The following is a 224,541-nucleotide window of genomic DNA, read 5'->3' as shown; positions in this document are numbered from 1 at the left end:
ACGCCCTGATCGAAATTCGCCAGGATCTCATCGGCGGTCCGGAAGGCCAGGAGGAATGGGCGCAACGCTTCGCCCGCATCCTCGGACCGATGCTGCGCCCGCCCGCTTGACGCCACCGCTCTGCGGGACGACCTCTGCGGCACCCCATCGACTTGGAGAGCCGCCCCATGACCAACCCCATGAACGGAATCGACCCCGCGACGCGGACCGAGCTGGAGGCGGCCGTGTTCCGCCGCCTCGTCTCGCATCTGCGCAACCGCACCGACGTGCAGAACATCGACCTGATGAATCTGGCCGGCTTCTGCCGCAACTGCCTGTCGAACTGGCTCAAGGATGCCGCGGACGAGCGCGGCCTCGATCTCTCGAAGGATCAGAGCCGCGAGCACGTCTACGGCATGCCCTACGAGGACTGGAAGCGGAAGCACCAGACCGAGGCCAGCCCCGATCAGCAGGCCCGGTTCGCCGCCGTCCCGCCCGCCGGTCACTGAACGGCCGGCGCGGCATCAACGAGCGGGTAAGGTTGATGCCGTAATCCCGGGGCATCCGGCGTGCGCCCTCGGACGCACGCTATCCCTCGCATGAAGGAGCGCTGCCATGGCCGCATCGCCTGCCCCCGCCGTCGATCCGTCCTCGGTCGCCGCCGACCAGCTCAAGAGCATCATCGAGCGCATCGAGCGCCTCGAAGAAGAAAAGGCCGGCATCGCGGGCGACATCAAGGACGTCTACGCCGAAGCCAAAGCCAACGGGTTCGACGTGAAGGTGTTGCGCAAGATCATCTCCCTGCGCAAGCGTGATCACGACGAGCGCCAGGAGGAAGAGGCGATCCTCGAACTGTACCTGCAGGCTCTCGGGATGGCGTAGCGCTCCGCCGTCATCGCGGAGTGGAGCGAAGCGATCCAGCGCGACGATCTATCGGGACAATGCGACGCCCTGGATCGCTCGCCCACACTTGTCGCCACCCCGCCCGAGGCGGGTTGGGCTCGGGTCTCAAGGCAGTCAGGCACCGCGCGATCGGGTGCTTCTCAAGACCAATGAGCGCGGCGGCTCGTCGAGCGGCCCTGAGAGTTCCAGGCGTCAGCGGGTGAGAGCCGGTCCGCCGGTGACGGAGCCGGTGAAGCGGGCAGCCGAGAGCGACCAAGGTTCGGTGGAGAAGCGGCTCTCGAGAGGCTCGGACGGAATGTGCAGCGCCTCCGCGGGCAACGCCTCATCGGGGCGCGGACGAGCCAGCGCCACGCGGACGGGAGCCGTCGCGGCCGCGGGCTCCGAAACGCCCTGAACCGCGGCGAAGAGCAGGCCGCGCATTTGCTCGCGCGGATCGGCATCGGCCGGCACCAGACGCGCCTCGGACACGCTGGACTCCGTCGGATCGGAGGCGGTATCGACCTCCGCCTGCGCCACATGCACCATGCCGCTCAAGCCTTCGCCGTCGAGGGAGGCGAGCCGCACCGGACGCTGCGGCGGAAGCGGAATAGTCAGAGCCGTAGCGACGACGGCGAACTCTGCGGGCCGCCGCGGTGGCAGCGGTGCGACGACCGACTGGTCCTTCTCTCCCGTCAGCAGCTCCTTCGCCGAGGCACCGTCCCGGCGCAAGCCGGCCGCAGGCAGGACATCGGAAGCGTTCGATGCGGCGTAGGCCATGGCCGCAGCCCCATCGGCCGGGTCGGCGCTCGCGACGACGATGTTCGACTTGGCCCGCGCCTTGGCCGGCGTCTGCGCATTGGCGAGCGCGGCCGGCGGCGCGTCCGTCCCGCTGCCGCCACCGAAGAGCGAGGCGAAGAAGCCCTTGAGGCCGGGCCCGTCGTCGATCTCGTCGGCGCTGGCGACCGCCGTGTAGCCGAGCACCGTGCCGCCGCGCGCCAGAATCTCGGCGCGCGCCTCCTCGTAGCGGGCCAGCGGCTTGCCATCGGCGGGCAGATGGACGGTCTTGCCGTCCGGAAACAGCCGCGCGAGCTGGTCGTGGCTCATGCGCGGCCATGACCGCACTGAGCCGACATCGAGGTGGACGAAAGGCGAGCCGGAACGGGGATACCAGCCGACGCCGCCGCGCTGCATGCGCATGCCGACCGCGCGGATCTGGTCGATCGAGGCATCGGTCATGAAGAAATCCATGGCCTTGCCGAGCATGTGCTGGCTGGTCTCGGCGACGCCGGAGGAGCGTCGGCGCAGCATGCCGTTGGTCTTCGAGCTGCGATAGCCGCAGACGATGCGCAGAGGAGCAGTCGAGCCGACGGAGCGCTGCGCCTCCCACACCACGTCGAACAGGCGCGGGTCCATCCTGATCGATTCGTTCTCGCGCCAGTCGCGCATCAGCCAGTTGATCTGATCGAGGGCGGCCCGGTCGTAGCGTCCGTCGCGTTTGAAGGTGACGTTCAGCGTCTCACCGGTGTGCTGGTGGACCATCGAGAGGGTGCGGGTGTCGCCGTTGGCGATCGCGTCCTGGGTTTCAGCCGTCCCGGCCACCAGCAGCGCAGCCATGGCGCCGGCGGCGGAAGCGAGACGCTTCAGGCGCGGGGAGGATGTCGTCCGGTTCGAAGGCAGGCGGTCGCGGATCGTGCGCAGCATGGTCCTTACCTCGCGGGACGGCCGCGACATCGGCGATGTCGCGGGGCGCAAGGATGGCCGAGGACCGGAAAGGCGGGTCGTCGGGGCCCGTGCTGCTTGCCGTCTTCTGTGACGGCTACGGACGAACCGTGGCAAAAAAGAGCCTCGCAAGGGCTTCGCCGCCCGCTGTCCCGCCGAGGATGACGCCGCTGCCGACCAGAACGGGAAACGGTGCGGGGTTGGCCCTACCAGAAGCTGCGCTGCGGATAGGCGTAGACCTGGCCGCCGTCCGGCTCACCGAACATGTCCGGCGCCCGACGCGGCGCGGCACGGCGCTCGCTGCGTGCCGCCTCGCGCGCCGCGGCCCGACGTGAGGCCGGGCGGGCATCGGCGGCCTTCGGCTTCGTGGCCGCGGGCCCCTTCGCCACAGCGTCCGAGCGGGCGGCGAGGCCGAGAGCCACCTTCATCGGACCGTCGTAGCCGTAGAGGTCGGACAGGGTGCGGTAGGAGCCGAGAGAGTCCACCTCCGCGGTGAAGTAGGCGAGATGCACCGGCAGCTTCTCGGGCAGGCGCAGCGTCCGCTCCCCCTTGCCGATCAGCTTCTTCAGGCGCTCCTGCGTCCAGCTCGGGAGCACCGCGTCGGCGAAGCGGAACGGATCGTCCACGCGCACGCAGCCATGGCTGAAGGCGCGGGTCGAGGCCGAGAACAGCGAGCGGTTCGGCGTGTCGTGCAGATAGACCGCGTGCTGATTGGGGAACATGAACTTGATGAAGCCCAATGCATTCCGCTCGCCCGGCGGCTGACGCAGCGAGATCGTGCCGCCCCTGCGCACGACCTCGAAACCGGCGGTGCGGCCGGAGGCGAGCATCTGCTTGAGGATCGAGGGCGGCACGTACCAGGACGGATTGACGACGGCATACTCCATCATGCCCGAGAAGATCGGGGTCGGGCTCGTCGGCTTTCCGACGATGACACGCGTCTCGTCCCGCAGGCTGCCGCCGCGGAAGACCTTCAGCTTGAACTCCGGCACGTTGACGAAGACGTAGTCCGGTCCGAGTTCGGACGGCAGCCAGCGCCAGCGCTCCATGTTGACGAGGATGTCGGCTTCGCTCGCGCTCGCCTTCGGGACGCTCGGATTGGCGAGCGCCGCGACGGTGGCGCGGGTGAGCGTGCCGTTCGCGGGCAAGCCGCGGCTGCGCTGGAAGTCCTTCACCGCATCGGCGACCGCGCGGTCGTAGGCGTCGGCCTCCGCGGGCGCGGCGTCGAGGGAGCCCGCGCGCGCTTCGAGGCCGAAGCGGCTGCGCAGGAGCGGCACGCGCGGATCGCTCATCCCGAGCTTGAGGACGGGTCCATCGGGAAGCTTGACGCTCGGCGCGCCTTGCGTCCGTCCGACCCTCAGGGCGGCGAGCCGCTCCTTCAGGGCGAGGTAGCCCGGTTGCCGCGGATTGTAGGATTGCAGAACCTCGCCGGCCTGCGTGCCCGCCGCGGCGAGGCGAGTCAGCACCGCATCGGCCGATGGCAGGTCGAGGCTCGGGGTGATCAGCTTCGAGATCGCGGCCGGGTTCACCCGCCCGCCGCGTGCGTCGCGGGCATAGAGGGCGAACGAGGCCGAGAGTTTGAGGTCGGCGTCGGCGATCTCCGCATCCGTGTCCGGACGGCTGAGCTTGCCCACCGCCGGCACAGGATAGGCATTCGGGTCGAGGCCGTCCTCGCCCGCCGCACGCAGGCGCGCGATCGCCGCGTTGGCGGCGGCATTGAAGGCGCCCTTCTCGACCCAGATCGGCTTGAAGTTGCCGAGCGCGTAGACAGACTGGATCGCCTCACGATCCTTGCCGGTCAGCCGCTGCAGCAGCGGTGCCGAATCGTTGAGGCGCGCATAGACCGCCGCCGGAAGCGGCTCGCTCGGTGCGACCGGAATCGGCGGCCCCTCGGCAGTCGGGGCAGGGGCGGGTGACTCGGACGAAGCGGGGGCCTCGGAGGGGGCGGGCGCCTCGGCGGCCGGGGGCGTCGCCTCGTTCGGGTTCGGGGATACGGCCGCTCCGTCCGCGGGATCGACCGCCGCCTTGCGGATGACGATCCCGCTTTCGGCGGCGGGCTCTTCCGCACGAGCGGCGGCGTGGCCGAATGCGAGGAGAGCGGCCAAGGCGACGGACAGGGTCCGCGCCACGCCCGTTCCGGCTCCCGATGCAGCGCGCATGTCGGCAACTCCCTGGATACGGCCGAGAATGCCGCAGCTCCGCTTAAAGATCATCGACCCAGGCTCGACCGTGCGCAACCACACGGCCATGCCTTAAAGCCAAGCCTGACCTTGAGATCGAACAGCCGAGCCTTGGCGGCTGTTCCCTTCGGTCCCCAGATTCAGGCGGCGTCCTCGGACCGCTCTTCCTCGTCGAGGCCGAGTTCCTTGAGCTTGCGGTAGAGCGTGGATCGGCCAATTCCGAGGCGGCGGGAGACCTCGGACATTCGGCCGCGGTAGAATTGGAGAGCGAAGCGGATCACCTCCGCCTCGACCGCCTCCATCGTCTTCATGTCGCCGGTGTCCTCGACCACGAGCGACATTGCGTGCGGATCACGCACTTCGACGCGCACGATCTCCCGCACCGGCTCGAGGCCGCCCGCAGGCAGGGCCGCCTGCGACGGCAGCGGCGGGATGCGCACGTCGAAGCCCTCGACCTGCGCGGCGATCTGCGGGAATTCCGCCACCGTCAGTTCGTCGCCGTCGGCGAGCACCACAGCGCGGAAGAGCGCGTTCTCCAACTGGCGCACGTTGCCGGGCCAGGGGTAGCGGGAGAGCAGAGCCATCGCCTCCGCCGTGATGCCGCGCAGGCGCTTGCCTTCCTCCGCCGCGAATCGCGCGCAGAACGAGCGCACCAGATCCGGAATGTCCTCGCGCCGGGCCCGCAGCGGCGGCAGCGTCATCGGGAAGACGTTGAGCCGATAATAGAGATCCTCGCGGAAATTGCCCTGTTTAACCAGGTCGAGGAGCGAGCGGTTTGTCGCCGAGATGAGGCGGATGTCGACGCGCACGGCGCGCTTGCCGCCCACCGGATCGACCTCGCCTTCCTGCAACGCCCGCAGGAGCTTCACCTGCGCATCGAGCGGCAGCTCGCCGATCTCGTCCAGGAACAGCGTGCCGCCCGACGCCTCGACGAATTTGCCGACATGCTTCTCGGTGGCGCCGGTGAAGGCACCCTTCTCGTGGCCGAACAGAGTGGATTCGACGAGGTTCTCGGGAATCGCGCCGCAGTTCACGGTGACGAAGGGCTTGCCGCGCCGGTCACCCGACCCCTGGATCGCCCGGGCCAGCACCTCCTTGCCGACGCCCGACTCGCCCTCGATCAGAACGGGGATGTTCGACTTCGCCGCTCGCTCCGCCAACCGGATCACCCGCTCCATGTCCGGGCTCTTGGAGGCGAGATCCTTGAATCCCAAGGCCCCGGAGGCGCGGCGGCGCATGCGGCGCACCTCCTCCTCGAGCTGGTCGACCCGTAGAGCGTTCTTGATCGAGACTTGGAGCCGCTCGGCACCGGCCGGCTTGACCACGAAATCGACGGCGCCCGCGCGCATGGCGTTCACCACCGTGTCGATCGACCCGTTCGAGGTCTGCACGATGACCGGCGTGTCGATCCCGCTTTTGCGCATCTCCGCCAGCACGCTCAATCCGTCCATGCCGCCGGGCATGACGAGATCGAGCAGCACGACATCGACGCTTTCCCCGCCCCGCAGGACAGCGAGTCCGTCGTGACCGTTCTCCGCGACCCGGGCCTCGAAACCGAGGCGGCGTACCATGGCCTCGGCGAGGCGGCGCTGAACGGGATCGTCGTCGATGATGAGAACGGTGGTCGACATGCGGGGCGCCTCGCTTTCCGTTCGAACCGGCCGCGAGCCGACGCAGCCTCCGTGGAGAGAGCGGCGGGCACATGGCGGCGGCTGTTTCGTTTCGAGGCACAGGGTCGCCCAAGAGCGTAAAGCCCCGCTTAACGACGCTCGAATTTTGCCCCGTCCGGCCGTTCGGCCGCCGTTGCGCCCGATCCCCGGGCGCCGCAGCGCCTGGGATTGCAGGGCGCGGTTGATCGAAGGCGCCTCGCGCTCGATATCTGACCCCGGCCGCGCCGGCGCATAGCATGCCAACCCGCGGTCCAACGCGTCGAGGAAACATCACATCATGTCGAGCCGAGCCGTCTTCGCTGCCCTATCCCCGGATCTGTTGAGGGGGACTGAGGAACTTGCGGCCGTGCGCGGCGCGCTGCAGGCGGCCGATCTCGGCACGCTGCCCGAATGGGACCTCACCGATCTCTATTCCGGCATGGACGACCCCGTTTTCCGTAACGACCTCGAACGGGCCGAAGCCGAGAGCAGAGACTTTGCCGAGCGTTATGCCGGCCGGATCGCCGAGATTGCCGCCGGACCGGACGCGTCTTCGGCTCTCGGCGAGGCGGTGCGGGCCTACGAGCGGATCGAGGATCTGATGGGACGGCTGATGTCCTATGCCGGCCTCGTCTATTCCGGCGACACCACCGACGAGACCCGTGCCAAGTTCTACGGCGACACCCGAGAGCGGCTGACCACCGCCTCGGGCGACCTGCTGTTCTTCGGCCTGGAGCTGAACCGCGTCGAGGACGGCGTGCTCGACGCGGCGATGGCCGACGGTCCGCTCGCGCATTACCGCCCCTGGATCGAGGATCTGCGCCGGGAGAAGCCGTACCAACTCGACGACCGCACGGAGAAGCTGTTCCTCGACAAGTCGGTCACTTCGAGCGCCGCCTGGGACCGGCTCTTCAACGAGACCATCGCCTCACTGCGTTTCCCGGTGCAGGGCGAGCGCCTGACGTTGGAGCCGACCCTGAACAAGCTTCAGGATCCGGACGGCGCCGTGCGCAAGGAGGCTGCGCTCGCGCTCGGCGACACGCTACGGGCAAACCTGCGCATCTTCACGCTGATCACCAACACCCTGGCCAAGGACAAGGAGATCTCCGACCGCTGGCGCGGCTTCAAGGACGTGGCCGATGCCCGCCATCTCTCGAATCGTGTCGAGCCCGAGGTCGTCGCGGCGATGGTCGAGGCCGTGCGCGCGGCCTATCCGCGCCTGTCGCACCGCTATTACCGGCTGAAGGCCAAGTGGTTCGGTGTCGAGGCGCTGCCCTATTGGGACCGCAATGCGCCGCTGCCGAAGGTCGAGCAGCGCACGATCCCCTGGGCGCAGGCCCGCGACACGGTGCTGGAGGCCTACAACGCCTTCTCGCCGGACATGGCCGGCATCGCCAGAAAGTTCTTCGACGGCGGCTGGATCGACGCGCCGACCCGGCCCGGCAAGGCGCCCGGCGCCTTCGCGCACCCGACCGTGCCTTCGGCCCACCCGTACGTTCTGGTGAATTACCAGGGCAAACCGCGGGACGTGATGACGCTGGCGCACGAACTCGGCCACGGCGTCCATCAGGTGCTCGCAGCGCCCAATGGCGCGCTGATGGCACCGACGCCGCTCACGCTCGCCGAGACCGCAAGCGTGTTCGGCGAGATGCTGACCTTCCGCCGGCTGCTGAGCCAGACCACCGACCCGATCCAGCGCCGCGCCATGCTGGCGGCCAAAGTCGAGGACATGATCAATACGGTGGTGCGCCAGATCGCGTTCTACTCGTTCGAGCGGAAGGTCCACCTTGCCCGCGCCGGAGGCGAGCTGACGGCGGAGCAGATCAACGAGCTCTGGATGTCGGTGCAGTCGGAGAGCCTCGGCCCGGCGATCACCCTCGACAAGGGCTACGAGCCGTTCTGGGCCTACATCCCGCACTTCATCCACTCGCCGTTCTACGTCTACGCCTACGCCTTCGGCGACTGCCTCGTGAACTCGCTCTACGGCGTCTACGCCCGCGCCGAGTCCGGCTTCGTCGAGCGCTACTTCGCCCTGCTCTCCGCCGGCGGCTCGAAGCCCTACGGCGAACTGCTCAAGCCGTTCGGGCTCGATGCCAGCGATCCGGGCTTCTGGCAGATCGGTCTCGGGATGATCGAAGGGATGATCGCCGAGCTGGAGGCGATGGAAGACAAGGCATAGCGCTTCTGCCTCCCGACGAAAGTCTCGCTCCGTCCCTGATCTCGTGACAGGGGCGAAGCGAGACGATCACCCCGAAACCGAAATCGGGCCATAAGGATCGAACTCGCATCGCAAGGCGTGGCTCACGTGGGGTGTCCCCGCGGCGCGCCGTCCCAGCGCACTGGGCGTGGGGCACCGGCCTGCCTATCTCGGCACGAGTCCCGATAGGAATCGATCCGCGTCCATGGCCGAGACCGACCGCGAAGCCAACCGCTTCACCGCCCGCGCGAGCCGTTACGCCAGCGTCGGCGCCAATGTCGGGGGCGTAGCCGCGCGGATGGCGGCGGCGCGCCTATTCGGCGGCAAGGATGGCGCCAGCCTGAACAACGCCGCGGCTCTCGCGCAGGCGCTGGGCGGCCTCAAGGGCCCAATCATGAAGGTGGCGCAGCTCCTCGCCACCGTGCCCGACCTGCTGCCGCCGGAATACGCGGCGGAACTTCAGAAGCTCCAGGCCGACGCGCCGCCGATGGGCGCGGCCTTCGTCAAGCGCCGGATGATGGCCGAACTCGGTGCCGACTGGCAGAACAGATTCGGCCACTTCGACCTCAAACCGGCGGCCGCCGCCTCGCTGGGGCAGGTCCACCGCGCCGAATCGCTCGACGGCGCGCCTCTCGCCTGCAAGCTCCAGTATCCCGATATGCAATCCGCCGTGGAGGCCGACCTCAAGCAGCTTCAGGTCGTCTTCGCCCTGCACCGGCGGATGAATTCCTGGCTCGACACCTCGGAGATCGCCAAGGAGATCGGCGCGCGGGTGCGGGAGGAGCTGGATTACGGCCGTGAGGCGAAGCACGCCGCGCTCTACGGCAGCGTGCTCAAGGACATCGACTCGGTGCGGGTGCCGACGGTGCATCCCGACCTCTCGACGAAGCGGTTGCTCACCCTCGGCTGGCTCGACGGCGAGCGAATTCTAAATTTCGCCGACGCACCGCTCGAGATTCGCAACCGCATCGCCCAGGCGATGTTCAGGGCGTGGTGGCACCCGTTCAGCCGCGCCGCTGTCATCCACGGCGACCCGCATCTGGGCAACTACACCGTCTTCTCGGACGGCGGTGAGGCGCAGGGGATCAACCTGCTCGATTACGGCTGCGTCCGGATCTTCCACCCCCGCTTCGTCGGCGGCGTCGTCGACCTCTATCGCGGATTGCTGGAGAACGATCGAGATCGCGTCGTCCACGCCTACGAGGTCTGGGGATTCAAGCAGCTCGACCGGGAGACCGTCGAAATCCTCAACATCTGGGCCCGCTTCATCTACGGCCCGCTGCTGGAAGACCGCACCCGCACCGTTGCGGACGGTGTCGAGCCGGGGGCCTATGGACGGCGGGAAGCCTTCTCGGTCCACCAGGCGCTGAAGGAGCGGGGACCGGTCACGGTTCCACAGGAGTTCGTCTTCATGGACCGGGCGGCGGTGGGACTCGGCGCCGTATTCCTCCACCTGCGCTCCGAGCTGAACTACCATCGGCTGTTCGAGGCCGAAATCGAGCGCTTCTCCCTGGAGTCGCTTGCCGAACGTCAGGGAACTGCCCTGGCAGAGGCCGGTCTGCCGCTCCCGGCGTGAAAAAGCCGGCTCACGACATGCCAGCCTGACCGTCAAGCTGATTGCGAGCGGGTAAGCCTTGCGCTAAATCCGCGCGTGACAAGCAAAACGACATCAGGGAACGGGCGCGCAAAATGGCGGACACCAAGACCCTCACCGGCCTGAGCTACAGCCCGGCGATGGACGAGAAGACCCACGAGCAGACCTACCGGGGCTTTGTCCGCTTCGTCGAGATTGGCACCGTTACGGTTCTGTGCTGGGTCGTAGCCCTCGCCATCGGCGGCGTGCACGAGGCGTGGGTGACCGCGATCATCGGCGTGCTGGTCTCCTGGGCCGCTGCGGCCGCCGGCGCTTTCGTTCCGGCCATCGGCTGGAAGGCTCAAGCCTTCGTCCTCGCCGCACTCCTCGCGATCCTTTTCTTGAGCTGAGGATCGATTCTTTCGGGCCGGCCCATCGGGTCGGCCCTTTCCAAATCTGAACTTCCAAGAAGGCTCGGATACCGGCACGCCGAAGGGCGGCTGTAAGAACGGGAGCAACTGATGCGTATTGCCGTCTTGACGGAGACGGACCCGATAGAACCACGGGTCGCGGCCGTCCCAGAAACGGTCAAGAAGTACATTGGTCTGGGCAGCGAGGTCGTCGTGCAATCGGGGGCCGGCGCCAAGGCCGGCGTTCCCGATGCCGAGTACGAGGCCGCGGGCGCCAAGATCGCCGGAAGCGCCGAGGAGGCCCTCTCCGGTGCCGATCTCGTTCTCAAGGTCCGCCGTCCCAACGCGGACGAACTGGGCAAGATCCAGAAGGGTGCCACGGTCGTCGCGATCATGGACCCCTACGGCCATGAGGATGAGCTGAAGGCCGCGGCCGAGGCCGGCGTGAACACCTTCGCCATGGAGCTGATGCCCCGCATCACCCGCGCGCAGGTGATGGACGTCCTCTCCTCCCAGGCCAACCTCGCGGGCTATCGCGCCGTCGTCGATGGTGCTGCCGAGTACGGCCGCTCCCTGCCGATGATGATGACCGCCGCCGGCACCGTTCCGGCCGCTCGCATCTTCATCATGGGTGTCGGCGTCGCCGGCCTCCAGGCCATCGCCACCGCCCGCCGCATGGGCGCCGTGGTGACCGCCACCGACGTCCGCCCGGCGACGAAGGAGCAAGTCGAATCGCTCGGCGCCAAGTTCGTCGCCGTCGAGGACGACGAGTTCAAGCAGGCCGAGACCTCCGGCGGCTACGCCAAGGAGATGTCGGCCGAGTACCAGAAGAAGCAGGCGGAGCTGGTCAAGGGCCACATCGCCAAGCAGGACATCGTCATCACCACGGCCCTGATCCCGGGTCGGCCGGCGCCGAAGCTGGTCTCCGAGGAGATGGTCGCCTCGATGAAGCCGGGCTCGGTGCTCGTCGACCTCGCGGTCGAGCGCGGCGGCAACGTCGCGGGTGCGAAGGCGGGTGAGATCGTCACCGTCGGCAACGGCGTGAAGATCGTCGGCCACGTCAACGTGCCGGGCCGCCTCGCGGCGACCGCTTCGAGCCTCTACGCCCGCAACCTCTACGCCTTCGTCGAGACGATGGTCGACAAGGAAGCGAAGGCGCTGGCGGTGAACTGGGACGACGAGCTCGTCAAGGCCACCAACCTCACCCGCGACGGTCAGGTGGTCCATCCCAACTTTCAGCCCAAAGCCTGATCGGTCGCGGAGGATCTCATCATGGCAACCCCCCTTCCGCCCGTCTCGCCTGCTGATCAGGCCAACGCTGCCGCCGCCGCCGCACGCGCCGCGGCCGACATCGCCCAGCAGAACGCCGCCCACGCCCAGTCGATCGCCGACGCGCTCGGCCACGGCGTCGCGGCCGCCACCCACGGCGCGGTCGATCCGACCGTGTTCCGCCTCGCGATCTTCGTGCTCGCGATCTTCGTCGGCTATTACGTCGTGTGGTCGGTGACGCCGGCGCTACACACGCCGCTCATGTCCGTCACCAACGCGATCTCCTCCGTCATCATCGTCGGCGCGCTGCTCGCCGTCGGCGTCCCGCTGATCGAGAAGGGCACCGGCTGGGCCCGCTTCTTCGGCTTCATCGGTATCGTCCTCGCCTCCGTGAACATCTTCGGCGGCTTCCTCGTCACGCAGCGCATGCTCGGCATGTACAAGAAGAAGGCCTGAGGCGATGTCGGAAAACGTCTCTTCCCTTCTCTACATCGTCTCCGGCGTCCTGTTCATCATGGCGCTGCGGGGGCTCTCGCACCCGACGACCGCTCGTCAGGGCAACCTCTACGGCATGGTGGGCATGGGGCTCGCCATCCTCACCACGCTGGTCGGCCATCCGCCGTCCGGGTTCGGCGCCTGGATCCTCGTTCTCCTCGGCCTCGCCATCGGCGGCGGCGCAGGTGCGGTGATCGCCAAGCGCGTGCCGATGACGGCGATGCCGCAGCTCGTCGCCGCCTTCCACTCGCTGGTCGGCCTCGCGGCGGTCGCGGTGGCGGCCGGTGCGCTCTACGCGCCCCAGGCCTTCGGCATCCTCGAGAACGGCCACTTCCACAAGCAGTCGCTGTTCGAGATGGGTCTCGGCGTGGCGATCGGCGCGATCACCTTCACCGGCTCGGTCATCGCCTTCGCCAAGCTCGACGGTCGCATGTCGGGCAAGCCGATCATGCTGCCGCAGCGTCACCTCATCAACGCGCTACTCGCCGCCGGCCTCGTGCTGCTGATCGCCTTCTTCATCGGCACCGAATCGAAGCTGCTGTTCTGGCTGATCGTGATCGTGTCGCTGGTCCTGGGTGGCCTGATCATCATCCCGATCGGCGGCGCCGACATGCCCGTCGTCGTGTCGATGCTCAACTCCTACTCGGGTTGGGCGGCGGCCGGCATCGGCTTCACCCTGGGCAACCTCGCGCTCATCATCACCGGCTCCCTGGTCGGCTCGTCGGGTGCGATCCTGTCCTACATCATGTGCCACGCGATGAACCGGTCGTTCATCTCGGTGATCCTCGGCGGCTTCGGCGGTGATTCCGCCGCGGCGGCCGGTGGCGGCCAGGTCGAGACGCGCCCCGTGAAGCAGGGCTCGCCGGACGACGCGGCCTACATCATGAAGAACGCCGAGAAGGTCATCATCGTCCCCGGCTACGGCATGGCGGTCGCCCAGGCTCAGCACAGCTTGCGCGAGATGGCCGATCTGCTGAAGAAGGAAGGCGTCGACGTGAAGTACGCCATCCACCCGGTGGCGGGCCGCATGCCGGGGCACATGAACGTGCTGCTGGCGGAAGCCAACGTGCCCTACGACGAGGTGTTCGAGCTGGAGGACATCAACGGCGAGTTCCCGCAGGCCGACGTGGCCTTCGTGATCGGCGCCAACGACGTCACCAACCCGGCCGCCAAGACCGACAAGGCCTCGCCGATCTACGGCATGCCGATCCTCGACGTGGAGAAGGCCAAGACGGTCCTCTTCATCAAGCGCGGCATGGGCTCGGGCTATGCCGGCGTCGAGAACGAGGTGTTCTTCCGCGACAACACGATGATGCTGTTCGGAGACGCCAAGAAGGTCGTCGACAACATCCTCAAGAACCTCTGATCGGCCGCAAGGCTGCGAAGGGCGGGGCGGGCGAGCAATCGTCCGCCCCGCTGTCGTTTGCGGGGCGCAGTTTTTGCCGGCCGAAGCGGCTATGATCGCCGCGTGTCTGCCGCCATGCCCCTCGCTTCATCCCTCGCTTCCCGTCTCGACGCGTCACGCCCGTTCCTCGACGTGGCTGCCTCGGTCCTCGGGCGGCCATGGCGCGAGCGCTGCGGCGACCCGGGCCAGCAGGCCCTCGCGACGACGATGACCCAGGCCTACGGCCTTCCGGACCTGCTCGCCCGCGTGCTCGTCGGGCGCGGCGTGCAGCCGGCGGAGGCCGATGCCTACCTGTCACCGCGCCTGCGCGACCTGATGCCCGACCCTTGCGTCCTGGTGGACATGGAGGCGGCCGTCGATCGGCTCGCCCGCGCCGTGCGGGCTCGCGAGCCGGTGGCGATCTTCGGCGATTACGACGTGGACGGCGCATCGAGCGCGGCCCTGCTCGCCGAGTACCTGCGGGCGCTCGATGTGCCGGTGCGCATCCATATTCCCGACCGCATCACGGAGGGCTACGGCCCGAATGTCGCCGCGGTCACGACGCTGCGGGAGGAGGGGGCGGGCCTGCTGGTCTGCGTCGATTGCGGGACCGCCGGCCACGAGCCCCTCGCCGCCGCCGCAGCTTTGGGTCTCGACGTGATCGTGCTTGACCACCACGGCGCACCGGAGGCGTTGCCGACGACCCGCGCCCTGGTCAATCCGAACCGGCTCGACGACCTTTCCGGCCTTGGGCATCTCTGCGCCGCGGGCGTCGTGTTCATGACCTTGGTCGCGCTCGCTCGCCGATTGCGGGAAGAGGGCGTCTTCGCCTCCTCCGCGGAGCCGCGTCTCACCGATTTTCTCGATCTCGTCGCGCTCGCCACCGTCGCGGACGTCGTTCCGCTCACCGGGCTCAACCGCGCCTTCGTCGTCCAGGGACTCGCCGTCATGCGCGGGCGCGGACGGCCGGGTCTGGCCGCGCTGCTCGACGCGGCCGGACTGAACGAACCACCGGAGGCGTGGCATCTCGGCTTCCTCGTCGGGCCGCGCATCAATGCGGGCGGCCGCATCGGCGATGCCGGCCTCGGTGCGCGCCTGCTCACCACCGCCGATCCGCTGGAGGCGCGCCGCATCGCCGATGAACTCGACCGGCTCAATCGCGAGCGGCAGGCGATCGAGGCACAAGCCGTCGCGGAGGCCGAGGCGGAGATGGATGCGCGTCTCGCCCGTGATCCGGAGCGACCGGTGCTCATCGCCGCCTCGCGCGAATGGCATCCCGGAATCGTCGGCCTCGTCGCCGCACGACTCAAGGAGCGGTTCGGCCGGCCGGCCTTCGCCTTCGCGGTCAAGCCGGATGGAAGCGCCGTCGGTTCCGGCCGCTCCGTCGTCGGAGCGGATCTGGGAAGCGCCGTGCGCGGTGCGGTCGAGGCGGGCCTTGCGGTCAAAGGGGGCGGACACGCCATGGCGGCGGGGGTGACGCTCCCGCCCGGCGGTCTCGAGACCTTCGGCGAATGCCTGGCCCGCGACCTGACCGAGGCGGTCGGTCGGGCGCGGGCCGCCGAGGCGCTGCTGATCGATGGCACGGTGAGCGCGGGCGGCACGACCGCTGAACTGGTTCGCCTGATTCAGCGGGCGGGCCCCTTCGGACAAGGGGCGCCCGAGCCGGTGATGGCACTTCCCCGCCATCGCCTCGTCGATGCGGCAATCGTCGGTAACGGGCATGTTCGCGCGCGCCTCGTCAGCGGTGACGGGCAGGCTGTCGGCGCCATTGCCTTCCGCGTGGCCCAGGGCCCCCTGGGCCTCGCTCTGCTCGGCGGTATCGGTCGCACCTTCCATGTCGCCGGAACGCTCTCCTGCGACCGCTGGCGCGGTGCGGAGCGCGCTCAGGTCCGAATCTGCGACTTGGCACCCTGTGGATAGAAATCGGGCGAAACGGATCGGTTGACACCCGATCAGACCCTCACCATAAGGGCCTCGCCCGCCGCGATCGAAACGCGGTGACCCGGTTTGGGGGAATGTCCCGAGCGGCAAAGGGGGCGGACTGTAAATCCGCTGCGTAAGCTTCGTAGGTTCGAGTCCTACTTCCCCCACCAAACGCATCTCACGTCCGGCGACCGGCCGATCTTGCCGATCGATCCGGAACATGATCGACATGCGTTGACAGGAAATCATTGATCCTTTGACGGACTGAACCGACCTCGTCACAGCTGGCGGTTCCTTGCATTTCGCGCATGATGCCAAGGGTCTGGAACAGAAAAAGCCGCGTGATTCTGCCTGACAGGAATCTGTTCACAGGCCTCGGCATTCGGCCGCAAAACTAACCTGCGTTAGTTCAGCCCGCTTTTCCGGGCGCTAGGTTGGCTCGACTTGGCCAAGGAAACGCAGTGTCCAACCCGCTCGTCCGTAAGCTGGAAAACTTCGTGCGCCTGTCTCTCGAAGAGAAGCAGGCCTTGGAGAAGATCGCTCAGCCGACACGAAGACTGGGCGCGCGTGAAGATGTGATCCGTGATGGCGAGCGTCCTCGCCACGTCAACGTCGTCCTTGAAGGCTGGGCCTGCCGTTACAAGCAGCTCGAAGACGGTCGCCGACAGGTCATTTCGATCTTCCTTCCTGGCGATCTATGCGATCCGCACGTCTTCGTGCTGCGCAAGATGGATCATTCGCTCGGCACGCTGACCCCGGTGGTTCTCGCCGAAATTTCCGAGGCGGCCATCCGGGACGTCACGCTGCAATACCCGCGCATTGCAGAGGCGCTGTGGTGGGAAATGCTGGTGACGGCGGCCATCCAGCGCGAGTGGACTGTGAGCCTCGGCCAACGACTGGCGACGGAGCGGCTCGGGCATCTCTTCTGTGAGCTGTTTCTGCGGCTGCGCGCCGTCGGCATGACGAGCGAGACGAGTTGCGAGTTCCCCATCACGCAGGCCGATCTCGGCGATGCGATGGGCCTATCGACCGTTCACATCAACCGCACCCTCAAGGAGTTGCGGGCGGCCGGCCTGATCCGTCTGCGCGGGCGTCAGCTGACCATCCCCGACTTTCCGGCGCTTCAGGCCGCGTCGCTCTTCGATCCGTCTTACCTGCATTACGAACGGGATCCATCGGCAATCGACGACGATTGATGAACGGCTCTTAGCCGATACATCCTGTTGAGGTCAGCGAACGGCTAAGCCATGAACCAGGATCCGCAGGTCGCACGTATCGAAGAGTTGGAGGCCGAGAATCGGCGCCTGCGCCGCTTCCTCGACGAGACAGGCCTACCCGCCGAGCTGCGTCACAAGGTGCGCAACACCCTCTCGATGCTGCGGGCCATCATCCGCCGCTCGGCCGAGACGAGCGTGTCCCTCGAAACCTATGTTGCCCACCTCGACGGCCGGCTCGACGCGCTCGCCCGCGTCCTCAATGCCTTGATGCGCAGCGTGCCCGAGGGGATCGGTCTGCATTCCCTCGTCGCGGACGAGCTTCTCGTGCATCTCGCGCGCGAGGGCGAGCAGATCGCGATCTCGGGGCCGAGCCTTCGTTTCCGTCCCGGATCGGCCGAAGTCTTCGCCATGGCGGTTCACGAGCTGGCCGTGAACTCCGTCGAGCATGGTGCCCTGACCGTGCCGCAGGGACGCATCCACGTCACTTGGAGCCTTTCGCCGCCGACGGGGCAGTCGGGCTCTCAACCGCTACTGACCTTCATCTGGGAGGAAAGCGGCCTCGAAGATATCCCGCCGACACCGCCGCATCGCGGCTTCGGCTTCGAGGTCCTCGAACGCAGCCTGCGCTACGAGTTGAAGGCAGAGACCGACCTCGACTTCCGGCCGCAGGGGCTGCGCTGCACGATCAGCCTGCCGCTTCAGGCTCAGATCACCGTCGTGGACGACGAGGAGTAGCGCCGCCGGCTCGGCCCGGCCTGGGTCCGAGCCGAGCCCCTACAACCAGTGGCTGATCGGACGCACCGGCCGGTCTTCTGCCACCCTTTCACGATCGAGCGGGGAACCAAGCGTGGCCGGGGTAGCCGCACGCGCGATCGACGGGTAATTAACATCTGGATGCTTTTCTAGAGGCATCACCCGTCTCGAGCCAGGGGCCCCAACGCACGAATGCATGTCCGGATGAACTGCCTGCTGCGTTCGCCGGCCATCGGTGGCGTTCTCCTCGGCTTCGCGACCTTGATCGTCCTGCCAGAGCCGGCGCGAGCCTTCGATCTGTTCGGCTTGTTCAGCGCCGAGGAAGAGCCGCCAACGCCGAGCGCGGAGGCATTGCCCTACAACCTGCGGATCACCGGCACCGACGACACGGACATTCTCCGGGCGCTTCAGGACACCTCGACACTCTACCGCCTGCGCCAGGAGCCGCCCCCGGACGGCGAGGGGCTCGTGCGGCGCGCCGAGGCGGATCTGCGCCGCCTGACCGACGTGCTTTCCGGCTACGGCTACTATCAGGGCACGGCCTCGATCCGTATCGACGGCGTGCCCGTGACGGGCGAGACCTCGCTGGCCGCCGCCTCCCGGGCGGCGGAAGCCTCGCGCGCACGGGCACTGGTGCCAGTGAAAATCGCGGTCGATCTCGGGCCGCTCTACACGCTGCGCAGCGTGCGCGTCCTCAATCCGCGCGGCCGGCCTTTCTCCGACGAGGTGCTGCCCGAGCGGTTCACCCGCACCGGTGACGACGTTCCGGCCCGCTCGGCCACGGTGCTGGCCCGCGAGGCGAAGATCGTCGACCGCTTCCGCGCCCTCGGCCATCCCTTCGCCAAGGCCGTCAGCCGCGATCCCGTCGTGGATGACGCCGCCCACGTCATGGACGTGACCTTCACGATCGATCCCGGGCCGATGGCCGGGATCGGCGAGGTATCGGTCAAGGCGACCGACGGCATCGATCCGGCGGTAATCCGCTCCTTCATCTATTCCGAGCCCGGCGATCCCTACTCGCCGAAGGCGGTCGCCGATATCCGCCGCTCGGTCGCCCGCATCGAGGGCCTCGGCGCGGTGCGCGTGCGCGAGGGCGAGAGCCTCGACGCACAGGGCAACCTGCCGATCTTTGTTGAGGTGAGCGAGCGCGAACGGAACCTCATCGGCGTGTCGGCGCGCTACTCCACGGTCGATGGCCCGGGCGTGCGCGCCTACTACGCCAACCGCAACCTGTGGGGCGGCGGTGAGACGCTGCGGCTCGATGCGGACATCTACTATCTCGGCCTCGGCTACGATCCGTTCGCGACCCAGCGCAAGCTCGCCGGCATCGACACGACGGGGCTGGGTGGGCGCCTCGCCGCCACCTTCGTGAAGCCGGCGCTCGGCGGCACCCGCAGCGATCTCCTCGCGAACGTCTTCGTCACCCGCGAGGTGCAGCAGAGCTACTTCGTCGACGCCGCCGGGGCCTCGGTCGCCCTACGCCACCGCTTCTCCGACACCTTCTCGGCCCAGATCGGCCTCGACGGGCAGGTCGGCCGCTCGAAGGATGCCATCGGTACCGTCGATTACCGGCTGATCGGCGTGCCGCTCTCCGTCACCTACGATTCCACCGACAGCCTTCTCGATCCGACCGAGGGTTTCCGGGTGATCGCGTCCGCCGCGCCCTATCCCGGCTTCCTCGGCTCGGATCCGGGCATCTTCGTCGCCAAGGCGCAGGGCTCGACCTACTACGCCCTGGACGACGAGCGGAGATACGTGCTCGCCGGCCGCCTCGGCTTCGGCTCGGTCTCGGGAGCACGGCTCGACGAGATCCCCGACAACTTCCGCTTCTTCGCAGGCGGCGGCGGCTCGGTGCGCGGCTTCGCCTTCCGCACCCTCGGCCCGCGCGGGCCGTTCAACCTGCCGATCGGCGGACGCAGCCTCTTGGAGGCCTCGATCGAGGCCCGCATCAAGATCACCGAGACCATCGGCATCGTGCCCTTCTTCGACGCGGGCACGGCCTTCGCCTCGACGCTGCCGGATTTCGATGAGCGTATCCGTAAGGCGGCCGGGATCGGCGTCCGCTACTACACCGGCATCGGTCCGATCCGCGCCGACCTCGCCTTCCCGCTGGACCGGATCAAGGGAAACCGCGAGCTGCCGGCCGCCCTGTACATCAGTCTCGGACAGGCGTTCTGAATGGTTTTTGCGCGTCGCCTGCATCGCCTGACTCCCCTCCCTGTCGCGGGGAAGAGGAGCCGCCGAGCGGGCGGGCGCTGGATCCTGGCAGCGGCGTTTCTGTCGGTCGCTGCGCTCTTCGCCGCCCTCTTCGGCACCGACGACACCCGCGCCGCCGATGGCGAGAAGACCGTGCTCGGCGGCCTGCTCTCGAAGGCGCTCTCGACGCCCTCGTCGCAGGTGTCGATCGGCGCCGTCGACGGCGCGCTCTCATCGGACGCCACCATCCGCGATGTCGTCATCAGCGATTCCGACGGTCCGTGGTTGAAGCTCGACCGCGCCCGCCTCGTCTGGCGGCGTCTGGCGCTTTTGTCCGGCCGGCTCGAAGTCGACAGCCTGGAGATCGGTCGGCTTGAAGTGCTGCGCAGGCCGGTTCCCGGCCCGACGCCGGCGGAAGCCGAACCCGATGGCACCCTGATCCCTGAATTGCCGGTGAAGGTCGAAATCAAGGCCTTCACCCTGTCCGAACTGGTCTTGGGTGAGGGCATCGCCGGACAGCCGGCACGGCTCGCCGGTGATGGAAAAGCCAAGCTCGGCAATCCCTCCGAGGGCCTCGATGTCAGCGCGGATTTCCGCCGACTCGACGCGGCTGGACACTTCGTCGCCCAGCTCCTGTTCGTGCCCAAGGGCGAGCGCCTGGAGGTGAAGGCGAATCTCGTCGAGCCACAGGGTGGCCTGCTGTCGAAGGCGGCGAACCTCCCCGGTACCCCGCCGATCAACTTCGACCTCGACGGACGCGGAACTCTCGATGCCTTCAACGCCCGGCTCGATTTCGACGCCGGACCGGAGATCGGTGCAAAGGGCGGTGCACGCCTCTCGCGCATCGGCACGGATCGCCGCCTCAGCCTCGACCTGACCTCGCGCATCGAGGGCCTCGTGCCGGGTCCGGCGGCGGCGATCTTCTCCGGCGAGACAAAGCTCGACGGCGGCATGGCCTTCTCCGACACGGGCGCCTTCCGCATCGATCGGCTCGATCTCGCCTCCCGCACCGCGCGGCTCGGGATCGGCGGCACGCTGACCGCCGACCGGGTCGCGGATTTCACGATATCCGCGCGCGCGGTTCCGACCGAGGGCGGCGTGACCAAGGCCGCCGAGGCAGAGCTCGAAACACTGGTCTTCGACGGCAGCCTGAAGGGCCCGCTCGCGTCGCCGCGGGTGAGGGGCAACCTCAAGGCCGCCGGCCTGCGCACAAAGGAATCCTCCCTCGCGCGCGTCGAGGCGCTGCTGAGCGTCGAGCCGAACGGCACCGACCCGAAGGCGCAGCGCTTCGCCGTCACCGCCGATGCGGCGATGGAAGGCCTGCGCCTCGCCGATCCCGCTCTGCGCCGGGCCGTGGGCAGCCGCGCCAAGCTGGCCCTGCGCGCCGGCGCCGGCACGGACGGCATCCTGGATGTCACGACGCTCACCATCGAGTCGGAATCCGCCCGTGCGGCCTATGCCGGACGCATTGGACAGAACACGCTCACCGGCACGGTCGAGGCGGCTCTGGCGGATCTCGGCGCCTTCTCGGGGCTTGCGGGTCGGACCCTCGCGGGGCGCCTCAATGCCAAGGCAAGCTTGAGCGGCGATCCGGCCCGCAAGGCGCTCTCCGCCGATCTCGATCTGCGCGGCGGCGGCCTCGTGCTCGGAGAGCCGGCCGCCGACCGTCTCGTCGGCCGCGCGCCGACCCTGACGGGTCGCGTCTCGCAGACGTATGACGGCTACGGTTTCGAGCGCCTGCGCTTCGAGGGCGAAGGGCTCGCTGCCACTCTCCAGGGTAAGGCCAATGCCAAGACGGCGGATGTCGCCGCCCGCATCGACCTCAGGAACCTGTCCGCCCTCGATGAACGTCTGTCCGGTCCGGCGAGCGCGGATGCGCGGCTGACGGGTTCCCTCCTGAAGCCGGCCCTCACCGCGGCGCTGCGCGCACCCGATGTGAGCGCGAATGGGCGGCCGATCCGCGATCTGCGCCTCGATGCCGTGCTGAGCGACCTGCGCGACGCCCTCGACGGCACGCTGCGTATGACCGGGGATATCGCCGGCAAACCGCTCCGGGCCGACGCCCATGTGACCCGGCCGAGCCGGACCGACTATTCCCTCGACAGGCTCACCTTCGCCCTCGGCTCCGTCGCGGCGGACGGGCGGGCCGTCATCGACGCCGCAAGCCTCCTTGCGGAGGGCGCGCTGACGATCCGCGCCGGTGATCTCGGCGATCTCTCACCGCTCGCTCTCGCGCCCATGGGCGGCAGCCTCGACGCGGCGGTGACGCTGTCCCGCGCCGACGGACGTCAGGATGCCATGATCCGCGCCACGGGCACGAGCCTGCGCTACGACACCTTCGGCCTCGCGAAGCTCGACGCGAATCTCGACGGCCGCGACCTGCTTGCGCATCCGGTCCTCGACGGCCATGCCGCCCTCGATCGACTCGTGGCGGCCAACCAGAGCGTGGACACGGTGCGGCTCAACGCCAAGGGCACCGCGGCGGCAAGCGACATCACGCTGACCGCCCAGGCCCGGGGCTTCGCCCTCGACGGCGCCGCGCGTCTGATTCCGGCGTCGCGGACACGGATCGAGATCGCCCGGTTCTCGGCTCAACGGGGCGGTGACCGCCTGGCGCTCGCGGGTCCCGCCGCGATCACGCTCGACGAGGGCTCCGCGCTGATCGAGGGCCTCGTCGTCGCCGCCGGCTCAGGTCGGATCAGCGTCCAGGGACGGGCCGGGTCCGATCTCGACCTCCGGCTCGGTATCCGCGCCCTACCGCTCTCGCTCGCGCGGATCGCGAGCCCGAGTCTCGCGCTCTCCGGCACGCTGGAGGGAGAGGCCGATCTTCGCGGGAGCGCGGCGCGGCCGGAGGGACGCTATGCCCTTTCCGTCGCCGGCCTCGTCACCCCCGAGACCCGCAGGGCGGGCCTGCCGCCGATCACCGCGCGCGCGAGCGGCCGGCTCTCCGATGGCGAGGCCAGCATCGACGGCCGGGTCTCGGCCGGGCGGGGCGCCGACGTGACCGTGACCGGCACGGTGCCGGTCGAGGCGGGCGGCGGACTGAGCCTGCGCGCCCGCGGCAGCCTCGACGCAGCGCTCGCCAACTCGATGCTCAGCGTGAGCGGACAACGGGTCGCCGGCCGGATCGCGCTCGATGCGGGAGTGACCGGCACCGTCGCCGCGCCGAAAGTCGAGGGCTCCGCGACACTTTCCGGCGGCAGCCTCACCGATCCGCTCAACGGCATCCGCATCACCGACATTCAGGGCCGCGTCACCGGCCGCGGCGACACCATCGTCATCGAGCGTCTCACCGCGGCAACGCGCAACGGTGGTCGCCTTTCGGTCGACGGTCGCGTCGCCGTCGAGCCCGCCTCGGGCTTTCCCGGGACGCTCCGCATCACCGCCGATCGGGCCGAGCTCGTCTCCAGCCCGCTGATGACGGCGGTGTCGAGCCTCAACCTCGCCTTGTCGGGGCCGCTCGCCCGCAAGCCCGTCATCAAGGGCCGGGTCGATGTCGTGTCCATCGACGTCTCGGTGCCCGACCGCCTGCCCGCCACGGTGCAGCCGTTGCCGGGCATCCGCCGGGTCAACGTGACACCCGATGTGCGCGAGCGCCTCGCCAAGCGGGCTGAGCGCAAGGCGCAGATCGAGGCGGCGAGCCGCCGCAAGAAGGCTCCCCCGCCCTTCGACGCCAACCTCGACGTGATAGTGAGCGCGCCGAGCCGCATCTTCGTGCGCGGGCGCGGCATCGATGCGGAGCTCGGCGGCGAGCTGCAAGTGACCGGCTCGTCGCGTGATCCGCGTGCCAATGGCGACTTCTCCCTACGTCGCGGCGTGTTCAGCCTCGGCGGTCAGCGCCTCGACTTCACCCGCGGCCGGGTGCTCTTCGCCGGTGATCTCGCCCAGCCCGATCTCGACTTCGCCGCCGAGACCAAGGCCGCCGACGTCACGGCCCGCGTCGCGGTCACGGGACCGGCGTCCCAGCCGGTCTTCGCCCTCTCGTCCGATCCGAGCCTGCCGCAGGACGAGATCCTCTCCCGCATCCTGTTCAAGAAGGCAGCGGCCGGGCTCTCGCCCTTCCAGGCGCTTCAGCTCGCCCAAGCCGTGGCCCAGCTCTCCGGCGGGGCAGGCGGGCCGGACGTGTTCGAGTCGGCCCGCAAGGGTCTCGGCCTCGACAGCCTCGACGTCTCGACGGGGGCGAGCGGGGGGCCGGCGGTCGGCGCATCGCGCTACATCAACGACCGCATCAGCGTCGGCGTGAAGGCCGGCGCCAAGCCGGCCGACACCGCGGCGACGATCAACTACGACGTGACCCGTCGGATCAAGCTCAACGGCGAGGCCGGCAGCGACGGACGCACCTCGGTCGGCGTCGGCGCCGAATGGGAGTGGTAGCCGCAGCGTTCTACGGGGGCGGTGGCGACACGCCTTGAGCGAGCTTCGATCAGCCCGCGCGTACGACTGAGCGTCACGGGTCGGAAGCGTGAACGCAGGCAGCGTCGGCCTCGATCACCAATGACGAAATCGATCGCTCAATGCTCCGGTGTTGGTGCATCCTGAACGTAGGAGGCCAAGCCGTTTCCGAACGACCACTCGTCGCGCTCGTTCGAGGAGAGGATGACCTGCACGTCCTCCCGTCGTAGGCCGGGCTTCTCTACGAGCCGATCAGCGATCGCTTCGTACAGCCGCTTCTTGGTGGCCGTATCGCGCCAGTTCCCGGCCACGATATGGATCAGAACTATGTCTTTGCTACGATGAATTCCGAGATAGTCGGCATCGAAGATCAGATCGTCTGATTCATGTTGGCTGATGATTTGGAAGCGATCCCCCGGTGGCACGCCATAGGCTTCCATCAGCGCTTGGTGAATCCCATCTGCGATGGCACGCACATACGGTTTGGGCTTGCCTGCCAGCAGCGAAATGCGAATGAGCGGCATCGTTACGACGATCCTTGTCACTCGAGGAGAAGGGCGTGCGAGTGTACGCGCGCAAGGCAGGCTGGAACGACACGTTGTTACGGGTCGTGTCGCCGCGGCTGAAAGTGGCTCCTCGCAAGCCCCAGGGTCGTCGAATGATTCTCCAAAGGTTCTGTATCAGTGACGTCCGCCGGTCACGCAAAAAATGCCCGGCGCCGCCACGGCACCGGGCTCTGCTGATCGTCGGCGATCCTACGGCTCCTTGAAGCCGTAATCCGGCACGCCCTCTTCGTTGCCGTAGTATTTGTAGGGCAGGAACTTGCCGGACATGGCGAGTTTCACCCGGTCGCCCTTGTTGTTGGGCTCGCGCTCCATCGTCATGTTGAAGTCGATCGCCGACATGATGCCGTCGCCGAACTCCTCCTGGATCAGCTCCTTCCAAGTGGTGCCGTAGACCATCACCAGTTCGTAGAAGCGGTAGATCAGCGGGTCGGTCGGCGGCATCTGCGGGATCGAGCCGCGGTAGGGCGCCTCGTTCAGCATCCGCTCCTCCGCTTGGCTGAGGCCGAACAACTCGGCGGCCTTCTTAGCCTGGGCCTTGGGGAGCTTCATCTGGCCCATGCAGGCGGCGGTGATCAGGATCGGCGAGATCCCGCCGATCTCGTCCTGGATGTACTTCCAGGTCCACCCCTTCTCACGCTTGATGTCGAGGAGCTTCTCGGTGAGGTCTTCGCGCTTCATGCTCGTCTCCCTGCCGGCGATCGGCTGGCCGTGAACGGGGTGGCCGTTCGAAGGTCAGGGGGCGTGACCTCCGAACGGCCCGACCGTCCTATCCGCCAGAGCGGACGGAACGGCACTCGAACGACGGGCTGCGAAATGCGCCGCGTCATCGGCGAGGCAATCCGCAAACGGCGTGCCAGAGGTCTCCCAAAGGCGAATCCTCTATTTTCCAACGACTTGATTTGCACTCGTTCCACTACGAAATTTCGTATATAGCGAGATCTCGTCGTTCTGGTGCGAGATCTCGTGGTGCTGTCACCTGCAAGCGGAGCGGCCTCGGTCTACGGCCCTGCCTTCGAAGAGAACCGAGAGGCGATGCTGGTGTTCGAGCCTTTGGCCGACCGCATCACCGACGCCAACGTCGCCGCCGCCCGGCTACTCGGCCGCAGCCGTACCGCGCTGCGGGCGATGCCGGTCAGCGCTCTGCACCCCGATCAGCGGCCGGCGCTCGTGGTGTTCACGCAGGCGGTCCTCGCCGAAGGGCAATGGTGGACGCACGGCCTCACGCCGCACCGCCCGGACGGGAAGGTGCTGCGGCTGGAATATGCCGCCAATCGGCTGGCGGGTGAGCCCGTGCACCTCCTCGTCACCCTCTACGATCTCGACGAGCGCGAGCGCCGCCGCATCGATCAGGAGGCGGAGGAGCATATGCGCGCTGGTCTGCCCGAGTGGCAGCGCATGGAGCGCATCTTCCGCGATATCGAGCGCGGCAACCGCCTGATCCTGAGGGCGGCGGGGGAGGGGATCTACGGCGTCAACGCCGAGGGAGTCACCACCTTCGTCAATCCCGCCGCCGAACGGATGCTGGGCTGGCGCTCGGCCGATCTGGTCGGCAAGGACATGCACGCCACCGTCCATCACACCCATGCGGGCGGAGCCCACTATCCCCATCGCGATTGCCCGATCTACGCGGCCTTCCGCGACGGAGCCGTGCATCAGGTCGATGACGAGGTGTTCTGGCGCAAGGACGGCACCTGCTTCCCCGTGGAGTACACCTCGACGCCGATCCGCGAGGGCGGGCAGTTGCTCGGCGCGGTGATCGTCTTCCGCGATGTCAGCCAGCGCCGCGAGGCCGAGGATCGGTTGCGAGCGGCGCTCGCAGAGGTGGATCGGCTGCGAGAGCGCCTCGAGCAGGAGAATGCCTATCTGAAGGAGGAGATCCGCGCCGAGAGCCATCACCGGGGCATCATCGGCCGCAGTCCGGCGATCGAGGCGTTGCGGCACCAGATCGACGTGGTGGCGGGCACCGATGCCACGGTGCTCGTCACGGGCGAATCCGGGACGGGCAAGGAGCTGATCGCCCGGGCGATCCACGAGGCGAGTAACCGGCGCGACCGGCCGCTGATCCGCGTGAACTGCGCGGCGATCCCGCGCGACCTGTTCGAAAGCGAGTTCTTCGGGCACGCGAGGGGCGCGTTCACCGGTGCCCTGCGCGACCGGATCGGGCGCTTCGAGCTCGCCGACGGCGGCACGCTGTTCCTCGACGAGGTCGGCGAGATCCCGCTCGATCTTCAAGGCAAGCTCCTGCGCGTGCTTCAGGAGCGCCAGTTCGAGCGGGTCGGCGAGGAGCGCACCCGCGCGGTCGATGTCCGGCTGATCGCCGCAACCAACCGGGACCTGAAGGAAGAGGCCCGCCGAGGACGGTTCCGCGAGGACCTCTACTTCCGCCTCAACGTCTTTCCCATCGCCTCCGCGCCCCTGCGCGAACGCCGCGAGGACGTCCCCTTGATCGCACAACATGTTCTGCGGGCGGCCGCGCGACGCCTCAACCGCGCCGATCTTCGTCTGACCGAGGCCGATGCCCGCCGCCTGACCCGCTACGATTGGCCGGGCAATGTGCGCGAATTGGAGAACGTGATCGAGCGCGCGGCGATCCTCGCCGAGCGCGGGCGCCTGCGGTTCGACCTGCCGGAGGCCCGTGGTGCCGGGACCGAGACGCGGGTGAGCGCTCCGCCCGCGGAGATGAATCGGCCCCTCACCGAGGAAGAGCGCCGGGCGCGCGCCCGCAGCGAGATCGAGTCGGCCCTCCACATGAGCGGTGGGAGGATCTTCGGGGCAGGAGGTGCGGCCGAACTGCTCGGCCTCAAACCCACCACCCTCCGCTCGCGGATGAAAGTACTGGGGATCGGACGTTCCTGACGGGCGCCAATCCCGCTCGAACGGACCCGCTTCGCAGGGCTGTCATTTGCGCCTGCTTCAGTCTCCGTCGATAGGTTGCCACCGCGCCGCTCGCCTCGACCGAGGATCGCGGCCCGCGGAACAACTCCATTTCTCGAGCCGAACGATGTCGTGAGAGAGAAATCGACACCTCGCCCCGCGACCGCGCTACGCCCTCTTGAGTGGGGTAGCCGGATCCTTGCCCTGTCCGCTCTGCTCTGCGCTGCCTCCGGCACGGCAGCCGCTCAATCCCCGCCGGCCTTAGCCTTTCCCCTGGCGCTTCCGCTGACGGGTGCGGGCGGCGACCCGCAGACCGCAATCGCGCAATCCCGGACGTCGGACCAGGTTTCAGTGACGAACCAGGGGTCGATCCAGGAGGCGCTCGGGCCCTACGGCGACCCGTTCGGCCTGCGCGCTTTCCTCGCCGAGCGGGGCATCACCTACGTTCTCACCTATATCGGCGAGGGATTTTCCAACGGCTCCGGCGGCCTGCGGCGCGGGACGACCTTCGGCGGGCGCCTCGACACCTCGCTCGATATCGACCTCGACCAGCTCGCCGGGTGGAGCGGCGCACGGTTCCACACGGACTTCTTCCAGATCCACGGTCACGGCATGTCGCGGCGCTATGCCAACAATCTCACCACGATCAGCGGCATCGAGGCACTGCCGTCTACGCGCCTGTTCGAATTGTGGATCGAGCAGCGCTTCCTCGATGATCGGTTCTCGGTAAAGATCGGACAGATCTCGGCGGACACCGAATTCGCCATCGCACAGTCGGCCGTCGTGTTCGTCAATGCCGGCTTCGGCTGGCCGAACATCGGTGCGGTGGTGATGCCGAGCGGCGGACCGATTTACCCGCTGGCTACTCCGGCCATCCGTCTGAAGTACGAGCCGACGCACGAACTCTCGTTTCAGGGCGGCCTATTCAACGGCGATCCGGCTGGGACGCCGCCCCAAGGCGACGACACCGATCCGGAGCGGCGCAACCGCACCGGCACCAATTTCCGCGTCAACGATCCGGCGCTTTTGATCGGCGAGGTGGCCTATGCCTATCGCAGCCTGCCGGGCACCGAGCGCCTGCCCGGCACGGCGACCCTGGGCGGCTGGTACCATTTCGGCCGCTTCGACAGCCCGCGCCTCGATGAGGTGCGAGGGCGGCTGCTGGCCGACCCCGAGGCCAGCGGCATCGCCCGACGCTTCCGCGGTGATGCGGGCCTCTACGCGATGCTCGACCAGACGATCTATCGCGAGCCGGCTCGAGAGAATGCCGGCGCTTCGGCGTTCCTGCGTGTCTCGATGGTGCCGAGCGACCGAAATCTGATCGACCTCTACGTCGATGCCGGCGTGGCCTATAGAGGGCTCGTCACGGGCCGGCCCAACGATACGCTGGGCCTCGCTGTCATCCACTCCCGAATCAGCCCGGCCGCTCGCGCCTTCGACCGGGACGCGCGCGTCTTCGGCGTCGGATCGGGACCGCTGCGCAGCAGCGAGACGGTGGTTGAAGCCACCTATCAGGCGGAGGTCGTTCCCGGCTTCACCCTTCAGCCGGACCTGCAATACGTCATGCGGCCCGGCGGCGGTCTCGCCGACGGTCGCGGCCGACGTTTGCGCAACGCCACGATCGTCGGCCTGCGCGCGACCGTCAATTACTGATGGATAAGCGAGAAACCGTCACCAGCCGCACTCACGGCCGCGGCGCCTCGACTCCGATCGGTTGGTAGGCCGGCCCTTCGGCACCGGCGTCGCTGAGGCTTTCCATGAAGGCGATCAGGTCGGCCTTCTCCCGCGCCGAGAGATGGAGCGGGCGGATGTCGCGCGAACGGCTTGGCCGCTCGATGCCGCCGCGGTCGTAGAGATCGATGACCTCGGACAGCGTCGTCAACGAGCCGTCGTGCATGTAGGGAGGCCGGCGTGCGACGTTGCGCAGGGTCGGCGTCTTGAAGGCGTGGCGCAGCCTCGTCGAGTTGGGAAAGAAGCGGCCCCGCCCGATCGCACCATCCTTGGCGACGCCGACGTCGTGGAACGAGCCGTCGGTGAAGTTCCATCCTGAATGGCATGCCGCGCAATTGGCTTTGCCATTGAACAGGTCGAAGCCACGCTTGGCCGCGGCACCAACCGCGTGCGCGTCGCCTTCGACCCAGCGGTCGAACGGAGCCTGACCGGAAATGATCAGGCGTTGAAACGTGGCAAGCGCCCGTTCGATGCGCTCCTGCGTGACCTGTCCCCCCTCCGGCACCGGCCCAGGGAACGCTTTCGCGAAGGCCGCGACATAGTTCGGATCCGAGGACAGGCGTCGGACCATCTCCTCGGGCGGCATGTTCATGTTGCCGGGCGCCGTCAGGGGCGTGCGGGCCACCGTCTCGAGTCCGTTGAATTTGCCGTCCCAGCCGTAGATCGTCTCGGTCCACGCGACGTTCAGCAGTGTCGGCGTGCGGAACTCCATGACGCCGCCATCGCTGCGGGGCGCCCGCGGATGAGTATCGGTCCAATCCCGACCAGGGACGTGGCAGGTGGCGCAGGTCCGCTCGCCGTCGCGGGAGAGGACCGGCTCGAAGAACAGGGCGCGACCGAGTTCCGCTTTGGCGGTTCGGAAGGGATTGTCGTCCGGGAACGGGATCGCCGACGGGCGCCTGTACTCGGCCAGCGTGGCCGATCGGTCGGGCTCGCCGTTCGTCGCGACCGCCAAGCCTCCCAGCAGGATCGACAGGAGGGCCGCCGCGCCCCCCACGATTTTCCAAGCCATTCCAACCTCGATGCGAGCGAGCTTCGGGGCGGGGGCTTAACTTTTCCTTAATGCGAAGCGTGATTTCGCTGCCAAGGGCGATGAACCAGCCAAATTCTACGATGAGGCCGAAGCGCTATCACTTTGGCTTATGGTGATTTCATTGTAGAGATGAATAATTTTCTCGAGCTACTTCACGGAGACTGAGAGCTTCATCTTGGGATGAATGCCACACAAGATCGTGAATTGGCCCGCAGTCGGGAAGCGAACCACCGTCTTGCTTCCCGGCAGCTGCTCGCCGGTGTCGAAGCTGAAGCCCGGACTCTCCAGATAGGCGTGGTGCACAAGCTCACCATCATCGTTGACGATCGCGATGGCGTCGCCGGCCTGCAGCGAGATTGCGCCCGGTGCGAAGGCACGGCCTTTCTGGGTCACCTTCAGGGAGACCGTGTCGCCCGCAAGCGCCAGCGCGGCACCGGAGGCCGTGAGGGATGTGAGAAGCAGGACCGAACCCACGCGCCGCCGGTTGACCGGAGCCTTGCCTTGGCGCGCGTCACTCATGCCCAGCTCCCCAATCTTTCGAGCTCGCCTCTGCGGTCTCGACTTTGGCCAACAAGCATTCCTGGGGTTGCATTCGCATTAACGCATTTGCCGAAATCCCGGGCTACCTTCGCGAAATTATCGGCGCTGTAGATTACCTTAACGATTATCGGGGATGCTGCCCGCGAGAAGCGAGCGTTTGCCCGATGACCCTTTCACGCCAACCTGTAGGCATTCCGCGGTGGCGTGCGGCCCTCGATGCGGCGTTGCGCGGCGTCCGCACCATCCGCGGCCGAATCTTCCTCGCCTTCCTGATGCTGAGCGGGATCACAGCGATGCTGGGCGGCTATGCCGCTCAGGGCATCATGACGACGGGCGCGCTGGTCGACAAAACCTACGACCAGTCGCTGATGTCGATCAACTATGCCCGCGCCGCCGCGACCGACCTCGCGGCCCTGCAGGCCACGGTTTCTCGGGCACGACTTGCGGGCGACGCCGAGGAGCGGCGCAAATTGGAGGCGCGGATCGAGGCGCTGACGCAATCGTTCGAGGAGGATATCGAGATTGCGGCGGACCGGGCCCAATCCGAGCGCGCGACCCGGGAGGCGGCCGCCGCGAAGGATGCCGTCACGCACTGGCTCGCCGCACGGCGGGAATTCGGTCCGGATCAGCAGACGGTCGATGTCTGGCAGGCACTCGACGCCCATGCAGCGGTGGCCGAGCAGCACATCGACCTGCTGATCAACTTCACCGCCGGCGACGGCTTCTCTTACCGTCAGACCGCGCGGGCGATCGTCGATCGCGACGTGAGACTGAGCGTCTTCGTGACGTCGTTCGCCATCGTGCTCGCCGGCATCGTCGCCCTGCTCCTGCTGCGGCAGATCGTGAGGCCGGTTGCGGATGCCTCGACGGTCGCCAGCCGCATCGCGGCGGGCGAGTTGACCGTGAAGGTGCCCGAAGGCGGCGCCGACGAGTTCGGCGCGCTGCTGCGCGCCATGGCGGTGATGCGCGACAACATCGCGGCGATGATGCAGGAGGAGGTGGCGCAGCGGCGGTCGGCGCAGCGCTTGCTCGCCGATGCGGTGCAGGGATCGATCGAAGGGATCGTCGTCGTCGACGCGGCCGGCCGCATCGTCCTCGCCAACGACCGGGCCGCCGCATTGCTCGGACTCGATCCGGCCGAGACGGAGCATCGCTACTTGGCCGACGCCCGCGGATCGGCGGTCGCGGATACTCTTCTGGCGATGCCCGGAACCGGCAGCCTCACCGCCGAGACGCGCAGCGCCGACGGGCGTTGGCTGCGCATCAGCCGCAGCCCGACGCGGGGGGGCGGCTTCGTCGCCGTCTGCAGCGACATGTCCCTGCTCAAGGAGCAGGAGGAGCAGCTCAAGCGCAGCAATTCCCAGCTCGACGCGGCCCTCAGCAACATGCTCCAGGGGCTCTGCCTCTACGACGCCGAGGGAGGTTTGCTCGTCTACAACCGCCGGTTCTGCGACATGCTGGGCATCGATGCCGCCTCCCTGCATTCGGGTATGAGCATCCGCGACATCGCCCATTCGGTCGAAGGCGCGTCGGAGGACGGTCGAGCCGCCGATCTCTTGATGCAGCAGCAAGCCCTGCTCCAGCGCGGCGTCAGCGGATCGCTCTGCTGTCCGATCCGAAACGACTGCATCGTGTCTCTCAAGCAGCAGCCGACCGCCGAAGGCGGCTGGATCGCCACCTACGAGGATGTGACCCAGCGCTACGAGGCGGAGGAACGGATCATCACCATGGCGCGCCGGGACGCTCTGACGGGGCTCGCCAACCGTATGGTGTTCGGCGAGCGCCTCGAAGAAGCCGCCTCGCGTCTCGCCGAGGGGAGCGGTCCGGGTTTCGCAACCCTGTGCCTCGACCTCGACCGCTTCAAGGAGGTCAACGACACGCTCGGTCATCCGATCGGCGACGGCCTCCTGCGCAGCGTCGCGGAGCGGCTGCAGGGATGCCTGCGCGAAACCGAACTCGTCGCACGCCTGGGGGGCGACGAGTTCGCCATCGTTCAGTCGGGCACCCATGTGCGCAGCGATGCCAGCGCGCTCGCCAGGCGCCTGATCGCCGCCTTCCAGCAGCCGTTCCTGCTCGACGGCCACACCGTGTTGGTGGGAGTCAGTATCGGGATTTCACTTGCACCGGAACACGGAACGAGCCCCGAGAAGCTCCTCAAGAGCGCCGACCTAGCCCTCTACCGTGCGAAGGCCAACGGGCGCGGCTGCTGGTCTTTCTTCGAGGAGGAGATGGATCTGGAACTGCGCAAGCGTCGCGCCCTGGAGAATGATCTCCGCAGGGCCGTCGATAACGGCGAGTTCGAGCTCGTATTTCAGCCGATCGTCAAACTCGACCGGCAGCGAATCTCGAGCTGCGAAGCCCTGCTGCGCTGGCGCCATCCCGAGCGCGGCTACGTGTCTCCTGCCGACTTCATTCCGTTGGCGGAGGAGACCGGAGCCATCAGTCAGATCGGCGAGTGGGTTCTGCGCAAGGCGTGCAGCGAGGCGGCGGCCTGGCCCGGCGGCATCAGCGTTGCCGTCAACGTCTCCGCCGTGCAGTTCAAGAACGCCGCGGTGGTCCGGGCGGTGATGGAGGCGCTCTCCGCCAGCGGTCTGCCGGCGCACCGTCTGGAATTGGAGATCACGGAATCGGTCCTGCTGAACGACAGCGTGACGACCCTGGCAACGCTTCACACGCTCAAGCGACTCGGCGTTCGGGTGGCGATGGACGATTTCGGCACCGGTTTCTCATCCCTGAGCTACCTGCAGAGCTTCCCCTTCGACAAGATCAAGATCGACCAGTCCTTCGTGCGCAATCTCGATGCGGTCGGCAACGCGCGGCTGATCGTGCGCTCGGTGATCGGCCTCGGCCGCAGTCTCGGCATCACGACCACGGCCGAGGGCATCGAGACCGAAGCCCAGCTCGACCAGCTTCGTCTCGAGGGATGCGAGGAGGGGCAGGGCTACCTGTTCAGCCGCCCGGTCCCCTCGGCCGCCATCCGCGAACTGGTGGCGGAACTCGGCCGGACCGCGGCCTGAGAGCCCGGTTCAGGCAGGCCGGCCGCTCGTCCAGTCGAGGCTATAGATCCATACATATGAATTTATGCACTTTGCTATAATAAATTAGCATATGTTTGCGTCACGATTGCGTTCAGTTTCTGCTGAACAAAGCGCGAGTCAGGCGATTTCCCGATCAGAGAAGCCGATGCGGAGCCAGGTTGAAAGACCTGGACGTGCCCTGCTGTGCGGGCTGTGCTTCACGCATCCATCGAGCATTCGAGGAATCGTACCGATGTATTATTTCGACAAGCGACTGCAATATCCTGTGCGCGTCGAGAGCCCGGACCCAATCTATGCCCGGATGTTGCAACAAGCGATCGGGGGTGTCGAGGGCGAGATCCGCGTCTGTATGCAGTACTTCTTCCAGGCCTGGGGCAATCGCGCGCCCAATACGAAGTATCGCGATATGCTTCTCCACACCGCAACGGAGGAGATCGGCCATATCGAGATGCTGGCGACGGCCGTGGCGATGAATCTCGAGAATGCCCCCACCAAGGTCCAGGAGGCCGGCGCGGCCGATGCCATCGTCGGGGCGGTGATGGGCGGTGAGAACCCGCGCCACATCGCCGAGGGGATGCTGCACAAGCACCTGCTGTCTTCGGGAATGGCCGCCTTCCCCGGTAATTCCGACGGCGTGCCTTTCGACATGAACCACATCTACGCCAGCGGAAATCTCGCCGCCGACATGTACTGCAACGTCGCCGCCGAAGCGACGGGCCGGACCCTCGCCGTGCGGCTGTCCAACGCCACCAACGACCCCGGCATGAAGGACATGTGGAGCTTCCTCATCGCCCGCGACACGATGCACCAGCAGCAATGGCTCTCCGTGATCGAGGAGATCGGCGGCCACGAGGGTACGCTTCCGATCCCGAACTCGTTCCCGCAATCGGAAGAGAACCAGAAGTACAACTACAGCTTCTTCGCGACCAATCGCGACGGTGCTCCGCCGCCGGAAGGCCGTTGGACGAGCGGCCGCTCGCTCGACGGTAAGGGCGACTTCAGCGTGGTCCAGAACGCGCCCATGGGTCAGGAACCGGTGCTCGGTCCGGCCCGCCCCGACAGTGGTGCTCAGAGCGAGCAGATCGGCTGAGCGATGACGGGCCCGGCCGCCGACGGCCGGCCCTCCCTTCCGGTTCATTCATATCCATTCGAACAGGAGAAGCCGACGATGGCGCTCGATACGCGTGAGATCTACGTCACCGCATTGAAGAACACCCACGCCCTGGAGATGCAGGCCCTGCAGATCATGGAGCGTCAGGTGGAACGGCTCACCCGGTATCCCGAGATGGAGGAGGCGTTGCGCCGTCACATCGAGGAGACGCACGGCCAGAGAACCCGTCTGGAGGAAGCGCTTCAGGCGCTCGGGGACAGCCCCTCGACGATCAAGGAAGGCATTCTGGGCTTCGTCGGAAACATGATGGCGTTGGGCCACACGCCGGCGCAGGATGAGATCCTGAAGAATACCTACGCCAATCACGCCTTCGAGAACTTCGAGATCGCCGCCTACGAATCCCTCCTCACCATCGGCGAAGCGGCGGGGCAGGGGGGCAGCCTGACGGGCTTTCGGCAATCGCTCCAGGAGGAGGAGGCGATGGCGCGCCGCGTGCGCGAGTTGATCGGCCCGACGACCAAACGCTACGTCGACCTCACGGTGGCGGGCGAGAAGGCCGATCGCTGAGAAGCGATCGCTTCCTGCATCCGGTGATGCTCCGATGCGTCGCCGGATGCGCTGATTGCGCTCGCTGCGTTCTCGATGGTCCGATCCCGGGCCGACGAGCAACCGGTGCCTCGAGGGAAGGGGATCAGGGCGGCGTCGCCAGCCAGATGACGTGACGCGGGCCGCTCGAACCGCTCGCCGGCAGGCGCACTTCGTCCACGGTGAATCCGAGCCGCTGAAGCCGTGCCTTGAACTTCCGGTCCGGCGTGCCGGACCATACGCCGAGCGTGCCGCCGGGCTTGAGCGCCCACTGCGCCCGCTTCAGCCCCCACTCGTCGTACAGGCGATCGTTCGCGCGCCGCATCAGACCCTCCGGTCCGTTATCCACATCCAGGAGGACGGCGTCCCAGCCGGCGGGTTCGGACTGGATCAATCGGTTTACATCGAGCTCGCGAAGCTCGACCCGCGGATCATCGAGACAGCCCTCGAAGACCGAAGCCAGGGGCCCCCGGGCCCAGGCGGCCACCGCGGGGACGAGCTCGGCGACGACGACGCGCGCATCCGGCCCGAGACCTCGAAGGGCCGCGCGCAGGGTGAAGCCCATGCCGAGACCGCCGATCAGCACGCGCGGCGCCGGCCGATCCGAGAGCCGGGCGCAGGTGAGCGAGGCGAGCGCTTCCTCCGAGTGGCCGCGCGTGCTGTTCATCAATTCGATGGTGCCGACGACGATCGAGAACTCTCTCCCCCGCTGCATCAGGGCGAGGCTCTTGCCGCCACCGGGCACGTCACCGGTGTCGAGGTGGACCCACTCGTTCATCACTGCCCTTCCCGGCCGAGCACGGGTATGACCCCACCTGCATCGGCTGCCATTGCGCACGTCGCCTGAGGGCGCCTATCAGCGCACATGTCCAAGCGCACCAAATCTCTGCCGCAGCAACGCGGCTTCGTCCTCTTCGACGTCGTCTACGCAGACGGTACGCGGGCTTCGAACCGGCGCGTGCCCATGGAAATCCTCGGTGGCCTCGACGGCGACGAGCCGGCCCGCGAACTCATCGCGGAGCAGGAAGCGGAAATCGCGCAGAAGGCTGGGCGGGCGCCGCGTGAGATTCAGAGCCTCAGCCGGTCGCCGATCCCGAAGCCGGCCGCGATCAGCTGACACCGGCGCGACCACGCCTGCGACCTCGCCGAACGTGGTGAAGCCCCCGACACGCGGTGTCACGGGTCGAGCCCAAGGGTTCGGGCGACGCTCTCGCCCTCGCCCTCGCCCGACAGCGCTGCATCGCGCGACGAACCACCTGCCTCATTCAGGTGCAACCGCGAAGACGCGGGCTGGAAGCTCATCCCTGACATTGCAAGCGCCCGACGGAGCACGGTGCGGCCGGATCGACCGCAGGGGGCCGGAAGCAGGGAGGATCGCAACGCGCCTTCACCATCGCCCTCAGGGCTCGGCTGACACGACGAGCCGAGTTCATGTGCGGCGGGAGCGGCAACCGCAGGGCCCGTGTGGAGACCGTCGCGGATCCGATGCCACGACCTGCGTGAGCCAAATGGTGGCGTGCCGAGAACAATCGCAGCGACCGAACTTCATCGATCGCAAACCGTTCGAGCGCGCGCTGCGAAGGGAATGGCGCTCACCACGCCCGACAGCCTAGGCCGGCACAAGTGCAGCAGGCCCGACAGCAAACCGGAGCCTGAGCGGCTGCCCAGACTCCGGCCATATCGCTGAAAGGATTGGTACCACCGCCCCGGCTCGAACGGGGGACCCCTAGATCCACAATCTAGTGCTCTAACCAACTGAGCTACGGCGGCACGTGAGGGGGGACTTATCCCGAGCCTCGCGGCATTTCAAGCGCCTTGAAGGCATCTGAGGGCGGATCGCGCCGTCGATCCCCCGGTGCTAGACGGCGAATGCATAGGCGCCATGGCCTTCGCTCGGCTTCAATCCCCACGAACCTGATGAATCCGTCCACAATTCCCTCCGCCAAGGCCCCGCTGGTCCAGGCGCCGGCGCGGCTTCGGGCCTGGGTGCGCGGAAGCGAAGTGGCCCTCGTGCTGCTCGCGGCCGTCACGGGTTGCGTGGGGGGCCTCGCCGTTGCCGGCATGAGCGGCGCCAGCCAGCTGCTGCGCGAATGGCTTTATCGGCTTCCCGCCGGCCAGCGCCTCAGCAGCCTCTCGGATCTACCAGCCGCGGGCCTGATGGGTCTGCCCTTCCTGGCTCCGGCACTGGGTGGTGCCGTTCTCGGCCTGCTGCTCCTGATCTCGACCCGGGGACGCGGCAAGAACAAGCGCGCCGTGGTCGACCCCATCGAGGCGAACGCGCTGCATGGCGGACGAATGTCGCTGCGCGGCTCACTCGACGTGGCGGCGCAGAACGTGGTCTCGAACGGCTGCGGCGCCTCGGTCGGGCTTGAGGCCGGTTACACGCAGATCGCCGCTGGGATCGCCTCGCGGCTCGGCATCGCCTTCGAGATGCGGCGCTCGGACCTGCGCACCCTTGTCGGCTGCGGCTCGGCGGCCGCCATCGCCGCGGCCTTCGGCTCGCCCCTCACCGGCGCCTTCTACGCGTTCGAGCTGATCATCGGCACCTACACGATCGCGACGCTCGCCCCCGTGGTCGTCGCGGCGCTGTGCGGCAGTCTGGTGATGCGTGCGCTCGCGCCGCAGCCCGCCTTCGTCGATGTCGGCGCGCTGGCGCTCGCCAAGACCGCGGCCGTGGATGCGGGCGATACGCTGCCCTGCCTGGCTCTCGGGCTCGTCTGCGCCGGACTGGCGGTGCTGCTGATGCGGGGCGTCACGCTTGTGGAGAGGGGCTTTCGCGCCTCGCGATTGCCCGCGCCCCTGCGGCCGATCCTCGGCGGCCTGTGCGTCGGCGCCCTCGCGCTGGCGACGACGCCCCAGGTGCTCTCCGCCGGACACGGCGCGCTCCACATCTACCTCGCCCCTGAAGCCACGGCCGGGCTCGGTGCACTCGCCGGGCTCGTCGTCGCCAAGGCCGCCGCCTCGGCGATGTCGATCGGCTCAGGCTTTCGCGGCGGCCTGTTCTTCGCCTCGCTGTTCCTCGGCGCCCTGGTCGGACGCCTGTTCGCCGGTCTCGGACCGATGGTCTGGCCCGGTTTTGAAGCGTTCGGTCTCGCTCCGGTCGGCTACGCGGTCGTCGGCATGAGCGCCTTCGCCGTCGCCATCGTCGGCGGCCCGCTCACCATGACCTTTCTCGCCCTCGAGATGACCGGAAGCTTCCCCGTCACCGGGCTCGTGCTCGCCTCGGTGATCGCCTCCTCGCTCACGGTACGGAAGACCTTCGGCTACTCCTTCGCAACGTGGCGCTTCCATCTGCGCGGCGAGACCATCCGCAGTGCCCACGATGTCGGCTGGATGCGGAATCTCACCGTGGGGCGCATGATGCGCAAGGATCTCCGGCCGGTTCCCCTCGACACGCCGATGGCGACGTTTCTGCGCGCCCATCCCTTGGGCTCACCGTCGCGGGTGGTCGTGGTGGACGAGCACGATCGCTATGCCGGGATCGTCCTCGTGCCCGAGGCCCATGCCCGTGCCGCGGAGAACGGCGGGGAGGTGCCGCATCTGGCCGACGTCGTCCGCTACCCGACATCGTTTCTCCTCGCCGACATGACCGTCAAGCAGGCGGCGGCCGCCTTCGATCAGGCCGAGAGCGAGACGCTCGCCGTTCTCGACGACACGCACAGCCGCAAGGTCATCGGCTTATTGACGGAGAGCCACACGCTAAAGCGCTACAGCGAGGAACTGGACCGGCAGCGTCGCGCCATGCTCGGCGAAGCGGCCTGAGAAGAGAGGCCGTGCTATGGAAGGCCGGATGACCCTGCCCGCCCTTCTCGCCAGCCTTGTCCTGCTCCTCTCCCTGGGATCGACCGCTCGGGCCGATTCCTGCGACGGCCTGACCATACGGCTGATCCGCGGCACCGGCGTCGCCCTGGCCGGGCGCAGCGGCTCCCTCGTCGTCTTCCGCGCCGCCGACGCCGACCGGATGAGCCTGGATTGCGCGGCGCCGCGACGGCTGCTGTTCCGCTCGGATCTTCGCGAGCCGCCGCGGGCCTTCTTCGTCCTAATCGGACTCGCGGCGCGGACGCTGACCGGAGCGCCGGCCGAACCGGTGGAGACCCTCGCCCTGCGGCTGCATCAGGACAGCCTGCTCACCGGCGCACCGCAACTGGGCCGGGTCGGCGGCGCCGTCCTGCGCTGCGATCCCGGCGATCGGCCCGATGGATTTGGTGTGGGCAGCCTGTGCCGCGTGGCGGCAGACCGCCCGCAGCGCGGACTTTCCCGCGCGGCGGGGCCGGGCTAGAGCGGGCACCATGCCCGAGACCGCACAGATTCCCGGCCCCGTCGTCCAGACCGGCGGCGTCGCCTTCGCCAACCACCTGCCGCTGGCGCTGATCGCCGGCCCCTGCCAGCTCGAAGGGCGCAGCCACGCCCTCGAAGTCGCCGCTGCCCTCAAAGAGATGGCAGGCAAGCTCGGCATCGGCCTCGTCTTCAAGTCGTCCTTCGACAAGGCCAACCGCACCTCCGGACGCTCGGCCCGCGGCGTCGGCCTCGACGAGGCGCTGCCGGTCTTCGCCGAAATCCGCGAGAGTCTCGGGCTGCCCGTTCTCACCGACGTGCACGAGGCCGAGCAGTGCGAACGCGCGGCTCAGGCGGTCGACATCCTGCAGATCCCGGCCTTCCTCTGCCGCCAGACCGATCTCTTGCTCGCCGCCGCCGCGACGGGGCGGGCGGTCAACGTCAAGAAGGGGCAGTTCCTCGCGCCCTGGGATATGGCGCACGTCGCCGCCAAGGTGACGGAGGCCGGCAACCCCAACGTCATCGTCACCGAGCGCGGCGCCTCGTTCGGCTACAATACGCTCGTCTCCGACATGCGCGCCCTGCCGATCATGGCCCGCGTCACTGGCGGCGCGCCGGTGGTGTTCGACGCGACGCACTCGGTGCAGCAGCCAGGCGGGCAGGGCGCCACCTCCGGCGGGCAGCGGGAATTCGTGGCGGTGCTCGCCCGCGCGGCGGTGGCGGTGGGAGTGGCGGGCGTCTTCATCGAGACCCATCCCGATCCCGATCGCGCCCCCTCCGACGGACCGAACATGGTCGCGCTCGCCGATCTGCCGGCCCTGGTCGAGAGGCTGATGGCCTTCGACCGCCTCGCCAAGAGCTGAGATCGAGACCGTCGCGTTCGTTTCAGGTCTCGTTCAGGCGAAGCCCGCTAGGTTTGCCCTCAATCGAGAGCATTGCGGCGATCCGCAGAGCGTCGGGGAAGCATTCGCTCGGCGCCGGGGCCGACGGGAACTTCCGGCAAAGCTCGGATGTTTGAACGCCAGAATGCTCTCGGAACGAAGTTTCTGGATCGGAAAGGACGCTATGCGTAAGCTTGCTCTCGTGACCGCCGCCCTGATCTCGGTCGGCACGCTGACCGCCACCTCCGCCGACGCGCGCCCCTATGGCCGCGGCTACGGTCATCACCACGGCCATTATCACGGTGGATACGGCCCGCGCGCCTATTACGGCGGTCGCCGTCGCGGCATCGGCACCGGAGCCGCCGTCGGTCTCGGCATTGCCGGTCTCGCGGCCGGTGCGATCGCCGCCGGCGCCGCGCGCGATGCCTATGCCCGCGACAGCTATTACGGCCGTCCGGCCTACGGCTACGATTACGGCTACTGAGTTCGCAACTTTTGACGCGTGGAAAGGGCGGCCGGGCAACTGGCCGCCCTTTTCGTGCGCGCTGGCGCCGAGGATTCGAGCAGGCTCCGCATCAGCTGTGGCGGTCTTGTCATTGCAACCTGAGCGGCGATGAGACAGGTTTCGCCGCATTGCAGCAGTCGCGGGGGAATCATGCTGGTCATTGCAGCCTTCGTCGGAGCGGTCATGACGGGGCTGATGTGCTACTTCATCTACGGGAACGGGATGGAGCAGCTCGACCACTTTCTCGGTAGCGGCGCAACGCGAAGCTGAGGGCGCGGAGCGAGGCTTCCTTTCGCGCGGTGCCGCTACGCGCGATTCGCGACCCGGCCGATGCCGCCGGCGTTCTGATGACCCTGGTCGCGCGCGCCCGCGGCACCCCGACGCCGGAGCTGGAAGCGGTCATCCAAACCGGAAATGCAGAAGGTCACCGCCCACGACGACGATCACGGCACGCGCATGGCCTATATCCGGCACGCCGCCGCCCAGGCCTCCGACGCCGACACCGCGGTCGACCATCTCGCCCCGCTCCTGCGCGAAAAGCTCGATGCGTCCGAGCGCGACGATCTGGAGCGGATGCTGGAGGCGGTGGCTGTCGTCCATGGCGGCCCGATCGATGCGCACGAAAGGCTGATCGCCCGCACCGTGCGCGTTCTGGCCGAGCCGCTGTGACGACTGGCGATGCGATCAGCCCCGGCCGCGATAGGGCGCGACGCCCTGGTCGGGCAGCCAGACCGATTTGAGCGGCTCGCCCGTCTGCCAGAACACGTCGATCGGAATGCCGCCGCGGGGATACCAGTACCCGCCGATGCGCAGCCAGCGCGGTTCGAGCAGGGCGACGAGCCGGCGCCCGATGCCGACGGTGCAATCTTCGTGGAACGCGCCGTGATTGCGGAACGCTCCGAGGTAGAGCTTCAGCGACTTCGACTCTACGAGCCAGCGGTCCGGCACATAGTCGATGACGAGAGTCGCGAAATCCGGCTGACCCGTCACCGGGCAGAGCGAGGTGAATTCCGGTGCGGTGAAGCGGGCAAGATAATCAGTATCGGCATGTGGGTTCGGCACGCGGTCGAGTTGCGCCTCCTCCGGCGAGGTCGGAAGCGGCGTCTGACGTCCGAGTTGCTTGGCGTGTGTCTCGATTGGATCCATGACCGCCCTATACGCGGCCTTCGCACGCCCGCCTATGGCCCGCCGCGAATGCCGGGGGCTGCTGGATCGGCGGAACGAAGCCATTGAAAAAGGCGGCATCCCGCCGATTTTGTCGAAACGGCCCGGCCCCGAGCACCCGCCGGGAGCTTGCCGACGTCCCGAGGTTGGCGGATAAGCCCGCGACGCAGAACGTCGCAGGACGCGCGGGCCTCGAAGGAATCCGCGAGACGGCCCCGCCGCGACGCGCCGCCAAGGAGCGCCCATGACCGCGATCACCAATATCGCCGCCCGCGAGATTCTCGACAGCCGCGGCAACCCGACCGTCGAAGTCGATGTCCTGTTGGAGGATGGCTCCTTCGGTCGCGCCGCGGTCCCCTCCGGCGCCTCCACCGGCGCGCACGAGGCGGTCGAGCTGCGTGACGGCGACAAGGGCCGCTACAACGGCAAGGGCGTGCTCAAGGCCGTCGATGCCGTGCAGACCGAGATCCTCGACGCGATCGGCGGCATGGATGCCGAGGATCAGGTCGCGGTCGACGAGGCGATGATCGCCCTCGACGGCACGCCGAACAAGGCCCGCCTCGGCGCCAACGCCATTCTCGGCGTCTCGCTCGCCGTGGCGAAGGCGGCGGCCGAGACCGCCGGCCTGCCGCTCTACCGCTACGTCGGCGGCGTGCAGGGCCGGGTGCTGCCGGTGCCGATGATGAACATCGTCAACGGCGGGGCGCACGCCGACAACCCGATCGACTTCCAGGAATTCATGGTGATGCCGGTCGGCGCCACCTCGCTGTCCGACGCGGTGCGGATGGGCGCGGAGATCTTCCACACCCTCAAGAGCGCCCTGAAGAAGGCCGGCCACAACACCAATGTCGGCGACGAGGGCGGCTTCGCCCCGAACCTGCCGTCGGCCGAGGCCGCGCTCGACTTCGTCATGGAGTCGATCAACGCCGCAGGCTTCAAGCCCGGAAGCGACGTGGTGCTGGCGCTCGACTGCGCCTCCACCGAGTTCTTCAAGGATGGCGCCTACCATTACGAGGGTGAGGGCCAGACCCGCTCGATCGAGGCTCAGGTCGATTACCTCGCCAAGCTGACGCAGGACTACCCGATCCTGTCGATCGAGGACGGCATGGCCGAGGACGATTGGGAGGGCTGGAAACTCCTGACCGACCGGATCGGCAACCGGGTGCAGCTCGTGGGCGATGACCTGTTCGTCACCAATGTCGAGCGTCTCGCCCGCGGCATCGAGACCGGCACCGGCAACTCGATCCTCGTGAAGGTCAATCAGATCGGCTCGCTGACCGAAACCCTGGCCGCCGTCGATATGGCTCAACGCGCCGGATACACCGCGGTGATGTCGCACCGCTCCGGTGAGACCGAGGATTCGACCATCGCCGACCTCGCCGTCGCGACGAATTGCGGGCAGATCAAGACCGGCTCGCTCGCCCGCTCGGACAGACTGGCGAAGTACAACCAGCTCATCCGCATCGAGGAAGGCCTCGGCGCGCAGGCGCTCTACGCCGGACGCAGCGCGATCCGCCAGCTCGCCGGTCGCTGACGCGTCTCGCAATCGGATCAGATCGGGACGCGCTCGACCGGACAGGTCGGGCGCGTCCTTTTTTGCGAGTTCGGGCACGGCCGCAGTCGCGGCGGATGGAAACCCTTTCTTCACCCTGTTCGGGCGAAGCTTCCACCCGCCATGGTCATCCGTCGCCGCGTCCGCGCCATCGTCGTTCCCGCCGTCCTGTGGACGGTTTCCGCCCTCGTGGTCGGCTACTTCGTGCATCAGGCCGAGAGCGGCAGCCGGGGCCTGGAGGCCAAGCGGGTCCTCAAGGTCGAGGCTTACGGGCTGACGCAGGAGCTGAATGCCGCGAAGGCTGAGCGCTCGACATGGGAACACCGCGTCTCCCTGCTGCGAAGCGAGCAGATCGATCGCGACCTCCTGGAAGAACGAGCCCGTGTCGTCCTCGGACGGGTGCACGCGAACGACCTTGTGATTATCGGACAGTGAATTTTATTTCTGTGGTATTAAGCTCCTAAAAGTTTCATTTGCACTGTCTTCGTGGTGCGACCCAGGCTGCAACCGTGGCGGTAACAGCATTTGATGGCTGTCAGCGCGCCCCTCGATTTCCGTAAATCGCTGCCCTAGAACCCCTTCCAACAGCGTGATGGTGGGAGGACGCGATGGCTGCGGGCAGCGAGGCGGGGAAACCTGCGGCGGGAACAGACGCGCCGCAACATCGGCCGGCTCCGAATATTCCCCAGTTCACGAAGGACGAAGATCTTCACGCCTATCGCGAGATGCTGTTGATCCGCCGCTTCGAGGAGAAGGCGGGCCAGCTCTACGGCATGGGCCTGATCGGCGGTTTCTGTCATCTCTATATCGGCCAGGAAGCGGTCGTCGTCGGCATGCAGATGGCCGGCGAGGACGGTGACCAGAACATCACCGGCTATCGCGATCACGGCCACATGCTCGCCTGCGGCATGGACCCCAAGGGCGTCATGGCCGAGCTGACCGGGCGCCGCGGAGGCTATTCCCGCGGCAAGGGCGGCTCGATGCACATGTTCAGCCGCGAAAAGCAGTTCTTCGGCGGCCACGGCATCGTCGGGGCCCAGGTCGCGCTCGGCACCGGCCTCGCCTTCGCCGACGCCTATCTCAAGAACGGCAAGGTCAGCTTCACCTATATGGGCGACGGCGCGGCCAACCAGGGCCAGGTCTACGAGAGCTTCAACATGGCGGCTCTGTGGAAGCTGCCGGTGGTCTACGTCATCGAGAACAACCGCTACGCCATGGGCACCTCGGTGGCTCGTGCCTCGGCGCAGACGGACTTCTCCAAGCGCGGCCTCTCCTTCGGCATTCCCGGCGAGCAGGTCGACGGCATGGACGTGCGCACGGTCCGAGAGGCGGCGGCGCGTGCGATCAACCACGCCCGCTCGGGCGAGGGCCCCTACATCCTCGAGATGCAGACCTATCGCTACCGCGGCCACTCGATGTCCGATCCGGCCAAGTACCGGTCGAAGGACGAGGTCTCGAAGATGCGCGACGAGCACGATCCGATCGAGATGGTGCGCAAGCGCCTGCTCGAGGCGCACGGCGTACCCGAGGCCGATCTGAAGGGTATCGACGCCAAGGTCCGCGAAATTGTCAACGAATCCGCCGACTTCGCGACCCACGATCCCGAGCCCGATCCGTCGGAGCTCTGGACCGACATCCTTCTCGAAGCCCGCGCCTGAACGTGTCCCCGACACGTCTCCGGCCCCCTGGGCCGGGGGCCCGCGACGCCTTCGCAAGAAAACACGCCCGCAAGAAAACACGCCCGACCGTCGACGCACCCGGATCGATAGAGCAGCGCAAATGGCGACCGACATCCTGATGCCCGCCCTCTCTCCGACCATGGAGGAGGGAAAGCTCGCCAAATGGCTGAAGAAGGAGGGCGATCCGGTCAAGGCGGGCGACGTCCTGGCCGAGATCGAGACCGACAAGGCGACGATGGAGGTCGAGGCGATCGACGAGGGCATCCTCGCCAAGATCCTCGTCGCGGATGGGACCGAGAACGTCGCCGTCAACACGCCGATCGCGATCATCGCCGAAGAGGGCGAGGATGTCTCGGCCGCGACCGCGGGCGGCGGCAAGGGCAAACCCAACGGCGCCTCCGGCGGCGCGCCGGCCCCAACCCCCGATATGCAGGCCGAGGGCATGGCCGACGCCTCAGCCGCTTCCGCCAAGAGCAGTGACGATGCGCCGAAGGCGCAGGCCGCGGCCGCCGTCATCACCAACAAGGCGCCCGATCCGGTGATGGAAGAGTTTCCCGCCGACTCCCCGATGAAGACCATGACCGTGCGCGAGGCCCTGCGGGACGCCATGGCCGAGGAGATGCGCAAGGACGAGGCTGTCTTCGTGATGGGCGAGGAGGTCGCCGAGTACCAGGGCGCCTACAAGATCACGCAGGGCCTGCTGCAGGAGTTCGGCGCGCGCCGCGTGGTCGATACCCCGATCACCGAGCACGGATTCGCCGGCATCGGCGTCGGTGCCGCCTTCATGGGCCTCAAGCCCATCGTCGAGTTCATGACCTTCAACTTCGCCATGCAGGCGATCGACCACATCATCAACTCGGCGGCGAAGACCCTGTACATGTCCGGCGGCCAGCTCGGCTGTCCGATCGTCTTCCGCGGCCCCAACGGGGCCGCCGCCCGCGTCGCCGCCCAACACAGCCACGACTATTCCGCGTGGTACTCCAACGTGCCGGGCCTCAAGGTGATCGCGCCCTACACGGCCTCCGACGCCAAGGGCCTGCTCAAGGCGGCGATCCGCGATCCCAACCCGGTGATCTTCCTCGAGAACGAAATCCTCTACGGCCAATCCTTCCCTGTGCCGGAGATCGACGACCTCGTTCTGCCGATCGGCAAGGCGCGCATTCACCGCCCCGGCAAGGACGTCACGATCGTCTCCTTCTCCATCGGCATGACCTACGCCCTCAAGGCGGCCCAGGCCCTTGCCGAGGAGGGCATCGAGGCGGAGGTGATCGACCTGCGCACGATCCGTCCGATGGACAGCGCGACGGTGGTGGAATCGGTCAAGAAGACCGGCCGCTGCGTCTGCGTCGAAGAGGGCTTCCCGCAATCCGGCGTCGGCGCCGAGATCGTCGCCCGCCTGATGGTCGATGCCTTCGACTATCTCGATGCGCCCGTGCTGCGGGTGACCGGCAAGGACGTGCCGATGCCCTATGCGGCCAATCTCGAAAAGCTGGCTCTGCCGAGCGTCGCGGAAGTCGTCGAAGCGGTCAAAAGCGTCTGCTACAAGTAATAGTCGGTAAATGTCGAAGAAATTTGAAGAACTCGAAATCCCGCCCGACGCTCTGGAACAGGGCGGGATCGAAATCGTGCGCGCCTCGATCGTCGATGGTGCCGTGAGTGTGGCGCTCCGGCGCGCCTTCGACGATCCGGCAACCTGGGGCCGTCTGCTCATCGACCTCGCGCGACAGGCCGCCCGCGCCTACGCGCTGGAGGCGGACACCTCGGAGGAGGAAGCCTTCGAGCGCATCCGTGCCGGGTGGGAGGCGGAGAGCCTCGACCCGAACAACCCTCTCAACTGACCCTTCCTCTCAAGGCCGCTCGGGAACGATACGATGCCGATCAACGTCCTGATGCCCGCGCTCTCCCCGACGATGGAGAAGGGCAACCTCGCCAAGTGGCTCAAGAAGGAGGGCGACGCCGTCAAGTCCGGCGACGTGATCGCCGAGATCGAGACCGACAAGGCGACCATGGAGGTCGAGGCGGTTGATGAGGGTGTGCTCGCCAAGATCCTCGTGGCGGAAGGCACCGCCGACGTGCCGGTCAACGAGCTGATCGCGCTGATCGCGGAGGAGGGTGAGGATCCCGGCAGCGTTCAGGCGCCCAAGGGCGGGGCCGAGGCGAAGACCGCCCCGGTCGAGCCGAAGAGCACGCCCGACCAGAACGCCGCGCCCGATGGCGCCCACGCCTCTTACGCCCGGGTCGACCAGGCTCCGGAGGGCGCCATGCCGAACGGCGCCGCGTCGTCCGCAAACCAGCCCGCCGCCCAGGCTTCCGACGGCCGCATCTTCGCCTCGCCGCTCGCCCGTCGTATCGCCAAGCAGGAAGGTGTCGATCTCTCCGCGGTGAAGGGCTCGGGTCCCCATGGCCGCGTGATCCAGCGCGACGTGCAGGCCGCGATCGAGGGCGGTACGGCCAAGGCCGGTGCTTCGGCCAAGTCCCAGGCCAAGTCCGAGGACAAGGCGGCCGCGCCTGCCGCGGCACCGGAGAAGGCCGCACCGAAGGCCGCTCCTGCGGGCGGCGCGCCGGCCGGCCTCAGCCTCGAGCAGGTGAAGGGCTTCTACGAGCAGGGCAGCTTCGAGGAAGTCCCCCTCGACGGCATGCGCAAGACCATCGCCAAGCGCCTGACCGAGGCGATGCAGGTCGCGCCGCACTTCTACCTCACCGTCGATTGCGAACTCGACGCGCTGATGAAGCTGCGCGAGACGCTCAATGCCTCGGCCGGCAAGGACAAGGACGGCAAGCCGCTGTTCAAGCTCTCGGTCAACGACTTCGTCATCAAGGCGATGGGCCTCGCGCTCACCCGCGTTCCCACCGCCAACGCCGTCTGGGCGGAGGACCGGATCCTGCGCTTCAAGCACGCCGAGGTCGGCGTCGCGGTGGCGATCGACGGCGGCCTGTTCACCCCGGTGATCCGCAGGGCCGACCAGAAGACGCTCTCCGCGATTTCCAACGAGATGAAGGATTTCGCGGCCCGCGCGCGCGCGAAGAAGCTGAAGCCGGAAGAGTATCAGGGCGGCGTCACCTCGGTGTCGAACCTCGGCATGTTCGGCATCAAGCACTTCACGGCGGTGATCAACCCGCCGCAATCGACGATCCTCGCGGTCGGCGCCGGCGAGCAGCGGGTCGTCGTCAAGGACGGCGCCCCGGCGGTGATCCAGGCCATGACTGCGACGCTCTCCTGCGATCACCGCGTCCTCGATGGGGCGCTGGGCGCCGAGCTGATCGCCGCCTTCAAGGGGCTGATCGAGAACCCGATGGGAATGCTGGTGTGACGGTGCCCGGCCCCTGATGCCTTCTCTTCGGAGGGCTCGGGGACCGGCAACGTGCAGGACACGCGGCGCGGCGCTTTCCGTGCCGCCCCACACCGCCCTCCCGCCAGGGGGAGGGGAACGCGCGGAGAGCTGAATGTCCGAAACCTACGACGTCCTCATCATCGGCGCGGGCCCCGGCGGCTACGTCACCGCGATCCGCGCGGCGCAGCTCGGCTTCAAAACCGCGGTGGTCGATCGGGAACATCTCGGCGGAATCTGCCTGAACTGGGGCTGCATCCCGACCAAGGCACTGCTGCGCTCGGCCGAGATCTACCACTACATGCAACACGCTGCCGATTACGGGCTGTCGGCCAAGGAGGTCAGCTTCGACGCGGCCGCCATCGTCAAGCGCTCGCGCGGCGTGTCGGGCCGGCTCAACGGCGGCGTCGGCATGCTGCTGAAGAAGAACAAGGTCGACGTGATCTGGGGCGAGGCCTCGATCGAGGCGGCGGCCAAGGGCAACGAGCCCGGCAAGGTCACCGTCAAGGAGACCAAGCGCGCGGAAGCCCCGAAGGGCGCCAAGGGCGCGGGCACCTATTCGGCCAAGCACATCATCGTCGCGACCGGCGCTCGGCCGCGCGTGCTGCCCGGCATCGAGCCCGACAAGAAGCAGATCTGGACCTATTACGAGGCCATGGTCCCGGAAAAGATGCCCAAGAGCCTGCTGGTCATGGGATCGGGTGCCATCGGCATCGAGTTCGCCTCCTTCTACCGCACCATGGGCGCCGAGGTGACGGTGATCGAGTTGCTGCCGCAGATCCTGCCGGTCGAGGATGCGGAGATCGCCGGCCTCGCCCGCAAGCGTTTCGAGAAGCAGGGCATCAAGATCCTCACCGGCGCCAAGGTCACGAAGGTCGAGAAGGGCGCCGATTCGGTGACGGCCACGGTCGAGGACGATAAGGGCAAGACGCAGCAGCTCACCGCCGAGAAGCTGATCTCCGCCGTCGGCGTCGTCGGCAACATCGAGAATCTCGGGCTTGAGAAGCTCGGGGTGAAGATCGAGCGCGGTGTCGTCGTGACCGACGGGCTCGGCCGCACCAACGTTCCGGGCGTCTACGCCATCGGCGACGTCGCTGGTCCGCCGATGCTCGCCCACAAGGCCGAGCACGAGGGCGTGATCTGCATCGAGACGATCAAGGGCCTGCACACGCACCCGATGGACAAGGGCAAAATCCCCGGCTGCACCTATTGCCACCCGCAGATCGCCAGCGTCGGCATCACCGAGGGGAAAGCCAAGGATCTCGGCCTCTCGATCAAGGTCGGCCGCTTTCCCTTCTCCGGCAACGGCAAGGCGATCGCGCTCGGCGAGCCGGACGGACTCATCAAGACGATCTTCGACGCCAAGACCGGCCAATTGCTCGGTGCCCACATGATCGGCGCCGAGGTGACCGAGCTGATTCAGGGCTACGTCATCGCGATGACCCTCGAGACGACCGAGGAAGAGCTGATGCACACGGTCTTCCCGCATCCGACGCTCTCGGAGATGATGCACGAGAGCGTACTCGATGCTTATGGCCGGGTGATCCACACCTGACGGGTTCGGCGCGGGCCGGTTGGCTTCGAAGGGGGCGCGGGAGCGGGCTTGGCGGCCGGCTCCCGCGCCCCCTTCTGTTTGATGTCATCCCGCGCTCTCGCCTCACGCGAGCGGGACGGTGAAATTTAGCGGTGGACGGTGGTATCGGTCGCCGCCGTATACGCTTTGGTTGAATCTCACCCGATAAGGCTCCTCGTATACCGGGGGCCAAGCGCCCTCGGTGCGAAGATCGGCCAATCCATGATCCTACGTCTTCTCCTGCTCATCGTCGGACTTGCGTGCATCTACGCATCTTTGACGGTGATGCAGGTTCATCTCTACGTAACGCTTCTCCTGCTGTTCCTCTGTGCCGGCCCGCTGAGCTATTTCGTGTTCCGCGAGGAGCACGAGTAAGGCGCCGTCGGTCACTCGGCGCGGCGCGTCTCGAAGGCATCGGCGCCCGATACACGGGCGCCTGCCGCCGTCATCGACGCAGTCGTCGTGTCGGCGCGGCCTGCCCTGAAACGGTCTCAGGACGCGTTCGCGCGACGGGCCGAGGCGATGCCGGGGAGCGCCATCAGGGTCAGCAATCCCGCGGCGACGAACAGGAGGGCGCTGCCGAGAGCACGCCATGCCATCACACCGGTGACGCCGCCGGCGAGGAAGGCCGCCACCGTCACGCCGTAGAGTCGGATCTTTTCCCGATCCGGACCCGACGTGTCGCGGCCCAGCGACAGCCGGTGAGCGAGAGCGATGCCGAGATCCGTCACCATGCCGGTCACATGGGTCGTCCGCACCCGCGCATCGGTGATCTGCGTGATCGTCGCATTCTGCAGTCCGAGCAGGAAGCTGAGCCCCGTCACGAGAACGGCACCCTGCCATCCTGCGGGCAGGCCGAGGCCGAGGAGGCCGAGGCTGACGAGCAACAGGGCCTCCGTCAGCACGCTGTAGGCGTAGACGCCGCTCAGTCGGTGCTGGCGGCCCGCGTTGATGAGCAGCGTCGCGCCCATGGCCCCCGCCATGAAGGCGACGATGAGAGCCAGGATCGGCAGTGCGAGCGCCATCTCGCCGAGACCGAGGTGATCGGCGAGCGCCGAGACGTTGCCGGTCATGTTCGAGGAGAACGTCCCGAAGGCGCAGAAGCCGGCGGCATTGAGCGCACCCGCGATGCCTGCGAACGAGGCGGCGAGGCGGCGGTCGATGCCCGGCGTGCGGTTCTGACCTTCGTGGACGAGCATGACGGAAACCAGCGGTGAGAACGTCGGTGTCACCGTCAACTTAGCCGAAAGAGTCCTTACACGGTCTGGCCGTTCGTCCGCCGCCGGCGCAATCGGTCGAGGCCTCCTGCCGGATACTCCGGATGAAGTCATGGCGCGGGGCGCAGCCGATGGATCGATTCTGTGCTGGCGAAAGACATCCCTCGTTGGGGCGATCGAACCCGTACGGCAGCGTCCAGTGCCTCGGCGGCATCCGAAACCGCCTCTCCGATGCGGCGTTGGCCCTGCATGCGCAGGAACGCCGGCGCGGAAGGAGATTGCGATGGCGACGATTGGGACGCTTCGGTTCGGCCTGGTCATTGTCAGCCTGGGGCTGGGCGGGCTCCCCGCCCTGGCACAAACCTCTGCCGGCAACGGTCTGCCGTCCGGCTTCACTGCGCCCGGTCTTCCCTTCGGTCCGACCTCGACGGTCGCCACGGTCGCGGCACCGACCCCGGCGATGGCCATCGCCAATCCTGGCGGCTTGAGCTTCGGCGGCGCGTCGGGAGTGTCCGGCCTCGGTACGTCGAGGCCGGGGATCGCCACCAACGCGGGCGGGTTGAGTTTCGGCGGCGGCGTCTCCGCCGCTTCCGGCAGCGGCGGCCAAACGTCCGGGGGCAGTGGGATCGGGCGCTCGCCGCAGCGGCCGCTGGACGACGTGACAGGCAGCATCGGAACCGGCGGAGGGGGCGCACCGTCGGGCGCCGGCATTTCCGGGAGCGGCTTCTCCCGCCGGCCGACGGACGCCTATTTCGACCCGCTCAGCGGGTCCGGCCTGCGCTGAGGACATGAAGGCCGTCCGCCGGCCAGGATGTCCACAGCCTCGATCGATCCCGGTAAGGTCTCGTTAACCGTTTCGGTATGTTCTATCTTCGTTCTCATGCCGAGTCGGAGAGAGACCATGCCCAAGCCCCAGACGGCCGAGCGCGGCCGCGGTTCGTCCGCCCGCTTCGCGGATCCGGGACCGGAGAGGGCTACGACATGCCCAGTCGAGGAGATCGCCCAGGCCTACCTCAGCAGCACGCAGGGCGATGCGGGAATTGCTCTCCGCTGCGCCATCACCGACGCATTGTCGGACCTGATGGAGGCCGAACGCCGGGCGCGGGAGAACAGCCGCCTTATTTCCCGCGGTTTCGTCCGCAGCACGTCGCCGAACTGGTGAAGGCCGGCGGCGACGTCGCGTTCGTGGCGTTGAGACGCACCGCTTGAAGCGCGGCGTGAGGAGCGCATTTTGCAGGCATCGAATTCGGAACGATCGCCATGCGCTTGCCTCTCCTCACGTTTCTCGCGAGCCTGACCCTGATGGCCGCAGCCCCGGCGGCCCGGGCCGATCTCGTCATCGCCGTCGACAAGGATGCTCAGCGCATGAGCGTCGTGGTCGACGGCGCGCCCCGCTACAACTGGCCCGTGTCGACGGGGGTCGCGGATCACGACACGCCGAACGGCAGCTACCGGCCGTTCCGCATGGAGAAGAGCCACTTCTCCCGCGAGTGGGACAATGCGCCGATGCCACACGCGATCTTCTTCACCCAGGTCGGCCACGCGATCCACGGAACCACCCATACCCGCCGGCTCGGCCGCGCCGCCTCGCATGGCTGTGTTCGCCTCTCGCAGCGCAACGCCGCCACGCTGTTCGCCCTGGTGAAGCAGCAGAAGATGGCCAACACCCGCGTCGTCATCGAGGGCAGCGTTGGGGAGGCTCCGGTGGCGGAGGTCGAGAGGTCCCCGCGGATCCGCTCGGTTCGGCGCGGCTACGGCAACGACGAGGGTGTTGTGGCGGTGCGTTCGCGCGGTCGAGCCTGGGAGGACGAGGCGTACGGCCCGCCCGCCCGCCGTCATCGGGACGTGTTCGACGACGGTTACGGCGTCGGCCCGGGTTACGGCGATCTGTACTGACGTCTGACGGCGCGCAGCCGGATCAATTGGACGCTGCTGCGGCGGCGACCCGCCACACCGTGTTCCCGACATCGTCCGTCACCAGCAGCGCGCCGGCCCTGTCGATCGCCACGCCGACCGGACGTCCCTGCGCCTTCTCGTCGGCGTTGAGAAAGCCCGTCAGCGCATCGACCGGCGCGCCAGCGGGTTTTCCGTCGTGGAACGGGATGTAGATCACCTTGTAGCCGCTCTTCGGACGGCGATTCCACGAGCCGTGCTGGGCGACGAACAAGCCGCTCTTCCAGGCATCCGGCAGGTTCGAGCCCATCGAGAAGGCGATGCCGAGGGATGCCGTGTGCGTGCCGACGGCGTAGTCGGGCGCGACGGCCAGCTTCACCTTATCCGGCTGCGGCGGCTGCACCCGCTCGTCGACATGCGCGCCCCAATAGCTCCAGGGCCAGCCGTAGAAGGCGCCCTCTTGCACGTGGGTGACGTAGTCCGGCACGAGATCGCTGCCGATCTCGTCGCGCTCGTTCACCGCCGTCCACAATGCGCCCGTCATGGGCTCGAAGGCGAGGCCGTTCGGGTTGCGCAGGCCGGTGGCGTATTCCCGCATCGCTCCGGTGGCGAGGGTGTATTCCCAGATCGCGGCCCGGCCCTTCTCGATATCGAGGCCGTTCTCGCCGACATTGCTGTTCGAGCCGACGGTGATGAAGAGCCTCTGGCCGTCCGGGCTCGCCGCGACGTTCTTCGTCCAGTGGTGATTGATCCCAGCGGGCAGGTCGACGACCTTTTCCGGGGTTGCCGTGATCTCGGTCTGTCCCTCGGAATAGGGGATGCGGACGAGCGCGTCGGCATTCGCCACGTAGAGGTCGGATCCGACGAGGGCCATCCCGAAGGGGGATGTCAGCCCCTTGAGGAAGACGTGGCGTTCCTCGGCCGCGCCGTCGCCGTCCCGGTCGCGCAGGAGCACGATGCGGTCGGCGCTGGCGCCGCCGGCCCCTGCCATGCTCTTCACCTTGTCGGCGACCCAATCGGTGATGCTGGTGGAATGATCGCCGGACTTCGGCGCTTGGCTCTCGGCAACGAGCACGTCGCCGTTGGGTAGGACATAGGGCCAGCGCGGATGATCCAGTCCACTGGCGAACCGGGCGACGCTCAGGCCCTTCGCCGCCTTCGGCTTGGCGCCCTCCGACCAGCCTGCCACCCGGGCGATGTTGACGGTCGGCATCAGCGTCGGGTTCGGCGCCGGCAGGGTCGGGCTCGCGCCGCTGCTCGCAGCCACGTCGAGCGAGGCGGATTCGGGATAGACGACGAAGCGGAAGAACGCCGCTCCCCCGAGCAGCACCACGGCGAGGGCGGCCAGGCCGATCTTGGCGGAGGTGCGCATGAAAATCCTCGAAGCGGAGAGATCAGGAAGGCGTCACCGCGGCTTGCACCGCGGCCTCGTCCGCGCCGGGATGGCGGCGGGTGGAGTAATAGAGGCCGATCGCATTCCAGAACGCGTCGCGCTGCTCGAGCGTGAAGCGCTGTAGAGAAGCCTCCAGCGCCGCGCGGCCGGCCGCGGCCGCCTCCTCGCGCATCCGCTCATCGAAGGCGACCGGCGATTCCGCACTCGCTTCCACCATGGGCCGGCCCTTCCCTGACGATGCTCCAGCGCGAACAACGCTCAAGCTCGTCACTCCGTTCAATCGGTGGCGAGGGCAGCACGCGGGTGGGCGTGTGCCAAAGGACACACCTCCCTGGATTCGAGGTCCAGGCTTAACAGTTTCTTTGCTCCTGTGGGTGGAATGGTCCAGCTTGGCTATCCAGCGTCGTCAGCCTTCAGGAGCCTGCATGCAAGCCGACCGGACCTACCGTCTTCTCTGCCTCTTCGGGCTGGCGCTGACCGGATCGGGTCTCGGGGGATGTGGCCTGCTTCCGCATCAGGCTGAGCTGACAACGGGTTCGATCGCAACGAACGCCAAGGTCGTGCAGGCGCCGACCGCCGCCGACAAGGAATGCCTCGCCCGGGCGATGTACTTCGAGTCGATCCGCAGTGACGAGGAGGGCCTGCTCGCCGTCGGCACCGTGGTGATGAACCGCCTGGATGCACCGGCCTATCCCGGCCGGATCTGCGAGGTCGTCGGCCAGAAGCGGCAATTCGCCAACGGCGTGCTCACCAAGCCCGTGCGCGATCAGGACCGGCCGCGCCTGGAGAAGGTCGCGGATGCGCTGCTGTCGGGCAAGCGCCACGAAGGGGTGGGCCCGGCCCTCCACTTCCATACCGCCGGCTACAAGTTCCCGTACAACAACATGCACTACGTCGCCGCCGCTGGCGGCAACGTCTTCTACGAGAAGAGCGACCGCGAGGGTTACCTCCCGGCGGTCCAGCCCCGCGCCGTGGTCCAGACCGCCTCCGGTCGCCTCATGCCGCTCCAAGTCGCCGCCGCCAGTTCGGGCATGATCGGCCTGCCGCTCACGGGCCGTGTCCAGCCGACGCTGACCGCCGAGTACACCGCTCCGAACAGCCCCGAACTGCGCATCCCCGGCCCGGCCCGCTACGCCTCGTCCCCCGGGCGCGACAAGCACTAGAAACTGTCACTTCGCAGGGTTACGGCCGAGGCGGGTTGTCGCCCCCGGCCTATGCGCAGGGGGCCCGAGGCCTTAAGTCAGGGGCGCGGCCGGCCGGACCGGCCCGGCTCCCGAAAGGCTCACCCCGCATCGCCATGGCCGTCGTCCTCGATCTTCTGAACAACGACACCCGGCCCAAGCTGGATGTGCCCGCGCGCCCGCGCCATCCCGAGAAGGCGCACCGGCCCGACACCGCCATCCAGCGCAAGCCGGACTGGATCCGGGTGAAGGCGCCGGGCTCCAAGCTGTGGGCCGAGACCAAGGACATCGTCCGCGCCAACAATCTCGTCACCGTCTGCGAGGAGGCGGGCTGCCCCAATATCGGCGAGTGCTGGGAGAAGCGGCACGCCACCTTCATGATCATGGGCGACACCTGCACCCGCGCCTGCTCGTTCTGCAATGTGCGCACCGGCCTCCCGGAAGCGCTCGACGCGGCCGAGCCGGAGAAGGTTGCGGATGCGGTGGCCAAGCTCGGACTGCACCACGTCGTTGTCACCTCGGTGGATCGCGACGATCTCAAGGACGGCGGCGCCGAGCATTTCTCGCGCACGATCGCCGCGATCCGCCGGGCGAGCCCCGGCACGACCGTGGAGATCCTGACGCCCGACTTCCTGCGGAAGCCCGGCGCCCTCGAAATCGTGGTCGCGGCCAAGCCCGACGTGTTCAACCACAACCTCGAGACCGTACCCGGCAAGTATGTGACCGTGCGGCCCGGTGCCCGTTACTTCCATTCCGTGCGGCTGCTGCAGCGGGTCAAGGAACTCGATCCGACGATCTTCACGAAATCCGGGATCATGGTCGGTCTCGGTGAAGAGCGGAACGAAGTCCTGCAGCTCATGGACGATCTGCGCTCGGCAGAGGTCGACTTCCTCACCATCGGCCAATATCTGCAGCCTACCCGCAAACACCATGAGGTCGTGCGCTTCGTGCCGCCGGATGAGTTCAAAGCCTACGAGACCACGGCCTATGCCAAGGGCTTCCTGCTGGTCTCGGCGACGCCGCTCACGCGCTCGTCGCATCATGCCGGGGAGGATTTCGCCCGGCTGAAGGCTGCCCGCCTGGCCAAGCTCGGACCCGCCCCCGTCGCCGTCAGCGCCTGAGCCCGAATGCCCTCCTTCCGCATCACGAGGAAAGTGCGTCACTCCGCGACGCAGATGTACGATCTCGTCGCCGACATCGAGCGCTATCCCGAGTTCCTGCCGCTCTGCGAGTCGCTGCGCGTGCTGCGCGACGCCGAGGGGCCGAACGGCACCCAGGTGCGTGTCGCGGAGATGGGCGTCGGCTACAAGGCGATCCGCGAGCGCTTCACCACCCGCGTGAGCCTCGACCGCGACAACCGCAAGATCACCGCCGAGTACATCGACGGGCCGTTCAAGCACCTTGAGAACCGCTGGTCGTTCCGCGATGCGGAGGGCGGCGGCTGTGAGGTCGACTTCTTCATTACCTACGAGTTCAAAAGCCGCACCCTCGGCCTCCTGATGGGCACGATGTTCGACCGCGCCTTCCGCAAGTTCACGGACGCGTTCGAGGGCCGCGCCGCTGCGATCTACGGCGCGCCCGCCTGACCTTATCCGCCCTTTCGGACGCCGAGCAGGATGCTGGTCTCGGAATTGGCGATGCCCTCGAACTGGCGAATCGTGCGCAGCAGCGCGTCGAAATCGCCGAGTGTCGGCACCTCGATTTCGGCGACGATGTCCCAGCGGCCGTTCGTGGTGTGAAGCGTGCGGATCTCCGGCAGGCCGGACAGCCGGCGGATGACGCTCCCGGCGTGACGTCCATCCACCTCGATCAGCGTCACTGCCCGTACGCCGCCCGGCTCCGGATCCCGCACGGTGACGGTGAAGCCGGTGATGACGCCGGTCGTCACGAGGCGGTCGAGCCGTGCCCGCGCCGTCGCACGCGTGACACCGAGGGCCGCGGCGAGCTTGGCCACCGGCATCCGCGCGTCGGTCCGTAGCAGGGCGAGGAGTTGACGGTCGGTCGCGTCGAGCATGGCCTGCTCACACTGGGTGGCCGAGCTTATCAGATCGGGCAATGAGCTGCCCCGATCGCGCAATTATGGCTCTGTCGATCGTTCGCATCTCCCAGACATGCTTGCCAAGGGTGAATTCGGGAGGCGGACGTGACACGCTACATCGGCGCGGCTGAGATGGCGGATCTGCTGCGGCGGGAGGGGCCGGAGCCGATCCTGCGCCGTGTCATCGCCTGCCTGCGCGCGGACTTCCTGCGCTGGCCGGACTTCGACCTCGCCCCGCGTCTCGCCAGCCACTCCGCCGGCGGCGTCATCGAGCTGATGCCGATCGCGGATGCCCGGCTCTATGCCTTCAAGTTCGTCAACGGCCATCCCGGCAATACCCGGCTCGGAAAACAGACGGTCGTCGCTTTCGGTGTCCTGGCCGATGTGGCGACGGGCTACCCGCTCCTGATGTGCGAGATGAGCGTGCTCACGGCCCTGCGCACCGCGGCGACCTCGGCGCTCGCAGCGTCCGTCCTCGCACGCTCCGGGAGCCGCTCGATGGCGCTGATCGGTACCGGCGCACAGGCGGAGTTCCAGGCCCTCGCGTTCCAGCAGACGCTCGGCATCGACGAGATCCGGCTGTTCGACGTCGATCCGGCAGCCGTCGCCAAGGCGCGGGCCAACCTCGACCACCGTGGCCTGCGGCTCGTCTGCGCCACTTCCGTCGCCGAGGCGGTGGCGGGAGCCGACATCGTCACCACGGCAACCGCCGACAAAACCCGCGCCACGATCCTGACGCCGGACCTCGTGGAGCCCGGACAGCACCTCAACGCCATCGGCGGCGACTGCCCCGGCAAGACCGAGTTGCACCCGGGTATCGTGGCCGGCGCCCGCACCTTCGTGGAGTACGAGCCGCAAACACGTGCCGAGGGCGAAATCCAGCAGATGCCCGCCGGCTATCCCGTCACCGAATTGTGGCGCGTTCTGCGCGGCGACGCGCCGGGCCGCGTCAGCCCGGAGGACATCACCCTGTTCGATTCGGTCGGATTCGCACTCGAGGACTTCTCGGCGCTTCGCTTCTTGTGGGAGATCGCCGGCGCCGGGCCAAGCCTCGACCTCATTCCCCAGCCGGACGATCCGAAGGATCTGTTCGGATCGGTGTTTTCCCGAGGTCAGGCCTTCGAGCGGGCGGCCTGATCGGGCCTGCATCCGGAAGGCAGAAAGCGGCTTGCCCGCGCCTCCAGCAGGCTCACCAGTTCCGGCTCCATGAAGGCGTAGTCGTCGCGCACGTCGAGACAGACGATCCGGGCGTGCCGCAAGGCCGGCCCGAACCGGCGCATCAGCTTGCGCCGATGCGCGCGGTCCATCACGACGATGATCTCGGCCCAGGCGAGATGATCGGCCTCGACCGGTTCGTCCGCGTCGTCCGAAACGCCCGCCGACGCCGTCTCAAGGCCAGGCCAGCGCGAGAAGACCTGTTCCGCAGTCGGGCTGCGGGCGCGGGCCCGGCCGCAGACGAACAGGATTCTCACGCGCTCTCCGCCAGCACCGACTGCCGCTCGAACAGGGCGCGGTAGGCCCCGTCCGGACGCCGCATCAGGGCGTTGTGCGGCCCGTCCTCGACGATGCGGCCGCGCTCGAACACGAGGATGCGGTCGAGCGCCCGCACGGTCGAGAGGCGGTGGGCGATGACGATGGCCGTGCGCCCGCGCATCAGCCGCTCCATCGCCTCCTGCACGAGCGCCTCCGATTCCGAATCGAGACTGGAGGTCGCCTCGTCGAGAATCAGGATCGGCGCGTCCGCGAGGAAAGCGCGGGCAAGCGCCACCCGCTGCCGCTCGCCGCCGGAGAGCTTCACGCCGCGCTCGCCCACCAGCGTCGCATAACCCTTCGGCAGCCGCGCGATGAAGTCGTGCGCGTTGGCGAGCCGGGCCGCCCCCTCGATCTCCTGCGCCGAGGCGCCGGGACGGGCGTAGGCGATGTTCTCGGCGAGCGAGCGGTGGAACAGCACCGGCTCCTGCGGGACAATGGCGACCTGAGCCCGCAGGCTGGCCTGCGTCGCGCCCGCTACGTCCTGCCTGTCGATGAGCACGTGGCCGCCGCTGACGTCGTAGAGCCGCTGGATCAGCTTGACGAAGGTCGTCTTGCCCGAGCCCGAGCGCCCGACGAGGCCGACGCGCTGGCCCGCGGGGATCGTTACCGACAACCCGTCGTAGAGCGGCGTGCCGTGCGTTCCGTAGTGGAAGCGCACCGCCTCGAAGCGGATCGCGCCGCCATCGACCTCGAGCGGCACCGCCCCTGGCCGGTCGGCGACGCCGACAGGCTCGGATTCGAGCGCGACCAGTTCCTCCATCTCGTTGACCGAGCGTTGCAGGTGATTGATGTGGCCGCCGATGTCGCGGAGATAGCCGTGCACCACGAAGTAGGTGGTGAGCACGTAGGCGACCTCGCCGGGGCTCGCCTGCCCCTGCCACCACAGCCACAGGGCCATGGCAACGATCGCCGAGCGGAAGGCGAGGAGAAGCCCCAGCTGCGCCGTGCCGCTCCAGGTCACGATCATCCACGTGCGCCGGGTGCGCCGCCGCCATTTCGCGAGGACGCGGGCGAGCCGTTCGTCCTCCCGCGCCTCGGCGCCGAACGCCTTCACCACCGCGTTGTTGCCGATCGTGTCGCTGAGCGCGCCGCCGAGCCGCGTGTCGAGCGCGTTCGAGAGCGTCGCAGCCGGCGCGATGACCCGCGTCGCAAGGACGATCGCGGTGCCGACATAGGCGAGGGCGCCGAGCCCGATCACTGCTCCCATCGCCGGCCAGTGCAGGCCGAGCACCACCGTCGTGCCCGCGAGAACAACGACGGAAGGCAGGAGCGACAGCAGCAGCACGTCGTTGAGCCCGTCGAGTGCCCACATCCCCCGCGAGATCTTTCGCACGGTGGAGCCCGAAAAGGTGTTGGCGTGCCACTCGGTCGAGAAGCGTTGGACCCGCGCGAAGCTGCGGCGGGCAATGTCGGACATCGTCCCGAGCGTCAGCGGCACCACGAGGCTCCAGGCGACGTGGCGCAGCAGCACGGTCGCGAGGCTCAGAGCCGTCATGGCGGCGAAAGCCGGGAGCGCGGCCTGAAGAGCGGCGTGCCGCTCGGCGCTGGCGAGCGCATCGACGAGGCGGCCGGCGTAGAGCGGCAGCATCACGTCGGCCAGGGTCGCGAGCGTGATCGCGCCCACGAGAGCCGAGACGAGGCCGAGACGTTCGCGCCAACCGCGGACGACGAAGCGGAGGACGCGGCGGACGGCATCCGCGCGCCGGGGAGAAGACAGGGACATGGTAGCTCCGACGGGGAGGCGTCGGCTCCGAGGAGCGCGGCGGCCTGGAGGCCCAGCGCGGCGAAATCAGAATGGGGAAGGTGCGTGAGCCGCGAGAGCCGGAGGGCTGGGCGGCGGCAGTGGAATGCGCCTAGGCGATTGCGGCAGAAGCCGAAGCCATTCCTGCGCGAGGAGAGACGATGCTGACCATCATGCTGCGCCTCCCTGTTCGAATGCGATCAGCTCGTCAGCTAATCGACGCCGCCCCGATTCGCAATCTCCCACGCGCCGGAGCCTTTCGCCGCCGCGAGATCTTATAACGCGGCCGTCTCACAGCGCTCACCCTCGTCAATGACAGTGCCTGCATCGCGAATGCGCAAGAAGAAGCGCAATCGTGCGAGAAATTGCGGCACTTGGTTTCGCTTTGCCGCACTGGTCGGGAGAAACGGCCGGGCTAATTGAAAAGCTTCCAGACAGGACGCGGGCCCGGGAGCCGTTTCCGCATGACTTTTCGTCTGACGCTGACCGTCAACGGTGAGCCTCGCGCGATCGAACTCGACGATCCGCGCGTCACCCTCCTCGATCTCCTGCGCGAACGGCTCGGTCTCACCGGGTCGAAGAAGGGCTGCGACCGGGGCCAGTGCGGCGCCTGCACGGTCCTCGTGGCGGGGCGCCGGGTCAATTCCTGCCTCGCCCTCGCCGTCAGCCTCGACGGCGCCGACATTCTGACCATCGAAGGACTCGCCCGGGGCGATGCGCTCCACCCGGTTCAATCCGCCTTCATCGAGCATGACGGCTTCCAGTGCGGCTTCTGCACGCCGGGCCAAATCATGAGTGCCGTCGGATTGATCCGCGAGGGACAGGCCGGCGACGATCCCGAACGGATTCGGGAGGGGATGAGCGGTAATCTCTGCCGGTGCGGGGCCTATATCGGCATCACGCAAGCCGTCCTCGACGCGCAGGCGCGCATGGCAGGCGCGACGCAGGGAGACGCCGCGTGAATCGCTTCGACTATGTCCGCGCCGGCAGCGTCGCCGAAGCCGTCGCGGCGGCCGCCGAGCCGGGCGCGGTCTATCTTGCCGCCGGCACCAACCTGCTCGACCTGATGAAGGGCAGCATCGCGCGTCCCGGACGATTGGTGGACGTCACGCATCTGCCGGGCCTCGACCGGATCGACCACCTTCCGGGCGGCGGAGTCCGCATCGGCGCGTTGGTCCGCAACAGCGATCTCGCCTACGACCCGGATTTTGCCAAGTCGCACCCGGCCGTCGCCGAAGCGCTGCTGTCCGGAGCATCGGCGCAGTTGCGCAATGCTGCGACCGTCGCCGGCAACCTGCTGCAGCGAACCCGCTGCCCCTACTTCTACGACCCCGCCAGCGCCTGCAACAAGCGCGATCCGGGCGCCGGCTGCGACGCACGCGGCGGCGAGACCCGGCTCCACGCCGTGCTCGGCTGGAGCGAGCACTGTATCGCGACGCACCCTTCCGACTTTTGCGTGCCTCTCGTCTCACTCGACGCCGTTGTCGAGGTCGAGGGCACGTCAGGCGCCCGAGAGGTGCCACTCGACGCCCTTCACCGCCTGCCGGAGGACAGGCCTGATCGCGAAACGGTGCTGGAGCCGGGCGATCTCATCGTCGCCCTGCGCCTGCCTGCGGAGGCTGCGGGCTTCGCCGGTCATTCGCGCTACCTCAAGGTCCGCGACCGGACCTCCTACGCCTTCGCCGTGGTCTCGGCCTCGGCTTCGCTGCGGCTCGAGGGCGGGCGGATCGGCGAGGCGCGACTGGCACTGGGCGGCGTCGCCCTCAAACCCTGGCGCGCCCGCGCGGCCGAGGCAGCGCTGACCGGCGCGGAGCCGACCGAACGGAGTTTCGCGCGAGCGGCCGAGGCAGCCCTGGCCGAGGCCCGGCCCTCGGGCGACAATGCCTTTAAGATCGAACTGGCCCGGCGCCTGATCGTGCGGACCTTGACGCTTGCCGCCGACGGTACCCCGGAGCGCATGCCGGCGCTTCCGGCTTCCGCCTTCTCGGGAGACGCGCTCCATGCCTGACATCGCCTACGAGCAGGCCCGGCACGGGTCGAGCATCGGTCAGCCGCTCACCCGCCGCGACGGCCTCCTGAAGGTCACCGGAGCCGCGACCTACGCCGCCGACAACCGTCCGGAGGGACTGCTCCACGCGGTGCTGGCGGTGAGCCGCATCGCCCGCGGACGGGTGGTTGGGCTCGATGTGGCGGCGGCCAAGGCCCATCCGGGCGTGGTCGAGGTGATGACGGGCGCCAACGCCCCGAAACTCGCCCAAGATCCGGATGCGAAGGAGAACCCCTTCATGTTCCGGCTCGATCTCCTGCAGAACGACCGGGTCCGCTACGCGCACCAGCCGATCGCCGTGGTCATCGCCGAGACGCTGGAGGCCGCAACCGAGGGCGCCGAGCTGTTGGCCCCGCGCTACGAGGTGGATCCGCCGGGCATCGGTCTCGACACGGACGAGCCGCACGTGCCCGAGGGCGTCGGCGCGGGTGACAAGACGAGCGCATCGCGGGGCGATGTCGAGGCCGGGCTGGCACAGGCCGAGCGCCGGGTCGAGACGACCTACGAGACAGCGGCGCAATATCACAATGCACTCGAACCCCACGCCGTGGTGGCCCGGTGGGAGGGCGATCGGCTGATCGTCGATACCCCGAGTCAGGCGCTTGCCATGGCCAAGATGCGGCTCGCCGGCCTGTTCGGCCTCGATCCGAAGAACATCCTGGTCCGCTCGCCGTTCCTCGGCGGCGGTTTCGGCTCGAAAGGCTTCATGTCCGGACCGCAGGTTCTCGGCGTCATGGCGGCGAAGCTCGTCGGCCGGCCGGTGAAGCTGGTTCTGCGCCGAGAGCAGATGTTCGGCCCGGTCGGCCACCGCGGCGAGACCCGCCAGACGCTGCGGCTCGGGTCCGACGCCTCCGGAGCGCTGACCGCGCTCGACCATCACACGCTGACGACAACGAGCCGCTTCGACGATTTCTACGAGCCGTCCAGCGCCATCTCCCGCTACCTCTACGCCGCGCCCGCGGTCTCGACCCGCCATTCCGGTGTCAGGGTCGATACCGGCACACCGCTCTTCATGCGCGCGCCCGGCGAGGCCTCGGGCAGCGTGGCGCTGGAAGGCGCCATCGACGAGATGGCGGAGGCCTGCGGCCTCGACCCGCTCGAGTTCCGCCTCAGGAACTATGCCGAGGCGGAGCCGATCTCCGGCCGGCCCTTCTCTTCCAAGGCCCTGCGCGAGTGCTACGCGCAAGGCGCCGCGCGCTTCGGCTGGGACAAGCGCATCGCCGGAACCCGTTCGATGCGCGATCCGGCCGGGCGTCTCGTCGGTTTTGGTATGGGCACGGCCCTGTTCCCGGCTCTGATGATGCAGGCCGAAGCGTGGGCCGAGATCCGCGCCGACGGCACCGGCACCGTTGCCCTCGGCGCCCACGACATGGGGCAGGGCGCCTGGACCGCACTGGCGCAGATCGCCGCCGACGGGCTCGGGATCGACCTCGACCGGCTCGATTTCCAGAGCGGCACCTCGGACCTGCCGAATGCCGGCATTGCCGGCGGTTCGGCCCATACGGCCACCGCCGGTTCGGCGATCCATTCCGCCGCCGCCGCGGTGCTGGCGCAGCTGGCGGATCTCGCCACGCGCGACGAGCGCTCGCCCCTGTTCGGTGCCGGCAATGCCGGTGTCTACGCCCGCGGCGGCCGTCTGGTGCGCCGGGACGACGAGGGACGCAGCGAATCGTTCTCCGAGATCCTGAGCCGGGCCGGCAAGACCTCGGTCTCGGCGCAGGGGCAGGGCGCCGCCGATCCGGCCTCCCGCGAAGCCTACGCCATGCACGCTCACGGCGCGGTCTTCGCCGAGGTCAGCGTCGACCCCGATCTCGGCCAGATCCGCGTGACCCGCCTGGTCGGTGCCTTCGCGGCCGGCCGAGTGGTCAACCCGCGCCTCGTCACGAGCCAGTATTACGGCGGCATGATCTGGGGCGTGTCCTTCGCGCTCCACGAGAATGCCGTGGTCGACCCGCGTTCGGGCCGCGTGATGAACGCCAATCTCGGCGAGTACCACGTGCCCGTGAACGCCGACGTGCCGTCGATCGAGGCGATCCTCGTCGAGGAGCACGATCCGCACGTGAACCCGCTCGGGATCAAGGGCGTCGGCGAGATCGGGATCACCGGCACAGCCGGCGCCATCGCCAACGCGGTCTATCACGCGACGGGGGTGCGGGTCCGCAAGACACCGATCACGCTGGACCGGTTGTTGGGATAGGAGAAGGGCTCGACGCCACCGCCGTCATCGCGAGGCGGCACCGGAGCATTCCAGCACTCGCCTTATACGGCGGTGTCGCGCGGCTGGATTGCCTCGCCCTTCGGCTCGCAACGCAGCTGGAGACCGACTGCCTCCTCCAGCAGCGTCAGCGCCTGCGCCACCGAGAGCCGCCGGATCTCCGACCGCCCCAGATCGCCGAAGCGCCGCTCGAGATGCCGAGTCGCCGCGCCCTTCGCGGCAAGCCCGAAATGGACGAGGCCGACCGGCTTCGCGGCGCTGCCGCCCCCGGGCCCGGCGATCCCGGTAACCGAGACCGCGACGTCGGCTCGTGACGCCTCGAGCGCACCCTCCGCCATGGCGCGGGCCACCGGCTCGCTCACCGCACCGTGCGTCGCGATGAGGTCCATCGGCACGCCGATCGATTCGGCCTTCGCCTCATTGGAATAGGTGACGAAGCCGCGCTCCACCACAGCAGAGGAGCCGGGCACCGCCGTCAGCAGTGCGGCGACGAGACCGCCGGTGCAGGACTCGGCGGTCGCGAGTTTTCGTTCCGCCGCCGCGTAGGCCCGAATCAGCGCCTCGGCGCGGGCGAGCAGAGCGGCATCGGCGATCAAGAGCGCCGCTCGTTCGTTTCCGCCTCGGTCTCGATCTCGGCGCAGATCTCCGGCAGGCGCACCGTGGCGGCAGCCTGGGCAGCGAGGCCCTCGGCGCGGCCGACGAAGCCGAGCTTCTCCGTGGTCGTCGCCTTGATCGAGACGGAGGAGAGCGGCACGCCGGCCAGCTCGGCGATGCGCGCGCGGATCGCCTCGCGGTGCTGGCCGATCCGCGGCGCCTCCGCCAGAACGGTCACGTCGAGATGATCGATTTTGCCGCCGCGCGCCCGCACCAGATGGCAGGCATGGGCGAGGAACTGGTCGGAGGCCGCGCCGCGCCACGTCTCGTCGGAGGGCGGAAAGTGCGTGCCGATATCGCCGTCGGCGATGGCGCCGAGCAGCGCGTCGGTCAGCGCGTGCAGGGCCACGTCACCGTCGGAATGGGCGAGCACGCCGCGATCGGCGGGGATCTTCACGCCGCCGAGCCAGACATGGTCGCCCTCCGTGAAGGCGTGGACGTCGAAGCCGGTGCCGAGGCGAGTCACGTAGGTGGTCATGGCAGCATCAGATATCGCGGCCGCCGGTTCAGAGAAAGTCCGTCCGGAGAATGCCCGGTCCGCCTCGATCAGGTCTGCGGCCTGGGTGATCTTGCGATTTCGCGCGTCGCCCTCGAACACGACGACCGGCAGCCCGGCCCACTCGGCGAGTGCACCGTCATCCGTGAAGCCGTCGCGTCCCTCGGCCACCGCCCGGCGATGAGCGTCGAGGAGCAGGCCGAATCGGAAACTCTGCGGCGTCTGCACCGCCCTCAGCTTCTCGCGAGCCGGGGTCTCGTGGACCCTCCCGATCCCCGGCGCGATCTCCTCGACGAGCTTGATCGTGTCGGATACGGCGACGCCCGGCACCGACGCGCCGTGCTGGCTCCCCGCTGCAATCGCTCGGATGATCAACTCCTCGTCCACGAAGGGCCGCGCCGCGTCATGGACGAGCACCAAGTCCGGTGCGCCGCCGCGCGCGAGCCCTTCGAGACCCGCGGCCACCGATTGCTGGCGCGTGGCCCCACCGGGCACCGGCTCGGCCAGCTTCCGACGATCGGCCGGGTCGAGTTCGGCGATACATTCGCGATAGAAATCCGCCGCATCCGGCGCGATCACCGGCTGGATTCGGGCGATGCGGGCGGATCGCGCCAGCGCCGCCAGGGTCCGCGTCAGGACGGCCCGGCCACCGACGCGGCGGTACTGCTTCGGCAGATCACCGCCGACGCGCAGTCCCTTGCCGGCTGCCACGACGACGGCCGCCACCGTGTCGTCCCCGGGGCCACGCGGCGCGGCTTCGTCGGACATGCTGGGGCCTCGAATGGAAATCTTCTGGGGACGGATGCGGATCGCCGCGTCTCTATGCGTCAAGAAGCGCGAAGGCAAACGCAGCAAGCGCTTGCGTCCGGCCGCCATTTGGCTATTTCTTGTGCACAATGACACGTGACCATTATTTGAGCGCACTGCGCGGGGCGAACGATCCGGGGGCGGAAAGCCCGCCGGTCCTGCTGGCGCCTCTGTCAGGTGTGACCGACCTCCACATGCGCCGTCTCGCCCAGCGCCTCGGGGCCAGTGCGGTGGTGTCCGAGATGGTCGCGGCGGCGGAGCTTGCGAAGGGTGATGCCGAATCGCAGGTCCGGGCCGAGGGCGCGGGCGTGGACCCCCACGTGGTGCAGCTCGCCGGCTGCGCGCCCGAACCGATGGCCGAGGCGGCCCGCATCGCCGTGGCGAACGGGGCGGATGCCATCGACATCAACATGGGCTGTCCCGCCAAGACCGTGACCGGAGGCGAATCCGGCTCGGCGCTGATGCGCGACCTCGACCACGCGGCGCGCCTCCTCGCCGCGGTGCGGGACGCCGTCGATACCCCGGTCACCGTGAAGATGCGGCTAGGCTGGGATCATGCGAGCCTCAACGCCGCCGAGCTGGCGCGGCGCGCCGACGCGATCGGGCTCAACGGCGTGACGGTCCACGGCCGCACCCGCCAGCAATTCTACAAGGGCAGGGCCGATTGGTCGGCGATCCGGCCCGTGGTCGAGGCGGTCCGCATCCCCGTCATCGCCAACGGCGACGTCGCGAGCCTGGACGAGGCGCGTGCCTGCCTCGCGCAATCCGGTGCGGCGGGCGTCATGGTCGGGCGGGCGGCGGTCGGGCGTCCCTGGCTCGTCGGAGAGATCGCCGCCGGGCTTGCCGGCCGCGCCGCCGTACCACTCACGGCCGAGCAGCGCGCGATGGTCGCGGCGGAGCATTACGAGGGTCTGATCGCCCTCTACGGCCCGGCGATGGGCGTGCGCCACGCCCGCAAGCATCTCGCGGCCTACGCCGACGCGGCCGACGGGTTGAGCCCGGACGACCGCCGCCGCCTCGTCACCACCCACGATCCCGCGGAGGCCCTCAGCCTCCTGCGGCGCGCATTTCTCGAACCGGCCGGGCGGGCGACGACGCCCCTCGGCGAGGCGGCCTGATGCCCTTTTCCGACGAGCCCGCGCCCGGAATTTCTCCACCGGCCGAGGCGGTGCTGAACTCGTTGCCGCTGCCGGTGCTCACGATCGGGCCGGACGAGCGGATCCTGCGGGTCAATCACGCCGCGGAGCTGTTCTTCGACGCCTCTGCCCGGCTCATGCTGCGCGGGCGGCTGCGCGACATCATCCCCTTCTCCTCGCCCATCATCGCGCTCGTCGCCGAAGTGCGCCGCCGCCGCTCCAGCGTCTCGGAATACCGGGTCGAGTTGGTGCAGCCCCGCTCGGGGCAGGAGCGCAGCGTCGACGTCTTCGCGACACCGCTGCGCGACGAGGACGACTCGGTGGTGCTGATGCTCCAGGAGCGCACCATCGCCGACAAGATGAACCGGCAACTGACCCATCGCGGTGCCGCGCGCTCGATGATCGCGCTGGGGGCCATGCTCGCCCACGAGATCAAGAACCCGCTCGCCGGCATCCGTGGCGCGGCGCAACTGCTCGAACAGGAGCGCGATGACGAAGATCGCCTTCTCACCCGCCTGATCTGCGACGAGTCGGACCGGATCGTGCGCATCGTCGAGCGGATGGAGCTGTTCGGCGACGAGCGGCCGGTGGAGCGCGGACCCGTCAACGTGCACGGCGTGCTCGATCAGGTGAAGCGCTCGGCGCAGTCGGGCTTTGCCCGTCACATCCGCTTCATCGAGAACTACGACCCGTCGCTGCCGCCCGTTCTCGGCAACCGGGACCAGCTGATTCAGGTGATTCTCAACCTCGTGAAGAACGCCGCCGAGGCGATCGGCACGGACACCGTCGAGGGCGAGATCACCCTCTCCACCGCCTTCCGCACGGGCCTGCGCCTGCAGATCCCGGGCTCCCGCGAACGGGTCAGCCTGCCCATCGAGGTCGCGGTGCGCGACAACGGGCCGGGCATTCCGCCCGACATGCTGTCCGACCTGTTTGATCCCTTCGTCACCACCAAGGCGCAGGGTTCCGGCCTCGGACTTGCATTGGTGGCCAAGATCGTCGGCGACCATGGGGGCATCGTCGAATGCGATCCCGTTCCCCGCCGCACTGCCTTCCGGATCCTGCTGCCCATGTCGAGCGCCCGCGACGGGCGTGAATCGGCTGCGGAGCGCTGAGTCGAGAGCCATGCCCAACGGCCACATCATCGTCGCGGACGACGACGCCGCTATCCGCACCGTGCTGAACCAGGCCCTGTCGAGGGCCGGCTACGAGGTGCGCACCACCTCGAATTGCTCGACGCTCTGGCGCTGGGTCGCCCAGGGCGAGGGCGATCTCGTCATCACCGACGTGGTGATGCCCGACGAGAACGTGTTCGACCTGCTGCCGCGCATCAAGCGGGTGCGGCCGGAGTTGCCGATCATCGTCATGAGCGCGCAGAACACTTTCATGACCGCGATCCGCGCCTCGGAGCGCGGCGCCTACGAGTACCTGCCCAAACCCTTCGACCTGAAGGAGCTGACGGCGATCGTCGGCCGCGCGCTCTCCCGTCCCCGCGGCGCGCCCGCACCCGGCGCCGGGCCGGAGAACGAGGACATTCCCCTCGTCGGCCGCTCGCCGGCGATGCAGGAGATCTACCGTGCCCTCGCCCGGCTGATGCCGACGGACCTCACCGTGATGATCACGGGCGAATCCGGGACCGGCAAGGAGCTTGTCGCCCGCGCGCTGCACGATTACGGCCGCCGCCGCACCGGGCCGTTCGTGCCCGTCAACATGGCGGCGATTCCGCGCGACCTGATCGAATCGGAGCTGTTCGGCCACGAGAAGGGCGCCTTCACCGGCGCGCTCTCCCGCTCCGCCGGCCGTTTCGAGCAAGCGGAGGGCGGGACGCTCTTCCTCGACGAGATCGGCGACATGCCGATGGAGGCGCAGACCCGGCTGCTGCGCGTGCTTCAGCAGGGCGAGTACACCACGGTCGGCGGCCGCGTGCCGATCAAGACCAATGTCCGCATCATCGCCGCGACCAACAAGGATCTGCGCGTCTCGATTCAGCAGGGCATCTTCCGGGAGGACCTGTTCTTCCGCCTGAACGTGGTCCCGCTGCGCCTGCCGGCCCTGCGCGAGCGCTCGGAGGACGTGCCGGATCTGATCCGCCACTTCTTCGTGCTGGTCGAGCGCGAGGGCCTGACGCGAAAAACCCTCGATGCCGACGCGATGGAGCGACTCAAGCGCTACCGCTGGCCCGGCAACGTGCGCGAGCTGGAAAATCTCGTCCGGCGGCTGGCCGCACTCTATCCGCAGGAGACGATCACGGGTCCGGTCATCGAGGCGGAGCTCGACACCCTGCCGCTCGCCCAGCCCGCCGCCGGCAGCAATGGGAGCGGCGGCGCCCGCAAGAACGGCGCGTCCGACAGCGAGACGTTGTCCGGGGCGGTCGAACGCCACCTCGCCGACTACTTCTCCGGCTACCGCGACACGCTTCCCCCACCCGGCCTCTACCACCGCATCCTGCGTGAGATCGAAGGGCCGCTGATCGGCGCCGCGCTCGCCGCCACCCGCGGCAACCAGATCCGCGCGGCGGAGCTGCTGGGGGTCAACCGCAACACCCTGCGCAAGAAGGTGCGGGATCTCGACCTGCAGGTGTTTCGCACTTCGCGGTGACGCGTGCGCTTCGGTGGATCGGTGAACCACCATCGTCCTTCCGGGGCCGCGCAGCGGAACCCGGAATCCACCCGTGATGCGCGGTTGCCGCTCACCGTCGCGGCCTGTCATGGCTTCCGGGTTCGCTGATCAGCGCCCCGGAATGACGAGCGCTGAGATGGTTCGCTCCGCTGCGGCATCTCGGGCGCACAGCGCATCAGGCTGAATTCGAAAACAACACCCCCGCATTCCCCCTCTGTTCTCCACGGCCGCGCTTCGCTAAAGGCGCGCCATGCTGCGCCTTCGCGAGTACCAGCGCGCCGCCCTCGACGCGCTCGACCGGCATTGGGACCAGGGCGGTGGCCCCGGCCTCGTCGTGCTGCCGACCGGCGCGGGCAAGGCGCTCGTCATCGCCGCCCTGATCCGTGAATGGCTCGAGCGGGTGCCGGGGGCGCGGATCTGCGTCCTCACCCATGTCCGCGAACTCGTGGTGCAGAACCACGGCGAGTTGCTGGCCTACTGGCCGGAGGCGCCTGCCGGCATCTTCTCCGCCGGCGTCGGACGGCGCGAGGCGGATGCGCAGGTCGTCTTCTGCTCGATTCAGTCGGTGCGCGACCGCGCCGATCTGTTCGGCGCCATCGACTTCATCGTCATCGATGAGGCCCATCTCGTACCGCGCGCGAGCGAGACCGGCTACGGCCGTTTCCTCGCCGCGGCACGGGCCGGCAACCCGGATCTCAAAGTCGCGGGCTTCACAGCGACGCCCTACCGCCTCGATTCCGGACGCCTCGACGAGGGCGACGGCCGGGTGTTCGAGCGGATCGTCCACGAATCGCTCGTCGGCGACCTGATCCATCAAGGATATCTCGCGCCCCTCGTCTGCAAGGCGACGGCGCTCAGCCTCGACGTGTCGGGCGTGCCGAAGCGCGGCGGCGATTACATCCCTTCGGCGCTGGAGGCGGCGGTGAACCGCGAGTGGATCACCCGCGCGGCGGTCGAGGAAATGGTCGGCTATGGCCGCGAGCGGCGGGCTTGGCTCGCCTTCTGTGCCGGCCTGTCCCACGCCGTCTCCGTGCGCGACGCGATCCGCGCAGAGGGACTCACGTGCGAAGCTGTGACCGGCGAGATGGGCAAGCGCGAGCGCGACCGCATCGTGCGGGATTTTCGTGCCGGCCGGATCCGCTGCCTCGTCTCGGTCGGCGTGCTCTCGACCGGTTTCAACGTGCCGGAGGTCGATCTCATCGCGCTGCTGCGCCCGACCCAATCGGCCGGGCTCTACGTGCAGCAGGTCGGCCGGGCTCTTCGCCGGGCGCCCGGCAAGGCGGACGCGATCGTGCTCGACTATGCCGGGCTGGTGCGGATGCATGGCCCTGTCGACGCGGTGACCGCCCGCAGCGTCGCCCTCGGCCCTGCCGCACACGGCGTCGTGCGGGCCAAGCCCTGTCCCGGCTGCGGCGCGCTGATCGCGCTGAATGCCAGCACCTGCGAATCCTGCTGGGTCGAGCCGGAGGCGGAGGACGAGGAGGCGCCGCACGCCGCGAGCGCCGAGGATGCCCTGCCAATCCTGTCGGACACGATCGCGCCCTGGCGCGAGGTGACCGGCTGGCGTCTCGATCGCGGTCCCGGCGGCTACGGCCCGGACCGGCTCCAAGTCGCCTTGCGCTGGCGTGGTGGCGGCTGCCGGGTCGAGGTCTGCCTGGAACACTCGGGACATGCCCGCGAGAAGGCGGTGCTGTGGTGGCGTGCCTTCGGCGGCGCCGAGCCGGTGCCGATGTCGGTCAACGCCGCCCTGGAACGGGCAGACGAACTGGAGCGGCCGGACAGCCTGAAGATCGATGCCGCCGGCCGGCTTTCGGAAAGCGTCACGGTGCGCTTCGCCGATGGGCGGCGGTTCCGCGACCTTCGCCGGTGGGGCAGTCTCGCTGCGTGATCGGACGCAAGCGCGGCTGATTCGTATTAATTTCGCCACACTGTTGTGGCCCCGCATCAGCGATGCCGCTGCTGTCGCGACGTTCTCAAGAAGCGCCGTCCGATGCACCGTCCGTGGAGGACGGCGCGGAGGCGGCCGCGCGCCGCTTCGACTCTCCGCCGCGGGGGCCCGGCTGGATCGGGGCGGCGGTGGTGCTCACGGCGCTGATCTCGGCGTCCGTCACCTTCCTCATTCTGGCGGGCATCATCCAGATCACGCGGACGCCGACCACGGGCGTCGCGCTTCTCTCGGTCAACGCGATTCTGGTTCTCGCCCTCGTGGTGGTGATCGCCTGGGAGGCGCGGGTCTTCCTGCATGCCCGGCGCACTCACGCCTCGGTCGCGCGGCTCCACACCCGCATCGTCGGTCTGTTCAGCCTGATCGCGATCCTGCCGACGATCCTGCTCGCCATCGTCGCCTCGGTCACGATCGATGTCGGCCTGTCGCTGGGCTTCACGGACCGCGTCCGCGACGTGGTGCTGAAATCCGTGCAGGTGGCGGATGCGTACCAGGAGAACCACTGCCAGTCGCTTGCCCGTGAAATTCGCATCTTCGCCGACGACCTGACCCGCGCGCGGCCGAATTTCGACGTCAACCGCGAGTGGTTTGAGAACTTCATGACGACACGGGCCCAGGCGCTCGGGCTGCCGATCGTCAAGATCATGCGCGGGCCCAACGAGGTGGTGGCGCGCGCCAATATCGACGTGCTCAAGCAGACGCGGCTGCCCTCGGCGGCCGCCTTCGAGGATGCGGCGAAGTCGAGCGATCCGATCTGTCTGCTGCCGAACGAGGGCCGGGTCTTCGCGGCGCTGATGCGGATGCCGGCCTACGACAACGCCGTGCTGCTGGTGCAGCGCGAGGTCAGCCAGCTCGCCATCGACTTTCCCGGTGTCGCCCGCGCGGCGGCGGCCGAGTACCTCACCTACGACGAGCTGCGCCGCTACGTGCAGATCGCCTTCGCCTCGGTCTTCATCCTGATCGCGCTGATCACCCTGCTCTCGGCGGTGTGGTTCGGGCTGAACTTCGCCAACCGCTTCGTCGCCCCGATCCGCCGGCTCATCAACGCCGCCGACGAGGTCGCCGCCGGCAATTTCTACGCCCGGGTTCCGGCCCGGAAATCCGACGGCGACCTCGCCCATCTCGGCGAGAGCTTCAACACGATGACGCAGGAACTGCGCCGTCAGCACGACGGGCTGCGGGCCGCCAACGACCTGATCGACCGCCGCCGCCGCTTCACCGAGGCGGTGCTTTCGGGCGTGTCGCCGGGCGTGCTCGGTGTCGATGCCGACGGCGTCATCACCATCGCCAATCCGGGCGCGGAACGGACGCTCGGCCTGTCGGCGAGGGAACTGGTCGGCAAGCCCCTGACGGACGTCGTGCCGGAGATCGCCGCGCTGTTCCCCGAGGCGGAGGGACGGCAACGCGCGCTGCAGCAGCAGATCCAGCTCGTGCGCGGCGGGCGGGAGCGCACGATCGCTGTCCGCGTCACCAGCGAGCAGGCGCAGGGTGAGGCGCGGGGTTACGTGGTGACGCTCGACGACATCACCGATCTCGTCGCCGCGCAACGGACCTCCGCCTGGGCGGATGTCGCCCGCCGAATCGCCCACGAGATCAAGAATCCGCTCACGCCGATCCAGCTCTCGGCCGAGCGCATCCGGCGCAAGTACGGAAAAGTGATTACCGCCGACAAGGAGGTGTTCGAGCAGTGCACCGCGACGATCGTGCGGCAGGTCGATGAGATCAAGCGGATGGTGGACGAGTTCTCGTCCTTCGCTCGGATGCCAAAACCCGCCATCACGCAGCAGGATCTGGCCGAGATCGCCCGCCAGAACCTGTTCATGCTGCGCATGGCGCATCCCGATCTGGACTTCCCGTTCGACACCGTCGGCGCCGACGCGCAGGGCCGCGTGGTGGCCGCCTTCGACGTGAGGCTGTTCTCCCAGGCGCTCACCAACATCCTCAAGAACGCCGTCGAGGCGGTCCAGGCGGTGCCCGAGGACGTGCTGACCGCCGAGGGCGGCAAGGGCCGGGTGGCGCTGAAGCTGATCGTCGAGGACGCCTTCGTGGTGATCGAAGTCACCGACAACGGAAAAGGCTTTCCGGCAGAGGGGCGCCAGCGCCTGCTCGAACCCTATATGACGACCCGCGAGGGCGGGACCGGCCTCGGACTCGCGATCGTCTCCAAGGTGCTCGAGGAGCACGGAGGAGGGATCGAGCTGAACGACAACCCGGAGGGGCGCGGCGGACAGGTCCGCATGCGGCTGCCGCGGGAGGTCGGTCGGCAGGACGGACAGAATATCGAGCCCGGCGCGGGAGGGGAGCGGACTCGCTCCGCGGCGCCGGACGCGCGTGACGGGACAACGATGGACAAGAACACGGAGGGCGCCATGGAAGCGCGACGCGTCGCGGAGATGCAGCCATGAGCGCCGACATCCTGATCGTCGACGACGAGGCCGACATCCGCGATCTCGTCGCGGGCATCCTGGACGACGAGGGGCACCGAACCCGCACGGCCGCCGGCTCCGACGAGGCGCTGGCGGCGATCGAATCGCGCCGGCCCCACCTCGTCTTCCTCGATATCTGGCTCCAGGGCTCGCGTCTCGACGGGCTGCAAGTGCTCGACCTGATCAAGGCGGGCCATCCGGACCTGCCGGTGGTCATGATCTCGGGCCACGGCAACATCGAGACCGCGGTGGCGGCGATCAAATCCGGCGCCTACGACTTCATCGAGAAGCCGTTCAAGGCCGACCGCCTGATCCTCGTGGCCGAGCGGGCGCTCGAAGCCTCGCGCCTCAAGCGCGAGGTGCGCGACCTCAAGGTGCGCTCCGGGCAAGCGAGCCGCATCGTCGGCGCGTCCGTGGCGGTCAACCAGCTGCGCCAGACCATCGAGCGCGTGGCGCCGACCAATGCCCGCGTGATGATCTCGGGTGCGCCCGGCGCCGGCAAGGAACTCTCGGCGCGAACCCTGCACGCCGCCTCCTCGCGGGCGAGCGGGCCCTTCGTTGTCATCAACGCGGCGACGATCACGCCGGAGACGATGGAAGCCGAGCTGTTCGGCGTCGAGGGCGGCGAGGGCCGGGTGCGGCGCGTCGGCGCCCTGGAGGAGGCCCATGGCGGCTCCCTCTACATCGACGAAGTCGCCGACATGCCCAAGGAGACGCAGAGCCGGATCCTGCGCGTCCTCGTCGATCAGAACTTCCAGCGCGTCGGCGGCACGGCGCGGGTGCACGTGGATGTGCGCATCATCTCATCGTCCTCCCGTGACCTGACGGAGGAGATCGCCGCCGGGCGCTTCCGCGAGGATCTGTTCCACCGCCTCTCGGTGGTGCCGATCCGGATCCCGTCGCTCGCCGAGCGGCGCGAGGACGTGCCGGAACTGATCTCCTTCTTCATGGAGCAGATCTCGGCGGCCACCGGTCTCCCGCGGCGGCGCATCGCCGAGGACGCCATGGCGGTGCTGCAATCGCACGATTGGCCCGGCAACGTGCGACAGCTGCGCAACAACGTCGAGCGGCTGATGATCCTGACCCAGAGCGATCCGGAGCAGGAGGTGACTTCCGAGATGCTGCCGACGGAGATCGGAGCGCTCGTGCCGACGACGCCGACGGGTGCGGGCGGCGAGAAGCTGATGAGCCTCGCCCTGCGCGAAGCGCGTGAGATTTTCGAGCGTGAATATCTCATCGCGCAGATCGCGCGCTTTTCCGGCAACATCTCCCGCACCGCGGAATTCATCGGGATGGAGCGCTCGGCTCTGCACCGGAAGCTGAAGTCCCTCGGCATCGGACCTTGATGTACGCCGCCGCCGGTTCGAATGCGAGGATCGGCGGCGGGCACGGTTGCAAGGGGTGGATATTGACGCTTTGCCCCGCCGGGTACCTCTTGCATCGCGGCAAGCTTCGCCCTGTAATGGAAATGCCCGGCAGAGCGATCCCGGCACGTGAGAGTCGCCGGACCGCGACTCGAGGCACGGGGTCCTGCTGATCCGCGGTTGCGGTCTCGAAACAAGGATAACAAGAAATGGCGGGCGAGCGCGCTCAGAACCTCCAGGATACGTTCCTGAACCATGTCCGCAAGAACAAGATCCCGCTGACGATCTTCCTCGTCAATGGCGTCAAGCTTCAAGGTGTCGTGACCTGGTTCGACAACTTCTGCGTCCTGCTCCGGCGGGATGGGCACTCGCAGCTGGTCTACAAGCACGCGATCTCGACGATCATGCCCGGACACCCGGTGCAGCTGTTCGAGCCGGACGAGACAGCCCCCGAGAAGGCCTGACCACGCACATCACCGCACCCGGCGCGCCCGCGCCGGGCCTGCCCCCTTTGCGGACTCCGTGATCTTCCCGACGATTTCCGTCATTTGCGGAAGTCGGCGGATGTAAAATGGCGTCATCGTTCCGACATGAGGAAACGATGACACGGAGACGCCATGACTGAACTCCTTCCGCCCGGCGAAGCCCGCCTGCAGGCGAAGGCCGCCCCCGAGGGCGAGATCGCCGCCGCGACCCGCACGCTGGTGCTCGGCCCCTATCTCACCCGTGCCGCTCAGCGCTCCGCGCCCGGACAGATCGAAACCGCGCGCTCGGACGAGGCTCGCCTCGACGAGGCGGTGGGATTGGCGGCCGCCATCGACCTCGACGTCGCCCGGGCGATCTCCGTGCATATCCAGCGCCCGCGGCCCTCGACCTATCTCGGCAAGGGCCGGGTGGAGGAGGTGGCCGGGCTCATCAAGGCGGAGGAGATCGGGCTCGTGGTGATGGATTGCGCCCTGTCGCCGGTGCAGCAGCGCAATCTCGAGAAGGCCTGGGGCGCCAAGGTCATCGACCGGACCGGCCTGATCCTCGAGATCTTCGGCCGCCGCGCCTCGACCCGTGAGGGCACACTCCAGGTTGAGCACGCCCATCTCGCCTACCAGAAGTCCCGTCTCGTGCGCTCCTGGACCCACCTCGAGCGGCAGCGCGGCGGCTTCGGCTTCCTCGGCGGCCCCGGCGAGACGCAGATCGAAGCCGACCGGCGGATGATCCAGGAGCGGATGACCCGGATCGAGCGCGACCTCGACGCGGTGACCCGCACCCGCGGCCTGCACCGCAAGAGCCGCGCGCGGGTGCCGTATCCGATCGTGGCGCTCGTCGGTTACACCAATGCGGGCAAGTCGACCCTGTTCAACGCCCTGACGAAGGCCGAGGTGCGGGCGCAGGACATGCTGTTCGCGACCCTCGATCCCACGGCCCGGGCGACCAAGCTGCCTCACGGAGAGACCGTGATCCTGTCGGATACGGTCGGATTCATCTCCGACCTTCCGACCTCGCTGATCGCCGCCTTCCGCGCGACGCTCGAGGACGTGATCGAGGCCGACATCCTGCTCCACGTGCGCGACGTCTCGCACGGCGACACCCAGGCCCAGGCCGAGGATGTCGAAGGGGTGCTGCGCGAACTCGGGATCGAGCCGGACGCCGAGCGGATCATCGAGGTCTGGAACAAGTCCGACCTTCTGGACGAGGGCGAGCGCACGCGGCTGGTCAATCTCAGCGCCGCCCATCGCGGCGCCGGAGCCGCACCGATCCTGGTCTCGGCCCTGACCGGGGAGGGGCTGACGGCCCTGACCGAGCGGATCGAGGCGCAGGTGGCGCGGGCGCGCTCGACCTTTGCCGTCACGCTTCCGCCCGAGGATGGGGCCGCCCTCCACTGGCTCTACGAGAATGCCGAAGTGCTCGACCGGCAGGCCGAGACCGGCGGCGCGATCGCGCTGACGATCCGCATCGCCCCGGAGAAGGAGCCGCGCTTCCTCAACCGGTTCGAGGCGGCCCAGCGCATTGGCGGCCCGCAGAACGTGACGGCGGCGTAGGGCTTCACCTCCGCCGCCCTGTTCCGAAACTCCGCCGATCGGCGCCGAGACGCGACGTGGGTGGGATCGAACGACGAAGAAGGGCCGGCGCCGCAGATTGCGGCACCGGCCCTTCTCACATCCGCCCGCTTCGGACTCAGTCTTTCGGGGCGGCGTGCGCGACCATGGCGAGACTGTGGTTCAGGCCGCTCGCACCGCCGCCGACGACCTCGACGCGGGCCCCCGTCTTCGCCCGCCGGGCCGCCCATTCCCGGATCATCTCCAGGCAGGTGTGGTCGACGTGGCGCAGACCATCCGCGGCGAGGCGGACCGGGGTGCCTTCCGGCGTACGCTCCAGCGCCTCGTTGAGATGCGGCAGCTGAAGGAAGGTCGCCGAGCCCGAGAGGCGGAGTTCCGGCACCGCCTGGACCGCGCCGCCCCTCACCGTCTGCGCCGCGCCGCCCTCGATCTTGAGCGGGCCGCGCAGGTAGTGCGGGATCACCTGGAGCAGGCTGAGCCCGAGGCCCGTGAGCACGCCGGTCAGGAGGTCGGTGGCGACGACCATCACCAGGGTCGCGAGCCAGATCGCGGCGGTGGGCAGGCCGTAGCGCTCATGCAGGTGGAAGGCGTGGGCGGGGCTCACGAGACGCCAGCCCGTTACCACGAGGATGCCGGCGAGGGAGGCGGTCGGCACGATCTTCAGCACCATCGGCAGGATCAGCAGGAAGGCGAGGATCCAGCTGCCGTGCAGGATGGTCGAGGCTCGGGAGGCCGCACCCGCCTGAACGTTGGCGGAGGAACGGACGATCACACCGGTCATCGGCAGGCCACCGGCGAGGCCGCAGAGGATGTTGCCGATGCCCTGCGCTCCGAGCTCGCGGTTGTACTGCGTCCGCGGTCCGTCATGCATCCGGTCCACCGCCGCCGCCGAGAGCAGGCTTTCCGCGCTGGCGATCACCGCGAGGGTCACGGCCATCAGGATCATCGCCGGCTCGGCCAGCCGGCTCCAATCGCCCGCACCCGGCAGGGTGACGGCCGAGAGGATGTTCTCCGGCACCTCGACACGCTTGACGTCCATGCTGCCGACGACGGCGACGAGGGTCCCCGCCAGAACGCCCATCAGGGCGCCCGGAAGCAGCTTCAGCTTGGCCGGCCGGATCTTCTCCCAGCCCAGCATCGCCACGATCGTCGCGAGACCGACGATGACGGCGCCGGGTCGGTTGCCCTCGGGGCTGGAGACGAAGTTGAAGAACGCGGCCGGGATCGCGATGAGATTGTCGAGTCCGTTGGCTTTGGGCAGCGCGTCCGTGAGCACGTGAAGCTGCGCCAGCACGATCAGGATACCGATGCCGGCGAGCATGCCGTGCACGACAGCCGGCGAGATCGCCCGGAACCAGCCGCCGATCCGCAGCGCCCCGGCCAGAAGCTGGATGGCGCCGGCGGCGACGAGGACGGGTCCGAGGGCATCGATGCCGTGCTCGCGGACGAACTCGAAGACGATGACCGCGAGGCCGGCGGCAGGACCGCTGACCTGAAGCGGCGAGCCGGCGAGAAAGCCGACCACGATACCGCCGATGACGCCGGTGATGAGGCCGCGCTCGGCCGGCACACCGGAGGCCATGGCGATGCCCATGCACAGGGGCATCGCCACGAGGAACACGACGAAGGAGGCCGGAAGGTCGCGGCCGAGGGTCGACGGCATCAGCCGGGCGAGGGACGCACGCATGGCGGGTGTCCTACTCGGCCGCGACAGCGTGGAGGCCGGCGAATTCCGGCGTGGCGATCCGGGCGGCCGGGGCCTGAGCCACCGGCACATCCGTGGCTTCGTCGATCGGAACGAAGCAGCCGCGGTCGCCGCAATAGGCCAGGACCTGCCCGCTCTCGATCTCGAAGAACCAGCCGTGCAGGCGAAGCCCGCCGCGGGCGAGCGCCGCCGCCACGCTCGGATGCGTGCGCAGATTGTTGATCTGGACCACGACGTTCTCGAGTGCGAGAGCGCGATGACGCTCCTTCGGGTCCATGCCCTCGGGATAGGCCTCGCACACGATCCGGTTGGCCGCGTGGCTGTGGCGCAGCCAAGCCGCGACGTTGGGCATGTTGCCCAGGGCCTCGGGGTTCATGAGGCCCTTCATCGCCCCGCAATCGGAATGGCCGCAGATCACGATATCGCGCACGCCGAGCGCCACGACCGCATATTCGATGGCCGACGACACGCCGCCATTCTGCTGCGAGAAGGGCGGCACGATGTTGCCGGCGTTCCGGCACACGAAGAGATCGCCCGGGCCGGATTGCGTGATGTGCTCGGGCGAGACACGGGAATCGGCGCAGGCGATGATGAGGGCCTGCGGCTGCTGACCGTCGCGCACCAGCTGCTGATACATCTGCTGCTGGCCGGGGAAGATCGTACCCCGGAAGTTGGAGAGACCTTGAATGATGCCGTCCACGGCAAACCTCGCTGTCCGTCACCACGCGTGAGCAGCCGCGTTGGGACGCTTGAGTGCTGGCTGGATGACAGGCGGGGCTCCGCCTGCCGGGTCGCGAAGGTCGAGCAGACGGGATGCCGCTCAAGCGGCGCCGCCGTCAGGCACAAGGCCGCCCTCGCCGTGGCAGGAACTGCGACGACGGGAGAGCCGGTACGATGCTGTTCGGAGTGTCCGGTCGGCCCGGGCGGGCGACCGGACCGGGTGTTGCGGAAGAGCGTGGCCTTCCGCGCGGCGCGAGGGACGCCGCGGGCTGAGACCCTAGCGGGCGCGCCGCTGCGCGGTGCCGGCGGCCCAGTGCGGTTCGACCGCACCCCGGCGCACCGCCGAGCGGGCGACGCCGCCCTTGGCACCTGCATTCTCGCTGAGCATCGGCGCGCCGAGGATCTGACCGGTACCCATCCGCTGCGAGTGCAACGAGCGGGGGTCGTGATAGGGGTCGTCCACGTAGCTGCTCATGAAGCCGCCGCCGGCCTGCTGGCGGCTGCCGCTTCCTCCGTCCTGTGCCTGAGCTGTGATCGGCAACGCAATGGCCATCGCCGTCAGCATACCGACAGTCATCATGCGCTTCATTTCATATTCCTCTCTTAATCCCTGAAAACCGAAGTTTTTTTCTTCTTATCTGACCGCATTAGGAGAGTAATTCCGGGAATTATATTTTGGAAGTGCGTTTTATCACCGAGTTATTCTGAAAAATTAATCCCGAGCATCTGCCATCTTGGTGCGTACCGACACGCCGCGTCACTCAGAAAGCTTTCAGCCGAGGATGAAATTCGAAGTTGATCGCTCAGGATTAAATCCGCTCACGGATCGGTCCTGCCGCTACGGCGAACTCCGATCGAAGCGGAAGCCGCAGCGGCTCGCCCACGCAGCGCCTGAGCTGAGCTCCACCCCGTCATCCGACGGGATCGGCCGGACTCAATCGGCGACGCGATCACCTCGGCGGCCGCCCTGCGGCCGCAGAATAAGGACGACGCACGGCTCGGCGCGCGCCCGGATGAAAGCGGAATGATCAGGAAGTGTGGGAGCAGACGACGGACCCGCTCTCACCGACATCGTCGGAGGGCCGGTCGGGCGATTCCCGCATCGATCGTCGATGACGTGCGACGGACGATGCGTCTTCCGTCGGGTCCGCCGCAGGTTGAGCGAACCGAAAGGTCCATCACGAAATTTCAGCCGCGCCGCAACCGGGAAAGCCGAAACGGTGGCGGAGCGGGCGCTTCGCGAGGCCGTCGGCGGCCGCATTCGGCCCGGTGGCACCCGGCCTCTCGTGGCCGAAGCTTCGCCGCACTTCCCTTCGCCGGATCAGCATTCAGCTCGTTGGATAAGATGACGAAGCCGCGACGCGGCGAGCGACGGCCGTGCCTGCGAGGTCGGCCACCGTCGTCGCGTCGCGCCGGCCTCAGCGGCCCTTCGCGTCCTGTCTGCGCTTCAGGAACGCTTCCATCTGCGCGATCTCGGTGTCCTGTGCCTTGACGATGTCCTCGGCCAGCTTGCGGATCTCGGGGTCCTTCGAATGTTCGAGGGCGATCCTGGCCATCTCGATCGCACCGCGGTGGTGCGGGATCATTCCGCGCACGAAGTCGACATCGACGTCGTTGGTGTAGCGGATGTCCATCTCGCGATGCATGCGGGCGTCGGCATCGCGAAACGCCCGCGTCGCCGGGCTGTCGCTCGTGTCGGCTTTCGCTGCCGGCTGGCCATGCTCGTGGTGGTGATGCCCGTCGCCGGCCAGGACCGGACCGGCCAGGGGACCGACGAGGAGGCCGACGAGGAGGGCGGCGCGAGTGGCTTTCATCATCGGGAGGTTCCTTGAATCGAACAGGACATCAGTCGAAGCGGGCACTGGCGGCGGCCCCACCGGGCGCTGAGATGCGGACCGCGCCGCTCGGCCGCTCGCCGAGCGCCGTCTCGGCCTTGCCGGTCAGCCGACCGCCTTCGGGGTTGAGGAGGATGCGCGTGGCCTTGCCGCCGGATTTGAGAATTGCGACCGCCGAGAAGCCATCGACCGGGAGGGGTTTGCCGTTGCCGTCGCTCAGATAGACCGAGACGGTTTCAGCCTGTGTGACGAGCTCGGCGTGCCACGCTCCAGCGCCCTCGACGCGGCCGCCATTGGGACCGGGTGGATGGTCGTGATCGTGAGGGTTGCTGCCGGAATGCTGGGCGCTCGCCGGCGTGGCGAGCAGGGCGAAAGCTAGGACAGCGCAATGCAAGACACGGTTCAACGGTAATCTCCCCTATAAGCAGTAGAGAGTGGCGGAATTGCTCTTACGGGCGGTCTCGGCCCTCAAGGCCGTGATCGAGACATCGATCCAGCCGGTCTCATCCGGCAGGCAGACTGCTCCAGACCGATGGGCGGCACAGGCGAGAGGCGACGCCTTCGCTTCGACACGGAGCGAACGGAATGGCCGATCGAGCGCCTGAGGGCAGGCGACGACGTCGCCGGGCCGTAGGGCTGCCGAAGGCCGCGAGGTCAGGCGCGGCGTCGGGGAGGTCTGGCCTGCCTGTCGGGGACGATGCCCGACAGCGGCGGTCCGTCACCGGCGCGCGCAGGCTCTCGCGACGCCATCGGCGCCAACCCCGCAATCGGCGAAGGCGCGAGTGCAGATGCACAGCACGACGATGCATGTCCGCAGACGCCGCCCGCCGAACAATCCGGGCAGGCACAAGCGTTCGACACAGCCTCGCTCACCGCACTCGCGCCAATGAGGACGATCGAAACCGAGCTCGAGGAGCGTGTGTTCGCACCGAGGCCTGTGAAGAGATCGATGTCGACCGTCGTCCCGGCGGGTGCAGCCTGCGCCTGGGCTGCGGCCCGGTGGCCGCCATGCGCCTGAGCGCCGCACGGCATCAGCGACGCGGCGATCATCACGATCACCGCCGCCAGCCAGAGCGTTATGGGACGGACGTCCTTCATCGGCGCCGACAGGTAGCACGGCATTAGGGGCGCAGACAGGGATAAACGGTGCCGCAGCCGGAACCACTTTCGCGGCCCTGTAGCCGGGCTTCCGAACCGCGAGCGGTGGCGGCTGAGAAATCCAAGGTCTGTTCGTAGCTTAGATCTCACTCGGGCGGAGACCCCGTTTCCCGGCCCACGCGATCCGGCCGGAAAAAGGTTTAGCTCAGATACACCTCTGGCCCGCTCGAGCTTGTCCTCGACTTAACCTTCTACGCTTCGCCGGCAATGATGGACTTGAGTGCTCTCCGCTCAATACCCACAAGCCTGACGTAGTTTTTTTAATTCTTCTCTTGCATCGTTGCGCATCACGTATGATCTTGGCGCTCGGGGGCCCTCGGAACGGACAGGTAGAATGACAGAAGAAAACCAAAAATCGTTCAATGACTTCGTAGAGCTAGCGAGCGATATCGTCTCGTCGTACGTGTCGAACAACTCAGTGCCCGCCTCCGAGCTTCCGGGCCTGATTATCAACGTTCACGCCGCGCTGACCGGCCTGAGCAGTCCCGAGGCCGCCGCCGCTCCCGCCGAGGAAGTGATCGAGAAGCCGTCCTCCGCGCAGATTCGCAAGTCCGTCACCCCGGACGCGATCATCAGCTTCATCGACGGAAAGCCCTACAAGACGCTCAAGCGCCATCTCGGCACTCACGGCCTCGACCCGTATTCGTATCGCCAGCGCTACGGCCTGCCGAACGACTATCCGATGGTCGCCCCGAACTACGCCGCGCAGCGCTCCGCCCTGGCGAAATCGATCGGCCTCGGCCGGCCCGGCGGCCGGATCGAGGAAGAGGCCCCCGCGCCCGAGCCGAAATCCCGTTCGCGCCAAAAGGTCGCCTGATCCGACGCTCGCCGCCGCACCGGCCGGCCGAATCGGTCGGTCGTGAAACCTTTGCCTTCGGCGAGCGTCAATCGCATGATCGAGACGACGGGCGGATCCTCCATCCGCTCAAGGCGGCGAGCCGCCCCGAGGACATGCGATGGCGGGTTTGCCCACCCTTCTTCTGGATATTGCCGGAACGATCTGCGCGCTGCCGCGCGGCGAGATTCGTGAGATCCTCCCGTTGCCGCGCCTGCACGCGCCGCCGGCCGCGGGCGGACCGCTCGCCGGTTTCCTGAACCTGGCCGGTGAGCCGCTGCCCGTCGTCGATCTCGCGGCGCTGTTCGAACTCCGCGCCGCGGCCGGCGACGATCCGTACCGGCATGTCCTGCTGGCACGGCAGGGCGCTGTCGCCTTCCTCGTCGATCGGGCGCTCGATCTCGTCCAGGTCGACATGGACGCGCTGCGGCCGGTCGAGGCCGCCCGCAGCCTGAACGGCTGCGTCGTCGGCGAGTTCGCCTGGGCGGACCGGCTCGTGCATCTCCTCTCGCTCGACCGGATCCTCACCCTCGAAGAGCGTACCCGGCTCGATGCGCTGACCCGGCAGGCGACGACGCGGCTCGCCCGGTTCGAGCCCGATGAGGCGCGTCCCGTCTGAGGCCCCCCGTCGTGACGGTCCCCATGGAACGGGCGCGGCGCGCTGCGGGCGCGCCCGACGACCCGGTCTTTCCCACTCTCAAAGCACGGGTCATCGCCCGTACTGGGCACAATTACTACGAAGACAAGGATGATCTGCTCTACGACCGGCTGCGCAAATGCATGCGTGTGCGCGGCCTGTCCGACTGCGCCGCCTATCTCAACCTGCTCGAAGGCGCCGCCGGCCGGGAGGAATGGGCCGCGCTCGAGGCCGAGATCACCATCGGCGAGACCTTCTTCTTCCGCTACGCGGAACAGTTCACGGCGCTGCGCGGGACGATCCTGCCGGAGCTGATCGAGGCGCGCCGCGAGACGCGGCGGCTGCGGATCTGGAGCGCCGGATGCTCGACGGGGGCGGAGCCCTACTCCATCGCCATCCTCATCCACGAACTGCTCGGCGAGGCGCTCGCCGACTGGACCGTGACGATCCTCGGTACCGATCTCAGCGCGGCGGCGCTCGCCACCGCTCGCGAAGCGGAATTCGGACCTTGGGCCCTGCGCACCCTGGATACGGAGGAGCGCGCCCGCTGGTTCCGCCGCACGCCCGCCCGGCCGGGGCTGCCGCATGGCGGCTACGCCCTCCGGCCGGCCTTCCGCCGCATGGTGCGCTTCGAGCGGCAGAACCTGCTGAGCCTGATCGACGGGAGTGATCGGGCGCCCGCGAGCTTCGATCTCATCCTCTGCCGCAACGTCCTGATCTATTTCAGTGCCGATCACGTCAACCGCATCGTGCGGGCCCTGGGTGAGCGACTCAACCCGCAGGGCTGGCTTCTGATCGGCCATGCCGAGCCCAACCCCACCTTCTCACAATGGCTGCAGCCCGTCGCCTTGCCGGGAACGGTCGCCTATCGCCCGAGCGATACGCCGACGATCGAGCCGCCGCCGGTTCTCATACCCGCGATCCCCGATGCCGCACCGATCCCGCTCGCTCCGCCGGCGGAACCGATCTCGGATGAGCCTCTGGAACAATGGCTCGCGGCGATGCCGGATCCTCGGCCGGCCGCCCCGCCGGAGCCGGTCCCGTTCCCGGCCGCACCCGCGACGGATCATCCGCTCTCGCCGGGCGATCTCCTGGCCGAGATCCGCGTGCTGGCCGATGCCGGCGAGACGGCGCGGGCATGGCGCCGGCTGCACGAGGAGATCGACGGCTACGCCACCGATCCGGCCCTGCGCTACTACGAGGGTCTGCTCGCGCTCGATCTCGGGCGGGAGCGGGAGGCCGAACGGGCTCTTCGGGGGGCGCTGTTCCTCGACCGCGGCTTCATCATGGCGCATTTTCAGCTCGGGCTGCTGCTCTCCCGCGGCGGACGACGCGGCGAGGCCGCCCGCGCCCTCGACAACGCGCTCCGCCTCGCGCAAGGACTGCCACCCGAGACGATCCTGCCGGAGGGAGACGGAGTGAGCGCCGCACGCTTGGCCGAGAGCGCACGCCGCGTCCTGGCCGGTATCACGGTCAGCGACGCATGAAGATCGGTTTGACCGCCGGAGCCGACCCGAAGGCGCGTCACGCCGCGCTGCTCGACGCGCGCGCCGCCGCGCTGGCCGCGCGCGGGGCGGAGCGCGAGGAAGCGGTCGAGACCGTGGCCTACCTCGTGTGTGCCTGCGGGGCGGAGCGTTACGGTCTGCCGCTCGCGGCGGTCGCGGGCGTCACGCCCGAGCCGACCTGCACCGGCCTGCCCGGTGCGCCGCCCGCGCTCAAGGGTATCACGGCCGTCGCGGGCGCGATCGTCAGCGTGCTCGACCTTGCAGCCTGTCTCGGACTCGACCGTGCCGGAAAAGACGACGTGGGGCAGGACGGGGGCCATGTCGTGCGCCTCCGCGCGCAGGAGCCGCCGATCGCCCTCGCGGTCGACCGCGTGCTCGGCATTGCCCGGATCGACGTGGCGCTGACGCGACCGGCCAACCAACCTGCCAACCAACCGGAAGGTCTGGGACGCGGCCCGCTTTCGGGCTATGCACCGCCCGGCTCGGACAGGACGGGCGACATCCACGAGGGATTCTCCCTCGTCGATCTGCCGGCCCTGCTCGCCCACTTCTCGACCTGACCTTCCGGGTCTCGAATTCTCCCCGCACCGCCTGCCGGAGCCATGTCGCCCGTGTCGCTCTCGATCGGAAAACGCATTCTCCTCGGCTTCGTGGCGGCCAGCCTGATCGTGGCGGCCCTCGGTGCCTACGCCCTGCGTCAGATCGGCAGCGTGCGCGACATGACCGACCTGATCGTGACCCGCGACGTCGGCGTGCTGCGCCAACTCGACGATCTCGGCAACGTCGCGCGCAACATGGGGCTCGTCCGGCGCAACGCGGTGATCGCCCTGCTGACGCAGGGCAACACGACGTCGCCATCGGCCCGGTCGGACGACTTTCTGGGAAGCTGGCGCCAGAACGTGTCGGAGTTGGACCGGCTTCTCAGCACCATCGCCGGAGAGGTGAAGGATTATCAGTCGGGGGCGCTCTCGGCGGAGCGCGTCGCGGCCTGGGGCCGCCTCGGCGCCGTCATGTCCGAGACCGCCGAAGCCTTCCGGCAGGTCCGCAATGCGAGCGACCAGCAACTGCGCGCGGTCGATTCCCGCGACATCGCGGCCGTCGAGGGCAAGAACGACGAGGTCAATCGACTGCACGACGGGCTGCTGCGCAGCATCGCCAACGCGCGCACGGCCCTCGACGGAGTCATCGGCGCCGGTCAGCGCAGCGTCGGCGAGATCTACCGCAACAGCATCCTCTCCGTCGCGATCACGGTCGCCGCCTCGATCCTGCTCTCCATCCTGGTCACGGTGCTGATCAGCCGCGCGGTGGTACGCCCGCTGGAGGACGTGATGCGCTTCGTCGCGCAGATCGGCGAGGGCGACCTGACCGGGCGGCTTGGCCGCACCGGCAACGACGAGATCGGGCGGCTCGGCGACACGCTGAACCGCATGGTGGCCGGCCTGTCCGACCTCGCCCGCACCAACCGCGCCGCGACCGCCGATCTCAACGCCGCCGCCGCCGAGATCCGCGCCTCGGCCCAGGAGCAGGCCGCGAGCGTCGAGGAACAGTTCGCCGCTGTGCAGGAGACCGCAGCGACCGTCGACGAGATCACCCATTCGGGTGCTCAGATCTCGAAGCGGGCGACGGAGGTCATCGCCACCGCGCAGGCCGCGGCGCAGACCGCGCGCTCTGGACTGCGCGCCGCCACCGACACCGCCAAAGCGATGGAATCGATTCGCGAGCAGGGCGAGGCGGTCGCCGGCAACATCGTCGCGCTCAGCGAGAAGACACAGGCGATCGGCGAGATCATCGTCACCGTCAACGACATCTCCGAGCGCACCCACCTGCTGGCTCTCAACGCCGCCATCGAAGCGGCGGCGGCGGGCGAGAGCGGGCGCAGCTTCGCCATCGTCGCCTCCGAGATGAAGCTGCTCGCCGATCAGGCCAAGGGAGCGACGGCGCAGGTGCGGGGCATCCTCGGTGAGATCCAGCGCGGCATCAACGCCTCGGTGATGCTGACCGAGGAGGCGGTGAAGCGCGCCGCAGCCGGCAAGAACCGCACGGACTCCACCGTCCGCACCATCGAGGAGATGGCTGCGCGGGTAGAGGAAGGCGTGCAGACCTTCCAGCAGATCGTGGCCTCGACCAACCAGCAGCAGCTCGGCATCGAGCAGGTGATGGGCGCGCTGCAGAACATCCGGCAGGCGAGCCAGCAGACCGCCGCCGGCACCCGAGAGGTCGAGACCGCCTCGGCCAATCTCACGGAGCTGGCGCAGGGACTGATGGCGCTGGCCGAGCGCTACCGGCTGTAGCGGTCCGGCCGAGCCTCCTGCCGCATGGACATCCGCCAGCAACTCCTCGCCGCCTTCGAGATCGAGCATCGCGAGCATCTCGACGCGATCCGTGCCGCGCTTGCCGCCGAGGGCCCGGTCGATTGGCACGACGTGTTCCGCCGAGCCCATAGTCTGAAGGGCGCCGCCCGCGCCGTGGACCTGCCCCCGGTGGAGGCGGTGTCGCACCAGCTCGAAACCCTGTTCGAGCGCATCAGCGCCGGCCAGCGCCCGCTCGACCGCGCGGCGCGGGCCGCCACCCATCTCGCCCTCGACCGGATCGAGGCCTACGTGGCCGCGAGCGCGAGCGGGCAGGCCCGCATGCCCGAGGACGCGCTGGCGGCGCTGAATGCCTGCCTCGATCCCGACGCGCCGCGCGATTCGACGCCGGCCGCGGTCTCAATGGCATCCGCCCCGGCCGCGACCGCTTCGGTCCCACCGCCCTCCGTGCCGACGACGGCCGAGCCATCCAATGAGCCTGCACAGGCCGTTCTGCGCATCCCCGCCGCGGCGGTGGAGTCGCTGTCGCGGGCGAGCCACGGCCTCTGGGCCGTCCTTCCGGGGCAGGGGACGATCTCCGAGCGCATCGCGCGTCTTTCGGCGAACGCGATCGCGCTCCGACGGCGCACCGAGACCGCGCGCCGCGTGACGGACACGTCTTCCGTCGGAGCGGAGACATCGGAGACGGCCGCGCTGCGCCAGGCGCTCGCCGAGATCGAAACCGGTTTGGCGGCCCTGTCCCGTGAAGCCGCCGACCTCGCGCAGGGACACAAGGCGGTCGTCCTGTCCGTCGAAACGGCCGCGCGCCGCCTGCGCGAAGAGTCGGAGCGTCTGGCGCTGGTTCCTGCCGAGACCGTGTTCGGCGGCCTCGCCCGGGCCGTGCGCGACATGGCGCGCGCCGATGGGCAGGAGGTGGACGTCACCACGCGCGGGCTCGACGTGCCGGTGGACCGGGCGATGCTGCAGGCGCTCAAGGACCCGGTGCTGCACGCCCTGCGCAACGCGCTGAGTCACGGCGCCGAGAGCCCGGAGATCCGCCAGCGACACGGCAAGCCCGCCTCCCTCTCGATCACCCTCACAGTGGAGGCCCAGGGCAGCCGGCTCGTGCTCGGCATCCACGACGACGGGCGAGGACCGGACCTGACGGCGATCGAGGCGACAGGCCGGGAACGCGGACTGATTGCGCCGGGTGAGAGCTTGGAAGAAGAGGCGCTGCTGGCCCTTCCGTTCGAGCCGGGCTTCTCCACCGCCGAGGCTGTCGATGCCCTATCCGGCCGCGGCATGGGCCTGTCGGTGGTGGCCGAGGTCGCGCGCTCCCTGCACGGGCAGGTGCAGCTCGCCCGCCGTCAGCCGTACGGCACCTCGCTCATCTTCACGCTTCCGCTCTCCGCGGCGCGGCGGCCGGTGCTGATCGTCGCGGCCGGCGGCAACCGCTTCGCCCTGCCGAGCGGAGCCGCCGAAGCGCTCATGCGCTTGGAGCCCGCGTCGCTGTCCACCGTCGCGGGCCGCCCGGTCGCCCAGGTGGCGGAAGGCGGCGAGACGGTGACGCTGCCCGTCGCCGAGCTCGGCGACCTGCTCGGCCTCGGATCCGGCCGCGCCGAGGGGGCGACGATCCCGGCGGTGCGTCTGCGCGGAACCCGCGGACGCTGTCTGCTCGCCGTCGACCGCCTGGAGGACGTGCGCACGCTGCTCGTCCTGCCGGCGCCGCCGATCGGCAGCGATCCCGCCCTGGTGACCGGAACGGTGATCCTCGGCACGGATACGCCCGCCCTCGTCCTCGATCCCGACGGATTGATCGACCGGCTGGGACGTGCCGGCCCGCGCGCCGTGCGGCCTCGGCCGAAAGGCGGGGAAGACGGCAACGGAACGATCCCGGAAAAGCGACGTTCGACGATTCTTGTCGTGGACGACTCGATCACGACCCGCACCCTGGAGAAGAGCATCTTGGAAGCGGCGGGCTACCGCGTGATCGTCTGCGTCGACGGCCAGGAGGCGCTGGACCGTCTCCGAGCACGCATCGAACCGGTCGACCTCGTGGTCGCCGATGTGGAGATGCCGCGCCTCACCGGTTTCGGACTCGTCGAGGCGCTGCGGGCCGAGGAGGATTTCGCCCGTCTCCCCATCGTGCTGATGACGTCGCGCGGCGACGAGGAGGATGTGGCGAGAGGGTTGGAACTCGGCGCCGACGCCTATCTCACCAAACAGAAATTCGATCAGCGCGAACTCCTGGACACCATCGGTCAGTTGCTGTGAACGGAGGGGCAGAGAATCCGCGCGTGCGCGTTCTGGTTGTCGAGGATTCGCTCGTGGTGCGGATCCTCCTCACCCACATCATTGCCCGCGATCCGCGGTTGGAACTGGCCGGCGCGGTCGAGTCCGGTGAGGCGGCACTGGCGGCGATCGAGACCGTGCGGCCGGACGTGATCTCCATGGACATCCGGCTGCCCGGCATCGACGGGCTCGAGACGACGCGGCGGATCATGGCGAGCCGGCCGACGCCGATCGTGGTGATCGCCGATTCGGTCGAAGATTCCTCACTCAAGATTTCGATGAACGCGCTGAGAGCCGGCGCGCTCTCGGTGGTCGAGAAGCCGGTGGCCACCACCAACGACGGCTACGAGGCCGTCGCCGGTCAGATCTGCACGCAGCTGCGCATCATGGCCGCCGTCCCCGTGATCCGCCGCCGGCCGATCGGCGCGGAATGGAGCGCGCGCAAGACCGCCCCCGCACCCGAGTTGCCGCTCCTCTCGGACACGGATGCCGCGCCGACCGTGCTCGCGGTCGCCGCCTCGACCGGCGGTCCGCCGGCGCTCGCCAAGGTGATCGGCGGCCTCGCGGCGGACTTCCCGCTTCCCGTGCTGCTCGTTCAGCACATGGGCGCGGCCTTCATGGACGGCTTCGCGAAATGGCTCGACGGTGTGGTGCCGCTCTCGGTCGACCTCGCCCGCGACGGGCAGGTAATGCAGGCGGGTCACGTCTACGTCGCGCCGGGCGACCGCCATCTCGAATTTGGACCGAACGGCACGCTGCGGGTCAGCGACGCGGCCCCGGTCGGCGGCCAGCGCCCGGCGGCGACGGTGCTGTTCCGCTCCGTCGCCCGGCAGGCCGGCGCGCAGGGCATCGGCGTACTCCTCACCGGCATGGGCGAGGACGGCGCGCAGGGGCTGCTCGACATGCGCAAGGCCGGTGCGGCCACGGTGGCGGAGCACGAGAGCAGCGCCGTCGTCTACGGGATGCCCGCCGCGGCGGTGCGCCTCAACGCGGCCGCTCGTGTTCTGCCCGTCGATCAAGTGGCGCCCCATCTGGTGCGGCTCGCGCAGAGGAAGCCGTCATGACCGCGAGCGCAGCGCCCTCTCCGGCAGCACCCGCCACCCCGCCGGGCCACCGGCTGCTGCTGGTTGAGGATTCGGAGACGCAGGCGCTCGAACTGCGCCTGCAGCTCGAGGCACAGGGCTTCGCCGTGCAGCGCTGCGCCACCGCTGAAGCCGCTCTCGACCTGCTCAACACCGATCTTCCCGATCTCGTCGTCGCCGACCACCACCTGCCCGGCATGAACGGTGACGAGTTCACCCGGCAGATGCGCCTGTCGCTGCGCACGCGCGCGCTGCCGGTGGTGATGCTCACCAGCGCCCGCAACGGCGAGCGCCACGGCTTCGAGAGCGGAGCCGACGCCTATGTCGAGAAATCGGCCGACCGCGACCTGCTCGTGCTGCGCATCCGCGCCCTGCTGCGCGAGCGCAAGAGCAGCGCGACGGAAGGGCCGTCGGGCGCCGCCTTCCGCAGGGGCCGGGTGCTCGTCGTCGATGGCAGCGCCACCTACCGCGCCTTTTTCACCGGCCTGCTGACCCAGGAGGGCCATACCGTCGTCGCCGCAGCCGACCGCTCCGCGGCGCTGGCCGCCCTGGACGAGCCCGGAGCCGGGTTCGACTGCGTCACCCTCGACCTCGTCGGCAGCGCCTATGACGGCATCGCCCTGTGCACCGAGATCGCCGAGCGCCGCATGATGGCGCCGGAGGGAGGCGGCAACGCCTTTCCCCTCGTCGGCATGGCCGGCGACAAGCCGGACAAGAGTCTGCTCGTCGCCGCCTTCGCCGCGGGCGCCGACGACGTGGTGTCGAAGGCCGACGGCGAGGTGCTGGCGATGCGGGTGCGCGGCCTCGTCCGCCGCCGCCTGCTGGAGGAGGATAACCGCCGCATCTCCGGCGAGTTCGGCGACCGCGAGCGGGCGGTCGAGCGCGCCCGCGCCGAGGCCGAGGCGGCCGCCGCCCGCGCCGCCCTCGCCGACGCGCTTGAGCAGGCCAACCGCGATCTCGAGGATGCCAACCGCAAGCTGACGGAGGCTCAGGCCAAGCTCGTCCAGGCCGCCAAGATGGCTTCGCTCGGCGAGCTCGTCGCCGGCATTGCCCACGAAATCAACAATCCGCTCGCCTTCATCCTGGCGCATCAGGGTACGGTGGAACGCCTTCTCGGCGAACTCCAGCCGCCGGAGGCGCCGGAGGGACGGCGCGCCCTGACGAAGGCGCGCGACCGGGTCGGCTCGATGCGGCTCGGCCTCACCCGCATTCAGGAGCTCGTTCTCAACCTGCGCAAGTTCTCGCGGCTCGACGAGGGCGAGCGCGGCCTCGTCAACGTGCCCGAGGCGATCGAGACGGTGCTGGCGCTGATCCAGCACAAGCTCGGCACGCGTATCCACGTGGAGCGCGATTTCTCCGGTCGTCCCGAGATCTCCTGCACCCCGGCGCTCCTCAATCAGGTCGTCATGAACATCCTCGGCAACGCGGCGGACGCGATCCCGGGCGAGGGCACGATCACGGTGGCGACCTACTCGGACGCGGAGAACGACGTGATCCGCATCAGCGACTCCGGACCGGGTATCCCCGAAGATCTGCGGGAAAAGATCTTCGAGCCGTTCTTCACGACGAAGCCGGTCGGATCGGGGACAGGTCTCGGCTTGGCGATTGCTTACAGCGTCGTTCAGGCGCATAGCGGCTCGCTGACCGTGGAGACGGCGCCGGGCGGCGGCGCGAGCTTCGTCATCGGCATCCCGAGGCAACCGGCACCGGTATGAGCAAAGGCACGATTCTGGCCGTCGATGACGAGCCGGACATCCTGATCGCTCTGGAGGATTTGTTCGAGGACGAGTACCGGGTGCTCACCTCGGCCAAGCCCGAGGAGGCGCTCGACATCCTCCGCGCCGAGCCCGACATCGCCGTCGTGGTTTCCGATCAGCGCATGCCTGGGATGACCGGAGACGCGCTGCTCGCCGAGGCGCGTCGCTTCCACGAGGCACAGGCCATCCTGCTCACCGGCTATGCCGATATCTCGGCGGTGATCGCCGCGCTCAATCGCGGCGGCATCATCGGCTATGTCGCCAAGCCCTGGGACCCGACCCTGCTGCGCGCCACGGTGCGCAATGCCTACGAGCGCCATCGCCTCGGCCGCGACCTCGCGACCGAGCGCGCCCTGCTGCGCGGCCTGCTCGATCATGCCGAGGAGGCGATCTCCTTCAAGGACGCCGCGGGCCGGTTCGTCCGCCTCAACGCGCGCAAGGCCGACCTCGTCGGCGGCACGGTCGAGGCCTGCCTCGGCCGCACCGAGATCGAGGTCACCGACACTGCGGAGACCCGCGAGGCGGAGGCCGTGGACCGTCGCGCGATCGCGTCCGGGGAGGCCGGCTCGACGGTGATCGCCCGCGGCGCCCTCGGCGCCGAGCGCTGGTCGCACATCATCCGCGTGCCGATCCGCGGGGGCGCCGGCGAGGTCACGCATCTCGCGACGATCGAGCGGGACGTCACCGAACAGAAGAGCCTGGAGGCGCGCCTGCGCCAGTCCGACAAGATGCAGGCGCTCGGAACGCTGGCCGGCGGCATCGCCCACGATTTCAACAACCTGCTCACGGCGATCCTGGGAAGCCTGGAGCTGGTCGGCCCCAAGATCGCTGACCAGCCGCGGGTCAAGCGCCTCGTGGACAATGCCACCGGTGCCGCGCAGCGCGGCTCGGCCCTGACCAAGCGGCTGCTGAGCTTCAGCCGCTCCAACGACGCCCATGCGCGGCCGGTGGATCCGAACGCGCTGATCGAGGGCATGAGCGCGCTGTTCGGCTCCAGCCTCGGCAGCCTCGTGCGCGTCGTGCGGGACCTCGAACCCGACATGCCCTTCGCTCTGGTCGATCCCGATCAGCTCGAATTGGCGGTGCTCAACCTCTGCATCAACGCCCGCGATGCCATGCCCGAGGGCGGCACCGTCACCATCTCGACGCGCCGCGCTGAGATCCACGACGATCCCGATCTGAAGCCCGGCACTTATGCCGTCGTGACGGTCGCCGACGAAGGCACCGGCATCCCGCCCGAGATCCTGGAGCGGGTCTGCGAGCCGTTCTTCACCACCAAGGCCGTGGGGCAGGGGACGGGCCTCGGCCTCGCCATGGTGTTCGGCCTCGCCCAGCAGGCGGGCGGGCGTCTGCGCATCACCAGCGAGGTCGGGCGGGGCACCCGAATCGAACTCGCCCTGCCGCGTGCCGACGGCGCTGCCGAGGGCACGGAGTCCGAGGTCATTCCCCTGGTGCCGACGGCGACGAGCCCGGCCCGCATCCTCGTGGTCGACGACGACCCCGAGGTCCGGCACGTCACCGCCTCGTTCCTCAATGATTTCGGCTACTCCGAGACGGAGGCGCCCGACGGTCGCAGCGCGCTCGCGCTGATGGAGCAAGGCCACAGCTTCGACCTCGTCGTGGCGGATCTCGCCATGCCCGGCATGACCGGCGTCGAACTCGCCACGGCGATCCGGCAACGCTTCTCCGGCGTGCCGGTCCTGCTGCTCACCGGTCACGCGGAAGCCGTGCAGATCCCGGATGATCTGCCGGTGATGACGAAGCCCTTCGCCTCGGCCGAGCTCGCCGCCCGGGTGTCGCAGCTTCTGGAAGCGACGGCCTGATCAGGCCGACACCTCTCACTGGGTGACACGCCCCAAGCCGTGGTTCCGGCTCTCGCCGCGCGGCGCCGGAACGATCGCGTCTGCCGGGCCGCACGTGAGCGTCGATCACAGTCCGGAAAGGACGTGCGCGCGAGGATTGCGCTGCGAGCGCGGCCGACCGAAGATGATCGCGCGCGGCAACGACGGCCCGCGTGACAGAATCTTCCGGACAGAAGGATGCCTGCGATGGCCAGCGTCGATGTCGAGATGGTGAAGTGCGCCTGCCCGGACTGCGTCTGTGCCGTCTCGCTGTCCAAGGCGGTGACGCGTGACGACAAGGCGTTCTGCTGCGACGAGTGCGCCGAGGGTCATCCGGACCATGCCGGCTGCGACCACGCGGGCTGCACCTGCCACGGCTGATCTTTTCGAGCCTCGAGTGCGGCGGATCAATTGGGAGCGGCGGTTCCCGGATGGGCCGCCGTCTCGCCGGTCGCCTTGGCGAGGAACCGCATCAGCGCGTCCCGATCCTCGGCGCTGTTGATGGTCTGCTCAGGCATCCGCGTGCCCGGCGTGTAGCGCGCGGGGCCGACCTCGAACAGACGGGCGACCGTCTCGGGCGTCCAGACGATGTCCATGGCCTTGAGCGCGTCGGAGTAGCGATAGCCCGGAACGGCGGCGATGCGCCGGCCGAAGATTCCGGCGAGCGTGGGACCGGCGCGGGGCGCTTCGTCCGGCGTCAGGCTGTGACAGGCCACGCAGGCGCGAAACACCTCCGCTCCGCGCTCGCCGTGGAAGGATGCCAGCGCATCCGCCGGACGGGGCATGGCGAGCGGGCCGATCGGTTCGCCGTTGCCCGCATTCCAGCGCCGCACGAGGCGGTCGCCGCCGCCGGTGACGAGTTCGCTCCCGTCCGGCCGCCACGCCACCGACCAGACCGGCAGGCCCGGCCCGACGAGGTTGAACAGGACCTTCCTGCCGGCTCGCTCGATCATTGCGACGGTACCGCCGGCGCTGGCTGCGGCGATCCGGGTGCCGTCGGGGGAGGGCGCCAATGCGATCACAGGCGCGGGGCCGAGTTCGACCTGTCCCCGCATGCTCCCGTCGCGCCCGAGAAACCGCACCGTCGCATCCGCACCCGCCGCGGCGATCTCGCCGTCGGCGGTGACGGCAAGGGCACTGAGCGCGCTCGGCAGAAGCGCGGTGGCCGTCGTTTGGCCGTCGGTCGTCCAGATCCGGACGCTCGCATCGGCTCCGGCCGTGACCAGTCCGCCATCGGGCAGGAAGGCGACCGCGTTGACGTTGCCCTTGTGGCCTTCGAGGACCCGCGCCGGTCCACCGGCGAGCGGCCAGATCCGCGCGGTGCCGTCCCAGGCTGCGGAGGCGAGCCTCCTCCCGTCCGGCGACACGGCGAGCCCGGCTATGGGGCCGGCATGCCCTTCGAGGACGCGTTCCGGCTCGGCTTGGCCGAGCCGCCACAGGGCGATGCGTCCGTCCTCCGAAGCGCTGGCGAACCGGCCGTCGGGCAGGACGGCCACCGCGTTCACCGCGCCGTCGTGGAAACGCAGGATGCTCAGCGCGGCGCCGGTGTCGAGACCCCAGATGATCGCCGCCTGATCGAAGCCGCCGGACACCGCCAGACGGCCGTCGCCCGTGATTGCGAGCGCCCGCACCGGTCCGCCATGACCGCGCATCTGCGCCGTCGCCGGCAGCACGAACAGCAGGGCGGCGATCACCCCGAGAAACCCCTTCGCCCGCATCGTCAGCCCACTCCACTCCGACACGGCGGACCATAGGCGAGAGGCCGGGGCCGTGTCCGCCCGCAAGGGTGAGAGTTTCTGTCTCATCCGGCTGCCCGGTGCGAGGCCGAACCTTGATCCGCGGCGGGCGATGGCGCATCGCTCACGACGATGAGACAGGATGGCTCCGCACACGTCATCGCCGTTTTGCCCTCCGCGCCGTCCGTGCACGCGGCCGACTGAGTGATGCGCGCGCCTTCCGCTGCCCTGATGCCGCTGGCCGAAGCGCTCGCCCAGCTCCGCGGCCTGGCCGCGCCGGTCGCGCCGCGGACCGTGCCGTTGGCCCAGGCCAGGAACCGCATCGCCGCGGCTGCGGTCTCCTGCACCCGACCGATCCCGCCCGATCGCACCGCCCTGCGCGACGGTTTCGCCGTGCAGGCGGCGGGAATCGCCGGCGCTTCACCCTACGCGCCGGTGCTGCTGCTGCGGGCGCCCGTGCAGGTCGAGGCCGGCGACCCCATGCCCGCCGGCACCGACGCCGTGCTGCCCGCCGAAGGGTTGGAGGGCCGCAATGCCGTTGCCGAGGTCGGCGCGGGCGAGGGTGTCCGCGCGGCGTGCGAAGATCTGGCCGAAGGCGACGTCCTCCTGGCGGCGGGCGAGCGGATCGGGCCGCGTCACCTCCTCGCGCTGGCTGCCGTGGGCTGTCGCGAGGTCGCGATCCGCGCCGTGCAGATCCGCCTCGTCGCAACGGGCGTGTCCGGCCCGGAGGCGCGCTCACCGATGCTCGCTGCCCTGATCGAGCGCTCGGGTGGCCTCGTCGAGACGGTCGCGGTTCCCGACGACCCCGGTGCGATCGGCCGAGCCGTCGCCGCCGATGGGGCTGACGCGACCTTCATCCTCGGAGGCTCCGGCTTCGGTCGCACCGACCGCAGCGCGGAGGGGCTGGCCGGGGCTGGCCGCGTCCTCGCGCACGGTCTCGCCCTTCGGCCCGGTGAGACGGCCGGGATCGGCGAGGCGGGAGGGCGACCGGTTCTGCTCCTGCCCGGACACCCCGACGCGGCCCTCGCGGCCTTCCTGGCGCTCGGCCGGCCCCTGATCGCCGCCTTGGCCGGCGCCGACGAGCCGCCCCGTCGAACCGGCGTGCTCCGGCGCAAGATCGCATCCGTCGTCGGCCTTGCCGAGATCGTGTTCATCCGTTGCCATGGATCGGAGATCGAGCCGCTCGGTGGGGCCGAACTGCCGTTGCGGCGATTGATCGAGGCGGACGGAGCCGTACTGGTGCCGCCGGAGCGGGAAGGTTATCCCGCGGGCAGCGAGGTCGAGATGGTGCCGCTGTGATCGCGGAGCGCGAGATGGAATTCGCCCGGCGTCTGGCCGCGGCGGCCCGGCAGGAACAATTCTTGACGGTGATGAGCCGGGAGGAGGCGCTGGCCGCCTTTCGCGCGGCGGTTCCGCACGCTTCGCTTCCTGCGGAAACCCTGCCTCTGGCCGAATCCCTCGGCCGTGTGCTCGCGCGGGACGTGGCCTCGCCCATCGACGTGCCGCCCTTCGACCGCGCCCTGGTCGACGGCTTCGCCCTGCGCGCCGCCGACACCGAGGGCGCCAACGCCGCGCGGCCCCGCCGTCTCACGCTCAATCGCGAGATCCTGGCCTGCGGCGCCGCCCCGTCGCTGACCGTCGCCGCCGGCACCGCGACGCCGATCGCCACCGGCGGCGTCATCCCGCGCGGTGCCGACGCGGTGGTGATGGTCGAGCAGACCGAGTTTCTTGAGGACGCCCTCGCCATCGAGGTGACGGGTCCGGTCCGGCCGGGACAGTTCGTCGGCTATGCCGGCGCCGACATGGCGTCCGGCGAGACGGTCCTGCGCAAGGGCGCGGTGGTCACCGCCCGCGAGATCGGGATGCTGGCCGCCTGCGGACTACCCGAGGTCGCGGTGGTGCGCCGGCCGCGCGTGGCCGTGCTGTCGACGGGTGACGAGCTGGTGGCGCCGGGCGATGGATTGCGGCCCGGCGCGATCTACGATTCGAACGGCCCCATCGTCGCGGCCTCGGTCGCGGAGAACGGCGGCGAAGCGGTGCCGCTCGGAATCGTCCGCGACGACGAGGCGGCGCTCGAAGCGGCGCTGCGCGACGCCCTGGCGCGGGGCGATCTCGTGGTGCTCTCCGGCGGCACCTCGAAGGGGGCGGGCGACGTCTCCCACCGCATCCTGTCCCGGCTGGGAGGACCCGGCATCCTCGTCCACGGCGTGGCGCTGAAGCCCGGCAAGCCGCTCTGCCTCGCGGTCGCCGAGGGCAAGGCGGTGGTGGTGCTGCCGGGCTTTCCGACCTCGGCCATGTTCACCTTCCACGAATTCGTGGTGCCGCTGGTGCGCGCGCTCGCGGGCCTGCCCCCGCGGGAAGAGGAGGCTGTCCAGGCGCGCCTGCCGCAGCGCCTGACCTCGGAACTCGGCCGCACCGAATTCGTGATGGCTTCGCTCGCGCAGGGCGCGGACGGCGCCGTGGCCCTTCCGCTGCCGAAAGGATCGGGCTCCGTCACCGCCTTTTCCCAGGCCGACGGCTTCTTCGCCGTGCCCGCCGCCCGGTCCGGGATGGAGGCGGGCGAGACGGTCTCTGTGGTGCGCCTCGGCGCCGGGGTGCGGCCGCCGGACCTCACCATCATCGGCAGCCATTGCGTCGGTCTCGACCGGGTCGTCGGGCTGCTGGCCGAGAAGGGCTTCCGCGCCCGCACCGTCTGGGTCGGCTCGGCCGGAGGACTCGCGGCGCTGCGCCGGGGCGAGTGCGACCTCGCCGCCATGCATCTGCTCGACCCCGAAACCGGCCGCTACAATGCCCCCTTCCTCGAACCCGGCATGGCGCTGGCCACCGGTTGGCGCCGCTTGCAGGGTGTGGTTTTCCGGGTGGATGACGCCCGCTTCGAGGGCCGCAGCGCCGCCGAGGCGGTGAGTGCGGCCCTCGCGGATCCGGACTCCGTCATGGTCAACCGCAATGCCGGCTCGGGCACGCGCCTCCTCGTGGACGGTCTGATCGGCGCTGCCCGGCCCGCCGGCTTCTGGAACCAGCCACGCTCGCACAACGCCGTCGCGGCGGCCGTGGCGCAGGGCCGGGCCGATTGGGGCGTGGCGATCGCCAGTGTCGCGGGGGCCTACGGCCTCGGTTTCCTGCCGCTGGCGCAGGAGCATTACGATTTCGCCTATCGCGAGGCCGAGCGCGAGAAGCCCGCGCTCGCCGCCTTCCTGGGCCTGCTTGGCACCGGTGAGGCCGACGCGGCCCTGACCGAGCTCGGCTTCGAACCCGGTGGAGGCGACACGTGAGCGACCTGCGCGTCATCGGCCTGGCCGGATGGAGCGGGGCGGGAAAGACGACGCTGCTCGCCCGCCTCATTCCCGTGCTCGTCGCGCGGGGCGTACGGGTCGCGACGCTGAAACACGCCCACCACGCCTTCGACATCGATCATCCGGGCAAGGATTCCTTCGTCCACCGCCAGGCCGGCGCGAGCGAGGTCATCGTGTCCTCAGCCCGGCGCTGGGCGCAGATCCGCGAGGTCGAGGAGGGCGCCGAAGCCACGTTGCCCGAATTGCTGCGGCGGCTGACGCCGGGCGGCCTCGCCCTGGTCGAAGGCTTCAAGCGCGAGGCGCATCCGAAACTCGAGGTGTTTCGCGCCGCCAACGGCCGTGCGCCGCTGCACGATCACGACCCGCATATCGTCGGCGTCGCCAGCGACGTGCCCTTCCCGCAAGCCGGCGTACCGGTGGTCGGGCTCGATGACGTGGAGGCCATCGCCAGCCTCGTCCTCGAACGCGCTAAGGCCGTGGAAACGGTGCTCGCCCGGCTGGAAAGATCCTGAGCGGAAGATCCTGAGCGATGGCACAGCTCACCGACGACTGCTTTGCCTTCGGGGGCAAGCTGATGCGGATCGAGGAGGCGGTGGCCTCGATCGCCGAGCGTTTCCCCGTGATCGCCGGCACCGAGACGGTGCCGCTCGGCCTCGCCGACGGACGGATCGCGGCGGAAGACGTCTTCGCGGCGCACGATCTGCCGCCGTTCGCCAACGCTGCGGTCGACGGCTACGCCGTGCGCTACGCCGACCTTGCCCCGGAGGGCGAGACGGTCCTGCCGGTGAGCGGACGGCTGGCGGCCGGTGCCGCCGCCGGGACGTTGGCGGAGGGGACGGCGATCCGCATCTTCACCGGGGCACCGATGCCGCCGGGGGGCGACACCGTGTTCATGCAGGAGGACGTGCGCCGCGAGGGCGATCGCGTGACTCTTCCGGCGGGACTGAAGCACGGCGCCAATGCGCGGCCGGCCGGAGAGGATCTGGGCCGGGGCGCCCTCGCGATTCCCGCCGGGCGACGCCTGCGCCCGCAGGATCTGGCGCTCGCCGCCGCCACCGGCCACGCGAGGATCGCCGTGCGCCGGCGGCTCCGCGTCGCCTTGTTCTCCACCGGCAACGAACTGACCGAGCCCGGCGCGCCCCTTCGCCCCGGCGCGATTCATGATTCGAACCGCGTGCTGCTCGCGACACTGCTGACACGGCTCGGGGTCGCGGTCGACGATCTCGGGATTCTGGCCGATGATCCGGCGACCCTGCCGAGCCATCTCGCCGAGGCGGCGCGGGACCACGACCTGATCCTCACCTCCGGCGGCGTCTCGACCGGGGAGGAGGATCACGTGAAGGCCGCGGTCGAGGCCCAGGGACGGCTGATGCTCTGGCGCCTCGCGATCAAGCCCGGCCGACCGGTGGCGGCGGGACTGGTGGCGGGCACACCGTTCGTCGGCCTGCCCGGCAATCCGGTCGCGGTCTACATCACGCTGCTCTTCGTGGTGCGCCCGCTCCTGGCCCGTCTGGGTGGGGCGCTCTACGAGCCCCCGCTGCCCTGGCCGGTGCGGGCCGGCTTCCCCTACCGCAAGAAGGCGGGACGGCGCGAATTCGTCCGCGTCAGCCTCGCCCGTACGGCCGATGGCGGTTTGGAGGCGCGGAAGTTCCCCCGCGACGGAGCGGGAGTCCTGACCTCGCTCACCGAGAGCGACGGCCTCGTCGAACTGCCCGACGACGCGACCGGCATCGCGCCCGGCGACATGCTGGCCTATTACCCGCACGCGCTCCTCGTCTAGGCAGCGATCGGCCAAACCCTCGCGCAGGGCGCCGGAGCCCGCTTTCGCGCAGCGGCAGAGGGCCATGTGCCGGCGGCCGAGGCGATCCGGGTTCGAGGATCGCCGCGATGCCACCGAAGTCTCCAGAGAGCTCTTGGGACCGATTGGGCCGAGAACGGAAGGTCCGCCTCGGCCCGGTCGCGAAAGGTCTCGCAGCGACGGGATCGTCGGCCCCGATCGGAATGCGGGGTGAACCGGACCGGGGGAGGGGTTGTGCCCTAACGGCTCTCTTCGGTCGGCGGTCGTGCAATCCGACCGCTAGGGATCACCGCGCGGCGGCGCATAGCCCGAGGCGCCACGCGCCCGGCCCCGCAGATCTTCGTAGAACGACGCAAGGCGCGCGGCACTGAGGCTCGTGCGGGCGGCGAGGAAGTAATTTTCCCAACCGAGAGGGCGATAGGCGATGGAGAAGCGCTCGGCGACGGCGCGGGTCCCCATGCCGACATCGGCCGCGCCCGTGGCGATCAGCGCCGCCACCGCCTGATGGGTGAACTCCTCCGTGTGGTGACCAATGATGGCCTCCGGTGCGAGGCCGGCCTCCGCGCAGAGGCGCTCGAACCAGATCCGGGTGCCGGCGCCGCGCTGCCGGTTGACGAAGCGGGCCTGCCGGGCCGCGACATCGGCGATGGTCTCCAGCTTGAGCGGATTGCCCGCTGCGAGCATCAAGCCCTGCTCCCGGCGAAAAAGGGGCACGACGGTCAGGTCGTGGTTGGCGAAAACCGCGTCGAATGGCGGCGGAGGCGGCCCGTCCGAACCGTAGTGGAACCCGGCCGCATCGACGGTGCCGTCCCGAAGCCGCGCCAGGGCGTCGAGACTGCCGGCGACCATGAGATCGATGTCCCGCCGCGCCTCGATGGCTTCGAGCAGCAGCGGATCGTGGCTTGCGGCAAGACGGATGCGGGCATCCGCCGGCTCCAGCAGCCGTCGCAGGCCGTCCGTGAGCGCCAGTTCCTCAGCCGCCAGCGCCGGTGCGAGCCGGGTTTGCGAGGCCGCGAGCAGTGCGAGTAGCGCGGTGCCGAAGGCGGTGAGATCGGTGCCGTGGCCCTTCGTCTTCACGACGACCGGCCGGCCGAGCGCCTGTTCGAGCGCGTCGAGTTGTCCCCAGGCCGAGCGGTAGGAGATGGAGAGGCGCTCGGCCGCTCCCTGCAGCGATCCCGAGCGGCCGAGCGCATCGAGGAGCGCATGGGCGGCCCGAAACGCAAAGGCGGACGTGCCCTCGCACCGCCCCTCGACGAAGAGGCGCACGCCGAGCCGGGCCGGCTCAGACGGAGCGGACGACCGCGCAGCTGCTTCCTCGAGGGGCATATGCAAGGCCTTTCCTATTGATCTTGCGCTCCTCGACGTATCATCCCCGCTTGATCCGCGCAGCCCCGCGAGCCGCCGCTTGAGCCAAACCCTTCAGGAGACGTTCGCCCGCCTGTGGACGCTCGACCGGGATGTCCTGGCGATCGCGTGGCTGTCGCTGCGCGTCAGTCTCACGGCTGTCGGCATCGGCCTGCTGCTCGGCGTTCCGCTCGGGGCGCTGATCGCCGTCGCGCGCTTTCCGGGGCGCGACGCCCTGGTCGGATTGCTCAACACCTTCATGGGCCTGCCGCCGGTGATCGTCGGGCTGATCCTCTATCTCGCCCTGTCCCGCTCCGGCCCGCTCGGAGCGCTGGGGCTGCTCTTCACCCCGACCGCCATGGTGGCGGCGCAGGCCGTGCTGGCGACGCCCCTGGTCGCGGCCCTCACGCGCCAGGTCATCGCCGACGCCGAGGCACATCTCGGCGAGCAGTTGCGTTCCTTGCGCCTCAGCGCGCCGCGGCGGGCGGGGGTGCTGATCTACGATGCCCGCTTCTCGCTGTTCACCGCGGCGCTTGCGGCCTTCGGCCGGGCGATCTCTGAGATCGGCGCGGTGCTCGTCGTCGGCGGCAACATCGACGGACATACCCGCACCATGACGACGGCGATCTCGCTCGAAACGCAGAAGGGCGACCTCAGCCTCGCCCTGGCGCTCGGCGCCGTGCTGATGAGCCTCGTGCTCGCCGTGAATGCCGCAGCCGCCTTCCTGCGCGGCCACGCCGTGAAAGCCTACGGATGAGCGCGGAACCCGTCATCCATCTCGACGGCGTCAGCCTGACGCTCGGCGGACGGCCGATCCTCGATCGCCTGAGCCTCGAGGTCGCCGCGCGCGGCATCACCGCCCTGATCGGTCCCAACGGGGCGGGCAAAAGCGTGACGCTTCGGGTGATCGACGGCCTGTTGCGCCCCGATACCGGCAGCGTTCGCCTCGCGCCCGGTCGGCGCGCCTTCGTCTTCCAGCGCCCGGCCCTGGTCCGTGCCAGTGCCGCCGCCAACGTCGCCCTCGGGCTGATCCCGCTCGATCTCGCCCGCCGCGAGCGCGCCGAGCGGACCGAGGCGGCGCTCGCCCGCGTCGGCCTGTCGGAACGGGCGAGCGATGCGGCGACGCGCTTCTCAGGCGGCGAGCAGCAGCGTCTCGTGCTCGCCCGCGCCTGGGCGATGCAGCCCGACCTCCTTCTCCTCGACGAGCCGACCGCGAGCCTCGACCCGGCCGCGACCGAGACGATCGAGAGCCTGATCGTCGAGATGGCGGGGGCCGGCACCGCCGTGCTCCTCGTCTCGCACAATCTCGGACAGGTCGCCCGGCTCGCCGATGAGACCGTCGTGCTGTCCGCCGGCCGCGCCGTGGAGCGGGGCCCGACCCGATCCGTCCTTTTCTCACCCCGCACCGCGGAGGCGCGGGCCTACCTCACCGGAGAACTGCCTTGGACTTCCTTCGCCGCGGCTTCCTGACCCTCTCGCTCCTCGCCGCCCTCGGCGCGGTTTCGCCGCTCTCGGCCGAGCCCGACTCGATCGTCGTCGCGTCCACGACCTCGACCGAGCAGTCGGGCTTGTTCAAGCACATCCTGCCGTTGTTCAAGCAGAAGACCGGCATCGAGGTGAAGGTCGTGGCGCTCGGCACCGGCCAAGCCCTCGACGCCGCCCGCCGCGGCGACGCCGACGTCGTGCTCGTCCACGACCGGCTGGCCGAGGACAAGTTCGTCGCCGAGGGCTCCGGCAAGAATCGGCAGGACGTGATGTACAACGACTTCGTGCTGATCGGCCCGAAGGACGACCCGGCGGGCATCCGCGGCACGGGGGTGGAGGACGCCTTCCGGAAGATCGCGGCGGCCAAGGCGCCCTTCGTCTCGCGGGGCGACCGCTCGGGCACGCACAGCGCCGAGCTGCGGAGCTGGAAGGAGTCCGGCGTCGATCTCGCGGCGGTGCGCGGCGACTGGTATCGCGACGTCGGCCAGGGCATGGGCCCGGCGCTCAACACCGCCTCGTCGCTCGGAGCCTACATCCTGGCCGATCGCGGCACATGGCTCTCGTTCAAGAACAGGGGCGACCTGACCATCCTGGTCGAAGGCGATCCGCGCCTGTTCAATCCCTACGGCGTGATGCTGGTGAACCCGGACAAGCACCCGAACGTGAAGGTCAAGGAGGGCCAGGCCTTCATCGATTGGCTCGTCTCGCCCGAGGGTCAGAAGGCCATCGCCGATTACAAGATCAATGGCGAGCAGCTGTTCTTCCCGAGCGCGAAGAAGGGCTGACGGTCGGCACGATCATCAACCGCTCGTCCACCGTCTCGTCCCGAGGCGACGCCCCGCGCCGCCTCTTCAGAAAGCGATCGGAGAGATCGGTCGCGCCACGGCGCTAGCGTGGCGGCCCGGACTGGCGCTTGCGGGCGAACATCCACAGCGCCAGCACCGCCAGCGCGATCAGCACGCTGACCCAGACCCAATTGAAATCCGTCGCCGCCGCCGTCGCCGGCCCCGAACTGGAACCGGACGGGCCGGTTTCGGAGATCGGGGGAGCGGGTTTCGTCGCCTGTGCGAGCGAGGCTTGCAGGCTTGCAAACCACACGATCAGGGTCAGGGCGGCGTGTCTCATGCGACGCGAACTCCAGGATTAGGCCGCTCCGATACGCGGCCGGTCAACGCTTCGTCTTCTCGAACTGAAAGGCCGGCGCATCGTTGAGCTGTGCCTTGGTCAGGCGAACCTCGGCGTGGATGAGGTCGTGGCCGGCGAGCGCCGTTGCAGGTCGAGAGGCCTGTTCTCGCGGCTCGACCGAACCGGTCGCCTCGGTCACCCGACCGCTATGCTGATTTTGAACGGCGCCCAGCACGTCGGGGGACACCTGCGAGCCCGGCATCTTCTCCGGGCTCGCCTTGTCGGCGGCCTTCTGGCTCGGCGCGTCGGCGGGCGTCACAACCGAACTCGCCCCGGAGGTGAGCGAAACGTCCTCGAAATTCCAGGCCAATTGATCGAAGGGCACCGCGACGTATTTCTCGCCGACGCCGAGGAAGCCGCCGACGCCGATCACCACGGCCTCGATCCGGCCGTCGCCGTTCACGAGCACGTCCTCGATCTTGCCGACGCGGACATGATCCGCCCCGATCACGCTGACACCGATCACCTTCGAGCCGCGCATCGTGCCGGTCTGGGGCTGCTCGATGAAGCGCGGCGCGGACGAAGGGGCCGGCGTCGCCTCGGCGAGTGCCGGGGCCGGGACGAGCGCGAATTGAAGGACGAGGGCGGCCAGCGCGGATCGCGGGACGCTGGACAGATTGGGACGCATCCCAGGCTCCGGGTTCGGACGTGACGTTGCCCCGATAACGGCCGGCAGCCCGCCCCAGTTCACCGCCCTCAGGCCACGGCGTCCCACGTCTCGGTGACGACCCGCCCGCCATGGGAGAGGCGCGCACGCAGCACCACCTCGCCTGCAGGCCACGGCTCGGGCGGCCGGAACTCGGCGTAGAGCCGCCAGCCGCCGGTCTGCGGCACCCGCTCGGCATAAGGCTCGACCAGCGCGCCCGCGCTCGCCGAGAGCGCGACCTCGATGTCCGCCATCGGATCCTCGGGAAGGCCCGGCCCCTCGAAATCGATGACGTAGAGGCGCCGCTGCGGCGAGGGCGGATTGGTCGGACGCAGACGCTCGGCCGAGCCGACGCGGGTCGACACGATGCGCCCGAGGGGCGGCGCGAGGGCCGCTGACGGTTCGGCGCCGACCGTGGAGAGGCCGTAGGCGAGCCGCATCGGCCTTCCGGCCGCGATGGGCGCCTCCGGTACGAAGGCCGCGACGATGTTGTCGGTCGCCTCGGTGCGCGACGGGATCTCGAACAACCGAACCGCGCCGGCACCGAAGCCGTCGCCCTTCGGTGTCACCCACAGGCCCGGCCGGTCCTCGTGACGCGCCTGAACGTCGAGATAGGCGGCAAACCTGCGTTCCCTCTGCAGCAATCCGAAGCCCTCGAGCGGCCGGACCCGGAACGACGAGATCTGCGGCGCGGCCCGGCCGTTGACCAGGGGCCGCCACAGCCGGTCGCCGGGCGCCTGCACCACCAGTCCGTCCGAATCGTGCACCTGCGGCCGGAAATCGTCGAAGGGCTTGGCCCCGCGCAGGCCCGGCCCGTTCTCGCCGAACAGGAACATGCTGGTGAGCGGGGCGAGCCCGAGCGCCTCGATGGCGCGGCGGGGGAACAGGGCTGTCTCGACCGCGACGGTGGAGGGCTCACCCGGCGCGACGACGAAGCGGTAGGCTCCCGCGAGGCTCGGGCCGTCGAGGAGCGCGAAGATCGTGATCGATGCCGCGTCGCCGCCCGGCTCCTCGATCCAGAAGTGGGTGAAGTCCGGAAATTCCTCCCCTTGCGGCAGCCCGGTATTCACCGCGATGCCCCGGGCCGAGAGGCCGTAGACCTGATCGCGGCCGCGGATGCGGAAGTACGAGGCGCCGAGGAAGACGAGGAACTCTTCGTGAGCCTGCGGGCGGCTCGCGTCGAAGCCGTAGGCGATGCGGAAGCCGGCATAGCCGAGCGAGGCCGGGTAGCGGCGCCCCTTCAGCGTCGGCCCGAGGTCGAACAGATCCGGATCGTAGGCGAAGAGACGCACGCCCTCGGGCGATTGCAGTCGGATCTCCACGCGCTTGGCATGCAGGCTGCCGCGGTGGAACGGTTGCATCGAGAATCGCGGCCCGAGCGGAACCGTCGCCTCGGGACGAAAGCGGATCGCCTGGAATGCGTCGTAGTCGAGGGCGGCCAATTCCTGCGGCAGATCGTTGCCGGGAGGACGATACGGCTCGGCCGCGAGGCGCTCGGCACGCTGGGCCAGAGCCTCAAAGGTGATCGGACGCGACTCTGTCGCGCCCCGGGAAGCGGCGCTCTCTGAGGTTTGAGCCATCGTTCTGGCTGTATTCAGGTCGAAAAGGCCAGAAACGCTCAAGCCGGCCGAACCGGCAAGAGCACCACGAACAGCGCCCCGTACGAGGGCGCGCCGCGAAACGCCGTTCGCCTCGGGCGCCCCGTTGTCAGCGTCCGACGGTCCAGCCATCCGTTCATCCCTCCCGCGAGTGTCGACGTCGATCATGTCCAGCCCAGACTTGCCGCAGGCGGAACGCTCCGTCGAGACGGGGGCCGGGGGTGAAACCCGCCTGAGAGGCGCGGGCCCCGCGCCGCGGCCGGCGTCCTTTCGGTTGCGTCGCCTCGCCCTGGCCGGTCCGACGCTCGCCACCGCCGCCATCCTGGCCGCCCTGGCTCTCGCCGCCTACGGCCTGCCGGAAACGTGGCTCGGGTGCAGCGTGCTCGGACTCTTCGTGGTGTTGATGGCGTGGCAGTCCTTCACGGCCTGGCAGTACCTCTACGGCCTCGTCGCCGCACTGATGGGTGACCGTGTCCTCTCGCCGCTGGAACGGCGCTCCGCCACGATCTCCACCCGTCCGACCGGCCTGAGCCGCACGGCGGCGGTGGTGGCGATCCACGCCGAGGACCCGATCGCGGTGTTCTCGGCGATCCGCGTCATGGCTCGTTCGCTTCAGCGCGAGGGCGGCGACGGCTCGGACATCGACATCTTCGTCCTCTCCGACACGCGCGAGGGCGCGATCAGCGCGGTCGAGGAGCACGAATTCGCCCGCATCGAGGCCTGGAGCCGGCGCGAGGGCCGCGGCATGCCCCGCATCCGCTATCGCCGCCGGACCGAAAACACCGGCCGCAAGGCCGGAAACATCGCCGAATTCTGCCGAACCTACGGGCATGAATACGACTTCATGATCGTGCTCGACGCCGACAGCCTGATGACCGGCGCCGCCATGCGTCGGCTGGCCCGGCTGATGGAGGAGAACCCGCGCACCGGACTGATCCAGACCGTCTCCTACGCCGCCGGCCGGGACACCCTGTTCGCGCGGATCCAGCAATTCGCCGTGCGCCTCTACGCGCCACTCTCTCTGCGCTGCCTGGAGACATGGCAGGGCCCGGACGGCTCCTACTGGGGCCACAACGCGATCCTGCGCATCGAGGCCTTCGCCAGCAATGCGGAGCTTCCGGTGCTGTCGGGCAGGCCGCCGCTCGGCGGCGAGATCCTCTGCCACGACATCGTCGAGGGGGCGCTGCTGCGCCGGGCCGGCTGGGAGGTGCGCCTCCTGCCGGAGATGGGCGGAACCTGGGAGGAGATGCCGACCAATCTCATCGATCTGCTCGGGCGCGAGCGGCGCTGGTGCCAGGGCAACCTGCAGCACATCCGCGTCCTTCCGATGAAGGGCCTGCTCGGCGCCAGCCGCTGGCACCTCGGCGTCGGCATCCTCGGCTACTGCGTCTATCCGCTCTGGATCGCCTTCCTCTCCCTAGGCACGTGGCAAGCGGCCCGGTCCGGCGAACTTGGGCTGATCGGTTACGGCATCGACGGCGGCAACGCGGTCGCCGCGGCGCTCGCCGGCCTCGTCATCGCCGTCATGGCGCTGCCCAAGCTCCTGAGCCTCGGCTACGTGCTGGCCTCGCCGCAACGGCGGGCGGATTTCGGCGGCACCCGCTCGCTGCTCGTCAGCGCGGCGCTCGAACAGGCGATCTGGGTCCTGCTGTGGCCGGTGATGGCTCTGTTCGCCGCGGGGGCCGTGGTGACGACCCTGGTCGGTCGCGTCGTGCGCTGGGATGCGCAGGCGCGCGACGACCGCAGCGTGCCGTGGGGCGAGGCCGTCCGGCTTCAGAGCGACGCGATCGCGGCGGGCGGGGCGCTGGTGGTATTGCTCGCCTTTTCCGGAAGCCACTGGCTGGCGCTGTGGATGGCACCGGTGGCCCTCGCGCTGCTGACGAGCCCGGTCCAGAGCGTGCTCACCAGCAGCACCCGGCTCGGCCTGGGCTCGAAGGCGCGCGGCCTGTTCCTCACCGAGGATGACACTCGGCCGGCGCCGGAACTGCTCGAACTGCATCAGAGCCGCACCGGCGTCGCCGAGCCGACGGCCGTCGGCGCGACGACGCCCTGGCTTTCGGTCGCCATCGACGAGGCGGGCGCGCCGACGCTGCACTGATCATGCGAATCTCGCCGCGCCGCATCGCAAGAGCCGGAGGCGGCGAGGTCTACTTGTTTTCCAGCACCTCGATCGGATTGGTGCGCTGCGTCGGGGCAGGCTCGCGGGTCAGCGAACTGCCCTCCTTCTTGCCGCTCCGGCCGCCGCCGTCATCGGACCTGCCGGGCTGATCCGTGCCCGACTGCGACGGCACAGTGCCGCTCGCCAATTCGAGGCAGGTGAGAAGCTCGACGTAGGACGGAAAGCCACCGGCCTGGAATTGCTGCGTACACTGCGACTTGGCCGCGGCCGGGAATTGTCCCCAGCGCTTCTTCAGATCTTTCTCGGCCCCGCGCTCGGAGGTCAGACAGGCATCCTTGCTGGGGTTGTCGCTGAGCGTGCTCTGCACCCGCTCGGCCGATTTGCAGGTCGCCTCGACGTCGAGATTCGGCGGCCCGTCCTCGGCTCTGGCCGCGGCGGAAACGAGGCCGAGCGCGAGCACGGCGAAGAGGAAGGCGTTACGGTTCGTCATGTCGGTTCGCGTCCCGGCTCGGGGCTCGTCGTCGCGACAACGCGCGAAAACCGCGAGCGCAGGTGCGCCTTCCACAGATTTCGTCGGTTTTGACTTGAGAGCGGTCAGGCCGCCGCGCCGTGCGCCGCCGTCAGGGCCGCGTCGAGATCGCGGAACAGGTCGTCCGGATCCTCGATGCCGGTGGAGAGGCGCAGCAGGTCGGGTGGGCAGGGCGTGCCCGGCCCTTCGACTGACGCGCGGTGCTCGATGAGGCTCTCCACGCCGCCGAGCGAGGTGGCGCGCTTCCACAGCGCCACCCGTGCGGCGGTCCCGATCGCCGCCGCCTCGCCGCCGGCCACGCGGATCGAGAGCATGAAGCCGAAGCCGCCCTCCATCTGCCGCGCCGCGACCGTGTGACCGGGATGGTCCGGCAGGCCGGGATAGAGCACCGCGCTCACCAGCGGATGCGCCGAGAGCCGCTGCGCGAGGCGGAGCGCCCCGGCGCTCTGGGCGCTGACGCGCAGGGGCAAGGTGCGCAAGCCCCGCACCAGCAGATACGCCTCGAACGGTCCGAGAATCGCTCCCCAGCCGCCGCGGATCGCCGTGACACGCTCCCAGAAGCTGTCGCTGCGCGCGCCGGCCAGCACGCCGGCGACGACATCGGAGTGACCGTTCAGGATCTTGGTGGCCGAATGCATCACGATGTCGGCCCCGAGCGTGAGCGGCCGGGTGAGGATCGGGCTCACGGCCGTCGAATCGACCGCGACCCGCGCCCCGGCCGCTCGGGCAACCTCCGCGACGCGGGCGATGTCGGTGATCGTGCAGAGCGGGTTGCCCGGCGTCTCGATCCAGACGAGCCGCGTCTTGCCCGGCCGGATGGCGGCACGCACCGCCTCCGGATCCTGCATCGGCACGAAATCGACCGCGAGATCGAGGCGCGGCGCCTCCTGCCGGAGCCAGCGGCGGAGGCCCCAGTACATCACCTCGGGGGCGATGACGTGGTCGCCGCGCTCCAGGGCGCAGAACACGGCGGCGGCGGCGGCCATGCCGGAGCCGAACAGCAGCGCGCCGGCCTCCGCTCGCTCCAGCGCGGCGATGACGTCCTCAGCCTCCCGCGTCGTGGCGTTGTCGGGCCTCGCGTAGGAGAAGCCGGAGCGATAGGCGTTGTCGGGATCGCGCAGGAAGGTCGTCGAGAGATGGAGCGGCGGCACCACCGCCCGCGTCACCGGATCGATCCGGCCGAGAGCCTGCGCGGCCAGCGTCGCCGGTCGCCACGCGTCGGGTGACAAGCCGGGGGCGGGCGCTGCATCGGAATCGCCGTGAGGCGCGTTGGACCGGCTCATGGGGTTCCTCGTTCGGATCGGTTCGACGGTGGGCTTGAGCGAATCCGCCGGAGCGGGCAAGGCGGGGAAATGATCGACGGAGCGTTGCGCAGCGCATGAGCGCCCTGGACATTCCCGGACGGCCCGCCCTGCCGCCGATCCCGCGGCTCGCCGCCGCGATCCTTCCGGTCGCGCTCGTGACGGCGGTGGGTTCGCTCTCCACCGGCTCGAACATCGAGGAGTGGTACACGACGATCCGCAAGCCGGCCTTCAACCCGCCGAACTGGGTGTTTCCGCTGGCCTGGACCGTTCTCTACACGCTGATCGCGATCTCGGTCTGGCGGCTGCTCGGCGCCCGCCCGGTGCCGGGCCCAGCCCGGAAGGCGTGGTGGCTGGCGCTGGCCGCCTTCGCCGCTCAGCTCGCCCTTAACGCCGCCTGGACGCCGGTCTTCTTCGCCGCCCACAGGCTCGGTCTCGCGCTGATCGTCGCGCTCGCCATGCTGGTGATGATCCTGTGGACCATCCGCCTGTCGTGGCGCTTCGACCGGCCCGCCGCGTGGCTGCTCGTGCCCTACGCCGCCTGGGTCTCCTTCGCCTGCCTGCTCAACGGGACGATCTGGCAGATGAACTGAGGCCGGCGCCCGGTACGCGGGAAGAGGTTTGGGTCCCTCTCGGTCTTGGAGGGGCGATGCTGCGGCTGGACCGATCGTGAGATCGGCCTTCAAATGGGGTCAGACCCGCAGAACCTTGCCTGGATTGAGCAGACCGTCCGGATCGAGCGCCCGTTTCAGACGCTGCGCCAGAGCCATTTCCTCGGGCCGGCGCCGGCGCGCCAGCTCGTCGACGCGGTACTGTCCGATGCCGTGCTCGGCGGAGATGCTGCCGGCGAAGCGATCGACCACGTCGTGGACGAGGCGGTTGATCGCGGCGCTGTCATGCTCCGGCCCGACCAGCACGTTGTAGTGCAGGTTGCCGTCGCCCATGTGCCCGAACACGTTCGGGACGGTGCCGGGCGCACCCTCGGCGAGCGCCCGGTCGGCAGCCTCCAGGAAAGCGGGAATCGCCGGAATCGGCACCGAGACATCGTGCTTGACCGACTTGCCCTGGTGCGCCTCGCATTCGGTGATGCGCTCACGCAGGGACCAGAGACCGGCGGCCTGCGCCTTCGATTCGGCGAACACGCCGTCCACGGCGTCGCCCCGCTCCAGAGCCTCGCCGAGGGTCGCCTCGACGGCGTCCCGCAGACCGGACAGGCTCGATCCGGCTTCGAGCAGGATGGACCAGGGGGAGGGCGGCAGCGGGCCCGACAGGCCGGCATAACGCTCGAGAAGATCGAACGCGCAGCGCGAGATCAGCTCGAAAGCCTGGATCGTGTCGCCGAGGCTGTCCTGCGCCGCCGCGAGGATACGCAGCGCCGCCTCCGGGTCGGGCACCGCCAGCAGGGCGGTCTCGGTGTAGCGCGGCCGGGGCACCAGGCGCAGCACCGCCGCCGTGACGATGCCGAGCGTGCCCTCGCTGCCGATGAAGAGCTGCTTCCAGTCGTAGCCGGCATTGTCCTTGCGCAGTGCGCGCAGGCCATCGACGACACCGCCGTCGGCGAGCACGACTTCGAGACCGAGCACGAGGCTGCGGGTCATGCCGTAGCGCAGCACGTTGATGCCGCCGGCATTGGTGGCGATCATGCCGCCGACCATGGCCGAGCCTTCCGCGCCGTAGCTCACCGGGAACAGCCGCCCGGCGGCCTCCGCTGCCGCCTGCGCCGCCTGCACCACGCAGCCGGCCTCGACCTCCATGGTGAGCCCGACCGGATCGACCGCGCGAACCGCGTTCATCCGCGAGAGGGTGAGCACGACTTGGCGCCCCGACGCATCGGGGGTGGCGCCGCCGGCGAGACCGGTATGGCCGCCCTGGGGCACCAGGGCGACGCCGGCTTCGCGGCACAAGCCGACCACCGAAGCGACCTGACCCGTGCTCGACGGCCGCGCGACGGCGGCGGCCCGGCCCGGAAACAGGCGGCGCCAGTCGATCCCATAGGGGGCGCAATCGGCCTCATCCGTCAGGAGGCCACCCGGTCCCAGCAGCCCGTCGAGTCGGGACAGGAAGTCGGGCGGAAGACCGGTCGCGCTCATGGCTCGAAGGATTCCTTGTCCGTACGTCCCGCGGATCCCCGCTGCCCCGCCTTCCGCGGCCGTCGGCGATGGGACATCGTCGAGAAGTGTCAGGCGATCCGGGCCTGGATCAGGCGGGTGCGCACCGTACCCTCGATGCGGTCGAGCTCGGCGAGGATGCCAGCACGCTCGGCGGGGGCGGCGTCGGCCTCCACCACCACGTAGCCCAACTCCCCCTCGGTCTGAAGGTACTGGGACGCGATGTTGACGTCGCGCCGGGCGAAGGCTTGGTTGACGTGGCCGAGCACGCCGGGAACGTTCCGGTGGACGTGCAGAAAGCGCACGCCGCCGATGCGGGGCGGGATCTGCACCTGCGGGAAGTTGACCGCGCCCAGCGTCGAGCCGGTCTCGACATAGTCCACGAGCTTGCGCGCGACCTCGGAGCCGATGCGGTCCTGCGCCTCCTCGGTCGAACCGCCGATATGCGGGGTGAGGATCACGTTCGGGATGCCTTGGAGCGGCGAGACGAAGCGCTCGTCGTTGGAGCGGGGCTCGACGGGGAATACGTCGACCGCCGCGCCGCGCAGCCGCCCCTGTTTCAGCGCGATGGCGAGCGCGTCGAGATCGACCACGGTGCCGCGGCTGTTGTTGATGAGATAGGCGCCCGGCTTCATCTTGCCGATGCGCTCGGCACTCATGAGCCCGTGGGTGAGCGGCGTTTCCGGCACGTGCAGGCTCACCACGTCGCTGGCCGCGAGCAGGGCGTCGAGGCTCTCGGCGGGTTCGGTGTTGCCGTGGCGCAGCCGGTCGGTGAGATCGAAGAAGATCACCCGCATGCCCATCGCCTCGGCGAGATTCGAGAGCTGCGCGCCGATATTGCCGTAGCCGACGATGCCGAGCGTCTTGCCGCGGACCTCGTAGGAATTTTCCGCCGACTTGTCCCAGCCCCCGGCATGGGCCGCCTCGGAGCGGGGCGTGATCCGCCGCAGCAGCATCACGATTTCGCCGATCGTCAGTTCGGCGACGCTGCGGGTGTTGGAAAAGGGGGCGTTGAAGACCGGGATCCCGCGCGCTCGGGCGGCGTCGAGATCGACTTGGTTGGTGCCGACGCTGAAGCAGCCGACCGCGACCAGGGCCGGGGCGGCGTCGAGCAGGCCGGTCGTCACCTGGGTGCGAGAGCGGATGCCGAGGACGTGCACATCGGTGAGCGCCCCGGCATCCGCCGAGCCGACCGCACGCGGTAGACGCCGCACGTCATGGATCCCCGCTCGCGCGAGAACCTCAACCGCTGAGGGCGCGATGTTCTCGGCGAGAAGGATGTTGACCTCATCCTGGATGGTGAAGCTGTCCGTTCCCGGCATGGTCTGGCCTGCGCCCTGCGTCGTTGAGCGCCCGCCATACATCAATATTGCAGTGCGATAAGCCTCACCGGCTCCCCCTGAGCGACACCCGGCCTGTTTCGTGACGCCATTCTCCGAACCGTTTGGCGAGAAACGATTTTCTTCCGCCTCCTCGCTTCGGACCTCACTTGGTCGAGAGGGAAGGCAGGCGCTGGGAAGGGGTGGAGGGCGTACAGGGAACGAGGCCGATCCGACCGATTATCAGGATCCGTGGGGTCGGTTCGCCGGTCGCGCGACTCTCGTGGCGAGGCGTTCCTACGCCGCAAGCGCCCGCGTCACCGTCGAGCGCAGGTCGGCCAGAGAAAAGGGCTTCGTCAGAACATCGGTGACGATGGCGTCGAGGCCGCGGGCGCGCTCGCGCTGATCGGCGAAGCCGGTCATCAGCAGGATCGTCAGGTCGGGATAATCGCGTTTGGCCGCGAGCGAGAGCGCGATGCCGTCCATCAACGGCATACGGATGTCGGTCAGCATCAGGTCGAAGCCGCCGCCGGCTTCGGAGAGGCGATCGAGGCCGTCACTGCCGTCGATGGCCGTGACGACGGTGTGACCGTCGAGTTCGAGCCCGCGCTTGAGGAAGCCGCGAACCGTATCCTCGTCATCCACGAGCAGGATGCGCGCCATGGTCGGGCGTCCTCACCATTCCATCGATCTGGATCGCTGCGTTCGAGTGACCGCGCCGGAGCGCGGCCTGTCAAGCCTCACGCGCCGACAGAGTTCCATCGGCGGCTCAATTCCGGCAAGTGTCGCGGAATTATCAGGAATTTGCCGAGCCGGGATTCCGCTCAGGCGCCGCCGAACAGGTCGGCGTCGCTGCTGTCGTAATCCACGAGGCCGACGAAGGGGAGCTGGCGGAAGGCGTGGGCGGCGTCCATGCCGTAGCCGACCACGAACACGTCCGGGCAGGTGAAGCCGACGAAATCCGCATCGATGGTCACGGCGCGTTTGCCGGGCTTCTCGAGGAGTACGGCGGTCAGCACGCGCTTCGCGCCGCGGGCCATCAGCAGGTCCTTGGCGAAGACGACCGTGCGGCCGGATTCGAGGATGTCGTCGATCAGCAGCACGTCGCGCCCACGCACCTCGCTCTGGACGTCGCGCAGGATCTCGACCTGTCCGGAGGAGACGGTGGAGGTGCGGTAGCTGGACAGATGCACGAACTCGACCTGCGGCGAGAGCCCGGCGCGGTGAAGCGCGCGCAGCAGGTCGGCGGCGAACATGAAGCTGCCCTTCAGCACGGCGACCACGAGCAGGTTCTCGGGCTTGGCCGCCACGATCTCGGCGGCCAGCTCCTCGTTGCGCTTGGCGATGGCTGCCTCGTCGAACAGGACGCGGACGCGTTTGGATGCGGTGCTCATGCGGCTCGTGATGTTGTGCTGGATGTTTTCAGCGGCGCGGGCCGCCCTCGACCGTCCCGCTGCCTACCATACCATGTGCGGGCGCTGCCGCCAGCGTTGCGGGTGAGGGGAGGCGGAACTCCCGTTGATGGATCGCCGGAGGGCAGATCCGACGAAACGGGTTTCGCGGCTCCGCACCGCACCGCCGAGCGGCGGCTCCCGATCCGACCTCAGCGTTTCTCGTCCGCTCCCGTATCCGCGGCGGCGGGGCGGTCCGCGAAACGCACCTCGATCTGTCGTCCCTTCTCGGGCGGCGCCGAGAGGCTCGCCGTGAATCGCGCCCGCTCGCCAGGCTCCAGCGCGGAGCGCGGACCGGGAACGCTCCAGCGATAGAGCGGCTGTCCTCCGGCGTCGCGCACCTCGACCTCGATCGGCGGCACGGCGACGCGCTCCCGGGCGACGGCGACGAGATCTCCCTCTACGACGAGCCGCGCGGGGTTGCTCCCTTCGGCCGGCACCTGGAAAGCGGCGACGTCGGTCAGATCGATGCCGCGCAGATTCACCGGGAGGCCGATGCGGGCGAACAGCCCGGCCGTCTGCGGCATCGCCCGCACGACATCGGCACGGAAGAGGAGCGTGAGCGGCAGGGCGGCGGCGAGGATGAGGCAGGCGGCCAAGGCCGGTGAAAACCGCCCGGCCTTGCGCCGCGGCTTGCCGGCCCGCCCTCCCTTCGCGGCGGCCGGACGCGGGCGCCGTACGGCTTCGGCGGCCGGTGCGTCCGGCTCGGCCGCGGGCGCGGGTTCCGGCGGCGGCGGAGCGGGCTCATCGTCCGACGCCATTTCGTCGAACATGGCGGCGACGACCTCGTCGGCCGAGATGAACCACGTCTCGCGGCAGGCCGCGCAGCGCACCGAACGTCCGCTGGTTCCGACGCGCTCGGCATCGATGCGATACTCGCTGGCGCAGGCCGGGCAGACGATCAGCATGGATGGGCCGGAGTCGGTGTCAGGTCCCGGCAGCGGGTTGCCGCGCTCTCGAAAAGGACACAAACGTTCTCCCCGAGTGTGGTTAACCGGACGTGAAGTCGCGTACGGCACAGGGATGCCGTGTCGGGCAGAGAGCGTGGAGTGAGCGGGCCTTGTCGGCTGGGATGAAAACGGGCAGCCTCCTGTCCGGCGCAGAGGAGCCCGTCGTCCGGTTCGAGAGCGTCGGAATGCGCTACGGCCTCGGGCCGGAGGTGCTGTCGGACGTCAGCTTCGAGATCGCGCCGCACTCGTTCCAGTTCCTGACCGGGCCGTCGGGAGCGGGCAAGACCACGCTGTTGCGGCTGATCCTGCTCTCGGTGCGTCCGACCCGCGGCCTCGTCTCGATCTTCGGCAAGGAAGTGAGCGGCATCTCGAACGACGCGCTCACGGGCCTGCGCCGCCGCATGGGCGTGGTGTTCCAGGATTTTCGCCTGCTCGATCATCTCACGACCTACGAGAACGTGGCGCTGCCCCTGAGAGTCCAGGAGCGGGCTGAGGCGAGCTACCGGGCGGAGGTCGTGGAGCTGTTGCGCTGGGTCGGGTTGGGTGAGCGCATGCACGTTCTGCCCCCGCTTCTCTCGGGCGGCGAGAAGCAGCGCGCGGCGATCGCACGGGCACTGATCGCGCGGCCGGAACTGCTTCTGGCCGACGAGCCGACCGGCAACGTCGATCCGAGCCTCGCCCGGCGTCTGCTGCGGCTGTTCATGGAGTTGAACCGGCTCGGCACCTCGGTGGTGATCGCCACCCACGATTACGGATTGATGGATCTCGTCGAGGCGCGACGCATGGTGCTGGCCGAGGGCCGCCTGCGGGTGGAGGGGCCATGAGCGAGGTGCATGCTCCCGCCCGCAGCGACGCGGGCCCGGGCCGGACGGCGGCCGCGCCTTCCGAGCCGACGCTCCCGGCCAATCTGCGCCGCAACGCGCCGCTGGTGCCGACCGACTCCGCTGCGAGCCGGGCGCTGGCGGCGGTCATCGCCATCCTCACCTTCCTCGCCGCTCTCTGCGCCGGCGCGGCGGAGATCGCCGTCTCCAGCGCCGGCCAGTGGCAGGGCAGCGTTGCACAGGAGGTGACGGTGCAGGTCCGTCCGAGCGCCGGGCGCGACATCGACGCGGACGTGCGGCAGGCGGAAAGCCTCGCGCGGGCCGCACCCGGCATCGCCGGTGCGCGCATCTTCTCGAAGGCGGAGTCCGAGCGGCTGCTCGAGCCCTGGCTCGGCAGCGGCCTCGACCTGTCGGATCTGCCGGTGCCGCGCCTGATCGCGCTGACGCTCGCGAGCGATCGCAACGCCGACCTCTCCGCCCTGCGCACGGCGCTCACCACGGCGCTGCCGGGCGTGGCGAGCCTCGACGACCATGCCCTGTGGCTCCAGCGTCTCTCGACCATGGCCAACACCTTCGCCGGCATCGGCATCGGCGTCGTCCTTCTGGTGCTGTTCGCCACCGGTCTCGCCGTGGTCTTCGCGACCCGCGGCGCCATGGCGGGCAACCGGGAGGTGGTGGAGGTGCTGCACTTCGTCGGCGCCGACGACGACTACATCGCCAAGGCATTTCAGAGCCGCTTCTTCCGCCTGGGCTTGAGGGGAGGGGTGCTCGGCGCGGGCGCCGCGTTGCTGACCTGCGCGCTCGCCGGGCTCCTGGCCCGGATGTGGCGCTCGGGGCCGGCGGGCGAGGAGATCGAGGCGCTGTTCGGCACGTTTCAGATCGGCTGGCAGGGCTACGCGATCATCGTGCTGATCGGCGTGATCGCCTCCCTCGTCACTGCAGCCGTATCGCGGTTCACGGTGCGCCGCTTCCTCCGCTAGGCTTCCGGTTGCGTGAACCTGTTAACCTTTCGACAACCATTCGGAACCGAGAGTCCCGGCTACGACACCGTCATGAGCCCTTGTTCCGTCCGAGATGTTTCCGCGAGCGCCACGCCGACAGGCGGCCGGCCCGGGCCGGCTCCCCATCCGCTCCTCCTGCGATCCCGCATGCGAGGCGCTCGGATGGCCCTGGGCCACGCTGTCGGATCGTGGAACGACGCAGACCTTTCCCGCGCGGATGACTGACGAACGCGCGCGTCCTTCTCGCGGCCTGCGTCTCTTCCAGGTCGTCGTCGGCCTCGCCGCTCTCGGCCTGATGGCGCTGGCAGGCGGCTTCCTCGCCTTCGTCGCGGAGGTCGAGCAGGCCGAGCGGCCGAGTCTGGCCGGCGTCGACGGCATCGTCGCCATGACCGGCGGCTCGCAGCGGGTCGGCGACGCCATCGACCTGCTCGCGGCCGGACACGGCCGGCGGCTCCTGATCTCCGGGGTCAACGAGCGCACGACCCGCGACGAGATCGTCCGCCTCAACCCGGCCCAGGAGCAGTGGATCACCTGCTGCGTCGATCTCGATTATCGGGCGCGCAACACCATCGGCAACGCCATCGAGACCCGGCGCTGGATGCGGCGCCACCGGTTCGAGACCGTCGCGGTCGTGACGTCGAGCTACCACATGCCCCGCACGCTCGTGGAGCTGCGGCACGCCCTTCGGGACGGCGAGACGCTGATCCCCTATCCGGTCGTCGCCGACGGCCTCGATGTCGGACGATGGTGGGCGGATCCGGCGGTCACGCGCCTGCTCGGGGCCGAGTATCTCAAGTTTCTCGTCGCCTGGGCCCGCACCCATGTGGAGGCGGATCCGGAGCAGTCGCGGTTCGCGGTGCTGATCGGCCGCCGTCAACCGGTCAAAGTCGTCGCGGAGCGTCTCCTGCGCGAGATGAACTGATCGGGGGGCCCCTCGCCCTCAACGCTCGACACCGGTCACGAGGGGGGCAGAAGCGAGCGCATCGCCCTCAGCACGGCCTCGATGCCGACCGGCTTCTCGAGCCGCCGCACGCCCGCGTATCGGACGGGAAGTGCGGCTTCGTCGTATCCGGTCACGATCAAGACGGGCACGGCCCGTTCGATCAGTCGATCGGCAACGGCGTAAGCGCGCTCGCCCCGGAGATTGATGTTGAGGATCGCGCTGTCCAAGACAGCCGCCGACTCGACGAGTGTCAGAGCGGCCCCGACGGTCGCGACGGGGCCGAGGACGATCGCTCCGGCACCCCGCACGCCGCGAAGAAGCTCGTCGGCCCAGAAGTAATCGTCCTCGGCGATCAGGATGCTGCGTCCGGAGAGGACTCTGTCCGACAAGGTGGCACGCTCCGGAATCCGGATCTCCGCAGCGCGAGCCGCTCCTGCCTGCGCGCGATGGTCGGGCCGCGCCAAACAATTGTCCGAGATACGATCGAGTCCGTCGTACTTGACGCACGATCGGATTGCGAGACATACACGCGAAGATTGCACGCAAAAACTGCATGTGTCCGCATCGGGGCGGGGCCTCGCGCGCGTCGTGGGACTCGGGCGCATCGTGGGATCTGGCCAAGGCCCGGCGGTTGATGCACAGGAAGCGGGTCCACACCGGATCCGGTCGATCCCCTCGGGATGGCGGATCCGGGCCTCGCTCAAGCGCCGCGCGAGCTCGCCGATCCGGTCTCCGCCTCGATCGAGCGGACGCCGTGCCGCGCGCCCGCTGCGCCCTCGTCACGACTGTTGCATGACCCAAGTCCATCCTCCCGCTCTCGAAGATTTCCGCCGCGTCGTCGTGAAGGTGGGCTCGGCCCTCCTCGTCGATCGTGCCCGCGGACGTCTCCGCCACGCCTGGCTCGCCGCGCTCGCGGAGGATATCGCCGACCTGCACGGCCGCGGCGTCGATGTGGTGGTCGTGTCCTCCGGCGCGGTCGCCCTCGGGCGCACGGTGCTGGGCCTTCCCCCCGGCGCGTTGCGCCTGGAAGAGAGCCAGGCCTCGGCAGCCGTCGGACAGATCGCGCTCGCCCGGTACTGGACGGAGGCGCTCGGACACCACGACATCGTCGCGGGTCAGGTGCTGGTGACGCCGAAGGACACGGAGGAGCGCCGCCGCTACCTCAACGCCCGCGCCACCGTACAGAAGCTGCTGGAGGTGCGGGCGGTGCCGGTGGTCAACGAGAACGACACGGTCGCCACCGCCGAGATCCGCTACGGCGACAACGACCGGCTGGCGGCGCGGGTCGCCACGATGATCGGCGCCGACGTGCTGGTGCTGTTCTCCGACATCGACGGCCTCTATACCGCTCCGCCGCACAGCGATCCGCAGGCCCGTCACCTGCCGGTGATCGAGCGGGTGACCCCGGAGATCGAGGCGATGGCGGGCGGTCCGGCCTCGGAACTGTCCCGCGGCGGCATGCGCACCAAGGTCGAGGCCGCCAAGATCGCCGCGAGCGGCGGCACCCACATGGTCATCGCCGACGGCCGCGGAAAGAACCCCCTGCGGGTCGTGCGCGAGGGCGGGCGCTGCACGTGGTTCCTGTCGGGCTCGACCCCGACCGCCGCGCGCAAGACCTGGATCGCCGGCTCGCTGGAGGCCTCCGGCACCCTCGTCGTCGATGCCGGCGCCGCCCGCGCTCTTCAGGGTGGGGCAAGCCTGCTGCCGGTGGGCGTCGTTGCCATCGAGGGCAGCTTCGCCAAGGGCGACACTGTCCTGATCCGCGGACCCGAGGGGCGCATCCTCGGCCGGGGACTGGTCGCCTACGACAGCGCCGACGCCGCTGCGATCATCGGCCGCTCCAGCCGCGAGATCGCCGCCGCCTCGGTCCAGGCCGGTCGCACGGAGATGATCCATCGCGACGATCTCGCGATGATCGGAACCTGAAGGCAGCCCGATCCGGTCGGGCAAGTTAACATCGACGCTTGTTCAACCCGAAGGCGATGTGCAAACGGGTGCGGGAAGGTGCATATGCACTCAAATGCTCAATCGCGCCGCGTGATCGGCGCCAGACGGGAAGCGGGAACGTGCCTGTCCTGAATCTCAAGTCCGATTTTGCGGACGCCGACGACCTCGATGCGCTGATGGCCGGGATCGGCCGGCGCGCGCGCGCCGCCGGCCGGGCGATGGCGCTCGCCCCGGCCCAGACCAAGGATCTGGCGCTGCGCGCCATTGCCGAGCAGATCCGCACCAGCGCCCCGGCGATCCTGCGCGAGAACGCGCGGGACGTCTCGGCCGCGCAGGCTGCGGGCCAGACCAAGGCGATCATCGACCGGCTGACGCTGGACGAGGGCCGCGTCGCGGCCATCGCCGAGGCGGTGGAGAAGGTGGCCGGCCTGCCCGATCCGGTCGGGCGCCAGCTCGCCGCCTTCGAGCGGCCGAACGGCCTCCTGATCGAGCGCATCTCCGTCCCGCTCGGCGTCGTCGGCGTCATCTTCGAGAGCCGCCCCAACGTGACGGCCGATGCCGGGGCGCTCTGCCTCAAGGCCGGCAACGCCGCGATCCTGCGCGCGGGCTCGGATTCGCACCGCACCGCGACCGCCATCGCCGCGGCGATGAGCGAGGGATTGGCCCGCACCGGACTTCCGGCGGACGCGATCCAGCTCGTGCCGACCCGCGACCGGGCGGCGGTCGGTCTGATGCTCACGGGCCTCGGCGGCTGCGTCGACGTGATCGTGCCCCGCGGCGGGCGCAGCCTCGTGGAGCGCGTCCAGGACGAGGCCAAGGTGCCGGTCTTCGCCCATCTCGACGGCATCTGCCACGTCTACGTGGCCGAGGGCGCCGATCTCGGCATGGCCCGTACGGTGCTCCTCAACAGCAAGATGCGCCGGACCGGCATCTGCGGCGCCGCCGAGACGCTGCTGGTCGATGCGGCGGTGGCCAAAACCCACCTCAAGCCGCTGGTCGAGGCGCTGCTCGAATCCGGCTGCGCCGTGCGCGGCGACGCGGAGACGCAAAGGGTCGATCCGCGGGTGACGCCGGCCGACGAGGCGGATTGGCGCACCGAGTATCTCGACGCGATCATCTCGGCGAAGGTGGTCGACGGGCTCGACGCGGCCATCGCCCATATCGAGGCCAACGGCTCTCACCACACCGACGCGATCATCACCGACGACACCGAGGCCGCCGCGCGCTTCCTCAACGAGGTCGATTCGGCGATCGTGACCCATAACGCCTCGACGCAGTTCGCCGACGGCGGCGAGTTCGGCTTCGGCGCCGAGATCGGCATCGCCACCGGCCGGATGCATGCCCGCGGGCCGGTCGGCGTCGAGCAACTGACCACCTTCAAGTACCGGGTTCACGGCAGCGGTCAGACGCGGCCGTGACGCGCTGACGGCGGCTCCTCTGCGCGCAAACGGACTCCCGCCGGCCGCACCCGGCCTGCGGATCGGCCTCTACGGCGGCTCGTTCAATCCGGCGCATGCGGGACACCTGCATGTCAGCCGCACCGCGCTGAGGCGGCTGCGGCTCGACCGTGTCTGGTGGCTCGTCACACCCGGAAACCCGCTGAAAGACCGCGGCCTGCTCGCGCCGCTGGAGGAGCGCGTGGCACGCGCGCGGGCGCTCGCCGCCGACCCGCGGATCGCCGTCACCGGCTTCGAAGCGGGGATCGGCAGCCGCTACACCGTCGACACCCTGCGCTGGCTCGTCCGCCGCCGGCCGGCCCTCCGCTTCGTATGGATCATGGGGGCGGATTCCCTCGGCTCTCTCCACCGCTGGCGCCGCTTCGAGGAGATCCTGTCGCTGATGCCGGTCGCGGTGATCGACCGGCCGGGCCACACCCTGAAGGCCCCATCGGCGCCGGCGGCGCAGGCTTTCGCGGCGGCGCGGATCCCGGAGGCCGAGGCGGTGACTCTCGCCGGCCGTCACCCGCCCGCCTGGGCCTTCCTGCACGGCCCGCGCTCCGATCTGTCCTCGACGGCGCTGCGGACAGGGGCGTAGGGCGTTCCGCCCGCTTGAAAAGCGGGACGAAAGCCGCCAATTTCAGCCCGTGGCGGCGTCGCCACAATCCGATCGCCGGGAACCGAGACCCTGTCCGCACACCTTCAGCCGGGAGCCGCCGGCTCCGACACCGAGACCGCCTCCTCCGACGCCCTGAAGGCCCTGGCCCTCGGATGCCTCGACGAGATGAAGGCCGAGGAAACCGTCGAGATCGACCTCGCGGGCAAGACGTCGCTCGCCGACACGATGATCATCGCATCCGGCCGCTCCCAGCGCCATGTCGGCTCGATCGCCGACAAGATCATCCAGGAGATGAAGGCGAAGGGATTCGGCAATGCCCGCGTCGAGGGCTTGCCCGCCTGCGACTGGGTGCTGATCGATGCAGGCGACATCCTCGTCCACATCTTCCGGCCCGAGGTGCGCGGGTTCTACAACCTCGAGAAGATCTGGGGCGTCGATCGTCCGACCGGGGCCCGCCTCGCGGGCTGAGGCTCACGGCATCGGGACCGTGACGTCGTCGCGCGCCTCGACCTGATCGACGAATTCCGCTCCTGGCGCAGCAGGAGGCCGAGCCATGCATGGCGGATTTCCAGCACGAAGCGGAAGCTGCGGGTGCCGGTCGCGCAGTGGCTGACGGTCAGGATCCCCGGCGTGAGCCAGCGCGGCAGCATCAGTCGGAAGCCCGGCAGGTCGATGAAGTAGCGCTCACTGCGGAAGACGAGCGCCCGATCCTCCACCAGAACCCGCAGGCTCATTCCGAGCCCGGCGCCGACACGCTCCTCCAGCCCGGTCGGACCCTGGAAGCGCTTGGCCGAGTGGATCGCCTGTGGGAATCCGGAACCGCGGGCGTAGAGACGCGTCCAGATCTGACCGCTGCCGGCGCCGTCCTGGGTGACGGCGACCACGCTCGGCACGTTGGCGATGCGGGCGGTGGGCAGCGGCGCACCGACGAGGCGCAGGCCCTGTGCCAGCATCCAGCCGAGAGCGGTGAGATCGGTCTCGACCACCCGCCCGGCATAGACCGCGCTCTCGCCCACGCCGAGGCGCTTGGTGAAGCGCCGCCGCACCGCCGGCGGCAGCCGCGCCCAATCCGCCTCCGGGACGAGAGCGCGGAAGCGCAGGTCGAACAGTTCGGCCGGGCGGACCGGGGCATGAGTCGGAGCGGCCGATTCGGCGGCAGGGCGCATCCAAAAGCCTCCTTGAACATCCTCTCGGGCGGCGAATCCGCCGGCACGGGGGTCAGGGCTCGGACTTCACGGGCAGGTAGCGAACGATGCGGCCGCCGAGCCGGATCAGCTTGGCGAGGGTGTTGTGCGGCACGTTCAGCATCTGCGCGTACCAGCCGTCGAGGGTCTGCGTGAAGTCCAGCATCGCCTTGAGACGCCGCGAGGCCACGGCCCCGACCCGCGGGTCCCCCTCGGCTTCGGCCACGCATTCGCGCAGGGCCTTGAGGGCGGGGTCGATCTCGCGCTCCTTGCGGCCTGCGGCGATGCGGGTGACCATCTCCCACAGGTCGGTCTCGGCGACGAAGAAGTCGCGCCGCTCGCCCATCACCGGCACGCGCCGGATCAGATTCCAGGCCGCGAGTTCCTTCAGCGAGTTCGAGACGTTGGACCGGGCGATGCCGAGCGTTCCCGCGATGTCCTCCGCCGCGAGCGGCTTGTCGGACAGGTAGAGCAGGGCGTGGATCTGCGCGACGGAGCGGTTCACGCCCCACTGTCCGCCGAGATCACCCCAGTGCAGGATGAACCGCTCCACCGCGGGAGCGAGCTTTTGCGTTTGGTCTGAAATTTCTGTCATGACAGAAATTTCAGACCAAACGGGGCCGTTGTCAAGCGTGTCGGTCCGTTGGCCTTCAGACGCTCGAAAAACAGTAGGTCGTGCTCGCCATGAATGTCTGTCCCGGTCGCAGAGCCGAACTCGGAAAATTCGGATGGTTCGGTGCGTCGGGGAATCCTTGCGTCTCGAAACAGACACCGTCTCCGGAGCGGTAGGTGCGTCCCGAGGGGCCGACCAGGGAGCCGTCGAGATTGTTGCCGCTGTAGAGCTGCAGCGCAGGCTGCGTCGTGGCGATGTCGAGGCGTCGCCCGCTGGCCGGACAGAGGCAGGTGGCCGCGGGGCGCAGCGAGCCGGCGGGGCCGCGAAGGACCAAGGTGTGGTCGTAGCCGCCGGCCAGGACGATCTGTTCGTGACCCTGCCGGATCCGTGCGCCGAGGGCCGTGGGCTGGCGGAAATCGAAGGGCGTGTCCGCCACCGTCGCCCGCTCTCCGGTCGGGATCTGCGTCGCGTCCGTCGGCGCGTAGGCATCGGCGAAGACCTGCACGACGTGATCCATCACGTCGCCCGCGCCCTCGCCGGCGAGATTGAAGTAGCTGTGATTGGTGAGGTTCAGGACGGTCGGGCGGTCGGTGACGGCGCGGTAATCGATCCGCAACGTGCCGGGCTCGGCCAGTTCGTAGACGACCTCGACGTCGAGCGTGCCCGGAAAGCCCTGCTCGCCGTCGGGGCTGCGCCGCCTCAGCACGAGGCGCGTCTCGCCCGCAGCCGCGACCTGCCACAGCCGCTTCGCGAAACCTTCCGGACCGCCATGCATGGTGTTGGGCGGCTCGTTGATCGGCAGCGCGTAGGTCGTTCCGTCGAGGGTGAAACGGCCCTTCGCGATGCGGTTGGCGTACCGTCCGGCGATCGCCCCGAAATGCGGGCTCACGGTCTCGTAGCCCTCCACCGTGTCGAGGGCGAGGACGACGTTGGCGCGGCGGCCCGCCCGGTCCGGGACCTCGATGGCGGTGACGACCGCGCCGTAATCGATCACCTGAACCCTCAACCCGTCACGGGTCAGGGTGTACCGGGTGACGGGTTCACCCGCCCGCGTCGTTCCGAACCTTTCCGGCATCGTCCGTCATCCCTCCTGCCCAGGGACTACGCGCGAGAGACGGGGAAGGTGGCTTGGCGTCCGGACAATTGGGCGTGGGCGTCGTCAGACCGAGGCCGCCTCGGGCTTCGGGGCGCCCGTGTCGTCGGACAATTGCAGCCGGTGCAGCCGCGCATAGGTGCCGCCTGCCGCGACCAGTTCGTCGTGGCGGCCGAGTTCGATCACCCGGCCGGCCTCGAGCACGGCGATGCGGTCGGCCTCGCGCACGGTCGAGAGGCGGTGGGCGATGACCAGCGTGGTGCGCCCCCGCATCAGCCGTTCGAGCGCCTCCTGCACGAGGTGTTCGGATTCCGAGTCGAGGGCGGAGGTCGCCTCGTCGAGGAGCAGGATCGGCGCATTCTTGAGGAAGGCGCGGGCCAGGGAGATGCGCTGGCGCTCCCCCCCAGAGAGCCGCCCGCCGCCCGGTCCGACCCGGAAGGAATAGCCCTCGCTCAGCCGCGAGATGAAGCCGTGCGCCGCCGCGGCCTTCGCCGCCGCCTCGATCTCGTCCTGCGACGCGCCGGGGCGGCCGAAGCCGATATTGGCCGCGACGGTGTCGTCGAACAGCACGACCTCCTGCGACACCACCGCGATCGCCGCCCGCAGCGACGGGATCGTGACGTCGCGGATGTCCGCGCCGTCGATGAGGACGCTGCCCGACGTGACGTCCTGAAGGCGCGGCACGAGGTTGAGCAGGGACGACTTGCCCGAGCCCGAGCGTCCGACCAGCGCCGTGGTCGAGCCGGCCGGCACCACGAGGTCGATCCCCTCCAGCGCGGGCGCATCGGCGCGGTAGCGGAAATGCACGGCCTCGAAGCGGATCTCCCCCCGGGTCACCGTCAGCGGCCGGGCGGACGGCGCCTCGCGGATCGTCGGCGGCTCGTCCATCAGGGCGAAGTAGCGGGAAAGGGCCGCGGCGGCCTCCTGCAGGATCGCGTTGAGGGTGCCGAGTGCCCGGGCCGGCTGCGCGGCCAGCAGAAGGGCGGCGACGTAGCCGGTGAAGTCGCCGACGGTGCGGTCGCCCGCCATCACCCGCTGGCCGACCAGCACCAGCACGCCGGCCACCGCGAGGCCGCCGCCGATCTCCATCAGCGGATCGAGCCGGCCCCGGGCATTGGCCGCCTTCATCTTGAGGCGGCGCACCTCGTCCAGCGCCTGCGCGGCGCGGCCCTTGAGATAGCCTTCGAGAGCATAGGTCTTGGCGACGCGGGCGCCCTGGAGGCTCTCGGTGATGAGGCTCGCGGTCGCGCCCATCTGCTCCTGCGTCGTGGTGGAGACCTGGCGCAGCCGCCTGCCGATGCGGTTGACCGGCCCGGCCACCAGCGGCGCCGTGACCGCGGCGGCCAGCGTCAGCAGCGGATCCATCCAGATCAGCGCGATCACCAGCGCGACCAGCATGGCCACGTCGCGCAGCAGAACCGTCGAGATGCGGGTCAGCGCCTCCTTGATGAAGGCGAAGTCGGTGGTGAAGCGCTGGGTGAAGGCCGCCGGGCTCTCGCGGCCGAGCTGGGCCAGATCGGCGTCGATCAGGTGGGCGTAGAGCGCGGCCTGCATGTCGGCCTCGACCCGGGTGACGACCCGATTGGTCAGAACCGTCTGGCCGAACAGGGCGAAGCCGCGCACGGAGGTGACGGCGATGACGATGAGCGGGCCGTAGGCGAGGGCGCCCATGTCCTTGTGATCGAAGGCGTCGAAGGCGGCCTTGATCAGAGCGGGATAGAGCCCCGTCGCCGCGCCGACGATGGCGATGAGCACGAGCACCACCGCCAGCGTCGCCCGGTGGGGCGAGAGCCATTCCCGCCAGAGCCGCCCGAGCAGGGGAAGGGTGTCGCCCCTCAGGAGCGGCCGGCGCGCCATGTTGTACCGTGTCTGTGCTGACCCCGGCCGGAACGCCGGGGCCCGCGGTGTTTGCCGCCGCACGGCTCTCGGATCAAGCGGCGGTCCCGATGCTACTCGTCGCTGCCGTCACGACCGCCCGGACCACCGGGGCCGTGGCGATGCCAACCCTTGTGCGGGCCGCCGAAGGGGCGCATCGGCCGGGCGAGGAGCATGGCGCGGCGCTTCTGGCCGTCATCGAGCGTCGCGAAGAGCGGCGTGCTGGCATCGGCGAGCTTGCGCAGAGCCTCGCCCCGGGCGGTCGCCGCGTCGGCCATGGCGCGGAGCGCGCCGGGAGCGTCGTCGACCATCCGGCCGCGCTCGCGCCGGGCCTCGCGCTGAGCCGCCCGCTGCTTGAAGAGGTCGCGCATGGCCGCCTCGACCGGCGGCCAGAGCTTCTCCTGCTCCGGGTTCAGCTTCAGGCCGGCATGCAGACCGGCGATGCGGGCATCGGCGAAGGCGGCCCGGTCCTCGGCCGAGAGCGCCGACCAGCGCCCGTGCCGATGGCCGTGCGGACCGTCCGCGAAAGGCCCGCCGCGCTCGCCGGCATGGACCGCCGCGGTCCCGACACCGGCCGCGCCGAGCAGCGCCAGCCCCACCATCGCAAGACCCGTCGCGCGTTTCCTGATCATGGGACATCTCCGTCAGACAGGGCGTCTGCCCCGATCCCGCGACGATGCGTCGGTTTCGTCTCTGGCGTGTGTCCGGGCGTCTCTGGCGTGTGTCTGCAACATGAAAGCTTGTCCATGTTCCGACAGGCATCTTGGCGATGTGATAATGTTACATTATCACCGCGTCGGAGCGGAGGAGTTTTGGGATGAGACGGTTCATGAGGCGCGGGTTCGCGGCCGCGATTCTGCTGATCGCCGGCCTCGCGCCGTCCCTCGCGGCGGCGCAGGAGACGCGGCTGAAGGCGGTCGCGACCTTCTCGATCCTGGCCGACCTCGTGGCGCAGGTCGGTGGGAACAGGGTCGTTGTGACGAGCCTCGTCGGGCCGGATGCGGACGCGCACGGCTACTCCCCGGCACCGGGCGACGCCCGGCGGGTGGCGGAGGCCGACCTCGTCGTCGTCAACGGCCTCGGCTTCGAGGGTTGGCTGGAGAGGCTGATCAAGGCATCCGGCACCAAGGCGCCGGTGGTCGTGGCCTCCAAGGGCGTGAAGACCATCGCCGGCAGCCATGACCACGACGACCATGGACATGATCACGGGGAGGGGGACCACGCCGACCCGCATGCGTGGCAGAACGTGGCGAACGTGAAGCTCTACGTCGCCAACATCCGCGACGGCCTGAGCACCGCCGATCCGGCCCATGCCAGCCTCTACGCCGCCAACGCCGCCGCCTACACGCAGCAGCTCGATGCGCTGGACGGCGAGATCCGCTCCGCGCTGGCCACGATCCCGGAGGAGCGGCGGCGCATCATCACCACCCACGATTCCTTCGGCTATTTCAGCGCCGCCTACGGCATGCGCTTCCTGGCGCCGCAGGGCATCTCGACGGACAGCGAGGCCGGTCCGCGGGACGTCGCCCGCATCATCCGCCAGATCCGCCGGGACAAGGTGCCCGCAGTGTTCGTGGAATCGATCGCCGACCCGCGGCTGATGCAGCAGATCGCCCGCGAGAGCGGCGCGAAGGTCGGCGGCCGGATCTATTCCGACGCGCTGAGCGCGCCGGGCGGGCCGGCGGCGGGCTATCTGGAGATGATGCGTTCGAACCTCAACGCGTTTCGCGAGGCGCTGAGCTGAGGCCTCAGCCGCCCGTCATCGGCGGGAAGAACGCGATCTCCCGCGCCCCGGCGATGGCGCTTCCGGGCTTGGCGTGGACGCGGTCGATCGCCGTGCGCACCACGCCCTCGTTCTCGAAGGCATAGGCGTATTCCTCGCCCCGCGTCTTCAGCCAGCCGATCAGGTCGGCCACGGTGGCGACGCCTTCGGGCAGACTCACGGTCTCCTCGGGCCTGCCGACACGCTCGCGCACCCAGGCGAAATAGACGAGCTTCATCTCACACTCACTTCCAATGCCGTCGTCGCCGGGCAGAGCCGGGGCGAGAACGGTCGCGTCAGCGCGGATCGTCGATCACGTGCCGAATCCCGGCCCTCATGTAGTCCCAGCCGGTGTAGAGCGTCAGGGCGGCGGCGAGCCACAGCAGGACGATCCCGGCCGTGAGGCTGCCGGGAATGACGCTCTCGCCGGCCGGGCCGGCGACGAGGACGCCGAGGGCGATGAGCTGCACCGTCGTCTTCCACTTGGCGATCCGGCTGACCGGCAGGCCGACCTTCAGTTCCGCCAGATATTCGCGCAGGCCGGAGACCAGCACCTCGCGGCACAGGATGACGATGGCTGCCCAGAGCGACACGCCGGCGATGGTGCGGTCGGCAGCCAGCATCAGCAGCAAGGCCGAAACGAGGAGCTTGTCGGCGATCGGGTCGAGCATCCGCCCGAGCGCGGAACTCTGTGCCCAGGCGCGGGCGACATAGCCGTCGAGATAGTCGGTGATGGCGGCGGCCACGAACACGCCGAAGGCGGCCCAGCGCGCCGCGATCTCGTCCGGCCAGAACAGCAGCGCGACGACGACGGGGACCGCGACGAGGCGGCCGTAGGTCAGGCAGTTCGCGAGCGTCCAGGCCTGCGACCGGCGTCGGGGGAGGACGGCGTTCATCGCCGGGGTGAAATCACGGGTCGCGTGGGGCGTCAACCGCGTCGGGATCGCGTCGGGCGCAGGCTCTGTCGGCACGGGCTCGGCTCAAGCGTTGGCGTGGAAGAAATCGTAGACCGCCCGCGCGGTGGCGGCGTTCACGCCCGGCGCCTTGGCGAGATCCTCCAAGGCGGCCCGCTGGATGGCCTTCACGGTGCCGAAATGGTGCAGCAGCGCGCGCTTGCGAGTGGGGCCGATGCCAGCGATCTCGTCGAGGGGGTTCCTGGTCATCTCGCGCTTGCGCCGCGCCCGGTGCGTGCCGATGGCGAAACGGTGCGCCTCATCGCGCAGACGCTGCACGAAGTAGAGCACGGGGTCGCGCGGCGGCAGCTTGAACGGGGTCCGGCCGGGCACGAAGAAGGTTTCGCGACCGGCATCCCGATCGCGGCCCTTGGCGATTCCGACCAGCGGCACATCGATCACGCCGATCTCGGCGAGCGAGGCGCGGGCGGCCTCGAGCTGCCCCGCGCCGCCGTCGATCAGCACGAGGTCGGGCCAGGCCGGGAAGGCGTCGGGATCGTCCGGCATCGCGTCGGTCGCCGCCGGGACCGCCCGCCCCTCGGCCGCCGCCTGCGGCTCGCCGACCTCGCCCTCCCGCGGGGTGCGGGGCGCCTCCTTGGCCAGCCGCTTGAAGCGGCGGGTCAGCACCTCGCGCATCATCCCGAAATCGTCGCCGGGCGTCAGCTCCTCCGACTTGATGTTGAAGGTGCGGTAATGCGTCTTCATGAAGCCGGTCGGGCCCGCGACGATCATGCCGCCGACGGCGGCCGTGCCGGAAATGTGCGAGTTGTCGTAGACCTCGACCCGCCGCGGCGGCTTGTCGAGACCGAAGGCTTGGCCGAGCGCTGTCAGCAGCTTGCCCTGCGAGGCGGTGTCGGCGAGGCGGCGGCCCAGCGCCTCCTTGGCGTTGCGCTGGGCGTAATCGACGAGGTTCTTGCGCTCGCCCCGCTGCGGCCGATGGATCTCCACCCGGTGCTCGACGCGGCTCGACAGGGCCGCGGCCACGAGTTCGGCATCCTCGATCGTGTGGCTCACCAGCACGAGGCGCGGGGCGGGCTTGTCGTCATAGAACTGCGAGATGAACGAGGCGAGCACCTCGTCGGCGCTCATGGAGCGGTCGGCCTTGGGGAAGTAGGCGCGGTTGCCCCAGTTCTGGAAGTTGCGGAAGAAGAACACCTCGATGCAGAACTGACCCGCCTGCTCGTCGAGGGCGAAGACGTCGGCCTCCTCGACCCCTTGCGTGTTCACCCCTTGCGTGCCCTGGATCGCCGAGAGCGCGGCGATCCGGTCGCGGAAGCGCGCCGCGCGCTCGAACTCCAGCGCCTCGGAGGCGCGCTCCATCTCCTCGCGCATCCGGTCCTTCACCGCGTTGGACTTGCCCGAGAGGAAGGCGCGGGCGCTGTCGGCGAGCCCGGTATAATCCTCAAGGGCGATCTCGCCGGTGCAGGGGCCGGAGCAACGCTTGATCTGGTAGAGCAGGCAGGGCCGGGTGCGGTTCTCGTAGTAGCTGTCGGAGCAGGTGCGCAGCAGGAAGGCGCGCTGGAGCGCGTTCACCGTGCGGTTGACCGCCCAGACATTGGCGAAGGGGCCGTAGTAGTTGCCCTTGCGGCGGCGGGCACCGCGGTGCTTGACGATCTGCGGCGCCGGGCCGTCGCTCGTCAGCAGGATGTAGGGGAACGACTTGTCGTCGCGCATCAGCACGTTGAAGCGGGGCTTCAACTGCTTGATGAGGTTGGCCTCCAGCAGCAGAGCTTCCGTCTCGGTCGAGGTGGTGACGAACTCCATCGCCGCCGTCTGCGCGATCATGCGGGCGATGCGGTTGGAATGCGCCTGACCGCGGGCGTAGGAGCCGACGCGGGCCTTCAGGTTCTTGGCCTTGCCGACGTAGAGGACGTCGCCCTTGTGGTCGAACATCCGGTAGACGCCCGGCGAGGTCGGCAGGGTCGTCCAGAAGCGGCGGATGATCTCCGTGCCGGCCTGAACGGCCCCCGGCTCGAAATCGAAGTCGATCTCGGGCGCCTCTTCGAGGGAGGGCGCCTCGTTCTCGTCCTCGTCGAACCCGTCGGGCGGGACGTCGTCGAAGGCGGATCGGGTCGCGCGGCTCATGGCTCCGATGTAGGCCGCGGCGATTCCGGTTGGAAGGGCCGCCGCGTCGCGGCACTCAATCGAACAGGGCGTCGATGTCCGATTGGTCGACGTGGCCGGGATCGTCCTGAAGCTTCGGCCCGTTGAGGAGCGAGCTCTCGTCGTTCTCGTCGACCGCGGCGGTCTCTACGGCGAGCAGGTCCCGGAATCCGTCGAGACCGCTCCAGGCCTCGATCACACGGTCGAGATGCTCCTCGACGAACTTGAGCACGCTGACGATCTTGCTGATGCGCTGGCCCGTCAGGTCCTGGAAGTTGCAGGCCTCGTAGGCCGCGATGACGTTGTCGAGAATGCCGTCGACATTCTCCTGAGCGGCCTTCGTCAGGCGCATGCCGCGCATCATGTTGGCATTGGTTTCGATCTTCTCGATGCTGCCGAGGATGGTCGAGGTGGCCTCCTCGGTCGACTCGACCACGGCGTCGAGCTCGCCCGCGACGCGCCGCATGCCCTTGCCGGTGCTCTCGGAGCGGTGAAGGCTGGCGATCTCCGACTTGGTGCGGGTGATCGCCTCCTTCATCACTTCGAGTTCGTGGCGCATGGCGAACGCTTCGCCGAGTTCGCGGCGGCAGGCCTCGATGGTCTCGCCGGCGCTCGCCTGGGTGATGCGCCGCAGATCGTTGATCGCCGTGAGAATCTCGTCGAGGCGCGGATTCGGTAGCGTCTCCGGAGCAGCCGCAGAGATGCCGGCCGCCGGTACAGGCAATCCGAGGCTTTCCTCAATGCGGTAGCGCTTGGTGATCATCGGTCGGGCGGGCCTTCGGGGACGGATCTCGTGCGACACAATCCGGCGTAGTGGTTTCGATTTGCTGAAAGTTTTCGGGCGACCGGAGCCATTTACCGGCCGTTGAGGACGCCGCGCGGTTTGCGGGGGCCGGCCCGGCCGTCTGGGCGATTCACCACGTTTGTTCATCGCCCGCAGGGCAAATGCCGAAAAGCTCTCCGCATCGCGTGTGCTGGGCGGGAGTGTGGGATGCGGGCGAAATGGAGCGTGGCGCTGACGGCGCTCGCCATGGTGGGAGTGTGCGGGCCGGCCATGGCCCAGGCCGAGCCGGGCCGCTACGGCGGCGGCTTCATCGAGTTCCTGATGACCGGCGACGCTCAGGGTCCGGCGCGGCGCTCCGCCGTCGACGGCTACGGCGCGCTGGCCGCGCCGCACCCGGCCCCCGTCGCACAGCCGCGCGCCCGGTTCGCGGCACTGCCGACCGGCCCGGGGCCCGAGGAGAGCGCCGTTGCCCGGGCGATCGACCCCCGCTACGCCCGCCAAGTCGTCGCTTATGACGGCCCCGGCCGGGCCGGCCAGATCGTGATCGATACGAATGCGAAGTATCTCTACCTGATCCAGCCGGGCGGACAGGCGATCCGCTACGGGATCGGCGTCGGGCGTCCGGGCTTCGTCTGGACCGGCGCTAAGACGATCACCGCCAAGCGGGAATGGCCCGACTGGACGCCGCCCGCCGAGATGCTGCGCCGCCGTCCCGACCTGCCGCGGCACATGGTGGGCGGGCCGGAGAACCCGCTCGGCGCCCGGGCGATGTATCTCGGCACCTCGCTCTACCGCATCCACGGCACCAACGAGCCGCACACGATCGGGCAGAACGTGTCTTCGGGCTGCATCCGGATGATGAACGAGGACGTGATCGACCTCTATGAGCGGACACCGGTGGGGACCCGCGTCGAGGTGATCTGACGCCTTCCGACCCAAGAGAAAGCCCGGTGCCGGGGGACCGGCACCGGGCTCTTTTTTCTACTCGATCAGGCCCGATCAGGCCCAGTCGTCATCCCCGCCATCGCCGAGGTCGCCGCCGAAATCGTCGCCGCCACCGCCGAACGAGGCGTCCTGGAAGCCGCCGTCACCGCCGCCGAGCGCCGAGCCGAGATCCTGGTCGCCGCCGCCGAACATGCCGCCGCCCGTGTCACCGCCGCCCAGGCCCGCCGCCTGAGCGCTGCCGAGCGCGGAATGCCCGCCCGCGAAGGCGTTGGAGAGGGCGCTGCCGAGCAGCATGCCGCCCGCCGCACCGGCCGCCATCGGAAGCGCGGTGGCGAGGAAGCCGCCGCCGCGGGCCGGCTGCTGGGCCTGACCACCCCAGGGTCCGCCCTGCGGAGGACCACCGTAACCCGGCTGCTGGCCGTAGCCGAGCTGAGGCCCGCCCTGCGGACCACCGTAGCCGCCCTGCTGACCGTACCCGCCCTGCTGGCCCCAGGCCTGACCGGCCGGACGCTGCGGCTCGGAGCGCTGACCGCCGCCGAAGATGCTCGACAGGAAGCCGCCGCCGCCGGAGGGCTGGGACTGCGCCTGGGCGCGGGCCTGTTCGAGCTGCTGGTTCAGGCTCTTGATCGCCTCCTCCTGCACGTAGATCAGCTGGGCCATCGCGTAGGGTGCGTAGGGCTGGCTGCGCAGCTTCTCGGCGATGAAACGTTCGGCATCGGCGTCCCGGGGCTGACCGGACGCCTGCTCGAGGCGCTGGAAGATGCCGTTGATGATGTCGCGTTCTTCGCTGTTCATGGAGCCGTCCTCCTGAAGGCGGCGACGGCCTCGTCACCGCACGGCGGCTAGGAGATGGGGACCGGTCGAGCTTTTGTCAGGGGGCCGGCGTCGATTGTCCGCATCGGCCGGGCACGCAAACCGGTGTGCCAGAACACCGGACAAAGACCATGACACCGGACAAAGAAAAAGCCCGACCGCAAGGCCGGGCTTCTCCGAAGACGTTCGGCGGTCCGGTGAGGGACCGCCGAGGCGCCAGATCTTAGTACGAGCCGAACTTGTAGTTCAGGCCGGCGCGGACGACGGCGAACTCGGTCTCGCGCTGACGAGCGACGCTGCCGGAGGCGAGCACCACGCCCGGGCTGTTCGTGTAGACGAGGTTGCCGGCCGGGGTGGCACCGAAGGCGCCGTTCAGGCGGTTGCCGCGATCGAGGTTCACGTAGAGACCTTCGACCTTCAGCGTGACAGCCGAGGACTTGAAGAAGTTCAGGAACGAGTCGGTCGGGAGAGCGTACTCGATACCACCACCGGCGGCCCAGCCGGTGCGGAAGTCGTCGGACGAACCGCCGGGCAGGCCGAAGTCGGAGCCGCCGCCGGAGCCGTAGGCGAAGCCGCCGGTGCCGTACACGAGGGTGCGGTCGAAGGCGTAGCCGAGGCGACCGCGGACGGTGCCGAAGAAGTCGAGGCCGGACAGACCGTTCGGGTTGAAGATCTGGGTGCCGGCCAGGAACGGCGAGGAGCCCGGGGCGACCGAGAAGCGGTTCCGGTCACGACCGAAGTCGACGTACTGGGCGTCGGCCTCGATACCGATCACGACACCGGAGCCCGGGGTGAACTGGTAGTTGTAGCCGATCTGACCACCGCCGACGAAGCCTTCGTCGCTGCGACGGTTGTTGAAGGCGATGGCAGCGGTGCCGCCCGGGGCGACCAGGCCGCTGAGGCCGTTCACGCCGATCACGGTCGGAGCGTTGTTGTCGTCACCGGTGCCGAAGCCGTAGCCGGCGTTGAAACCGGCGTAGAAGCCCGTCCAGGTGAAGACCGGCACCGGCTGGAACACCGGCGGCGGAGCGGCGCGGCGCGGCAGGTCGGCGGCGAGCGCCGAACCGGCGAAGGCGATGCCGGCGATGGCCGTACCGGCGCGAAGGAAGGATTTCATTACTCTGGTCCTCTCTGACTGTGCCGGTGCTTCCGGGGAAGCGAGGCGGCACGGTGCCCCGTATCTATGCCAGCATCCCGGAAGATGCTGTTGCGGCTTGACCACGCCGACCGTCCCGAAGGCGGCCCCTTTGTGGCAGTGGTCTTGGTCTGCCGTCGTTCCAACCGGGAAACGTCACCAAACGGCCAAGGTTCACTTACGGCCGAGCTTTTTTTGGTGACGGTTCCGGACAGATTGTCGCAGGGATGCAACCACGGCGTTCCGCGACGCCGCAAGGCTTACGATGGATGCGGCGCGACATGCGAGTGCTTCAGCGCACAAAAGCCTGGCCGTGGGCACCGTTGCGGTGGGCGTTGCACGGATACAACGACTTTTGTGAGTACCGTAAGAATATAGTCACGGAGTGAGTGCAATCGCCGATATCAGTCGCCCGTAATCCGGCTCGTTGCGGTGCGTCGTGCGCCGGAAGCTGTAGAATCGGTCGGGATCGGCATAGGTGCACAAGTTGACAGAAGCCGCCTCGCCGATTCCGGCTTCCACCAGTCTTTCGAGAATGAAGGCTGGCAGATCGAATTGAGCGTGTCCGGGTCGCCCTTCGGCGAAAAACTTCTCGCTTCCCGGCACGTCTGCACGAAAACGTTCAACGAACTCGGAGCCGACCTCGTAGGAGGCTTGCGAAATCGTCGGTCCGAGCACGGCTACGATGCGCTCGCGCTCGGCGCCGAGTGCCTCCATGGCGGCAACCGTCGCGGCGATGACACCGCCGAGTGCGCCCTTCCAGCCCGCATGGGCCGCGCCGACGACGCGGTTCTCCGGGTCGGCGAACAGGATCGGGCCGCAATCGGCCGTCGCGATGCCGAGCGCCAAGCCGGGCACCCGGGTCACCATGGCGTCGGCCTTCGGACGTTCGGCCAGGGGAAACGGGGCCTCGACGGTCACCACCTCGGCCGAATGCACTTGGTAGAGGCTGACGAGGTTGTCGCTCGGCAGTCCGAGTTGCGCGCACATCCGCGCCCGGTTCTCGGCGACGCGGGCCGGCTCGTCGTTCGAGCCGATCCCGCCGTTCAGGGAAGCGTAGAGACCCTCGGAAACGCCGCCCCGTCGGGTGAAGAAGGCGTGCCGTACGTAAGAATGCGAGCTCAGCTCGGGCGCTTCGATGAACATGATCTCGCGGTCTCTCGACGAATGGGCTCAGGTCGGGGGTGGGAATGCCGGCAGCGGCGTGAGCGCCGGGTGGCTGGCGCAGAGCACCTTGAACAGCGCGCCCATGCCGCGCGGGTCCGGGTCGGTCAGGCGCCGGGCGGCGGCCTCGATCGCCCGCGCCTGGTCCGGTGTGGCGCGGGCCTTCAGCCGCTCAGCGCGGGCGTCGAGGCCGAGCGACAGCAGGAATTCGCGCTGCGTCACCGGCCCGAGAGCAGCCAGACCCTCCGCACGGGCCGCGCGGGCAAGCGTGCCGAAATCGACCTGCAGCGTCAGGTCCGCCTCGCCGGGCCGGCTCAGCGGATCGGCGTAGCGGTGGCCCGCCACCGCCTGGAAGGTGTCGCCGAAGCCCGGCTGGTCGCCGCCGTAATCGATGACGATCAGGGCGCCGCCCTTCGCGACGAGGCGACGGCCGAGATCGCGCAGGACCGCGAGCCCCTGGCTCGGCAGGGTCAAGACGGCGCCCTCCGGCGCTGGTGCCGTGAGACGCGGATCGGGCTCCGGGTCGAGGCCGAAGGCGAGTGCGTCGCCGGCGGCCGTCAAGCCGACCCGGCGCTCGCACCACCCCCGATCCGTCCGCACGAACTGGCGGGCCGGCAGGGCATCGAAGAACTCGTTGGCGATCACGAGGAGCGGTGCGTCCGGCAGGCTCGCCACGGAATCGTGGAAGGCCGGAGCGGCGCCGGCGAGCCGATCCGCCTGGATACCGCGCAGCACCGGGCTGGTCTCGACGAGGTGGAGATCGAAAGCGGCGCCGGCCACGCGCAGAACCCGCAGGGCGTCGGCCATCAGCGTGCCGCGGCCCGGGCCGAGTTCGACGAGGCAGGGCCGCTCGCCCGGTGCCGCCGCCGCCATCATCGGCAGCACGGACGCCGTCCAGGCACCGATCAACTCGCCGAACATCTGGCTGATTTCAGGCGCGGTGACGAAGTCGCCGCTCCGGCCGAGGGGATCGCGCGTGGCGTAGTAGCCGTGCGAGGGATGTCCGAGGCAGAGCGCCATGTAACGGTCGAGGCCGATCGGCCCGTCCGCCCGGATCTCCCGAACCAGGATTTGCAGGAGCGGCGTCGCCTCGGCGTCCACGCTCAGATCTGTCCCGCTTCGGCCTGGATCTCCGGACCCGCCTGTCGCGGACGCGTCACTCCGCGGGCGGCGAGCACGATGTAGACGAGGCCGACCAGCGCCATTGGCACGCAGAGCAGCATCCCCATGGTCACGCCGCCGCCGAGCGCATTGACATCCTGACCGAACAGGAAGCCGAGCTGCCGGTCCGGCTCGCGGAAGAATTCGCAGAAGGTTCGCGCCAGCGCGTAGCCCAGTACGAAGATGCCCCCGAGAAGGCCCGGCTTGCGGAAACCGAACCGGCGCACGGCGAGCGCCATGACGATGAACAGCAGCAAGCCTTCTGTGGCGGCCTCGAACAGCTGGCTCGGGTAGCGCGGCACGTCACCCCCGGTGGGAAAGACCACGGCGTAGGGGAAATCCGGCGCGGCGCGCCCCCACAGCTCGCCGTTCACGAAGTTGGCGATGCGCCCGAAGAACAGGCCGACCGGCACCACCACGGCGGCGATGTCGAGCATGGTGTAGCCGTTGAGGCCGCGCGCGCGGGCGAAGAGCAGCAGCGCCAGGATCGCACCGAGAAACCCGCCGTGAAACGACATGCCGCCGTTGCGGATCGCCAGGATCTCCAGCGGGTGCTCCATGTAGAGCGGCAGGTTGTAGAACAGCACATAGCCGATCCGCCCCCCGAGCACGACGCCGAGCGCGACCCAGACGATCAGGTCGTCGATGTCGGTGAGCGTCGGGCGCTTGACCACACCCCAGAGCGAATCCGCCGCGACCAGCCGGCGCGCGTAGAACCAGCCGCCGACGAGACCCGCGATGTAGGACAGGGCGTACCACTTGATCTCGACGGGTCCGATCGAGACCGCGACCGGATCGATGGCCGGAAAGGGGAGTGCGAGAAGCGGCGGCATCGACGGCCCACGAACGGCTGACGGTTTTGGAAGGCGCGCCGCATTGGACCCGCGCCCGCCGGAGCGTCAAGTTGGGGCGTCACGCCGGGGCCTCGTTGCGCGTCAGGAGCAGCGGGCGCAATCTCGGCCGCACGATCGGCGCGGGAGGAGCGATGCTCGGAAACGGCGAGATGGTGGCGCGCCTCGTGCTCGCGGGCGCCATGGGCAGCGTGATCGGGTTCGAGCGGGAGCGGCTGCTCTGGGCCGCGGGCCTGCGCACGCACATGCTGGTCTGCGTCGGCGCCTGCCTCTTCATGATCGTCTCGGCCTTCGGTTTCTCCGACGTGCTCGGACAGAAGGACGTGGTGCTCGATCCCTCGCGCGTGGCCGCGCAGGTCGTCTCCGGCATCGGCTTCCTGGGTGCCGGCACGATCCTTCTGCGCGGCGAAGTGGTGAAGGGCCTGACCACCGCAGCGAGCCTGTGGGCGGTGGCGGCGATCGGGCTTGCCGTCGGCGGCGGCCTCTACGTCGCGGCGATTGCCGCCACGGTGCTCGTCGTCGGCATCCTCGCGGGGGTGAAGCCGATCGAGGAGCGCTGGCGCGACCGGCTGCACAGTCGCGCGCTCCATCTCACCGTCAAGACCGGCAGCCTGTCGATCGACACCCTTCAGGAGGTCACCGGTGAGCGCGCCTCTCGGGTGCGCCAGTTCGTGGTGCGCCCGGGCGATGACGAGGGCGTGGAGGAGGTCACCATCGCCTTCGTCCGGCTGTCGCAGACGAGCGTCGCGGCCATCGCGGAGCGGCTGAGGCAGAATCCGTCGGTTCTCTCCGTCCGTCTCGGCTCGGAGGTGTGACGGCGGCGCCGGACCCTGGCGAAATCCGCGAGTCCGGCCTACTCGAACCGACACAGCGCACTACGACGTGCGAACCTTATCCTTGGCGAGAATCGAGCGAACCATGGCCGCGAAGCGGGTTCCCACCAGTCCCTATTCGGACCAGAAGCCCGGCACCTCGGGCCTGCGCAAGAAAGTGCCCGTGTTCCGGCAGCCGCACTACGTCCAGAACTTCGTCCAGGCGATCATCGACTGCATCCCTGATCGCAAGGGCGCGACCCTGGTGATCGGCGGAGACGGTCGCTTCTTCAACGAGCAGGTGGTCCAGATCGCCCTCAAGATCGCCGCCGCCAACGGCTTCGGGCGGGTGCTGGTGGGGCAGAACGGCCTGCTCTCGACCCCGGCCGCCTCCTGCGTCATCCGCAAGCATGGGGCCGTCGGCGGCATCGTCCTCTCAGCGAGCCACAATCCTGGCGGGCCGGACGGCGATTTCGGCATCAAGTTCAACGGCAGCAACGGCGGTCCGGCGCCGGAAAGCGTCACCGCCGCGATCTTCGAGCGCACCAAGGCCATCGGCGACTACCGCATCTCCGATGCGCCCGATCTCGACCTCGGCCGGATCGGCGCCACCGAGATCGATGGGATGACCGTGGAGGTGATCGACCCTGTCGCCGACTACGCCGAGCTGATGCGTACGCTGTTCGACTTCGAGGCGCTGTCGAAGATGTTCGCCTCCGGCTTCCGGATGCGCTTCGATGCTCTCTCGGCGGTGACCGGCCCCTACGCCAAGGCGATCCTGGAGGGGGCGCTCGGCGCGGCGCCCGGCACCGTGGTCAACGGCGAGCCCAAGCCCGATTTCGGCGGGCACCATCCCGATCCGAACCCGGTCCACGCCCACGAGCTGTTCGACCTGATGCACGGCCCCGATGCGCCGGATTTCGGTGCGGCCTCCGACGGCGACGGCGACCGCAACATGATCGTCGCGCCCGGCCTCTTCGTCACGCCGAGCGACAGCCTCGCCATTCTCGCCGCCCACGCTCACAGGGCGCCGGGCTATGCCGGAGGGCTCGCGGGCGTCGCCCGATCGATGCCGACGAGCCGTGCGGTCGATCGCGTCGCCGCCGCCCTCACGATCGAGGCGTTCGAGACCCCGACCGGCTGGAAGTTCTTCGGCAACCTGCTCGATGCCGGCCGCATCACGCTGTGCGGCGAGGAGAGCGCCGGCACCGGCTCGAACCACGTGCGCGAGAAGGACGGGCTGTGGGCGGTGCTGCTCTGGCTCAACATCCTGGCCGCGACCGGTCGGCCGGCGCAGGAACTCGTACGGGCGCACTGGGCCCAGTACGGGCGCGACTACTACACCCGCCACGATTACGAGGAGATCGATTCCGGCGCCGCCAACCGCCTGATGGACGGCCTGCGCGCCCGGCTCGCCTCGCTGCCGGGGACCGAGATCGGTGGCATGACCGTGCAGGCGGCGGACGATTTCCGCTACGTCGATCCGGTGGATGGTTCGGTCACGGAAGCGCAGGGCGTCCGGATCACCTTCGCGGAGGATGCCCGCATCGTCTACCGGCTCTCGGGGACCGGAACCGCCGGGGCGACGCTTCGGGTCTATATCGAGCGCTACGAGGCGGACCCGGACCGGCTGGAACTGCCAGTGGCCGAGGTTCTCGCCCCCGTGGTCGCGGTGGCGCGGGAACTGGCCGACATCGAGCGGCTCACCGGCCGGGCGGAGCCGAGCGTCGTGACGTGACGGGTTCCCCCTCGCGCCGGGGGGCGGGCGGCGCCTGGGCCGCGCTCGCGGTCCTGATCGCGACTGCGCAGCCGGCCCGACCCGCCGAGACGGCGCTCGGCGTCGCCCGCTTCGACCTGCCCGCCGCCTTCGAGGACTGGACGCGGCGCGAGATGAGCGACGGCCTCCTGTTCCAGCGCGTCTACGAGCCGTCGGGCCCGCGCGGGCGCAAGGGCCTGGCGATCCTTCTGGTCGCCAAGCCGAAGCCTGCCTCCGGTGCCTTCGACACGGCGTTCACGCAGTTCGTGCGCGGAATCAAGCAGGTTCCGGCTGAGGGAAAGCCGCTCACGGCGAAGGCGGGCGAAACCCTCGACGGACACCCCATCCGCATCGAGCAGCGCTGCTGCCGGTCGAGCGACGGGCTGCGGATGAACGCCTGGTTTGTCGGGATCGCTGCCGGGGGGAGCGAACATTACCTGATGCTTCTCACGCTCCAGCTCGAGCGCGAGACCGAAAAACCCGTCCGCGAGGCGTTCGAGAGGCTGGTGCAGACCTACCGCGCGTCGAAGGACGATCGCGGCCTCGCCCTCGCGCCGAGAGCCGGCGATGGCGGGATGGACGGACTCTATGCGCGCACCGAGACGCGGCTGATGCCCAATGCCTTCGGCGGCATGGATTTCATCGCCGACCAGGAAACCCTGCTGTTCGACAAGAGCGGCCTCTACACCACCGAGATGCCGCGCGACGGCGATATGGCGGGCCATTGCCGCACCGAGGTGACGACTTGCGGCATCTACGCGCTGAAGGGCGGCTGGCTCTCGGCCAACCGCATCGACCGCGTCGAGGTGGAGAATCAGTTCGGCCTCGCGAAGCGCTCCAGCGAAGCCTTCGCCCGCACCAAGGACGGCATCAAGATCGGCGACAGGCGCTACGCGACCATGCCGCCCTTCGCCGAGGGACATCGCTTCTCCGGCACGTGGAGCCACACCTTCGGATCGAGCGGTCCGACAGGGGCGGTCGGCGGCACGCGCACGCTGACCCTGAGCCCGGACGGGCGCTTCACCCGGGAGAGCAGCACGGGCTTCTCCTCCACCGGCGGGTCGATCGACGGCGGCACCACCGTGGCGGGGCACAGCCGCCGCCCTCTCCAAAGCGGGCGCTACGCGGTCTCAGGTTTCCGGATCACGCTGAGCGACGAGGCGGGCGGGACGGAATCGCTCAGCCTGTTCGCACCGGACCGGGACACGGACAAGCTTCTGGTGATCGGCGGAGCGAACTACCTCAAGCAGGCGAAATGATCGGGCGCGCCGACCTTCCGCACCGTGACTCGGACCTCACGTCTGATTGGGCTTGAGCTGATAGAAGATGTGCCGGCCGATCATGTCCTTGCGCTTAAGCCGGCGTGACCAGCCAGGGCGCACGTAGTCGGCGTGGTAGTGGGTCGCGCCACCGACCTCGCTGACATAGGTGCGGCCTTCGATCACCGCGCTGGCGAAGCGGGTCGCGCTGCGCCAGGAATCGGCGTCGGTGATGCGCAGCGACTTGCCTTCGCAGGCGAACGAGAACTGACAGCCCATGAAGCGGTGGCGGTTCTGATAGACCACGCCGCAGACGGAGGAGGGGTAGAGCCCGCTCTTGACGCGGTTCAGCACCACCTGCGCCACGGCGGCCTGTCCCTCCTCGGGCTCGCTGCGGGCCTCGAAATAGACGGCCTCCGCGAGGCAGCGCTGTTCGCGGTCCATCGCATTCGGATCGATCAGGTCGGCGTAGTGGGACTTGGCCTCCGGCGCCGACATCTGCGGATCGAGGGCTGAGGGGCCGCGATCGAGACGGGCCGAGAAGCCCGGCAGGGCAAGATTCGACGCGGCGACCTCGATCGGAGTCGCGTCGGCGGGAGCCGGCGTCACCGAGGACAGGGCAACGGCACGGGGCGTGGCGGGGGTCGCGCCGTCGGAGTCGGCGAGCGGAGGCAGTCCTTCCTCTCCCGGCTCGGCCTCATGGGGAGCACCGGGCGCAACGAGACCGGCATCGATGACGTCCGGGCTCCACGCGGTGGAGGCCACCAGCGCACCGGTCACCGCGACATCCCGCGCCGAGAGCCGGTCCGGCCCGAGCGTGGCGTCGGTCCCCGCGGTGGCGGTGAAGGAAACCAGCAGGCCGCTCGCCAGCATCCACGGCACCACGGCCGAGACGATCCAGCGGGGGCCGAGCCCCAGGCCTCGCACGCGCCTCGTACGCAACGCCGACACTCCACGCTCACGAGCGGCCGGAGGCTGCAGCTTAAGCCAAGCCGCAGCGCCCGTTCCTCACGGATCGGAGTTTAATCGCGAACGTGGTTGCCGGACGGTTAAGGCGTCGGCCGGCCGTGGCGTTGAGCGAGACCATTCACGAGGACGGCGACATAGCCGCTCCCGTTCTGCGAGGCGATGATCGCCCGGCCGGCCTCGCGCTCGTTGCGATCGGCCTCGAGGTAGATCAGCCCGATCACACCGGTGGCGGTGGCGAGCGTCGCGAGGATCCAGAGATAGGCGGCCTGCATCGCCCGGTGACCGGGAACGATGGCGCGATGATCGAGGAGGGCCGTGGGGGAGTCGGGATGCGACATGGCTGGAAGTCCCGCGGGTGCCCTGGCCGGAAGACCAATCGACGCTCGCCGCGCTGGGTCTTCCGCTAGCAGGTAACGTGCCCGGGCGACACGGGTTCAGGGGGCTGTCCGCAAAATTATTGCGAAGCTTGCCCGACCGTCCCGTGGCCCCCGCGGGCCGGGGCCCGCGGGGTCGTCCGATCGTGTCAGGCGTCCGTGCCGAGCGCCGCCTGGGCCGCCGCGAGGCGAGCGATCGGCACGCGGAACGGCGAGCAGGAGACGTAGTCGAGGCCGACCTCCTGGCAGAAGCCGATCGAGGCCGGGTCGCCGCCGTGCTCGCCGCAGATGCCGAGCTTGAGCCCGTCGCGGGTCTTGCGGCCCCGCTCGGCGCCGATCTTCACGAGTTCGCCCACACCCTCCTGATCGATCGACACGAAGGGATCGACCGGGAGGATGCCCTTCTGGGTGTAGGGCCCGAGGAAGGTCGCGGCGTCGTCGCGGGAGATGCCGAGCGCGGTCTGGGTCAGATCGTTGGTGCCGAAGGAGAAGAACTCCGCGGTCTCGGCGATCTCGCCGGCCTTGAGCGCGGCCCGCGGCAGCTCGATCATCGTCCCGACCTGATATTCGAGCTCGGCCCCGGTCTCCTCCGTCACGGCCTTGGCCATGGCGTCGATGCGGGCTTTGACGATGTCGAACTCCATCCGCGTGAAGACGAGCGGCACCATCACTTCCGGGGTCACCGGCGCGCCGGTATCCTTGGCGGCCTGGACCGCCGCCTCGAAGATCGCGCGGGCCTGCATCTCGGCGATCTCGGGGAAGGCGATGGCCAGTCGGCAGCCGCGGAAGCCGAGCATCGGGTTGTGCTCGGAGAGTTCGCGGATGCGGTTGCGGATCTTGTCCTCCGGAATGCCGGTGGCCGACTGGACCTCGCGGATCTCCTCGTCCGTGTGCGGCAGGAACTCGTGCAGCGGCGGGTCCAGCAGGCGGATCGTGACGGGCAGGCCCGACATGATCGTGAACAGCTCGACGAAGTCCTGGCGCTGGTAGGGAAGGATCTTGGCGAGCGCGCTGCGACGGCCCTCGGCATCATCCGAGAGGATCATCTCGCGCACCGCCACGATGCGGTCGCCCTCGAAGAACATGTGCTCGGTCCGGCACAACCCGATGCCTTCGGCGCCGAACTTGCGCGCGGCGCGGGCATCGGCCGGGGTGTCGGCGTTGGTGCGCACCTTCATGGTCCGCACCGCGTCGGCCCACTCCATCAGGGCGGCGAAGTCGCCCGACAGCTCGGGCTGGAGCATCTTGACCTCGCCCTGGATCACCTGACCGGTCGACCCGTCGATGGTGATGACGTCGCCCGCCTTGAGCGTGACGCCGCCGACGGTGAGCGTCTGCGCCTTGTAGTCGATCCGGATCGAGCCGACGCCGGAGACGCAGGGCTTGCCCATGCCGCGGGCGACCACCGCCGCGTGGCTGGTCATGCCGCCGCGGGTGGTGAGGATGCCCTCGGCGGCGTGCATGCCGTGGATGTCCTCCGGCGAGGTCTCGATGCGCACGAGGATGCAGCGGCGCTCGGCCTTCTTGGCGGCTTCCGCAGCTTCCGAGTTGAACACGATCTCGCCGACCGCCGCGCCCGGCGAGGCCGGCAGGCCGGTGGCGATGACCTTGCGCTCGGCGTTCGGGTCGATGGTCGGGTGCAGGAGCTGGTCGAGGGCGCCGGGCTCGATGCGCTTGATCGCCTCTTCCTTCGAGATCAGGCCCTCGCCCGCCAGCTCGACGGCGATGCGCAGGGCCGCCTTGGCGGTGCGCTTGCCGTTGCGGGTCTGGAGCATCCAGAGCTTACCCCGCTCGATGGTGAACTCCATGTCCTGCATGTCGCGGTAGTGCTTTTCGAGAATCCCGTAGATCCGCGTCAGCTCGGCGAAGCTCTCGGGCATCGCCTTTTCCATCGACGGTTTGTCGGACTTGGCCTCGATGCGGGCCTTCTCGGTGATGTCCTGCGGCGTACGGATACCCGCGACCACGTCCTCGCCCTGGGCGTTGATGAGGAACTCGCCGTAGAGCGCGCTCTCGCCGGTGGAGGGGTTGCGGGTGAAGGCGACGCCGGTGGCGGAGGTGTCGCCCATGTTGCCGAACACCATGGCCTGGACGTTGACCGCCGTGCCCCAGCTCTCCGGGATGTTGTTCAGTTCGCGGTACTTCTTGGCCCGCGGGATCATCCAGGAATCGAACACCGCGCCGATCGCCCCCCAGAGCTGGTCCTCGGGCTTCTGCGGGAAATCAGAGCCGTGCTCGTCCCGGACGATCTTCTTGTAGACGCCGATGAGGTGCTTCCAGTCGTCGGCCTTCAGGTCGGTGTCGAGGTTGAGGCCCTTCTGCTCCTTGTAGTGTTCCAGCGCCTCCTCGAAGGCGTGGTGCTCCACGCCCAGCACGACGTTCGAGTACATCGTGATGAAGCGCCGGTAGGAATCGTAGGCGAAGCGCTCGTCGTCGGCATCCTTCGCCAGGGCCTCGACGGTGGTATCGTTGAGGCCGAGATTGAGCACCGTGTCCATCATGCCCGGCATCGAGGCGCGGGCGCCGGAGCGGACCGATACGAGCAGCGGCTTGTCGGCATCGCCGAAGCGACGGCCGGTGAGCCGGCCGACATTCTCCAGCGCCGCATTCACGGCGTCCTTGAGATCCGCCGGATAGGTCTCGCCGTGCTCGTAGTAGTAGGTGCAGACTTCGGTCGTGATGGTGAAGCCGGGGGGCACCGGAAGGCCGAGGTTCGACATCTCGGCGAGGTTGGCCCCCTTGCCGCCGAGGAGATTGCGCATCGACGCCTCGCCCTCGGCCTTGCCGTCACCGAAGGAATAGACCCATTTCGTCATCAGTCTCTCCGCTGGACGGATGTGGCGACCTGAGCGCCGCTCACGCGGGCGTGGCGCATCTCCTGTCGCAGTGCAAGGATAAGCTTTGCGCCACTCCACGGTGAGGAGTGACGATGTAGAGGCTCTGTCAGAGCGTAGTGCGCGAGCCGCAAAAGGGGAGGGCCTTCCGGCAGGGAAGCGCGCGGAGCGGCAATGTTGCGCCGCGAAAACCGGCCGCGCGACCCTCGTGGGACGGATTCACGGCCGTGGACCGCAACGGCCTCGCCCCGCTCTCCGTCAGGAAAAATGGCGCAGGACGCCGAGGCCGATCAGCCCGACGGCGATGAGGTAGACCGCGACGATATAGTTCAGAAGCCGGGGCGCGATCAGGATCAGCACGCCCGCCAGAATCGCGATGATCGGCTGAAGATGCGAGATGGTAATGGTCATGGACGAAGATTCGAGCGCGTTCCTGCGGCCAAGCTTGGCCGCAGGATAAGGACGTTCGGCGAACGCAGAAGGTTCCCGTCCGCCGACCGGATCAGACGCGGTACTTCCCGCTCCGCTTCACCACCACGCGGGCACCGACGGGGACACGCTCGTAGAGATCGACGATATCCTCGTTGAGCATGCGCACGCAGCCGGAGGACATCTGCTCGCCGATGCTCCAGGGCTCGTTGGTGCCGTGGATGCGAAACAGAGTGTCGCGATTGCCGTTGTAGAGGTACAGCGCGCGGGCGCCGAGCGGGTTGTCGATGCCGCCCTTGCGCGACCGCTCGATGCCCGGATTGAGCGAGACCATCGTCGTGGTCGGGCTCCAATCCGGCCACACACCCTTGCGGCCGACCCGCGCGTCGCCCTTCCAAGAGAAGCCGGCCTTGCCGACCCCGACACCGTATTGCAGCGCCGTGCCGCCCTCCTGAACCAGAGCCAGCTGACGCTTGTCGATGTCGACGACGATCGTTCCCGGCGCCTCCGGGCCGTTATAGGCGACCTCCTGGCGGCGGTACTTCGGATCGATCCGCGACCTGTCGACCAGCGGCACGTCGAACGGCTTGTCGGGCATCGTGCCGATGTACCAGGCCGCATCGTCGTCGCCGCCGGCCATGGGGCCCGGCTTCGACGATTGGCAGGCTGCGAGCGGCACGAGGCAGAACGCGGCGAGCATCACGCGGCGGGTCGCCGTCCGGGCCGTGTTGGAGGCGGCCGTGCCGGCGGTCATGGGGGCGGCCATAGCGGCTCCTGTCACCGCCGCTGACGGCGGGTTAGCGTTGCAATTCATCCGCCATGACTACCCGCCTCGGGACCGATCGGGTGTGACTTCGGGGCCGCATCGAGCGAGGAACGTAGCCGTGAGGCCGCCTCGCCCAAGGCGCGGACCGCATTATCTGCAGCGCAAGAGTGCGTGAGCAGGAGGGATAGGATGCCTGAGACCGAGACCCAGCTCGTCGAGGAAGCAGGCGTCGACGTCACGGCGCTGGCGCCGGCGATCCACCTCGATCACTGCGTCATCCACGTCTCCGATTGGGAGCGGGCGACAACGTTCTATCGCGACGTGCTGCGGGCCGAGGTGATCCCGTTCGGCAAAGGCGTCGTGTTCCGCTTCGGCGGCGTCCAGCTCAACGTCCACGGTCCCGGGCAGATCGGCACGCCGCGCGCCCGCGTACCGGTGATGCCTGGAGGTAGCGATCTGTGCTTCCGATGGTCCGGCTCGATCGAGGAGGCGATGGCGCATCTCGCCGCTCACGGCGTGGCCGTCGAACTGGGTCCGGTGGAGCGAAACGGAGCGGCCGGGCAGGGCGTCAGCGTCTATTTCCGCGATCCGGACGGCTCGCTCATCGAGTTCATCACCTACCCGACGCCGTAAGCGAGCCGCCCGATTTGTGATCCGCTGCCGCCGACAAACGTGCATGAATTGGGTCTGTTCGGTGGAGCGGTGAAGCGCGTGCCGGCCGGACTGGCCGGGATCTTCGGGATGGGCAATGGATGCCTGAGGCAGAACTTGCAGCATCCGGGCGGATCGAGCCGAGACCCTCTGCCGAAAGCCACGACGATCGGCCGTACGGCCCGGGCGCCGCTGAGAGAGCAGCGCGGTCGAGATGAAGACCGCATGGGCAAGCCGGAAGGTGCCTGCGGAAGCCCGGATCCGCCTCGAAGGAAGGGGCCGGATCTAGCGCGGGATGGCGCCCCTCGGGTCGATCAAGCGGCGGGGCCCGGTGGTCAGGCGTTGCCGACCCGCTCCGCCAAGCGCTGATTGGTCTGCTCCAGGCGCAGCGCGAGTTCGCGCATGACGGCGATGCTGATCTGCGGAAACTGGGCGAGCAGCTCGATGAAGACATCGCGGTCGATCCGCAATGCCATCGTCGCGGTGTCGGCGGTCACGGTCGCCGAGCGCGGCTGATCGGCCAGGATGCCCATTTCGCCGACGAGCGCATTGGGACCGAGCAGGGCAAGGCGCACGGGGCCGAAGGGACCATCGATGGAGACCGCGGCGCTGCCTTCGAGAATGAGATAGGCCGCATCCGCCGTCTCGCCGCGCGCGAAGAAGGCTTGGCCCGCCTCGAAATGCACCCGCTCGCTGGTGAAAGCGAGAAGCTTGAGGCGAGACGGCTCGACCTCCCGAAACAGCGGCACCTGCCGCAGCGACATCACCTCGTTGTCGAGGGTCATGGACACACTCCGATGCGCCTCCACGGCGGCGGGGCGGAAAGGCCCGCGGGTAGCCGCAAGGGCGGATCGTGTCAAAGTCGCCGTGCCTTCGAACGCTTGTCACAAGATGCTTTGGCACAAGGACGCGGTGTCGCGATGGCAGCGCCGTCCCTCGCTGCGTCCACGGTCCGCACATGGTTTCAGCATAATAATGCCGCTCACGCCTCTCGACGGGTCGATAATCCGAGGTCGCCGGCGCTCGGCGGGCTGCGCTTGGCGCTGGGGTTTGGCTGCGGCGAGTCGAGGGGTTCGTCGTGGGTCGTCGGCGTCAGGCTGTCTTCCGGCGCCGGCATCGCCGGCAATGGCGCGATGTTCGGTTCGGGAAGACCATTGGTCCCGGGGGTGTCGGCAGACTTGGCCACTAGCGACCGCTTCACCATATATCGGTTCGTCATCCCGGCTCCTCTCGGGTGTGGACGGGCCTGTGGAGACCTGTTCACAACTCCGCGCGACGCGCTGCTGTGAGCCGAGCTAACGTTTGGACGGAACAGGGGTTTCCCAAACCTTGGCCGCCGATACGGCCAAGGAACAATCGAAAGGGATGACGGTTGAGGAGGGTGTGAAGAGTTAGCCTGAGGAGGCGCTGATGGCATCTGGTAATTCCACCTCGAAGCGAGGTTTCGCTTCCATGAATATCGAACGGCAGCGCGAAATCGCCAGTAAGGGCGGTCGTTCGGTGCCGGCCGAGAAGCGATCTTTCTCGCAGGATCGTGAGCTGGCCTCATCCGCGGGCCGCAAGGGCGGTCAGTCGACGGGTCGGACCGGCGAGGCGTAAACCGGTCGAGGCGGTATCGGGCGCGTCGTTTGCGTTCGACCGCCCGGCCCACCCAGAATATAGAAATATACTTCTCTCTACGGACGCCGCGGGCGTCTGTTTCTTTTCGGGTCGACTTCAGGTCGGCGCTTCGGCACGCACCAATTCGCGCCATTTGAGAACGAGTTCCTCGAATGTACGTAGATCCGCCTCGTCGAGGCGGCCGAGTGTTCGCGCAACATAGGCGGCCTGCGCAGCGATCCCGCGCGCCGCGAGCTCGGCACCGACGCGGGTGAGGTGAAGCGCATGGGAGCGGCGATCACCGGGGATTGGGCGGCGCTCGACCAGTCCGGCCTCGACGAGGCGATCGATCAGGCCCGACACGTTGCCCTTCGTGACGTAGAGCCGGGCCGCCAATTCCTGCTGCGTCAGCCCTTCCTGCTCGCTCAGGGTCGACAACACGTCGAATTGCGGGATCGACAGGCCGATCTCCCGCAGCTCGCCGGCAACGGCGGCGGTGACGCGCCGACTGAGGCGGATGAACCGGAACCATGCCCGCAAGGGGTCGATGGGTTCGGCGCTCGAAGCGGGACGGACTTGACGCTCGGACATGTCCGTTCAGCTTGTAGCAGAGGGAGAGGCGTCCGGCAGCCGAGTGGCGCGGCTGTCCCCCAAGCTGTAGACTGCCCGCGAGCTTATCCACCCTTTACATCCAACCATCCGCATCCGGGGCCATGCGTCGTCAGCTTCTCGATGAACCGGTGACGCGGGCGGGCCGCCATGCGCGGACACTCGCCCTGTTCTCCCTGATCGTCACCGCCATGGCGATCCTGATCGTGCGCAGTCCGTCGGCCGAGCCGGCCCCCGCTCTTGCCGTGCTCGCAAGCGGGATCGCCCTCTCCGTCGTCGCCGTGGCGTTCGCATTGTTCGCGATGGTGCGGGTCTGGCGCGAGGGCGCGGGCGGCCTCGGGGCAGCCATCGGGGGCCTGTTCCTGGCGAGCCTCGTCCTGGCATATCCGGCCTACGCCGCCCTCAAGGGCGTGCGCCTGCCGGCACTGACCGACGTATCGACGGATACGGAGCGTCCCCCTGCCTTCTCGCGCTCACGCCTCGCCTTCGCCGCCCGCGATGGCCGGTATCCCCCGGAGCCCGGGTCGGCGATCCGGGAAGCGCAGCGGGCGGCCTATCCTCAAATCGCGCCGTTGACCCTCGACGTGGAGGCCGACGAGGCGTTCGAACTGGCCCGCAAGGCGGCCGTGAACCGTAAATGGCAGATCATCGAGGCGATCCGGCCCGGCGGACGGATCGGCAACGGCCGCATCGAAGCGGTGGCCCATACGCGGATTCTGAACCTTCCCGCCGACATCACGGTGCGGGTGCATCCGCGGGCCGACGGCGCCCGTATCGACGTCCGCTCAGCCTCGCGGATCGGTGACCGCGACTTCGGCGACAACGCCGATCGGATCCGCTCCTACCTGGATGAGGTCGCCAATCTCGCCATCGCCCTGAAGTAGCGCGGTCGCGCGTTTCTGCCGCGTTTCCTCAAGCGGGGCGGAACGTGCCGTCGAGCAGGGGCGGCCCATCCGTGATGGCGAGGCCGCGCTCCACCAGATCCTCGAGATGGGCGAAGACGGACAAAGCCGCCGCACCGCGTAGATGCGGCGCGAGACCCTGATAGACGGTGCGGACAATGGCCGCGATGTCGCGATCGCCCGCGTCGAGCCGGGCGCGGATCGCCGCCTCGCGCTGACGGCGGTGGGCGGCGAGCCCGCGCACGAAGCGGCGCGGATCGCGCACGGGGCCGCCATGGCCGGGCCAGTACAGCGTCTCGTCCCGCTCGCGCAGGCGCTCCAGCGATTCCATGTAGGCCCGCATCGAACCGTCGGGCGGCGCGACGATGGAGGTCGACCACGCCATCACGTGATCGCCCGAGAACAGCACGTTCTCTTCGGGCAGGGCGAAGGCGAGATGATTCATGGTGTGGCCGGGGGTTGCCACCGCGGTCAGCGTCCATCCGTCGCCGGTGAGGCTCTCGCCGTCCCGCAACTCCCGGTCGGGCCGGTGCGCGCGGTCGGCGCTGGCATCGAGGGCGGGCAGCTCGTTCTCGGCCAGTTCCCGCGCGGCGCGATGCGGGCCGCAACCAACGATCGGCGCGCCCGTGCGCGCCTGCAGCAGGCGGGCGCCCGGGGAATGGTCGCGGTGGGTATGGGTCACGACGATGGCGTCGACCTGCTCGCCGGCGAGTGAGGCCAGGAGCCCCTCGATGTGCCCGGCATCTGCCGGTCCCGGATCGATGACCGCGACATGTCTGCGGCCGACCACGTAAGTGCAGGTTCCACTCGCGGTGAAGGGACCGCCATTGGGACAGATCCGCCGCCGCACGAGGGGGCTCATCGTCTCGGTCCGCTCGGGTGCGGGCAGAGCGCTCTCGAAGCCGGGGGAGGGGGCCTGCGCCTCCGTGGACGGTTCACTCATGACGACGGCTTCAAACGACGACGGTCCCGCCCGCCTACGACAGCCCGGCGCTTTCGCCAACTGATGCCGTCGCCCGGGGGCGGTCCTTCATCGCCTGAACGGCGAGGGCGAGACGACCCGGATCTGGGCAAATTCCCCGCTGCGCGCGACGACGGGCATGAAATCCATGGCCGCCATGTCGATCCGAAGCTTTAGGTTCTGCGCTTCGGCGCCGCGCAGGCGGCCCGCGCCGAACTTCTCCGCGCGAAGCACCTGCTGAAACGCCGCACTCGCCGCATCCCGTCCCAGGGCCCCGACCCGCTCTTCGATGAGACCGCGACTGCGCGGACTCATCGTCGCCGAGCGATAATCGACGAGTCGCGGACCTGATCGGGACAGACCGGCGACGAGGTCGGCTCCCTGTTCCGAAGCGATGACGTCTCCCGGCCGCAGGGTGCGGTCGTCGACCAGGGCCACCAAGGGTCCTGCCACGCCCGGCGGCTGGCACGAGCAGTTCTCGACACGCGTGCGGCGATAGAGATTGGCGGCGGCGGTCCGCAGATAGGGGCGGCCATCGAGGCCGACGGAGTGTTGGAGTTCGGACCGCCCCGGAGCCAGTGTGAACAGATCGGTCGGCGCGCTAGGGCAGGCTGCGGCACAGGCCGCGGCATGGACCGGAAGATCGGCCCGCGCATTCAGGCGGCCCAGGGGAAACACGTACCCGTCACAGCGGCGCACGCAGACGGTCCGCGTCCCGGCCACGAAGGATCCACTCGCGATAGAGTTCGAAGCACCGCCTCTCTCCCGCCGGGCAGCACGAACTGGGCGTCCGTCGAGGCGCGGCGTCCGCTGGACGAGGCGATGTCCGGCAAGGCGGCGTGTATCAGGAAGCGACGTGTAGCGATGCGGCACTTTCGGCACCGGTCTCGCGACCGGCGCCGGAGCCAAGCTCTCGCCACCGAAGATCGTCTGGAACAGACCCCGGAGCAGGCCGCGCTCGGATGCATGCACGATGGTCGCCGCACCCGTCACACCGACACCGATCAGAACGCCGACGACGATGGTTGTGACGAGGCGTCGGCGCGGCGCCGTGGCCAAATCGGCCTTGCTCCTCGCAGCCCATGCTCCGGGCCTGCGCTTGCCGAACTCCATCCCCGCCGCCCCCAGCCCATGCGACCCGGAAAGCCGCCGAAGCGAGACCGGTCGAACATCATCTCCAGCCGACAGCTAGGCCGGCGACCGCGGCGGTGACAATTTCGGAAGACCACGCAGTGTCGGACGGTCATTTCGCGCAGAGGCGACGAAGAGGCTTTCCGCTGATCAAGTGACTGGAGGGGCTGCCTCAGCCCATTCGCCTACGGACGAGCCTCCGCTCTGACGACGCGGAGAACTGTGGAAAGGGGAGACAAAGACGTTCAAGTAAAAAAAAGCGCCGTCCTCAAGGACGGCGCTTATCGGGGATGCATGGCGGCAATCGAGAACGGCAGGTCCGATGGCGACCCGCCTCAACGGCGGCGAGCCGACTTCACGCGGACCGGAATGGGCTGCAGAACCGGCTGAGGCGAGAGCGCCGACAGGAGCCGGGCGGCAGCCTCCAGGGCGGCCTTCGCCTGAGCGATACCGGGAACTATGGGCTTTTTCTGTGCGGGCACGCCAGAGGCCTCCTTCACATCATCGAGTCTGGTCGTCTTGCCGAGAGATGGTGACGAACGGCCGGATTCGCCAGTCGGTTCCGACGGACTGCGACGGTCGCACGCGGTTCGTAATAAAACTCTTCACGCCGCCGGAGCGGCAAAAGGAACTCGTGGCGAAAACTTGGCGTTATTGCTTCCAAGAGGCGGCGGCACGGGCCGCGCCAGTTGTTGGAAGGAAGTTCGACATGCTCGGTTGGGCTGTAACGTTCCTGGTGGTTGCCCTGGTCGCGGCCCTGCTGGGCTTCGGCGGCATCGCCGGCACGGCCATGGAGGCCGCTAAACTCGTGTTCTTCGTCGCGATCGTGCTGTTCGCGATCTCGGCCGTGATCGGTCTGATGCGGGGCCGTTCGTCGACCTTGTAGCCTCGCCTGACAAGCCGAGCCGCCCCGGCAGCGGAGGCGGCTCGAATCTGACGAGATCGCGGAGACAAGCGGCTCGAAGATCGTAGGATCAATCCGACTCCGGTCCATCCTCTTCGAGGCGGGCGATCAAATCTCGAAAGCGGTCCGGTATCGGCTGTTGCACGACGGAATCGTAGAGGGCTCGCAAATGGTTGCCGATGCGCCTCTGCGTCTGGTCATTCAAACCATTTTCGCCACGCATTCGAGTGGGCCGGTCCCCGGGTGGGAACACGCCGGCCGGCTCGTCCTCGTTCATGCTTTCAAGATCCCCTTGGCCAAGTTCCCCTTGGCGCCACATCTGCCGCGATTGTCTTGCAGCTTGACATGAGTCATGGCTGCAGCAGCAACGCGGCCATGCGGCTTGGGTTCCGCATCGGCCAGGAACGGACGTCGAGTCCCCGCGTTAGGGGCGCATCGATAACGAAGAGCGAAGAGGCTCAGGGGAACTCATGTCGACAGCACAACTGGTCGTGCAGCATCTGCCGTACCTGCGCCGTTATGCGCGCGCGCTGACGGGCAGTCAGGTAGCGGGCGACGCTTACGTCGCGGCCACGCTCGAGACGCTGGTCAATGAGCCTGAGACCCTCGGTCGCAGCACGAACGTCAAGGCCGACCTCTTCCGGGTCTTCACGCGGATCTGGAATTCACTCTCCGTCAACGGTCACAGCGATCAGGTGCAACACGACCTGCCGGCCGAGGTTCGGCTCGGCCAGATCACCCCGCTGCCCCGGCAGGCGTTCCTGCTCTCCTGCCTCGAAGGCTTCTCCGAGGAAGATGCCGGCGTGATCCTCGATGTGGACGTGAACAAGGTGCGTGATCTGGTCGACGAGGCGGGCCGGGAACTCGCCGCCGACATGGCGACCGAAATCCTGATCATCGAGGACGAGCCGCTCATCGCCATGGATCTCGAAGCCCTGGTGGAAGGCCTCGGCCACAACGTCATCGGCGTGGCCCGCACCCGCAGCGAAGCGGTCAAGATTGCCTCCGAGAGCAAGCGTCCCGGGCTGATTCTCGCCGATATTCAGCTCGCGGACGGTTCGTCGGGCCTGGATGCGGTCAACGATCTGCTCAAGACCTTCGAGGTGCCGGTGATCTTCATCACGGCCTATCCCGAGCGCTTCCTCACCGGTGAGCGGCCGGAACCGGCCTTCCTCATCGCCAAGCCGTTCCAGCCCGCCAACGTTTCGGCTGTCATCAGCCAAGCGCTGTTCTTCCAGCAAAGCGCGCGCCGTCGCGAGGCTCACAACGCCTGAACCGTCTCTCTGGACTGATAACGAAGGGGGCGCCGGCCGCGAGGCCGGCGCCCTTTCTCATGGACGGATGCCGGTGCGAGCCGTTCGATAGCTCCAGCCCTATGATCGGCGGCCGGGCCGCGCGGCGGCACCCGCGCTTCACTCGAGATGCGAGGTCGTCAGCGGCAATACGGCCTCCGGACCTCTCGCCTGCTGGGATAGAGACCGAACCCCGTCGCTGACCGCGAGACGGCAGCGACCGTCGCCTCGAACCGAAACCCAAAGCTGGCGGCAGCGGAGCGGCACGGGTGCGGCATCGGACATGAAAAAACGGGCCGGACGATTGTCCGACCCGTGAAGAGGTTCCGGCCGATGCACAAGGGGAATGCGGGGAGGACCAGGTGGCCGGGTGCTGCTTCAACGATTGTCGGGGGGCTGGGTTCCGGAAGCCACACCGAAACGCGCATTTTCCGTCCACAGGTGCTTTTTTGCCACGCCCGACGCGTCGCCTCCGACGTGCACGTGCCCCAGACGAGATCGCCGACCGGGGGCAGAATACTGACTTGATCCGAAGCGGGACAGTGAAGGAACCGCTGAGCCGAAAACAGCGTTGTGAAAACAACCTGTCAAGCTCCCATCGGAGATCGCAAAGATGCTTCGGACCGGCTTCGTCCTCGGTGTGAGTGTTCCCGCTGCGATCCTGACCCTGCTGCTGCTGCCGGTTGTCCGGCAGGAAGCCGACGCCATGGGGGCTCCGACCGCCCCGCGCGTCGCCTACGAGGCTTCCGCCACGCCGCTGCCGGGCATGCGTCCCTACTCGACGGCTCTCAGCCCGATCCACGTCGCCACCGCGCCGCGCCCGTCCACGCGCACGGAGACGGTTCCGACCCGCTCGGCCCAGGAGGAGGTTCCGGCCAAGCCCCGCCGCATGACGCGGGAGGGCTGCGAGGCTCCACTCAGCTCGCTCGTCGGCCCCGAGGCGCGCCGCATGGTGCCCGGCCGCTGCATGACCTGAACGTCTCTCGGACGCTCAGGCTTCAAACCGGTTGCGAGGCTTTCTCCACGTCGGCGGTCAATCCCGCCGGTCCCATCCGTTCGCGGGCGACGAGCCGATCGCCCGGCGCAAAGGTGCCGAGGGGCACGTCCCGATCCGGCAGCACGACGGTCGTGACCGTATTGACGTGGACGAGCACGTAGCGCCGCAGGGGAAGCGAGGCTGCCGCCCAGCGCCGCAACTGGTCATGGTAGGGCGCGCGCTTCCAGGCCCCGGCCTGGCCCGGATCGACCTGCACGTTCAGGAACCGCGTGACGGGGTCGAGGCTGAGCACCATCTTCGACCGGTCCGGTCGCCATTCCGGCCCGATCCAGCTTTCCGTCATCCAGAGGCAATGGAAGGCGCGGCAGTGGTCGGGGCGCGCCGCATGAATGCCGCATCCGCCGCCCGAGCGGACATGCCGGCACCAGCGCCCTGCCGGACTCTCGACCGCGGGCACTGCATAGACCTTGCAGCAGAGCGTACAGGGACCGCAGGCGCGGCCCGGAGCGGGTGCGGCGACGATGGTGGCCGGATCGAGCATCGCGAGCGGTCGTTGCGTCTTCACGGAAGGCGGACGCCGCCTTCCTGAGGGAGATTGGGGCCGTTAGTGTGGCGGCGCTGCCGGCGCATCCTGTCGGCGTAGTCTTCCGGCTGCCGCATCATGCTGTCGAACATCGCCGCCCGCGACGTCGAGACCCTGATCCACCCCTACACCAATCTCTCGGCCTTCCGGGAGACCGGTCCGCTGGTGTTGGAGCGGGGCCACGGCGTCTGGGTCTACGACACCGACGGCCGCCCCTACCTCGAAGGCATGGCCGGGCTGTGGTGCACGGCCCTCGGTTACGGCAACGAGGAGTTGGTCGAGGCGGCCGCCGAGCAGATGGGGCGGCTGCCCTTCGCGCATCTGTTCTCGGGCCGCAGCCACGATCCGGCGATCGAGCTGGCCGAGACGCTCAAGGAGCTGATGCCGGTCCCGACCTCGAAGATCTTCTTCACCTCCTCCGGCTCGGAGGCCAACGACGCCCAAGTGAAGTTGCTCTGGTACATGAACAACGCCCTCGGGCGGCCGCGGAAGAAGAAGATCATCGCCCGGCGGAAGGGCTATCACGGCGTGACGGTCGCGACCGCCTCGCTCACCGGCCTTCCCGCCAATCACGCGGATTGGGACCTGCCGATCGACGGCTTCCTGCACGCCGCCTGTCCGCACCATTATCGCGGGGCCGAGCCGGGAGAGAGCGAGGAGGCGTATTCGCAGCGTCTCGCGGCGGAACTCGAGGCGCAGATCCTTGCCGAGGATCCCGACACCGTCGCCGCCTTCTTCGCTGAACCGGTGATGGGCGCCGGCGGCGCCATCGTTCCGCCCGCCGGCTACTTTCCGGCGATCCAGGCGGTGCTCGACCGCTACGACGTGCGCCTCGTCGCCGACGAGGTGATCTGCGGCTTCGGACGCCTCGGCACGTGGTTCGGCGGCCAGGCGCTCGGCATGCGCCCCCATACCCTGTCCTTCGCCAAGGCGCTGACCTCCGGCTACCTGCCGCTCGGCGGCATCAGCATCGACGAACCGCTCTATCGGGCGATGCTGGAGGAGAGCGTCAAGCTCGGCGGCTTCGGCCACGGCACGACCTATTCAGGGCATCCGGTCGCCTGCGCGGTCGCCAACCGCGCGCTCCACATCTACCGGCGCGACCGCATCGTCGAGCGGGCCGCCGAGCGGGCGCCGCATTTCCAGGCAGCCCTCGCGCGGCTGGCCGATCACCCGCTCGTAGGTGAGGCTCGAGGAATGGGGCTGATCGGCGGCATTGAAATCGTGGCCGACAAACCGTCGAAGCGCCAATTCGAGCCGAAAGCGGCGGTGGCGGCGCGCTGCGTCGCCTTCGCCCAGGATGAAGGGCTGATCGTGCGCTTCCTGTCCGGCGACCGCATCGCCGTCTGCCCGCCGCTGGTGATCGAGCCGGATGAGATCGACACCCTGTTCGAGCGTCTGACCCGAGCCCTCGACCGCACAGCGGCCTGGATCGCCCATGAAGGCCTGCAACCGGCGCCGGCCGCCTGAGAGGCTCGATCCGAACGTCAGATCAAGTCGCGGGCTCTTCCGGCGTAAATCTACCGAGGGCATTGCAAGATCGGCTCCGTTGCAATGCACTATCGCGTGGCAGAGATGCCACGCTGCCCTCTGCCCGATTTGTCGCCTTGCTCGAATTTCCGGCGTACCGGTCGTCTTAAGCTTCCGTTCATGTCGGCGGATCGATCAAAGCAGACCTCGCATCTTCGCAATCTTGCCACGAGGCGGGTGTGAAAAGGACGTCCTCGCTCACGGGCGAGGTGTGGGATCAGCCGCCGCGGCCGCTCACCGGCCGCTCAGACGCGCAGATAGGACAGGAAACATGTACGCCCCCAGCCGAGCCCCGACTCTCGCGGATGAACCGGGCAACGCCGCCCCGGTGACCGTGGCCGGGGATCGCGAGAACTTCCGCCCCGTTGCCCTTCCGGCGCTGGCCGCCGCCGTCCACGTCAGCAGCAGCGCCGTCAAGGCCGCGCGCGCCAAGGCGGAGTCCCGCAATGCCTTCCGCTTCGTACACGAGGACGAGCCTGTCGACTGAAGTCGACGCCGCCGCTCCGCCGGCTTCGGCGGCATGCTCATCCTCCCGACCCGTAGGCAGGTTCTGGGCGGCTTCGGCGCTTCGGCGCTGACGCTCGGCTCCGGAGGCGCCTATGCCTTCTTCATCGAGCCGCGCTTCCGGCTCGCCCTGACGCGCTACCGGCTGACGCCTCCGGGTTGGGACCCTGATCTCCATCTTCGCATCGCCGTGCTCGCCGACATCCATGTCTGCGACCCATACATGCCGCTCGACCGCGTCGCCGAGATCGTCGCGGCGGCGAACGCGCTCAGGCCCGACCTGATCCTCCTGCTCGGCGATTATCCGGCGGGACGGAAAGTGACGTGGCACCGGGTGCCGCTCTCCGATTTTGCCCGGCTCGCCGAGGGCCTCCGGGCGCCTCTCGGCACATACGCCATCCTCGGCAACCACGATTGGTGGGACGACCGCGAGGCGATGCTGGCGGGAAAGGGACCGGTCGAGATCCGCCGCCTGCTCGAAGCCCGCGGCATCCCGGTTCTGGAAAACGACGCGGTTCGGCTCGTTCAAAACGGCCGCCCCTTCTGGATCGCTGGGCTCGCGGACCAGGAACCCTTCGTTCCGATCGGCAGTCGCCGCAGCCTCGCCGACCTCCCGGCCACGCTCGCGCAGGTGTCCGACGCCGCGCCGGTGATCCTGCTGGCCCACGAGCCCGACATCTTCGTCAAGGTGCCCGCCCGCGTCTCGCTCACCCTGTCGGGCCACACCCATGGCGGCCAGATCCGCCTGCTGGGCTATTCGCCGGTGCTGCCCTCTCGCTACGGCCAGCGCTTCGCCTACGGCCACGTGGTCGAGGATGGGCGCCACCTGATCATCTCCGGCGGCCTCGGCGTCAGCGGAGTAGGCGTCCGGTTCGGGGTCCCGCCGGAAATCGTGCTGATCGAACTCGGCGGCGCGGCGCCCGCCGCCTGATGCCCCCGCTTGCTTCAACCCTTCCGCGACACCGTCGTGCCGACGTGAAGGAAGCTGCGTTCGCCGGTGGCCGCTTCGGCGACCTGCTGGATGGTATCGAGAAGCTGAGAGATCGGCCGCGGCCCCGCCTGCGGCGCCAGGGCTTCCGGCACGACCCGGCGGGCGGCGGTGCGCCCGGCCCTGAGCTGCGCCTCGCTGAGGACATCGAAACTACGGCCGACTCGTCGGTTCATGGCTCTCTCCCCTGAACCCGACCGTGATGCGACCATGGTAAACGAGGCGTTAACGATCACAGGACGAGGCGATAGCGGCAGAAATCGTCGGCAGCGACGAAGCGATCGTAGAGCCGCCGAGCCTCCGAATTCCCGCTCTTCGTGTGCCAGTAGAGCCGCGACCAGCCCCGCGCCTTCCCGACCGCGATCAGGTCGGAGATCAGCGCCCGGCCGATCCCGGCGCCACGCGCCTCGGGTGCGACGAAGAGATCCTCGAGGTAACAAATGGGCGCAGCACTCCAGGTCCCCTCGTGCAGGACGTTGACCGTCATTCCCACGAGCCTCCCGTCCCGCTCCGCGAGGCGCGCGAAAATCGTCGAAGTGGGATCGAGGATGCGCCGCCACGTCGCGGCGGTGACCGCCTCTGGAAGATCCTCGCCGTAGAAGGCGAGATAGCCCGCCCAGAGCCGGCGCCAGCCCGCCTCGTCGGCGGCGATGGGATCACAGATCGTCACGGCGTCCTCCGCACGGCATCTTCGGCCCAGAGATGGATCGCCGCGTAGGCGCGCCAGGGCCGCCAGGAGGCGGCTCGCACGAGGAGCGCGGCACGGCTCGGCCGCCCGGCACCGGTGTCGAGAGCGCGCATCAGCCCGACATCGCCCGCCGGGAAGGCGTCGGGCTGCGCCATCGCACGCATGGCAACGTAGTGCGCGGTCCACCCGCCGATGCCGGGAAGTGCCTCGAGCCGGGCAACCGTCCCGTCGAGATCGCCGCCGGGGGCGAACAGATCGGGCGTCGCCAGCATCGCTGCGGCGAGGCCCTGGATCGCCCGGCCGCGGGCACGGGGCATGTTGAGCACGAGGGAGATCTCGGCGTCGAGAAGCTGCTCCGGCGTCGGAAACAGGTGGGTGAGGCCCGGCTCGTCGCCGTACTCCTCGGGAGCGAGCGGCGTGCCGAAGGCGGCCACGAGGCGGCCGGCGAGGCGCGTGGCCGCGGCCACCGAGACCTGCTGACCGAGGATCGCCCGGACCGCCAGTTCGAAGCCGTCGAACGCTCCCGGCATCCGCAATCCCGGCCGACGCGCCACGAGGGCGGCGGTGAGCGGGTCGCGGCCGAGGCCGTCGGCGATCGCTGCGGGATCGATGTCGAGGTCGAACATCGCCCTCACCCGCGCCAGGACGGCATCCCGCACCGCGCCCGAATCGCGGCAGCGGATACGGACCGACAGCGCGTCCATCCCAGGCGTGACCGAGAGCGTGCCGCGTCGCCCGTCGATCAGGAAGCTGCGGGCGTAGCGGCCGGGCGTCACGACTTCGACGCCCGGACTCGCATGATCGGCGAAGAAGCGTTCGAGGTGCCCCCAATCGTAGGGCGGCCGAACGGCCAGTGCGCACCGACAATCGTCGTCACGGACACGGAGCGAAGGGGCGAGCGTCATTTTTCGGGAGCGACGTGGCACGAAGGATCGCTACCACTCTCAGGCCGGTCTCACCCCCTTGCAACCGGCTCGGTGCTCTCGAATTCTGCGGTATCGCCGACGAGATCGGTGAGTGACACCGCCAGAAGGCGCGCGTCCTTCAGATGCAGCGTCGCGTCCGGGGTGAGCCAGAGCGGATGCAGGGCGCTGTGGCGGCCCGTCACGCTTCCATGGGCACGCACGATGCCGTCACGCCGCTCGATGACGAGCTTGTAGCGGACTTTCACCGGCTCGATCCCCTCCGCGGACACGGCCCCGCGGCCGCTCAGAACCTGGAGAACTTCGTTCGGCTCAAACATGAGGCGGGCGGTGGCGACCGGGAACGAGAGGCAAAAACCATTGCCATTTAATCCCGAACTACGTCACTCCGGTGCCGGCGCCAAGATGCCGCGATGACAGACGCACGCTTCTCCCGCCTCTTCTCGCAAGCCCGTGGGAAATCAGCCGGGTCGCCCGGACACAGGGCGAGCGTGGGTGGTGCCGCGGCTGTCGAAGGAAACGGGCCCGGTCAGCCGAACGCGAAAGGCGCCGCATCGATCGGCTGACGCCGGTGATGCACCTTGCCCCAGGCGGAAAGCGGACAGGGCGCAATACCGCGCTCATCATCCAGCCGAGCACGGACGCATGCACCCGGCCCGGTCACAATGGCCGCTCGTCGCGACACAGCACACAACCCGAGCGTTCCGCCACGGATTGAAGGGGCGGCGAACCTTCCATCCGGACCGGTGCGGGGGTTGCGGCTAAGACAGTTCGCGCACCGTGACCCGGCCGCGCTCCACCGAGAGCGCCATCCGCCCATGCTTGAGGGCGAGGGCCTTTTCGCCGAACAGGCTGCGGCGCCAGCCTTGAAGCACGGCCACGTCCGCCGCGTCGTCGTCGGCCAGCGCCTCCAGATCGTCAACGGTGGCGATGATCTTGGGCGCCACGCCCTCCGCCTCGGCCACCGCCTTGAGCAGCACCTTGAGGAGATCGACCAGGGCGCCGTTGCCGCCACCGCGCGAGCGGCTGCGCTCGGGCATAGCGATCTGCGAAAGGTCGCGGGCAAAGCCCCGCTCGACCGCCGCGAGAATCTCGGATCCGGTGCGCGACCGCTCGAAGCCGGCGGGAATGGTGCGCAGACGGCCCAGGGCCTCGACGCTGCGCGGGGCAGCGGTCGCGATATCGATCACCGCCTCGTCCTTGAGGATGCGTCCGCGGGGCACGTTTCGGCTCTGCGCCTCCGCCTCGCGCCAACCGGCCACTTCCATCAGTACCGCGATCTCGCGCGGCTTGCGCATCCGGCCCGAGAGCCGGCGCCACGCCTGGGCGGGCTCCGCCTGATAGGTTTCGGGAGAGGTCAGCACCGCCATCTCCTCGTCGAGCCAGAGGCCGCGATCGGTACGGACCAGCTCGGCGGCGAGCACCTGATAGATCGTCACGAGATGGGTGACGTCCGACAGGGCATAGGCAAGCTGTGCCTCGGAGAGCGGACGACGCGACCAGTCGGTGAAGCGGGACGATTTATCGATGCGCGCCTTCGCGACGTCGTTGACGAGCTGCTCGTAGGAGACCGAGTCGCCGTAGCCGCAGACCATGGCCGCGACCTGCGTGTCGAAGAACGGATGCGGCAAGAGTCCGCCGAGCAGCCAAATGATCTCCAAATCCTGCCGGGCTGAATGGAACACTTTGACAGTGCTTTCATCGGCCATCAGCTCGAAGAAGGGCTTGAGGTCGAGATCTTCGGCGAGCGGATCGACGAGACAAGCGAAGCCGTCCGGGCCCGCCATCTGGATCAGGCAGAGCTTCGGATAATACGTCGTCTCGCGCATGAACTCCGTATCGACGGTGACGAAGGGCTGCGCGGCGAGCCGGGCACAGGCGTCGGACAGGGCCTGCGTTGCGGAGATCAGTTCCATGAACCGGCTATACCGAAGGTCGCGCGCAACCGCGAGACGAGGCGAGGCCCCTTGTCCCCACGCGATTGCGTGGGACGGCAAAAACTTCGCCGGCTCACGCTGCTCGACGCGGACTGCGCGAGCCGCGGACCTTCCGCTGTGCCTGCGCGCGTGCGAGCAGCCAATCGAGGATGCCGGTCTCGATGCGCGTGGTTGAGGCAGGCTCGGTCAGCCGCCGGATGCGGTCGGCGCGCAGGCCGCGATAGAGGCCGTGCGCGCGATCGGTGCCGCCGAGCAGGGTGCGGCCGGGCCCGAGCTTCAGCTCGCGCGCGTCCAAGGTGCGGGTCGTCCAGGCGCCGCGGGCATCCTCGTAGACGACCTCGAAGGTTCCCTCCAGGGGAAGCGTCCGCCACAGGTCCCGGCCCTCGCCGGCCGAGGCCGGGGCGGGGGCAGGAGCACCCGGGCGCCGGACCCGGAAGCCAGGCGGCTTGTCTGGGTGAAAATCACGATATTCCATGGACTTGATATGGGTATCGGCCCTGTTTTCCACAAGCGCGCGTGAGGATCCTCGGTGCCGTCATGACGCGGTGCGAAAACGAACTTTGCCTTCGATATCGGATTGTATCCGGGCTAAGGTCACGCTTGGCGGGGACGGGCGGAAAGCGGGTTCGCGGGAGTGGCGAAAATGGGTGAGATACGGTTCCGAGCGGCGCGCTGGGCGCTCGTAGGGATGCTGGCTGCGGCCTTCGGCGCCTGCCTCTATCCGGCGCCCTCGGGCGCGCAGACCTTCCAGACGGCGGCTGCCCACGCGATCTTGGTCGACGCCGAGTCCGGCTCGGTACTGTTCGAGAAGGCGGCCGACGAGCCGTTCTCCCCGGCCAGCATGGCCAAGCTGATGACGGCGGAGCTCGTGTTCCGCGCCATCAAGGAGGGGCGCCTCTCGATGGACACCGAATTCACGGTGACCGAGGACGCGTGGCGCCGCGGCGGGGCAGGCGGCGGCGGCTCGTCGATGTTCGCGCAGGTCAACAGCCGCATCAAGCTCTCCGACCTTCTGCGCGGCCTGATCGTGCAGTCGGGTAACGACGCGGCGATCACCATCGCCGAGAACATGGCGGGCACCGAGGAAGCCTTTGCCGGGATGATGAACCAGCGCGCCAAGGAGATTGGACTGACGCGCTCGACCTTCCGCAACGCGACCGGCTACTCGGCCCCTGACCAGAAGGTGACCGCCCGCGACATGGCGCGGATCGCCCAGTACCTCATCGATACCTACCCCGAGTTCTACAAGATCTACTCCGAGCGCGAGTTCGTCTGGAACAAGATCAAGCAGCAGAACCGCAACCCGCTCCTGACCCTCGACATCGGCGCCGACGGTCTCAAGACCGGCTATCTCGAAGAATCGGGCTACGCGCTCACCGGCTCGGCGGTGCAGAACGGCCAGCGGCTGATCATGGTCGTGTCGGGCCTGAAGACCGCCCGCGACCGCGCGGCCGAAGCCCGCAAAATGATGGAATGGGGCTTCCGCGCGTTCGAGCCGCGGCAGGTCTTTGCGGCGAACGAGACGGTGGCGGATCTCTCGGTCTTCGGCGGCGAGAAGGGTTCGGTGCCGGTGGTCGCCAAGAAGCCGGTGCGCCTGCTGCTGCCGCGCGGCACATCGGACCGCGTGACGGCCAAGGTCGTCTATCAGGGACCGCTCGTGGCACCGGTCGAGCAGGGCCGAGAGGTCGGCCGCCTGCGCGTCACCCGCGGCGACGCCGTCGCCCTCGAACAGCCGCTCTATGCCGGCGAGACGGTCGAAGCCGGCACGCTGTCGCAGCGGGCGCTCGATGCGGCGATGGAAGTCGGCACTGATCTCGTCCGGCGCGCCTTCGAGAAGGCCAAGGGCGGCAACGGTTCCGGGGGGACCTCCGCCACCGGGGCGGTAAGCGGCAACTCCTGAGGCTGTTCCAGGGCTCGCGGATCGAAATCCGTTCGACCCAGGAGCCCGGCAGATTCTTCGCATCTCCAACCGGTCTCCGCGCGGATGTCCAGTCGCGGAGCCGGTCCGATACGACACCGGTTCGAGCGGCCGAGGCCGTATCGGCACGCCCGCTGGGTGCTCAGGCGAAGTCCGAATCCGTCATCCTCAAGCGACCCACCGGCCTTCGGATGACCGATCGATCCCGCATTATCGGCTCGCGCGGAGACAGGTCACAGGACCAATCCGGTCCGCCGCGCGATCACGGTCCCGCGGACGCGTTCGCCGGTGCGTAGGCGCGGATCCCGAGCGGCAGGTCCGCTCCTGGGCGCCGGACGAGATCGGGAAGAGCGCGCCGGCGCGCGTCGACGCCTCCCGCCTGCGGGTCCGCACTCGCTCGAACGCTCACCGCATCCCAAGGTCCGGCGATCTCGAATTGCGTGGCCGCAGGGGGCGCCCCGTCGGCGGAGGCATTCGTTCGCGGCTGAATCTCGGCCAGAGCCTGGAAGCGGCGGTCGGCCAGGGCGATCCGCCCATTCAGGGAGGCTCCGAGGGTCCGGGAAGCGAGCCGGCCCTCGACGATCTCGCCGACACCGTCGGCGAACAGCAGCGTCACGGCCGCATGCTCGAACGGTGTGCGACCGTTGCGGCGGGCCAGCGCACCCGGCGCCATCGTCCCGCCGCGATGGATCACATCGGCAAGGTCGAGCCCGGACAGGGCGCCGTCCTCGCTCTCCAGGGCGACCCGGCCGGAAACGGATCGGGTCAGAGCGCCGACATCGTGGCCGGCGGCCTCCAGGGCGAGACTTCCCCGCGTCGCGCCGAGCATCCAGCGGGATTGCCCGAGATCGTCCAGAAGATCACCGAGATCGAGCCGGTCGAAGCTGCCCTGGGCCTTGACGCGGGTCAGTGCCGCATCGCCGTCGTCGGCCGCGAAGGAGACCCGGCCCTTGACGATGCCACCCCGCAGGCTGGCCCGTCCGAGGGAGGCTTCGATACCGCCGTCGCGCACGAGGACGCTCGAGGCGAGATCCGTCAGTTGAACCGGTCCGATCCGGGCATTGCCGGCGGAGATCCGCAGGTCGAGGTCGCCGCCGGTGAAGGGACGCAGGTCGAGGGAGCGCGCGCGCGCCGCCGCGTCGTCGGCGTGATCGAAGCCCGTCAGTCGCAGAATCCCGGCGAGCAGGGGCGAGAGGTTGAGGTTCTCGGCCGCCAGCGTGGCTTGCACGGCGGTGCGCCGGGAGCCGAAGGTGGCGGAGCCGGCCCCCTCGAGGCTGTTGCCGTCGCTGCGGACGGTGACATTGGGGAACTGGACCTGACCCGAGCCGGCCTCGAAGCTGCCCTCCACCGAGAAGTCTTCGACGAAGGGCGACAGGGCAAGGCCGCCGCCTGTGAGCGCGAGGGTCCGATGGAGGGAACGTGTCTGAAGACTGCCGGTGCCGGAGGCCCGCAGACCGTCGCGCACGCTGCCCCTGCCCTCGGCGTTCAGTGAGCCGGTCGGCCATGTCGCGGCGACGCTGAACGGGCTCTCTCCGCCGGAAAACAGGGTGTAAGGGCGTAGACCCGCGAGGGTGATCCGGGCGCTGCCGTCGCTCCAGCGGAAACCTCCGGTCAGAGCGAGGCTCTCGCTCCACGTCGGCCAGGAGACCGTGAGATCGACGTCGTGGGCCGTCCGAAGCGTGCCGTCCCGCGGATCGAGCCCGGTGACCGAGCAGCGGGCGAGGATGATGCGCCGGGGCCGCTCCCCGTCTTCGCCGGCGATGCTGTGGGTCAGCCGCTCGGTCGCGCCGGACCATCGGGTATCGCCCGCGTCCTGCGGCAGCAACACCTCGGCGCCCTCGAGGGTCAGGGAATCGACTTCGACCCGCCCCAGGAGCAGGGCGGCGGGGCCGAGTTGGAGCGACAGGTGACCGCCGGAAGCCAGAACCGGCCCGGCCGCATCGCCTTCGTTGAGGCGGATATCCCGGAACACGATCCGCGGCAGGGGGAGCAGCACCACTTCCGTAGGCCCGCGCGCCGACAGGGCCACGCCCCAGCTACGCTGCAGCGCCCCGCTCACGAAGCGGGCCGCGCCGGGCGCCTCGATCGACCACGGCAGGCAGGCGGCCACCAGCGCGCTGGCGACAAGCCCGAGTCCGAGGGCGGGAAGGATGCGGCGCAGCGACATTGCACTCCGTGGACGGGCGAAGCGGATCGGACTCGGCCGAACCGCACCGGCCTGGCAAGCCGTGCGATCCGACTGCTTAGCCGGTTCCAGTCCTTCTGTCTCGCGACCGAGGGGCGGCCGAACCGCAATGCGGTGGATGGCGCGGAGCGCATCCTGTGGACGAGGACGGGTCGCGGCCCCTCCGACCCGGCGGACGGTTACGGCGCGGGGTTTTTGCATCGCGCACAATTGCGTCGGCGGTTTGACGAAGACGGGCTTGCGTTGCACACCCAACCGCCATCGATCGGAGCCGCGGCCGACCGCCGAATCATGATGCCCGAAGCTTGGCCACGCCCGCTACGGCGGAAGACGAGGAAGGGACGCTGTCGATGAAGAAGGTCTACCCGGATCCGAAGGCGGCGCTCGCCGGCCTCCTGCGCGACGGTATGACGATCATGGCCGGCGGCTTCGGCCTGTGCGGCATTCCCGACGAGCTGATCGACGCGATCCAGGCCTCGGGCGTGAAGGATCTGACCGTCATCTCCAACAATGCCGGCATCGACGGCGTGGGCCTGGGCAAGCTGCTCGACACCCGTCAGGTGAAGAAGATGATCTCGTCCTACGTCGGCGAGAACAAGGAATTCGCCCGTCAGTATCTCGGCGGCGAACTCGAGATCGAGTTCAACCCGCAGGGCACCCTGGCCGAGCGCATCCGCGCCGGGGGCGCCGGCATTCCGGCCTTCTTCACCAAGACCGGTGTCGGCACCAAGGTCGCCGAGGGCAAGGAGGTGCGGGAATTCGACGGCGAGAGCTACGTGATGGAGCATGGGCTGTTCGCCGATCTGGCCATCGTCCATGCCTGGAAGGGCGATACCGAGGGCAACCTCGTCTACCGGAAGACGGCGCGCAACTTCAATCCGATGATGGCCACCGCCGCCGAGGTCACGGTTGCCCAGGTCGAGCATCTCGTCGAGCCCGGCGAGATCGACCCCGACCACATCCACACGCCGGGCATCTTCATCGGCCGCATCATCCATGTGCCGGTGCGCGAGAAGCGGATCGAGCAGCGCACCGTTCGCAAGCGCAAGGAGCCGGAAGCGGCGGCGGCCGGCGGCGGCCAGATCTGAGCAGGGCAGGGGAGAACGAGAAGATGGCCTGGACCCGTGAGCAGATGGCGGAACGCGCCGCGCAGGAGCTGGAGGACGGCTTCTACGTGAATCTCGGCATCGGCATTCCGACGCTGGTATCGAACTACATCCCCGAGGGCATGTCGGTACAATTGCAATCCGAGAACGGCATGCTCGGCATGGGACCGTTCCCGTACGAGGGGGAGGAGGATCCCGACCTCATCAATGCCGGCAAGCAGACCATCACCGCGCTGCCGACCACGAGCTACTTCTCCTCGGCCGACTCCTTCGGGATGATCCGCGGCGGCCACATCGACCTGTCGATCCTGGGCGCGATGCAGGTCGCGCAGAACGGCGACCTCGCCAACTGGATGATCCCCGGCAAGATGGTGAAGGGGATGGGCGGGGCGATGGACCTTGTCGCCGGCGTCAAGAAGGTCGTCGTGGTGATGGAGCACGTCGCCAAGGGCAAGGACGGCTCCGAGAGCGCGAAGCTGCTGAAGAGCTGCGACCTGCCGCTCACCGGCACGCAGGTCGTCGACATGGTGATCACCGATCTCGGCGTCTTCACCATCGACAAGAAGGGCGATGGCGGGATGACCCTGGTGGAGCTCGCCGACGGCGTCACCGAGGACGAGATCCGCGCCAAGACCGAAGGCGCGTTCAAGGTCGCGCTGCGCTGAGGCGCGGAGCCCGGATGGAAGGGGGCGGCCCGTTTCGGGACGCCTTCCGCCCACCGCGGGCGGGCATGGCTAAGCAGGCATTAATCGGGATCGTCGAAAGCTTCGCTTCGACCGGGACGGCGCCGTGAGAGCGCACCGGTCGGGGAGCTTTTCGCGATACGAAGGTGCTGTGTGTATGCGTAGCGTTCCGGGAACGGACAACGTCATCCCCTTCCGCCGGCCGGCCGCGGCACGGCAGGGAGCCATCGCCTCCGAGTTCGGGGCCGTCGAAGCACCGCGGATCCGCTCGCGGGCCGATCAGCGCAGCCTGATGGACGCGGTCTACGCGACGGGCAGCCTGCGGGTGCCGGCGGGAGACCGCGAAACCAAGCTGATCGCCTCGCGCCTCCAGGTTTACGGCTTCCTGACCATCGAGGAGATGGGCGAGGACGGCTCGCTGCGTCGGCTGCGTCCGTCGGAGGCGATCCGCGCCCGCGCTGAACGGCCGTGGCGCCTGTCGAAGTCCGGCTACGGCACGGGCCTTGCAGTGACGATCCCCTCCGTCGACGACTTCCTGTTCGAACCAGCGGGCCTGCCGGCCTGATCCTCCCGCTTGCGACCGGTGCCCGGCTGACCACCGGCCCCGGGGGCCGTCGCGGGATCGAGGTCGCCGCCGCGTTGACCGGTCGCGCCGACGCCTCCTAGAAGCGGGGCCATGCGCGAGCGCCCGTACCGTTCCGTGCACGGCCGCGCGATTATCGGGGTGATCGCGCTCTACGCGCTCGTGCTTCAGGCCTTTCTCACGGTCCTCGCGCCCGCCGTACCGCGCCTCGACGGCAGCCTCCTCTGCGCCGAGCACCTGGGGTCCGGAATTCCGGTCGAGGAAGGCCAGACCTGCGGCCATCACGCCTGCTGCATCCAGGTCCAGGCCGCAGACCTGCCGTCGCCGTCACGGGCGGACTCGTCGCCCGCCCTGTGGCCGCCGGCGAGCGTTCCGCTTGCCCGGCCGTCCGCCGCGGCGATCCAGCCCCGTGCTCCGCCCGATCAGGGTATCAGCCCGCGAGGTCCGCCCACCGTCTGAGCCGATCTCCTCGATCCCTCAGAAACGGACATCGATTCCATGCCATCGTTCATGCCGGGCGCCGCCGGCCCCGTCGCCGCGCGCCGTGCCGCCGTGCTCCTCGCCGCAACGCCTCTCGTCCTGGCCAGCCCCGTAGCGGCGCAGCCGGCCGCCGATTCTGTGACCCTCGAGGAACTCGCCGTCACCGGCGAGGACACCCCGAAGGGTCAAGTGGCGGATGGCACCGACACCGCAAGCTTCGGCGTTGCCGGACCACCCGGCGCGGCCCTTCTCGTCATCGAGCGTCCGGTCGGTCAGGTCGTCACCGCCGTGGGCCGCGAAGGGACCATCGCGGACCGCCCCGCCACCTCCATCGGCACGGTGCTGCTCGACAGCCCCGGCGTCACGCTGCGCCAGGGCAATGGCGGGCGCGACGTGGTGATCTCGATCCGCGGCAACAACGCCCGTGCCACCGGCGTCACCCGGAACATGGTGGTGCTGGAGGACGGCTTCCCCGTCACTCAGCCCGACGGCGCCTCACGCTTCGATCTGGTCGATCCCCGCGCCTATTCGCGCATCGACGTATTCCGCGGCCCCCAATCGGCGCTGTTCGGCAACTACGCCACCAGCGGCGCACTGGCCTTCCGCACCCGCACCGGCCGCGATATCAACGGCTACGAGATCGGCGTCGATGCCGGCAGCTTCGGCTATCTCAGCCACTTCTTCACCGTCGGCGGCGTGAGCGGCCCGTTCGAGATCGGCCTGTTCGCCAGCGACGTGCGGGCCAACGGGTACCAGGACAGCAGCTCCTACGACACGCAGACGGTCAACCTGCTAGCGAGCTACACGCCGACGCCCGACAACCGCTTCACCCTCAAGGTCATCAACAACGACGTCACCGCCAACATCCCGGCCCGCGGGTCGCTCGACCAGTTCCGGATCAATCCCTACCAGCGCGGCTGCGACGCGGCGGCGACGGCGGCCCCCGGCTGCACCACCTTCGGCCTGCTGGCGAACGGCGCTTTCGGTCCGCGCGTGCCGGTGACGGCGACGGAGGGCGCGTTCCGCCGCAACGATCGGCGCACGATCATCGCCGGGCGCTGGGAGCACGACATCGATGCTCAGACCACGTGGCGGGTGCAGGTCGGCTTCGACGAGCGCAACTACAATCAGCCGTTCTACACCACCGCGGGCCGGGGCAGCCTGCCCTCGTATTTCGTGCAGACGGACCTGACGCGGCGCGGCGAGCTGCTCGGCCTGCCGGCCGTCGGTTACGTCGCGCTCGCCTTCAGTACCGTGGACATCACCGCCTCGGTCTTCAATCGGGCACCCTATGGAGGGGCCCGGCTCGGCGCGCTCATCGGACTACAGGACGCGGTACAGTCGAATCTCGGCGGACGGGGCCGCCTCGAAATCGAACTCGCGCCGCACTGGACGGCAATCGCCGGATTGGGCGGCGAGGAATCGAGCATCACCGGGCGCAACCGCACCTTCGCCACGAGCGCCGTCGGCACGACATCGACCTTGGCCACCGCCGACCGCCGCTTCCTCAACCTCGCGCCGGAACTCGCCCTCGTCTACCGGCCGGAGCCGGACTGGGCCCTGCGCGGTCGCGTGGCCACGGGCTACGCGACGCCCTCCTTCTCGAGCCTGTTCGTCAACGCGACCGGGCTTCCAGGCAACAACGCCGACCTGAAGACGCAGGAGACTCTCGGGTTCGATCTCGGCGCCGACGTCATCCTCTTCGAGGGCCTGCGCCTCAGCGTGACCGGCTTCTACGAGTTCTTCCGCAACGAGTTCGTCACGCAGTCGCCGGGCGCCGGCCTTCTGAACTACACCTTCAATGCTCCGGCCTCCGAGCATCGCGGCATCGAGGTCGGGGCGGAGTGGAGCTTCGCACCCGGTTGGCGGGGTGTGCTGGCCTATACCTACGACGACCAAGTCCACACCGACTATGTCGAGCAGATCAGCGCCGGCAGCCTTACCGCGCGCTTCGACCGTGCGGGGCACCGCATCCCCGGCGTGCCCGCTCATCAGTTTCTGGCGCGGGTCGGCTACGACGTGCCGGCGGGGCCGCTCGCCGGGCTCGGCGGCTTCGCCGAGGTGGTGGCGCAGGACGGCTACTTCGTCGATAACGCCAACCTGCTGAATGTGCCGGGCTTCGCGATCCTCAACTTCAACATCCACTACTCGGCCCCGCTGCCGAACGGGTACGCCCGGCGCATCGACCTCTACGGCGAGCTGCGCAACGTCCTCGATACGGCCTATGTCGGCTCGGCCAACCCGCTGGCCAACACGATCAATGCCGCGACGGGTGCGCAGAACGGCCGTGCCGTGCTGGCCGGCACCACGGGCTCGATCTTCGCTGGCCCGCCGCGGACCTTCGTGGCGGGGATGAAGCTGTCGTTCTGAGAGGCGGCAGGGCGTGAGTCGCAGCTCCGCGGCGGGCGCGCAAATCCACCATAGGGGTCACCGGAGCCGATGCGGCCTCAGACCGGCTCCCGCGCCTCGCCGCTCGCGCCCGCCCCCCCGCTGCCGCTGCCCAGCAATTGCACCTGAAGCGCCGCGACCCGGCGGGCCGACCGGGCGTGTCGGGGCGAGGTGGGCCGGGAAGGCTCCCTTCCCTGTTTGACGGCCAGGAGATCCGGGTCGCCCCAGCGTTCGAGCAGGGTCTGGAATGCCGCATGACGGGCCGGGTCGAACCCGATGCGACGGCCCATGGCATCCTTGTAGGGGTGGGGCGGGTGGAGGCCGCCGCAGGGCACGAAGCCGTCGGGGATCGGAGTCGTCGCCGCGTGGGTGCGGCCGGCCCGGAGAAACTGCGGCAGCACATGCGTGTGCGGGCCCTCGGGACTCGTCTCGTTGGGGCCGGGGATCGGAGCGTAAACCTCGATCCGGCCGATGCGCGCGCAGAAGATCCGGTGCGGGCTCATCGCCACGAGGCGCGGACCGATCGGGTTGTCGGGGGCGAAGACCGGCCTTCCGACACCCGCACGCAGGGCGGCGATGGTCTCCGGATCGCTCGCGCGCACGCAGGCATCGACGGCGAGCAAGCCGAGTCCGAGATCGAACAGGATCGCCGCGCGATCCTCCTCCCGCGCCGCTGCTCGGTCCGGACCGAGTTCGGTGACGATCGTCCGCCCGCCCATGGCGCAGGCCGAACTCGGCAGGCAGAGCGCCACGGCGTGATTGTAGCCGCCGGAAAAGCCGGTCTCATAGGCAACCGGCCTGAGATCGGCCGTCGGCGTCAGGGCAATGGCACCGCGTGCGGTGGCGAGGCCCAGCCGCGCGTCGGGCAGGGGGTGCACCGCCTCGCCCGGATCGCGCATGAACTCGGCGAGGGCACCGAAGCTGCCGAGGCTCCACGCCGTGTCGGGATCGGCCAGGGCGTCGCGCAGAAGCGCTGCGATCTCAGACGCAGTGGGGACCGGCTGCATCGATCCTTCCTGTCCAGTCACCGGCACCCCGTGCGGCATGCAGCGGGTGACGTCCGAAGCTGCGATGGCGGGCAGCAGTCTTGCGAGCATCGCCGCACTGCCGTTGCGAAATCCGGCGCATTATACGACCATCGCGTCGGTCAGGAGCAGTCCATGGAAGCGATCAATTTGGCAGAAGCCGAGCCGCGCTTGTCCGAGCTCGTCGACCGTGTGGAGGCAGGAGAATCGATCGACATCATCCGTGGCGGTCGGCCGGTGGCGCGCCTGACCGGGATCGCCACGAGCCGCAGACGGATCGACGCGACCATGCTCCAATCGCTGACAGCGACCATCCCGCCGCAATCGCAGGATGCCGCTGATCTGGTGCGATCGATGCGGGATGGTGATCGCTGTTGATGCTCTATCTCGACACGTCGCTGATCGTCGCCGCACTGTCGAACGAAGTCTCCACGGCACGTGGCCCAGCTTTGGCTCTCGGAAAAAAATCCCGAAGATCTTTTCATCAGCGATTGGACTGTCACGGAGCTATCTTCGGCCCTGGCGATCAAACTCCGGACAGGACAAATCGACTTGATGCAGCGTGCTTCCGTGCTCGCCACGTTCAACAAGCTGGTGGCTGAGAGTTTGAACGTGCTTCCCGTCACCGCGGGACATTTCAAGTCCGCTTCCCAGTTCGTCGATCATCACACGCTGGGGCTTCGTGCCGGGGACGCCCTGCATTTGGCGGTCGCAGCAGCGCATGGGTCACTCGTCTGCACCCTCGACCGGCGCCTCGCCGGCGCCGGACCGGTGCTCGGCGTACCGACGCAGATCCTGGCGTGATCCGGCCAGCACCGATCAGGCTGAGTCCTCCCGCAATTTCGCGTCGTCACTCCCACTCGATCGTGCCGGGCGGCTTCGAGGTGATGTCGTAGGTCACACGGTTGATGCCCTTCACCTCGTTGATGATCCGGGTGGCGACGCGCCCAAGGAAGGCCATGTCGAAGGGGTAGAAGTCGGCGGTCATACCGTCGACGGAGGTGACGGCGCGCAGCGCGCAGACGTGGTCATAGGTGCGCCCGTCGCCCATCACGCCGACGGTCTTCACCGGCAGGATCACCGCGAAGGCCTGCCAGATCGTATCGTAGAGCCCGGCCTGCCGGATCTCGTCGAGATAGATCGCGTCGGCCTTGCGCAGCGCCTCCAGCTTCTCGCGGGTGATCATGCCGGGGCAGCGGATGGCGAGACCGGGGCCGGGGAAGGGGTGGCGGCCGACGAAGGCCTCGGGCAGGCCCAGCTCCTTGCCGAGCAGCCGCACCTCATCCTTGAACAGCTCGCGCAGGGGCTCGACAAGGCGCATGTTCATGCGCTCGGGCAGGCCGCCGACATTGTGGTGGCTCTTGATCGTCACCGAGGGGCCGCCGGAGAACGAGACGCTCTCGATCACATCCGGGTAGAGCGTGCCCTGGGCGAGGAAGGCGGCGCCGCCGATCTTCTTGGCCTCGGCCTCGAACACGTCGATGAACAGGCGGCCGATCGTCTTGCGCTTCACCTCCGGGTCGTCGACCCCTTCGAGCGCGCCGATGAACAAGTCCTGCGCCTGAACATGGACGAGGGGGATGTTGTAGTGGTCGCGGAACAGGCGGACCACCTCCTCGCCCTCGCCGAGACGCATCAGGCCGTGATCGACGAAGACGCAGGTGAGCTGGTCGCCGATCGCCTCGTGGATGAGCACTGCCGCCACCGAGGAATCGACGCCGCCGGAGAGGCCGCAGATCACCTTCTCCCCACCGACCTGCTCGCGGATCTTGGCGATCGCCTCCTCGCGGTAGGTGCCCATGGTCCAGTCGCCGGTGCAGCCGGCGATGTCGCGCACGAAGTTGCGGATCAGCAGCGCCCCGTGGGGCGTGTGATGGACCTCCGGGTGGAATTGCACCGCGTAGTAGTGGCGGGCCTCGTCGGCCACGGCGGCGAAGGGGGCGTTGCGCGAGAGGGCGATGGTGGTGAACCCGTCCGGCAGCTTGGTGACGCGGTCACCGTGGCTCATCCAGACCGGATACTTTTCGCCGACATGCCAGACGCCCTTGAACAGCGGCGAGTCGGACAGGATCTCGACCTCGGCCCGGCCGAACTCGGCATGGTGGCCGCCCTCGACCTCGCCGCCGAGCTGGGCCGCCATGGTCTGCTGGCCGTAGCAGATTCCGAAGACCGGCACGCCGGCTTCGAAGATTTTTTGCGGAGCGCGCGGCGAGAGATCCGTCGTCACCGATTCCGGGCCGCCCGACAGGATCACGCCCTTGGGCCGGTGCTCGTCGAAGGCGGCCTCGGCCTTCGTGAACGGCACGATCTCGCAGTAGACGCCCTCTTCGCGCACGCGGCGAGCGATGAGCTGCGTCACCTGGGAGCCGAAATCGACGATCAGGATCTTATCGTGGTGGGACGTGTCGATGGTCATGCTGCCTCGGGCCTTCTGCGATACCGGTTAGACGAGGCCTCGGGACGGCGCAACGCGCGCGGTGTCGGGGGGCACATGCGGCGGCCCTCAGGTCGCTGCCGTTAATCTCACGTTCACGATTTCGGGGCGACACGGCACCCCCTCGAAACGGACAGGAGTCATCCGACCATGAGAGCTGCCCTCTTCGGAATCGCCGTCACGATCGCAGGTTTCGGTGCCGCCGCGCCGGCCCAGGCCCTTCCTCTTTCCGGTGCCGCTCCGCTGTCGGACGGGCTGTTCCAGCAGGCCCAGTACAGCCGCCGGGTCGTCCGCGGCCCGCGCTGCAAGACCGTCGTCACCAAGCGCCGCGGCCGGTTCGGCCGGGTCGTCGTCACCCGCGAGCGCCGCTGCTTCTGATCGGCGTCGCTACGCAGAACGTTCAGCGGCCCCCGGAGACGGGGGCCGTTTTTTCATGACTTCAGCAGACCGTGGCCGCGCATCCAGGCCATGAAGAGAGCGGGCCATGCCGCCGCCGGGCTGCCCGGCACCCCGAGCCCGAAGCCATGGCCGCCTCGCTCGAACAGGTGCATCTCGACCGGCACCTTCGCCGCCCGCAGGGCCGCATACATCAGCAGAGGATGGTCGGTGACGGCGATCCGGTCGTCGGAGGCCTGGACCATGAAGACCGGCGGCGTGCGCGCGTTGACCTGAACCTCCACCGAGTACGCCCGCCGCCGCGCGTCGGGCGGATCGTCGCCGACGAGCACCCGGCGGCTCGACATGGTCCGGTCGTACGGCGCCCGCATGGTGATGATCGGGTAGATCAGTCCGGCGAAGGAGGGACGGGCGCTCAGGCCGTCGGCGTCGTCGAGATCGTCGTAGAGATCCTGCTCGGCATCGGTCGCAGTCACGCCCATCAGATGGCCGCCGGCGGAGAACCCGAGCACGCCGACCCGGTCGGGGTCGAGGCCGTACTCCTCCGCCTTCCAGCGGATGAGGCGCATGGCGCGCTGCGCGTCCTGGCGCGGCGCGTCGGGGCCGTCGCGCCATTCCTCGCTCGGGAGCCGATAGACCAGCACGAAGGCGGTGATGCCGGCGCGCGCCAGCCATTGCCCGACGGGCAGCCCCTCGTTGCCGATGTCGATGCGCAGATAGCCGCCGCCCGCCGCGATCAGCACGCCGGCCCCGTTCGGGCGCTCGGGGCGGATCACGAGGAGGCAGGGGCGCGCGACGGCGGTGATGACGCCGGTTAGGGTTTCGTCGAACCGGTATTCCGAGCGGAACGGCCCGCCGCCCCCCGGCGGCAGATCCGGCCAAAGGTCGATGACTTCGAGGTCCGAACCGGGCGCGGACCTCGGCAGGGGCTTTACGACGTCTCCGGTCTGGGGACGCACCGGAAGCCGGAGGGCCGGGCGCGCGTCCGACGGCTGCTGCGCCCGCGCGCCGGTCCCGGCGAGAACCGTCGCCGTCCCCGCGAGGAGGGCGCGCCGGTGGAGCGTCATGGTCTCGGCCTCGCCGTCATCGATACTCCCGCCGCGGCACCGCGCAGGAATCTCGTCCGTGACGGCAGCCCCCACGTGTCCCGCACGCGGCTCCCCGGGACAACGGCGAAGGCGCGCGACCGATCCGGCTCCGGATCAGCTTTTGCGTGTCATCGTCGCGACATAGAAGCCGTCGGTTCCGGTCAGCGCTGGGCTCATCTGGATGCCGCGCACCGTCCGACGCACCTTGTCATCGAGACCCGGAACGGGGCCGAGATCCGTCGTGACCGCCTCGATCGCGCGGCCGCCACGGCGGAGCAGGCCGTCCACAGCGGCGTCGTTCTCCTCGGGCAGGAGCGAGCACGTGACGTAGACGAGGGTGCCGCCGGGACGCAGCAGTTTGGCCGCACGGTCGAGCACCTCGGCCTGCTCGGCGATCCGGCCGGCGAGACTGCCCGGCCGCAGCCGCCACTTGGCGTCGGGATTGCGGCGCCATGTGCCGGTGCCCGTGCAGGGCGCGTCGACCAGCACCCGATCAACCGTGCCGTCGAGATCGGCCAGGACGTCGGAGCGCGCCTTGCCGGTGCGCGGGGTGCGCACCTCGACCTGCGCACCCGAGCGGCGCAGGCGCTCGTGGATCGGGGCGAGCCGGCGCGGATCGGCATCGGTGGCGATCAGCCGCGCGGCATTGCCGGTGATCGCGGCGAGCGCCAGCGACTTGCCGCCTCCGCCAGCGCACAGATCGACGATCGTCTCGCCCGGCCTCGCCGCCGCGAGCAGGCTGGCGATCTGAGAGCCCTCGTCCTGTATCTCGAACCCGCCCTCCAGAAACACCGGATCGACGTGCAGTGCCGGGCCGCGTCCGTCGTCGCCGAGGGGGATGCGCAGCCCGAGGGGGGAGAGCGGCGTCGCCTCGGGGGCGAGGTCGGCAAGCGCCTCGCTTGCGGCGTCGCGGCTCTGCTTCAGGGTGTTGGCGCGGATATCGAGCGGCGCCCGGCGCCCGAGCGCGCGCAACTCGGGCAGCAGCGCGTCACCGAACAATGCGGTCAAGGAGGGCAGCACGAAGGCCGGCGCATCGCCCGCGACCTCAGGCGGCGCGTCGGCGAGGCTTCCTTCCGCGAGCCGCTTCCGCTCGTCCTCGGTCAGGGGAGGGGGGGCGAAGCGCGCGCCGTCGAACAGCGAGGCGATGCTCGGCTCGGCCAGCCCGCGCTGCAGGCGCAGCATGCCGATGAGGATCGCGCGGCCGGTCTCCCCGCCCATGATCCAGGCGGCGGAGGCCCGGCGCCGCAGGCCGTCATAGACGAGGCTCGCGATCGCCGCGCGGTCGCCGGAGCCGGCGAAGCGGTGGGCGAGGCCCCAATCCTTCAGGGCATCGGCGGCCGGGCGGCGGCGCGCGGCGATGTCGTCCAAGATCTCGATGGCGGCGGAGAGGCGGGCGGAGGGGGTCAGGATCGGCTCCGGAAACGTTTCGTTAAACTTGCCACCGTGCGGCCACGCTCGGACCAGCGGTCCGACACGATACGGCCGAGCTTCCGGCTCTTTGGCCGTCCAGAACGGCACGATGGCCCCGTCCGTCAAGGACATGTGAGGAAAGGACCCCCGGGATGCCATCCCTGAAGCCCATCGCCTGCGCCGGCCTGCTGGCGCTCACGCTCGCCGCCTGCTCCACCGCCCCGGCGGCACCCGCCCTCGACCCGGTGCCTCCGCCCGCGCCACGCCCGGACGCCAAGACACAGCTGGAATACGGCAACCCGCCCCCGCTGCGATCCGGCCGCTACTGAGAGGGCGCGGCAGCGGGGCGACTCAGGCCGCCTCGCGGGCGCGCCGATGCTCGTACGCCTTGAGGTGCGTCAGGACGCGGGCGAGCACCGGCGTCTCGACGCCCTTGGCCCGCCCGCGCTCAATCAGGTCGCCGATGATGTGATCGGCTTCGATGCGGGCGCCTCCCTCGATATCGCGCAGCATCGAGGCGGTCATCGTCGAGCCCTCCGCCGTCAGCATCTTGCGGGCACCGGCGAAGACCTTCTCGCGGGCGGCGTTGCCGTTGGCGCCGGCCACCGCCTGGCACTCGTCATGCAGCGCCCCGATGAAGGCCCGGCCGCCGGGCGCCGCGACGATGTCGCCGAGCGCCGCCCGCATCAGGGTCGTCGACCCGGCGAGCGTCGCGAGGAAGACCCACTTCTCCCACATCTCCAGGAGGATTTTGTCGCTGGCACGCGGCTGGAAGCGCACGCCCTCCATCTGCGCCTCGATGCGCCCGATCCGCTCCGACCGGGTTCCGTCGCGCTCGCCGTAGGTGAGGCTGTGCAGGTCGGTCATCTGCCGGATCGCGCCATCCCCCGTCAGCGTCGCGACGATGGCACAGCTTCCTCCCAGAACCCGGTCGGCACCGAAGGTCCGATCCAGCAGGTCGAGATGGCGCAGGCCGTTGAGGATCGGCAGCACGACCGTGCCGGGTCCGACGGCGGGCGCGACATCCGCCACCGCCGCATCGAGGTCGTAGGCCTTGGCGGAGAGCAGCACGAGGTCGAACCCGCCAGCGGCGGCGAGGCGGTCGGCCGTCACCGTCTGCGGGGTGGCGATGTGGACGTCTCCCACCGGGCTGAGCACCTGCAGGCCGTTCGTCGCCAGCCGCTCAGCCCGCGCCGGGCGCACGAGGAAGGTCACGTCCCGCCCGGCTTCCGCCAGCCGCGCCCCGAAATACCCACCGGTCGCACCGGCCCCGACCACGAGAATCCGCATCGTGTTCCCCTTTCTCCGTCTCCTCACTTACCGCGAAGCCTGACGTCCCGCACCCCGGCAAGGCGGCGATCCGTTCATCAGTTTCCGTAATGGGGCGTCTTCCGCTCTGAACAGATCTGGAGTCGCGATCACGCTGCGGTTAAGCTTGGCTCACCAGACGGCCCCTGCATTCCGCACCGGCGATTGCTGGCTTTCAGCGGATATCGCCCATGCGCACCCGATCGCTCCTCGCCACTCTGGCCGCAGGATGTCTTTCCGTATTCGGCTCGCACGCGGCCTCGGCCACCGAACGCCAGCCGTTCGAAGTCGTGAAGGGGTGGGAAATCGAGCGGACGGTCGGCGATACCAGTGCCAATCCCTGCCTGATGACCCATGCCTACGAGGACAAGGACGACAACAACGCCGCCAATGCCGTGGTCTTCGCCCTGCGGGGCTCCTCGGCCGTGCTCGTGCTGGTCTATCAGGGATGGGACTTCGACAAGGAGGAGCCGGTCAAGGTCCCTCTCTTCCTCGACAAGAAGCCGATCAAGCTGAAGACGACCTGGATCGGCGACGGCAAGACCCTGCGGACCCAATTGCCCGACAGCGTGGTGCCGGACCTGCTCGCGGCCAAGACGGTGATCCTGCGCTTCGAGGACAGCGACGCGGACTTCCGGATCCCGGATTTCGCGGCGGGCTACGAGGCATTGCGGCGCTGCGACGCCTCACCGGCCGCCGTCGCCGCACCCCGGCCGGCCTCGCCGGGCGGCGCCACGCTCCAGGCCGCGCCCGCCCAGCCCCCCGTGCCGTCCCAGCAACGCATCGCCGCCTACGCGATCGGTCTGTCGGTGCAGCGCGTGCTGAAGGAATGCGACCTGTCCTCGACCGGCAAGCAGCGCACCGCCGTGGATGCCAGGATGGCCGCGCTCCAGCCGGAGATGGCGCCGCTGGACGCGCAATTGCGCAGCGAACTGAAGCGCAACGGCGAGTCCTGTCCGGCGGCGGACAAGCAGGCGGAGTTCCAGGATGTCATGCGCAAGTTCATCGAGCTGAGCCCGGAAGACCTCGTCGCCGCGCTAGAGAAGCCGCCCGCGCCGCAACAGGCGCCGGACTCGAAGAGCGGGTCTCAGCTGTGAGAAAAGCTGATCCGCCCTCCGCTTGATCGAAGCGGTCGGCGTGATGGCGGGTCCGCGCCGCGCGTGAGCGCTGTCCGGATCCGCCGGCCCGAGAGATCCCTCGGGTCGGATGTCAGCCGACGCGCATCCGAACGCCCGCGAGAGCCGCGCCGCACGACCCCCGATCCCCGGGGCAGCGGGCGTCCTACTCCCATCGCGACATCGCAGAACTCTGTGAGGGATGCCTTCTTCGTGGCTGGTTGCGCCGAGCCGCTGCGGCTAGGCTTCTTCAGCCGGCTGGCCATCCTGCATTCCGCGGGCGGTACGGACCGGCCGTTCCCCGCGGAGATGTCGCGTGCGCCTCTCACCCGTCACGGCAGCGATGCTGGCGACGCTCCTCGGCAGCCCGCTCGCCGCGGCGGATCGCGCGTCGGTCGAGACCGTCGGCGAGTGGACGGTCGAGCGCCGCGCGGGCCAGCCCGCCGCCCCCTCCTGCCGCATGACCCGCACCGAGAAGGACGCGCAGGGCGAGATCGCCTTCCTGGTGATCGTCTCCCTCGACCGGGGCGGCCTCACCCTGGCGGTCGCCGACCGGAATTGGGATTTCCCGGCAGGCGAGCGGTTTGCCGTACCGATGCTTCTGGATGGGAGACCCGCCGGGACGACACTGATCTGGACCGGCGATGGGCAGATCCTGCGCACGGCCTTGCCGGAGTCGATCGTACCAAGCCTACTCGGCGCGCGGGCGCTGGCACTTCGCTTCGCCGATGGCGACAGGCCGGTCGCCGTGCCCGATCTGGAGGCGGCCGTCGCCGCCCTGCGGCGCTGCGCGGCGGGATCGACGAGCGAGCCGACCGTGGCGGCCGAGCCCCCGCTGCCGCCGCGGGCGCGGATGGCGGCTTACACGGTGGGCCTCGCCCTCCAGGGCGTCCTGAGGACCTGCGGAATGGCCGCGACCGATGCGCAGCGTGAGGCGGTCGAGGCGAAGATGGCGGCGCTCCGCCCGGAGATGGCGCCCTACGAGGCGGCGATGCGCGGGCAGGTCACGAAGTCCCGCGGCTTCACTTGCCCGCCCCCCGACAAGGAGGCGGAGTTTCAAGAGGCGTTGCGTCGGTTCATCGCCCTGAACCCAGACGAATTCACGAGCGCGATCGATCGTCAGGCGGAGGCCGCGCCCGGAGCGTCGTCGAAGAAACCGTAACCGATCCCGCCCGTGACGTTCATGCCGGCATCCGCCGATCGGAGCGAAACCCGATCTGGCCGGAGCCGCGCCCGAGCGCAGTCCGGATCCGTCGCCTCCGCAGCGCGCGCGAATTTGATGGGAATGCCGCCGCGTGACTTGATTCAGGTCATTGAACGCAGGCACCCATTGGTGGAAAGCTTCTTTGGCGCCAGGCGAAATCATCGCCGTGTCTCGGAGCGACGGTGACTGAACTTCGCCGAACGCGTTCCTCCCGATACTTGTTCTCCGCTGCCACCCCCAGGGCGCGGAGATTTTTTTAGGTGCGAGAGAGACTTTCTAGGACAAGATTGACATCCACTAAGTTCGTGGGATCGATGTTCATCTACGCTTGTCGCCTCGCGGAGGCCGACGATGCGGCATACCCTCTCACCGGTCCCGGCGACGGCGCGTGAGCGCGCCGTGGCCGCCACGCTCTGTGTGCTGATCTTTCTCGAATGCCTGACCCTGCTGGTCAGCCTGATCTGGCTGTGAAGCCGTCCTCGCGAGGCCCCTCGGGAGGGACCTCGCAGCCGTCTCAGGCCCGGCTCGGATAGTTCGGGCTCTCGCGGGTGATCGTCACGTCGTGGACGTGGCTCTCGCGCAGACCCGCATTGGTGATGCGCACGAACTGCGCCCGTTCCTGGAAATCCGGAACGGTCGCCGCGCCGACATAGCCCATCGCCGCCCGCAGGCCGCCGGCGAGCTGGTGCAGCACCGCCGCGACCGGGCCCTTGTAGGGCACCTGCCCCTCGATGCCCTCCGGGACGAGTTTGTGGGTGTCGCTGACCTCGGCCTGGAAGTAGCGGTCGGCCGAACCACGGGCCATGGCGCCCACCGATCCCATGCCGCGGTAGCTCTTGTACGAGCGGCCTTGATACAGAAAGACCTCGCCCGGCGCTTCGTCGGTGCCCGCGAGTAACGAGCCGAGCATCGCCACGGAGGCGCCCGCGGCGATCGCCTTGGCGAGGTCGCCCGAGAACTTGATGCCGCCGTCGGCGATCACCGGCACGTCGGCGCCCTGCGCCGCCTCGACCGCCTCCATCAGCGCCGTGAGCTGCGGCACGCCGACACCCGCGACGATGCGGGTCGTGCAGATCGAGCCCGGGCCGATGCCGACCTTGATCGCGTCGGCGCCGGCGTCGATCAGCGCGCGGGCGCCTTCCGCCGTGGCGACGTTGCCGGCGATGATCTGCACGGCGTTGGAGAGCTGCTTCACCCGCGCGACGCTGTCGAGCACCTTGCGGGAATGACCGTGGGCGGTGTCGACGACGATCACGTCGCAGCCGGCATCGATGAGGCGCTCGGCCCGCTCGAAGCCCGAATCACCGGTGGTCGTCGCGGCCGCGACCCGCAGCCGGCCCTGCTCGTCCTTGACGGCGCTGGGGTAGGCGACCTGCTTCTCGATGTCCTTGACCGTGATCAGGCCGATGCAGCGGTAGTGGTCGTCGACGACGAGCAGCTTCTCGATGCGGAACTGGTGCAGCAGCCGCTTGGCCTCGTCCTGCGTCACGCCCTCGCGCACCGTGATGAGCCGATCGCGGGTCATCAGCTCGGCCACCGGCTGGCCGATATTGGTGGCGAAGCGCACGTCGCGGTTCGTCAGGATGCCGACGAGCTTGCCGCGGGAGCCGTTGGGACCGCGCTCGACCACCGGGATGCCGGAGATCCGGTTCTTCTTCATCACCTCGAAGGCGTCGGCCAGCGTCTCGTCGGGGTGGATGGTGATCGGGTTGAGCACCATGCCCGACTCGTACTTCTTGACGAGGCGGACCTGCTCGGCCTGCTCGGCCGGCTCGAGGTTGCGGTGGATCACGCCGAGACCGCCATTCTGCGCCATGGCGATCGCCATCGGCGCCTCGGTGACAGTGTCCATCGCCGACGCGATGATCGGCAGGTTGAGCCGGATCGTGCGGGTGAGACGGGTCGCGACGTCGACCTCGGTGGGCATCACCGAGGAGGCGGCGGGGCGCAGCAGCACGTCGTCGAAGGTGAGGCCCTCGATGATCGTGTCAGCGCTGATACGGGCCATGGAAACCAACTCCGGAGACGGGTGTTGCGCCGGGCCGGGAACGTCCGGCCAGCGGGATCGGGTTGGCAGGGGCCAGTATCATGGGTGCACGATGCACGCAAAGCCGCAGCCATCCTTTGCCGTGCATGGCTGACGGGCGATCGGAGCGCCTCGACGCAGTTCTGATCCGTCGCGGCAACCCCCCATTAACCCTTACGTTCCACGATCACGGCGGACCGCCCGCGTCCTGTCGCGGGACCGGCCGGCTGGAGACGAGCCCTCGCCATGATGTCGCGCGCCGAACGCAGTCCCCTCGCGGATTGGTGGTGGACGGTCGATCGCGGCCTCCTCGCGGGCCTCGGCTGCCTGATGGTGGCCGGACTCGTCTTCCTGATGGGCGGCGGCCCGCCGGTGGCCGAGCGCATCGGCCTGCCGACCTTCTACTTTCTGAACCGTCAGGCGATGTACCTCGCCCCGACGATCCTGCTCATCATTGCGGTCTCGTTCCTCTCGGTGCGCCACATCCGCCGCTTCGCGCTGGTGACGTGGATGCTCGGCGTGGTGCTCTGCGTGCTCGCCGGCAAGTTCGGGCCCGAGATCAAGGGCGCGCACCGCTGGATCCAGTTCGGCTCCTTCGGCCTCCAGCCGTCGGAATTCGTGAAGCCCGCCTTCGTCGTCGTCACCGCCTGGGCCTTCTCGGAGGGCGCCAACCGCCGCGACATGCCCGGCGTCACCCTCGCCTTCCTGCTCCTGCCGCTGACCATCGTGCCGCTGATCCTCCAGCCCGATTTCGGGCAGACCATGCTGATCACGATGGTGTGGTGCACCCTGTTCTTCGTCGCCGGCCTGCACTGGTTCTGGGTGGCGGGCCTCGGCTTCGCCGGCATGATCGGCGTGTTCACGGCCTACACCTTCCTCCACCACGTCCGCGAGCGCATCAACCGCTTCATGGATCCCGAGTCCGGCGACAGCTTCCAGGAGGTCTGGTCGCGGGAATCGTTCAATTCCGGCGGCTGGTTCGGCACCGGCCCCGGCGAGGGCGTGGCCAAGCGCCACCTGCCCGACGCGCATACCGACTTCATCTTCTCGGTGACCGGAGAGGAATTCGGCGTGTTGGTCTGCCTGGGCCTCGTCGCGCTCTTCGCCTACATCGTCATCCGCGGGCTGAAGCTCGCGCGCCGCACCGACGATACCTTCACGAGGCTCGCCATCACCGGTCTGACCACGCTCTTCGGCCTCCAGGCCTGCATCAACATGGCGGTGAACACGCAGCTCATGCCGGCCAAGGGCATGACCCTGCCGTTCGTCTCCTACGGCGGCTCCTCGCTGATCTCGCTGGCACTGGGAATGGGCTTCCTCGTGGCGCTCACCCGCAAGCGCCCGCGCACCACGACGGTGAACCAGCGCCCGCCCGGTACCATGCCCTCGGCCGTTCCGGGGCTGATGCAGTGACCCCGGCGGTAACAATCATGGAGTCTTCCTGGCGAATGCCGCCGGCGAGCGCGAAGGCGCGCCGCCACTTGTGCGGCGGACCGTCCCCGAGGCGTCAGCGTCGAGGACAACCCTCATGACCGTTTTCACGCCTCTCGTCCTCGTCTGCGCCGGCGGCACCGGCGGCCACCTGTTTCCGGCCCAAAGCCTCGCCTACGCGCTGAAGGAACGCGGGATCCGGGTGGCGCTCGCCACCGATGCCCGCGTCGATTCCATCGCCGGCGATTTCCCGGCGGAAGAGATCGTCACCATCGCCTCGGCGACGCCGTCCGGCCGCTCGGCCCTGCGCCGGGCCGGCGCCGTGTTCACGCTCGGGCGGGGGTTCGGACAGGCCGCCCGCGCGGTGCGTCGCCTGAATCCGGCCGCCGTCGTCGGCTTCGGCGGCTACCCGACCGTGCCGCCGATGCTGGCTGCGCAATTGCTCCGGGTGCCCACCATCCTGCACGAGCAGAATGCGGTGATGGGTCGGGCCAACGGCTTCCTCGCCAAGGGCGCGCGAGTCATCGCCACCGGCTTCAAGGAGGTTCGCGGCGTCCCCGAGAAGGCGACGGCACGCCGCGTCCATACCGGCAACCCGATCCGCCCGGCGGTGCTGGCGGTGGCCGAGACGCCCTATCCGGTTCTCGACGCGGATTCGCCCCTGCGCCTCCTCGTCTTCGGCGGCAGCCAGGGTGCCCGCGTGATGAGCGAAGTGGTGCCGACGGCGATCGAGAAACTGCCCGAAGACCTGCGCGCTCGGCTTCACCTCGTGCAGCAGGCGCGGCCCGAGGACCTGACGGCGACGCAGAACCGCTACCTTGCCATGGGGCTCGGCGGCATCGAGGCGGCGCCCTTCTTCAAGGATCTGCCCGGCCGCATGGCCGCCGCCCACCTCGTGGTGGCGCGCTCCGGCGCCTCGACGGTCTCGGAACTCGCCGCCATCGGCCGGCCCGCCATCCTCGTGCCGCTGCCCGGCGCGCTCGATCAGGATCAGGCGGCCAACGCCGCGACCCTGGCGCAGATCGGCGCCGCGCTGTCGATCCCGCAAAGCGCCTTCACCCCCGACCGGCTCGCCGCCGAACTCGTGGACCTGTTCGAGGCGCCGCGGAAATTGACCCAGGCCGCCGCTGCGGCCAAAACCGCCCGCATCCTCGACGCGGCCGACCGCCTCGCCGCCCTCGTCGTCGAGACCGCGACCGCGACTTCATAAAGGCGGCAAGTCCGAAAGGCTTGCCGCGCCCGGCGGACGACCGCCGCCCCGCAGGCGCGGGGCGGGCTTCGGCGATTCAGGATCGTCGGGGTTCGATACGAGACAGCCGAGACTCGTCAGAGCCCCGGACTCAAAAGGTTTTCGATATGAAGCTGCCCGAAAAGCTCGGCCCCATCCACTTCATCGGCATCGGCGGCATCGGCATGTCCGGCATCGCCGAGGTGATGGCCAATCTCGGCTACACGGTGCAGGGCTCGGACGCGAACGACAACGCCAACGTCCGCCGACTCTCCGAGAACGGCATCCGCACCTTCGTCGGCCACCGGGCCGAGAACGTCGAGAACGCGGCCCTCGTCGTCGTCTCAACCGCGATCCGCCGCGACAATCCGGAGCTGGTCGAGGCCCGCGAGCGCCGCCTGCCGGTGGTGCGCCGGGCCGAGATGCTGGCCGAGCTGATGCGCTTCAAGTCCTGCGTCGCGGTGGCCGGCACCCACGGCAAGACGACGACGACCTCGCTCGTCGCGACGCTCCTCGACGCCGGCAACCTCGACCCCACCGTCATCAATGGCGGCATCATCAACGCCTACGGCACGAATGCCCGCATGGGCGCCGGCGACTGGATGGTGGTCGAAGCCGATGAATCCGACGGCACCTTCCTCAAGCTGCCGGCGGATGTCGCCATCGTCACCAACATCGACCCCGAGCATCTCGATCATTTCGGCTCGTTCGACGCGATCAAGGACGCCTTCCGGCGCTTCATCGACAACATCCCGTTCTACGGTTTCGCGGTGATGTGCATCGATCACCCGATCGTCCAGGATCTGGTCGGCCATATCGAGGACCGGCGCATCATCACCTACGGCGAGAACCCGCAGGCCGACGTGCGATTGCTCGACATCGACCTGAAGGGCGGCCAGAGCCGCTTCCGCGTGATGATCCGCGACCGCCGCCCGGGTTTCCGCTTGGAGATGCAGGATCTCGTCCTGCCGATGCCGGGCCGCCACAACGCGCTCAACGCCACGGCCGCGCTGGCGGTGGCCCACGAGCTCGGCGTTTCCGAGGACGCGATCCGGAAGGCGCTCTCGGGCTTCGGCGGCGTCAAGCGCCGCTTCACCCGCACCGGCGAGTGGAACGGCGCGGCGATCTTCGACGATTACGGCCACCACCCGGTGGAGATCGCCGCGGTGCTGCGCGCCGCCCGCTCCTCCACCGCCGGCAAGGTGATCGCGGTGGTGCAGCCGCACCGCTACACCCGGCTTCAGTCGCTGTTCGAGGATTTCTGCACCTGCTTCAACGATGCCGACACGGTGATCGTCGCGCCGGTCTACGCCGCGGGCGAGGCGCCGATCGAGGGCATCGACCGCGACTCGCTGATCGCCGGCCTGAAGGCCCGCGGCCACCGCGATGCCGTCGCCCTGGAGCGGCCCGAGGATCTTGCCCGACTGGTTGCCGGCCGCGCCGGGCCGAACGACTACGTGGTGTGTCTCGGCGCCGGAACGATCACGCAGTGGGCCTACGCACTGCCGGGGGAGCTGGCGGCTTTGCAGGGGTGAGGCATGCGCTCCGCGGACGACGAGCGGAGGCAGTTTCGAAAGCGGCTGCGGCATGAGCAGACGGAGGCCGAGCGCCGCCTCTGGTATCGTTTGCGCGACCGTCGTCTCGCCGGGTTTAAGTTCGTGCGACAGGAGAGCGTCGACCCCTACGTGGCGGATGTCTGCTGCCGCGAGGCGAGGCTGATCATCGAACGCGACGGCAGCCAGCATGCGGAGAGCGGTTACGACGCGGTTCGAGATGCCTGGCTAATCGAGCAAGGCTATCGCGTTCTTCGATTCTTGAACGCGGAGGTTTCGAACAACGTCATCGGCGTATTAGACACGATCCTTGCCGCGCTTCCCCCCTCTCCCCGCACGCGGGGAGAGGGTCGCGACGACCTCGGACATCGGGTTTACCCGAGTTCCGATCTAGGTTGCCCAAATCGGGCAAGCCCGACTTGGGTCGTCGGCGCGACGAGCCCGCAGGGCGAAGGTGAGGAGGCCTCGACGCGCGAGCCTCCTCCGGATTCGCCCCCTCACCCTCGGCTGCCGCCTCGCTTCGGCGACGACGAGGTCGCCGAAGCCCTCTCCCCGCGTGCGGGGAGAGGGGGAGACCCTGGATGACCGCCTTTCCCGATCTGATCGAAAAAATCCGCGCCGCCGCGCCCAACCTCCGCGGTCGCCTGCTCGAAGACCAGTCGCTCAGCGACCTCACATGGTTCCGCGTCGGCGGGCCGGCGCAGGTGCTGTTCAGCCCGGCCGACGAGGAGGACCTTTCCGTCTTTCTCGCCGCCCTCGATCCGTCCGTGCCGGTGACCGTGATCGGGCTCGGCTCGAACCTGATCGTGCGTGACGGCGGCATTCCGGGCGTGACGATCCGGCTCGGCGGCAAGGCGTTCGGCTCGGTCGAGATCGACGGCGACACCCTCCGCGCCGGCACCGCCGTGCCGGACATGCGGCTGGCCAAGGCGGCGGCGGAGGCCGGTCTCGACGGACTGGCCTTCTTCCGCGGCATTCCCGGCTCGATCGGCGGTGCGCTTCGGATGAATGCCGGCGCCCATGGCGGCGAGACCACCGACGTGCTGATCCAGGCCCGCGGCATCGACCGCAAGGGCGAGGTCCGCAGCTTCACCCATGCCGAGATGGGCTTTCGCTACCGCCACTCCTCGGCACCCGAGGACGTGATCTTCACGAGCGCCCTGTTTCGGGGACGTCCCGGCGACCGCGAAGCGATCGAGGCGGAGATGGAGCGGGTCACCGCCGCCCGCGAGGCGGCTCAGCCGATCCGCGAGCGCACAGGAGGTTCGACCTTCAAGAACCCCGAGGGCGGCAAGGCCTGGCAGCTCATCGACGCCGCCGGTTGCCGCGGCCTGATCCGCGGCGGGGCCCAGGTCTCGGAGATGCACTGCAACTTCCTGATCAACCGCGGCGGCGCCACCGCCGCCGATATCGAGGGACTCGGCGAGGAGGTGCGCCGCCGGGTGCGCGAACATTCGGGCTTCGAGCTGCACTGGGAGATCAAGCGCATCGGCGTCGAGGCCTCGCCCGCCTGACGGAGCGCACCCGTCGAGATCGGAGGAGGGATCGCCCATGGCCACGACCGACCCCACGGCCCTGGCGGCAGAACTCGGCAAACTCGTCGAAGAGGTCGCCGCCGGGGCCGATAAGGCCCGCGCGGGCGGCGACATCCTGCGCCTGCGCGACCGGCTCAATCGCGAGTGGGACGGCGCGAAGCCCGGCGCATACCTGTCGGAGGAGGCCTACGCGGCGCTGCGGCGTCGCTGCGAGGCGGCGCATGCCCGCCTGACCGATCGGTTCGTTGCCCTGCGGGATACCGTCCCTCCGTCGGAGCCCCGCCTCGTCATCGACTCCGAAGCCCCGACCCACGCCACGTTCTTCGAGGCGGATACGCCGGCCGCGGACTGGGCCGGCGAGGCCGAGGCGGCGATCGGCGCGGCCGAATCCCGCCTTGGCGTGACGCTGCCCGAATCGCTCCGGGCGCTCTACCGGCGGCGGAACGGTGGGACGACGGACTTCTTCCTCGCCACGGACACGCCCGATGCGCCCTTCGTGTTCGAGGGCGACGCGGCCTTGCGCGAGGCCGACGAAATCTGGCGCACGGTGCTGCCCGGCTTCGGCCTGAGTTCCCTGGAACGGCTGAAGACGCTCGGCACGATCGCCGACGGCATCGACGTCGGCGGCGAGGAGGAATCCTGGCGCGCCGCCCTACCAGGGATCGACCGCATGATCCCGCTCAGCAGCCACGGCTCCGACCTCTGGCTCTGCCTCGACTACGCGGACGCATCGCCTGAACCCTCGGTCGTCCTGTTCGACGCGATCTCGCCGGACGGCGGCCCCGGCCGCATCACCTTTCGCCGCCCGGATTTCGCGCGCTTCTTCGCCGGGCTGCGACGCCACGCCATCACCGTCGAGGGCGGCGTCGCCATGCGCGGCACCCGGCTCCTCGGCAACGAGGCTTGATCCCGCTTCCCCCGCACCATCGGGCGCCGGAGGCGCCGAACCAGCCCTGAAAGGCTCGAAACCGATGTCCAAGCACGTCGCCGTCCTGATGGGCGGCTGGTCCTCCGAGCGGGAGATCTCGCTCCGCTCCGGCAATGCCTGCGCCGCGGCGCTGGAAGGGGAGGGGTACCGCGTCACCCGCGTCGATGTCGGGCCCGACATCGCATCGGTGCTGACCGACCTGAAGCCCGACGCGGCGCTCAACGCGCTGCACGGACCGGCGGGCGAGGACGGCACGATTCAGGGCCTCCTGGAGATCCTGAAGATCCCCTACACCCATTCCGGGGTGCTGGCCTCGGCGCTCGCCATGCACAAGGAGCGTGCCAAAACGGTCATGCGCGCGGCCGGAGTCAGCGTTCCGGAGGGCCGGGTCGTTAACCGTCATGATGCGGCGAAGTCACACCCGTTAACCCCTCCCTATGTCGTGAAGCCGATCGCCGAGGGCTCCTCCATGGGGGTGATCATCGTGCGCGAGGAGCGCTCCCATCCGCCCCAAATCCTGGCTTCCGACGAGTGGGTCTACGGCGAGGAAGTCCTTGCAGAGACTTACGTTGCCGGCCGCGAGCTGACCTGTGCCGTGCTGGGCGACCGGGCCCTCGGCGTGACCGAGATCAAGCCGGTCTCTGGGGAGTGGTACGACTTCGATGCGAAGTACGCTGGCGGGGGGTCGATTCACGTCCTTCCCGCGGATCTTAAACTAAATGTTTACCAGCGTGTCCAAGAGTTGGCGTTAACGGCGCATCAAGCACTGGGATGCCGTGGCGTCAGCCGTGCCGACCTTCGTTACGACGACACGCCGGGAGGAACCGGCGCCCTCGTCGTCCTCGAGGTCAACACGCAGCCAGGGATGACCCAGACGAGCCTTGTGCCGGAGATCGCGGCCCATGCAGGCCTGAGTTTCGGTGAACTCGTCCGATGGATGGTGGAGGACGCTTCTCTCAACCGCTGAACGCTGCCGGTACCTCCGGCAGCGGCGGATTCCTCGCGGGCCTGCGGCTCCCGAGGATCCTCAGGCGGTTCTCGTCGGCGCGCCGGCTGCGGCCGGCGGTGCCGATCGAGGCGCGCGTGCCGCGGCTCGCGGGCACCGCGCTGGTCGCGGGCCTCGCCGGCGGCGTCGCGCTGACCGGCTTCGTCATGAGCGGGCGCTACGACGCCTTCGTCGCCGAGAACGGCCGTCCGCTCGACATCCTCGCCCGGATCGCCGGTTTCGGCGTCGAGCGGGTGACCATCACCGGCCTGTCGCGGATGTACGAGCGCGAGGTGCTGAGCACCGCCGGCATCGACTGGCGCTCCTCGGTGCCGTTCCTCGACGTCGACGGGGTGCGCGACCGCCTGCTCGCCGAGAAGCTGATCGCCAGCGCCTCCGTGCGCAAGCTGTACCCGAACGAGATCGTCATCAACCAGGTCGAGCGGGAGCCCGCCGCCCTGTGGCAGCAGAACGGCGAGATCCAGGTGATCGCCGCCGACGGCAAGGTGATCGACGATCTGCGCGACGAGCGCTACGTCAACCTGCCCCTCGTGGTGGGTGCGGGCGCCAACGAGCGCCTCAAGGAATATCTCGACCTGATCGAGGCGGCCGGCCCGCTGGGCTCGCGCATCCGCGCCGGCACCTACGTCTCCGGCCGACGCTGGACGCTCAAGCTCGACGGCGTCGACATCCGCCTGCCCGAAGCCGCTCCCGCCGAGGCGCTGGCCCGCCTCGTCCGCCTGGAGCGGGAGAGCAGGATTCTGGAGAAGGACATCATCGCGGTCGATCTGCGCATGGCCGATCGCGTCGTGGTGCGCCTGACCGAGGAGGCCGCGGCCGCCCGGGCCGAGAGCCGCAAGAAGCCGAAGAAGGGGACCGCGACATGAGCGCCGCCCTCTCGAACGAACTCTCCTCCGTGTCCTCTCGCGTATCCGTCGAGTAGCGTCCGATGCAGACTCACCACGGCCTCACGCCGCGCCTGAAGCCGCTCTCCGCCCGTCGGAGCGCGACGATGTCGGTTCTCGACATCGGCACCAGCAAGGTCGTCTGCCTCATCGCCGAGCTGCAGCCGGCCGAGGCGATGTCGACCCTGCGCGGGCGCACGCATCTGGCCCGCATCATCGGCATCGGCCACCAGCGCTCGCTCGGCCTCAAGGGCGGCGCCATCGTCGATCTCGAAGCGGCCGAGGGCGCGATCCGTCAGGCGGTCCACGCCGCCGAGCGGATGGCCAAGGCCGAGGTCCAATCGGTCATCGTCAACATTTCCGGCGGGCGCATCGCCTCGCAGCATTTCGAGGCGCGGGTAAACGTCCGCTCCGGCACCGTCACCGGCTCCGACGTGGAGCGGGTTCTGGAAACCGCGAGCGCCCACGGCGTCAGCCCCGGCCGGGCCGTGCTCCACGCCCTGCCGACCGGCTACGCGCTGGACGGCCAGGGCGCGGTGATCGACCCGTCGGGCATGATCGGCAGCGCCCTCGGCGTCGATCTCCACGTCGTCACGGCGGAGGCCGCCGCCGCCCGCAACCTGATGCTGGCGGTCGAGCACTGTCATCTCGGCGTCGACGCGGTGATCGCCACTCCCTACGCCGCCGGCCTCTCGGCCTTGGTGGACGACGAGGCCGAACTCGGCTGCGCCGTCGTCGACATGGGCGGCGGCACCACGAGCGTCGGCGTGTTCATGGGCGGGCACCTCGTCCATTGCGACGCGGTCGCGGTCGGCGGCCACCACGTCACCATGGACATCGCCCGCGGCCTCTCGACCCGCGTCTCCGTCGCCGAGCGACTGAAGACGCTCTACGGCTCGGCCATTGCCACGGCTTCCGACGAGCGGGACATGATTGCCGTGCACGGCGTCGGCGAGGACGAGGGCGAGGCACCCGGCCACGTGCCCCGCTCGCAGCTCGTGCGCATCGTCAAGCCGCGGGTCGAGGAAGTGCTCGAACTCGTGCGCGACCGCCTGCGTGGGGCCGGTTTCGGCGCCCAGGCCGGGCGCCGGGTGGTCCTCACGGGCGGCGCCAGCCAGCTCGTCGGCCTGCCGGAGACGGCCCGACGCATCCTCCAGGGACAGGTCCGGATCGGGCGCCCGCTCGGCATCCGCGGCCTGCCGGAAGCCGCCAAGGGGCCCGCCTTCTCGGCCTCGGTCGGCCTGCTGGTCTACCCGCAGGTGGCGCATGCGGAGCATTTCGAGCCGCGGGGGCAGGGCGCCTTCGCCGGCACGGGAACGGACGGCTACTTCTCGCGGGTCGGTCGCTGGATCCGGGAAAGTTTCTGAAGACGACCCCGCGCCGCCGCGAGGCCAGCGCGGGACAAGCAAAACAGGGCAGGCGTCGCAAGACGTCGTTCAGGCAATCGAAAGTCACGAAGGGTTCGACCACATGGCCATCTCTCTTCAGGCTCCGGACATCCGGGAACTCAAGCCCCGCATCACCGTGTTCGGCGTCGGCGGCGCGGGCGGCAATGCCGTCAACAACATGATCGAGTCGGGTCTGCTCGGCTGCGAGTTCGTCGTCGCCAACACCGATGCCCAGGCGCTCACCTCCTCGAAGGCCGAGCGGGTGATCCAGATGGGCATCGGCGTGACGCAAGGGCTCGGCGCCGGCTCGCACCCGGAGGTCGGCTCGGCGGCGGCCGAGGAAGTCATCGACGAGATCCGCGACCAGCTCTCGGGCGCGCACATGGCCTTCATCACCGCCGGCATGGGCGGCGGCACCGGCACCGGCGCGGCCCCGGTCATCGCCCGCGCGGCGCGTGACATGGGCATCCTCACGGTCGGCGTCGTCACGAAGCCGTTCCAGTTCGAGGGCATGCGCCGGATGCGCACGGCCGAGGCCGGCATCCAGGAGCTTCAGGCGGCGGTCGACACCCTGATCGTCATCCCGAACCAGAACCTGTTCCGGGTCGCCAACGAGAAGACCACCTTCGCCGACGCCTTCGCCATGGCCGACCAGGTGCTCTACTCGGGCGTGGCCTGCATCACCGACCTGATGGTCAAGGAAGGCCTGATCAACCTCGACTTCGCCGACGTGCGCGCGATCATGCGCGGCATGGGCAAGGCGATGATGGGCACCGGCGAGGCCTCCGGCGAGAACCGCGCCAACCGCGCGGCGGAAGCGGCCATCGCCAACCCGCTCCTCGACGACGTGTCGATGAAGGGTGCCCGCGGCCTGCTGATCTCGATCACCGGCGGCTCCGACCTCACCCTCTACGAGCTCGACGAGGCCGCCACCCGCATCCGCGAGGAGGTCGATTCGGACGCCAACATCATCCTCGGCGCGACCTTCGACGAGAGCCTCGACGGCATCATCCGCGTCTCGGTGGTCGCCACCGGCATCGAGCCGGCGCTGATCTCGGCCGATTCCCCGAACAACCCGGAGATCGCCCAGACCGAGCAGCGGATCGCCGAGGTCGCCGAGCGCCTGCGCTCCGAGGCCCGCGCCCGCGCTTCCGCGGCGCTGAGCCCCGCCTCGACGCATCAGCCGGTGCAGCAGGCGGCCCATCAGCCGACGCATCGGGCCTCGGGCCCCGAGCCGCTGCTCGCCCCGAACGCCGGCCCGCGGGCGATGCTGTCCGAGCCGGTCGCGCCCGAGCCGATGCGCGCCGAGCCCGCCCCGGCCCTGCACCACCACGACGTCGTGCTAACCCAGGCGCCGGCCCGCGCCGCCGTCCCGGCCTACGAGCCGCCGGCCCCCGCCCAGGCGCAGGAGCCCGCGGCGGTCGCGAACGGTCCCTACGTGCCGCCGCGCCCGCAGCTCGCCCGCCCGCCGCGCATGCCGCAGATCTCGGACCTGCCGCCCCACACCCAGGCGCAGATCCTCAAGAGCCGCGGTGAGGAGCCCCAGCCGGAGCCGAGCCAGGACTCCAAGCGCATGACCCTGCTGCGCCGCCTCGCCACCGTCGGCTTCGGCGGTCGCCGCGAGGAGGCCGAGCCCGCCCCGGCTCAGCCCGCCCGCGCCGCGGCGCCGGCTCCGGTCGCTGCGCCGCGCGTCGAGCCCGCTCTGCGGGCGCCGGCACCCCAGGCGCCGCAATACCGCCCCGCGCAGGGCAACCTCGACCCGCAGGGCCGCGCCCTGCCGCCGCGGATGATGGAAGACGACCAGCTCGAGATTCCCGCCTTCCTCCGCCGCCAAGCCAACTGACCACCGAACCAAGAGGCGCATCAGCTGTGGATTGATGGGGGAAACCATGCCCCCTTCGGCCTACAGTGAGGTGTTTCGGCAACAGACCCGGGATCGCAAGATCCCGGGTTTAGTTGCTTGTTAAGACATTGAACACAAAATGCTTTTCAAAGATCGTGGCGAAACCGTGGCTGTAACAGAACGTAAGAATCCGTGATTTGGCCGCCCTGTTTGCCACAGCTATACACCATGCCGGAACGACAGAAGGCGCGGATGGTCGACCGACCGGCAGCGCTCGCAGAGGCTTCAAGCAGCGGACGGACTTTCCCATACCGCGCCCCGGATCGGGCCTGCGCGGGAAGGATCCTGGCCGAGGGCTAAGGTATGCGGACGAACCAACAAACAACGCTCAAAACGTCCGTGACCCTCACCGGAATCGGAGTCCACTCCGGAAACCCGGCAGAGATCACGATCCACCCCGCCAAAGCCAACCACGGTATCGCTTTCCTCCGAACGGGCACCACCACCGGCAACGACCGGCTCATCAAGGCCCACTTCGCCTGCGTCTCCGCCACCGAGCTGTGCACCGTCATCGGTGACGTCGAGACCGGCGCCGTCGCCACCATCGAACACCTGATGTCGGCCCTCTACGGCCTCGGTGTCGACAACGCGCTGATCGAGATCGACGGCCCCGAGATGCCGATCCTCGACGGCAGCGCCCGCCCCTTCGTCACCGCCATCGACAGCGTCGGCCTCGCCTCCTGCGGCGCGGCGCGCCGCTGGATCAAGGTGCTTCAGCCGGTCCGCATCGAGGCCGGCCGCGCCTTCGCCGAACTCCGCCCGATCGACCGCGGATTCCGCCTCGACGTGGAGATCGATTTCGAATCCCCGGTGATCGGCCGCTCGCGCAAGGCGATGGACCTGACCCCGGCCGCCTACCGCCGCGAGATCGCCCCCGCCCGCACCTTCGGCATGATGAAGGACGTGGAGCGCTACTGGAAAGCGGGCTTCGCGCTCGGCGCCTCCCTCGACAACACGGTCGCCGTCGGCGAAACCGCCGTCGTCAACCCGGAAGGCCTGCGCTTCGCGGACGAGTTCGTCCGCCACAAGTTCCTCGACGCGGTCGGTGATCTCGCTCTGGCCGGCCTGCCGATCCAGGGCGCCTACCGCTCCTATTGCGGTGGCCACCGCATGAATGTCGGCATCCTCGAAGCCCTGTTCGCCGACCGCGCGAACTACGCCATCGTCGAGGGCCAGGGCAGCCGCCGCGAACCGGCCCGCGCCGAGTTCGGCCTCGGCATCGCCGCCTTCGCCGCGGAACTGTAACCGCTGCGCCACATCGGTCCTCGATCCACGCTCCGGGCGGAATCCGTTAACAGTTCCTGCCGCCCTGCCGTTTTGACGCCCGAATCGGCCTCCACCCGTGAAAGCCTGCGCGTAGGTCGCGTGCCGCCTCGAGGCGGCCGGACCTGACAGGGAATTTGACCGCGATGCCTCTGACCTTCCCGACCCGTGGCGCGATGGCGGCCGTGCTTCTCAGCCTCGGCCTCGGGCTCGGCGGCTGCGACGCCCTCGACCCGACCAATCTCTTCGCCGAGAAGTACAAGCCAGAGGCCGTTCCGGACACGCCGGCGGACAAGCTCTACAGCGACGGCTTGGCGAAGATGGAGGACAAGGATTACGAGAACGCCGCCAAGCAGTTCGAGCAGCTCGACAAGCAGTACACCTATTCCGACTGGTCGCGGAAAGGCCTGCTGATGACGGCCTACGCGAACTACGAGGGCGCGAAGTACGACGATGCCATCACCGCCTCCAAGCGCTACCTGCAGCGCCATCCGGCGAGCAAGGACGCGGCCTACGCCCAGTACCTGATGGCGATGTCGCAATATAAGCAGATCCCGGACGTGACCCGCGATCAGGAGCGCTCCGAGCGCGCCCTCGTCGCTCTCCAGGAGCTGGTGCAGAAGTACCCGACCTCCGAATACGCCGCCGACGCCAAGGCCAAGATCCAGATCACCCGCGATCAGCTCGCCGGCAAGGAGATGGAAGTCGGCCGCTTCTACCTTGAGAAGCGCGCCTTCCCGGCGGCGATCAACCGCTTCCGCGACGTGGTCAGCAAGTACCAGACGACCCGCCACGCCGAGGAGGCGCTGGAGCGTCTGGTCGAGGCCTACATGGCGCTCGGCATCACCGGCGAGGCGCAGACCGCCGCGGCCGTACTCGGCCACAACTTCCCCGACAGCCCCTGGTATCAGGATGCCTACAAGCTCCTGCAGACCGGCGGCCTGGAGCCGCGCGAGGAAAAATCCTCCTGGATCAGCAAGATCTATCGCGGCGTGATCGGGCGGACCGCCGCCGCGGAGTAGGGCCTCCTCACGGCGCTTGCGCGACAAAGACGACGCATACGAACAGCGTCCCGGATCCGAGATCCGGGGCGCTGTTCTCGTTTACGCCGCTCCGGTGCCCCTGCAGGGCGGACCCGACGCGATCCCGGGCGCGAGCCGTCCGGAGATATTGGGCCACGGCGTGCGTCGCGAAGGCTCGCGATGACGGCGCCGGATGAACAGCAACCTCAGCGTCCCAGGCGGAGCCAACACCACCCCCGCCCAATCGGGCTCGGCGCGGCCCAGGCGCGCGTGCTTCAGACGATCCGGTCGATCCGCCGCTCGATCCGCTCTGAATAGGCCCTCGCCACGGGCAGCGCGTCGGTCAGCTCGCCGTAGCGGGTGCAGACCTCCGACAGGAAACCGATGAGCGCCCGGACCGACTGCATCTCAGGGTCGTTCGGTGGCGTGTAGCGGAGGGGTCCGCCGCGGTAATCGATCGGGTCGTGGATGACGCAGCGATCCTCGTTCTCCTGCTCGATGATCCAATCGGACCTCAGCAATCGTTCGGGGTGATCCCTCAGTAGCTCGAACGGCCCGCGATAATGGCTCGAGAAGCCTCGATCCAGGCAAGCCTGACCTGCCGTCAGGATCTTCGCCCATCCTCGCACGACTTTCGTGACGTACTGGGCAGCATTTCTGACGGAGAAATGCGCGATCCGAAGCCGCTGCTCGGTGACGACCGTGCCTTGGCTTCCTTCCGGAAGGGACACGTCGTGCTGCCCTTCCAGCACGAGCCCCTTCTCCTTTCCGAGCCGCCAGCTCGCGATCACCTTGCCTTCGGCGACGATCTCCGTGCGGTGGGTGATGCGGCGCGGCACGAGATTCTCGGTCGCGTCGTCGTCGGTCCTGTAGTTGTAATGCGCCCAGGGTATCCGGACGGCGACGACGGTCTCACCGGAAGTCTCCAGTCCCTGGAGGTAGCGCCGCAATCCGCCCGACAACTCGCGCTCGTCGTAGAACTCGTCGCTGTCGAGACAGGCGACCCAATCCGCATCGTGCCGGTCGACAGCCTCGTTGTAGAGCCAGTTGTTCATGTCCCGCTCCGAGAAGCAGATCGACGGCGATTGGTAGACCGTCAGAGACAAGCCTTCCTCGGCGAGACGTTTGACGACCTCGATGGTCCCATCGCGGCTTCCATTGTCGAGGATGATGTGATGATCGACGAAGGCGGCGGCATGCCGGATGAAGGCCTCGATGATATCGACCTCATCGAGCACCCGACTCACCGCAACGATCCGCATGGTCCGGCTCCCAGTCACGCTTCACCCGATGAGGGAAACGGCCTGGTTTGCGACCATCGCGCGGCCGATCGTCGTCGCCGATCTCGCAGCACTTTCCGGGTGAAGTCGTCTCCGCTTACGGCTAAACCCACGCACAATTCAATAAGGGGCTCTGGCGCCGCTTCATGCTCGTCCAGCTCGCAATCCGCGACATCGTTCTGATCGACAAGCTCGAGTTGACCTTCTCCGCTGGACTCACCGTCCTCACGGGCGAGACCGGCGCGGGCAAGTCGATTCTGCTCGACGCCTTCGCCCTGGCGCTGGGCGGGCGCGGCGATGGCGGGCTCGTGCGGCAGGGCGAGGCGCAGGGCGGCGTCACCGCGGTGTTCGACGTGCCCATGGACCACCCCGCCCGGGCCGTCGCAGCGGCGGCCGAGATCGACACCGACGGCGACCTGATCCTGCGCCGCACGCAGTTCGCCGACGGGCGTACCCGTGCCTTCGTCAACGACCAGCCGGTCGGCGTGCAGACGATGCGGGCGATCGGCACGGCGCTCGTCGAGATCCACGGGCAGCACGACGACCGGGCACTCGCCGATCCCACCACACACCGCATCATCCTCGATGCCTTCGGCGGGTTGCAGGGACCGCTCAACCAGGTCGCCGCCGCGGCCAAACGCGTGCGCACCGCCCGTTCGACCCTGTCCGAGCAGCGCGCTCGGGTCGAGGCGGCGCAGAAGGAAGCCGACTTCCTGCGCCACGCGGTGGAGGAACTCGGGAGCCTCGATCCGCAGCCCGGCGAGGAAGCCACGCTCGCCGAGCGCCGCACGGTGATGCAGCAGGGCGAGAAGGTCGCGCGCGAGCTCAACGAGGCGCTCGACCTCGTCGGCGGCTCCGGCTCTCTCGTGCCGCATCTCTCCTCCGCCGTGCGCCGCCTGGAGCGGCGCAGCGCGACGGTGCCGACGCTGGTCGATCCGAGTATCGCGGCCCTCGACGCCGCGCTGGTGGCCCTCGACGAGGCGCGCGCCGCCCTTGACGCCGCGGTGCTCGCCGCCGAGTTCGACCCGCGCGAGCTGGAGCGGGTCGAGGAGCGCCTGTTCGCCCTGCGCGCCGCCTCGCGAAAATACGGCGTCCCGGCCGACGACCTCGCCGATCTGCGCGGTCGCTACGACGCGGACGTCGCCGCTCTCGATGCCGGCGAGCAGGCGCTCGCGGGCCTCGAGGCCGAATTGGAGGCGGCGGAGGCCGCTTATGCCCAGGCCGCGAAGAAGCTCGGCGACGGTCGGCGCAAGGCCGCGAAGGCCCTGGACGCGGCCGTGCAGGCCGAGCTTCCGCCGCTGAAGCTGGAGGGCGCCCGCTTCATCACGCAGATCACCGTGGATGAAGCCTCCCGCGACGCGGCGGGCACGGAGCGGATCGAGTTCTGGGCGCAGACCAATCCCGGGACCCGCGCCGGCCCGATGATGAAGGTTGCCTCGGGCGGCGAGCTGTCCCGCTTCATGCTGGCGCTCAAGGTGGTGCTGGCCGGCAAGGGCTCGGCGCCGACGCTGATCTTCGACGAGATCGACACCGGACTCGGCGGCGCCGTGGCCGATGCCATCGGCGCGCGGCTCGGCCGGCTCTCGGAGCAGGTGCAGGTCGTGGCGGTCACACACGCGCCGCAGGTCGCCGCCCGCGCCTCGACCCATTTCCGAATCGCCAAGGACAGCGTGAAGGGGAAGACGGCCAAAGGCGCGGAAAAGAGTGCCGATCGGGTGACCACCCGTGTCGTCGGCCTCGCGGCGGATGCGCGCCGCGAGGAGATCGCGCGGATGCTCGCCGGCGCCACGGTCACCGACGAGGCCCGCGCCGCGGCGGCACGGCTGCTGCAGGGGGCGGAGGGCTGAACCGCCCCCCCGCCGGATCGAGTCGGGACGCCGGGCTCGGCTCAGGTCGCGGTACGGCCCTTTTCCCTCGCGCACGAGACCGACGCCGCACCGCCCGAAGAGAAAGCGATCCGCGATCGGGGTTTTGCGAGGCATCTCGGCATCGGCGCGCGAGGGCGCCCGCGTTTCAGAGCAGACCGACCCAGCCGACTAGGAACAGCGCGGCAAGCAGGACGATCCCGAGTAGTCCGCCCCTGACCGCTCCCGTCACGCATTGATGCAACGCCGACGGCGGCCGATGGGCCGCCTTATTCTCCCGATGCCACCGGTCGACCAACCTCTCGTGCATGCGTGAGCGCCGAAGCCTCCGGGACTGCCCGATGAGGTTGATCCGCACGAGTGCGTTCGTCAATATTTCCTGCTTCTGCCTCCTGTCAGGACAGCGCTCGACCGGAGATGATCGAGCCGGACGGCCGCCGAGTTCAGAGGAGCGGCCTCCCTGAAGAGTTCAGACGGCCGGCTCCGGCAGGAACGGCCCCGGCAGGCCAGCGGCGCGCCTGATCAGCCTCGACGATACCGGACCATCGCCGATGAGCGCCCCGCAATTAACGACCTGTTTTCCAATCTATGTGTAATAACAGTATATTTCCATGCCTGCAGTGTCGATATGAAGACAATCATTGCCTTACTGATGTCGGCAGCACTGCTCTGGACGAGTGGAGCCGATGCACAGGCCAACAAACCGCCTCGGCAGCCGACCGCGGCTTCGACGCAGGCACTCTGCGAACAGCCCCCGCCCGAAGTCAGGGCGCATGTGTCCGGCGAAGCCGAGCGTGCCCAGGCACAAGCGCGGATGGAAGCGCTCTACAAACGGCTCGATGATCGTGCGGACTGGGCCACACACTCGATTTGCAAGGGCTGCCGGCCGGAGCGGCCCTCCGCAGACCGATCCTGGCAGCTCGTCGCTTCGGCTCAAGAATCCGAGAACATTGTCGGCGATCCCGCTCAGGCCCCCGAATACTGAGACGTCTCGGCGAAGAGCTTACAAGCTGCGTGAGCGGCTCCGATCGGCCGTGATGCGAGGCGGCGCCACCCCGACACCTGCGTAGACGCCCGCTGTCGGCGCGGGAAAGCCGAACCGCCCCGCCACGATTCTCCGTCGCCAGGACCTCGCACGGCACGGGAGAGAGGGTCTACTCCCCCTCGTCAAGCTCGATGCCATACTCGGCCAGCACCCAGAAGATCGCCTCCAGGTCGTCCGCAGTCACGTCCCGCGGCGGCAGCGCCTCCTCGAGATCGTCGTAGGTGAGCGATCGGCGGCGTTCCGCATCCGCTTTGGCGAGCAGGCGATCGACGGTCATGCGGATATCGGCTGGCAGGGCGTCGTGACTCGGCAGCACGATCCCACCCGCCGGGCGCAGGGCATCGCGGAGCAGCCGATCAATGATCGCCTGCCGTCGCGCGTGAGCTCCGTCCGAACTGTCCATGCGACGGAATATGGACCGTCGCGGGCGCGCGTCGAGTCTCCGCCGGCAGGCGACTTTCGTCACTCCTTGCCGACCGACATCAGCAGGCGCTCGGTGCGGGCATCCTCAATGCGGTTGACCATGCGGCGCGCCTCGTGGACGTCGCGGAGGGTCTTCGTGACGGTGATGCAGGACTGGACGAGCATCACCGTTCCCATGGCGAGGTAGCCCTTCATCCACAGGTCGAGGGGCATGAACAGGATGCCGAAGCCGACGAGGGCGGCGGAGGCGACGAAGGACGCTTGGGTGAAGACGACCCAGCTGCCGCTATGCTGCGCGTTCTCTTGGGGCATGGTCAGGGTTCTCGATCGGGGGGCTGAAGAGCGGGATCAGACGCAGCCGGCGCGGGCCGCCTCGGCGCGGCTTCGCATGCGTGCCATCACGTCGTCGGAGCAGGGACGCGTCCGGGGCCCGAAGCCCTCGCTCTCGAGGCGCTCGGCGATTGTTGCCTCGGGCGTCTCGATCGCGGTGAGGGCATCGTCGGCCTCCACCGCCTCCGCCTGGATTCGCTGGAGGCGTGTCAGCGTGGCCTCTGCCTCTCGCAGGCTCGCCCCTCCGCTCACCGTCGGCGTCCGGCGGAGGCGCCGGACCGCTTCCGCGGCCGCCGCGACCCGGCGCCCGCGCTCCAGGGCGGCCTGGCGCCGGGTGGCGTCGGCGAGCACCGCGCGCATGCGTGCCACCTCGGCGGCGAAGGTCGCCCGCGACCGGCACAGCGCATCCCGCTCGGCCTCGAGGTTCGCGATGGCTTCGGCCGCCTCGCGGGCCAGATCCTCGCGGCCCGCCGAGAGGGCGGCTACGGCACGGGTCTCCAGATCGGCTGCGCGGGCCTCGACCTCCGCCAGCCGTCGCGCCTCGGCGCCGTCCCCGGCCATGGCTGCGGCCAGCGTCCGCCGGCCGCGCTCCAGATCGGCCGCCGTCTCGCGGATCTGCTGATCGAGCACGAGTAGGGCGTGGCGGTCGTAGGCGTCCTCGCGGGCCTGGGCGGCGGCCCCGCGGGCGAGGGTTCGCAACAGCGTCAACATGGCATCACTCCGGTGGCGTGATCGCGTCGTCACGCCCCCAGAGTGCGTCAGGTTTGCACGGTGTACAAGTGATGATTTGCACATCGTGCAATCCGGCCTCTCGTCGTTCGGCCCGCCGCCAGCGGGATCCTGACGGGCGCGCGCTCAATCCCTCACGGCCAGTTCCGCCGCCTTGGCGATCCGCACGGGAATCGCCTTGGCCGCCGGAACCTTGGCCTGCGCGTCGTGGTGCCAGAGTGGGATCAGCACGTTCAGCTCCGGGTAGTAGCCGGCGCAGTTGCCCTCGGGGATGTCGTACTTGACGATTCGCAGGCCCTTCACCTCGCGGGCGAACTCATCGGCGGCCTCCGTGACGACGTCGACGGTCTCGCCGTCGGCGAGTTGAAGGCGCTCGATGTCGTTCTCGTTCATGAACAGCACCTGCCGGGTGCCTTTCACACCGCGGAAGCGGTCGTGATAGCCGTAGATCGTGGTGTTGAACTGATCGTTCGAGCGGAGCGTGATGAGGTCGAGCACGTCGCGGCGGTCGCTCTTCATGTCCGGGTCCATATCGAGTCCGTCCGGCGGCACGACGAAGTTGGCCTTGCCGGTCGGGGTCTCCCACTTCCGCTCGCGGGCGGCGAGCGGCTTGTGCAGTCCGCCGGGCTCGAACAGGCGCGCGTTGAAGTCCTTGAATTTTTCCGGGTAAGTCGCCTCGATGGCGTCGCGCACCTTGGCATAGTCGCCGACCCAGGCGTCCCAATCGACCTTGGGGTTGGGTGCCAGCGTCGCCTTGGCGAGCTGCGCCACGATCCAGGGCTCGGAGCGCACGTGGTCGCTGACCGGCGACGCAACGCCCCTTGAGCCGTGGAAGCAGGAGGTCGAATCCTCCATCGACACCGCCTGCGGGCCGCTCGCCTGCTCGTCGATCTCGATCCGGCCGAGGCAGGGAAGGATGTAGGCGATCTCGCCATGGACGAGATGCGAGCGATTGAGCTTGGTCGAGACCTGCACGGTCAGGCGCAGCCCCCGCCACGCCTCTTCCATCCGTTGCGTGTCGGGAACGGCGCGGACGAAGTTGCCTCCCAGCCCGACGAAGGCCTTCACCTTGCCGGAGAGGACACCCTCGCAGGTCTCGATCGTGTTCATCCCCTTCTCGCGCGGAGGCTCGAAGTCGTACATCTCCTTGAGCTTGTCGAGGGGCACCAGTTCGGGCTCGTCGGCGATGCCGACCGTGCGCTGGCCCTGCACGTTGGAATGGCCGCGCACCGGGCAGATGCCGGCGCCGGGACGACCGATATTGCCGCGCAGAAGCAGCAGATTGACGAACATCTGCACGGTCTCGGTGCCGCGGCGATGCTGGGTCAGGCCCATGCCGTAGATGCCGATCACCGCCCGCGCGCGGGCATAGACGGCGGCGGCCGCCTCCATCCCCTCGCGCTTCAGGCCGGACTTGGCTTCCAGCGCCGGCCATTCGAGCCGGTCGCAGAATTCCTCGAACTCTTCGAACCCGTGGGTGTGCTCTTCGATGAAATCGATATCGAGGATGCGCGGGCGCCCTTCCTCCTGCGCCTGCCGATCCATCGCGAACAGCGCCTTGCAGATCCCGGCGATCGCCGCGATGTCGCCGCCCGCCTTGACCTGATGGTACTGGGTCGAAATCTGCGTCGAGGCATGCGTCAGCATCTCGATCGGCGATTGCGGGTTGGTGAAGCGCTCCAAGCCCCGCTCGCGCAGCGGATTGAAGGTGATGATCGGAACGCCCCGGCGCCGGGCATCCTGCAGCGGGTGCAGCATCCGCGGCGAGTTCGAGCCGACATTCTGGCCGAAGAACAGGATCAGGTCGGTCGCCTCGAAATCCTCCAGCACCGTCGTCCCGACCGGCACGCCGATCGATTGCGGCAGCGCCTTCGAGGTCGATTCGTGGCACATGTTTGAGGAGTCGGGCAGGTTGTTGTTGCCGTACATGCGCGCGAACAGCGCGTACATGTAGCTCGTCTCCAGCGAAGCCCGGCCCGAGGAGTAGAACACCGCCGCCTTGGGGTCTTCCTCCCGCAGCGCCTTCAGCTCGCGACCGATTTCCTCGAAAGCCTGCTCCCAGGAGACCGGAAGGTAGCGGTCGCGCTGCGCGTCGTAGCGCAGCGGATGGGTGATGCGGCCCTTCTCCTCGAGATCGTAATCCGGCCAGCTCAGCAGCTCGGTGACCGAGTAGCGCTCGAAGAAGTCCGGTCCGATCCGCTTGCGGGTCTGCTCCCAGGCGGTCGCCTTGGCGCCGTTCTCGCAATACTCGAAGGTCGAGGGCTTGGCCGGCTTCGACCATGCGCAGGACACGCACATGTAGCCGCCCGGCTTGTTCTGCTTCATCAGCATCGCCGCGCCGGAGGCCGGGATCTCCTCGCGGGTCAGGATATCGACGAGGGAGCGGGCCGACCCCCATCCGCCGGCCGGGTCGGTGTAGGCTTCGATCTTCTGGTCGGGCATGGCCGGGCTCGCTCTGGGTGAGTCTCGGCCCAACACGCTGGCGAAATGCGCGGTTCCCCCTATGCGACGCCGGCGCCGATGCGCCCGCGCCGGGCGAGCCGGAGCCTCGCCTACTGATCGGCGAAGGGCTCCGCCCCGGGGGCATCCGGGTTCATGCCTTCGACCGGAGCGCGGCTGCGGCGGGGCCGCGGCGGCGTGTTGGCCGCGGTCGGGGCGGCCGTGTTGGCGCCGAGCCGCACCGCCAGGGCGATCGCCCGCGCCTCGGTGAAGCGCAGGTGGCAATAGCCGTGCGCGCCCTCGCGGGCATAGGTCCGGCAGGCCTGCTCGCGGTCTGAGGAGAAGGCTGCCTGCTCCTGCACGATCGGGCGGACATCGCCGCCCCGCGCCCGCTGGGTCATGATCTTGTAGTTGTCGCGCACGGCCTTGTCGGCGACGCCGCGGGCGGTGTCGAACTCGCCCGCCTGCGGGATCAGGCTCGCCGCACCCGGCCCCCACAGGCCCGACGGCGTGGTCTCGCAATCCGCCGCGGTGAAGCTGCAGGCCGGGCCCGAACCGAGCGGGGTGGCGAGCACGCTGCCATCGAGGATCTCGAAGCGCAGCGGGCATTCGGCGCTCGCCGCCGAGAAGCGGGAGACGCCCTGCGCACGCCCCTCCGCGCTCAGCGGCACCGGCTTGCCGCCGTTGAGCTTGACCGAGCAGTTCTCGGTCGGCTGCGAGATCTTGGTGCCCGGCAGCGTCATCTGGGCGGTGTAGGCCGAACCGCTCCGCTCGATCTTCAGGGAGCCGTTCAGCCCGTTGAGCAGCAGGTCCTGCCCCGCGACGTTGTCCTCGGCCGGCACCCGCAGCACTACCGGCTGGCGCGGCTGGGCCGGCCCGCTCGGGCGCGCCTCGACGCCCTCTCCCGGTGCTGGAGCGCCCGGCTCGGCCGGCTGCTGCGGCGGCGGCTGAACGGGAACGTTGCGCGGCGGCTGCGGAGGACGCGCCGCCCGTCCGATGCCGAACAGCTCCTCGAAGAAATTCTGAGCCCGTGCCGGGGTGGAGGCGGTCACCGCCGATCCGGCGAGCAGGAGCAGCCCGCCGATCGCGGCACGAGTCGGGCGAACCGTCCTCCGGACCTTCCGCGCGGACATTCTCTCGGAGACGGGCAGGAACATCAGGCCGTCGGCCTCCCGGTTTGAAGCCACTTCACGGGCCGTATCCCACCGTCCTAGCATGCCACCCGTGGCGCGGACGTGGCAGCCTGGCAACAAACAAGCCCTCGTCTGAGCGCCGAATGCCGGAAACCGCCCGGCGCGGCGGCGGATAGCGGCCGACGCTCAAGCGTCCACTCGCGCATTCGGGCACGTTCTTGCGGCGGCGTAGCCGTCTTCTTATATGCGGCGGGACACGGGACGAGGCCTGGGAAGCACAACCCGCAAGGGCGATGCGCTTCGGATCCATCCCGTTCTCAAACCTGATGTTTTGTACCGCCATGGGTCGAGCTGCTTCGGGGCTCGGCGGTCTGCTTGAAAAATCCAACAGAGGGATCCCACCATGGGTAAAGTAATCGGTATCGACCTCGGCACCACCAATTCCTGCGTGGCCGTCATGGAAGGCACGCAGCCGCGGGTCATCGAGAATGCGGAAGGCGCCCGCACCACACCGTCCATCGTCGCGTTCACCGACGACGGGGAGCGCCTCGTCGGCCAGCCCGCCAAGCGGCAGGCCGTGACCAATCCGGAACGCACCTTCTTCGCGATCAAGCGTCTGATCGGCCGGACCTACGACGATCCGCTGACGCAGAAGGACAAGGGCCTCGTGCCCTACAAGATCGCCAAGGGCGACAACGGCGACGCCTGGGTCGAGGCCGACGGCAAGAAATATTCGCCCTCGCAGATCTCGGCCTTCACCCTTCAGAAGATGAAGGAGACCGCCGAGTCGCATCTCGGCCAGCCGGTGACGCAGGCCGTCATCACGGTCCCGGCCTACTTCAACGACGCCCAGCGCCAAGCGACCAAGGACGCCGGCAAGATCGCTGGCCTTGAGGTACTGCGCATCATCAACGAGCCGACGGCGGCCGCGCTCGCCTACGGCCTCGACAAGAAGAAGTCCGGCACCATCGCGGTCTACGACCTCGGCGGCGGCACCTTCGACGTGTCGATTCTCGAAATCGGCGATGGCGTGTTCGAGGTGAAGTCGACGAACGGCGACACCTTCCTCGGCGGCGAGGACTTCGACAACCGCGTGGTCGAATATCTGACCAGCGAGTTCAAGAAGGAGCAGGGCATCGACCTGACCAAGGACAAGCTCGCCCTTCAGCGCCTCAAGGAGGCCGCCGAGAAGGCGAAGATCGAGCTGTCCTCGGCCACGCAGACCGAGATCAACCTGCCCTACATCACTGCCGACGCCTCCGGGCCGAAGCACCTCGCGCTGAAGCTCAGCCGGGCGAAGTTCGAGTCCCTCGTCGACGACCTCGTGCAGCGCACGATCGAGCCCTGCCGCAAGGCGCTCAAGGATGCCGGCGTGTCGGCCAACGAGATCGACGAGGTCGTGCTCGTCGGCGGTCAGACCCGCATGCCCAAGGTGCAGGAGGTGGTGAAGGCGTTCTTCGGCAAGGAGCCCCATAAGGGCGTCAACCCGGACGAGGTCGTCGCCATCGGCGCCGCGGTCCAGGCCGGCGTGCTCCAGGGCGACGTGAAGGACGTGCTGCTGCTCGACGTGACCCCGCTCTCGCTCGGCATCGAGACGCTGGGCGGCGTGTTCACGCGCCTCATCGACCGCAACACCACGATCCCGACCAAGAAGTCCCAGGTCTTCTCGACGGCCGAGGACAACCAGAACGCGGTCACCATCCGGGTCTTCCAGGGTGAGCGCGAGATGGCGGCCGACAACAAGCTGCTCGGCCAGTTCGACCTCGTCGGCATCCCGCCGGCGCCCCGCGGCATGCCGCAGATCGAGGTGACCTTCGACATCGACGCCAACGGCATCGTCAACGTGACGGCCAAGGACAAGGCGACGAACAAGGAGCACCAGATCCGCATCCAGGCTTCGGGCGGACTGTCGGACGCCGACATCGAGAAGATGGTCAAGGACGCCGAGGCGAATGCCGAGGCCGACAAGAAGCGCCGCGAGCTGGTCGAGGTGAAGAACCAGGGCGAGAGCCTGATCCACGCCACCGAGAAGTCGGTCGCGGAGTACGGCGACAAGGTCTCGGCCGCCGACAAGGGCGCGATCGAGACGGCGATCGCCGCCCTGCGCACGGCGTTGGAGGGCGAGGACGCCGAGGGCATCAAGGCCAAGACCAACGACCTTATGCAGGCCTCGATGAAGCTCGGTGAGGCGATGTACGCGGCCTCTCAGGCCGAGGGCGCGCCCGGCGCCGACGGCGCCGCGGCCTCGGCCGACAAGAAGGACGACGTCATCGACGCCGACTTCCAGGAAGTGGACGAGAACGAGCGCAAGAAGCGCGCGTAAGTCCGGACGTGCGGGAGCGGTGCGCCAGCGCCGCTCCCGATCATTTTTTCATCGTCAGCGGCGCGGACGGCTTGATCCTCGGGCATGGCTCGGGGATCAACCATGCCGGGCGTCCGACAGAAGCGAAGGTCGATCCGGCCTGTCCCGTCCGAGTCGGGAGGCGGATCGCGGCGCGGCCGAGGCTCTGCACGTGAGCGGGCAGCCGGCGCGAACGAGAGGCTCCAGGGGCCGGGAATGTCGAAGCGGGACTATTACGAGGTCTTGGGCGTCGCGAAGACGGCCTCGGAGAGCGAGCTGAAGGTCGCCTTCCGCAAGCTGGCCATGGTGCATCACCCGGACCGCAATCCCGGCGACAAGGAAGCCGAGATCAAGTTCAAGGAGGTCAACGAGGCCTATCAGTGCCTGTCCGACGGCCAGAAACGTGCGGCCTACGACCGGTTCGGCCACGCCGCCTTCAGCCAGGGCGGCGCGGGCGGCCCCGGATTCGGCAACGAGTTCGGCGACTTCATGTCGGACATCTTCGAGAACTTCTTCGGGGATGGTCGCGGTGCTCCGGGCGGCGGGCGCGGACGCGGCGGCGCGCCGGGTCGGGAGCGCGGCGCGGACCTGCGCTACAATCTCGAGATCAGCCTCGAAGAGGCCTTCGCCGGCAAGACCGAGACCATCCGCATCCCGACCTCGATCGCTTGCGAAACCTGCTCGGGCACGGGCGCCAAGGCCGGATCGAAGCCGCGCACCTGCTCGACCTGCGGCGGCTACGGCCGGGTGCGGGCGGCGCAGGGGTTCTTCGCCATCGAGCGGACCTGCCCGAACTGCCACGGCCGCGGCGAGGTGGTGGACGATCCCTGCCCGTCCTGCTCCGGTGCCGGCCGGGTCAATCGCGAGCGCACGCTCTCGATCAACGTGCCGGCGGGCGTCGATGACGGCCTTCGCATCCGGCTCGCGGGCGAGGGCGAGAGCGGCCTGCGCGGCGGGCCTTCGGGCGATCTCTACGTGTTCCTCTCGATCAAGCCGCACCCGTTCTTCCAGCGCGACGGAGCCGACCTGTTCTGCCGCGTGCCGATCTCGATGGTGACGGCGGCGCTCTCGGGCGAGATCACCGTGCCGGTGATCGACGGCTCGCAGACGCAGGTGCGCATCCCGGCCGGCACGCAGACCGCCAAGCAGTTCCGCATCAAGGGGAAGGGCATGCCGGTGCTGCGCTCGCGGGAGGTCGGCGACCTCTACATCCAGGTCTCGGTGGAGACGCCGCAGAACCTGACGAAGCGCCAGCGCGAGCTGCTGCAGGAATTCGATCAGAGCGCCTCGGACGAGAACCACCCGGAGAGCGCCGGGTTCTTCTCCAAGGTGCGGGACTTCTTCGTGAGCGGCTCGACGCGGGCATGATCCGCTCCCGTCTCACGGGATCAAACGCCGGATTCCACCGGTTATGATCGCGGCTCATCGCTGCGGTCATGCACCCGACGCCGTGCAGCGAAGCTTGACTGCCCGCGGGTTTTCGTCGTCTAGCCTGTCGCAACCATGATGAGCCGAGGACCTTCGGACGTGCCGCCGCTTCGCCGTTCCAGTGCCCGAGCCGTCGCCGCCACACGCGTCATTCGCGAGCGCAAGGATCCCCTGGAGGACGAGGCGCGCTTCCTGCGCTCCTGGTTCGAGCGCCCGCTGGTCACCGGCGCGGTGACACCGTCGGGCCGGATGCTGGCGCGCACCATGGCCGCCTATGCCGATCCGAACGTCGCCGGTCCGGTGATCGAACTCGGACCGGGCACCGGCCCGGTGACCGAGGCCCTGATTCGCCGGGGCTTCGATCCGGAGCGGCTCGTCCTCGTCGAGTTCAATCCCGATTTCTGCACGCTGCTGCGCCGACGCTTCCCGGGCGTGACCGTGATCTGCGGCGACGCCTACCGGATCCGCGAGACGCTGCGCGACAAGCTCGACGGCCCCTGCGCCGCGACCATCTCCAGCCTGCCGCTCTTCACCAAGCCGCTGGAGCAGCGCCTCGACCTTCTCCAAGGCGCTCACGACCTGATGCATCCGGGTGCCCCCTTCGTCCAGTTCACCTATGCCGTGGTGCCGCCGATCCCGGCCAAGTGCGAGGCGGGCAGCTACACCGCGAGCCGCTCCAACAAGGTCTGGCTCAACCTGCCTCCGGCCCGCGTGTGGGTGTACCGGCGCCCCGAGGCGAAGAGCGGCGCCGTCTGACATTCGCAAGGTGAGCCGGACCGGCTGAAACACGTTCCGGTAGTCCCGAGCGAGTATCGCGGGGCTGCAACGATCGATCCCGGCTGATCGAACGGTTTCTCTTCTCGACCGGGACGCTCGGCGGTCGATCCACTGCGCCGATTCTGCGCGTCCTTGTTTCTCAATGTACGCAATCCGCTCAGAACACGTTCATCGGGTGGCTTCTAGCTTCGCTCTCAAGGCCGCCAGGACGGCCCAATGAACGGAGGTCACACGATGTCGGAACCATCCTCACCGCGTCGCTCTCGCTTCGCGCTGGCCGCACTCGCGCTGATGGCCGGGGGGCTTTTCGGCGGCGTCACAGTCGCCGACGCCGCCCCGCTGGCGCCGGCTCCGGCGGCGGCCCTGGCGTCGGAGGCGACGGTTGAGACGGTGCAGTGGCACCATCACCATTTCGGCCACCGTCACCATCCGCGGCACTGGGGCCATCGCCATCACGGGCACTGGGGTCATCATCGCCGCCATTGGGGCCATCACCACCATGGCTGGGGTCATCGCCACCATCACCATGGCCATTGGGGCCATCGCCGCCACGGGGGCCACCATCATCACTGGTAGGCGAACGGCAGGCCAGCGGGGGGCGGATGGGGCGGCAAGCCTCATCCGCCCCCTTTGCCTTGCCGGAGCGCCTTCTCCCCCGCTCCACGAGTGGGGGAGAGACCGCGGCCCTCCCTGAGCTGCGGTTCCTTTAGCCGAGCCGTTCCACCACGGGCTCGCACGCATCCGGTACCATACCGATTCGATAGGCGCTCCGCAGGGCCGACTCGGCCCGCGCGGCGCTCGCCTCGTCAGCCGCATGGACCATCCCGATCGGATCGCCCTTCTCCACCCGATCGCCGGGCCGAACCAGGCCGGTGAACCCGACGCTCGGATCAATGGAGTCCTGCGGCCGGGTTCGGCCGCCGCCGAGGTCGATCACCGCCAGGCCGATGGCGCGGGTCTCGATGCGCTCCACCACGCCCGATCTGGGCGCCGTCACCGGCCGTACGACCGGCGCCCGCTTCAGGTAGCGTTCGGGTGCCTCCACGAGATCGCCCGGTCCGCCGAGCGCCGTCACCATCCGCGCAAACACCTCGCAGGCGCGGCCGGACTCGAGGGCCGCCGTCAGCCGCGCTTCCGCCTCTGCAACATCCGCGGCGAGTCCGCCGATCACCAGCATCTCGGCGGCGAGCGCCAGGGTCACCGCGTGGAAACGCGGCTCGCGGGCGCGGCCGGTGAGGTAATCGACGGCGTAGGCCACCTCGACCGCGTTTCCGGCACTGGAGGCCAGGGGCGCGTCCATATCGGTCACGAGGGCGCGGGTGCGGAGCCCCGCCGCGTTGGCCACCGTGACGATGCTCTCCGCAAGCGCCCGCGCCTCGGCGCGTTGCGCCATGAAGGCGCCAGAGCCGGTCTTCACGTCCATGACGAGGCCCTGGAGCCCGGCCGCAAGCTTCTTCGAGAGGATCGAGGCGGTGATGAGGTCGAGGGACTCGACCGTCCCGGTGACGTCGCGGATCGCATAGAGGCGCCGATCGGCGGGCGCGAGGTCGGCGGTCTGGCCGATGATGGCGCAGCCGACTTCGGCCGTGACCCGCCGGAACCGATCGAGGCCCGGCGCCACGTCGTAGCCGGGAATGCTCGCAAGCTTGTCCAGCGTGCCGCCGGTATGGCCGAGGCCGCGCCCGGAGATCATCGGCACGAAGCCGCAGCAGGCCGCGACCATGGCCGCCAGGGGAAGGCTCACGGTATCGCCGACGCCGCCGGTGGAGTGCTTGTCGAGGACCGGTCCGGGCAGATCCCACGCGAGCACGGTGCCCGACTGGGTCATGGCACGGGTCAGCGCCACGCGCTCGTCGAGGCAGAGACCGCGGAAGAACACCGCCATGGCAAAGGCCGCGGCCTGCCCCTCGGTGACCCGATCCCGCGTCAGGCCCTCGATGAAGCCGGCGATGTCGGCCTCCGACAGAGTCCGACCGTCGCGCTTGTCGCGAATGATCTCCTGGGGAAGCTTCATGGGGCGGCCTCCAGGGCGCGCACGAGTTCGGCATGAAGCGCGCTCGCTCCGATCCGGAATGTGCCCGGGCTCGCCCAATCCGGCCCCATCACTCGATCCGCGAGGGCGAGATAGGCGCTCGCATCCTCGACCCGGCGCAGGCCCCCGGAGACCTTGAGCCCCGCCGGCCGCCCGGCGCCGGCGCGGATCGCCTCCAGCATGATCGCGGCGGCGGGCAGCGTGGCGGAGAGCGGCGTCTTGCCGGTGGAGGTCTTGATGAAATCGGCACCGGCTTCGAGCGACAGACGGCTCGCCCGGGAGATCAGCGCCGGCTCTTCGAGTTCGCCGGTCTCGAGGATCACCTTGAGGAGCCTGCCGGGGCAAACGTCGCGCACGGCTGCGACCATCGCGCGGGCGCCGTCCGCGTCGCCGCGCATCAGCGCGCGATAGGGCAGGACGAGATCGATCTCGTCGGCGCCGTCCGCGAGGGTGGCGCGGGTCTCCGCGACGGCGCGCGCGACGTCGTCGCCGCCTTGCGGGAAGTTGATCACGGTGGCAACCCGTACGCCGCTGCCGCACAGCGCCCGAACGCATCCCGCGACGAAATCGGGCCAGACGCAGACGGCGGCGACGCCGCTCGCGCGGGCCCTCCCGCAGAGGTCTTCGGCCGCGGTGGCCGTGGGCGCATCACTCAGATCGGTGAGATCGAGCAGAGGCAGGGCGCGCCGGGCCACGCCGGCCGCGTCCTGGGGGGAAAGGGGGGGTGTGGCGGTCATCCGCGCTCCTCACGCTTCGGGTAGGCGGCCGACGAAAGCGGCGACGAGCCGGGCCAGGTCCGTCCCCGCCTGCGCGGCGACCGCCTTGGTCTCGGCATGGTGAGGGTCGCCGCCCGCGATCCCGGCCGCGAGATTGGTCACCACCGAGATCGCGGCGACCGGGATCCCGAAGAAGCGGGCGAGGATCGTCTCGGGCACGGTCGACATTCCGACGAGGTCGGCGCCGAGGATGCCGGCCATGCGCACCTCGGCGGGGGTTTCGAAGCTTGGTCCGGAAAACCAGGCGTAGACGCCCGTCGACAGCGGCAGCCCGATCTCCGCCGCTGCCGCACCAAGAGCGACGCGCAGCTCAGGGTCATAGGCATTCGTCATCGACACGAAACGGGCGTCGCTCCCCTCGCCGATCAGCGGGTTGAGACCCGACAGGTTGATGTGGTCGTCCAGCATCACGAGGCGGCCGGGGCCGACCTCCGGCCTGAGCGAGCCGGCGGCGTTGGTGTGCAGCAGCCTCCCGGCGCCGAGGGCGCGCGCGGCGGCAAGCGGCACGCGCATGGCCGCGGCATCGCCGCGCTCGTAGGCGTGAGTGCGACCCTCGAAGACGAGAACCGGTCGCCCGGCGAGGCGTCCGCGATGAAGTCGCCCGCTGTGGCCGGTCACGCCGGGGGCGGGGAAGCCGGGGATCGCCGCGTAGGCGAGGCTGCGACGCTCCTCGACCGCCTCCACCAGGGCGCCAAGCCCGGTCCCCGTGACCATCGCCAGATCGTAGGGGCCGGCGAAGCCCTCCGCCCGCAGATGCGCGACGGCCGCGTCCTCAGGCGCCATCTCCTCAGGTACCATGGACGAAGTGCTCCGGGCCGAAGGAGGTGGGCAGCAGCTGATCGAGCGTGTAGTGGGCCCGCAGCCCGTCGAGACCGGCCGAGAGAATCGGCGTGCCGGGGCCGGCGAATTCGCGGATGCGCTGGCGGCAGGCGCCGCAGGGAGTGACCGGGGAGGGACTGTCGGCGAGCACGAGGATCGCGTCGATCCGTCGTCCGCCGGCCGCGATCATCGCGGCGATGGCGCCGGCCTCGGCGCAGGTGCCGACCGGGTAGGCGGCGTTCTCGACGTTACAGCCGGCATGGATGCGCCCGGCCTCGTCCCGCAAGGCGGCGCCGACCTGAAACCCGGAATAGGGCGCGTGGGCCCTCCCGCGCACCGCTGCGGCGGCTTCGAACAGGGCATCGAGGTCAGGCTCGGTCACGGATAATCCCGGAGCGACGTGAAGCGTGTTTCGTTTGGCCCGAGGCCGGGTGCCCTGTCGAGAGGTGGGCCCATCGACAGGGCCGTGCCGGGCTTCTAAGGCAGTCCGAGCGCGCGCGGGCGCTGCACCGGGAGCCCACACAATGCTCGGACGCTACGATCGGGGATCGGCCGGCGGCGAAGCCAAGGTCGAGTACGGCGACGGCACCATGCGGGTGATCAAGCCCGGCACCTACGTGCGCTGCGCGGTGACCGGAGAGCCGATCCCGCTCGATGCCTTGCGTTACTGGAACGTCGATCGCCAGGAGGCCTACGCCACGCCGGAGGCGGCGATGCAGCGCCTGAAGGAGATCGGCGCGGCCCGCTAAGGCGCGCCGCGGTTCGTCCATCGGCCGGCCGTGAACGATCCCCGCGGGTCAGGCACGCGGGAACGCCGCTTCGAGCTGCCGACGCAGCCGCGCTTCGTCGTCGAAGGTGAGGGCGACCCGCAGCACCCGCACCGCGGCGCGCGCCTCGGCCGGGAGGCGGACCGCATCCTTCTCCGTGGTGACGAGTTCGGCGCCCTCGCGCGCGGCGAGCGCCGACAGCACCGCCAGTTCGTCCGGCCGGAAGGGATGATGATCGGGGAAGGCCCGCTCGGCCACGATCTCGGCGCCCAGGCTCCGCAACGTCTGGAAGAATTTCTCCGGGCGTCCGATCCCGGCGAAGGCGACGACGCGGCATCCGGCCCAGCCCGATGCTTCCCCGGGCACGAGGCGGGCACGATGGACCGGCAAGCCCCGGCCGCCCGCCTCCGCCGCCAGAGTCTCGCCGGGCGCGCCCTCGCCGACCAGCACGAGTCCGGCGACATGCGGCCACTGGCGAGCGAGCGGCGCCCGCAGCGGCCCGGCGGGGAAGGGCAAGCCGTTGCCGTTGCCGGCACCGCCATCGACCACGGCGAGCGAGAGCGTCTTGGTGAGACTCGGATTCTGCAGGCCGTCATCCATGACGATCACCTCGGCGCCGGCCTCGGCGCAGAGGCGCGCGCCGGCCGGGCGGTCGCGGGCGATCACCGTGGTCTCGGCCCGCGCCAGCAGCAGCGGCTCGTCACCGACCTCCGCCGCCGCATGCCGCGCGGGATCGACGATCAGCGGCCCGGCGATCCGGCCGCCGTAGCCGCGGCTGAGGAAGGCCGGGGCTCGGCCGAGCTCCCGCAGGAGGCGGGCCAGCGCCAGAGCCGTCGGCGTCTTGCCGGCACCGCCGAGGGTGAAGTTGCCGACGCACAGGACGGGACAGGGCGGCATCGCACCGGCCCGATCCATCCGATCCGCGCTCAGGCCGCCGTAGAGCCGGCCGGCCGGTGCCAGGAGCCGGGCGAGGGGATGCGAGGGGGGCCGGGACCAGAAGCCGGGCGGTCGCATCAGGATCTCAGCCGCGCTCGCGTGCGGAGAGCTTCATCTGCGCAACGTAGGGTTCGAGCACCGCGAAGGTGCGTGCCACCGCGCCCTCGAGAGGCACGAGCGCCGCCTGGCCCTTGGCCCACATCGCCGCCAGCGCCCGCGGATCGGCGACCAGATCACCGACGGCCGTCAGCAGCTCCGCCTCGTCCGCGACCGGGCGCGCTCCGGCGCCGGCATCGAGCGCGCCGTAGGGCTCGTGGAAGTTGTGAACGTGGGGCCCGTGCAGGATGGCGCTGTCCAGACGCACCGGTTCAATCGGGTTCTGGCCTCCGTGCGGCACCAGCGAGCCGCCGAGGAAGACGAGCGGGCAGAGCCGGTAGAACAGGCCGAGTTCGCCGAGGGTGTCGGCAACGTAGAGGTCGATGGAGGGCAGCGGTCGCCCGCCCTTGGCCCTCCGGCTCACGCGCAGGCCGACATCGGCGGCGATGCGCGCCACCTCCTCGCCCCGGCGCGGATGGCGCGGCACGATCACCGTCAGCAGGCGCGGGAAGCGCGGCTTCAGTCCGGCGTGGACGCGGGCGATGATCTCGTCCTCACCGGGATGAGTGCTGGCCGCGACCCAGACCGGCCGGTCACCGATCATGTCGCCGAGATAGGCGAGCTGCTGCGAATCGGCAGGCGGCACGGCGGAATCGTATTTGAGATTGCCGACGACGTTGATACGCGGCGCGCCGAGCCGAGCGAAGCGCTCGCCGTCCTCCCGGGTCTGCACGAGGCAGACGGCGATGCGCGACAGCAGCGCCCGAGCGGTGTCGGGTGAGCGCGTCCAGGCCTTGAACGATCGCTCCGACATCCTGCCGTTGACGAGCACGAGCGGGATCCCGCGACGATGGAGCGAGATGATGGTGTTGGGCCAGATCTCGGATTCGGCGACGATGGCCAGATCCGGCCGCCAATGCGCGAGGAAGCGCTCGATCCAACGCGGCGCATCAAGCGGCATGTACTGATGCACGGCACCCGCGGGTAGGCGCTTGCTCAACAGGTCGGCCGCGCTGCGCGTGCCGGTGGTGACGAGGACCGAGCAGCCGCGGGCGATCATGCCTTCGATCAAGCCGACGAGGGAGAGCGCCTCGCCGATGCTCGCGCCGTGCATCCACACGAGATGGCCGACCGGCCGTGCACGTCCGGGCAGGCCGCGCCGCTCCGGGAGCCGCCCCGGATCCTCCTTGCCTCGGCGCGAGCGCCAGGCCAGCAGGCCGGCCACCGCCGGTTCGCCGAGATAGAGCCCGTAGCGGTAGGCGCGCAGCGCGACGGGGAGCTTCGGCACCCTCACGCCGGGCTGCCCT

207 protein-coding genes, 2 tRNA genes and 3 pseudogenes (2 of these 212 cut by a window edge) are annotated in these 224,541 nt (G+C 69.1%); 123 read left to right on the top strand and 89 right to left on the bottom strand.

Features of this window, described 5'->3' with window-relative positions:
• The 3 genes from HNR01_RS03780 to HNR01_RS03770 form a co-directional block, all read left to right on the top strand.
• Nucleotides 1-110, top strand: partial view of an N-formylglutamate amidohydrolase gene (locus tag HNR01_RS03780; RefSeq protein WP_026105749.1) — the end only. The gene continues 664 nt to the left of window position 1, outside the view; only the last 110 of its 774 coding nucleotides appear in the window; its start codon lies off the left edge, out of view; it ends in the stop codon at nt 108-110.
• Nucleotides 111-167: 57 nt separating this feature from the next.
• Nucleotides 168-488 carry a DUF1244 domain-containing protein gene (locus HNR01_RS03775; RefSeq protein WP_183666697.1) on the top strand — a complete coding sequence of 107 codons (321 nt, stop codon included), beginning with the start codon at nt 168-170 and terminating at the stop codon, nt 486-488.
• Nucleotides 489-594: 106 nt separating this feature from the next.
• Nucleotides 595-861 (top strand): DUF2312 domain-containing protein, encoded by a 267-nt coding sequence (locus HNR01_RS03770; protein WP_003601858.1) that lies wholly within the window; start codon nt 595-597, stop codon nt 859-861.
• Nucleotides 862-1,074: 213 nt separating this feature from the next.
• On the opposite strand, the gene HNR01_RS03765 is transcribed toward HNR01_RS03770, so the two are convergent.
• The 3 genes from HNR01_RS03765 to HNR01_RS03755 all read right to left on the bottom strand — a co-directional run bounded on the left by HNR01_RS03765 (nt 1,075) and on the right by HNR01_RS03755 (nt 6,391).
• A complete protein-coding gene (locus HNR01_RS03765; RefSeq protein ID WP_183666695.1) occupies nt 1,075-2,562 on the bottom strand; it encodes a peptidoglycan L,D-endopeptidase MepK in 1,488 nt (495 codons plus the stop codon).
• A 224-nt stretch (nt 2,563-2,786) separates the two neighbouring features.
• Nucleotides 2,787-4,739: a L,D-transpeptidase family protein gene (locus tag HNR01_RS03760; RefSeq protein WP_026105751.1), complete on the bottom strand. Its 1,953-nt coding sequence runs from the start codon at nt 4,737-4,739 to the stop codon at nt 2,787-2,789.
• A 161-nt stretch (nt 4,740-4,900) separates the two neighbouring features.
• A complete protein-coding gene (locus tag HNR01_RS03755; RefSeq protein WP_183666693.1) occupies nt 4,901-6,391 on the bottom strand; it encodes a sigma-54-dependent transcriptional regulator in 1,491 nt (496 codons plus the stop codon).
• Nucleotides 6,392-6,707: 316 nt separating this feature from the next.
• On the opposite strand from HNR01_RS03755, the gene HNR01_RS03750 reads away from it, so the two are divergent.
• The 12 genes from HNR01_RS03750 (at nt 6,708) to HNR01_RS03695 (ending at nt 24,200) form a co-directional block, all read left to right on the top strand.
• Nucleotides 6,708-8,588, top strand: a complete 1,881-nt coding sequence (locus HNR01_RS03750) for a M3 family oligoendopeptidase (RefSeq protein WP_183666691.1) — start codon at nt 6,708-6,710, stop codon at nt 8,586-8,588.
• Between the two features lie 223 nt (nt 8,589-8,811).
• Nucleotides 8,812-10,182, top strand: coding sequence for an ABC1 kinase family protein (locus tag HNR01_RS03745; protein ID WP_183666689.1), 1,371 nt, complete (start codon nt 8,812-8,814; stop codon nt 10,180-10,182).
• A 113-nt stretch (nt 10,183-10,295) separates the two neighbouring features.
• On the top strand, nt 10,296-10,589 hold the full coding sequence (locus HNR01_RS03740; RefSeq protein ID WP_017486029.1) for an aa3-type cytochrome c oxidase subunit IV: 294 nt from the start codon (nt 10,296-10,298) through the stop codon (nt 10,587-10,589).
• Between the two features lie 111 nt (nt 10,590-10,700).
• Nucleotides 10,701-11,840, top strand: a complete 1,140-nt coding sequence (locus HNR01_RS03735; protein WP_026105753.1) for a Re/Si-specific NAD(P)(+) transhydrogenase subunit alpha — start codon at nt 10,701-10,703, stop codon at nt 11,838-11,840.
• Between the two features lie 21 nt (nt 11,841-11,861).
• The gene (locus HNR01_RS03730; RefSeq protein ID WP_012454758.1) at nt 11,862-12,314 is read left to right on the top strand and encodes a proton-translocating transhydrogenase family protein; all 453 of its coding nucleotides are present in this window, start codon (nt 11,862-11,864) and stop codon (nt 12,312-12,314) included.
• 4 nt (nt 12,315-12,318) lie between these two features.
• On the top strand, nt 12,319-13,719 hold the full coding sequence (locus HNR01_RS03725; protein WP_017486031.1) for an NAD(P)(+) transhydrogenase (Re/Si-specific) subunit beta: 1,401 nt from the start codon (nt 12,319-12,321) through the stop codon (nt 13,717-13,719).
• Nucleotides 13,720-13,833: 114 nt separating this feature from the next.
• A complete protein-coding gene (recJ, locus tag HNR01_RS03720) occupies nt 13,834-15,657 on the top strand; it encodes a single-stranded-DNA-specific exonuclease RecJ (RefSeq protein WP_183666903.1) in 1,824 nt (607 codons plus the stop codon).
• Between the two features lie 89 nt (nt 15,658-15,746).
• Nucleotides 15,747-15,830, top strand: a tRNA-Tyr gene (locus tag HNR01_RS03715).
• Between the two features lie 291 nt (nt 15,831-16,121).
• Nucleotides 16,122-16,856: a Crp/Fnr family transcriptional regulator gene (locus HNR01_RS03710; protein ID WP_017486033.1), complete on the top strand. Its 735-nt coding sequence runs from the start codon at nt 16,122-16,124 to the stop codon at nt 16,854-16,856.
• A gap of 51 nt (nt 16,857-16,907) precedes the next feature.
• On the top strand, nt 16,908-17,612 hold the full coding sequence (locus HNR01_RS03705) for a sensor histidine kinase (protein ID WP_183666687.1): 705 nt from the start codon (nt 16,908-16,910) through the stop codon (nt 17,610-17,612).
• Nucleotides 17,613-17,822: 210 nt separating this feature from the next.
• Nucleotides 17,823-19,808, top strand: coding sequence for an autotransporter assembly complex protein TamA (locus HNR01_RS03700; protein ID WP_183666685.1), 1,986 nt, complete (start codon nt 17,823-17,825; stop codon nt 19,806-19,808).
• On the top strand, nt 19,809-24,200 hold the full coding sequence (locus tag HNR01_RS03695; RefSeq protein WP_183666683.1) for a translocation/assembly module TamB domain-containing protein: 4,392 nt from the start codon (nt 19,809-19,811) through the stop codon (nt 24,198-24,200).
• Nucleotides 24,201-24,337: 137 nt separating this feature from the next.
• On the opposite strand, the gene HNR01_RS03690 is transcribed toward HNR01_RS03695, so the two are convergent.
• Both HNR01_RS03690 and cynS read right to left on the bottom strand, forming a co-directional pair.
• Nucleotides 24,338-24,742 carry a tautomerase family protein gene (locus HNR01_RS03690; RefSeq protein WP_183666681.1) on the bottom strand — a complete coding sequence of 135 codons (405 nt, stop codon included), beginning with the start codon at nt 24,740-24,742 and terminating at the stop codon, nt 24,338-24,340.
• A gap of 231 nt (nt 24,743-24,973) precedes the next feature.
• Nucleotides 24,974-25,462: a cyanase gene (cynS, locus tag HNR01_RS03685; protein ID WP_017486038.1), complete on the bottom strand. Its 489-nt coding sequence runs from the start codon at nt 25,460-25,462 to the stop codon at nt 24,974-24,976.
• 354 nt (nt 25,463-25,816) lie between these two features.
• On the opposite strand from cynS, the gene HNR01_RS03680 reads away from it, so the two are divergent.
• Together HNR01_RS03680 and HNR01_RS03675 are read left to right on the top strand one after the other, a co-directional pair.
• A complete protein-coding gene (locus HNR01_RS03680; protein ID WP_246417385.1) occupies nt 25,817-27,640 on the top strand; it encodes a sigma 54-interacting transcriptional regulator in 1,824 nt (607 codons plus the stop codon).
• Nucleotides 27,641-27,790: 150 nt separating this feature from the next.
• Nucleotides 27,791-29,311: a carbohydrate porin gene (locus tag HNR01_RS03675; protein WP_375373184.1), complete on the top strand. Its 1,521-nt coding sequence runs from the start codon at nt 27,791-27,793 to the stop codon at nt 29,309-29,311.
• Between the two features lie 31 nt (nt 29,312-29,342).
• Here the strand turns inward: HNR01_RS03675 and HNR01_RS03670 are convergent, their stop codons facing one another.
• On the bottom strand, nt 29,343-30,401 hold the full coding sequence (locus HNR01_RS03670; RefSeq protein ID WP_183666678.1) for a cytochrome-c peroxidase: 1,059 nt from the start codon (nt 30,399-30,401) through the stop codon (nt 29,343-29,345).
• A 168-nt stretch (nt 30,402-30,569) separates the two neighbouring features.
• Nucleotides 30,570-30,941, bottom strand: coding sequence for a cupredoxin domain-containing protein (locus HNR01_RS03665; RefSeq protein ID WP_183666677.1), 372 nt, complete (start codon nt 30,939-30,941; stop codon nt 30,570-30,572).
• 185 nt (nt 30,942-31,126) lie between these two features.
• On the opposite strand from HNR01_RS03665, the gene HNR01_RS03660 reads away from it, so the two are divergent.
• From HNR01_RS03660 to HNR01_RS03650, 3 genes are all read left to right on the top strand, one after another.
• The gene (locus HNR01_RS03660) at nt 31,127-33,979 is read left to right on the top strand and encodes an EAL domain-containing protein (RefSeq protein ID WP_183666676.1); all 2,853 of its coding nucleotides are present in this window, start codon (nt 31,127-31,129) and stop codon (nt 33,977-33,979) included.
• A gap of 253 nt (nt 33,980-34,232) precedes the next feature.
• Entirely contained in the window at nt 34,233-35,090 is an 858-nt protein-coding gene (locus HNR01_RS03655; RefSeq protein WP_017486044.1) for a manganese catalase family protein, read from the top strand.
• Nucleotides 35,091-35,168: 78 nt separating this feature from the next.
• Nucleotides 35,169-35,678 (top strand): ferritin-like domain-containing protein, encoded by a 510-nt coding sequence (locus tag HNR01_RS03650; RefSeq protein ID WP_153873663.1) that lies wholly within the window; start codon nt 35,169-35,171, stop codon nt 35,676-35,678.
• A 124-nt stretch (nt 35,679-35,802) separates the two neighbouring features.
• Here the strand turns inward: HNR01_RS03650 and HNR01_RS03645 are convergent, their stop codons facing one another.
• Nucleotides 35,803-36,474, bottom strand: a complete 672-nt coding sequence (locus HNR01_RS03645; RefSeq protein ID WP_017486046.1) for a polyamine aminopropyltransferase — start codon at nt 36,472-36,474, stop codon at nt 35,803-35,805.
• 87 nt (nt 36,475-36,561) lie between these two features.
• Between HNR01_RS03645 and HNR01_RS03640 the strand changes: the two genes are divergently transcribed.
• Complete coding sequence (locus HNR01_RS03640) at nt 36,562-36,813, top strand: hypothetical protein (protein WP_153873664.1); 252 nt, start codon at nt 36,562-36,564, stop codon at nt 36,811-36,813.
• A 576-nt stretch (nt 36,814-37,389) separates the two neighbouring features.
• On the opposite strand, the gene HNR01_RS03635 is transcribed toward HNR01_RS03640, so the two are convergent.
• Nucleotides 37,390-37,466, bottom strand: a tRNA-His gene (locus HNR01_RS03635).
• A gap of 147 nt (nt 37,467-37,613) precedes the next feature.
• On the opposite strand from HNR01_RS03635, the gene HNR01_RS03630 reads away from it, so the two are divergent.
• The 5 genes from HNR01_RS03630 (at nt 37,614) to HNR01_RS03610 (ending at nt 42,026) form a co-directional block, all read left to right on the top strand.
• Complete coding sequence (locus HNR01_RS03630) at nt 37,614-39,458, top strand: chloride channel protein (RefSeq protein ID WP_183666675.1); 1,845 nt, start codon at nt 37,614-37,616, stop codon at nt 39,456-39,458.
• A gap of 28 nt (nt 39,459-39,486) precedes the next feature.
• A complete protein-coding gene (locus HNR01_RS03625; RefSeq protein WP_183666673.1) occupies nt 39,487-39,975 on the top strand; it encodes a hypothetical protein in 489 nt (162 codons plus the stop codon).
• A gap of 10 nt (nt 39,976-39,985) precedes the next feature.
• The gene (gene kdsA / locus HNR01_RS03620) at nt 39,986-40,834 is read left to right on the top strand and encodes a 3-deoxy-8-phosphooctulonate synthase (RefSeq protein WP_017486050.1); all 849 of its coding nucleotides are present in this window, start codon (nt 39,986-39,988) and stop codon (nt 40,832-40,834) included.
• 202 nt (nt 40,835-41,036) lie between these two features.
• Nucleotides 41,037-41,336, top strand: coding sequence for a hypothetical protein (locus HNR01_RS03615; protein ID WP_153873668.1), 300 nt, complete (start codon nt 41,037-41,039; stop codon nt 41,334-41,336).
• 435 nt (nt 41,337-41,771) lie between these two features.
• Nucleotides 41,772-42,026 (top strand): hypothetical protein, encoded by a 255-nt coding sequence (locus HNR01_RS03610; RefSeq protein ID WP_183666671.1) that lies wholly within the window; start codon nt 41,772-41,774, stop codon nt 42,024-42,026.
• A 15-nt stretch (nt 42,027-42,041) separates the two neighbouring features.
• Here HNR01_RS03610 and queF read toward each other — a convergent pair whose 3' ends face one another.
• Entirely contained in the window at nt 42,042-42,503 is a 462-nt protein-coding gene (gene queF, locus HNR01_RS03605) for a preQ(1) synthase (RefSeq protein WP_153873669.1), read from the bottom strand.
• A gap of 262 nt (nt 42,504-42,765) precedes the next feature.
• Between queF and eno the strand changes: the two genes are divergently transcribed.
• The 8 genes from eno (at nt 42,766) to HNR01_RS03565 (ending at nt 51,029) form a co-directional block, all read left to right on the top strand.
• On the top strand, nt 42,766-44,055 hold the full coding sequence (eno, locus tag HNR01_RS03600; protein ID WP_017486054.1) for a phosphopyruvate hydratase: 1,290 nt from the start codon (nt 42,766-42,768) through the stop codon (nt 44,053-44,055).
• Nucleotides 44,056-44,196: 141 nt separating this feature from the next.
• Nucleotides 44,197-44,508, top strand: a complete 312-nt coding sequence (locus HNR01_RS03595; RefSeq protein ID WP_153873670.1) for an FtsB family cell division protein — start codon at nt 44,197-44,199, stop codon at nt 44,506-44,508.
• Nucleotides 44,509-44,681: 173 nt separating this feature from the next.
• The gene (gene pdhA / locus HNR01_RS03590) at nt 44,682-45,731 is read left to right on the top strand and encodes a pyruvate dehydrogenase (acetyl-transferring) E1 component subunit alpha (protein WP_026105760.1); all 1,050 of its coding nucleotides are present in this window, start codon (nt 44,682-44,684) and stop codon (nt 45,729-45,731) included.
• Nucleotides 45,732-45,852: 121 nt separating this feature from the next.
• Nucleotides 45,853-47,301: a pyruvate dehydrogenase complex E1 component subunit beta gene (locus HNR01_RS03585; RefSeq protein ID WP_183666669.1), complete on the top strand. Its 1,449-nt coding sequence runs from the start codon at nt 45,853-45,855 to the stop codon at nt 47,299-47,301.
• Nucleotides 47,302-47,311: 10 nt separating this feature from the next.
• On the top strand, nt 47,312-47,590 hold the full coding sequence (locus HNR01_RS03580) for a DUF5076 domain-containing protein (RefSeq protein WP_017486058.1): 279 nt from the start codon (nt 47,312-47,314) through the stop codon (nt 47,588-47,590).
• Nucleotides 47,591-47,623: 33 nt separating this feature from the next.
• Nucleotides 47,624-49,063 (top strand): pyruvate dehydrogenase complex dihydrolipoamide acetyltransferase, encoded by a 1,440-nt coding sequence (locus HNR01_RS03575; protein ID WP_183666667.1) that lies wholly within the window; start codon nt 47,624-47,626, stop codon nt 49,061-49,063.
• 133 nt (nt 49,064-49,196) lie between these two features.
• Nucleotides 49,197-50,636 carry a dihydrolipoyl dehydrogenase gene (gene lpdA / locus HNR01_RS03570; RefSeq protein ID WP_183666665.1) on the top strand — a complete coding sequence of 480 codons (1,440 nt, stop codon included), beginning with the start codon at nt 49,197-49,199 and terminating at the stop codon, nt 50,634-50,636.
• Nucleotides 50,637-50,876: 240 nt separating this feature from the next.
• Nucleotides 50,877-51,029 carry a DUF4229 domain-containing protein gene (locus HNR01_RS03565; protein ID WP_017486061.1) on the top strand — a complete coding sequence of 51 codons (153 nt, stop codon included), beginning with the start codon at nt 50,877-50,879 and terminating at the stop codon, nt 51,027-51,029.
• 116 nt (nt 51,030-51,145) lie between these two features.
• Here HNR01_RS03565 and HNR01_RS03560 read toward each other — a convergent pair whose 3' ends face one another.
• On the bottom strand, nt 51,146-51,853 hold the full coding sequence (locus tag HNR01_RS03560) for a YoaK family protein (protein ID WP_183666663.1): 708 nt from the start codon (nt 51,851-51,853) through the stop codon (nt 51,146-51,148).
• A gap of 301 nt (nt 51,854-52,154) precedes the next feature.
• On the opposite strand from HNR01_RS03560, the gene HNR01_RS03555 reads away from it, so the two are divergent.
• The 3 genes from HNR01_RS03555 (at nt 52,155) to HNR01_RS03545 (ending at nt 53,767) form a co-directional block, all read left to right on the top strand.
• Nucleotides 52,155-52,655, top strand: coding sequence for a hypothetical protein (locus HNR01_RS03555; RefSeq protein ID WP_017486063.1), 501 nt, complete (start codon nt 52,155-52,157; stop codon nt 52,653-52,655).
• Between the two features lie 117 nt (nt 52,656-52,772).
• A complete protein-coding gene (locus HNR01_RS03550; protein WP_017486064.1) occupies nt 52,773-53,033 on the top strand; it encodes a hypothetical protein in 261 nt (86 codons plus the stop codon).
• 98 nt (nt 53,034-53,131) lie between these two features.
• Nucleotides 53,132-53,767, top strand: coding sequence for a L,D-transpeptidase (locus HNR01_RS03545; RefSeq protein ID WP_183666661.1), 636 nt, complete (start codon nt 53,132-53,134; stop codon nt 53,765-53,767).
• A 22-nt stretch (nt 53,768-53,789) separates the two neighbouring features.
• Here the strand turns inward: HNR01_RS03545 and HNR01_RS03540 are convergent, their stop codons facing one another.
• Together HNR01_RS03540 and HNR01_RS03535 are read right to left on the bottom strand one after the other, a co-directional pair.
• Complete coding sequence (locus tag HNR01_RS03540; protein WP_183666660.1) at nt 53,790-55,136, bottom strand: PQQ-dependent sugar dehydrogenase; 1,347 nt, start codon at nt 55,134-55,136, stop codon at nt 53,790-53,792.
• 22 nt (nt 55,137-55,158) lie between these two features.
• Entirely contained in the window at nt 55,159-55,374 is a 216-nt protein-coding gene (locus HNR01_RS03535) for a hypothetical protein (protein ID WP_017486067.1), read from the bottom strand.
• Between the two features lie 208 nt (nt 55,375-55,582).
• Here HNR01_RS03535 and HNR01_RS03530 point away from each other — a divergent pair, with 208 nt between their 5' ends.
• The 3 genes from HNR01_RS03530 (at nt 55,583) to HNR01_RS03520 (ending at nt 57,924) form a co-directional block, all read left to right on the top strand.
• The gene (locus HNR01_RS03530; protein ID WP_017486068.1) at nt 55,583-56,320 is read left to right on the top strand and encodes a cell wall hydrolase; all 738 of its coding nucleotides are present in this window, start codon (nt 55,583-55,585) and stop codon (nt 56,318-56,320) included.
• 134 nt (nt 56,321-56,454) lie between these two features.
• Nucleotides 56,455-57,459, top strand: coding sequence for a lipoyl synthase (lipA, locus tag HNR01_RS03525; RefSeq protein ID WP_153873679.1), 1,005 nt, complete (start codon nt 56,455-56,457; stop codon nt 57,457-57,459).
• Between the two features lie 6 nt (nt 57,460-57,465).
• Nucleotides 57,466-57,924, top strand: a complete 459-nt coding sequence (locus tag HNR01_RS03520) for a type II toxin-antitoxin system RatA family toxin (RefSeq protein WP_026105762.1) — start codon at nt 57,466-57,468, stop codon at nt 57,922-57,924.
• A 2-nt stretch (nt 57,925-57,926) separates the two neighbouring features.
• On the opposite strand, the gene HNR01_RS03515 is transcribed toward HNR01_RS03520, so the two are convergent.
• Nucleotides 57,927-58,352, bottom strand: coding sequence for an Lrp/AsnC family transcriptional regulator (locus HNR01_RS03515; RefSeq protein WP_183666658.1), 426 nt, complete (start codon nt 58,350-58,352; stop codon nt 57,927-57,929).
• Nucleotides 58,353-58,481: 129 nt separating this feature from the next.
• On the opposite strand from HNR01_RS03515, the gene ocd reads away from it, so the two are divergent.
• A complete protein-coding gene (ocd, locus tag HNR01_RS03510) occupies nt 58,482-59,513 on the top strand; it encodes an ornithine cyclodeaminase (protein ID WP_183666656.1) in 1,032 nt (343 codons plus the stop codon).
• Here ocd and HNR01_RS03505 read toward each other — a convergent pair.
• The gene (locus HNR01_RS03505) at nt 59,489-59,848 is read right to left on the bottom strand and encodes a low molecular weight protein tyrosine phosphatase family protein (RefSeq protein WP_183666654.1); all 360 of its coding nucleotides are present in this window, start codon (nt 59,846-59,848) and stop codon (nt 59,489-59,491) included. The two genes, ocd and HNR01_RS03505, sit on opposite strands and share 25 nt — an antisense overlap.
• Nucleotides 59,845-61,632 (bottom strand): ABC transporter ATP-binding protein, encoded by a 1,788-nt coding sequence (locus tag HNR01_RS03500; protein WP_183666652.1) that lies wholly within the window; start codon nt 61,630-61,632, stop codon nt 59,845-59,847. Before HNR01_RS03500 ends, HNR01_RS03505 begins: the two co-directional genes overlap by 4 nt.
• 482 nt (nt 61,633-62,114) lie before the next feature.
• Between HNR01_RS03500 and HNR01_RS03495 the strand changes: the two genes are divergently transcribed.
• Genes HNR01_RS03495 through HNR01_RS03485 form a run of 3 tightly spaced genes read left to right on the top strand, consistent with a single transcriptional unit; the run spans nt 62,115 to nt 65,894 of the window.
• The gene (locus HNR01_RS03495; RefSeq protein ID WP_183666650.1) at nt 62,115-62,612 is read left to right on the top strand and encodes a (2Fe-2S)-binding protein; all 498 of its coding nucleotides are present in this window, start codon (nt 62,115-62,117) and stop codon (nt 62,610-62,612) included.
• Nucleotides 62,609-63,658 carry an FAD binding domain-containing protein gene (locus HNR01_RS03490; protein WP_183666648.1) on the top strand — a complete coding sequence of 350 codons (1,050 nt, stop codon included), beginning with the start codon at nt 62,609-62,611 and terminating at the stop codon, nt 63,656-63,658. Before HNR01_RS03495 ends, HNR01_RS03490 begins: the two co-directional genes overlap by 4 nt.
• Nucleotides 63,651-65,894, top strand: coding sequence for a xanthine dehydrogenase family protein molybdopterin-binding subunit (locus HNR01_RS03485; protein ID WP_183666646.1), 2,244 nt, complete (start codon nt 63,651-63,653; stop codon nt 65,892-65,894). Before HNR01_RS03490 ends, HNR01_RS03485 begins: the two co-directional genes overlap by 8 nt.
• 62 nt (nt 65,895-65,956) lie before the next feature.
• Here the strand turns inward: HNR01_RS03485 and HNR01_RS03480 are convergent, their stop codons facing one another.
• On the bottom strand, nt 65,957-66,508 hold the full coding sequence (locus HNR01_RS03480; protein ID WP_183666644.1) for a CinA family protein: 552 nt from the start codon (nt 66,506-66,508) through the stop codon (nt 65,957-65,959).
• Nucleotides 66,505-67,830, bottom strand: a complete 1,326-nt coding sequence (locus tag HNR01_RS03475; RefSeq protein ID WP_183666642.1) for a bifunctional 2-C-methyl-D-erythritol 4-phosphate cytidylyltransferase/2-C-methyl-D-erythritol 2,4-cyclodiphosphate synthase — start codon at nt 67,828-67,830, stop codon at nt 66,505-66,507. Before HNR01_RS03475 ends, HNR01_RS03480 begins: the two co-directional genes overlap by 4 nt.
• 128 nt (nt 67,831-67,958) lie before the next feature.
• Between HNR01_RS03475 and dusB the strand changes: the two genes are divergently transcribed.
• The 8 genes from dusB to hflX all read left to right on the top strand — a co-directional run bounded on the left by dusB (nt 67,959) and on the right by hflX (nt 79,392).
• A complete protein-coding gene (gene dusB / locus HNR01_RS03470; RefSeq protein WP_183666640.1) occupies nt 67,959-68,987 on the top strand; it encodes a tRNA dihydrouridine synthase DusB in 1,029 nt (342 codons plus the stop codon).
• Nucleotides 68,987-70,120: a two-component system sensor histidine kinase NtrB gene (locus HNR01_RS03465; protein WP_017486080.1), complete on the top strand. Its 1,134-nt coding sequence runs from the start codon at nt 68,987-68,989 to the stop codon at nt 70,118-70,120. Before dusB ends, HNR01_RS03465 begins: the two co-directional genes overlap by 1 nt.
• A 10-nt stretch (nt 70,121-70,130) precedes the next feature.
• Nucleotides 70,131-71,603, top strand: coding sequence for a nitrogen regulation protein NR(I) (gene ntrC / locus HNR01_RS03460; protein WP_153873688.1), 1,473 nt, complete (start codon nt 70,131-70,133; stop codon nt 71,601-71,603).
• A 271-nt stretch (nt 71,604-71,874) separates the two neighbouring features.
• Nucleotides 71,875-73,512 carry a DEAD/DEAH box helicase gene (locus HNR01_RS03455; protein WP_183666638.1) on the top strand — a complete coding sequence of 546 codons (1,638 nt, stop codon included), beginning with the start codon at nt 71,875-71,877 and terminating at the stop codon, nt 73,510-73,512.
• A 62-nt stretch (nt 73,513-73,574) separates the two neighbouring features.
• A complete protein-coding gene (locus tag HNR01_RS03450) occupies nt 73,575-75,974 on the top strand; it encodes a sensor histidine kinase (protein WP_183666636.1) in 2,400 nt (799 codons plus the stop codon).
• Nucleotides 75,971-77,341, top strand: a complete 1,371-nt coding sequence (ntrX, locus tag HNR01_RS03445) for a nitrogen assimilation response regulator NtrX (protein WP_108940693.1) — start codon at nt 75,971-75,973, stop codon at nt 77,339-77,341. The genes HNR01_RS03450 and ntrX overlap by 4 nt, the downstream gene beginning before the upstream one ends.
• A gap of 227 nt (nt 77,342-77,568) precedes the next feature.
• Nucleotides 77,569-77,823: an RNA chaperone Hfq gene (hfq, locus tag HNR01_RS03440; protein ID WP_003600267.1), complete on the top strand. Its 255-nt coding sequence runs from the start codon at nt 77,569-77,571 to the stop codon at nt 77,821-77,823.
• A 153-nt stretch (nt 77,824-77,976) separates the two neighbouring features.
• Nucleotides 77,977-79,392, top strand: a complete 1,416-nt coding sequence (gene hflX / locus HNR01_RS03435) for a GTPase HflX (protein WP_017486085.1) — start codon at nt 77,977-77,979, stop codon at nt 79,390-79,392.
• Between the two features lie 136 nt (nt 79,393-79,528).
• Here hflX and HNR01_RS03430 read toward each other — a convergent pair whose 3' ends face one another.
• The 5 genes from HNR01_RS03430 to HNR01_RS03410 form a co-directional block, all read right to left on the bottom strand.
• Entirely contained in the window at nt 79,529-81,097 is a 1,569-nt protein-coding gene (locus HNR01_RS03430) for a SulP family inorganic anion transporter (RefSeq protein ID WP_153873692.1), read from the bottom strand.
• Between the two features lie 10 nt (nt 81,098-81,107).
• Nucleotides 81,108-81,815: a carbonic anhydrase gene (locus tag HNR01_RS03425; RefSeq protein ID WP_017486087.1), complete on the bottom strand. Its 708-nt coding sequence runs from the start codon at nt 81,813-81,815 to the stop codon at nt 81,108-81,110.
• 297 nt (nt 81,816-82,112) lie between these two features.
• Nucleotides 82,113-82,424, bottom strand: a complete 312-nt coding sequence (locus tag HNR01_RS03420) for a hypothetical protein (RefSeq protein WP_017486088.1) — start codon at nt 82,422-82,424, stop codon at nt 82,113-82,115.
• 829 nt (nt 82,425-83,253) lie between these two features.
• The gene (gene copM / locus HNR01_RS03415) at nt 83,254-83,649 is read right to left on the bottom strand and encodes a CopM family metallochaperone (protein ID WP_026105765.1); all 396 of its coding nucleotides are present in this window, start codon (nt 83,647-83,649) and stop codon (nt 83,254-83,256) included.
• A gap of 31 nt (nt 83,650-83,680) precedes the next feature.
• On the bottom strand, nt 83,681-84,076 hold the full coding sequence (locus tag HNR01_RS03410) for a hypothetical protein (RefSeq protein WP_183666634.1): 396 nt from the start codon (nt 84,074-84,076) through the stop codon (nt 83,681-83,683).
• 1,086 nt (nt 84,077-85,162) lie between these two features.
• On the opposite strand from HNR01_RS03410, the gene HNR01_RS03405 reads away from it, so the two are divergent.
• The 10 genes from HNR01_RS03405 (at nt 85,163) to HNR01_RS03360 (ending at nt 97,446) form a co-directional block, all read left to right on the top strand.
• Nucleotides 85,163-85,645 (top strand): Ros/MucR family transcriptional regulator, encoded by a 483-nt coding sequence (locus HNR01_RS03405; protein ID WP_026105767.1) that lies wholly within the window; start codon nt 85,163-85,165, stop codon nt 85,643-85,645.
• A 139-nt stretch (nt 85,646-85,784) separates the two neighbouring features.
• On the top strand, nt 85,785-86,282 hold the full coding sequence (locus HNR01_RS03400; protein ID WP_017486092.1) for a chemotaxis protein CheW: 498 nt from the start codon (nt 85,785-85,787) through the stop codon (nt 86,280-86,282).
• A gap of 11 nt (nt 86,283-86,293) precedes the next feature.
• On the top strand, nt 86,294-87,787 hold the full coding sequence (locus tag HNR01_RS03395; RefSeq protein WP_183666632.1) for a CheR family methyltransferase: 1,494 nt from the start codon (nt 86,294-86,296) through the stop codon (nt 87,785-87,787).
• Entirely contained in the window at nt 87,784-88,365 is a 582-nt protein-coding gene (locus HNR01_RS03390) for a chemotaxis protein CheW (RefSeq protein WP_183666630.1), read from the top strand. Before HNR01_RS03395 ends, HNR01_RS03390 begins: the two co-directional genes overlap by 4 nt.
• Before the next feature lie 42 nt (nt 88,366-88,407).
• Nucleotides 88,408-90,096, top strand: coding sequence for a methyl-accepting chemotaxis protein (locus tag HNR01_RS03385; protein ID WP_183666628.1), 1,689 nt, complete (start codon nt 88,408-88,410; stop codon nt 90,094-90,096).
• A 24-nt stretch (nt 90,097-90,120) separates the two neighbouring features.
• The gene (locus HNR01_RS03380; RefSeq protein WP_183666626.1) at nt 90,121-92,367 is read left to right on the top strand and encodes a hybrid sensor histidine kinase/response regulator; all 2,247 of its coding nucleotides are present in this window, start codon (nt 90,121-90,123) and stop codon (nt 92,365-92,367) included.
• Nucleotides 92,364-93,449, top strand: a complete 1,086-nt coding sequence (gene cheB / locus HNR01_RS03375; RefSeq protein WP_183666624.1) for a chemotaxis-specific protein-glutamate methyltransferase CheB — start codon at nt 92,364-92,366, stop codon at nt 93,447-93,449. The genes HNR01_RS03380 and cheB overlap by 4 nt, the downstream gene beginning before the upstream one ends.
• Nucleotides 93,446-95,182, top strand: coding sequence for a response regulator (locus HNR01_RS03370; RefSeq protein ID WP_183666622.1), 1,737 nt, complete (start codon nt 93,446-93,448; stop codon nt 95,180-95,182). The genes cheB and HNR01_RS03370 overlap by 4 nt, the downstream gene beginning before the upstream one ends.
• Entirely contained in the window at nt 95,179-97,047 is a 1,869-nt protein-coding gene (locus tag HNR01_RS03365) for a response regulator (protein WP_183666621.1), read from the top strand. Before HNR01_RS03370 ends, HNR01_RS03365 begins: the two co-directional genes overlap by 4 nt.
• A 225-nt stretch (nt 97,048-97,272) precedes the next feature.
• Nucleotides 97,273-97,446, top strand: a complete 174-nt coding sequence (locus tag HNR01_RS03360; RefSeq protein ID WP_183666619.1) for a metallothionein — start codon at nt 97,273-97,275, stop codon at nt 97,444-97,446.
• Nucleotides 97,447-97,472: 26 nt separating this feature from the next.
• On the opposite strand, the gene HNR01_RS03355 is transcribed toward HNR01_RS03360, so the two are convergent.
• Complete coding sequence (locus tag HNR01_RS03355; protein WP_183666617.1) at nt 97,473-98,783, bottom strand: c-type cytochrome; 1,311 nt, start codon at nt 98,781-98,783, stop codon at nt 97,473-97,475.
• Between the two features lie 225 nt (nt 98,784-99,008).
• Here HNR01_RS03355 and HNR01_RS03350 point away from each other — a divergent pair, with 225 nt between their 5' ends.
• From HNR01_RS03350 to HNR01_RS03335, 4 genes are read left to right on the top strand one after another with little or no spacing between them, the layout of a single operon-like run.
• A complete protein-coding gene (locus HNR01_RS03350; protein WP_183666615.1) occupies nt 99,009-100,100 on the top strand; it encodes a molybdopterin-binding protein in 1,092 nt (363 codons plus the stop codon).
• Complete coding sequence (locus HNR01_RS03345; RefSeq protein ID WP_183666613.1) at nt 100,097-102,073, top strand: molybdopterin biosynthesis protein; 1,977 nt, start codon at nt 100,097-100,099, stop codon at nt 102,071-102,073. Before HNR01_RS03350 ends, HNR01_RS03345 begins: the two co-directional genes overlap by 4 nt.
• Complete coding sequence (mobB, locus tag HNR01_RS03340) at nt 102,070-102,606, top strand: molybdopterin-guanine dinucleotide biosynthesis protein B (RefSeq protein ID WP_183666611.1); 537 nt, start codon at nt 102,070-102,072, stop codon at nt 102,604-102,606. Before HNR01_RS03345 ends, mobB begins: the two co-directional genes overlap by 4 nt.
• 17 nt (nt 102,607-102,623) lie before the next feature.
• Nucleotides 102,624-103,874 carry a molybdopterin molybdotransferase MoeA gene (locus HNR01_RS03335; protein WP_183666609.1) on the top strand — a complete coding sequence of 417 codons (1,251 nt, stop codon included), beginning with the start codon at nt 102,624-102,626 and terminating at the stop codon, nt 103,872-103,874.
• A 297-nt stretch (nt 103,875-104,171) separates the two neighbouring features.
• Here the strand turns inward: HNR01_RS03335 and HNR01_RS03330 are convergent, their stop codons facing one another.
• The gene (locus tag HNR01_RS03330; RefSeq protein WP_183666607.1) at nt 104,172-105,218 is read right to left on the bottom strand and encodes a substrate-binding domain-containing protein; all 1,047 of its coding nucleotides are present in this window, start codon (nt 105,216-105,218) and stop codon (nt 104,172-104,174) included.
• Between the two features lie 79 nt (nt 105,219-105,297).
• Between HNR01_RS03330 and HNR01_RS03325 the strand changes: the two genes are divergently transcribed.
• The 3 genes from HNR01_RS03325 to HNR01_RS03315 are packed head-to-tail and all read left to right on the top strand — an operon-like array spanning nt 105,298 to nt 107,506.
• A complete protein-coding gene (locus HNR01_RS03325; protein WP_183666605.1) occupies nt 105,298-105,993 on the top strand; it encodes an ABC transporter permease in 696 nt (231 codons plus the stop codon).
• Nucleotides 105,990-106,706, top strand: a complete 717-nt coding sequence (locus HNR01_RS03320; protein WP_183666603.1) for an ABC transporter ATP-binding protein — start codon at nt 105,990-105,992, stop codon at nt 106,704-106,706. The genes HNR01_RS03325 and HNR01_RS03320 overlap by 4 nt, the downstream gene beginning before the upstream one ends.
• On the top strand, nt 106,679-107,506 hold the full coding sequence (locus HNR01_RS03315; RefSeq protein ID WP_183666601.1) for an ABC transporter substrate-binding protein: 828 nt from the start codon (nt 106,679-106,681) through the stop codon (nt 107,504-107,506). The genes HNR01_RS03320 and HNR01_RS03315 overlap by 28 nt, the downstream gene beginning before the upstream one ends.
• A gap of 103 nt (nt 107,507-107,609) precedes the next feature.
• On the opposite strand, the gene HNR01_RS03310 is transcribed toward HNR01_RS03315, so the two are convergent.
• The 3 genes from HNR01_RS03310 to HNR01_RS03300 form a co-directional block, all read right to left on the bottom strand.
• Nucleotides 107,610-107,846, bottom strand: a complete 237-nt coding sequence (locus tag HNR01_RS03310) for a hypothetical protein (RefSeq protein ID WP_017486110.1) — start codon at nt 107,844-107,846, stop codon at nt 107,610-107,612.
• Nucleotides 107,847-107,889: 43 nt separating this feature from the next.
• A complete protein-coding gene (locus tag HNR01_RS03305; RefSeq protein WP_017486111.1) occupies nt 107,890-108,534 on the bottom strand; it encodes a PRC-barrel domain-containing protein in 645 nt (214 codons plus the stop codon).
• A 68-nt stretch (nt 108,535-108,602) separates the two neighbouring features.
• Nucleotides 108,603-110,282 (bottom strand): glucan biosynthesis protein G, encoded by a 1,680-nt coding sequence (locus tag HNR01_RS03300; RefSeq protein ID WP_183666599.1) that lies wholly within the window; start codon nt 110,280-110,282, stop codon nt 108,603-108,605.
• A gap of 34 nt (nt 110,283-110,316) precedes the next feature.
• On the opposite strand from HNR01_RS03300, the gene mdoH reads away from it, so the two are divergent.
• On the top strand, nt 110,317-112,248 hold the full coding sequence (gene mdoH, locus HNR01_RS03295; protein ID WP_183666597.1) for a glucans biosynthesis glucosyltransferase MdoH: 1,932 nt from the start codon (nt 110,317-110,319) through the stop codon (nt 112,246-112,248).
• Between the two features lie 49 nt (nt 112,249-112,297).
• On the opposite strand, the gene HNR01_RS03290 is transcribed toward mdoH, so the two are convergent.
• Together HNR01_RS03290 and HNR01_RS03285 are read right to left on the bottom strand one after the other, a co-directional pair.
• On the bottom strand, nt 112,298-112,759 hold the full coding sequence (locus HNR01_RS03290; RefSeq protein WP_183666595.1) for a plant Invertase/pectin methylesterase inhibitor family protein: 462 nt from the start codon (nt 112,757-112,759) through the stop codon (nt 112,298-112,300).
• A gap of 104 nt (nt 112,760-112,863) precedes the next feature.
• Nucleotides 112,864-114,081, bottom strand: coding sequence for a trans-sulfuration enzyme family protein (locus tag HNR01_RS03285; protein ID WP_153873710.1), 1,218 nt, complete (start codon nt 114,079-114,081; stop codon nt 112,864-112,866).
• Between the two features lie 95 nt (nt 114,082-114,176).
• On the opposite strand from HNR01_RS03285, the gene HNR01_RS03280 reads away from it, so the two are divergent.
• On the top strand, nt 114,177-114,692 hold the full coding sequence (locus tag HNR01_RS03280; RefSeq protein WP_183666593.1) for a TspO/MBR family protein: 516 nt from the start codon (nt 114,177-114,179) through the stop codon (nt 114,690-114,692).
• Nucleotides 114,693-114,791: 99 nt separating this feature from the next.
• Here the strand turns inward: HNR01_RS03280 and HNR01_RS03275 are convergent, their stop codons facing one another.
• The 5 genes from HNR01_RS03275 to HNR01_RS03255 form a co-directional block, all read right to left on the bottom strand.
• The gene (locus HNR01_RS03275; RefSeq protein WP_183666591.1) at nt 114,792-116,189 is read right to left on the bottom strand and encodes an FAD-binding oxidoreductase; all 1,398 of its coding nucleotides are present in this window, start codon (nt 116,187-116,189) and stop codon (nt 114,792-114,794) included.
• Between the two features lie 89 nt (nt 116,190-116,278).
• Nucleotides 116,279-117,529, bottom strand: a complete 1,251-nt coding sequence (gene serA / locus HNR01_RS03270) for a phosphoglycerate dehydrogenase (RefSeq protein WP_183666589.1) — start codon at nt 117,527-117,529, stop codon at nt 116,279-116,281.
• Between the two features lie 294 nt (nt 117,530-117,823).
• Entirely contained in the window at nt 117,824-118,189 is a 366-nt protein-coding gene (locus tag HNR01_RS03265; RefSeq protein ID WP_003600588.1) for a response regulator, read from the bottom strand.
• A gap of 161 nt (nt 118,190-118,350) precedes the next feature.
• Nucleotides 118,351-118,920, bottom strand: coding sequence for a hypoxanthine phosphoribosyltransferase (gene hpt / locus HNR01_RS03260; protein WP_017486119.1), 570 nt, complete (start codon nt 118,918-118,920; stop codon nt 118,351-118,353).
• A gap of 209 nt (nt 118,921-119,129) precedes the next feature.
• Nucleotides 119,130-119,885: a zinc-ribbon domain-containing protein gene (locus HNR01_RS03255; protein WP_183666588.1), complete on the bottom strand. Its 756-nt coding sequence runs from the start codon at nt 119,883-119,885 to the stop codon at nt 119,130-119,132.
• Nucleotides 119,886-120,049: 164 nt separating this feature from the next.
• On the opposite strand from HNR01_RS03255, the gene ftsE reads away from it, so the two are divergent.
• The 3 genes from ftsE (at nt 120,050) to HNR01_RS03240 (ending at nt 122,671) form a co-directional block, all read left to right on the top strand.
• Complete coding sequence (ftsE, locus tag HNR01_RS03250) at nt 120,050-120,751, top strand: cell division ATP-binding protein FtsE (RefSeq protein ID WP_017486121.1); 702 nt, start codon at nt 120,050-120,052, stop codon at nt 120,749-120,751.
• Complete coding sequence (locus HNR01_RS03245) at nt 120,748-121,728, top strand: cell division protein FtsX (RefSeq protein WP_183666586.1); 981 nt, start codon at nt 120,748-120,750, stop codon at nt 121,726-121,728. Before ftsE ends, HNR01_RS03245 begins: the two co-directional genes overlap by 4 nt.
• Before the next feature lie 238 nt (nt 121,729-121,966).
• Nucleotides 121,967-122,671, top strand: a complete 705-nt coding sequence (locus HNR01_RS03240; protein ID WP_183666584.1) for a YdcF family protein — start codon at nt 121,967-121,969, stop codon at nt 122,669-122,671.
• 35 nt (nt 122,672-122,706) lie between these two features.
• Here the strand turns inward: HNR01_RS03240 and HNR01_RS03235 are convergent, their stop codons facing one another.
• Nucleotides 122,707-123,081 carry a response regulator gene (locus HNR01_RS03235; RefSeq protein WP_183666582.1) on the bottom strand — a complete coding sequence of 125 codons (375 nt, stop codon included), beginning with the start codon at nt 123,079-123,081 and terminating at the stop codon, nt 122,707-122,709.
• Between the two features lie 403 nt (nt 123,082-123,484).
• Here HNR01_RS03235 and proB point away from each other — a divergent pair, with 403 nt between their 5' ends.
• From proB to rsfS, 4 genes and pseudogenes are all read left to right on the top strand, one after another.
• Nucleotides 123,485-124,618: a glutamate 5-kinase gene (gene proB / locus HNR01_RS03230; protein WP_017486125.1), complete on the top strand. Its 1,134-nt coding sequence runs from the start codon at nt 123,485-123,487 to the stop codon at nt 124,616-124,618.
• Between the two features lie 140 nt (nt 124,619-124,758).
• Nucleotides 124,759-126,057 carry a glutamate-5-semialdehyde dehydrogenase gene (locus HNR01_RS03225; protein ID WP_183666580.1) on the top strand — a complete coding sequence of 433 codons (1,299 nt, stop codon included), beginning with the start codon at nt 124,759-124,761 and terminating at the stop codon, nt 126,055-126,057.
• Between the two features lie 55 nt (nt 126,058-126,112).
• Nucleotides 126,113-126,664: pseudogene (locus tag HNR01_RS03220) on the top strand (nicotinate-nucleotide adenylyltransferase); the annotation flags it as partial.
• 195 nt (nt 126,665-126,859) lie between these two features.
• Nucleotides 126,860-127,162 carry a ribosome silencing factor gene (rsfS, locus tag HNR01_RS03215; protein WP_017486128.1) on the top strand — a complete coding sequence of 101 codons (303 nt, stop codon included), beginning with the start codon at nt 126,860-126,862 and terminating at the stop codon, nt 127,160-127,162.
• A gap of 3 nt (nt 127,163-127,165) precedes the next feature.
• Here the strand turns inward: rsfS and HNR01_RS03210 are convergent.
• The 5 genes and pseudogenes from HNR01_RS03210 to HNR01_RS03190 form a co-directional block, all read right to left on the bottom strand.
• A pseudogene (locus HNR01_RS03210) lies at nt 127,166-127,860 on the bottom strand (DUF4166 domain-containing protein).
• Nucleotides 127,861-127,912: 52 nt separating this feature from the next.
• Nucleotides 127,913-128,473, bottom strand: coding sequence for a GbsR/MarR family transcriptional regulator (locus HNR01_RS03205; protein ID WP_026105774.1), 561 nt, complete (start codon nt 128,471-128,473; stop codon nt 127,913-127,915).
• 55 nt (nt 128,474-128,528) lie between these two features.
• Nucleotides 128,529-129,566: an aldose epimerase family protein gene (locus HNR01_RS03200; protein WP_183666578.1), complete on the bottom strand. Its 1,038-nt coding sequence runs from the start codon at nt 129,564-129,566 to the stop codon at nt 128,529-128,531.
• A gap of 84 nt (nt 129,567-129,650) precedes the next feature.
• On the bottom strand, nt 129,651-131,441 hold the full coding sequence (locus HNR01_RS03195; protein ID WP_183666576.1) for an ABC transporter ATP-binding protein: 1,791 nt from the start codon (nt 131,439-131,441) through the stop codon (nt 129,651-129,653).
• Between the two features lie 92 nt (nt 131,442-131,533).
• A complete protein-coding gene (locus HNR01_RS03190; RefSeq protein ID WP_246417376.1) occupies nt 131,534-132,091 on the bottom strand; it encodes a Spy/CpxP family protein refolding chaperone in 558 nt (185 codons plus the stop codon).
• Nucleotides 132,092-132,276: 185 nt separating this feature from the next.
• On the opposite strand from HNR01_RS03190, the gene HNR01_RS03185 reads away from it, so the two are divergent.
• Nucleotides 132,277-133,203, top strand: a complete 927-nt coding sequence (locus HNR01_RS03185) for a metal ABC transporter substrate-binding protein (protein WP_183666574.1) — start codon at nt 132,277-132,279, stop codon at nt 133,201-133,203.
• Between the two features lie 4 nt (nt 133,204-133,207).
• Here the strand turns inward: HNR01_RS03185 and moaD are convergent, their stop codons facing one another.
• The 4 genes from moaD to HNR01_RS03165 all read right to left on the bottom strand — a co-directional run bounded on the left by moaD (nt 133,208) and on the right by HNR01_RS03165 (nt 137,040).
• Entirely contained in the window at nt 133,208-133,459 is a 252-nt protein-coding gene (moaD, locus tag HNR01_RS03180; RefSeq protein ID WP_017486135.1) for a molybdopterin converting factor subunit 1, read from the bottom strand.
• A gap of 58 nt (nt 133,460-133,517) precedes the next feature.
• Nucleotides 133,518-134,117, bottom strand: coding sequence for a CDP-diacylglycerol--glycerol-3-phosphate 3-phosphatidyltransferase (gene pgsA / locus HNR01_RS03175; protein WP_026105777.1), 600 nt, complete (start codon nt 134,115-134,117; stop codon nt 133,518-133,520).
• A gap of 84 nt (nt 134,118-134,201) precedes the next feature.
• Entirely contained in the window at nt 134,202-136,259 is a 2,058-nt protein-coding gene (gene uvrC / locus HNR01_RS03170; protein WP_183666572.1) for an excinuclease ABC subunit UvrC, read from the bottom strand.
• Between the two features lie 55 nt (nt 136,260-136,314).
• On the bottom strand, nt 136,315-137,040 hold the full coding sequence (locus tag HNR01_RS03165; RefSeq protein WP_017486138.1) for a protein phosphatase CheZ: 726 nt from the start codon (nt 137,038-137,040) through the stop codon (nt 136,315-136,317).
• A gap of 228 nt (nt 137,041-137,268) precedes the next feature.
• Here HNR01_RS03165 and HNR01_RS03160 point away from each other — a divergent pair, with 228 nt between their 5' ends.
• On the top strand, nt 137,269-137,985 hold the full coding sequence (locus HNR01_RS03160) for a L,D-transpeptidase (protein ID WP_183666570.1): 717 nt from the start codon (nt 137,269-137,271) through the stop codon (nt 137,983-137,985).
• Between the two features lie 75 nt (nt 137,986-138,060).
• Here the strand turns inward: HNR01_RS03160 and HNR01_RS03155 are convergent, their stop codons facing one another.
• The 5 genes from HNR01_RS03155 to lgt all read right to left on the bottom strand — a co-directional run bounded on the left by HNR01_RS03155 (nt 138,061) and on the right by lgt (nt 143,112).
• Nucleotides 138,061-138,801, bottom strand: coding sequence for a DUF2076 domain-containing protein (locus tag HNR01_RS03155; RefSeq protein ID WP_153873719.1), 741 nt, complete (start codon nt 138,799-138,801; stop codon nt 138,061-138,063).
• A gap of 241 nt (nt 138,802-139,042) precedes the next feature.
• The gene (locus HNR01_RS03150) at nt 139,043-139,936 is read right to left on the bottom strand and encodes an outer membrane protein (protein ID WP_017486141.1); all 894 of its coding nucleotides are present in this window, start codon (nt 139,934-139,936) and stop codon (nt 139,043-139,045) included.
• 396 nt (nt 139,937-140,332) lie between these two features.
• A complete protein-coding gene (gene pgeF / locus HNR01_RS03145; RefSeq protein WP_017486142.1) occupies nt 140,333-141,100 on the bottom strand; it encodes a peptidoglycan editing factor PgeF in 768 nt (255 codons plus the stop codon).
• A gap of 27 nt (nt 141,101-141,127) precedes the next feature.
• The gene (locus tag HNR01_RS03140) at nt 141,128-142,219 is read right to left on the bottom strand and encodes a class I SAM-dependent methyltransferase (protein WP_017486143.1); all 1,092 of its coding nucleotides are present in this window, start codon (nt 142,217-142,219) and stop codon (nt 141,128-141,130) included.
• A gap of 2 nt (nt 142,220-142,221) precedes the next feature.
• Nucleotides 142,222-143,112, bottom strand: a complete 891-nt coding sequence (gene lgt, locus HNR01_RS03135; RefSeq protein ID WP_017486144.1) for a prolipoprotein diacylglyceryl transferase — start codon at nt 143,110-143,112, stop codon at nt 142,222-142,224.
• Between the two features lie 152 nt (nt 143,113-143,264).
• Here lgt and HNR01_RS03130 point away from each other — a divergent pair, with 152 nt between their 5' ends.
• The 3 genes from HNR01_RS03130 (at nt 143,265) to HNR01_RS03120 (ending at nt 146,957) form a co-directional block, all read left to right on the top strand.
• Nucleotides 143,265-143,945: an MgtC/SapB family protein gene (locus HNR01_RS03130; protein ID WP_017486145.1), complete on the top strand. Its 681-nt coding sequence runs from the start codon at nt 143,265-143,267 to the stop codon at nt 143,943-143,945.
• Nucleotides 143,946-144,048: 103 nt separating this feature from the next.
• Nucleotides 144,049-145,680, top strand: coding sequence for an alpha-D-glucose phosphate-specific phosphoglucomutase (locus HNR01_RS03125; protein ID WP_183666568.1), 1,632 nt, complete (start codon nt 144,049-144,051; stop codon nt 145,678-145,680).
• Nucleotides 145,677-146,957 (top strand): hypothetical protein, encoded by a 1,281-nt coding sequence (locus tag HNR01_RS03120; RefSeq protein ID WP_017486147.1) that lies wholly within the window; start codon nt 145,677-145,679, stop codon nt 146,955-146,957. The genes HNR01_RS03125 and HNR01_RS03120 overlap by 4 nt, the downstream gene beginning before the upstream one ends.
• A 36-nt stretch (nt 146,958-146,993) precedes the next feature.
• Here HNR01_RS03120 and HNR01_RS03115 read toward each other — a convergent pair whose 3' ends face one another.
• The 5 genes from HNR01_RS03115 to HNR01_RS03095 form a co-directional block, all read right to left on the bottom strand.
• Nucleotides 146,994-147,899 carry a cell wall hydrolase gene (locus tag HNR01_RS03115; RefSeq protein ID WP_183666566.1) on the bottom strand — a complete coding sequence of 302 codons (906 nt, stop codon included), beginning with the start codon at nt 147,897-147,899 and terminating at the stop codon, nt 146,994-146,996.
• A gap of 107 nt (nt 147,900-148,006) precedes the next feature.
• Entirely contained in the window at nt 148,007-148,264 is a 258-nt protein-coding gene (locus HNR01_RS03110) for a hypothetical protein (protein WP_017486149.1), read from the bottom strand.
• Between the two features lie 185 nt (nt 148,265-148,449).
• Nucleotides 148,450-151,116 carry a pyruvate, phosphate dikinase gene (ppdK, locus tag HNR01_RS03105; RefSeq protein ID WP_017486150.1) on the bottom strand — a complete coding sequence of 889 codons (2,667 nt, stop codon included), beginning with the start codon at nt 151,114-151,116 and terminating at the stop codon, nt 148,450-148,452.
• Between the two features lie 276 nt (nt 151,117-151,392).
• Entirely contained in the window at nt 151,393-151,545 is a 153-nt protein-coding gene (locus tag HNR01_RS03100; RefSeq protein WP_017486151.1) for a DUF3096 domain-containing protein, read from the bottom strand.
• A 91-nt stretch (nt 151,546-151,636) separates the two neighbouring features.
• Complete coding sequence (locus tag HNR01_RS03095) at nt 151,637-152,329, bottom strand: L,D-transpeptidase (RefSeq protein WP_017486152.1); 693 nt, start codon at nt 152,327-152,329, stop codon at nt 151,637-151,639.
• A 189-nt stretch (nt 152,330-152,518) separates the two neighbouring features.
• Between HNR01_RS03095 and HNR01_RS03090 the strand changes: the two genes are divergently transcribed.
• Nucleotides 152,519-152,962, top strand: coding sequence for a VOC family protein (locus HNR01_RS03090; RefSeq protein WP_017486153.1), 444 nt, complete (start codon nt 152,519-152,521; stop codon nt 152,960-152,962).
• 353 nt (nt 152,963-153,315) lie between these two features.
• Here the strand turns inward: HNR01_RS03090 and HNR01_RS03085 are convergent, their stop codons facing one another.
• Both HNR01_RS03085 and HNR01_RS03080 read right to left on the bottom strand, forming a co-directional pair.
• Nucleotides 153,316-153,765, bottom strand: a complete 450-nt coding sequence (locus tag HNR01_RS03085; RefSeq protein WP_183666565.1) for a Crp/Fnr family transcriptional regulator — start codon at nt 153,763-153,765, stop codon at nt 153,316-153,318.
• A gap of 197 nt (nt 153,766-153,962) precedes the next feature.
• Nucleotides 153,963-154,199, bottom strand: a complete 237-nt coding sequence (locus HNR01_RS03080; protein ID WP_083920688.1) for a hypothetical protein — start codon at nt 154,197-154,199, stop codon at nt 153,963-153,965.
• Nucleotides 154,200-154,390: 191 nt separating this feature from the next.
• On the opposite strand from HNR01_RS03080, the gene HNR01_RS03075 reads away from it, so the two are divergent.
• Nucleotides 154,391-154,579 carry a con-10 family general stress protein gene (locus HNR01_RS03075; RefSeq protein WP_041371474.1) on the top strand — a complete coding sequence of 63 codons (189 nt, stop codon included), beginning with the start codon at nt 154,391-154,393 and terminating at the stop codon, nt 154,577-154,579.
• A 117-nt stretch (nt 154,580-154,696) separates the two neighbouring features.
• On the opposite strand, the gene HNR01_RS03070 is transcribed toward HNR01_RS03075, so the two are convergent.
• Nucleotides 154,697-155,170, bottom strand: coding sequence for a MarR family winged helix-turn-helix transcriptional regulator (locus HNR01_RS03070; RefSeq protein WP_183666563.1), 474 nt, complete (start codon nt 155,168-155,170; stop codon nt 154,697-154,699).
• Between the two features lie 122 nt (nt 155,171-155,292).
• Between HNR01_RS03070 and HNR01_RS03065 the strand changes: the two genes are divergently transcribed.
• Nucleotides 155,293-156,072, top strand: a complete 780-nt coding sequence (locus tag HNR01_RS03065) for a DUF1499 domain-containing protein (protein WP_183666561.1) — start codon at nt 155,293-155,295, stop codon at nt 156,070-156,072.
• A gap of 28 nt (nt 156,073-156,100) precedes the next feature.
• Here HNR01_RS03065 and HNR01_RS03060 read toward each other — a convergent pair whose 3' ends face one another.
• The 3 genes from HNR01_RS03060 to HNR01_RS03050 form a co-directional block, all read right to left on the bottom strand.
• Nucleotides 156,101-157,033, bottom strand: coding sequence for an MBL fold metallo-hydrolase (locus HNR01_RS03060; RefSeq protein ID WP_183666559.1), 933 nt, complete (start codon nt 157,031-157,033; stop codon nt 156,101-156,103).
• Between the two features lie 87 nt (nt 157,034-157,120).
• The gene (locus HNR01_RS27865) at nt 157,121-158,164 is read right to left on the bottom strand and encodes a DUF2865 domain-containing protein (protein ID WP_183666557.1); all 1,044 of its coding nucleotides are present in this window, start codon (nt 158,162-158,164) and stop codon (nt 157,121-157,123) included.
• A gap of 353 nt (nt 158,165-158,517) precedes the next feature.
• The gene (locus tag HNR01_RS03050) at nt 158,518-158,664 is read right to left on the bottom strand and encodes a hypothetical protein (protein ID WP_183666555.1); all 147 of its coding nucleotides are present in this window, start codon (nt 158,662-158,664) and stop codon (nt 158,518-158,520) included.
• Between the two features lie 227 nt (nt 158,665-158,891).
• Here HNR01_RS03050 and HNR01_RS03045 point away from each other — a divergent pair, with 227 nt between their 5' ends.
• Nucleotides 158,892-159,068: a DUF1328 domain-containing protein gene (locus tag HNR01_RS03045; RefSeq protein WP_017486158.1), complete on the top strand. Its 177-nt coding sequence runs from the start codon at nt 158,892-158,894 to the stop codon at nt 159,066-159,068.
• 88 nt (nt 159,069-159,156) lie between these two features.
• Here the strand turns inward: HNR01_RS03045 and HNR01_RS03040 are convergent, their stop codons facing one another.
• Entirely contained in the window at nt 159,157-159,363 is a 207-nt protein-coding gene (locus HNR01_RS03040) for a NepR family anti-sigma factor (RefSeq protein WP_153873732.1), read from the bottom strand.
• Between the two features lie 193 nt (nt 159,364-159,556).
• Here HNR01_RS03040 and HNR01_RS03035 point away from each other — a divergent pair, with 193 nt between their 5' ends.
• Nucleotides 159,557-160,360, top strand: a complete 804-nt coding sequence (locus tag HNR01_RS03035) for a response regulator (RefSeq protein WP_017486160.1) — start codon at nt 159,557-159,559, stop codon at nt 160,358-160,360.
• A gap of 631 nt (nt 160,361-160,991) precedes the next feature.
• Nucleotides 160,992-161,354 carry a hypothetical protein gene (locus HNR01_RS03030; RefSeq protein WP_017486161.1) on the top strand — a complete coding sequence of 121 codons (363 nt, stop codon included), beginning with the start codon at nt 160,992-160,994 and terminating at the stop codon, nt 161,352-161,354.
• 22 nt (nt 161,355-161,376) lie between these two features.
• Here the strand turns inward: HNR01_RS03030 and HNR01_RS03025 are convergent, their stop codons facing one another.
• Complete coding sequence (locus HNR01_RS03025) at nt 161,377-161,916, bottom strand: hypothetical protein (protein ID WP_153873820.1); 540 nt, start codon at nt 161,914-161,916, stop codon at nt 161,377-161,379.
• Between the two features lie 120 nt (nt 161,917-162,036).
• On the opposite strand from HNR01_RS03025, the gene HNR01_RS03020 reads away from it, so the two are divergent.
• The 3 genes from HNR01_RS03020 to HNR01_RS03010 all read left to right on the top strand — a co-directional run bounded on the left by HNR01_RS03020 (nt 162,037) and on the right by HNR01_RS03010 (nt 164,923).
• A complete protein-coding gene (locus tag HNR01_RS03020; RefSeq protein ID WP_017486164.1) occupies nt 162,037-163,428 on the top strand; it encodes an aminotransferase in 1,392 nt (463 codons plus the stop codon).
• A 331-nt stretch (nt 163,429-163,759) separates the two neighbouring features.
• Nucleotides 163,760-163,975: a hypothetical protein gene (locus HNR01_RS03015; protein ID WP_017486165.1), complete on the top strand. Its 216-nt coding sequence runs from the start codon at nt 163,760-163,762 to the stop codon at nt 163,973-163,975.
• Between the two features lie 33 nt (nt 163,976-164,008).
• Nucleotides 164,009-164,923 (top strand): metallophosphoesterase, encoded by a 915-nt coding sequence (locus HNR01_RS03010; RefSeq protein ID WP_183666553.1) that lies wholly within the window; start codon nt 164,009-164,011, stop codon nt 164,921-164,923.
• A gap of 14 nt (nt 164,924-164,937) precedes the next feature.
• Here the strand turns inward: HNR01_RS03010 and HNR01_RS03005 are convergent, their stop codons facing one another.
• The 6 genes from HNR01_RS03005 to HNR01_RS02980 all read right to left on the bottom strand — a co-directional run bounded on the left by HNR01_RS03005 (nt 164,938) and on the right by HNR01_RS02980 (nt 169,003).
• Nucleotides 164,938-165,156, bottom strand: coding sequence for a hypothetical protein (locus tag HNR01_RS03005; protein WP_017486167.1), 219 nt, complete (start codon nt 165,154-165,156; stop codon nt 164,938-164,940).
• A 56-nt stretch (nt 165,157-165,212) separates the two neighbouring features.
• Entirely contained in the window at nt 165,213-165,650 is a 438-nt protein-coding gene (locus tag HNR01_RS03000) for a GNAT family N-acetyltransferase (protein ID WP_183666551.1), read from the bottom strand.
• On the bottom strand, nt 165,647-166,573 hold the full coding sequence (locus HNR01_RS02995; RefSeq protein WP_183666549.1) for a DNA-3-methyladenine glycosylase family protein: 927 nt from the start codon (nt 166,571-166,573) through the stop codon (nt 165,647-165,649). Before HNR01_RS02995 ends, HNR01_RS03000 begins: the two co-directional genes overlap by 4 nt.
• A 50-nt stretch (nt 166,574-166,623) precedes the next feature.
• The gene (locus tag HNR01_RS02990) at nt 166,624-166,839 is read right to left on the bottom strand and encodes a hypothetical protein (RefSeq protein WP_309236166.1); all 216 of its coding nucleotides are present in this window, start codon (nt 166,837-166,839) and stop codon (nt 166,624-166,626) included.
• Between the two features lie 513 nt (nt 166,840-167,352).
• On the bottom strand, nt 167,353-168,507 hold the full coding sequence (rnd, locus tag HNR01_RS02985) for a ribonuclease D (RefSeq protein WP_183666547.1): 1,155 nt from the start codon (nt 168,505-168,507) through the stop codon (nt 167,353-167,355).
• A gap of 94 nt (nt 168,508-168,601) precedes the next feature.
• Nucleotides 168,602-169,003 carry a hypothetical protein gene (locus tag HNR01_RS02980; RefSeq protein ID WP_183666545.1) on the bottom strand — a complete coding sequence of 134 codons (402 nt, stop codon included), beginning with the start codon at nt 169,001-169,003 and terminating at the stop codon, nt 168,602-168,604.
• A 168-nt stretch (nt 169,004-169,171) separates the two neighbouring features.
• On the opposite strand from HNR01_RS02980, the gene HNR01_RS02975 reads away from it, so the two are divergent.
• The gene (locus HNR01_RS02975; RefSeq protein WP_183666543.1) at nt 169,172-170,428 is read left to right on the top strand and encodes a D-alanyl-D-alanine carboxypeptidase family protein; all 1,257 of its coding nucleotides are present in this window, start codon (nt 169,172-169,174) and stop codon (nt 170,426-170,428) included.
• A gap of 280 nt (nt 170,429-170,708) precedes the next feature.
• Here HNR01_RS02975 and HNR01_RS02970 read toward each other — a convergent pair whose 3' ends face one another.
• Nucleotides 170,709-172,613 carry an AsmA family protein gene (locus HNR01_RS02970; protein WP_183666541.1) on the bottom strand — a complete coding sequence of 635 codons (1,905 nt, stop codon included), beginning with the start codon at nt 172,611-172,613 and terminating at the stop codon, nt 170,709-170,711.
• Between the two features lie 368 nt (nt 172,614-172,981).
• Here HNR01_RS02970 and HNR01_RS02965 point away from each other — a divergent pair, with 368 nt between their 5' ends.
• From HNR01_RS02965 to HNR01_RS02945, 5 genes are all read left to right on the top strand, one after another.
• Complete coding sequence (locus tag HNR01_RS02965; RefSeq protein ID WP_183666895.1) at nt 172,982-173,719, top strand: CoA transferase subunit A; 738 nt, start codon at nt 172,982-172,984, stop codon at nt 173,717-173,719.
• A gap of 23 nt (nt 173,720-173,742) precedes the next feature.
• A complete protein-coding gene (locus tag HNR01_RS02960; RefSeq protein WP_017486176.1) occupies nt 173,743-174,402 on the top strand; it encodes a 3-oxoacid CoA-transferase subunit B in 660 nt (219 codons plus the stop codon).
• A 175-nt stretch (nt 174,403-174,577) separates the two neighbouring features.
• Nucleotides 174,578-174,985, top strand: a complete 408-nt coding sequence (locus HNR01_RS02955; protein WP_017486177.1) for a hypothetical protein — start codon at nt 174,578-174,580, stop codon at nt 174,983-174,985.
• Between the two features lie 111 nt (nt 174,986-175,096).
• Nucleotides 175,097-175,462 carry a hypothetical protein gene (locus HNR01_RS02950; protein WP_183666539.1) on the top strand — a complete coding sequence of 122 codons (366 nt, stop codon included), beginning with the start codon at nt 175,097-175,099 and terminating at the stop codon, nt 175,460-175,462.
• 39 nt (nt 175,463-175,501) lie between these two features.
• Nucleotides 175,502-177,853 carry a TonB-dependent receptor family protein gene (locus tag HNR01_RS02945; protein ID WP_183666537.1) on the top strand — a complete coding sequence of 784 codons (2,352 nt, stop codon included), beginning with the start codon at nt 175,502-175,504 and terminating at the stop codon, nt 177,851-177,853.
• A gap of 77 nt (nt 177,854-177,930) precedes the next feature.
• Here HNR01_RS02945 and HNR01_RS02940 read toward each other — a convergent pair whose 3' ends face one another.
• A complete protein-coding gene (locus HNR01_RS02940; RefSeq protein ID WP_183666535.1) occupies nt 177,931-178,878 on the bottom strand; it encodes a DUF6925 family protein in 948 nt (315 codons plus the stop codon).
• 153 nt (nt 178,879-179,031) lie between these two features.
• On the opposite strand from HNR01_RS02940, the gene HNR01_RS02935 reads away from it, so the two are divergent.
• Nucleotides 179,032-179,274: a type II toxin-antitoxin system Phd/YefM family antitoxin gene (locus HNR01_RS02935; protein ID WP_017486181.1), complete on the top strand. Its 243-nt coding sequence runs from the start codon at nt 179,032-179,034 to the stop codon at nt 179,272-179,274.
• Nucleotides 179,274-179,700: pseudogene (locus tag HNR01_RS02930) on the top strand (type II toxin-antitoxin system VapC family toxin). The gene HNR01_RS02935 and the pseudogene HNR01_RS02930 overlap by 1 nt, the downstream one beginning before the upstream one ends.
• Before the next feature lie 46 nt (nt 179,701-179,746).
• On the opposite strand, the gene guaA reads toward HNR01_RS02930, so the two are convergent.
• Nucleotides 179,747-181,312, bottom strand: a complete 1,566-nt coding sequence (gene guaA / locus HNR01_RS02925; protein WP_153873743.1) for a glutamine-hydrolyzing GMP synthase — start codon at nt 181,310-181,312, stop codon at nt 179,747-179,749.
• Nucleotides 181,313-181,480: 168 nt separating this feature from the next.
• Here guaA and HNR01_RS02920 point away from each other — a divergent pair, with 168 nt between their 5' ends.
• Nucleotides 181,481-181,708, top strand: coding sequence for a hypothetical protein (locus HNR01_RS02920; RefSeq protein ID WP_183666533.1), 228 nt, complete (start codon nt 181,481-181,483; stop codon nt 181,706-181,708).
• A 53-nt stretch (nt 181,709-181,761) separates the two neighbouring features.
• Here the strand turns inward: HNR01_RS02920 and HNR01_RS02915 are convergent, their stop codons facing one another.
• Both HNR01_RS02915 and HNR01_RS02910 read right to left on the bottom strand, forming a co-directional pair.
• Nucleotides 181,762-182,793, bottom strand: coding sequence for an alpha/beta hydrolase (locus HNR01_RS02915; RefSeq protein ID WP_183666531.1), 1,032 nt, complete (start codon nt 182,791-182,793; stop codon nt 181,762-181,764).
• A 135-nt stretch (nt 182,794-182,928) separates the two neighbouring features.
• Entirely contained in the window at nt 182,929-184,221 is a 1,293-nt protein-coding gene (locus HNR01_RS02910; RefSeq protein ID WP_026105785.1) for an RsmB/NOP family class I SAM-dependent RNA methyltransferase, read from the bottom strand.
• A 155-nt stretch (nt 184,222-184,376) separates the two neighbouring features.
• Here HNR01_RS02910 and HNR01_RS02905 point away from each other — a divergent pair, with 155 nt between their 5' ends.
• Nucleotides 184,377-184,553 (top strand): hypothetical protein, encoded by a 177-nt coding sequence (locus HNR01_RS02905; RefSeq protein WP_017486187.1) that lies wholly within the window; start codon nt 184,377-184,379, stop codon nt 184,551-184,553.
• Between the two features lie 22 nt (nt 184,554-184,575).
• Here the strand turns inward: HNR01_RS02905 and panE are convergent, their stop codons facing one another.
• Nucleotides 184,576-185,514, bottom strand: coding sequence for a 2-dehydropantoate 2-reductase (gene panE, locus HNR01_RS02900; RefSeq protein ID WP_183666529.1), 939 nt, complete (start codon nt 185,512-185,514; stop codon nt 184,576-184,578).
• A gap of 209 nt (nt 185,515-185,723) precedes the next feature.
• On the opposite strand from panE, the gene HNR01_RS02895 reads away from it, so the two are divergent.
• A complete protein-coding gene (locus tag HNR01_RS02895; protein ID WP_183666527.1) occupies nt 185,724-186,629 on the top strand; it encodes a hypothetical protein in 906 nt (301 codons plus the stop codon).
• A 334-nt stretch (nt 186,630-186,963) separates the two neighbouring features.
• On the top strand, nt 186,964-187,809 hold the full coding sequence (locus HNR01_RS02890) for a hypothetical protein (RefSeq protein ID WP_183666525.1): 846 nt from the start codon (nt 186,964-186,966) through the stop codon (nt 187,807-187,809).
• Nucleotides 187,810-188,365: 556 nt separating this feature from the next.
• On the opposite strand, the gene guaB is transcribed toward HNR01_RS02890, so the two are convergent.
• Nucleotides 188,366-189,859, bottom strand: a complete 1,494-nt coding sequence (guaB, locus tag HNR01_RS02885; protein WP_183666523.1) for an IMP dehydrogenase — start codon at nt 189,857-189,859, stop codon at nt 188,366-188,368.
• Nucleotides 189,860-190,123: 264 nt separating this feature from the next.
• Here guaB and HNR01_RS02880 point away from each other — a divergent pair, with 264 nt between their 5' ends.
• The 12 genes from HNR01_RS02880 (at nt 190,124) to HNR01_RS02825 (ending at nt 204,018) form a co-directional block, all read left to right on the top strand.
• Entirely contained in the window at nt 190,124-191,290 is a 1,167-nt protein-coding gene (locus HNR01_RS02880; RefSeq protein ID WP_153873746.1) for an FtsW/RodA/SpoVE family cell cycle protein, read from the top strand.
• Nucleotides 191,291-191,405: 115 nt separating this feature from the next.
• The gene (gene murG, locus HNR01_RS02875; protein ID WP_183666521.1) at nt 191,406-192,518 is read left to right on the top strand and encodes an undecaprenyldiphospho-muramoylpentapeptide beta-N-acetylglucosaminyltransferase; all 1,113 of its coding nucleotides are present in this window, start codon (nt 191,406-191,408) and stop codon (nt 192,516-192,518) included.
• A gap of 146 nt (nt 192,519-192,664) precedes the next feature.
• Nucleotides 192,665-194,071, top strand: coding sequence for a UDP-N-acetylmuramate--L-alanine ligase (murC, locus tag HNR01_RS02870; protein ID WP_183666519.1), 1,407 nt, complete (start codon nt 192,665-192,667; stop codon nt 194,069-194,071).
• Nucleotides 194,072-194,074: 3 nt separating this feature from the next.
• A complete protein-coding gene (locus tag HNR01_RS02865; protein ID WP_183666517.1) occupies nt 194,075-194,674 on the top strand; it encodes an endonuclease domain-containing protein in 600 nt (199 codons plus the stop codon).
• Complete coding sequence (gene murB / locus HNR01_RS02860; protein WP_153873750.1) at nt 194,671-195,603, top strand: UDP-N-acetylmuramate dehydrogenase; 933 nt, start codon at nt 194,671-194,673, stop codon at nt 195,601-195,603. Before HNR01_RS02865 ends, murB begins: the two co-directional genes overlap by 4 nt.
• A 37-nt stretch (nt 195,604-195,640) precedes the next feature.
• On the top strand, nt 195,641-196,531 hold the full coding sequence (locus HNR01_RS02855; protein ID WP_183666515.1) for an SMI1/KNR4 family protein: 891 nt from the start codon (nt 195,641-195,643) through the stop codon (nt 196,529-196,531).
• A gap of 64 nt (nt 196,532-196,595) precedes the next feature.
• Nucleotides 196,596-197,519, top strand: a complete 924-nt coding sequence (locus HNR01_RS02850; protein ID WP_183666513.1) for a D-alanine--D-alanine ligase — start codon at nt 196,596-196,598, stop codon at nt 197,517-197,519.
• A complete protein-coding gene (locus tag HNR01_RS02845) occupies nt 197,486-198,424 on the top strand; it encodes a cell division protein FtsQ/DivIB (RefSeq protein ID WP_183666511.1) in 939 nt (312 codons plus the stop codon). The genes HNR01_RS02850 and HNR01_RS02845 overlap by 34 nt, the downstream gene beginning before the upstream one ends.
• 62 nt (nt 198,425-198,486) lie before the next feature.
• Nucleotides 198,487-199,809, top strand: coding sequence for a cell division protein FtsA (gene ftsA, locus HNR01_RS02840; RefSeq protein WP_017486200.1), 1,323 nt, complete (start codon nt 198,487-198,489; stop codon nt 199,807-199,809).
• A gap of 103 nt (nt 199,810-199,912) precedes the next feature.
• The gene (gene ftsZ, locus HNR01_RS02835; RefSeq protein WP_183666509.1) at nt 199,913-201,673 is read left to right on the top strand and encodes a cell division protein FtsZ; all 1,761 of its coding nucleotides are present in this window, start codon (nt 199,913-199,915) and stop codon (nt 201,671-201,673) included.
• Between the two features lie 363 nt (nt 201,674-202,036).
• A complete protein-coding gene (gene lpxC / locus HNR01_RS02830) occupies nt 202,037-202,978 on the top strand; it encodes a UDP-3-O-acyl-N-acetylglucosamine deacetylase (RefSeq protein ID WP_026105787.1) in 942 nt (313 codons plus the stop codon).
• A gap of 164 nt (nt 202,979-203,142) precedes the next feature.
• Nucleotides 203,143-204,018, top strand: a complete 876-nt coding sequence (locus HNR01_RS02825) for an outer membrane protein assembly factor BamD (protein ID WP_017486203.1) — start codon at nt 203,143-203,145, stop codon at nt 204,016-204,018.
• Nucleotides 204,019-204,293: 275 nt separating this feature from the next.
• Here HNR01_RS02825 and HNR01_RS02820 read toward each other — a convergent pair whose 3' ends face one another.
• On the bottom strand, nt 204,294-205,280 hold the full coding sequence (locus HNR01_RS02820; protein ID WP_183666507.1) for a glycosyltransferase family 2 protein: 987 nt from the start codon (nt 205,278-205,280) through the stop codon (nt 204,294-204,296).
• 164 nt (nt 205,281-205,444) lie between these two features.
• Here HNR01_RS02820 and recN point away from each other — a divergent pair, with 164 nt between their 5' ends.
• Nucleotides 205,445-207,145, top strand: a complete 1,701-nt coding sequence (recN, locus tag HNR01_RS02815) for a DNA repair protein RecN (protein ID WP_183666505.1) — start codon at nt 205,445-205,447, stop codon at nt 207,143-207,145.
• A 646-nt stretch (nt 207,146-207,791) separates the two neighbouring features.
• Complete coding sequence (locus HNR01_RS02810) at nt 207,792-208,148, top strand: hypothetical protein (RefSeq protein WP_026105789.1); 357 nt, start codon at nt 207,792-207,794, stop codon at nt 208,146-208,148.
• Between the two features lie 169 nt (nt 208,149-208,317).
• On the opposite strand, the gene HNR01_RS28125 is transcribed toward HNR01_RS02810, so the two are convergent.
• The 5 genes from HNR01_RS28125 to HNR01_RS02785 all read right to left on the bottom strand — a co-directional run bounded on the left by HNR01_RS28125 (nt 208,318) and on the right by HNR01_RS02785 (nt 213,286).
• Entirely contained in the window at nt 208,318-208,611 is a 294-nt protein-coding gene (locus HNR01_RS28125; RefSeq protein WP_017486208.1) for an RNA polymerase sigma factor region1.1 domain-containing protein, read from the bottom strand.
• A gap of 59 nt (nt 208,612-208,670) precedes the next feature.
• Nucleotides 208,671-208,943, bottom strand: a complete 273-nt coding sequence (locus tag HNR01_RS02800) for a YiaA/YiaB family inner membrane protein (protein WP_017486209.1) — start codon at nt 208,941-208,943, stop codon at nt 208,671-208,673.
• A gap of 36 nt (nt 208,944-208,979) precedes the next feature.
• Nucleotides 208,980-209,672 (bottom strand): PspA/IM30 family protein, encoded by a 693-nt coding sequence (locus HNR01_RS02795; RefSeq protein ID WP_017486210.1) that lies wholly within the window; start codon nt 209,670-209,672, stop codon nt 208,980-208,982.
• A gap of 144 nt (nt 209,673-209,816) precedes the next feature.
• On the bottom strand, nt 209,817-212,132 hold the full coding sequence (locus tag HNR01_RS02790; protein ID WP_183666504.1) for an FdhF/YdeP family oxidoreductase: 2,316 nt from the start codon (nt 212,130-212,132) through the stop codon (nt 209,817-209,819).
• Between the two features lie 110 nt (nt 212,133-212,242).
• Nucleotides 212,243-213,286, bottom strand: coding sequence for a hypothetical protein (locus HNR01_RS02785; protein ID WP_183666502.1), 1,044 nt, complete (start codon nt 213,284-213,286; stop codon nt 212,243-212,245).
• Between the two features lie 379 nt (nt 213,287-213,665).
• Between HNR01_RS02785 and dnaK the strand changes: the two genes are divergently transcribed.
• From dnaK to HNR01_RS02765, 4 genes are all read left to right on the top strand, one after another.
• Nucleotides 213,666-215,585 (top strand): molecular chaperone DnaK, encoded by a 1,920-nt coding sequence (gene dnaK, locus HNR01_RS02780; protein ID WP_183666500.1) that lies wholly within the window; start codon nt 213,666-213,668, stop codon nt 215,583-215,585.
• Nucleotides 215,586-215,819: 234 nt separating this feature from the next.
• Nucleotides 215,820-216,971, top strand: a complete 1,152-nt coding sequence (dnaJ, locus tag HNR01_RS02775; protein WP_017486214.1) for a molecular chaperone DnaJ — start codon at nt 215,820-215,822, stop codon at nt 216,969-216,971.
• 159 nt (nt 216,972-217,130) lie between these two features.
• Nucleotides 217,131-217,787, top strand: coding sequence for a class I SAM-dependent methyltransferase (locus HNR01_RS02770; protein WP_183666498.1), 657 nt, complete (start codon nt 217,131-217,133; stop codon nt 217,785-217,787).
• A 255-nt stretch (nt 217,788-218,042) separates the two neighbouring features.
• Nucleotides 218,043-218,384, top strand: coding sequence for a hypothetical protein (locus tag HNR01_RS02765; RefSeq protein WP_183666496.1), 342 nt, complete (start codon nt 218,043-218,045; stop codon nt 218,382-218,384).
• Nucleotides 218,385-218,514: 130 nt separating this feature from the next.
• On the opposite strand, the gene deoA is transcribed toward HNR01_RS02765, so the two are convergent.
• The 4 genes from deoA to HNR01_RS02745 are packed head-to-tail and all read right to left on the bottom strand — an operon-like array spanning nt 218,515 to nt 221,817.
• On the bottom strand, nt 218,515-219,822 hold the full coding sequence (deoA, locus tag HNR01_RS02760) for a thymidine phosphorylase (RefSeq protein WP_183666494.1): 1,308 nt from the start codon (nt 219,820-219,822) through the stop codon (nt 218,515-218,517).
• Complete coding sequence (gene deoC / locus HNR01_RS02755; RefSeq protein WP_183666492.1) at nt 219,819-220,577, bottom strand: deoxyribose-phosphate aldolase; 759 nt, start codon at nt 220,575-220,577, stop codon at nt 219,819-219,821. Before deoC ends, deoA begins: the two co-directional genes overlap by 4 nt.
• 9 nt (nt 220,578-220,586) lie before the next feature.
• Nucleotides 220,587-221,399 (bottom strand): purine-nucleoside phosphorylase, encoded by an 813-nt coding sequence (locus tag HNR01_RS02750; protein ID WP_183666893.1) that lies wholly within the window; start codon nt 221,397-221,399, stop codon nt 220,587-220,589.
• Between the two features lie 4 nt (nt 221,400-221,403).
• Nucleotides 221,404-221,817, bottom strand: coding sequence for a cytidine deaminase (locus HNR01_RS02745; RefSeq protein WP_183666490.1), 414 nt, complete (start codon nt 221,815-221,817; stop codon nt 221,404-221,406).
• Between the two features lie 142 nt (nt 221,818-221,959).
• Here HNR01_RS02745 and HNR01_RS02740 point away from each other — a divergent pair, with 142 nt between their 5' ends.
• Nucleotides 221,960-222,184 carry a DUF2093 domain-containing protein gene (locus HNR01_RS02740; protein WP_017486222.1) on the top strand — a complete coding sequence of 75 codons (225 nt, stop codon included), beginning with the start codon at nt 221,960-221,962 and terminating at the stop codon, nt 222,182-222,184.
• A 48-nt stretch (nt 222,185-222,232) separates the two neighbouring features.
• Here the strand turns inward: HNR01_RS02740 and lpxK are convergent, their stop codons facing one another.
• The 3 genes in view from lpxK to HNR01_RS02725 are tightly spaced (at most 7 nt apart) and all read right to left on the bottom strand, a layout consistent with a single transcriptional unit that may run on beyond the window.
• Nucleotides 222,233-223,216: a tetraacyldisaccharide 4'-kinase gene (gene lpxK / locus HNR01_RS02735; protein ID WP_183666488.1), complete on the bottom strand. Its 984-nt coding sequence runs from the start codon at nt 223,214-223,216 to the stop codon at nt 222,233-222,235.
• A gap of 7 nt (nt 223,217-223,223) precedes the next feature.
• Nucleotides 223,224-224,528, bottom strand: coding sequence for a 3-deoxy-D-manno-octulosonic acid transferase (locus tag HNR01_RS02730; RefSeq protein WP_183666486.1), 1,305 nt, complete (start codon nt 224,526-224,528; stop codon nt 223,224-223,226).
• A protein-coding gene (locus HNR01_RS02725) for a lysophospholipid acyltransferase family protein (RefSeq protein WP_017486225.1) crosses the window boundary here: on the bottom strand, nt 224,525-224,541 show its end. Its footprint extends 733 nt past the window's final position; 17 of the gene's 750 nt are visible here — the last part of the coding sequence; its start codon lies off the right edge, out of view; its stop codon occupies nt 224,525-224,527. The genes HNR01_RS02730 and HNR01_RS02725 overlap by 4 nt, the downstream gene beginning before the upstream one ends.

The sequence above is a fragment of the Methylorubrum rhodesianum genome, assembly GCF_014199985.1.
In the GTDB taxonomy this organism is placed as follows: Bacteria; Pseudomonadota; Alphaproteobacteria; order Rhizobiales; family Beijerinckiaceae; genus Methylobacterium; species Methylobacterium rhodesianum.
This window is presented reverse-complemented; position numbering and strand designations above follow the sequence as displayed.

Coding starts and splice junctions, on each gene's coding strand:
- HNR01_RS02750 (WP_183666893.1), bottom strand. CDS start 221,399: ATGGCGCCTGAGGACGCGGCCGTCGCGCATCTGCGGGCGGAGGGCTTC.
- HNR01_RS02795 (WP_017486210.1), bottom strand. CDS start 209,672: ATGTTGACGCTGTTGCGAACCCTCGCCCGCGGGGCCGCCGCCCAGGCC.
- HNR01_RS03025 (WP_153873820.1), bottom strand. CDS start 161,916: ATGCTCGATCCGGCCACCATCGTCGCCGCACCCGCTCCGGGCCGCGCC.
- HNR01_RS03565 (WP_017486061.1), top strand. CDS start 50,877: ATGATCCTACGTCTTCTCCTGCTCATCGTCGGACTTGCGTGCATCTAC.
- lipA (WP_153873679.1), top strand. CDS start 56,455: ATGGCCGTCGTCCTCGATCTTCTGAACAACGACACCCGGCCCAAGCTG.
- HNR01_RS03110 (WP_017486149.1), bottom strand. CDS start 148,264: ATGTCGCATCCCGACTCCCCCACGGCCCTCCTCGATCATCGCGCCATC.
- HNR01_RS03130 (WP_017486145.1), top strand. CDS start 143,265: ATGCTCGGAAACGGCGAGATGGTGGCGCGCCTCGTGCTCGCGGGCGCC.
- HNR01_RS03660 (WP_183666676.1), top strand. CDS start 31,127: ATGACCCTTTCACGCCAACCTGTAGGCATTCCGCGGTGGCGTGCGGCC.
- HNR01_RS03075 (WP_041371474.1), top strand. CDS start 154,391: ATGGCATCTGGTAATTCCACCTCGAAGCGAGGTTTCGCTTCCATGAAT.
- HNR01_RS03290 (WP_183666595.1), bottom strand. CDS start 112,759: ATGACGAACCGTAACGCCTTCCTCTTCGCCGTGCTCGCGCTCGGCCTC.
- HNR01_RS03405 (WP_026105767.1), top strand. CDS start 85,163: ATGACAGAAGAAAACCAAAAATCGTTCAATGACTTCGTAGAGCTAGCG.
- HNR01_RS03320 (WP_183666603.1), top strand. CDS start 105,990: ATGAGCGCGGAACCCGTCATCCATCTCGACGGCGTCAGCCTGACGCTC.
- HNR01_RS03500 (WP_183666652.1), bottom strand. CDS start 61,632: ATGTCCCTGTCTTCTCCCCGGCGCGCGGATGCCGTCCGCCGCGTCCTC.
- HNR01_RS02895 (WP_183666527.1), top strand. CDS start 185,724: ATGCGCACCCGATCGCTCCTCGCCACTCTGGCCGCAGGATGTCTTTCC.
- HNR01_RS03065 (WP_183666561.1), top strand. CDS start 155,293: ATGCGTCGTCAGCTTCTCGATGAACCGGTGACGCGGGCGGGCCGCCAT.
- HNR01_RS03495 (WP_183666650.1), top strand. CDS start 62,115: ATGACTTTTCGTCTGACGCTGACCGTCAACGGTGAGCCTCGCGCGATC.
- ftsZ (WP_183666509.1), top strand. CDS start 199,913: ATGGCCATCTCTCTTCAGGCTCCGGACATCCGGGAACTCAAGCCCCGC.
- HNR01_RS02850 (WP_183666513.1), top strand. CDS start 196,596: ATGTCCAAGCACGTCGCCGTCCTGATGGGCGGCTGGTCCTCCGAGCGG.
- HNR01_RS03545 (WP_183666661.1), top strand. CDS start 53,132: ATGCGCTTGCCTCTCCTCACGTTTCTCGCGAGCCTGACCCTGATGGCC.
- ntrC (WP_153873688.1), top strand. CDS start 70,131: ATGCCCAACGGCCACATCATCGTCGCGGACGACGACGCCGCTATCCGC.
- HNR01_RS03370 (WP_183666622.1), top strand. CDS start 93,446: ATGACCGCGAGCGCAGCGCCCTCTCCGGCAGCACCCGCCACCCCGCCG.
- deoA (WP_183666494.1), bottom strand. CDS start 219,822: ATGAAGCTTCCCCAGGAGATCATTCGCGACAAGCGCGACGGTCGGACT.
- rnd (WP_183666547.1), bottom strand. CDS start 168,507: ATGGAACTGATCTCCGCAACGCAGGCCCTGTCCGACGCCTGTGCCCGG.
- HNR01_RS03735 (WP_026105753.1), top strand. CDS start 10,701: ATGCGTATTGCCGTCTTGACGGAGACGGACCCGATAGAACCACGGGTC.
- HNR01_RS03030 (WP_017486161.1), top strand. CDS start 160,992: ATGCTTCGGACCGGCTTCGTCCTCGGTGTGAGTGTTCCCGCTGCGATC.
- HNR01_RS02800 (WP_017486209.1), bottom strand. CDS start 208,943: ATGCCCCAAGAGAACGCGCAGCATAGCGGCAGCTGGGTCGTCTTCACC.
- HNR01_RS03615 (WP_153873668.1), top strand. CDS start 41,037: ATGCGTAAGCTTGCTCTCGTGACCGCCGCCCTGATCTCGGTCGGCACG.
- HNR01_RS03690 (WP_183666681.1), bottom strand. CDS start 24,742: ATGCCGCTCATTCGCATTTCGCTGCTGGCAGGCAAGCCCAAACCGTAT.
- rsfS (WP_017486128.1), top strand. CDS start 126,860: ATGAAGGCCGAGGAAACCGTCGAGATCGACCTCGCGGGCAAGACGTCG.
- HNR01_RS03255 (WP_183666588.1), bottom strand. CDS start 119,885: ATGCTGATCGTCTGCCCGGCCTGCGCCAGCGAGTATCGCATCGATGCC.
- HNR01_RS03475 (WP_183666642.1), bottom strand. CDS start 67,830: ATGTCCGACGAAGCCGCGCCGCGTGGCCCCGGGGACGACACGGTGGCG.
- HNR01_RS03155 (WP_153873719.1), bottom strand. CDS start 138,801: ATGAACAGCGAAGAACGCGACATCATCAACGGCATCTTCCAGCGCCTC.
- HNR01_RS28125 (WP_017486208.1), bottom strand. CDS start 208,611: ATGGACAGTTCGGACGGAGCTCACGCGCGACGGCAGGCGATCATTGAT.
- HNR01_RS03070 (WP_183666563.1), bottom strand. CDS start 155,170: ATGTCCGAGCGTCAAGTCCGTCCCGCTTCGAGCGCCGAACCCATCGAC.
- HNR01_RS03010 (WP_183666553.1), top strand. CDS start 164,009: ATGCTCATCCTCCCGACCCGTAGGCAGGTTCTGGGCGGCTTCGGCGCT.
- guaA (WP_153873743.1), bottom strand. CDS start 181,312: ATGACCATCGACACGTCCCACCACGATAAGATCCTGATCGTCGATTTC.
- HNR01_RS03150 (WP_017486141.1), bottom strand. CDS start 139,936: ATGAAATCCTTCCTTCGCGCCGGTACGGCCATCGCCGGCATCGCCTTC.
- HNR01_RS03165 (WP_017486138.1), bottom strand. CDS start 137,040: ATGATCACCAAGCGCTACCGCATTGAGGAAAGCCTCGGATTGCCTGTA.
- HNR01_RS03095 (WP_017486152.1), bottom strand. CDS start 152,329: ATGGCCGCCCCCATGACCGCCGGCACGGCCGCCTCCAACACGGCCCGG.
- kdsA (WP_017486050.1), top strand. CDS start 39,986: ATGCCCGAGACCGCACAGATTCCCGGCCCCGTCGTCCAGACCGGCGGC.
- recN (WP_183666505.1), top strand. CDS start 205,445: ATGCTCGTCCAGCTCGCAATCCGCGACATCGTTCTGATCGACAAGCTC.
- hfq (WP_003600267.1), top strand. CDS start 77,569: ATGGCGGGCGAGCGCGCTCAGAACCTCCAGGATACGTTCCTGAACCAT.
- HNR01_RS02880 (WP_153873746.1), top strand. CDS start 190,124: ATGATGTCGCGCGCCGAACGCAGTCCCCTCGCGGATTGGTGGTGGACG.
- HNR01_RS03430 (WP_153873692.1), bottom strand. CDS start 81,097: ATGCGTGCGTCCCTCGCCCGGCTGATGCCGTCGACCCTCGGCCGCGAC.
- HNR01_RS03630 (WP_183666675.1), top strand. CDS start 37,614: ATGAATCCGTCCACAATTCCCTCCGCCAAGGCCCCGCTGGTCCAGGCG.
- HNR01_RS02865 (WP_183666517.1), top strand. CDS start 194,075: ATGCGCTCCGCGGACGACGAGCGGAGGCAGTTTCGAAAGCGGCTGCGG.
- HNR01_RS03335 (WP_183666609.1), top strand. CDS start 102,624: ATGGCACAGCTCACCGACGACTGCTTTGCCTTCGGGGGCAAGCTGATG.
- HNR01_RS03330 (WP_183666607.1), bottom strand. CDS start 105,218: ATGCCCCTCGAGGAAGCAGCTGCGCGGTCGTCCGCTCCGTCTGAGCCG.
- HNR01_RS02820 (WP_183666507.1), bottom strand. CDS start 205,280: ATGCGGATCGTTGCGGTGAGTCGGGTGCTCGATGAGGTCGATATCATC.
- HNR01_RS03560 (WP_183666663.1), bottom strand. CDS start 51,853: ATGCTCGTCCACGAAGGTCAGAACCGCACGCCGGGCATCGACCGCCGC.
- HNR01_RS03575 (WP_183666667.1), top strand. CDS start 47,624: ATGCCGATCAACGTCCTGATGCCCGCGCTCTCCCCGACGATGGAGAAG.
- HNR01_RS03085 (WP_183666565.1), bottom strand. CDS start 153,765: ATGACCCTCGACAACGAGGTGATGTCGCTGCGGCAGGTGCCGCTGTTT.
- HNR01_RS03485 (WP_183666646.1), top strand. CDS start 63,651: ATGCCTGACATCGCCTACGAGCAGGCCCGGCACGGGTCGAGCATCGGT.
- HNR01_RS03400 (WP_017486092.1), top strand. CDS start 85,785: ATGGCGGGTTTGCCCACCCTTCTTCTGGATATTGCCGGAACGATCTGC.
- HNR01_RS02855 (WP_183666515.1), top strand. CDS start 195,641: ATGGCCACGACCGACCCCACGGCCCTGGCGGCAGAACTCGGCAAACTC.
- murB (WP_153873750.1), top strand. CDS start 194,671: ATGACCGCCTTTCCCGATCTGATCGAAAAAATCCGCGCCGCCGCGCCC.
- HNR01_RS03350 (WP_183666615.1), top strand. CDS start 99,009: ATGCGCGCGCCTTCCGCTGCCCTGATGCCGCTGGCCGAAGCGCTCGCC.
- HNR01_RS03745 (WP_183666689.1), top strand. CDS start 8,812: ATGGCCGAGACCGACCGCGAAGCCAACCGCTTCACCGCCCGCGCGAGC.
- pdhA (WP_026105760.1), top strand. CDS start 44,682: ATGGCTGCGGGCAGCGAGGCGGGGAAACCTGCGGCGGGAACAGACGCG.
- HNR01_RS02790 (WP_183666504.1), bottom strand. CDS start 212,132: ATGCCCGACCAGAAGATCGAAGCCTACACCGACCCGGCCGGCGGATGG.
- HNR01_RS03755 (WP_183666693.1), bottom strand. CDS start 6,391: ATGTCGACCACCGTTCTCATCATCGACGACGATCCCGTTCAGCGCCGC.
- HNR01_RS02810 (WP_026105789.1), top strand. CDS start 207,792: ATGAAGACAATCATTGCCTTACTGATGTCGGCAGCACTGCTCTGGACG.
- HNR01_RS03080 (WP_083920688.1), bottom strand. CDS start 154,199: ATGACGAACCGATATATGGTGAAGCGGTCGCTAGTGGCCAAGTCTGCC.
- uvrC (WP_183666572.1), bottom strand. CDS start 136,259: ATGAGCCGCGCGACCCGATCCGCCTTCGACGACGTCCCGCCCGACGGG.
- HNR01_RS03390 (WP_183666630.1), top strand. CDS start 87,784: ATGAAGATCGGTTTGACCGCCGGAGCCGACCCGAAGGCGCGTCACGCC.
- lpxC (WP_026105787.1), top strand. CDS start 202,037: ATGCGGACGAACCAACAAACAACGCTCAAAACGTCCGTGACCCTCACC.
- ftsE (WP_017486121.1), top strand. CDS start 120,050: ATGAAAACGGGCAGCCTCCTGTCCGGCGCAGAGGAGCCCGTCGTCCGG.
- HNR01_RS03285 (WP_153873710.1), bottom strand. CDS start 114,081: ATGAGCCGGTCCAACGCGCCTCACGGCGATTCCGATGCAGCGCCCGCC.
- HNR01_RS03265 (WP_003600588.1), bottom strand. CDS start 118,189: ATGGCGCGCATCCTGCTCGTGGATGACGAGGATACGGTTCGCGGCTTC.
- murC (WP_183666519.1), top strand. CDS start 192,665: ATGAAGCTGCCCGAAAAGCTCGGCCCCATCCACTTCATCGGCATCGGC.
- ntrX (WP_108940693.1), top strand. CDS start 75,971: ATGAGCGCCGACATCCTGATCGTCGACGACGAGGCCGACATCCGCGAT.
- HNR01_RS03450 (WP_183666636.1), top strand. CDS start 73,575: ATGCCGCTGCTGTCGCGACGTTCTCAAGAAGCGCCGTCCGATGCACCG.
- HNR01_RS02980 (WP_183666545.1), bottom strand. CDS start 169,003: ATGGAATATCGTGATTTTCACCCAGACAAGCCGCCTGGCTTCCGGGTC.
- HNR01_RS02905 (WP_017486187.1), top strand. CDS start 184,377: ATGCCATCCCTGAAGCCCATCGCCTGCGCCGGCCTGCTGGCGCTCACG.
- HNR01_RS02765 (WP_183666496.1), top strand. CDS start 218,043: ATGTCGGAACCATCCTCACCGCGTCGCTCTCGCTTCGCGCTGGCCGCA.
- HNR01_RS02940 (WP_183666535.1), bottom strand. CDS start 178,878: ATGCAGCCGGTCCCCACTGCGTCTGAGATCGCAGCGCTTCTGCGCGAC.
- HNR01_RS03035 (WP_017486160.1), top strand. CDS start 159,557: ATGTCGACAGCACAACTGGTCGTGCAGCATCTGCCGTACCTGCGCCGT.
- HNR01_RS03275 (WP_183666591.1), bottom strand. CDS start 116,189: ATGAGCGCGACCGGTCTTCCGCCCGACTTCCTGTCCCGACTCGACGGG.
- HNR01_RS03465 (WP_017486080.1), top strand. CDS start 68,987: ATGCCCTTTTCCGACGAGCCCGCGCCCGGAATTTCTCCACCGGCCGAG.
- pgeF (WP_017486142.1), bottom strand. CDS start 141,100: ATGTTCATCGAAGCGCCCGAGCTGAGCTCGCATTCTTACGTACGGCAC.
- HNR01_RS03670 (WP_183666678.1), bottom strand. CDS start 30,401: ATGGCTTGGAAAATCGTGGGGGGCGCGGCGGCCCTCCTGTCGATCCTG.
- HNR01_RS03200 (WP_183666578.1), bottom strand. CDS start 129,566: ATGCCGGAAAGGTTCGGAACGACGCGGGCGGGTGAACCCGTCACCCGG.
- deoC (WP_183666492.1), bottom strand. CDS start 220,577: ATGACCGCCACACCCCCCCTTTCCCCCCAGGACGCGGCCGGCGTGGCC.
- HNR01_RS03535 (WP_017486067.1), bottom strand. CDS start 55,374: ATGGTGGAAGCGAGTGCGGAATCGCCGGTCGCCTTCGATGAGCGGATG.
- HNR01_RS03775 (WP_183666697.1), top strand. CDS start 168: ATGACCAACCCCATGAACGGAATCGACCCCGCGACGCGGACCGAGCTG.
- HNR01_RS02785 (WP_183666502.1), bottom strand. CDS start 213,286: ATGTTCCTGCCCGTCTCCGAGAGAATGTCCGCGCGGAAGGTCCGGAGG.
- cynS (WP_017486038.1), bottom strand. CDS start 25,462: ATGAAGCGCGAAGACCTCACCGAGAAGCTCCTCGACATCAAGCGTGAG.
- HNR01_RS02845 (WP_183666511.1), top strand. CDS start 197,486: ATGGATGGTGGAGGACGCTTCTCTCAACCGCTGAACGCTGCCGGTACC.
- HNR01_RS03530 (WP_017486068.1), top strand. CDS start 55,583: ATGCAAGCCGACCGGACCTACCGTCTTCTCTGCCTCTTCGGGCTGGCG.
- HNR01_RS03610 (WP_183666671.1), top strand. CDS start 41,772: ATGCAGAAGGTCACCGCCCACGACGACGATCACGGCACGCGCATGGCC.
- pgsA (WP_026105777.1), bottom strand. CDS start 134,117: ATGAACGCCGTCCTCCCCCGACGCCGGTCGCAGGCCTGGACGCTCGCG.
- ppdK (WP_017486150.1), bottom strand. CDS start 151,116: ATGACGAAATGGGTCTATTCCTTCGGTGACGGCAAGGCCGAGGGCGAG.
- moaD (WP_017486135.1), bottom strand. CDS start 133,459: ATGAAGCTCGTCTATTTCGCCTGGGTGCGCGAGCGTGTCGGCAGGCCC.
- HNR01_RS03770 (WP_003601858.1), top strand. CDS start 595: ATGGCCGCATCGCCTGCCCCCGCCGTCGATCCGTCCTCGGTCGCCGCC.
- lpxK (WP_183666488.1), bottom strand. CDS start 223,216: ATGCGACCGCCCGGCTTCTGGTCCCGGCCCCCCTCGCATCCCCTCGCC.
- HNR01_RS03705 (WP_183666687.1), top strand. CDS start 16,908: ATGAACCAGGATCCGCAGGTCGCACGTATCGAAGAGTTGGAGGCCGAG.
- HNR01_RS03760 (WP_026105751.1), bottom strand. CDS start 4,739: ATGCGCGCTGCATCGGGAGCCGGAACGGGCGTGGCGCGGACCCTGTCC.
- HNR01_RS03355 (WP_183666617.1), bottom strand. CDS start 98,783: ATGCGGGCGAAGGGGTTTCTCGGGGTGATCGCCGCCCTGCTGTTCGTG.
- HNR01_RS03585 (WP_183666669.1), top strand. CDS start 45,853: ATGGCGACCGACATCCTGATGCCCGCCCTCTCTCCGACCATGGAGGAG.
- dusB (WP_183666640.1), top strand. CDS start 67,959: ATGACACGTGACCATTATTTGAGCGCACTGCGCGGGGCGAACGATCCG.
- HNR01_RS03245 (WP_183666586.1), top strand. CDS start 120,748: ATGAGCGAGGTGCATGCTCCCGCCCGCAGCGACGCGGGCCCGGGCCGG.
- eno (WP_017486054.1), top strand. CDS start 42,766: ATGACCGCGATCACCAATATCGCCGCCCGCGAGATTCTCGACAGCCGC.
- HNR01_RS03645 (WP_017486046.1), bottom strand. CDS start 36,474: ATGAACGAGTGGGTCCACCTCGACACCGGTGACGTGCCCGGTGGCGGC.
- HNR01_RS03740 (WP_017486029.1), top strand. CDS start 10,296: ATGGCGGACACCAAGACCCTCACCGGCCTGAGCTACAGCCCGGCGATG.
- HNR01_RS03045 (WP_017486158.1), top strand. CDS start 158,892: ATGCTCGGTTGGGCTGTAACGTTCCTGGTGGTTGCCCTGGTCGCGGCC.
- HNR01_RS02960 (WP_017486176.1), top strand. CDS start 173,743: ATGGCCTGGACCCGTGAGCAGATGGCGGAACGCGCCGCGCAGGAGCTG.
- HNR01_RS03185 (WP_183666574.1), top strand. CDS start 132,277: ATGAGACGGTTCATGAGGCGCGGGTTCGCGGCCGCGATTCTGCTGATC.
- proB (WP_017486125.1), top strand. CDS start 123,485: ATGACCCAAGTCCATCCTCCCGCTCTCGAAGATTTCCGCCGCGTCGTC.
- mdoH (WP_183666597.1), top strand. CDS start 110,317: ATGTCCAGCCCAGACTTGCCGCAGGCGGAACGCTCCGTCGAGACGGGG.
- HNR01_RS03695 (WP_183666683.1), top strand. CDS start 19,809: ATGGTTTTTGCGCGTCGCCTGCATCGCCTGACTCCCCTCCCTGTCGCG.
- lgt (WP_017486144.1), bottom strand. CDS start 143,112: ATGCCGCCGCTTCTCGCACTCCCCTTTCCGGCCATCGATCCGGTCGCG.
- HNR01_RS03765 (WP_183666695.1), bottom strand. CDS start 2,562: ATGCTGCGCACGATCCGCGACCGCCTGCCTTCGAACCGGACGACATCC.
- HNR01_RS03280 (WP_183666593.1), top strand. CDS start 114,177: ATGAGCGCCCTGGACATTCCCGGACGGCCCGCCCTGCCGCCGATCCCG.
- HNR01_RS03020 (WP_017486164.1), top strand. CDS start 162,037: ATGCTGTCGAACATCGCCGCCCGCGACGTCGAGACCCTGATCCACCCC.
- HNR01_RS03385 (WP_183666628.1), top strand. CDS start 88,408: ATGTCGCCCGTGTCGCTCTCGATCGGAAAACGCATTCTCCTCGGCTTC.
- HNR01_RS02825 (WP_017486203.1), top strand. CDS start 203,143: ATGCCTCTGACCTTCCCGACCCGTGGCGCGATGGCGGCCGTGCTTCTC.
- murG (WP_183666521.1), top strand. CDS start 191,406: ATGACCGTTTTCACGCCTCTCGTCCTCGTCTGCGCCGGCGGCACCGGC.
- HNR01_RS03540 (WP_183666660.1), bottom strand. CDS start 55,136: ATGCGCACCTCCGCCAAGATCGGCCTGGCCGCCCTCGCCGTGGTGCTG.
- HNR01_RS02915 (WP_183666531.1), bottom strand. CDS start 182,793: ATGACGCTCCACCGGCGCGCCCTCCTCGCGGGGACGGCGACGGTTCTC.
- HNR01_RS03015 (WP_017486165.1), top strand. CDS start 163,760: ATGTACGCCCCCAGCCGAGCCCCGACTCTCGCGGATGAACCGGGCAAC.
- guaB (WP_183666523.1), bottom strand. CDS start 189,859: ATGGCCCGTATCAGCGCTGACACGATCATCGAGGGCCTCACCTTCGAC.
- dnaK (WP_183666500.1), top strand. CDS start 213,666: ATGGGTAAAGTAATCGGTATCGACCTCGGCACCACCAATTCCTGCGTG.
- HNR01_RS02920 (WP_183666533.1), top strand. CDS start 181,481: ATGAGAGCTGCCCTCTTCGGAATCGCCGTCACGATCGCAGGTTTCGGT.
- HNR01_RS27865 (WP_183666557.1), bottom strand. CDS start 158,164: ATGGAGTTCGGCAAGCGCAGGCCCGGAGCATGGGCTGCGAGGAGCAAG.
- HNR01_RS03730 (WP_012454758.1), top strand. CDS start 11,862: ATGGCAACCCCCCTTCCGCCCGTCTCGCCTGCTGATCAGGCCAACGCT.
- HNR01_RS03625 (WP_183666673.1), top strand. CDS start 39,487: ATGACCCTGCCCGCCCTTCTCGCCAGCCTTGTCCTGCTCCTCTCCCTG.
- HNR01_RS03455 (WP_183666638.1), top strand. CDS start 71,875: ATGCTGCGCCTTCGCGAGTACCAGCGCGCCGCCCTCGACGCGCTCGAC.
- hflX (WP_017486085.1), top strand. CDS start 77,977: ATGACTGAACTCCTTCCGCCCGGCGAAGCCCGCCTGCAGGCGAAGGCC.
- HNR01_RS02935 (WP_017486181.1), top strand. CDS start 179,032: ATGGAAGCGATCAATTTGGCAGAAGCCGAGCCGCGCTTGTCCGAGCTC.
- HNR01_RS02740 (WP_017486222.1), top strand. CDS start 221,960: ATGCTCGGACGCTACGATCGGGGATCGGCCGGCGGCGAAGCCAAGGTC.
- HNR01_RS02950 (WP_183666539.1), top strand. CDS start 175,097: ATGCGCGAGCGCCCGTACCGTTCCGTGCACGGCCGCGCGATTATCGGG.
- ftsA (WP_017486200.1), top strand. CDS start 198,487: ATGCAGACTCACCACGGCCTCACGCCGCGCCTGAAGCCGCTCTCCGCC.
- HNR01_RS03040 (WP_153873732.1), bottom strand. CDS start 159,363: ATGAACGAGGACGAGCCGGCCGGCGTGTTCCCACCCGGGGACCGGCCC.
- HNR01_RS02970 (WP_183666541.1), bottom strand. CDS start 172,613: ATGTCGCTGCGCCGCATCCTTCCCGCCCTCGGACTCGGGCTTGTCGCC.
- HNR01_RS03205 (WP_026105774.1), bottom strand. CDS start 128,473: ATGACAGAAATTTCAGACCAAACGCAAAAGCTCGCTCCCGCGGTGGAG.
- HNR01_RS03380 (WP_183666626.1), top strand. CDS start 90,121: ATGGACATCCGCCAGCAACTCCTCGCCGCCTTCGAGATCGAGCATCGC.
- HNR01_RS03190 (WP_246417376.1), bottom strand. CDS start 132,091: ATGATCAGGAAACGCGCGACGGGTCTTGCGATGGTGGGGCTGGCGCTG.
- HNR01_RS03580 (WP_017486058.1), top strand. CDS start 47,312: ATGTCGAAGAAATTTGAAGAACTCGAAATCCCGCCCGACGCTCTGGAA.
- panE (WP_183666529.1), bottom strand. CDS start 185,514: ATGCGGATTCTCGTGGTCGGGGCCGGTGCGACCGGTGGGTATTTCGGG.
- HNR01_RS03310 (WP_017486110.1), bottom strand. CDS start 107,846: ATGAGACACGCCGCCCTGACCCTGATCGTGTGGTTTGCAAGCCTGCAA.
- HNR01_RS02995 (WP_183666549.1), bottom strand. CDS start 166,573: ATGACGCTCGCCCCTTCGCTCCGTGTCCGTGACGACGATTGTCGGTGC.
- HNR01_RS03060 (WP_183666559.1), bottom strand. CDS start 157,033: ATGAGTGAACCGTCCACGGAGGCGCAGGCCCCCTCCCCCGGCTTCGAG.
- HNR01_RS03555 (WP_017486063.1), top strand. CDS start 52,155: ATGGCGACGATTGGGACGCTTCGGTTCGGCCTGGTCATTGTCAGCCTG.
- HNR01_RS03005 (WP_017486167.1), bottom strand. CDS start 165,156: ATGAACCGACGAGTCGGCCGTAGTTTCGATGTCCTCAGCGAGGCGCAG.
- HNR01_RS03515 (WP_183666658.1), bottom strand. CDS start 58,352: ATGCTCGACGCGACCGACCGTCAACTCCTCGCCCTGCTACGGACCGAC.
- lpdA (WP_183666665.1), top strand. CDS start 49,197: ATGTCCGAAACCTACGACGTCCTCATCATCGGCGCGGGCCCCGGCGGC.
- HNR01_RS03520 (WP_026105762.1), top strand. CDS start 57,466: ATGCCCTCCTTCCGCATCACGAGGAAAGTGCGTCACTCCGCGACGCAG.
- HNR01_RS03640 (WP_153873664.1), top strand. CDS start 36,562: ATGTCCAAGCGCACCAAATCTCTGCCGCAGCAACGCGGCTTCGTCCTC.
- HNR01_RS02955 (WP_017486177.1), top strand. CDS start 174,578: ATGCGTAGCGTTCCGGGAACGGACAACGTCATCCCCTTCCGCCGGCCG.
- HNR01_RS03125 (WP_183666568.1), top strand. CDS start 144,049: ATGGCCGCGAAGCGGGTTCCCACCAGTCCCTATTCGGACCAGAAGCCC.
- HNR01_RS03595 (WP_153873670.1), top strand. CDS start 44,197: ATGGTCATCCGTCGCCGCGTCCGCGCCATCGTCGTTCCCGCCGTCCTG.
- HNR01_RS03665 (WP_183666677.1), bottom strand. CDS start 30,941: ATGAGTGACGCGCGCCAAGGCAAGGCTCCGGTCAACCGGCGGCGCGTG.
- HNR01_RS03090 (WP_017486153.1), top strand. CDS start 152,519: ATGCCTGAGACCGAGACCCAGCTCGTCGAGGAAGCAGGCGTCGACGTC.
- HNR01_RS03240 (WP_183666584.1), top strand. CDS start 121,967: ATGACTGACGAACGCGCGCGTCCTTCTCGCGGCCTGCGTCTCTTCCAG.
- HNR01_RS03725 (WP_017486031.1), top strand. CDS start 12,319: ATGTCGGAAAACGTCTCTTCCCTTCTCTACATCGTCTCCGGCGTCCTG.
- HNR01_RS03100 (WP_017486151.1), bottom strand. CDS start 151,545: ATGACCATTACCATCTCGCATCTTCAGCCGATCATCGCGATTCTGGCG.
- copM (WP_026105765.1), bottom strand. CDS start 83,649: ATGAAAGCCACTCGCGCCGCCCTCCTCGTCGGCCTCCTCGTCGGTCCC.
- HNR01_RS02945 (WP_183666537.1), top strand. CDS start 175,502: ATGCCATCGTTCATGCCGGGCGCCGCCGGCCCCGTCGCCGCGCGCCGT.
- HNR01_RS03750 (WP_183666691.1), top strand. CDS start 6,708: ATGTCGAGCCGAGCCGTCTTCGCTGCCCTATCCCCGGATCTGTTGAGG.
- HNR01_RS03360 (WP_183666619.1), top strand. CDS start 97,273: ATGGCCAGCGTCGATGTCGAGATGGTGAAGTGCGCCTGCCCGGACTGC.
- recJ (WP_183666903.1), top strand. CDS start 13,834: ATGCCCCTCGCTTCATCCCTCGCTTCCCGTCTCGACGCGTCACGCCCG.
- HNR01_RS02975 (WP_183666543.1), top strand. CDS start 169,172: ATGGGTGAGATACGGTTCCGAGCGGCGCGCTGGGCGCTCGTAGGGATG.
- hpt (WP_017486119.1), bottom strand. CDS start 118,920: ATGAGCACCGCATCCAAACGCGTCCGCGTCCTGTTCGACGAGGCAGCC.
- dnaJ (WP_017486214.1), top strand. CDS start 215,820: ATGTCGAAGCGGGACTATTACGAGGTCTTGGGCGTCGCGAAGACGGCC.
- HNR01_RS03195 (WP_183666576.1), bottom strand. CDS start 131,441: ATGGCGCGCCGGCCGCTCCTGAGGGGCGACACCCTTCCCCTGCTCGGG.
- HNR01_RS03550 (WP_017486064.1), top strand. CDS start 52,773: ATGCCCAAGCCCCAGACGGCCGAGCGCGGCCGCGGTTCGTCCGCCCGC.
- HNR01_RS03700 (WP_183666685.1), top strand. CDS start 17,823: ATGCATGTCCGGATGAACTGCCTGCTGCGTTCGCCGGCCATCGGTGGC.
- serA (WP_183666589.1), bottom strand. CDS start 117,529: ATGCCGGGAACGGACAGCTTCACCATCCAGGATGAGGTCAACATCCTT.
- HNR01_RS03650 (WP_153873663.1), top strand. CDS start 35,169: ATGGCGCTCGATACGCGTGAGATCTACGTCACCGCATTGAAGAACACC.
- HNR01_RS03300 (WP_183666599.1), bottom strand. CDS start 110,282: ATGGCTGGACCGTCGGACGCTGACAACGGGGCGCCCGAGGCGAACGGC.
- HNR01_RS03305 (WP_017486111.1), bottom strand. CDS start 108,534: ATGCGTCCCAATCTGTCCAGCGTCCCGCGATCCGCGCTGGCCGCCCTC.
- HNR01_RS02965 (WP_183666895.1), top strand. CDS start 172,982: ATGAAGAAGGTCTACCCGGATCCGAAGGCGGCGCTCGCCGGCCTCCTG.
- HNR01_RS03680 (WP_246417385.1), top strand. CDS start 25,817: ATGCTGGTGTTCGAGCCTTTGGCCGACCGCATCACCGACGCCAACGTC.
- queF (WP_153873669.1), bottom strand. CDS start 42,503: ATGGATCCAATCGAGACACACGCCAAGCAACTCGGACGTCAGACGCCG.
- HNR01_RS03420 (WP_017486088.1), bottom strand. CDS start 82,424: ATGAAGCGCATGATGACTGTCGGTATGCTGACGGCGATGGCCATTGCG.
- HNR01_RS03365 (WP_183666621.1), top strand. CDS start 95,179: ATGAGCAAAGGCACGATTCTGGCCGTCGATGACGAGCCGGACATCCTG.
- HNR01_RS03655 (WP_017486044.1), top strand. CDS start 34,233: ATGTATTATTTCGACAAGCGACTGCAATATCCTGTGCGCGTCGAGAGC.
- HNR01_RS03160 (WP_183666570.1), top strand. CDS start 137,269: ATGCGGGCGAAATGGAGCGTGGCGCTGACGGCGCTCGCCATGGTGGGA.